The 230,686-nt window shown below is 40.2% G+C and carries 216 protein-coding genes, 3 tRNA genes and 3 pseudogenes (1 of these 222 running past the window's edge); 84 read left to right on the top strand and 138 right to left on the bottom strand.

Translation table 11 applies throughout. From position 1 onward, the window contains the following. From rlmD to HMPREF9189_RS06270, 22 genes and pseudogenes are all read left to right on the top strand, one after another. Positions 1 to 847, top strand: partial view of a 23S rRNA (uracil(1939)-C(5))-methyltransferase RlmD gene (rlmD, locus tag HMPREF9189_RS06370; protein ID WP_000914545.1) — the 3' portion only. Its footprint begins 509 nt before the window's first position; 847 of the gene's 1,356 nt are visible here — the last part of the coding sequence; its start codon lies beyond the left edge, outside the window; the stop codon is at positions 845 to 847. Positions 848 to 1,376: 529 nt separating this feature from the next. Beyond that, positions 1,377 to 2,099 carry a MurR/RpiR family transcriptional regulator gene (locus HMPREF9189_RS06365; RefSeq protein ID WP_000493320.1) on the top strand — a complete coding sequence of 241 codons (723 nt, stop codon included), beginning with the start codon at positions 1,377 to 1,379 and terminating at the stop codon, positions 2,097 to 2,099. An 8-nt stretch (positions 2,100 to 2,107) separates the two neighbouring features. Further along, on the top strand, positions 2,108 to 2,860 hold the full coding sequence (locus HMPREF9189_RS06360) for a MurR/RpiR family transcriptional regulator (protein WP_009730126.1): 753 nt from the start codon (positions 2,108 to 2,110) through the stop codon (positions 2,858 to 2,860). A gap of 148 nt (positions 2,861 to 3,008) precedes the next feature. Next, positions 3,009 to 4,439 (top strand): 6-phospho-beta-glucosidase, encoded by a 1,431-nt coding sequence (locus HMPREF9189_RS06355; RefSeq protein WP_001062960.1) that lies wholly within the window; start codon positions 3,009 to 3,011, stop codon positions 4,437 to 4,439. A gap of 12 nt (positions 4,440 to 4,451) precedes the next feature. Further along, entirely contained in the window at positions 4,452 to 4,754 is a 303-nt protein-coding gene (locus tag HMPREF9189_RS12285; protein ID WP_001020606.1) for a PTS sugar transporter subunit IIB, read from the top strand. Between the two features lie 10 nt (positions 4,755 to 4,764). Beyond that, positions 4,765 to 6,078: a PTS sugar transporter subunit IIC gene (locus HMPREF9189_RS06345; RefSeq protein WP_000653348.1), complete on the top strand. Its 1,314-nt coding sequence runs from the start codon at positions 4,765 to 4,767 to the stop codon at positions 6,076 to 6,078. A 13-nt stretch (positions 6,079 to 6,091) separates the two neighbouring features. Then, on the top strand, positions 6,092 to 6,412 hold the full coding sequence (locus tag HMPREF9189_RS06340; protein WP_000343791.1) for a PTS lactose/cellobiose transporter subunit IIA: 321 nt from the start codon (positions 6,092 to 6,094) through the stop codon (positions 6,410 to 6,412). An 8-nt stretch (positions 6,413 to 6,420) separates the two neighbouring features. Then, positions 6,421 to 7,655 (top strand): annotated as a pseudogene (gene gtfA / locus HMPREF9189_RS06335) (sucrose phosphorylase). Between the two features lie 295 nt (positions 7,656 to 7,950). After that, the gene (locus tag HMPREF9189_RS06330; protein WP_000134965.1) at positions 7,951 to 8,694 is read left to right on the top strand and encodes a CPBP family intramembrane glutamic endopeptidase; all 744 of its coding nucleotides are present in this window, start codon (positions 7,951 to 7,953) and stop codon (positions 8,692 to 8,694) included. 154 nt (positions 8,695 to 8,848) lie between these two features. Then, on the top strand, positions 8,849 to 9,655 hold the full coding sequence (locus HMPREF9189_RS06325; RefSeq protein WP_000668464.1) for an alpha/beta hydrolase: 807 nt from the start codon (positions 8,849 to 8,851) through the stop codon (positions 9,653 to 9,655). A gap of 11 nt (positions 9,656 to 9,666) precedes the next feature. Further along, a complete protein-coding gene (locus HMPREF9189_RS12020; protein ID WP_000900072.1) occupies positions 9,667 to 9,795 on the top strand; it encodes a hypothetical protein in 129 nt (42 codons plus the stop codon). 104 nt (positions 9,796 to 9,899) lie between these two features. After that, entirely contained in the window at positions 9,900 to 10,517 is a 618-nt protein-coding gene (locus tag HMPREF9189_RS06320; protein ID WP_000573118.1) for an SAP domain-containing protein, read from the top strand. A 40-nt stretch (positions 10,518 to 10,557) separates the two neighbouring features. Then, positions 10,558 to 11,412, top strand: a complete 855-nt coding sequence (locus HMPREF9189_RS06315) for an ADP-ribosylglycohydrolase family protein (protein ID WP_000900067.1) — start codon at positions 10,558 to 10,560, stop codon at positions 11,410 to 11,412. Positions 11,413 to 11,458: 46 nt separating this feature from the next. Further along, positions 11,459 to 12,025 (top strand): hypothetical protein, encoded by a 567-nt coding sequence (locus HMPREF9189_RS06310; RefSeq protein ID WP_000234982.1) that lies wholly within the window; start codon positions 11,459 to 11,461, stop codon positions 12,023 to 12,025. A gap of 105 nt (positions 12,026 to 12,130) precedes the next feature. Beyond that, the gene (locus HMPREF9189_RS06305) at positions 12,131 to 12,373 is read left to right on the top strand and encodes a hypothetical protein (RefSeq protein ID WP_000845527.1); all 243 of its coding nucleotides are present in this window, start codon (positions 12,131 to 12,133) and stop codon (positions 12,371 to 12,373) included. A gap of 262 nt (positions 12,374 to 12,635) precedes the next feature. After that, on the top strand, positions 12,636 to 13,022 hold the full coding sequence (locus HMPREF9189_RS06300; RefSeq protein WP_000814116.1) for a hypothetical protein: 387 nt from the start codon (positions 12,636 to 12,638) through the stop codon (positions 13,020 to 13,022). Positions 13,023 to 13,067: 45 nt separating this feature from the next. Continuing rightward, entirely contained in the window at positions 13,068 to 13,949 is an 882-nt protein-coding gene (locus tag HMPREF9189_RS06295; protein WP_000723461.1) for a diacylglycerol kinase family protein, read from the top strand. Between the two features lie 39 nt (positions 13,950 to 13,988). Beyond that, positions 13,989 to 14,510 carry an RDD family protein gene (locus tag HMPREF9189_RS06290; RefSeq protein WP_001226520.1) on the top strand — a complete coding sequence of 174 codons (522 nt, stop codon included), beginning with the start codon at positions 13,989 to 13,991 and terminating at the stop codon, positions 14,508 to 14,510. Positions 14,511 to 14,686: 176 nt separating this feature from the next. Then, positions 14,687 to 15,571: a DUF4300 family protein gene (locus HMPREF9189_RS06285; RefSeq protein WP_000868692.1), complete on the top strand. Its 885-nt coding sequence runs from the start codon at positions 14,687 to 14,689 to the stop codon at positions 15,569 to 15,571. Between the two features lie 93 nt (positions 15,572 to 15,664). Further along, positions 15,665 to 15,976: a hypothetical protein gene (locus HMPREF9189_RS06280; protein ID WP_009755330.1), complete on the top strand. Its 312-nt coding sequence runs from the start codon at positions 15,665 to 15,667 to the stop codon at positions 15,974 to 15,976. 46 nt (positions 15,977 to 16,022) lie between these two features. After that, positions 16,023 to 16,334 carry a hypothetical protein gene (locus tag HMPREF9189_RS06275; RefSeq protein WP_000351659.1) on the top strand — a complete coding sequence of 104 codons (312 nt, stop codon included), beginning with the start codon at positions 16,023 to 16,025 and terminating at the stop codon, positions 16,332 to 16,334. A 48-nt stretch (positions 16,335 to 16,382) separates the two neighbouring features. Next, positions 16,383 to 17,186 (top strand): hypothetical protein, encoded by an 804-nt coding sequence (locus HMPREF9189_RS06270; RefSeq protein ID WP_000963199.1) that lies wholly within the window; start codon positions 16,383 to 16,385, stop codon positions 17,184 to 17,186. 30 nt (positions 17,187 to 17,216) lie between these two features. Here HMPREF9189_RS06270 and HMPREF9189_RS06265 read toward each other — a convergent pair whose 3' ends face one another. Beyond that, positions 17,217 to 18,236 (bottom strand): hypothetical protein, encoded by a 1,020-nt coding sequence (locus HMPREF9189_RS06265; protein WP_000495210.1) that lies wholly within the window; start codon positions 18,234 to 18,236, stop codon positions 17,217 to 17,219. Positions 18,237 to 18,355: 119 nt separating this feature from the next. Between HMPREF9189_RS06265 and HMPREF9189_RS06260 the strand changes: the two genes are divergently transcribed. The 18 genes from HMPREF9189_RS06260 (at position 18,356) to HMPREF9189_RS06175 (ending at position 34,071) form a co-directional block, all read left to right on the top strand. Further along, the gene (locus HMPREF9189_RS06260; RefSeq protein WP_000525325.1) at positions 18,356 to 18,862 is read left to right on the top strand and encodes a YfbM family protein; all 507 of its coding nucleotides are present in this window, start codon (positions 18,356 to 18,358) and stop codon (positions 18,860 to 18,862) included. Positions 18,863 to 18,910: 48 nt separating this feature from the next. Further along, the gene (locus tag HMPREF9189_RS06255) at positions 18,911 to 19,315 is read left to right on the top strand and encodes a hypothetical protein (RefSeq protein WP_001030857.1); all 405 of its coding nucleotides are present in this window, start codon (positions 18,911 to 18,913) and stop codon (positions 19,313 to 19,315) included. Between the two features lie 132 nt (positions 19,316 to 19,447). Further along, the gene (locus tag HMPREF9189_RS06250) at positions 19,448 to 20,299 is read left to right on the top strand and encodes a CbrC family protein (protein ID WP_001070495.1); all 852 of its coding nucleotides are present in this window, start codon (positions 19,448 to 19,450) and stop codon (positions 20,297 to 20,299) included. A gap of 18 nt (positions 20,300 to 20,317) precedes the next feature. Next, positions 20,318 to 20,791: a hypothetical protein gene (locus HMPREF9189_RS06245; RefSeq protein WP_000692854.1), complete on the top strand. Its 474-nt coding sequence runs from the start codon at positions 20,318 to 20,320 to the stop codon at positions 20,789 to 20,791. A gap of 26 nt (positions 20,792 to 20,817) precedes the next feature. After that, on the top strand, positions 20,818 to 21,372 hold the full coding sequence (locus tag HMPREF9189_RS06240) for a hypothetical protein (RefSeq protein WP_000723611.1): 555 nt from the start codon (positions 20,818 to 20,820) through the stop codon (positions 21,370 to 21,372). A 10-nt stretch (positions 21,373 to 21,382) separates the two neighbouring features. Continuing rightward, positions 21,383 to 21,880, top strand: coding sequence for a hypothetical protein (locus HMPREF9189_RS06235; protein WP_001265711.1), 498 nt, complete (start codon positions 21,383 to 21,385; stop codon positions 21,878 to 21,880). Positions 21,881 to 21,928: 48 nt separating this feature from the next. Next, positions 21,929 to 22,723, top strand: coding sequence for a DUF4261 domain-containing protein (locus tag HMPREF9189_RS06230; RefSeq protein ID WP_000670381.1), 795 nt, complete (start codon positions 21,929 to 21,931; stop codon positions 22,721 to 22,723). Positions 22,724 to 22,766: 43 nt separating this feature from the next. Beyond that, complete coding sequence (locus tag HMPREF9189_RS06225; RefSeq protein ID WP_000817463.1) at positions 22,767 to 23,234, top strand: hypothetical protein; 468 nt, start codon at positions 22,767 to 22,769, stop codon at positions 23,232 to 23,234. After that, a complete protein-coding gene (locus HMPREF9189_RS06220; protein ID WP_000533840.1) occupies positions 23,227 to 24,243 on the top strand; it encodes a hypothetical protein in 1,017 nt (338 codons plus the stop codon). Before HMPREF9189_RS06225 ends, HMPREF9189_RS06220 begins: the two co-directional genes overlap by 8 nt. A gap of 591 nt (positions 24,244 to 24,834) precedes the next feature. Continuing rightward, complete coding sequence (locus HMPREF9189_RS06215) at positions 24,835 to 26,295, top strand: aminotransferase class I/II-fold pyridoxal phosphate-dependent enzyme (RefSeq protein WP_025168513.1); 1,461 nt, start codon at positions 24,835 to 24,837, stop codon at positions 26,293 to 26,295. Continuing rightward, on the top strand, positions 26,296 to 27,156 hold the full coding sequence (gene speE / locus HMPREF9189_RS06210; protein ID WP_000366736.1) for a polyamine aminopropyltransferase: 861 nt from the start codon (positions 26,296 to 26,298) through the stop codon (positions 27,154 to 27,156). Beyond that, a complete protein-coding gene (locus tag HMPREF9189_RS06205; RefSeq protein ID WP_000088753.1) occupies positions 27,153 to 28,412 on the top strand; it encodes a saccharopine dehydrogenase family protein in 1,260 nt (419 codons plus the stop codon). The genes speE and HMPREF9189_RS06205 overlap by 4 nt, the downstream gene beginning before the upstream one ends. After that, positions 28,412 to 29,539 (top strand): carboxynorspermidine decarboxylase, encoded by a 1,128-nt coding sequence (gene nspC, locus HMPREF9189_RS06200; RefSeq protein ID WP_000764386.1) that lies wholly within the window; start codon positions 28,412 to 28,414, stop codon positions 29,537 to 29,539. The genes HMPREF9189_RS06205 and nspC overlap by 1 nt, the downstream gene beginning before the upstream one ends. After that, positions 29,536 to 30,621 carry an agmatine deiminase gene (gene aguA, locus HMPREF9189_RS06195; protein WP_000573465.1) on the top strand — a complete coding sequence of 362 codons (1,086 nt, stop codon included), beginning with the start codon at positions 29,536 to 29,538 and terminating at the stop codon, positions 30,619 to 30,621. Before nspC ends, aguA begins: the two co-directional genes overlap by 4 nt. Before the next feature lie 9 nt (positions 30,622 to 30,630). After that, entirely contained in the window at positions 30,631 to 31,506 is an 876-nt protein-coding gene (gene aguB, locus HMPREF9189_RS06190; protein ID WP_001246739.1) for an N-carbamoylputrescine amidase, read from the top strand. Positions 31,507 to 31,650: 144 nt separating this feature from the next. Continuing rightward, positions 31,651 to 32,388, top strand: a complete 738-nt coding sequence (locus HMPREF9189_RS06185; protein WP_000759296.1) for a TraX family protein — start codon at positions 31,651 to 31,653, stop codon at positions 32,386 to 32,388. A 106-nt stretch (positions 32,389 to 32,494) separates the two neighbouring features. Then, positions 32,495 to 33,193, top strand: a complete 699-nt coding sequence (locus tag HMPREF9189_RS06180) for a response regulator transcription factor (protein WP_000146573.1) — start codon at positions 32,495 to 32,497, stop codon at positions 33,191 to 33,193. Continuing rightward, the gene (locus HMPREF9189_RS06175) at positions 33,193 to 34,071 is read left to right on the top strand and encodes a sensor histidine kinase KdpD (RefSeq protein WP_001106750.1); all 879 of its coding nucleotides are present in this window, start codon (positions 33,193 to 33,195) and stop codon (positions 34,069 to 34,071) included. The genes HMPREF9189_RS06180 and HMPREF9189_RS06175 overlap by 1 nt, the downstream gene beginning before the upstream one ends. A 38-nt stretch (positions 34,072 to 34,109) precedes the next feature. Here HMPREF9189_RS06175 and HMPREF9189_RS06170 read toward each other — a convergent pair whose 3' ends face one another. From HMPREF9189_RS06170 to HMPREF9189_RS06160, 3 genes are all read right to left on the bottom strand, one after another. Next, positions 34,110 to 34,865 (bottom strand): ABC transporter permease, encoded by a 756-nt coding sequence (locus tag HMPREF9189_RS06170; RefSeq protein WP_000581981.1) that lies wholly within the window; start codon positions 34,863 to 34,865, stop codon positions 34,110 to 34,112. Between the two features lie 10 nt (positions 34,866 to 34,875). Beyond that, complete coding sequence (locus tag HMPREF9189_RS06165; protein ID WP_000859682.1) at positions 34,876 to 35,784, bottom strand: ABC transporter ATP-binding protein; 909 nt, start codon at positions 35,782 to 35,784, stop codon at positions 34,876 to 34,878. A gap of 144 nt (positions 35,785 to 35,928) precedes the next feature. Continuing rightward, complete coding sequence (locus HMPREF9189_RS06160) at positions 35,929 to 36,738, bottom strand: Cof-type HAD-IIB family hydrolase (protein WP_000593600.1); 810 nt, start codon at positions 36,736 to 36,738, stop codon at positions 35,929 to 35,931. 273 nt (positions 36,739 to 37,011) lie between these two features. On the opposite strand from HMPREF9189_RS06160, the gene HMPREF9189_RS06155 reads away from it, so the two are divergent. The 5 genes from HMPREF9189_RS06155 (at position 37,012) to HMPREF9189_RS06135 (ending at position 46,211) form a co-directional block, all read left to right on the top strand. Then, positions 37,012 to 37,233 carry an SP_0924 family bacteriocin-like peptide gene (locus HMPREF9189_RS06155; protein WP_000602310.1) on the top strand — a complete coding sequence of 74 codons (222 nt, stop codon included), beginning with the start codon at positions 37,012 to 37,014 and terminating at the stop codon, positions 37,231 to 37,233. Positions 37,234 to 37,286: 53 nt separating this feature from the next. Beyond that, a complete protein-coding gene (locus HMPREF9189_RS06150; RefSeq protein ID WP_000745377.1) occupies positions 37,287 to 37,958 on the top strand; it encodes a CPBP family intramembrane glutamic endopeptidase in 672 nt (223 codons plus the stop codon). Positions 37,959 to 38,089: 131 nt separating this feature from the next. Then, complete coding sequence (gene rexB, locus HMPREF9189_RS06145) at positions 38,090 to 41,365, top strand: ATP-dependent nuclease subunit B (RefSeq protein WP_000772385.1); 3,276 nt, start codon at positions 38,090 to 38,092, stop codon at positions 41,363 to 41,365. Further along, a complete protein-coding gene (addA, locus tag HMPREF9189_RS06140; protein WP_000836403.1) occupies positions 41,362 to 45,015 on the top strand; it encodes a helicase-exonuclease AddAB subunit AddA in 3,654 nt (1,217 codons plus the stop codon). The genes rexB and addA overlap by 4 nt, the downstream gene beginning before the upstream one ends. 17 nt (positions 45,016 to 45,032) lie before the next feature. Further along, positions 45,033 to 46,211: a hypothetical protein gene (locus HMPREF9189_RS06135; RefSeq protein WP_001130900.1), complete on the top strand. Its 1,179-nt coding sequence runs from the start codon at positions 45,033 to 45,035 to the stop codon at positions 46,209 to 46,211. A 33-nt stretch (positions 46,212 to 46,244) separates the two neighbouring features. Here the strand turns inward: HMPREF9189_RS06135 and HMPREF9189_RS06130 are convergent, their stop codons facing one another. Then, positions 46,245 to 46,601: a type II toxin-antitoxin system PemK/MazF family toxin gene (locus tag HMPREF9189_RS06130; RefSeq protein WP_000560795.1), complete on the bottom strand. Its 357-nt coding sequence runs from the start codon at positions 46,599 to 46,601 to the stop codon at positions 46,245 to 46,247. Next, on the bottom strand, positions 46,585 to 46,800 hold the full coding sequence (locus HMPREF9189_RS06125) for a type II toxin-antitoxin system PemI/MazE family antitoxin (RefSeq protein WP_001098934.1): 216 nt from the start codon (positions 46,798 to 46,800) through the stop codon (positions 46,585 to 46,587). Before HMPREF9189_RS06125 ends, HMPREF9189_RS06130 begins: the two co-directional genes overlap by 17 nt. Positions 46,801 to 47,012: 212 nt before the next feature. On the opposite strand from HMPREF9189_RS06125, the gene ylqF reads away from it, so the two are divergent. The 3 genes from ylqF to HMPREF9189_RS06110 are packed head-to-tail and all read left to right on the top strand — an operon-like array spanning position 47,013 to position 50,193. Next, a complete protein-coding gene (gene ylqF, locus HMPREF9189_RS06120) occupies positions 47,013 to 47,864 on the top strand; it encodes a ribosome biogenesis GTPase YlqF (protein ID WP_000201289.1) in 852 nt (283 codons plus the stop codon). Beyond that, the gene (locus HMPREF9189_RS06115) at positions 47,851 to 48,630 is read left to right on the top strand and encodes a ribonuclease HII (protein ID WP_000988279.1); all 780 of its coding nucleotides are present in this window, start codon (positions 47,851 to 47,853) and stop codon (positions 48,628 to 48,630) included. Before ylqF ends, HMPREF9189_RS06115 begins: the two co-directional genes overlap by 14 nt. Before the next feature lie 12 nt (positions 48,631 to 48,642). Next, positions 48,643 to 50,193, top strand: coding sequence for a ClC family H(+)/Cl(-) exchange transporter (locus HMPREF9189_RS06110; protein ID WP_000392582.1), 1,551 nt, complete (start codon positions 48,643 to 48,645; stop codon positions 50,191 to 50,193). Positions 50,194 to 50,906: 713 nt separating this feature from the next. Here HMPREF9189_RS06110 and HMPREF9189_RS06105 read toward each other — a convergent pair. After that, a pseudogene (locus tag HMPREF9189_RS06105) lies at positions 50,907 to 51,505 on the bottom strand (IS982 family transposase); the annotation flags it as partial. A gap of 473 nt (positions 51,506 to 51,978) precedes the next feature. Continuing rightward, positions 51,979 to 52,992: a hypothetical protein gene (locus HMPREF9189_RS06095; protein ID WP_000410650.1), complete on the bottom strand. Its 1,014-nt coding sequence runs from the start codon at positions 52,990 to 52,992 to the stop codon at positions 51,979 to 51,981. A gap of 259 nt (positions 52,993 to 53,251) precedes the next feature. Here HMPREF9189_RS06095 and HMPREF9189_RS0102110 point away from each other — a divergent pair, with 259 nt between their 5' ends. From HMPREF9189_RS0102110 to xerS, 4 genes are all read left to right on the top strand, one after another. Then, positions 53,252 to 53,758 (top strand): restriction endonuclease subunit S, encoded by a 507-nt coding sequence (locus HMPREF9189_RS0102110; protein WP_009755322.1) that lies wholly within the window; start codon positions 53,252 to 53,254, stop codon positions 53,756 to 53,758. 597 nt (positions 53,759 to 54,355) lie between these two features. Then, the gene (locus tag HMPREF9189_RS12540) at positions 54,356 to 54,763 is read left to right on the top strand and encodes a zinc-ribbon domain-containing protein (RefSeq protein WP_255261171.1); all 408 of its coding nucleotides are present in this window, start codon (positions 54,356 to 54,358) and stop codon (positions 54,761 to 54,763) included. 226 nt (positions 54,764 to 54,989) lie between these two features. Next, on the top strand, positions 54,990 to 55,442 hold the full coding sequence (locus tag HMPREF9189_RS12535) for a zinc-ribbon domain-containing protein (RefSeq protein ID WP_255261170.1): 453 nt from the start codon (positions 54,990 to 54,992) through the stop codon (positions 55,440 to 55,442). 303 nt (positions 55,443 to 55,745) lie between these two features. Beyond that, positions 55,746 to 56,816 (top strand): tyrosine recombinase XerS, encoded by a 1,071-nt coding sequence (gene xerS / locus HMPREF9189_RS06085; RefSeq protein WP_000817893.1) that lies wholly within the window; start codon positions 55,746 to 55,748, stop codon positions 56,814 to 56,816. 84 nt (positions 56,817 to 56,900) lie between these two features. On the opposite strand, the gene HMPREF9189_RS06080 is transcribed toward xerS, so the two are convergent. From HMPREF9189_RS06080 to eno, 19 genes are all read right to left on the bottom strand, one after another. Continuing rightward, positions 56,901 to 57,542 (bottom strand): hypothetical protein, encoded by a 642-nt coding sequence (locus HMPREF9189_RS06080; RefSeq protein WP_000598745.1) that lies wholly within the window; start codon positions 57,540 to 57,542, stop codon positions 56,901 to 56,903. Between the two features lie 108 nt (positions 57,543 to 57,650). Next, positions 57,651 to 58,640 carry a lipoate--protein ligase gene (locus HMPREF9189_RS06075; protein ID WP_000874009.1) on the bottom strand — a complete coding sequence of 330 codons (990 nt, stop codon included), beginning with the start codon at positions 58,638 to 58,640 and terminating at the stop codon, positions 57,651 to 57,653. 59 nt (positions 58,641 to 58,699) lie between these two features. Next, entirely contained in the window at positions 58,700 to 60,403 is a 1,704-nt protein-coding gene (gene lpdA / locus HMPREF9189_RS06070) for a dihydrolipoyl dehydrogenase (RefSeq protein WP_001162901.1), read from the bottom strand. Positions 60,404 to 60,446: 43 nt separating this feature from the next. Continuing rightward, the gene (locus HMPREF9189_RS06065; RefSeq protein ID WP_000752711.1) at positions 60,447 to 61,490 is read right to left on the bottom strand and encodes a dihydrolipoamide acetyltransferase; all 1,044 of its coding nucleotides are present in this window, start codon (positions 61,488 to 61,490) and stop codon (positions 60,447 to 60,449) included. Between the two features lie 489 nt (positions 61,491 to 61,979). Then, positions 61,980 to 62,972 carry an alpha-ketoacid dehydrogenase subunit beta gene (locus tag HMPREF9189_RS06060; protein ID WP_000448717.1) on the bottom strand — a complete coding sequence of 331 codons (993 nt, stop codon included), beginning with the start codon at positions 62,970 to 62,972 and terminating at the stop codon, positions 61,980 to 61,982. A 15-nt stretch (positions 62,973 to 62,987) separates the two neighbouring features. Further along, on the bottom strand, positions 62,988 to 63,956 hold the full coding sequence (locus HMPREF9189_RS06055; RefSeq protein ID WP_000105343.1) for a thiamine pyrophosphate-dependent dehydrogenase E1 component subunit alpha: 969 nt from the start codon (positions 63,954 to 63,956) through the stop codon (positions 62,988 to 62,990). A 178-nt stretch (positions 63,957 to 64,134) separates the two neighbouring features. Next, entirely contained in the window at positions 64,135 to 65,475 is a 1,341-nt protein-coding gene (locus HMPREF9189_RS06050; RefSeq protein WP_000283629.1) for an MATE family efflux transporter, read from the bottom strand. Positions 65,476 to 65,516: 41 nt separating this feature from the next. After that, positions 65,517 to 66,785 (bottom strand): dihydroorotase, encoded by a 1,269-nt coding sequence (locus HMPREF9189_RS06045; RefSeq protein WP_000924519.1) that lies wholly within the window; start codon positions 66,783 to 66,785, stop codon positions 65,517 to 65,519. Positions 66,786 to 66,797: 12 nt separating this feature from the next. Beyond that, positions 66,798 to 67,262, bottom strand: coding sequence for an 8-oxo-dGTP diphosphatase (locus tag HMPREF9189_RS06040; RefSeq protein WP_001135753.1), 465 nt, complete (start codon positions 67,260 to 67,262; stop codon positions 66,798 to 66,800). Between the two features lie 9 nt (positions 67,263 to 67,271). Next, positions 67,272 to 67,925 carry a uracil-DNA glycosylase gene (locus tag HMPREF9189_RS06035; protein WP_001164852.1) on the bottom strand — a complete coding sequence of 218 codons (654 nt, stop codon included), beginning with the start codon at positions 67,923 to 67,925 and terminating at the stop codon, positions 67,272 to 67,274. Between the two features lie 139 nt (positions 67,926 to 68,064). Next, complete coding sequence (locus HMPREF9189_RS06030; RefSeq protein ID WP_050356387.1) at positions 68,065 to 68,712, bottom strand: hypothetical protein; 648 nt, start codon at positions 68,710 to 68,712, stop codon at positions 68,065 to 68,067. A 13-nt stretch (positions 68,713 to 68,725) separates the two neighbouring features. Further along, a complete protein-coding gene (locus HMPREF9189_RS06025) occupies positions 68,726 to 69,439 on the bottom strand; it encodes a YjjG family noncanonical pyrimidine nucleotidase (protein ID WP_001146410.1) in 714 nt (237 codons plus the stop codon). Positions 69,440 to 69,469: 30 nt separating this feature from the next. Beyond that, the gene (locus tag HMPREF9189_RS06020; RefSeq protein WP_001189513.1) at positions 69,470 to 70,084 is read right to left on the bottom strand and encodes a hypothetical protein; all 615 of its coding nucleotides are present in this window, start codon (positions 70,082 to 70,084) and stop codon (positions 69,470 to 69,472) included. Positions 70,085 to 70,174: 90 nt separating this feature from the next. Next, complete coding sequence (locus HMPREF9189_RS12530) at positions 70,175 to 70,678, bottom strand: hypothetical protein (RefSeq protein WP_000504313.1); 504 nt, start codon at positions 70,676 to 70,678, stop codon at positions 70,175 to 70,177. A 287-nt stretch (positions 70,679 to 70,965) separates the two neighbouring features. Next, complete coding sequence (locus tag HMPREF9189_RS06010) at positions 70,966 to 71,505, bottom strand: ClbS/DfsB family four-helix bundle protein (RefSeq protein ID WP_001137893.1); 540 nt, start codon at positions 71,503 to 71,505, stop codon at positions 70,966 to 70,968. A gap of 127 nt (positions 71,506 to 71,632) precedes the next feature. Then, positions 71,633 to 72,547, bottom strand: a complete 915-nt coding sequence (locus tag HMPREF9189_RS06005; RefSeq protein WP_001178516.1) for a hypothetical protein — start codon at positions 72,545 to 72,547, stop codon at positions 71,633 to 71,635. Between the two features lie 184 nt (positions 72,548 to 72,731). Continuing rightward, a complete protein-coding gene (locus HMPREF9189_RS06000) occupies positions 72,732 to 73,568 on the bottom strand; it encodes an AraC family transcriptional regulator (RefSeq protein WP_000972227.1) in 837 nt (278 codons plus the stop codon). A gap of 86 nt (positions 73,569 to 73,654) precedes the next feature. After that, positions 73,655 to 74,149 (bottom strand): YkgJ family cysteine cluster protein, encoded by a 495-nt coding sequence (locus HMPREF9189_RS05995; RefSeq protein ID WP_000031477.1) that lies wholly within the window; start codon positions 74,147 to 74,149, stop codon positions 73,655 to 73,657. Positions 74,150 to 74,324: 175 nt separating this feature from the next. Beyond that, positions 74,325 to 75,629 carry a surface-displayed alpha-enolase gene (gene eno, locus HMPREF9189_RS05990; protein WP_000022823.1) on the bottom strand — a complete coding sequence of 435 codons (1,305 nt, stop codon included), beginning with the start codon at positions 75,627 to 75,629 and terminating at the stop codon, positions 74,325 to 74,327. 162 nt (positions 75,630 to 75,791) lie between these two features. On the opposite strand from eno, the gene HMPREF9189_RS05985 reads away from it, so the two are divergent. Further along, positions 75,792 to 76,238: a DUF1694 domain-containing protein gene (locus HMPREF9189_RS05985; RefSeq protein WP_000131103.1), complete on the top strand. Its 447-nt coding sequence runs from the start codon at positions 75,792 to 75,794 to the stop codon at positions 76,236 to 76,238. Here the strand turns inward: HMPREF9189_RS05985 and HMPREF9189_RS05980 are convergent. From HMPREF9189_RS05980 to HMPREF9189_RS05925, 12 genes are all read right to left on the bottom strand, one after another. Continuing rightward, the gene (locus tag HMPREF9189_RS05980; RefSeq protein WP_000706391.1) at positions 76,235 to 77,350 is read right to left on the bottom strand and encodes a glycerate kinase; all 1,116 of its coding nucleotides are present in this window, start codon (positions 77,348 to 77,350) and stop codon (positions 76,235 to 76,237) included. The genes HMPREF9189_RS05985 and HMPREF9189_RS05980 overlap by 4 nt on opposite strands. Before the next feature lie 9 nt (positions 77,351 to 77,359). After that, positions 77,360 to 78,004: a phosphoserine phosphatase SerB gene (gene serB, locus HMPREF9189_RS05975; protein WP_000195503.1), complete on the bottom strand. Its 645-nt coding sequence runs from the start codon at positions 78,002 to 78,004 to the stop codon at positions 77,360 to 77,362. 61 nt (positions 78,005 to 78,065) lie between these two features. After that, entirely contained in the window at positions 78,066 to 79,499 is a 1,434-nt protein-coding gene (gene glgA / locus HMPREF9189_RS05970) for a glycogen synthase GlgA (RefSeq protein ID WP_000697322.1), read from the bottom strand. Further along, a complete protein-coding gene (gene glgD / locus HMPREF9189_RS05965) occupies positions 79,496 to 80,635 on the bottom strand; it encodes a glucose-1-phosphate adenylyltransferase subunit GlgD (RefSeq protein ID WP_000687045.1) in 1,140 nt (379 codons plus the stop codon). Before glgD ends, glgA begins: the two co-directional genes overlap by 4 nt. Next, positions 80,625 to 81,767, bottom strand: coding sequence for a glucose-1-phosphate adenylyltransferase (locus HMPREF9189_RS05960; RefSeq protein WP_000787255.1), 1,143 nt, complete (start codon positions 81,765 to 81,767; stop codon positions 80,625 to 80,627). The genes glgD and HMPREF9189_RS05960 overlap by 11 nt, the downstream gene beginning before the upstream one ends. A 158-nt stretch (positions 81,768 to 81,925) precedes the next feature. Next, the gene (gene glgB / locus HMPREF9189_RS05955; protein ID WP_001064536.1) at positions 81,926 to 83,821 is read right to left on the bottom strand and encodes a 1,4-alpha-glucan branching protein GlgB; all 1,896 of its coding nucleotides are present in this window, start codon (positions 83,819 to 83,821) and stop codon (positions 81,926 to 81,928) included. A 272-nt stretch (positions 83,822 to 84,093) separates the two neighbouring features. Then, the gene (locus HMPREF9189_RS05950) at positions 84,094 to 85,518 is read right to left on the bottom strand and encodes an NADP-dependent glyceraldehyde-3-phosphate dehydrogenase (RefSeq protein WP_000186345.1); all 1,425 of its coding nucleotides are present in this window, start codon (positions 85,516 to 85,518) and stop codon (positions 84,094 to 84,096) included. Between the two features lie 197 nt (positions 85,519 to 85,715). Further along, positions 85,716 to 88,001, bottom strand: coding sequence for a type I pullulanase (gene pulA, locus HMPREF9189_RS05945; protein WP_000286532.1), 2,286 nt, complete (start codon positions 87,999 to 88,001; stop codon positions 85,716 to 85,718). Between the two features lie 158 nt (positions 88,002 to 88,159). Next, the gene (gene ligA / locus HMPREF9189_RS05940) at positions 88,160 to 90,118 is read right to left on the bottom strand and encodes an NAD-dependent DNA ligase LigA (RefSeq protein WP_001005756.1); all 1,959 of its coding nucleotides are present in this window, start codon (positions 90,116 to 90,118) and stop codon (positions 88,160 to 88,162) included. A 90-nt stretch (positions 90,119 to 90,208) separates the two neighbouring features. Then, a complete protein-coding gene (locus HMPREF9189_RS05935) occupies positions 90,209 to 91,387 on the bottom strand; it encodes an MFS transporter (RefSeq protein ID WP_001079361.1) in 1,179 nt (392 codons plus the stop codon). An 80-nt stretch (positions 91,388 to 91,467) separates the two neighbouring features. Beyond that, positions 91,468 to 92,331 carry an XRE/MutR family transcriptional regulator gene (locus HMPREF9189_RS05930; protein ID WP_000400525.1) on the bottom strand — a complete coding sequence of 288 codons (864 nt, stop codon included), beginning with the start codon at positions 92,329 to 92,331 and terminating at the stop codon, positions 91,468 to 91,470. A 3-nt stretch (positions 92,332 to 92,334) separates the two neighbouring features. After that, a complete protein-coding gene (locus HMPREF9189_RS05925) occupies positions 92,335 to 94,236 on the bottom strand; it encodes an ABC-F family ATP-binding cassette domain-containing protein (protein ID WP_000584892.1) in 1,902 nt (633 codons plus the stop codon). A gap of 228 nt (positions 94,237 to 94,464) precedes the next feature. On the opposite strand from HMPREF9189_RS05925, the gene HMPREF9189_RS05920 reads away from it, so the two are divergent. Both HMPREF9189_RS05920 and HMPREF9189_RS05915 read left to right on the top strand, forming a co-directional pair. After that, positions 94,465 to 96,183 (top strand): phospho-sugar mutase, encoded by a 1,719-nt coding sequence (locus HMPREF9189_RS05920; protein ID WP_000222138.1) that lies wholly within the window; start codon positions 94,465 to 94,467, stop codon positions 96,181 to 96,183. Between the two features lie 110 nt (positions 96,184 to 96,293). Next, positions 96,294 to 96,641 (top strand): thiol reductase thioredoxin, encoded by a 348-nt coding sequence (locus tag HMPREF9189_RS05915; RefSeq protein ID WP_000434654.1) that lies wholly within the window; start codon positions 96,294 to 96,296, stop codon positions 96,639 to 96,641. Positions 96,642 to 96,674: 33 nt separating this feature from the next. On the opposite strand, the gene HMPREF9189_RS05910 is transcribed toward HMPREF9189_RS05915, so the two are convergent. From HMPREF9189_RS05910 to HMPREF9189_RS05875, 8 genes are all read right to left on the bottom strand, one after another. Further along, positions 96,675 to 97,484, bottom strand: coding sequence for an MBL fold metallo-hydrolase (locus HMPREF9189_RS05910; RefSeq protein ID WP_001290612.1), 810 nt, complete (start codon positions 97,482 to 97,484; stop codon positions 96,675 to 96,677). Position 97,485: 1 nt separating this feature from the next. After that, positions 97,486 to 98,835 (bottom strand): cell wall metabolism sensor histidine kinase VicK, encoded by a 1,350-nt coding sequence (gene vicK / locus HMPREF9189_RS05905; RefSeq protein WP_000568715.1) that lies wholly within the window; start codon positions 98,833 to 98,835, stop codon positions 97,486 to 97,488. Next, positions 98,828 to 99,535, bottom strand: a complete 708-nt coding sequence (yycF, locus tag HMPREF9189_RS05900) for a response regulator YycF (RefSeq protein ID WP_000722062.1) — start codon at positions 99,533 to 99,535, stop codon at positions 98,828 to 98,830. Before yycF ends, vicK begins: the two co-directional genes overlap by 8 nt. A 69-nt stretch (positions 99,536 to 99,604) precedes the next feature. Next, complete coding sequence (gene mutY / locus HMPREF9189_RS05895) at positions 99,605 to 100,771, bottom strand: A/G-specific adenine glycosylase (protein WP_000886169.1); 1,167 nt, start codon at positions 100,769 to 100,771, stop codon at positions 99,605 to 99,607. 82 nt (positions 100,772 to 100,853) lie between these two features. Further along, positions 100,854 to 101,828, bottom strand: coding sequence for a phosphate acetyltransferase (gene pta / locus HMPREF9189_RS05890; protein ID WP_000451561.1), 975 nt, complete (start codon positions 101,826 to 101,828; stop codon positions 100,854 to 100,856). Between the two features lie 43 nt (positions 101,829 to 101,871). Beyond that, the gene (locus tag HMPREF9189_RS05885; protein ID WP_001209999.1) at positions 101,872 to 102,768 is read right to left on the bottom strand and encodes an RluA family pseudouridine synthase; all 897 of its coding nucleotides are present in this window, start codon (positions 102,766 to 102,768) and stop codon (positions 101,872 to 101,874) included. Next, positions 102,765 to 103,583 carry an NAD kinase gene (locus tag HMPREF9189_RS05880; protein WP_000799069.1) on the bottom strand — a complete coding sequence of 273 codons (819 nt, stop codon included), beginning with the start codon at positions 103,581 to 103,583 and terminating at the stop codon, positions 102,765 to 102,767. Before HMPREF9189_RS05880 ends, HMPREF9189_RS05885 begins: the two co-directional genes overlap by 4 nt. After that, on the bottom strand, positions 103,567 to 104,238 hold the full coding sequence (locus tag HMPREF9189_RS05875) for a GTP pyrophosphokinase family protein (protein WP_000151558.1): 672 nt from the start codon (positions 104,236 to 104,238) through the stop codon (positions 103,567 to 103,569). Before HMPREF9189_RS05875 ends, HMPREF9189_RS05880 begins: the two co-directional genes overlap by 17 nt. 129 nt (positions 104,239 to 104,367) lie before the next feature. Here HMPREF9189_RS05875 and HMPREF9189_RS05870 point away from each other — a divergent pair, with 129 nt between their 5' ends. The 7 genes from HMPREF9189_RS05870 to HMPREF9189_RS05840 all read left to right on the top strand — a co-directional run bounded on the left by HMPREF9189_RS05870 (position 104,368) and on the right by HMPREF9189_RS05840 (position 109,135). Next, positions 104,368 to 104,937 carry a CYTH domain-containing protein gene (locus tag HMPREF9189_RS05870; RefSeq protein WP_000811126.1) on the top strand — a complete coding sequence of 190 codons (570 nt, stop codon included), beginning with the start codon at positions 104,368 to 104,370 and terminating at the stop codon, positions 104,935 to 104,937. A 111-nt stretch (positions 104,938 to 105,048) separates the two neighbouring features. Beyond that, positions 105,049 to 106,008 carry a ribose-phosphate diphosphokinase gene (locus HMPREF9189_RS05865; RefSeq protein WP_001283846.1) on the top strand — a complete coding sequence of 320 codons (960 nt, stop codon included), beginning with the start codon at positions 105,049 to 105,051 and terminating at the stop codon, positions 106,006 to 106,008. 9 nt (positions 106,009 to 106,017) lie between these two features. After that, positions 106,018 to 107,133, top strand: coding sequence for a cysteine desulfurase family protein (locus tag HMPREF9189_RS05860; protein ID WP_000639684.1), 1,116 nt, complete (start codon positions 106,018 to 106,020; stop codon positions 107,131 to 107,133). 4 nt (positions 107,134 to 107,137) lie between these two features. Next, positions 107,138 to 107,485: a DUF1831 domain-containing protein gene (locus HMPREF9189_RS05855; protein WP_000863517.1), complete on the top strand. Its 348-nt coding sequence runs from the start codon at positions 107,138 to 107,140 to the stop codon at positions 107,483 to 107,485. 6 nt (positions 107,486 to 107,491) lie between these two features. After that, positions 107,492 to 107,695: a DUF4649 family protein gene (locus tag HMPREF9189_RS05850; RefSeq protein ID WP_000286096.1), complete on the top strand. Its 204-nt coding sequence runs from the start codon at positions 107,492 to 107,494 to the stop codon at positions 107,693 to 107,695. Positions 107,696 to 107,788: 93 nt separating this feature from the next. After that, a complete protein-coding gene (locus HMPREF9189_RS05845) occupies positions 107,789 to 108,430 on the top strand; it encodes a redox-sensing transcriptional repressor Rex (protein ID WP_000653419.1) in 642 nt (213 codons plus the stop codon). A 15-nt stretch (positions 108,431 to 108,445) separates the two neighbouring features. Further along, the gene (locus HMPREF9189_RS05840) at positions 108,446 to 109,135 is read left to right on the top strand and encodes a gamma-glutamyl-gamma-aminobutyrate hydrolase family protein (RefSeq protein ID WP_000743321.1); all 690 of its coding nucleotides are present in this window, start codon (positions 108,446 to 108,448) and stop codon (positions 109,133 to 109,135) included. On the opposite strand, the pseudogene radC reads toward HMPREF9189_RS05840, so the two are convergent. The 4 genes and pseudogenes from radC to HMPREF9189_RS05820 all read right to left on the bottom strand — a co-directional run bounded on the left by radC (position 109,132) and on the right by HMPREF9189_RS05820 (position 114,488). After that, positions 109,132 to 109,811: pseudogene (gene radC, locus HMPREF9189_RS05835) on the bottom strand (DNA repair protein RadC). The gene HMPREF9189_RS05840 and the pseudogene radC overlap by 4 nt on opposite strands. 42 nt (positions 109,812 to 109,853) lie before the next feature. After that, a complete protein-coding gene (gene pcrA, locus HMPREF9189_RS05830) occupies positions 109,854 to 112,145 on the bottom strand; it encodes a DNA helicase PcrA (RefSeq protein ID WP_000992897.1) in 2,292 nt (763 codons plus the stop codon). Between the two features lie 88 nt (positions 112,146 to 112,233). Next, entirely contained in the window at positions 112,234 to 112,746 is a 513-nt protein-coding gene (locus HMPREF9189_RS05825) for a GNAT family N-acetyltransferase (RefSeq protein WP_001124393.1), read from the bottom strand. A gap of 71 nt (positions 112,747 to 112,817) precedes the next feature. Further along, a complete protein-coding gene (locus tag HMPREF9189_RS05820) occupies positions 112,818 to 114,488 on the bottom strand; it encodes a formate--tetrahydrofolate ligase (protein WP_000845251.1) in 1,671 nt (556 codons plus the stop codon). Between the two features lie 231 nt (positions 114,489 to 114,719). On the opposite strand from HMPREF9189_RS05820, the gene coaB reads away from it, so the two are divergent. From coaB to HMPREF9189_RS05795, 5 genes are all read left to right on the top strand, one after another. Beyond that, on the top strand, positions 114,720 to 115,409 hold the full coding sequence (gene coaB, locus HMPREF9189_RS05815) for a phosphopantothenate--cysteine ligase (RefSeq protein WP_000699506.1): 690 nt from the start codon (positions 114,720 to 114,722) through the stop codon (positions 115,407 to 115,409). A gap of 11 nt (positions 115,410 to 115,420) precedes the next feature. After that, positions 115,421 to 115,972: a phosphopantothenoylcysteine decarboxylase gene (gene coaC, locus HMPREF9189_RS05810; RefSeq protein ID WP_001274056.1), complete on the top strand. Its 552-nt coding sequence runs from the start codon at positions 115,421 to 115,423 to the stop codon at positions 115,970 to 115,972. Continuing rightward, the gene (locus HMPREF9189_RS05805; RefSeq protein WP_001042727.1) at positions 115,956 to 116,519 is read left to right on the top strand and encodes an ECF transporter S component; all 564 of its coding nucleotides are present in this window, start codon (positions 115,956 to 115,958) and stop codon (positions 116,517 to 116,519) included. The genes coaC and HMPREF9189_RS05805 overlap by 17 nt, the downstream gene beginning before the upstream one ends. 178 nt (positions 116,520 to 116,697) lie before the next feature. After that, entirely contained in the window at positions 116,698 to 117,225 is a 528-nt protein-coding gene (locus tag HMPREF9189_RS05800) for an ECF transporter S component (RefSeq protein WP_000354642.1), read from the top strand. Positions 117,226 to 117,236: 11 nt separating this feature from the next. Continuing rightward, entirely contained in the window at positions 117,237 to 117,752 is a 516-nt protein-coding gene (locus HMPREF9189_RS05795; RefSeq protein WP_000205861.1) for a transcription repressor NadR, read from the top strand. Here HMPREF9189_RS05795 and HMPREF9189_RS05790 read toward each other — a convergent pair. The 4 genes from HMPREF9189_RS05790 to HMPREF9189_RS05780 all read right to left on the bottom strand — a co-directional run bounded on the left by HMPREF9189_RS05790 (position 117,749) and on the right by HMPREF9189_RS05780 (position 121,981). Next, complete coding sequence (locus HMPREF9189_RS05790; protein WP_000085291.1) at positions 117,749 to 118,216, bottom strand: 8-oxo-dGTP diphosphatase; 468 nt, start codon at positions 118,214 to 118,216, stop codon at positions 117,749 to 117,751. The genes HMPREF9189_RS05795 and HMPREF9189_RS05790 overlap by 4 nt on opposite strands. A 165-nt stretch (positions 118,217 to 118,381) precedes the next feature. Next, positions 118,382 to 118,615, bottom strand: coding sequence for a hypothetical protein (locus HMPREF9189_RS12525; RefSeq protein WP_025168511.1), 234 nt, complete (start codon positions 118,613 to 118,615; stop codon positions 118,382 to 118,384). Positions 118,616 to 118,962: 347 nt separating this feature from the next. Then, positions 118,963 to 120,951, bottom strand: coding sequence for an excinuclease ABC subunit UvrB (gene uvrB / locus HMPREF9189_RS05785; RefSeq protein WP_000610405.1), 1,989 nt, complete (start codon positions 120,949 to 120,951; stop codon positions 118,963 to 118,965). Between the two features lie 76 nt (positions 120,952 to 121,027). Continuing rightward, on the bottom strand, positions 121,028 to 121,981 hold the full coding sequence (locus HMPREF9189_RS05780; protein ID WP_000792134.1) for a CPBP family intramembrane glutamic endopeptidase: 954 nt from the start codon (positions 121,979 to 121,981) through the stop codon (positions 121,028 to 121,030). Positions 121,982 to 122,153: 172 nt separating this feature from the next. Here HMPREF9189_RS05780 and HMPREF9189_RS05775 point away from each other — a divergent pair, with 172 nt between their 5' ends. The 3 genes from HMPREF9189_RS05775 (at position 122,154) to zwf (ending at position 126,696) form a co-directional block, all read left to right on the top strand. After that, positions 122,154 to 124,319, top strand: coding sequence for an ABC transporter substrate-binding protein/permease (locus tag HMPREF9189_RS05775; RefSeq protein ID WP_000726966.1), 2,166 nt, complete (start codon positions 122,154 to 122,156; stop codon positions 124,317 to 124,319). Next, the gene (locus HMPREF9189_RS05770; protein ID WP_001096332.1) at positions 124,319 to 125,059 is read left to right on the top strand and encodes an amino acid ABC transporter ATP-binding protein; all 741 of its coding nucleotides are present in this window, start codon (positions 124,319 to 124,321) and stop codon (positions 125,057 to 125,059) included. The genes HMPREF9189_RS05775 and HMPREF9189_RS05770 overlap by 1 nt, the downstream gene beginning before the upstream one ends. A gap of 149 nt (positions 125,060 to 125,208) precedes the next feature. After that, positions 125,209 to 126,696 (top strand): glucose-6-phosphate dehydrogenase, encoded by a 1,488-nt coding sequence (gene zwf / locus HMPREF9189_RS05765; protein WP_000096105.1) that lies wholly within the window; start codon positions 125,209 to 125,211, stop codon positions 126,694 to 126,696. 44 nt (positions 126,697 to 126,740) lie between these two features. Here the strand turns inward: zwf and ftsY are convergent, their stop codons facing one another. The 3 genes from ftsY to HMPREF9189_RS05750 are packed head-to-tail and all read right to left on the bottom strand — an operon-like array spanning position 126,741 to position 129,655. After that, a complete protein-coding gene (ftsY, locus tag HMPREF9189_RS05760) occupies positions 126,741 to 128,042 on the bottom strand; it encodes a signal recognition particle-docking protein FtsY (RefSeq protein ID WP_000522294.1) in 1,302 nt (433 codons plus the stop codon). 3 nt (positions 128,043 to 128,045) lie between these two features. Beyond that, positions 128,046 to 128,864 (bottom strand): Cof-type HAD-IIB family hydrolase, encoded by an 819-nt coding sequence (locus HMPREF9189_RS05755; protein WP_000763420.1) that lies wholly within the window; start codon positions 128,862 to 128,864, stop codon positions 128,046 to 128,048. Next, positions 128,864 to 129,655: a Cof-type HAD-IIB family hydrolase gene (locus HMPREF9189_RS05750; RefSeq protein WP_025168510.1), complete on the bottom strand. Its 792-nt coding sequence runs from the start codon at positions 129,653 to 129,655 to the stop codon at positions 128,864 to 128,866. The genes HMPREF9189_RS05755 and HMPREF9189_RS05750 overlap by 1 nt, the downstream gene beginning before the upstream one ends. 205 nt (positions 129,656 to 129,860) lie before the next feature. Between HMPREF9189_RS05750 and HMPREF9189_RS05745 the strand changes: the two genes are divergently transcribed. Further along, a complete protein-coding gene (locus HMPREF9189_RS05745; RefSeq protein ID WP_000136040.1) occupies positions 129,861 to 130,556 on the top strand; it encodes a VIT family protein in 696 nt (231 codons plus the stop codon). A gap of 40 nt (positions 130,557 to 130,596) precedes the next feature. Here the strand turns inward: HMPREF9189_RS05745 and HMPREF9189_RS05740 are convergent, their stop codons facing one another. Together HMPREF9189_RS05740 and HMPREF9189_RS05735 are read right to left on the bottom strand one after the other, a co-directional pair. Beyond that, positions 130,597 to 132,585, bottom strand: coding sequence for an FtsX-like permease family protein (locus tag HMPREF9189_RS05740; RefSeq protein WP_000489367.1), 1,989 nt, complete (start codon positions 132,583 to 132,585; stop codon positions 130,597 to 130,599). 1 nt (position 132,586) lies between these two features. Continuing rightward, positions 132,587 to 133,345, bottom strand: coding sequence for an ABC transporter ATP-binding protein (locus tag HMPREF9189_RS05735; RefSeq protein ID WP_000173375.1), 759 nt, complete (start codon positions 133,343 to 133,345; stop codon positions 132,587 to 132,589). Positions 133,346 to 133,789: 444 nt separating this feature from the next. Between HMPREF9189_RS05735 and HMPREF9189_RS05730 the strand changes: the two genes are divergently transcribed. Then, positions 133,790 to 135,784 (top strand): DUF1430 domain-containing protein, encoded by a 1,995-nt coding sequence (locus HMPREF9189_RS05730; protein ID WP_000832034.1) that lies wholly within the window; start codon positions 133,790 to 133,792, stop codon positions 135,782 to 135,784. Position 135,785: 1 nt separating this feature from the next. Further along, positions 135,786 to 136,436 carry an ABC transporter ATP-binding protein gene (locus HMPREF9189_RS05725; protein ID WP_000571616.1) on the top strand — a complete coding sequence of 217 codons (651 nt, stop codon included), beginning with the start codon at positions 135,786 to 135,788 and terminating at the stop codon, positions 136,434 to 136,436. A 104-nt stretch (positions 136,437 to 136,540) separates the two neighbouring features. On the opposite strand, the gene HMPREF9189_RS05720 is transcribed toward HMPREF9189_RS05725, so the two are convergent. Genes HMPREF9189_RS05720 through HMPREF9189_RS05710 form a run of 3 tightly spaced genes read right to left on the bottom strand, consistent with a single transcriptional unit; the run spans position 136,541 to position 139,432 of the window. Beyond that, complete coding sequence (locus HMPREF9189_RS05720; RefSeq protein WP_001092791.1) at positions 136,541 to 136,813, bottom strand: PspC domain-containing protein; 273 nt, start codon at positions 136,811 to 136,813, stop codon at positions 136,541 to 136,543. A 59-nt stretch (positions 136,814 to 136,872) separates the two neighbouring features. Next, positions 136,873 to 137,316 (bottom strand): SprT family protein, encoded by a 444-nt coding sequence (locus HMPREF9189_RS05715; RefSeq protein ID WP_001054536.1) that lies wholly within the window; start codon positions 137,314 to 137,316, stop codon positions 136,873 to 136,875. Further along, positions 137,303 to 139,432, bottom strand: a complete 2,130-nt coding sequence (locus HMPREF9189_RS05710; protein ID WP_000359107.1) for a Tex family protein — start codon at positions 139,430 to 139,432, stop codon at positions 137,303 to 137,305. Before HMPREF9189_RS05710 ends, HMPREF9189_RS05715 begins: the two co-directional genes overlap by 14 nt. Before the next feature lie 136 nt (positions 139,433 to 139,568). On the opposite strand from HMPREF9189_RS05710, the gene HMPREF9189_RS12520 reads away from it, so the two are divergent. Genes HMPREF9189_RS12520 through HMPREF9189_RS05695 form a run of 3 tightly spaced genes read left to right on the top strand, consistent with a single transcriptional unit; the run spans position 139,569 to position 141,418 of the window. Continuing rightward, positions 139,569 to 139,700 (top strand): SPJ_0845 family protein, encoded by a 132-nt coding sequence (locus HMPREF9189_RS12520; RefSeq protein ID WP_000268696.1) that lies wholly within the window; start codon positions 139,569 to 139,571, stop codon positions 139,698 to 139,700. Continuing rightward, a complete protein-coding gene (locus HMPREF9189_RS05700) occupies positions 139,701 to 140,606 on the top strand; it encodes a permease (protein WP_000151874.1) in 906 nt (301 codons plus the stop codon). It begins immediately after the preceding gene. After that, on the top strand, positions 140,603 to 141,418 hold the full coding sequence (locus tag HMPREF9189_RS05695; protein WP_000617748.1) for a TIGR03943 family protein: 816 nt from the start codon (positions 140,603 to 140,605) through the stop codon (positions 141,416 to 141,418). The genes HMPREF9189_RS05700 and HMPREF9189_RS05695 overlap by 4 nt, the downstream gene beginning before the upstream one ends. Before the next feature lie 81 nt (positions 141,419 to 141,499). On the opposite strand, the gene HMPREF9189_RS05690 is transcribed toward HMPREF9189_RS05695, so the two are convergent. The 41 genes from HMPREF9189_RS05690 to gyrA form a co-directional block, all read right to left on the bottom strand. Next, entirely contained in the window at positions 141,500 to 142,426 is a 927-nt protein-coding gene (locus HMPREF9189_RS05690; RefSeq protein ID WP_000633642.1) for a bifunctional riboflavin kinase/FAD synthetase, read from the bottom strand. A 143-nt stretch (positions 142,427 to 142,569) separates the two neighbouring features. Next, on the bottom strand, positions 142,570 to 146,109 hold the full coding sequence (smc, locus tag HMPREF9189_RS05685) for a chromosome segregation protein SMC (RefSeq protein ID WP_000280894.1): 3,540 nt from the start codon (positions 146,107 to 146,109) through the stop codon (positions 142,570 to 142,572). Then, on the bottom strand, positions 146,100 to 146,798 hold the full coding sequence (gene rnc, locus HMPREF9189_RS05680) for a ribonuclease III (RefSeq protein WP_000661473.1): 699 nt from the start codon (positions 146,796 to 146,798) through the stop codon (positions 146,100 to 146,102). Before rnc ends, smc begins: the two co-directional genes overlap by 10 nt. A gap of 181 nt (positions 146,799 to 146,979) precedes the next feature. Beyond that, positions 146,980 to 147,051, bottom strand: a tRNA-Arg gene (locus HMPREF9189_RS05675). Positions 147,052 to 147,117: 66 nt separating this feature from the next. Further along, complete coding sequence (locus tag HMPREF9189_RS05670; protein ID WP_000931190.1) at positions 147,118 to 148,104, bottom strand: GMP reductase; 987 nt, start codon at positions 148,102 to 148,104, stop codon at positions 147,118 to 147,120. Between the two features lie 172 nt (positions 148,105 to 148,276). After that, positions 148,277 to 149,581 (bottom strand): McrC family protein, encoded by a 1,305-nt coding sequence (locus tag HMPREF9189_RS05665; protein WP_025168509.1) that lies wholly within the window; start codon positions 149,579 to 149,581, stop codon positions 148,277 to 148,279. After that, positions 149,568 to 151,196 (bottom strand): AAA family ATPase, encoded by a 1,629-nt coding sequence (locus HMPREF9189_RS05660; protein WP_000391560.1) that lies wholly within the window; start codon positions 151,194 to 151,196, stop codon positions 149,568 to 149,570. The genes HMPREF9189_RS05665 and HMPREF9189_RS05660 overlap by 14 nt, the downstream gene beginning before the upstream one ends. A gap of 164 nt (positions 151,197 to 151,360) precedes the next feature. Further along, complete coding sequence (locus HMPREF9189_RS05655; RefSeq protein WP_000160508.1) at positions 151,361 to 152,140, bottom strand: L-threonylcarbamoyladenylate synthase; 780 nt, start codon at positions 152,138 to 152,140, stop codon at positions 151,361 to 151,363. Positions 152,141 to 152,167: 27 nt separating this feature from the next. Continuing rightward, a complete protein-coding gene (gene leuD / locus HMPREF9189_RS05650) occupies positions 152,168 to 152,761 on the bottom strand; it encodes a 3-isopropylmalate dehydratase small subunit (RefSeq protein ID WP_000410626.1) in 594 nt (197 codons plus the stop codon). Between the two features lie 9 nt (positions 152,762 to 152,770). Next, positions 152,771 to 154,153 (bottom strand): 3-isopropylmalate dehydratase large subunit, encoded by a 1,383-nt coding sequence (gene leuC, locus HMPREF9189_RS05645; protein WP_000907584.1) that lies wholly within the window; start codon positions 154,151 to 154,153, stop codon positions 152,771 to 152,773. Between the two features lie 3 nt (positions 154,154 to 154,156). Further along, entirely contained in the window at positions 154,157 to 154,426 is a 270-nt protein-coding gene (locus HMPREF9189_RS05640; RefSeq protein ID WP_000700088.1) for a DUF1294 domain-containing protein, read from the bottom strand. Then, positions 154,423 to 155,460 (bottom strand): 3-isopropylmalate dehydrogenase, encoded by a 1,038-nt coding sequence (gene leuB, locus HMPREF9189_RS05635; RefSeq protein WP_000162533.1) that lies wholly within the window; start codon positions 155,458 to 155,460, stop codon positions 154,423 to 154,425. The genes HMPREF9189_RS05640 and leuB overlap by 4 nt, the downstream gene beginning before the upstream one ends. An 11-nt stretch (positions 155,461 to 155,471) precedes the next feature. Next, entirely contained in the window at positions 155,472 to 157,034 is a 1,563-nt protein-coding gene (locus HMPREF9189_RS05630) for a 2-isopropylmalate synthase (RefSeq protein ID WP_001255108.1), read from the bottom strand. A 314-nt stretch (positions 157,035 to 157,348) separates the two neighbouring features. After that, complete coding sequence (locus tag HMPREF9189_RS05625; protein ID WP_000461561.1) at positions 157,349 to 158,005, bottom strand: MmcQ/YjbR family DNA-binding protein; 657 nt, start codon at positions 158,003 to 158,005, stop codon at positions 157,349 to 157,351. Positions 158,006 to 158,048: 43 nt separating this feature from the next. Beyond that, complete coding sequence (locus HMPREF9189_RS05620) at positions 158,049 to 158,681, bottom strand: copper homeostasis protein CutC (protein WP_000638773.1); 633 nt, start codon at positions 158,679 to 158,681, stop codon at positions 158,049 to 158,051. Positions 158,682 to 158,774: 93 nt separating this feature from the next. Beyond that, complete coding sequence (locus tag HMPREF9189_RS05615) at positions 158,775 to 159,134, bottom strand: YbaN family protein (protein WP_001220344.1); 360 nt, start codon at positions 159,132 to 159,134, stop codon at positions 158,775 to 158,777. 106 nt (positions 159,135 to 159,240) lie between these two features. Beyond that, positions 159,241 to 161,328, bottom strand: a complete 2,088-nt coding sequence (gene topA, locus HMPREF9189_RS05610) for a type I DNA topoisomerase (RefSeq protein WP_000179669.1) — start codon at positions 161,326 to 161,328, stop codon at positions 159,241 to 159,243. A 117-nt stretch (positions 161,329 to 161,445) separates the two neighbouring features. Continuing rightward, positions 161,446 to 162,294: a DNA-processing protein DprA gene (gene dprA, locus HMPREF9189_RS05605; RefSeq protein ID WP_000705341.1), complete on the bottom strand. Its 849-nt coding sequence runs from the start codon at positions 162,292 to 162,294 to the stop codon at positions 161,446 to 161,448. Between the two features lie 80 nt (positions 162,295 to 162,374). Further along, a complete protein-coding gene (locus HMPREF9189_RS05600) occupies positions 162,375 to 162,998 on the bottom strand; it encodes a hypothetical protein (protein ID WP_000734763.1) in 624 nt (207 codons plus the stop codon). A 138-nt stretch (positions 162,999 to 163,136) separates the two neighbouring features. Continuing rightward, complete coding sequence (gene lepA / locus HMPREF9189_RS05595; protein WP_001047200.1) at positions 163,137 to 164,960, bottom strand: translation elongation factor 4; 1,824 nt, start codon at positions 164,958 to 164,960, stop codon at positions 163,137 to 163,139. A 78-nt stretch (positions 164,961 to 165,038) separates the two neighbouring features. Continuing rightward, the gene (locus HMPREF9189_RS05590) at positions 165,039 to 165,767 is read right to left on the bottom strand and encodes a metallophosphoesterase family protein (RefSeq protein ID WP_000133323.1); all 729 of its coding nucleotides are present in this window, start codon (positions 165,765 to 165,767) and stop codon (positions 165,039 to 165,041) included. Further along, positions 165,768 to 167,435 (bottom strand): DNA repair protein RecN, encoded by a 1,668-nt coding sequence (gene recN, locus HMPREF9189_RS05585; RefSeq protein ID WP_000923556.1) that lies wholly within the window; start codon positions 167,433 to 167,435, stop codon positions 165,768 to 165,770. A gap of 6 nt (positions 167,436 to 167,441) precedes the next feature. Then, complete coding sequence (locus HMPREF9189_RS05580; RefSeq protein ID WP_001034409.1) at positions 167,442 to 167,873, bottom strand: arginine repressor; 432 nt, start codon at positions 167,871 to 167,873, stop codon at positions 167,442 to 167,444. Continuing rightward, positions 167,866 to 168,681: a TlyA family RNA methyltransferase gene (locus HMPREF9189_RS05575; protein ID WP_001041054.1), complete on the bottom strand. Its 816-nt coding sequence runs from the start codon at positions 168,679 to 168,681 to the stop codon at positions 167,866 to 167,868. Before HMPREF9189_RS05575 ends, HMPREF9189_RS05580 begins: the two co-directional genes overlap by 8 nt. Next, positions 168,674 to 169,549, bottom strand: coding sequence for a polyprenyl synthetase family protein (locus tag HMPREF9189_RS05570; RefSeq protein WP_000743793.1), 876 nt, complete (start codon positions 169,547 to 169,549; stop codon positions 168,674 to 168,676). Before HMPREF9189_RS05570 ends, HMPREF9189_RS05575 begins: the two co-directional genes overlap by 8 nt. Further along, complete coding sequence (locus tag HMPREF9189_RS05565; protein ID WP_000043226.1) at positions 169,546 to 169,758, bottom strand: exodeoxyribonuclease VII small subunit; 213 nt, start codon at positions 169,756 to 169,758, stop codon at positions 169,546 to 169,548. The genes HMPREF9189_RS05570 and HMPREF9189_RS05565 overlap by 4 nt, the downstream gene beginning before the upstream one ends. Further along, the gene (gene xseA / locus HMPREF9189_RS05560; protein WP_000417477.1) at positions 169,736 to 171,076 is read right to left on the bottom strand and encodes an exodeoxyribonuclease VII large subunit; all 1,341 of its coding nucleotides are present in this window, start codon (positions 171,074 to 171,076) and stop codon (positions 169,736 to 169,738) included. Before xseA ends, HMPREF9189_RS05565 begins: the two co-directional genes overlap by 23 nt. 128 nt (positions 171,077 to 171,204) lie before the next feature. Further along, positions 171,205 to 171,843, bottom strand: coding sequence for a uridine kinase (gene udk / locus HMPREF9189_RS05555; protein ID WP_001181363.1), 639 nt, complete (start codon positions 171,841 to 171,843; stop codon positions 171,205 to 171,207). A gap of 334 nt (positions 171,844 to 172,177) precedes the next feature. Next, complete coding sequence (locus HMPREF9189_RS05550; protein ID WP_000273111.1) at positions 172,178 to 173,260, bottom strand: HNH endonuclease signature motif containing protein; 1,083 nt, start codon at positions 173,258 to 173,260, stop codon at positions 172,178 to 172,180. 125 nt (positions 173,261 to 173,385) lie between these two features. Then, positions 173,386 to 175,572, bottom strand: coding sequence for an AAA family ATPase (locus HMPREF9189_RS05545; RefSeq protein ID WP_000116437.1), 2,187 nt, complete (start codon positions 175,570 to 175,572; stop codon positions 173,386 to 173,388). Between the two features lie 166 nt (positions 175,573 to 175,738). Next, positions 175,739 to 176,617, bottom strand: a complete 879-nt coding sequence (truB, locus tag HMPREF9189_RS05540) for a tRNA pseudouridine(55) synthase TruB (protein WP_001013286.1) — start codon at positions 176,615 to 176,617, stop codon at positions 175,739 to 175,741. Positions 176,618 to 176,846: 229 nt separating this feature from the next. Beyond that, entirely contained in the window at positions 176,847 to 177,893 is a 1,047-nt protein-coding gene (locus tag HMPREF9189_RS05535) for a hypothetical protein (RefSeq protein WP_000749103.1), read from the bottom strand. 25 nt (positions 177,894 to 177,918) lie between these two features. Next, a complete protein-coding gene (locus HMPREF9189_RS05530; RefSeq protein WP_001002650.1) occupies positions 177,919 to 179,193 on the bottom strand; it encodes a DUF2130 domain-containing protein in 1,275 nt (424 codons plus the stop codon). Positions 179,194 to 179,287: 94 nt separating this feature from the next. Then, positions 179,288 to 180,568: an O-acetylhomoserine aminocarboxypropyltransferase/cysteine synthase family protein gene (locus HMPREF9189_RS05525; protein WP_000196306.1), complete on the bottom strand. Its 1,281-nt coding sequence runs from the start codon at positions 180,566 to 180,568 to the stop codon at positions 179,288 to 179,290. Positions 180,569 to 180,717: 149 nt separating this feature from the next. Beyond that, on the bottom strand, positions 180,718 to 181,515 hold the full coding sequence (locus HMPREF9189_RS05520; protein ID WP_000254767.1) for a formate/nitrite transporter family protein: 798 nt from the start codon (positions 181,513 to 181,515) through the stop codon (positions 180,718 to 180,720). A 124-nt stretch (positions 181,516 to 181,639) separates the two neighbouring features. Next, a complete protein-coding gene (locus HMPREF9189_RS05515; RefSeq protein WP_001008344.1) occupies positions 181,640 to 181,987 on the bottom strand; it encodes a hypothetical protein in 348 nt (115 codons plus the stop codon). Positions 181,988 to 182,045: 58 nt separating this feature from the next. Then, positions 182,046 to 182,210 carry a hypothetical protein gene (locus HMPREF9189_RS12415; protein ID WP_176601958.1) on the bottom strand — a complete coding sequence of 55 codons (165 nt, stop codon included), beginning with the start codon at positions 182,208 to 182,210 and terminating at the stop codon, positions 182,046 to 182,048. A gap of 372 nt (positions 182,211 to 182,582) precedes the next feature. Then, positions 182,583 to 183,212: a hypothetical protein gene (locus HMPREF9189_RS05510; protein WP_000359633.1), complete on the bottom strand. Its 630-nt coding sequence runs from the start codon at positions 183,210 to 183,212 to the stop codon at positions 182,583 to 182,585. A gap of 26 nt (positions 183,213 to 183,238) precedes the next feature. Further along, positions 183,239 to 183,655 carry a hypothetical protein gene (locus HMPREF9189_RS05505; protein WP_000464450.1) on the bottom strand — a complete coding sequence of 139 codons (417 nt, stop codon included), beginning with the start codon at positions 183,653 to 183,655 and terminating at the stop codon, positions 183,239 to 183,241. A 74-nt stretch (positions 183,656 to 183,729) separates the two neighbouring features. Continuing rightward, positions 183,730 to 184,476, bottom strand: coding sequence for a class A sortase (locus HMPREF9189_RS05500; RefSeq protein ID WP_000018514.1), 747 nt, complete (start codon positions 184,474 to 184,476; stop codon positions 183,730 to 183,732). Next, entirely contained in the window at positions 184,476 to 186,944 is a 2,469-nt protein-coding gene (gyrA, locus tag HMPREF9189_RS05495) for a DNA gyrase subunit A (RefSeq protein ID WP_001154057.1), read from the bottom strand. The genes HMPREF9189_RS05500 and gyrA overlap by 1 nt, the downstream gene beginning before the upstream one ends. A gap of 194 nt (positions 186,945 to 187,138) precedes the next feature. On the opposite strand from gyrA, the gene HMPREF9189_RS05490 reads away from it, so the two are divergent. Next, complete coding sequence (locus tag HMPREF9189_RS05490; protein WP_000204722.1) at positions 187,139 to 188,125, top strand: L-lactate dehydrogenase; 987 nt, start codon at positions 187,139 to 187,141, stop codon at positions 188,123 to 188,125. Positions 188,126 to 188,400: 275 nt separating this feature from the next. Here the strand turns inward: HMPREF9189_RS05490 and HMPREF9189_RS05485 are convergent, their stop codons facing one another. Together HMPREF9189_RS05485 and HMPREF9189_RS05480 are read right to left on the bottom strand one after the other, a co-directional pair. Next, positions 188,401 to 188,676 (bottom strand): HU family DNA-binding protein, encoded by a 276-nt coding sequence (locus HMPREF9189_RS05485; RefSeq protein ID WP_001284631.1) that lies wholly within the window; start codon positions 188,674 to 188,676, stop codon positions 188,401 to 188,403. A gap of 105 nt (positions 188,677 to 188,781) precedes the next feature. Continuing rightward, the gene (locus HMPREF9189_RS05480; protein WP_000195447.1) at positions 188,782 to 189,618 is read right to left on the bottom strand and encodes a DegV family protein; all 837 of its coding nucleotides are present in this window, start codon (positions 189,616 to 189,618) and stop codon (positions 188,782 to 188,784) included. A gap of 144 nt (positions 189,619 to 189,762) precedes the next feature. Between HMPREF9189_RS05480 and HMPREF9189_RS05475 the strand changes: the two genes are divergently transcribed. After that, positions 189,763 to 190,611 (top strand): YitT family protein, encoded by an 849-nt coding sequence (locus tag HMPREF9189_RS05475; protein WP_000619962.1) that lies wholly within the window; start codon positions 189,763 to 189,765, stop codon positions 190,609 to 190,611. Between the two features lie 22 nt (positions 190,612 to 190,633). Here HMPREF9189_RS05475 and HMPREF9189_RS05470 read toward each other — a convergent pair whose 3' ends face one another. The 18 genes from HMPREF9189_RS05470 to parE all read right to left on the bottom strand — a co-directional run bounded on the left by HMPREF9189_RS05470 (position 190,634) and on the right by parE (position 209,542). After that, positions 190,634 to 192,031 carry an APC family permease gene (locus HMPREF9189_RS05470; protein WP_001020290.1) on the bottom strand — a complete coding sequence of 466 codons (1,398 nt, stop codon included), beginning with the start codon at positions 192,029 to 192,031 and terminating at the stop codon, positions 190,634 to 190,636. A 126-nt stretch (positions 192,032 to 192,157) separates the two neighbouring features. Continuing rightward, positions 192,158 to 193,570 carry a Fe-S cluster assembly protein SufB gene (gene sufB / locus HMPREF9189_RS05465; protein WP_000797072.1) on the bottom strand — a complete coding sequence of 471 codons (1,413 nt, stop codon included), beginning with the start codon at positions 193,568 to 193,570 and terminating at the stop codon, positions 192,158 to 192,160. A 53-nt stretch (positions 193,571 to 193,623) separates the two neighbouring features. Continuing rightward, positions 193,624 to 194,064 carry a Fe-S cluster assembly sulfur transfer protein SufU gene (gene sufU, locus HMPREF9189_RS05460; protein ID WP_001218488.1) on the bottom strand — a complete coding sequence of 147 codons (441 nt, stop codon included), beginning with the start codon at positions 194,062 to 194,064 and terminating at the stop codon, positions 193,624 to 193,626. Continuing rightward, a complete protein-coding gene (locus HMPREF9189_RS05455) occupies positions 194,051 to 195,277 on the bottom strand; it encodes a cysteine desulfurase (protein ID WP_000887693.1) in 1,227 nt (408 codons plus the stop codon). The genes sufU and HMPREF9189_RS05455 overlap by 14 nt, the downstream gene beginning before the upstream one ends. Before the next feature lie 10 nt (positions 195,278 to 195,287). After that, positions 195,288 to 196,550 carry a Fe-S cluster assembly protein SufD gene (sufD, locus tag HMPREF9189_RS05450; RefSeq protein ID WP_000159855.1) on the bottom strand — a complete coding sequence of 421 codons (1,263 nt, stop codon included), beginning with the start codon at positions 196,548 to 196,550 and terminating at the stop codon, positions 195,288 to 195,290. A 27-nt stretch (positions 196,551 to 196,577) separates the two neighbouring features. Then, the gene (gene sufC, locus HMPREF9189_RS05445; RefSeq protein ID WP_000114490.1) at positions 196,578 to 197,348 is read right to left on the bottom strand and encodes a Fe-S cluster assembly ATPase SufC; all 771 of its coding nucleotides are present in this window, start codon (positions 197,346 to 197,348) and stop codon (positions 196,578 to 196,580) included. A 152-nt stretch (positions 197,349 to 197,500) separates the two neighbouring features. After that, complete coding sequence (locus HMPREF9189_RS05440) at positions 197,501 to 197,695, bottom strand: DUF3272 family protein (protein WP_001081612.1); 195 nt, start codon at positions 197,693 to 197,695, stop codon at positions 197,501 to 197,503. Positions 197,696 to 197,722: 27 nt separating this feature from the next. After that, positions 197,723 to 199,378 carry a DNA polymerase III subunit gamma/tau gene (gene dnaX / locus HMPREF9189_RS05435; protein ID WP_000283834.1) on the bottom strand — a complete coding sequence of 552 codons (1,656 nt, stop codon included), beginning with the start codon at positions 199,376 to 199,378 and terminating at the stop codon, positions 197,723 to 197,725. Further along, on the bottom strand, positions 199,378 to 199,875 hold the full coding sequence (locus HMPREF9189_RS05430; RefSeq protein ID WP_000887142.1) for a GAF domain-containing protein: 498 nt from the start codon (positions 199,873 to 199,875) through the stop codon (positions 199,378 to 199,380). Before HMPREF9189_RS05430 ends, dnaX begins: the two co-directional genes overlap by 1 nt. Positions 199,876 to 199,957: 82 nt before the next feature. After that, complete coding sequence (rpsA, locus tag HMPREF9189_RS05425) at positions 199,958 to 201,160, bottom strand: 30S ribosomal protein S1 (protein WP_001001620.1); 1,203 nt, start codon at positions 201,158 to 201,160, stop codon at positions 199,958 to 199,960. A gap of 162 nt (positions 201,161 to 201,322) precedes the next feature. Beyond that, positions 201,323 to 201,394: transfer RNA gene (locus tag HMPREF9189_RS05420), tRNA-Gln, on the bottom strand. A gap of 8 nt (positions 201,395 to 201,402) precedes the next feature. Beyond that, a tRNA-Tyr gene (locus HMPREF9189_RS05415) sits at positions 201,403 to 201,483 on the bottom strand. Positions 201,484 to 201,532: 49 nt separating this feature from the next. Further along, positions 201,533 to 201,763, bottom strand: coding sequence for a DUF2969 domain-containing protein (locus tag HMPREF9189_RS05410; RefSeq protein ID WP_000037105.1), 231 nt, complete (start codon positions 201,761 to 201,763; stop codon positions 201,533 to 201,535). 112 nt (positions 201,764 to 201,875) lie between these two features. Next, a complete protein-coding gene (locus HMPREF9189_RS05405) occupies positions 201,876 to 202,913 on the bottom strand; it encodes a branched-chain amino acid aminotransferase (protein ID WP_303660078.1) in 1,038 nt (345 codons plus the stop codon). Positions 202,914 to 203,029: 116 nt separating this feature from the next. After that, positions 203,030 to 205,510: a DNA topoisomerase IV subunit A gene (parC, locus tag HMPREF9189_RS05400; RefSeq protein ID WP_009755303.1), complete on the bottom strand. Its 2,481-nt coding sequence runs from the start codon at positions 205,508 to 205,510 to the stop codon at positions 203,030 to 203,032. Between the two features lie 205 nt (positions 205,511 to 205,715). Next, positions 205,716 to 206,534 carry an aminoglycoside 6-adenylyltransferase gene (locus HMPREF9189_RS05395; protein WP_001258591.1) on the bottom strand — a complete coding sequence of 273 codons (819 nt, stop codon included), beginning with the start codon at positions 206,532 to 206,534 and terminating at the stop codon, positions 205,716 to 205,718. 115 nt (positions 206,535 to 206,649) lie between these two features. Further along, positions 206,650 to 207,564, bottom strand: coding sequence for an AbiH family protein (locus tag HMPREF9189_RS05390; RefSeq protein WP_255261169.1), 915 nt, complete (start codon positions 207,562 to 207,564; stop codon positions 206,650 to 206,652). A gap of 28 nt (positions 207,565 to 207,592) precedes the next feature. After that, on the bottom strand, positions 207,593 to 209,542 hold the full coding sequence (gene parE / locus HMPREF9189_RS05385; RefSeq protein WP_000037252.1) for a DNA topoisomerase IV subunit B: 1,950 nt from the start codon (positions 209,540 to 209,542) through the stop codon (positions 207,593 to 207,595). Between the two features lie 135 nt (positions 209,543 to 209,677). On the opposite strand from parE, the gene plsY reads away from it, so the two are divergent. After that, the gene (gene plsY / locus HMPREF9189_RS05380) at positions 209,678 to 210,319 is read left to right on the top strand and encodes a glycerol-3-phosphate 1-O-acyltransferase PlsY (protein WP_000988204.1); all 642 of its coding nucleotides are present in this window, start codon (positions 209,678 to 209,680) and stop codon (positions 210,317 to 210,319) included. 33 nt (positions 210,320 to 210,352) lie between these two features. Here plsY and HMPREF9189_RS05375 read toward each other — a convergent pair whose 3' ends face one another. The 9 genes from HMPREF9189_RS05375 to HMPREF9189_RS05335 form a co-directional block, all read right to left on the bottom strand. After that, positions 210,353 to 211,309: an ABC transporter permease gene (locus HMPREF9189_RS05375; RefSeq protein WP_000029132.1), complete on the bottom strand. Its 957-nt coding sequence runs from the start codon at positions 211,307 to 211,309 to the stop codon at positions 210,353 to 210,355. A gap of 2 nt (positions 211,310 to 211,311) precedes the next feature. After that, positions 211,312 to 212,370 (bottom strand): ABC transporter permease, encoded by a 1,059-nt coding sequence (locus HMPREF9189_RS05370; RefSeq protein WP_000038646.1) that lies wholly within the window; start codon positions 212,368 to 212,370, stop codon positions 211,312 to 211,314. Next, positions 212,363 to 213,898, bottom strand: a complete 1,536-nt coding sequence (locus tag HMPREF9189_RS05365) for an ABC transporter ATP-binding protein (RefSeq protein ID WP_000929825.1) — start codon at positions 213,896 to 213,898, stop codon at positions 212,363 to 212,365. Before HMPREF9189_RS05365 ends, HMPREF9189_RS05370 begins: the two co-directional genes overlap by 8 nt. Before the next feature lie 137 nt (positions 213,899 to 214,035). Continuing rightward, the gene (locus HMPREF9189_RS05360; protein WP_001036149.1) at positions 214,036 to 215,091 is read right to left on the bottom strand and encodes a BMP family protein; all 1,056 of its coding nucleotides are present in this window, start codon (positions 215,089 to 215,091) and stop codon (positions 214,036 to 214,038) included. A gap of 90 nt (positions 215,092 to 215,181) precedes the next feature. Beyond that, positions 215,182 to 215,571 (bottom strand): cytidine deaminase, encoded by a 390-nt coding sequence (locus tag HMPREF9189_RS05355; RefSeq protein WP_000246112.1) that lies wholly within the window; start codon positions 215,569 to 215,571, stop codon positions 215,182 to 215,184. After that, positions 215,558 to 216,220, bottom strand: a complete 663-nt coding sequence (deoC, locus tag HMPREF9189_RS05350; RefSeq protein ID WP_000773700.1) for a deoxyribose-phosphate aldolase — start codon at positions 216,218 to 216,220, stop codon at positions 215,558 to 215,560. The genes HMPREF9189_RS05355 and deoC overlap by 14 nt, the downstream gene beginning before the upstream one ends. Before the next feature lie 19 nt (positions 216,221 to 216,239). Continuing rightward, complete coding sequence (locus tag HMPREF9189_RS05345; RefSeq protein WP_001202929.1) at positions 216,240 to 217,517, bottom strand: pyrimidine-nucleoside phosphorylase; 1,278 nt, start codon at positions 217,515 to 217,517, stop codon at positions 216,240 to 216,242. Further along, on the bottom strand, positions 217,514 to 218,104 hold the full coding sequence (locus HMPREF9189_RS05340; protein WP_009755300.1) for a class I SAM-dependent methyltransferase: 591 nt from the start codon (positions 218,102 to 218,104) through the stop codon (positions 217,514 to 217,516). The genes HMPREF9189_RS05345 and HMPREF9189_RS05340 overlap by 4 nt, the downstream gene beginning before the upstream one ends. A 202-nt stretch (positions 218,105 to 218,306) precedes the next feature. Then, complete coding sequence (locus HMPREF9189_RS05335) at positions 218,307 to 218,711, bottom strand: hypothetical protein (RefSeq protein WP_000698667.1); 405 nt, start codon at positions 218,709 to 218,711, stop codon at positions 218,307 to 218,309. A gap of 200 nt (positions 218,712 to 218,911) precedes the next feature. On the opposite strand from HMPREF9189_RS05335, the gene coaA reads away from it, so the two are divergent. The 3 genes from coaA (at position 218,912) to HMPREF9189_RS05320 (ending at position 220,722) form a co-directional block, all read left to right on the top strand. After that, positions 218,912 to 219,832 carry a type I pantothenate kinase gene (coaA, locus tag HMPREF9189_RS05330; RefSeq protein WP_000180475.1) on the top strand — a complete coding sequence of 307 codons (921 nt, stop codon included), beginning with the start codon at positions 218,912 to 218,914 and terminating at the stop codon, positions 219,830 to 219,832. A gap of 67 nt (positions 219,833 to 219,899) precedes the next feature. After that, positions 219,900 to 220,136, top strand: coding sequence for a 30S ribosomal protein S20 (rpsT, locus tag HMPREF9189_RS05325; protein ID WP_001274000.1), 237 nt, complete (start codon positions 219,900 to 219,902; stop codon positions 220,134 to 220,136). Between the two features lie 52 nt (positions 220,137 to 220,188). Then, positions 220,189 to 220,722, top strand: coding sequence for a DNA topology modulation protein (locus tag HMPREF9189_RS05320; RefSeq protein ID WP_000684219.1), 534 nt, complete (start codon positions 220,189 to 220,191; stop codon positions 220,720 to 220,722). Positions 220,723 to 220,738: 16 nt separating this feature from the next. Here HMPREF9189_RS05320 and metG read toward each other — a convergent pair whose 3' ends face one another. The 4 genes from metG to HMPREF9189_RS05300 all read right to left on the bottom strand — a co-directional run bounded on the left by metG (position 220,739) and on the right by HMPREF9189_RS05300 (position 226,002). Next, positions 220,739 to 222,736: a methionine--tRNA ligase gene (metG, locus tag HMPREF9189_RS05315; protein ID WP_001291347.1), complete on the bottom strand. Its 1,998-nt coding sequence runs from the start codon at positions 222,734 to 222,736 to the stop codon at positions 220,739 to 220,741. A gap of 135 nt (positions 222,737 to 222,871) precedes the next feature. Further along, complete coding sequence (locus HMPREF9189_RS05310) at positions 222,872 to 224,131, bottom strand: ABC transporter permease (RefSeq protein WP_001180393.1); 1,260 nt, start codon at positions 224,129 to 224,131, stop codon at positions 222,872 to 222,874. Position 224,132: 1 nt separating this feature from the next. Next, positions 224,133 to 224,834, bottom strand: coding sequence for an ABC transporter ATP-binding protein (locus HMPREF9189_RS05305; RefSeq protein ID WP_000733795.1), 702 nt, complete (start codon positions 224,832 to 224,834; stop codon positions 224,133 to 224,135). Next, entirely contained in the window at positions 224,818 to 226,002 is a 1,185-nt protein-coding gene (locus tag HMPREF9189_RS05300; protein ID WP_000827882.1) for an efflux RND transporter periplasmic adaptor subunit, read from the bottom strand. The genes HMPREF9189_RS05305 and HMPREF9189_RS05300 overlap by 17 nt, the downstream gene beginning before the upstream one ends. Positions 226,003 to 226,269: 267 nt before the next feature. Between HMPREF9189_RS05300 and gor the strand changes: the two genes are divergently transcribed. Both gor and HMPREF9189_RS05290 read left to right on the top strand, forming a co-directional pair. Continuing rightward, a complete protein-coding gene (gene gor / locus HMPREF9189_RS05295) occupies positions 226,270 to 227,616 on the top strand; it encodes a glutathione-disulfide reductase (RefSeq protein WP_001209546.1) in 1,347 nt (448 codons plus the stop codon). 143 nt (positions 227,617 to 227,759) lie between these two features. Further along, entirely contained in the window at positions 227,760 to 228,296 is a 537-nt protein-coding gene (locus tag HMPREF9189_RS05290; RefSeq protein WP_000750779.1) for a biotin transporter BioY, read from the top strand. Positions 228,297 to 228,382: 86 nt separating this feature from the next. Here the strand turns inward: HMPREF9189_RS05290 and HMPREF9189_RS05285 are convergent. After that, the coding region (locus HMPREF9189_RS05285) for a Cna B-type domain-containing protein (RefSeq protein WP_000430251.1) at positions 228,383 to 230,686 on the bottom strand (2,304 nt) is incomplete at its 5' end.

Genomic DNA, 230,686 nt, shown 5'->3' with positions numbered 1-230,686 from the left:
AGTAGCTCTTCGAGATCTGCTCCGTCGTTATGATTTGAAACCTTATGATGAAAAGGAACAGTCTGGCTTGATTCGAAACCTCGTTGTGCGTCGTGGTCACTATTCAGGACAAATCATGGTTATTTTAGTGACTACACGCCCCAAAGTTTTCCGAGTAGAGCAATTGATTGAACAAATCATCAAGCAGTTCCCAGAGATTGTGTCTGTCATGCAAAATATCAACGACCAGAATACCAATGCGATTTTTGGTAAGGAATGGAAGACTCTTTATGGTCAAGACTATATTACGGACCAGATGTTGGGAAATGACTTCCAAATCGCTGGCCCGGCCTTTTACCAAGTCAATACTGAAATGGCGGAGAAACTCTATCAAACAGCCATTGACTTTGCAGAGTTAAAAGAAGATGACGTGGTTATCGATGCTTATTCGGGTATTGGAACCATTGGTTTATCCGTTGCAAAGCATGTTAAAGAAGTCTACGGCGTTGAAGTGATTCCAGAAGCAGTTGAGAATAGCCAGAAGAACGCTGCATTAAACAATATCACAAATGCCCACTATGTCTGTGATACTGCTGAAAATGCCATGAAGAATTGGCTCAAGGAAGGTATTCAACCAACCGTTATCTTGGTCGACCCACCACGCAAGGGCTTGACCGAGAGCTTTATCAAGGCAAGTGCTCAAACAGGAGCAGACCGCATTGCCTATATTTCCTGTAATGTCGCAACCATGGCGCGTGATATCAAACTCTATCAAGAGTTAGGATATGAATTGAAGAAAGTCCAGCCAGTGGATCTGTTTCCTCAAACGCACCACGTAGAGTGTGTAGCTTTGCTGGTAAAAGCCTAGAACATTTTGATAAATCGCAATAATGAAAAGCCTTGGTTTCAAGGCTTTTTGTATTGGCGTGGGGAAGTATCATAGTGAGAAAATTTTTGGAATGAATAGAAGTGATAGCTAGAAATTATCAGTTTCTATTTCCATTTACCCTGTAGGTACGTGTTTGTTTCCATTGACAAGGAGTTTATGGGAATAGAAACGTTCCCACCTTACATATCTCCAGAATGGGCGATTGAAATTGAGACAATTTAATAGAGATAAGCTCTTGTTATGTTTCTTTTAAGTCAATAAACTAACAATACTCAAAGTATGCTCAAAAATATGATATAATCTAGGACATAAGGCAATACTGTTTTAAAGTATTTTCTCTTAACCATGTCTCGTTAGACAAATCTGATTCGTCTGGTTTTCTAATAGATTTTAATGCTGACTTGGTTTTATAGCCATTATGCTCTCCATTATTTTAGTGTAGAACACTTTGGTTATTAGTTTTTTGTTACATTGTAAGCAAATCAATAGAGATAGAAAAAGGAATTATATGTTTAGTTATGAGGTTGTAGCAAGTTTTAACGACTTAGAAAACGCTATTTATACAACTATTTTAGAAAATGAAAATATATCCTCTATGACAATCAAGGAATTGGCCCAACTTGCACATGTATCAGTTGGAACCGTACAACGATTTTGCAAGCATCTAGGATTTGATGGATATAGCCATTTTAAGATTGCTTATAAAGAATATTTAAAAAATGAGCAAATTATTTTAAACAATCAAGACAATCATTCTTTGAAGCTATTCATTGATTATACTGAGCAAGATACTTTTTTGCAGCTGATTATGGAGGCTGTGGCAATCTTAAAGAACGTTGAACAGATTGTTTTTGTCGGAATTGGTTCCTCTGGAACTTTAGGTCGATATGGAGCGCGCTATTTTTCAAATATTGGCAAATTTAGTATGTGTATTGAAGATCCTTGGCAACCAGTGCTACAAAACAGTATGGAAAAAACTTGTGTCATTGCCTTATCCGAATCTGGTGAGACTTCTCAAACATTGAAAATTGTACAAAAATTAAAGGAAAAAGGTTGTCCAGTTATTGCCATCACAAATACATTGGAATCAACATTGTCAAGGCTATCTGATTGCTCCATAACCTATCATGTTCCTCAATTATTTTTAAATGGGTTTAATATTACGACGCAGGTACCTGTTATTCTCATTATTGAAATGTTAATGAAACAACTATATACTACAAAAGCATAAGGGTGTCTATGAATTTATTTGATTATCATAAAGTAAAAGGGCTAAATAATAGTGAATTAAGCGTGTATAATTTTATATTGCAACATAGAGATAAAGTTGCTACGATGACTATCAGAGAGCTATCGACATCTATAAATCTATCGACAACAACCATCATTCGTTTTGCGAAAAAGATGGGATTTGATAGCTACAATGATTTAAAATATGCCTTGTCAAGGTCGGAAGATAAGGAAAATAAACATCGTCACTACTTTCCTATTGATATTCCAGCAATACAATTTTTACAGACTAGTGTTCAAGATGAAGCTTTAAAAAAACAACTATCAGAGATAGCAGACTTGATCGTTCAAGCCAAACAAGTTATCTTTTTAGGGGTGGGTACTAGTCTAAGTTTGGCAGAATATGGCTCATATCTTTTTTCTGGAATCGGTATTTTTAGCTTTGCTATTACTAACCCATTTTATTCTCTGAAATTGCATCATTCTAATTTGGAGGATGTTTTGGTTATTGCTCTAAGTGTCAGCGGTGAGACAGAAGAAGTTCTAACTCTAGTACAGGGATTCAAAGAAAGAAATGCTAAGATTGTTAGTCTGACAAATACAGATATTTCCACTTTATCACAGCTATCGGATATAAATTTATCCTACTTTATGCCAGTTGCCTACGCAGATTCCTCGCTACGTTCCACTAATTTGACCACTCAGATTCCAGTTGTCTATTTTTTAGAATCCTTACGTTACCAAGTTTATTTAAAAAAATAGGAGTGAAAACTCTTGTTTTTTTTATGTAACAAATATTGTTCGACTATACATTTATTTTCTATCTCAATATCTATTGTCAGCAGGTACAGTATGTTATAAAATAGACTTGTTCATAGTGCTAGTACAAAATACAGAAAGGATTGGTAAAATGGCAAAAATACCAGAAGGCTTTTTATGGGGTGGGGCAGTTGCTGCTCACCAAATTGAAGGAGGATATGATAAAGGTGGAAAAGGAATTTCGATAGCCGATGTGATGACGGTTGGAAGTGCTAGCCACTCTCGACAGATTACTGATGGCGTCTTACCTGACGAATATTATCCGAATCATGATGCAATAGATTTTTACAGAACCTATAAGGACGATATACAATTATTCGCTGAGATGGGATTTAAGTGTTTTCGAACTTCGATTGCCTGGACTCGTATCTTCCCAAATGGAGATGAAGAAGAACCTAACGAAGAAGGGTTGAAATTTTATGATGATTTATTTGATCAGCTTCTAGCTCATCAAATTGAACCGGTCATCACACTCAGTCACTTTGAAATGCCCTATCATCTAGTTACTAAGTATGGTGCTTGGCGTAATCGCAAGTTGATTGATTTCTTTGTTCGTTTTGCGAAAGTCGTCATGGAACGATATAAGGACAAAGTTAAGTATTGGATGACCTTTAACGAGATCAATAATCAAGGTGCAATTAATGTTCCTTGGTGCTCATGGACTAATTCTGGTGTCATTTATCATGAAGATGAAAATCCAGTTGAGGTACTACAGCAGGTTATCCATTATCAGTCAGTGGCTTCTGCAAAAGTTGTACAATTGGGTCGGAAAATCAATAAAAATTTCAAAATTGGTTGTATGCTGGCAATGGTACCATTTTACCCGAATACATGTGATACAAAAGATATACTTGCTAGCCAGAAGGCAATGGAGCATCGTTTATTTCACTATGGAGATCTTCATGTTTTTGGAGAGCGTCCTTACTATATCGAGGCCTTTTGTCGAAAAAATAATATCAAACTGGATATTTTACCAGAAGATCTAGAAACTCTAAAAGAAGGTTGTGTAGATTATATTGGCTTGAGTTACTATATGAGTGATACAGTGACTGCTACAGCATCTGAGGAAACAGAAGAACTTTTCAAAGATGTTTATACTAAGAAAAATCCCTATATTGAATCAAGCGATTGGGGTTGGCAGATTGACCCTGAGGGATTACGCTATAGCTTAAATCTTTTATACGATCGCTATCACTGTCCGCTTTTTATAGTTGAAAATGGATTCGGTGCTTATGATAAGGTAGAGCCTGATGGAATCCATGATTCTTACCGCATTGATTACCTCAAACAACACATTGAACAAATGATGTTAGCGATTGAAGAAGATGGCGTAAATGTCATTGGTTATACCCCTTGGGGCTGTATCGATATTGTTAGTGCTGGTACAGGTGAAATGGAGAAGCGTTATGGCTTTATCTATGTCGATAAGAATAATAATGGCGAAGGAACTTTGCAACGAATGAAGAAAGATTCCTTTACATGGTATCAAAATGTGATTACATCAAATGGAAACGAATTATAAGGAGTAATTAAAATGAATATTGGATTGTTTTGTGCAGCAGGTATGTCAACAAGTATTTTGGTTGAGCGTATGAAAGAAGCGGCTCAGAAAAAAGGGAAAGATGCAACAATTGCAGCTTATTCCATCAGTGAATTGGAACAAAGAGTTGGAGATATTGATGTGGCTCTATTAGGCCCACAGGTTGGTTTCCAACTTGAAAAAGCAAAAGAAATTTGTGCTTCTCACAATGTTCCTGTAGAAGTGATTGCAATGGCTGATTATGGTACTGCAAACGGTATGGCAGTTCTTAAACAAGCTTACATGATGAAAAAATAAGGAGAAGATGATGAAGGATAAACTGATTAAAAAGTTTGTTGATAGGATGATGGCCTTTGTCAATACCAAAGGTGTAACAGCGATAAAAGATGGTATTGTTTTCTCTATGCCATTGTTGATTGTTGGCTCCATCTTTCTTATCTTGGCCAATCTTCCAGTTCCAGCTCTAGCAACGATGTTAGAAACTAGTGGTATTACCCCTGTTCTCAATCAAGCAATTGGTGCAACCTTTAATATCAGTGCGATTGTAACAGTCATTGGGATTGCGTATACCTATGCTAAGCTAGAAAAACAGGAGCCGCTTGGGGCAGGTGTCATTGCCCTAGCAGTTTTCTTGCTAATCCAGCCCTCCGGTTTGATTTCTAAAAATGGGGATGTAGTTGGTAACATTATTCTGAAGGATTGGACTTCCGGGAAAGGGATGATTGGTGCCATTATCGTTGGTTTGATTGTAGGAGCAAGCTATTCTTGGTTTTTGAAGAAAAATATCAAAATCAAAATGCCAGATGGCGTACCAACTGGTGTAGCCAACGCATTTTCAGCCTTGATTCCTGCTACTGTTATCATCACAGCGGCAACGATCTTTGTCGGACTTGTTGAACAATTGTTTAAGGTCACAACGATTGAAGTGATTTATAATCTTATTCAAACACCAATGCAAGGCTTGACTGACTCATTGTTTGGTGCGGTGCTTATGTGTTTCCTTGTACCATTCTTATGGATGTTTGGGGTGCACGGCTCAACTGTAGTTGGTGGCATCATGAGTGGCTTGCTACAGGCGAATGCTTTGGAAAACCAAGCCATTTTGGATAAGGGCCTTGAATTAAATCTAGCCAATGGTGGTCATATTGTGACGATTCAATTTTTTGATCAATTTATCAATGTTACAGGTGCCGGGATTACGATTGGTTTGGTAGTTTACATGGTTGCATTTGCAAAATCAAAACAACTAAAAATTCTTGGACGTCTTGAAATGGTTCCAGCCATCTTTAATATCAATGAGCCGGTGCTCTTTGGTTTGCCGATTGTAATGAATCCAGTTTTAGCAACTCCCTTTATATTAACGCCTATTTTATCTTGTATCATCCAGTATTCAGCGATTTATTTTGGACTGACGCCTATGTATGGTGCCGTTCAAGTTCCGTGGACTTGTCCTCCAATTATTTCAGGATTTATCATCGGTGGTTGGAAAACAGCCTTGTTGCAAACACTTATTTTGGTTATGTCTTTCTTTGTTTATTATCCGTTTATTAAACAGATGGATAAACAAGCTTTACAAGCTGTAATACAAGAAACAAGCGATTTAGAAGACGAAGATTGGTAAGAGAGGTATTAAAATGGACGAAAAAGTACTCGAAGTGTGTTTTCAAATTATCACCTATGTAGGAACAGCAAAATCTATGTACATCAATGCTATTCAATTGGCTAAGCAGGGTGAATTCGAGCAGGCTAAAGATAGAATTAAACAAGGCGAAGAAGCATTTGTACAGGGACACAATGCTCACCACTCACTTTTGACAAAAGAAATGAATGGAGAATTAAGCCAAACAGGTCTACTTCTGATGCACGCTGAGGATCAGTTAATGAGTGCAGAAGGTTTTCGAACGATTGCTGAGGAATTTATAGCAATCTATAAACGCTTTGAGGAAGGTAAATAGAGCAAGTTATGAAAGTAAAAAATCAAGCAATGTTAATTACCTATTCAGACAGTCTTGGAAAAAAACTGAAAGACTTGAAGTAGGTCTTAATCTCAGCCAAGTCGCCTTTTTCCTTGATTTCCTAGAAAAGAAAGATGAGTCTGCCTATGCGGATTTGTTTATCCGCTACAAAAACTTTTGGCCAAACAGTGGGCAGACTCAGGAAGATGTAGACCTGATTTACAAACGGAAGCCACGTGCTCCCTATCGCATTGCCAAGTTTGCTGATGGTAGTGAGGAAAAAGTTTGGTGTACCTTTGATGAGCAACAGATCGACCTCGATGTGACAACAGAAACAACTCGTCGCTTTATTCAGGAAAATCTGGAACAGCTGGCGGACCACGGAGCTTCCATTATTCGCTTGGACGCCTTTGCCTACGCCAATAAGAAAATCGGCACCAACTGTTTCTTTGTTGAGCCAGATATTTGGGAAATGCTTCATTTTCCGCGTCAGCTATTGGCACCAAAAGGAGTGAAAATTCTTCCAGAAATTCATGAACATTACACCATTCAGCAAAAAATCGCTGAGCAAGACTACTATGTCTATGACTTTGCCCTTCCGATGCTGGTTCTTCATGCTCTTTATTCAGGTAATGTCAACCGTCTTGTTCACTGGATGGAAATCTGCCCTCGCAAGCAATTTACAACCTTGGACACGCACGATAGTATCGGAGTGGTCGATGTCAAGGACTTGCTAACAGATGTTGAAACAGAGGCGACAAGAGAAGCCTTCTATACCCAAGGAGCAAATGTCAAAAAGATTTACAGCTCAGAGGCCTACAACAATTTGGATATTTACAAGATAAATTGTACCTACTATTCAACTTTAGGAAATGATGACCAAGCCTATCTCTTGGCATGTGTGCTTCAATGTTTTGCACCAGGTATTCCGCAGATTTACTACGTTGGCTTGTTGTCAGGAGAAAATGATATCGAATTGCTCGAATCAACCAAAGAAGGCCGCAACATCAACCGTCACTATTATGATTTGGAAGAAATTGAGCGAGAAGTTCAACGCCCAGTTGTGCAGTCCTTGTTCGATCTGCTCAAATTCCGTAATACCAGCGCAGCATTTGATGGAGAGTTTGCTGTTGACATGGAAGACGCTAATACTATTCGCATCAGCTGGACCAATACCGATGCCAATACAGTGGCAGAATTAAGAGCTAATCTGAAAGATAAATCATTTGAAATTACAGAGTAAATAGATAGTGAATGAACATCGATTTATCTATAATAGAATACAAAAGAGTGGTGGAAACGTTTGATTTCCTCACTCTTTTTGCTAGCTAGTTAGTAACAAAATAGTACTTAAACGTAAACTATGAATTATATTCTGTTGTGACGATAATTGTTCGAGAATATTTGTAATAAAAAACAGGAACAGTCAATTAAACTGCTCCTATTTTTGTGATAGAATATAGGTAGTTATAATCGAGAGCAACTAAGAAGCAGTAAAAAAATATTATACATAGAATAATCAGGATTAGGAAGATAAAATGACAGAAATTGACAAAAAGAATTTAAAAAATTATCTTTGTTTTACATTTGGAATTACTTATATAGCTTGGGGGCTTCTTGCCATATTTACTCAATCTCATATTTTGGGATTAGAGGCATTTATAGGAAGAATATTACATATAGTTGGTGCACTTGGTCCAGCTATTGCAAGTGGCTTTTATTTGAAAAGGAATAATATAAAATTTAAACATTTTGTATTTACTAAAAGAAAAAGTAGTAGTATTTATTTCATTATTCATTTGTTAGCAATTTTGATACTATTCTCTGTATCTTCCTTAGAATTAAACGGAGTATCCATTTATCTGATGCCACTATTCTTTATTCAATTAATTTTTTTTGGTGGCGGACATGAAGAGTTAGGATGGAGAGGTATACTACAACCTTTACTTGATAAAAAATATACTTATTGGCAATCTAATTTGATTGTAGGTTCAATCTGGGGAATTTGGCATCTGCCTTTATGGTTTATAGTTGGAGAAAGTCATCAAGGATTTCCTTTTATTTTATTTTTTATATATACATTATTTTTAAGTTTTGTTTTAGGGCTTCTTTACCGTCAAACGAAATCTGTGGGATACTGTATATTATTTCATGCGTTCGCAAATTTGTTAAATCTCTATTTTGTGTTAAAAATTAATCTTATTTTTATTATCATTTTTATTGGTTATTTGATTTATACTATATTGGCGAGTAATAGAATTAGTAAGGAAACAACATTCTAAAATTTAGATCAGGATATCCATTATTGAAAGTAACGTGTGGTCATTCTAGATAATCAATGTTAGAGACTTTTCTATTTGATGAGGCATCACTGCTTGTTCAAACTGATTTAACAAGTATTTATCTAGTGAAAGTTCTACAGTAAGGAGTTTAAACATGAAATTCCATGAATTTGGTGATAAGAATTTGCCTCCTATTTTACTGATACATGGTGGTGGCAGTTCTTGGTGGAATTATCTTCGTCAAGCACGAATCTTGTCAAAAGAATACCGTATTATTCTACCCAATTTGAATGGCCACGGCGAGGAATATCAACTTGATTATGTTTCTACTGAAGATTCTGCTTTGGAGATTCTAGACTATATCAAAGCAAACTGTGGTGGGAAATTGTTTGCAATCGGTGGTGTTTCACTTGGTGGTCAAATTGCCATGGAGCTTTTGTCTTTAGACAGTGAAATTGCTGAGAAGGCCATCATAGATGGAAGCCTCTGTATTCCTCAACCAAGGTTAGCTAAAATCAGCATCTTTCTAGTGTCTCTATTTGGTAAACTGATGTTCAATAAATTCTCTTGCAAACTTCAGTTAAGCATGATGAATAAACTCTATCCAAAACTGGCTTATCCAGAGGAAATAAAAGTTTATTATTTAGAGGATTTGCCAAGGACGCCTGTCAAAACATTGGTGACAATTTACAAAACATATATGGGGCGTTACAAGCTCAAGAACACGATTTCTGCTAGCAAGGCGCAGGTTCTGTATATCTATGGTGAAAAAGAATTGAACTATGTGAAAGAGTCAGCTAGATTGTTTCAGCAGCTTCGTCCGAATACGATTTTGTATGAAGCAAAGGGCTATAATCACGGCTATTTGTCAGCTTACCTGCCTCAAGAGTGGATTGATTTGGTGGCACCATTTTTAAAGAGTGAACCATTGGAAATGTGTAATGAATCTGATATGTCATAAGGAGGAATCTGATGCTAGGAGCAATTGTGGGAGATATTGTGGGTTCAGTTTATGAATGGAACAATATTAAAACGAAGGATTTTCCTTTATTTCGTGAGGATTGTTTTTTCACGGGTGATACGGTAAGTCCGAACCGCTGAGTGTGTGAGTTTGTTAGCGAAACGTAGCTAATCCTCAGAATAAAGAAACTAAAACTCCATTATTTAGAAATGAAAACCTAAACTGTTTTTAAGGAGGCATTATATTGATAGAGAGCAGACCTGAGTTTGATAAAATCGCATCGTTTGATGAGTTTAGCAAATACTATTGGTATCGGGATGAACTTTCACAGATATGCAAGTCATTAGGGCTTGAATATAGAGGTACAAAACAGGAACTCAATGATATTATTAAGCAGTACTTTAAGGGGAAATTGATTAAAAAATCAACAGTAAAAAGGAAAAAGAAACGAGTAGAAGTCGTTACCTTAGATACGCCCTTACTTGAATGTGGATTCTCCTTTAACGCACACTTTAGAGAATATTTCTCAACTTTAACAGATGTTTCGCCCTTTAAATTTACTGCCGATATGGCGACTGCTTGGAGAAAAGTAAAAAGCGACAATGATTTGAGTTTCACAATACAGGATATGCTAAAAGTTTATCATGGAAATTCAGATTATGCCAAGTATGATCATTCGGTTTGTCAATGGAACCAATTTCTAAAGGATTTCTGTGCAGACGAAAATAGTCACAATTACTCGAATAAACTAAAAGTAGCTTCCATCCTTTGGAAAGAAGTTAGAAATTCAAGTAATGAAAAAATTTATTCAAAAAATCTTTTGACTGAATATGCTGATAGAATAAACGAGTATAGGAAGTAGAAAAATCAGTCTAAACCAATAGTTTACAAGGAGAAATCTTATGCTAGGAGCAATAGTTGGAGACATTGTTGGTTCTGTTTACGAATGGGACAATATTAAAACGAAGGATTTTCCCTTGTTTAGGGATGACTGCTTTTTCACAGATGATACGGTGATGACCTGTGCTGTGGCAGAAGCAATCATGAACGGTGGACAGAAGGATGACTTTATTGATTCCATGAAGAAATATGGTAGGATGTATCCTGATGCTGGTTATGGTGCTAGGTTTGATGCATGGATTCATAGTAATGACCGCTCCCCTTATAATAGCTTTGGAAATGGATCTGCTATGCGTGTTTCTCCATGTGCTTGGGCCATGGATTGTAGTTTCTGTGCACGAACGGGAGCCTGGCCGTCCAGAAGAGCTCTCGCGCGACTTTCTGCAGAGGTGACTCATAATCATACAGAAGGTATCAAGGGCGCTATGGCGACGTCTGATGCTATCTTTATGTGTCGGTATTACTTCGGAGGCTACTGTGGCGACTACGAGCAACCAATCAACGATAACCCTATAGAGTGTAAGAGACTCATAAAAGAGCATATAGAGCAGCAGTATGGGTATAACCTTTCTCAATCACTAGATGAAATTCGACCTACGTACCGTTTCAATGAAACGTGTCAGGATACGGTTCCTCAGGCCATCGTTGCTTTTCTAGAAAGTACAGATTTTGAAGATGCGATTCGAAATGCGATTTCTCTTGGTGGGGACAGCGACACTCTTGCAGCAATCACAGGAAGTATCGCCGAGGCAGCTTATGGAATTCCTGAGTGGATTAAGGATAAGGCCTTAAGCTATCTAGATGAGCCTTTGAAAGAGGTGCTTAGACGATGGGAAGAAACGGTTGTAATAAAATAATAGATAAGCGTTATGCGAACCGATACTGAATGACGGAGGGTTATCGATGGTTATATTGGAATTGTATCAAGGTGATTATCAAAAGGATTTAGTCGCGTTTGATTCTTTAGAAGAGGGAAGAGCCTTTGTAGCGCAAATCCCGGGATATACTTTAGAAAACGAAGATGGGTTTGAAGCGGAGTATGTGAAACCCAAACAATTGCCGGATTATATGGAAATTGTCTTCAACGGCAACAATGTCCCTTTATCTAGGTTTTCGTTTAATTCTGAAGAAAACGTGGACATTATTTGGAAAGAGGTTTCGAATCTATCCTTTAAAAACGATAAAGTGGTCGAAGGAGCTACAAAAATCGATGCTTATGTCGTGAATAACGATGAAGTGAAAGCTTATGTCGAAGCACGAGAAGCAAACTTCCGCAAGGCAAAAGCATTCCTAGAAAACAAAGGGTATGAAGTTGACAGAAGCTTTTTCGGAAGTGAAGACGGCGAAGCGATTCTCTACGGAAAACGAGGCGCCGAAGATTGGCACTTCTTATGCCACTTAGATCCGCTTTTTGTAGAGATTGAAGATGTCGAAGAATATGTGAAAGAAGCGATGGAAGATATTCAATAGTCAACCAAAGTTTTTTGTGAGTGCATGCCACTGCTTTAGTAGACGGATTGAGCAGTAAAGAGAAACATCTAGCACTATCTAGCTTCTTAAGGAGAAATATCTATCATGAAAACGGAAATCGGGAAAACCTATCTTGTAAAAAAAGATATTTTGGGTTTAACAAAAGATGAACTTTGGACCTTAGTTGACAAGGGTTATCAGGCTTATTTTGGTGAACATAATTTCGTATTTGTCAATGATGATAAAGTGAAGGTATTTGCAGTTTTGAAAGATGGTTCAGAAGAAGATATGCAAATCTACCATCATCTGGATGACTATTTTGAAGAAGTTAATCGTGAAAATTTCTAAAGAATGTGAGAAGAAAGTTGTATCTGTGAGTTTTAAATTTTGCTTAGCCCCAATCTATCACTACCAAGTACAGGGAATTAATTTTGGGATAGACGTCCTTACAGAGGTTTTTCCGATTATCAAAAAGATCTAGACTGAGACAAAGGTAAGGGCCCGCTGGTTAGGTCTTTTTTTCTGTTTATGTAGTATAATAAAAGGTGTAGGGATTCAATTTTTTAATAGGATTATTCTAAGAACGAAAACATCTAGAAAGAGAAAAAATATGAAGCAATCACTTGAATTTTTAAGAGAAAGAATCACCGATAAGATGCCCTTAGAGGAAATGGTAGCAATCTTTGAAGACTTGTGTCGTGAGCCTATTGAGGATGAGATGATTTTATTTGAAACAGGGACATTTACAGCTATATCTGATAAGCCAATGTTTCAACTATCTTTAGTAAGGCAAGCTCCAAATGAAGATGAAGAGTTTTATCAGGTTCACCTCGATATTTTCTATGAATCATGTCAAGAGAATGAAATATTTCATGAATCGATCTGGGATGAAGATTTAGAGGAAAATATCTTTGATTACATTAGAGCTTCAGAGGTGTTTGCCTATGCTAAAGAGCAGGAATACCAAGCGATCAAAATTTATATGGACCAAACTTGAGATGGTTAGTTAAAGTAAGAAAATCTAATGACAGGAGAACAATAAATGAAAAAAATTATGGTAATCATCAATCCAACATCTGGAGGTGAAAAAGCTCTGGATTATAAGGTGAAGCTGGAGAATAAAGCTAGAGACTACTTTGATGATGTAGAGATTAAAATTACGGAAAAAGCGCAAGACGCAACAAACTTTGCTGAAGAAGCTTCTCGAGAGCATTATGATGCTGTTCTTGTTTTTGGTGGAGATGGGACCGTCAATGAAGTAATTTCTGGTATCGCTGAAAAAGACTATATTCCTAAACTGGCGATTATCCCAGGGGGAACCGGAAATCTCATTACGAAACTATTAGAAATCTCTCAGGATATTGATAGTGCTATTGACGAGCTTGATTTCAGTTCTACAAACAAGATTGATATTGGAAAATCAAATGGAAATTATTTTGGTTATATCTTTAGTATTGGCTCTTTGCCAGAAGCTATCCACAACGTTGGGATAGAAGATAAAACAAAGTTTGGTATGCTCGCCTATGCGATTAATACCATGAAGTCTGTGGTTACAGATCAAGCATTTAACATTACAGTTGAGACTGATAATGGTAATTACATTGGCCCAGCCAGTCATGTTTTAGTTCTCCTCACAAATTATTTCGCTGACAAAAAAATCTTTGATGAAGACAAGGATGGCTATGCCAATATTTTGATACTAAAAGATGCCTCAATCCTTACAAAATTGTCAGTTATCCCTGATTTATTAAAAGGGGATGTTGTCGTAAATGACAATATCGAGTATCTGAAAGCTCGACATATTAAAATTTCTTCAGATGTTGAGTTGGAAACGGATGTTGATGGTGACAAATCTGATGACCTACCAGTAGAAATCAAGGTGCTAGGTCAGCATATCGAGGTCTATTCTCAACCGAAAGAATAAAACTTTTGAAAAGAATAGTAGATAACAAAGGAGGAGATGATGAGGAAGATTTTAGCAATTAATTCTATTTCGTTTAAAAAAAGAATGATTGAATTACTATTTGATTATCTTTTCATTCTAGCTTATTTAGCACTTCTGTTTTTGGGTTCTATGCTTTTTCACACTATTTTTTTTAATGGTATTCCAGAGTTTACAGAAATTCAGTCGCAGTGTCTTGTATTTTTTACCTCTGTTTTGCCAATCATTCTACTTTTTACATTCTTAGATTATACAAAAAATGGGAGTTTCGGGAAGGCGAAAGCAGGACTTCAATTGGTTTACAAGAAAAAAACAGTGCAAGCTAGCTTGCTTAGAAACACCATTAAATTTTTTCCTTGGCAAATAGGTCATATGGGCACGATACATGGTTTCTATAGTGAGTTTGATTCCTTATCTATTATTCTCTCGTTTTTAGCTACTCTCCTCGCAGTTGCCCTACTTGTAATGATGGTTTTCAGGAAGGATAAGCGACATTTAGGTGACCTTATAGCACATACACAGGTACAGCTAAAAGGTGGCTAAAATTAAAGATTTCATAGATATTTCACTTATTAGGGAGCGTGCTGTGTGCCAGCTTCCTTTTTAATGATTTAAAATCTACTTTATTCAGCAAAATGCTTGGACTTAAAATAAATTTGAACTATAATATAAGAGAAGCTAATCGACCTGAAAAATCTTAGTAAATAAGGAAATATTTTATGAAAGTATCTAAAAAAATCAGATTAATGAGCTGCTGTGGTTTAGCTTTCTTTACTTTAGCTGCCTGTGGTACAAACCAAAACCAATCTACGGAAAAACAGAATAGTTCAACTACTAAGGTGGTTAGCTCAGGTAAAGAAAGCTACAAAGGAACCTATAGCAACCTCAATAGCAAGGAAAGTTCAGAAGAAGTTCGAAAAGCCTTGGCTGCACATTTGGATAAAGATAGTGCCGATGCATTTTTCAACCTTGTCAATGATTACAACGCGACTGTCGGTTCAGTAGGCTTAACTGGAGATTTTTCTACATTTACCAAAACAGATTATGATGTTGAAAAGATAAGCAATCTTTGGGCTCCTAAAAAGGGTGATTTTGTCGGTACCAACTGTCGTATTAACAGTTATTGTTTATTAAAAAATTCTATCGAAATTCCTAAATTAGAGAAAGATGATTCTCTCTTGTTTGTCGATAATGATGCCATTGACAAAGGTAAGGTCTTTGATGCAGAAGACAAGGATGCTTTTGATATTTTATTCTCAAGAGTCAAGACCGAAGCAACGACAGATGTTAAGGTGCATGCTGCTAAGATGGAACAGTTCCTTTCTCAATTCAAGTTTAATGAAAATGCTCGAATGCTGTCTGTTGTAGTTCATGATGACTTGGATGGTCAATCTCTCTTTATCGGTCATGTCGGCATACTTGTGCCAAGCGAGGACAGTTATCTCTTTGTCGAAAAGTTAACCTTTGAGGAGCCTTATCAAGCTATCAAATTTGCAACCAAGGAAGATTGCTACAAATATCTAGATACAAAATACGAAAACTATACAGGTGAAGGTCTAGCGAAGTCCTTTATTATGGATAATGATAAGTGGGTTCAACTCTAAAAATAGTATTTTGGGGATGATTTGCCTAAAGAGTGGGATAAGAAGTTACCAACCGAATGATAGTTAAATTGATATGATTAGAGGACAGCAAGCATGGATGAATATACATTAAGAGTTGTAAAAATTGATAAGGAAGCTATTTTTGAGTTTATCTACGAAACTTTTATATCGCAAGAGCAAGAACTACTGGATCTGTCGCCGGTGGATGTTATCAATGATTGTGCTATGGATTGGGAAAAGGGAGAGTTTATCTTTGCAGCACATCTTCAGGAAAATAGTCTGGGAGAATTTAATCCTCTTCCCAATGATATTGATATCCAAAATTTGCTGGAAAACTACCTGTTACAACAGATTCTGTTCTTGGGCAAGAGAGGATTTATAGAAATTTTTCATTCGACCAATTAAAAAAATAATATAATAGAAGTAAATAAAATACTCATAAGGAGACACAATGGATATTAAAGATTTTACAAAAAAAGAACAAGAAATGATTAAAAAGGGACTCACTTTTTCTAAACTGAACGACAAGGAAACAGCCGATAAGATTATCGCCTTAATTCCTCAAGATATGATTAAACGGATTCCATTTTTTGTTAGAAAACATGCCATTACACGTACTGTTAAGAGAATCTCGCTTGAGTATCCAGAGTTGTATGCTGTAGCTGAACAAGAAGGCCAACTTCCTGAAAAGGAAGCTCAAGAATTGCGACAAATTCTTACAGATATTTTCCAAGAGAAAATGAACAAGCATAAGATTAAATAAGTTTTGAGATTTATCAATAAGATGTTGATTGAGCATTAGGAGTTGAGTATGGCTATTGATGGCGTTAAAATCATTGACAGTGATCAGGGTTATGACATTTACAATGAGGTAGTTGGTCGCTATAGAGATGGTGAACATGTAGCAAATATCATCAAGGATATTCTCGATGCGGAAAAAGATTACTGTCAAACAGACTTTTTTACAGAAATTTATTGGACAGCTCTTGCCTACTCACTGTGGAAGATTGGTCACCTGACAGACGACATCAGAGATAAAACATTAGAGCTTATCAAAAAAGGGGCTGATCCATTTTGGTTGGAAATAGATCCAAAGGCTTTGAAGCAAAGGCAGAAGGTCTTGGAAAAACTTGCAGTTCAGTTGCAAACTGAAAATCCTAGACCTCTAAAGGTCCCTAAAACCAAAACTAAACGCAAACCTTATTTTGAAGAAGGGGATCTCCTTGCTGTTAAGTTCCAAGATGAGTATGGTCTTGTCTTTGTATCTATGGTTGATCAGAGTCCTAGAAAGCTTGAGTACCATCTGGCTTGCACGCGCTTCTTACAAACAAAACGGCCCACCATCGATGATTTTTTGACCAGTCATATCTCCTGTAAGATGGACAATACAAAGTTTGCTCTCGTTACAGATTGCTGGTTCAATCACAAAGATTTAGGGCAATTATTAGATAATATTGAAAAAATTGGACAGGTGAAACTTAGACCTTTTAGTCTTTGGATGCTAGCACCAGCCCAAAATTTAGAAGACATTTATGAAGAAATCACTAGAGATATGGGCTCTTCTGGCCTTCGCATCGAAACCTATAAACTTGTCGATGATGTTTTTTCAGTTTAATGCTTATGTGATAAAGGGGAAAATGGTCAATCATTCCCACATACTGTGTTGAGCTCTAACACCATAACTATCTATGGAACCATCTGAATTGAACTTGGCTTCAATCTTGTATCTTTTCCAGAGGTCGTAATCTGCCGTTTGAATGGTTAGGATGTAGTTTGAGTCAGTCTCAGCGACATTGTAATCAGCAGGATTGACTTCAAAGATATCGATTAATTTTCTTGTTTGAAAATCTTGGAGCTTGAGATTTGCTAAACTGACATGATTGATAGAAATTCCCTGCAATTGATGGGCATCCTTAGGCGTTCTATAGTAGGTAATGACACAGTTTTTGAGTTGATCAGTATCTTTGCCAGTAGGAGTAAGGATCATAAAACCATAGGACTGATCTTCACGCTTGATTTCGAGAAGCTGGCCGTAGTAGAAATGGTCGTTTTTTGGATTGGTGACAGGACTATTTGCACCTTTATCTTCGAAGGTGAAACCTTGCTCTAAAAGCTCGGAAGCCTTGCTCTCCCCGATAATGACAGTGGTATCTTGAATGGTGACTGGAACAGGTTGAGCTGGAAGACCACTCATCATCATGCAAAACATAAAAACATAACTCGTTAAAAAGGCTGTCCCGACAAAAGCGTTGGTTGATGCATAAGCATGACTGTTATGAAAGTTTTTTCTTATAGCTAGTACAATAAATTTACCAATACTTTTTAAAACCATACTAACAAGTACGATAAAAAATTGTTTTTTCAAACATTCATAAATTGCTTGCGGAAAGCTATTGCCATGATAGTAGAAGCCAGCCAATACCAGTAGATTTACGATTAAATAGATCAGCAAGAACCAATGAATCTCTTTAAGGGCATTAGCATCTGTGATTTCTTCATAGTCAACGTGAATTCTACCTTGAATGGCATGGCCGAGTTTATAGATCCATTTTGGGACATCTTTCCCTTGTCTGACCGCAACTACAAGTCTGATATAGAGATAGATAGTAAAGGACAAGGATAGAAAGAAAAGAGCATAAAAACCCAAAACAATACTAGTGAACATTACTATTTCCCCCTATTTAACATTCAATAAAACAATTTCTTAGCTCCATTATAGCATTTTCTAGGGAAATAGAGCTAGAAAGATCCGTATAATACTAACTGATTCAAAGGAGTAAAATCATGGGAATGATTGCCAATTATCAATATTTACCAGACGATGAATTAGATCAAATAAAAGGTCTTTCCAATCAAGAAGATGACTTGTTAGATTTTGCAGAGGATTCCGCTGATAGTCATGATATCTTACTAGATATTGACAAAATGTGGGATGCTCTTCTCTTTGTCATGACAGGATTTAGTAGTTCAGAATTTTTGGATGACAATCCCTTGAGAGAAGCGGTTTTAGGAGTGACTCCTTTAGAAGAAGTGTCTGAGTACATAGCCTATACTGAAAAAAATAAGATAGCCGAAATCATAGAAGCTCTAGAAAGTTTTGACATGCACAGAGCCTTGGAAGACTTTAGTATGGAAGCCTGCAAGAAAGCCGACTTGTATCCTGATATTTGGGATTATCTTGAGGAAGAGGAAGAAATCAAGGATGAAATTCGAATCAGTTTTGTAAATATGAAAGAGTTTTACAAAAAGATTCTGGAGCTCAATGGAAATGTCCTGGTCACTATTTGTTAGAAAGTTTATTAAACATTCCTAAAAGAATAAAACTGCTTGAGGTAATAAATGAACAAAGAAGATTTATTGGCATTATGGAAGGGAATAAGCTGGGAAAAACATGATTCGGGGATCTATTTTCTAGGGCGATATCTAAATAAAGACATAAATATTTATTTTACAGGTTACTGTGAACAGGATTTGGTCTTATTATCAGATGATTTGATGACTAGTTTATATAGAAACTTGGAACACCTTGATAAAAAAGCTCAAAAGGTTATCCATGATAATTGGCCTGATAAAGCAGTTACAGAACTGGAATTAAGGGAGTTAATCTTGGATAAAAGTAGTTCTTATGGCGAATTTGCTCTAGGTTATGATGCCGGTGTCTCTCCAGCTGGATCCCTTTATCTTTTAGTGAAATTCGACAAATATTTTCAAGTTGATAGAGAGCTTGTGTATGAAATTTACTAACTGTCTGACAATAAGAGGTTAAAATCAGGTGATGAAATGAAAGATTTATATAAAGCAATGTTAGGCTTAAATGGTATTGTCCTCGTCACCATTTGTTAATCAGAATTTATCCATGTAAGAAAAGGTAGTCAGATGAATCCATATTTACAAGAATATATCACCCGGACAAGGGAATACCATGCTAAAGATGGAAAGCCTTCAAGTGTTGCGGCACTCTATGATTTGGCTGATGAATTAGCTAAGTCTGATGATTTAGAAGCTAAAAAAGTCTTAGTTGACCTCTATGAACAATTGGGTCTCTACACTAGTGCCTATAGCTTATTTACCGAAATCTTAGATAAACCAGATCGAAAACAGAAAAAGAAACTGAGCCGTTTACAAGAAATGAATCAGAGTCATGGTGATCGTTATGCCCTTCCTCGTCCCCTAAGAAAAGAAGATAAAAAGCAGAGTCAGGAGTTATTACAGTCTTTGCCACATTTTCTCTATCATCCAGATCCCTTAGCTACAGGTTCATTTGTTGAAGGAGAAGCCAAGCTTTGTCCATCTTGTGGGAAAGAAAGCAATATTTATTATGACTTGATCCCTTATTGTATTGACAACATAGAGAACCTTTGTCCATTTTGTATTGCAAATGGTCAAGCAGCTAAAAAATTCGATGCAGAATTTATCCAAGATGCCGAGTGGCAGGGTGAATTGGATCCAGAAAAGAATCAGCTGCTTTTTTGTCAGACCCCAGGCTACTCTAGTTGGCAGGGAGAATATTGGCTTTCTTGTTGCCAAGATTATTGTGCTTACTTGGGTACAGTTGGAACTCGAGAATTGAAGGCCATGGGAATCGCTGAGCAAGTCTTGGCAGACTATGAAGCGCGTGAAGAATATCAAGAGGTAGAAGACTACTTGGTCAAAGACGGGCCTATCTGTGGTTATTTGTTTAGATGTCTACATTGTCAAAAATACCATATCTGGGTTGATGCAGATTAAATCGAAAAGTGATTAGCTATGAAAATTAAAGAGAAGACTATGGAAGAACTAGAATTATTCGAAGCTGCCTCCAAAGATTTATTTGATACTATGCAGGGATTTAAAGACAATCTATCTGTTCAATTTCCCCTATTAGATAGTGATAACTGGCAGTATGATAAGGGATCCATAAAAGTTTGTAAGGCTGATGAGTCAGGATTCAAAAAAAGATGTAGAGTCGGAATCAGCTACAATTTGAAAGTCCCCCTATTAAACGAAGATGCCGAGCAAATCTGGCTACTGTTTAAAGACTGGTTCAATACTAGCAGATTGAGTCAAGTTGAAAGAAATCTTAATAATGAGGATTTGGGAAGATATGTCTTCTCAGCAATTTCCCCTCTAGGTGATCAGGTAGATTGTTCCATTTATTTGCCTAATGAGTGGAATATCCCTCAGATTAGCTTTTCAGGCTATCTAACAGCTCGTTATAGGGCTTGTGATCTTGATAAATAGAAAAAATAAGATGGTGGTTTTTAGAGATGAAAAAGATTAATTGGGACAAGATAAAGACTCGCTTAGATGCCTTGCTTGTCATTGATGAGTTTCTAACAGATCCGAGTGAGGATTGGCTCAGACTTGTGATTAAGACTGAGGAAGACTATGGACTCCGCTACCTTATTGACAATGGCTCTGGTGATTCTTTAGATGTGATTTTGACTGATAAAATGATCCTTATAAAAGGCTTTGATCATGAAAGCAGTTTAAGCCAGTTTGCTGCTGACGAGTGGAATCAAGATATCATCGATGGTTTTTATAATGGACTGGATGAAAAGTATGTCTCACTTTATTCAGAAGAACAAAAAGATGAAACAACCTTCTTTATCTGGTATGACGGTCACGCGCATCAACACACTTACCAAGATCAGGATGGCGGAGAATGGTTGCTCTCTTACCTTTTTGATAGCTTTGAGAGATTTCATGAGTTTGTGACTGTCTATTATGAAATTACCGTAGATAAAGATTTACTTAGGAAACTTTACATTGAAGGCTTTCTTTCAGACCTAGAATTAAAGCAATTAATCCAAGATGATTAAGAGGCTTATTATGAGAGTGAACTATAAAAATACCCCTGAAAAATATCAAACTCTGGCAGAAATAATTATCCCACCATTGCTTGATTTACTCAAAAGTTTAACCTTGTTAGAAGAGGAAATTTTTGAGCGTAACAGAGCACTGGATAAGGAAAAAGAAGGCCTTGGCATCCCAGCAAATCAACTTCATCCCAAGTGGAATGAACTTATGGATGACTATTTTCAGAGACAAATGCAACTTCTAACTGGACGAGTGACTCAAAAATACTTGGAAGGAGGAGTTCGAAATTCTTATGGCTCCCCAAGTGAATATAACTATGTTCAAACGAATGATTTTTCTGTAGATTTTATCATGACAAAAGCTGAAGAAGCAAGAGTCATTACCCATTATCAAGAAGCTTTAGAAATGAAGCATCAGTTTGTACTTAGATTGGTGGATGGAAATTGGCTACTTGATGAGAAATTTTACGGTTTTGAAGATGAGGAAACTTGGTATCTCGACTCACTTTGAGCAAGATAGCTTTGCTTCCCAACTGATATGAAAAAAAGGAGAAGTCCTATGAAATTTTTGAAAAATCTATTTTCTAGTAAGAAAGAAAAATCGGAGAAGAAAAGAAAACTGATCTTGTCCATGCCCCTCTTCAAAGGCAGGAAGGCCTATTCTTTAGACCAGGTCGTTCAGGAATTGAAATCTCACTGGGCGCTTGAAATTTCTGAAGTTTCTGGGGATGATTCTAGTGCAACATTTGTGATTGATGGTGCTCTTGTTGCGCTGGCTTTAATGGATTTGCCTATCCCAAGTCAAGAATTTGAAGAATTGTATGCCTATTCTTACCTCTGGCAGGATGTTGAGAAGGATACACAGGAGCACACACAACACGCCATTGTTTCTATCCTGTCTGACAATCTTTCGCCAGTAGAAACTTATTCCCTATTAACTAAAGTCAATGCCTCTATCTTAAAAACTAGTCAATCAGCTATTGGTATTTATCAGGGTTCTACCACCTTGCTCTTACCCAAAGATCTTTATCTAGACCTGACTGACCTTTTGAAAGAAGAAATGCTTCCCCTTCAACTCTGGATTTATATGGGAATTATCAACCAGGGAGATAAAACTAGTATTTACACTTATGGTTTGAAAGAGTTTGGAAGAACTGAGATTGAAATTATCGAGTCTCCTATAAATAGCGATGACTTATATTATTTCCTCCTGTCTATTCTTCAGTATGTTTTAGGCAGTGATGTCACCTTAAAGGACGGTGAAACCATTGGCTTTTCAGAAGATCAAAAAATCAAAATCACTGAGTCAAAAGCCGTCTATTTGGAAGGAAATTCCTTGAAATTAGATGTTTAAACCATGATTTATAATTGAGTGTCTTTCCTAGATTGGGGGTTTTATGAAGCGTGATATAAAAAAATATTATCTCTACCGATTTCTGGACCATAGATTTGAAAAACTCTCTTGTAAGAATCCAAGTCTCAAGGAAATAAAACCAGAGAAGAGAGAAAAAATCGTTCTAGAGGCTACTCGAACTAGTCAAAAGATTATTCTAGTCCTTGGAATTCTTTATGTTTTGCTATATTCTGCTATGTTCATTTACCTAAGGCTCAATGATTTTCAAAATCCCTTATTGACTTGGTTTACTGATTACATCGACTATTTAGGGGCACTGATAAACGGAGAATGGGGCAGTAGTTGGCGTCAAAAGAAAGCTAGTTTTTTGATGATTGCTCTAGTGGCTTTACCCATTGTGCTGATAGAAGGCGGCCCCTTCTTCTTGCTGGTTTTATTGATTGGGAATTGGGTACTAAAGAGTAAGATAAGATTTGAGAGAGAACATAAAGGAGTAGAGAGCCATGGGTAGAACAGTGATTATAGGTACTTTAATTGCTTTTGCAATCTTTAATCTGCTGCTAGGTCTGGGTTTTTATCTCTTTCTAAAAAAGAGGAAAGAGAATGGACAGTCATTGTACGAAACTCCTGTAAATCAACAAACTCGAACAGAAAAACTGGGTCTAGGCGAGATTTTGGTCTACCTGACACTGATTGCCATCGCAGGGATCTTTGCCTTTCAGACCTTAAATAGAGGCGGTGTTGGGAATTCTATTTTAGCCAAAATGATCCTCCTACCTGCTCTAATGGCCCTTTTCAATGCAAGAAAACGAACTGGGAAGTCTATGCTTGCCCTCCTTATAACTTTGATGGTCTTTCTAGTAGGAGTCACGTTTAATCTCACGATTGGTTTGCCACCTCAAGCACCGATTTTACAAATTAATGAAAGTAAAATCATTTTAGCTGAAACTAAATCCAGTGAGCTGATGGACGCTGGATTTGACCTCTATGTAAGACAGGGCGATGGTGGTAGCGATTATGAAGACCTCCTGACAAGTAACAGTTTCCAAAAGTATCCTGGAGATAAAACAGTTACCATCGAAAAAGGCTTCAGGCTTGATAGCAATGCTGTTCCTTACGCTCCCTATCTCCTAGCAAAAGATGGCATAGTACTGGGCAGTATTTCCTTTTACGGTGCTGAGGACCATGATGTGGCTATAGAAGATTCTAAGGTTATTCAGGTTCGATTTAACAAGGACAGTATTGAGGCAGCGAAAAAACATTCTATTACTTTCAAATTAAATGAACTTGACTTGACTACACGACTGGATGTTTCTCTTGTTCAAGAAACTTTCAAGAAGCATCTATGGTCAATTCCGCCATCAAATACAAGTGATGTCACTCAACTATGGTATGGATTAAAGTGGTCCAGCAACAGCGATTCACTATTTTGGAATGAGTACTATGGTCTCATCCGCCTAGATGAAAATTATATGATGACTGATTTTGAACTAGCTGTTCAAGTAGCACGAGATAAGTAGATAAGATTTTGAATAACTGACTATACTTACGATTCAACAAAGGAACTAATCGATTTAGTTCCTGTTTTTGTTTTTTGATTTCAATTTAAAACGATTTCTTTTTATCGTTAAATACCATTTTACGAACAAAAAATGAAATTCTTTAAAAAAGTTTCACAAAATACTTTACAAGTCCCTGAAAACATGATATAGTAATGAAGCTTAGAAAATGAGATGATGTTTTCTAGCAAATATAAACCCGAGTAAAAAATGCCTACGGACAGGCAGGGTTGAATGCCGAAGCGTGGTTGAAAAGCCACATTATTGATAGGGTTAAAAGCCTACTTTTATAAGTTGATGTTAGGATATTTGTCCTAATTCATAAATTTTAGTGTGGTGAAAGCACACGTCATCTTGTGAAACGATCAATAAAGTACGTAATATTTGCTACTAGAGAGTTAGGAAACATCAGGAACAGACATACTCAACAGAAACCAAAATACACACGTCAGAAGATTGCAGAGCAGGTGAAAACCTGCTCTTTTTTCATAAGTCAACCTTTAGTCGCCTTTATCTTCTTGAGGTGCTAAAAATATGGTAAAGGAGTATGTCTTGAAGAAGTTAGATCAAAACCAAGCCCCAATTTACGAGGCCTTGGTCAAGCTACGAAAGAAAAGGATTGTCCCCTTTGATGTACCAGGTCATAAACGCGGACGGGGAAATCCAGAACTTGTTGAATTGTTGGGAGAAAAATGTGTTGGCATTGATGTCAATTCTATGAAACCCTTGGATAATCTAGGCCATCCCATTTCGATTATTCGAGATGCAGAGGAGCTGGCTGCGGATGCTTTTGGAGCAGCGCATGCCTTTCTCATGATTGGTGGAACAACATCATCTGTTCAAACTATGATTCTTTCCACCTGCAAGGCTGGAGATAAGATTATTCTGCCGCGAAATGTTCACAAATCTGCTATCAATGCGCTGGTTCTATGTGGTGCCATTCCCATCTATATCGAGATGAGTGTAGATCCTAAAATTGGCATCGCTTTAGGTCTTGAAAATGACCGTGTTGCACAGGCCATCAAGGAACATCCGGATGCTAAAGCTATCCTAATCAACAATCCTACCTACTATGGTATTTGTTCAGACCTCAAGGGTTTAACGGAAATGGCTCATAAAGCTGGCATGCTGGTTTTAGTAGATGAAGCTCATGGAGCGCATTTGCATTTTACAGACAAATTGCCACTATCTGCTATGGACGCTGGCGCTGATATGGCGGCGGTCTCTATGCATAAGTCTGGTGGGAGTTTGACTCAGAGCTCCATCCTGCTTGTCGGGGAGCATATGAATCCTGAATACGTTCGTCAGATTATCAACCTGACCCAGTCTACATCTGCCTCTTACTTGTTGATGGCTAGTTTGGATATTTCACGTCGTAATCTAGCTCTTCGTGGTAAAGAGTCTTTTGAGAAGGTTATTGAACTATCCGAGTATGCTCGTCGTGAAATCAATGCTATCGGTGGTTACTATGCCTACTCAAAAGAGTTAATAGACGGTGTGTCGGTCTGTGATTTTGACGTGACCAAGCTGTCAGTCTACACTCAGGGTATTGGCTTAACAGGTATCGAAGTTTATGACCTCCTGCGAGACGAATATGATATTCAGATTGAGTTTGGGGATATTGGCAATATCTTGGCTTATATTTCCATCGGCGACCGTATCCAAGACATAGAGCGTCTGGTCGGTGCTTTGGCTGATATTAAGAGACTCTATTCAAGAGATGGAAAGGACTTGATTGCTGGAGAATATATCCAACCAGAGTTAGTCCTTTCTCCTCAGGAAGCCTTTTATTCAGAGAGAAAAAGTTTGACCTTAGACGAATCGGTCGGACAAGTCTGTGGAGAATTTGTCATGTGCTATCCTCCAGGGATTCCAATCCTAGCACCGGGTGAACGCATTACACGAAACATTGTGGATTATATCCAGTTTGCCAAAGAACGTGGTTGTTCTCTCCAAGGGACGGAAGACCCAGAGGTCAATCACATCAATGTTATTGAGAGAAAGGAGAGCTAAATGGATTTATGGTTTTCTGAAGTTCATACACCAGATGTCAAGTTAACGATGAGAACAGCCAAACAGCTGTATTCTGGTCAAAGTGAATGGCAGGATATTGAAGTTTTAGACACGCCTGCTTTTGGAAAGGTTTTGATTTTAAATGGGCACGTCTTGTTCTCAGATGCAGATGATTTTGTCTACAACGAAATGACAGTTCACGTTCCTATGGCCGTGCATCCCAATCCAAAGAAAGTCTTGGTTATTGGGGGTGGTGACGGTGGTGTTGCCCAAATTTTAACACTCTATCCTGAGCTGGAACAAATCGATATTGTGGAACCAGATGAGATGTTGGTTGAGGTCTGTCGTGAGTATTTTCCAGGCTTTGCTGCAGGGCTAGATGATCCTCGTGTTACCATTTACTACCAAAATGGGCTACGCTTTTTACGAAACTGTGAAGATGACTACGATATTATCATCAACGATGCGACAGATCCATTTGGACATACGGAAGGGCTCTTTACCAAGGAATTTTACGGTAACAGTTACAGAGCCTTGAAAGAAGACGGAATCATGATCTATCAGCATGGGAGTCCCTTCTTTGACGAGGATGAGTCAGCATGCCGAAGCATGCACCGCAAGGTCAATCAAGCCTTTCCAATCAGTCGGGTTTATCAGGCCCATATCCCAACCAGTCCAGCGGGCTATTGGTTGTTTGGATTTGCATCGAAAAAATACCACCCTGTCAAAGATTTTGACAAGGAAGGCTGGAAAAAACGTCAGCTTTTCACAGAATACTACACTGCAAACTTACATGTGGGTGCCTTTATGTTGCCCAAGTATGTTGAGGACATTTTAGAAGAAGAGGAAGGGAAAAAATGAGTCGTTTATTAGTTATTGGATGTGGGGGCGTTGCCCAAGTTGCTATTTCAAAGATTTGTCAAGATAGCGAAACATTTACAGAAATTATGATTGCTAGCCGTACCAAGTCAAAATGCGATGACTTGAAGGCTAAATTAGAAGACAAAACAAGTACAAAGATTGAGACAGCTGCTCTTGATGCTGACAAGGTAGAAGAAGTCACTGCCTTGATTGAAAGCTACAAACCAGAAGCTGTTTTGAACGTAGCTCTGCCTTATCAAGATTTAACCATTATGGACGCGTGTTTGGCGACAGGTGTCCACTATATTGACACAGCCAACTACGAAGCTGAGGACACAGAAGATCCTGAGTGGCGTGCTATCTATGAAAAACGCTGCAAGGAACTTGGTTTTACAGCCTACTTTGACTACTCATGGCAGTGGGCTTATCAGGAAAAATTCAAAGAAGCAGGCTTGACAGCTTTACTTGGTTCTGGTTTTGACCCAGGTGTGACCAGCGTCTTTTCTGCTTACGCCCTTAAACACTATTTTGATGAAATCCACTATATCGACATTTTAGACTGTAATGGTGGTGACCACGGTTATCCATTTGCAACAAACTTTAACCCAGAAATCAATCTCCGCGAGGTTTCTGCGCCAGGTTCTTACTGGGAAGATGGAAAATGGGTCGAAGTCGAAGCTATGTCTATCAAGCGTGAGTATGATTTCCCTCAAGTTGGACAAAAAGATATGTATCTCCTTCACCATGAAGAAATTGAGTCATTGGCGAAAAACATTCCAGGTGTTAAACGGATTCGTTTCTTTATGACTTTTGGCCAATCTTATCTAACGCATATGAAATGCTTGGAAAACGTTGGTCTTCTTCGTACGGATGCTATTAACTTTAATGGACAAGATATCGTTCCGATTCAATTCTTAAAAGCCTTGCTTCCAGATCCTGCCAGCCTTGGCCCACGTACAGTTGGAAAAACCAATATCGGCTGTATCTTTACAGGTGTCAAAGACGGTGTTGAGAAGACTATCTATATCTACAATGTTTGCGACCATCAGGAATGTTACGCAGAAGTTGGTTCACAAGCCATTTCTTACACGACTGGTGTTCCAGCTATGATTGGGACAAAATTGGTTATGAACGGTACTTGGAAACAACCTGGAGTTTACAATCTTGAAGAATTGGATCCAGATCCATTCATGGAAGCTTTGAATGAGTATGGTTTGCCTTGGGTTGTGGTTGAAAATCCACACATGGTGGACTAATGAAGCTAGAACAAGTACCAACACCAGCTTATGTGATTGACTTGGCAAAGTTAGAAACCAACTGCCGCATTTTACAATATGTACAAGAAGAAGCCGGTTGCAAGGTTTTGCTTGCCCAGAAGGCATATTCTCTTTACAAAACCTATCCCTTGATTAGCCAGTATTTATCGGGCACAACTGCAAGTGGTCTCTATGAGGCCAAGCTAGCTAGAGAAGAATTCCCGGGGGAAGTCCATGTTTTTGCGCCAGCTTTCAAGGATGCAGACTTGGAGGAATTGCTAGAGATAACGGACCATATCGTCTTCAACTCAGAGAGACAGTTGCGTAAACACGGTCCTCGTTGCCGAGAGGCTGGTATCAGTATCGGTTTGCGCCTCAACCCACAGTGTTCAACTCAAGGAGATCACGCGCTCTACGATCCTTGTGCACCTGGCTCCCGTTTTGGAGTGACTTCAGACAAGATACCGAGTGATTTGCTGGACTTAGTGGATGGGCTTCATTTTCATACCCTTTGTGAGCAGGGGGCAGATGATTTAGAGACAACTTTGAAAGCAGTAGAAGCTCAGTTTGGTTCATACTTACATGAGGTCAAATGGCTCAATATGGGTGGCGGCCACCACATCACGAGAGAAGACTACGATGTGGATTTGCTGATTTCTGAAATCAAGCGTATCCAAGAAACTTACAATCTTGAAGTTTATATCGAGCCGGGTGAAGCCATTGTGCTTAATGCAGGTTATCTGGCAACTGAAGTACTGGATATTGTAGAAAACGGTATGGAGATCTTGGTTTTAGATGCCTCCGCGACCTGCCATATGCCAGATGTACTTGAGATGCCCTATCGCCCACCTTTGAGAAATGGCTTTGAGGCAAAAGAAAAAGCCCATACTTATAGACTTTCTTCCAATACCTGTCTGACGGGTGATGTGATTGGTGATTATAGTTTTGAAAATCCAGTTGAAATTGGAGATAGACTTTATTTCGAAGACATGGCTATTTACTCATTTGTCAAAAATAATACCTTTAACGGTATTGGCTTGCCAAGTCTCTATCTCATGGACGAGCAAGGTAATTGCAGCTTAGTCAAAGCCTTCGGCTATCAAGACTTTAAAGGGAGATTATCATGATAGAAACTCCGAAAAAAGCAGGCTACCGTATGCCAGCAGAGTACGAACCTCATCATGGTACCCTTATGATCTGGCCGACTCGACCAGGTTCATGGCCTTTTCAAGGAAAGGCTGCCCAAAAAGCATTTAGCCAGATTATTAAGACTATAGCAGAAGGGGAAAGGGTTTACCTTTTGGTGGAGCAGGACTATCTATCTGAAGCCCAGTCCTATCTAGGAGACAAGGTTGTTTATTTAGACATTCCCACCAATGATGCCTGGGCGCGTGATACAGGTCCGACCATTCTACTCAATGAAAAAAGAGAAAAGTTGGCAATTGATTGGTCTTTCAATGCCTGGGGTGGTGCTGTGGATGGTCTTTATCAAGATTATGAAGCAGATGACCAAGTGGCCAGTCTTTTTGCTGAGACCTTGGAAATGCCTGTTTACGAGGCTAAACCTTTTGTACTGGAAGGTGGAGCGATACACAGCGATGGTCAAGGAACCATTCTTGTGACTGAAAGTTGCCTACTAAGCGCTGGTCGCAATCCTCATCTCAGTAAAGAGGAAATCGAAAACACCTTATTAGAGAGCCTTGGCGCTGAAAAAGTTATCTGGCTTCCCTATGGTATTTATCAGGACGAAACCAATGAACACGTTGACAATGTTGTTGCCTTTGTTGGTCCTGCAGAGCTTGTTCTAGCTTGGACAGACGACAAAAGCGATCCTCAGTATGCCATGTCTGCAGCCGACCTTGCCCTTTTAGAGAAGGAAACAGATGCGAAAGGTCGCCCTTTCACTATTCATAAGCTTCCTATCCCAGCTATTCGTCAGGTTGTCTCTAAGGAGGATTTACCAGGCTATATCTATGAAGATGGGGAAGAGGAGCGTTATGAGGGCGAGCGTCTTGCGGCTTCCTATGTCAATTTTTATATTGCCAACAAGGCTGTCTTAGTTCCACAGTTTAAGGATGTAAACGACCAAGTGGCTTTAGATATTCTCAGCAAGTGTTTCCCAGACCGCCAAGTTGTCGGAATACCAGCCAGAGATATTCTCTTAGGTGGTGGCAATATCCACTGTATCACCCAACAAATCCCAGAATAGGAGAAAAAGATGAGAAATGTAAGAGTTGCAGCGATCCAGATGCAATGCGCCAAGGATGTGGCAACAAATATTCAAACAGCGGAGCGTTTAGTACGTCAGGCTGCTGAGCAAGGAGCCCAAATTATTCTCTTGCCTGAATTATTTGAACGTCCCTATTTCTGTCAGGAGCGTCAGTATGACTACTACCAGTATGCCCAGTCGGTTACAGAGAATACGGCTATTCAGCATTTTAAAGTGATTGCCAAGGAACTACAGGTCGTTTTACCCATTAGTTTCTATGAAAAAGATGGCAATGTCTTGTATAACTCTATTGCCGTTATTGATGCAGATGGGGAAGTGTTGGGTGTTTATCGAAAGACCCACATACCAGATGACCATTATTATCAAGAAAAGTTTTATTTTACGCCAGGTAACACAGGTTTCAAGGTCTGGGATACTCGCTATGCTAAGATTGGTATCGGTATCTGTTGGGATCAATGGTTCCCTGAAACAGCGCGCTGTCTTGCATTGAATGGGGCAGAATTGCTCTTTTATCCTACAGCTATTGGTTCAGAGCCAATTTTGGATACGGATAGTTGTGGACATTGGCAACGTACTATGCAAGGACACGCAGCAGCGAATATTGTCCCTGTCATTGCAGCCAATCGTTACGGTTTGGAAGAAGTCACTCCTAGTGAGGAAAATGGTGGACAGAGTTCCAGTCTTGACTTCTACGGCTCCTCCTTTATGACGGATGAAACAGGAGCTATTCTAGAGCGAGCTGAAAGGCAAGGTGAGGCTGTTCTGATTGCAACTTATGACCTGGATAAGGGAGCAAGCGAGCGCCTAAACTGGGGACTATTTCGAGATAGAAGACCAGAAATGTACCAACGGATTACCGACTAGAAGGTATCTTTCATAATAAACTTTTGATATTCACGCCTGTCTTACAAAAATGTAAGATAGGCTTTTTAAATGTAAGATAGGTGTACGATTATACATGGAAATGTATGCTATACTCTAAATAGATCAAAAAGAAAGAGGTTTATTATGAAAAAATGGAGTGCGACACAGTTGAAGTATCTGATGGCGGCAGTAATGGTTCTAGATCATATCCCTCATATCACGGGAATAGTTTCTCCTCTGTGGGAAGGTATCTTTCACGCTATGACTCGTTGTGTGGGAGTTTGGTTTGTCTATATGGCTATGGAAGGCTTCATCCATACTCGAAATTTGAAAAACTACCTCATCCGTCTCTGGAGTTGGGCGCTTATCATGTTTGCTGGAAATAGCCTCCTCAATGCCCTATTTGCATCCAAAGGAGTAATGGTCAATAATAACATTTTCCTGACTTTGGCCATCGGTGTTACCATGCTTTGGATTGGTTTTCCTAGAAAAGAGCTAGATAAAAAAGAGAAGTTGTGGCGTCGGATTGGGCTTGTTGGTCTCTTGATTTTCGGTTGTCTTTTTACCGAGGGTGGTATCACCATGCTACCATTTCTCTTGATTAGTTACTCTTGTCGAAATCGCAAGGGCTTGCGAAATCTCCTCTATGCTTTTCTGTGGGCCTTCTTGTTAGTGACTTCCATCCAAATTTACGACACTTGGCACCAAACACTGGAAATGATGCTTTTCAATTCTGACTGGCTCTTTATCACCGTCTTTCCTTTTATGGCCTTGTATAATGGACAGCGAGGTAAGGAAACCGTCTGGAGTAAATATTTCTTTTATATTTTCTACCCAGCTCATCTATGGATCATAACTTTGATTGCTTATTTGGTTAAGTAGATTCCATATTCATTAGCTCCTTCTTGCTTAAAATGTGAGAGGAGCTTTTCTGTGTCAGAAAATCCTAACAAAACATGTTATAATAGTTATAGAAAGGACGAGGTTTATGGCGAGCATTCTTGTAATTGAAGATAATAATGAAATCCAGGAAATTTTAAGAACCCTTCTTGCAGAGGAACACGAGGTGATTCAAGCATTTTCAGGCACAGAAGGTATCATGCAATTTGATAAAGGTTGCATTGATCTCGTTTTGCTAGATATCATGCTTCCTGGGAAAAATGGCGACCAAGTCTTGCAAGCTATTCGACAAACGAATCAGACTCCGGTCATCATGCTTACTGCTTTAGGTGATAAAAAGCTCATCAGCCAATATCTACTAGACGGTGCCAATGATTATGTAGTAAAACCTTTTGATTTGGACGAAGTCTTTGCCAGAGTCACCGTGCAATTACGCCAAAGTGGTGAACATCAGTCAGGAGATCGAAGAGAAATTGATAACCTCGTACAAAACTTTAAAAATATCCAGTTCGATGCGGATAGTTTTGAAATAAGTAACGCAACTGAAACCATTCGCCTTGCAAAGAAAGAGTGCCAGATTCTCCAAATGTTGCTCCAGCATCCTAAAAAGATCTTCACCAAAGAAGAACTCTATGAATTGATTTGGGAAGAAAGTTACCTGCCTGGAGACAATACGCTCAACACTCATTTAAGCAATCTCCGTAAAAAACTGCATCAACTGGATCCAAATCATGAGTACATTGAAACCATTTGGGGAGTTGGTGTTCGATTAAAAGGAGACAAATAATGAATTACATTTTGATATCAATATTGCTCCTTACTAACATCATTTTGGCGATTTCTTTGATTCGCTATCATATAGCAATTAGAGATTTAAGCAGACAAATCGAAGAAAAGATTCGCTCTGGTAGCATGAAGAGGATTGGTGTAAATTTCTTTTCAAAGACCATTTTGCGTCTACATAACCAAATTGAGAATCTATTTCAAGAAGTGGAGCAAAATCAGCTAATCATGAAGCGTGAAAAACGCACCCTAGATATGGCAATCAGTAACATTGCTCATGATATTCGCACACCTTTGACAATCGCTTCAGGATATACCCAGCAACTAATAAAACACCCCAATAATAGTTCAGAAACCTTAAATAAAATAGCACATCATCAGGATTTGGTTTCCAAACGTCTGGAGGCCCTCCTCGAATACCGTCATTTGATGGAAGGAGCAGTCAAACCGAAATTGGAAGAACTTGATTTATCAACTTTTATAACGAAAAAGACTTTAGCTTATTATGACGTTTTCCAATCTTCACAGATTGTTCTTGATTTTAACGTTGAACCAGGATTGAAAACGACGACTGATGAGGACTTGCTTGATCGAATTATACAAAACCTCCTTGGAAATGTTCTCAAGCACGGCAAGGAGAAGGCTCGACTTTCTTTGAAAAAGGAAGAAAATAGGCCTGTTTTGGAAATTGGTAACCTAGTCAAAAAACCTATTAAGAATATAGACAATCTCAGTAATCGTTTTTATTCTGAAAATATGTCGGATACAGAAGAATCCTCTGGTTTAGGTCTTTATATTACTGAGGAATTAGTTCATCTTCTTGGAGCGGATATGAAGCTAGCCACTGATGGAGAATGGTTTTCAGTCTTTATTTATTTTTAACAGAAGAAACCTCCTCTATATTCTAGAGGAGGTCCTTTTTATAAGCTTTTCTTCTTGAAAATAATCAGTCCACTGAAAGAGAAGAAAAGTATGACCGTTACGCAAACCGTGATGGTATAGAGAATAGATTGACTATTACTAGTCATAGCATAGGCAAAATCTAGGATTAAATATCGTAGAATTTCAATGTCTGGGAAAAGAAGCATTGGCGTAGAAAGAATGATAGAACTAATTAGATAGCCGATAAATACAGCAAGATAAGAATGAGTCAGGTAGAGAATAAAGGAAACAATCGAAAGCCAAGCGAGAAGGCAGAGAAATTGAAGGGAAATGGTTATCAATAGATTGCCAATAAATCCATCAGGCATGGTCCCAAATCCATTTAAGATAGTTGCTGGAATAAAGGCAATAACAAGGCTGGCGATGAGTTGTAAGAGAGCAATACTTGCTAGAACAAAGGATTTAGCAAGGAAAAACTCTGTACGAGAAACGCCAACTGTCAAACTATTTTTATAGAGTTTGCCGATTAAATCAACTCCAAGAACGAGGCATGTCAGGACGATGCAGAGAAAAACGAGGTTTGAACCATTGCTAGACGCGTTGATAAGAGCTTGGACCCCGTCCCAACCTTTGGTCGGAAATTCTGTTTCAGGTGTGGTATTTACTGACATCAGATGTCCTGTAGCTCCTATTGTTGCGCCCATTAGCATGAGAGCAAAGAGAATGAACTCTGTAATCCAGAATCCTTTGGAGCGAAAGAGACGGTAAAAATCTGCTCGAATGGTATGTATCATGATTTTTCTCCTATTCTACCAATTGTGTGAAGTATTCTTCTAGGTTTTGACGGGCAAAGTAAATCTCATCAATAGCAACATCGGCCAAAGTTAGTTGTTTAAGAATCTGTTTGACATCTTGTTCATTACCAAAGATATGGATTTCATTTTCTGGATTGACAACCTTAAACTGGAGCTGGATTTGTTCTTTCAATACCTGACAAGCTCTTTCTTTGTCGCTTGTTTTAAGCACAATATAATCCTCACTCAGTGTTTCAAATTCCGCTTTACTGATTTCACGGATAATCTTACCTTGATCTAAGATACCAAAGCGATTAGCTAGGAGATAGAGTTCCGATAGGATATGGCTAGAGATGAGAATGGTTATCCCTTTTTCTTGATTAAGCCGTTGAATCATTAGACGAAATTCTTTAATACCGATTGGGTCAAGTCCATTGATAGGTTCATCTAAGATCAGGAAGTCTGGTTTGGAGAGAAGAGCAATAGCGATACCAAGTCTTTGTTTCATTCCTAGTGAGAAATCACGAAAGACCTTTTTACCTGTATTTGACAAACCTACATAGTCCAGCATTTCTCGAATAACTATATCAGCATTTGGAATATGACGTATCATACAATAATATTTCAGATTCTGGTATGCTGTTAAGTGATTATGGGCTACAGGTGATTCGATAACAGAACCCACTCGAGATAAAGCCTTGGTCCACTCATTTTGTTCTTGACTAGAAAAGAGGGAGACTGTACCTTTGTCCGCAAACAATAATTGTGTAATGATTTTGATAAGAGTAGTTTTTCCTGCTCCGTTTTTTCCAATTAGACCATAAATATCCCCCTCTTTTATGGTTAGACTAAGATCTTGAAGAATAGCTTGTTGGCCGAATTGTTTGGTCAGTCCATGAATTTCGAGTACTGTTTTCATGATTTTCTCCTTTTGATTTATTTTTCTAACTTTAGTATAAGGTATAGAAATCAAAGAAAGCTCAAGTAATTCTAAAGAGTTTCTAAAGTTTTCTGATTTTTAAAATGTCAAAAACCCAGTTAAGGATTTAACTGGGAATTTTCTCTATAAAATATACTTCTCAATGGCACGCGCGACGCCGTCGTCTTCGTTGCTGGCTGTAACGTCATTGGCAAGGGACTTGACATGGTCACTAGCATTTCCCATAGCAATACCAAGGCCTGCAAACCGGAGCATTTCGATATCGTTATTAGCATCACCCATGGCCATAATTTCTGAGGAATCAATCTGCAAAATCTCGGCTAGTCGAGAAAGAGCAGTAGCCTTTGTGGTTCCAAGTGGCATCGCTTCATAAATGACAGGTTGCGAACGAACGCCGCTAAATCGTTGGCAGAGCTCCTCAGCAAACCGTTGCTCAAAATCGTCTGTTTGTTCTTTTGTTCCTAAAAACATGCCTTGGAACATCCGATATTTGCCACTAGTCGCGTGCTCAAGGGAGATTTCAGTCAGGTCTGAAAAGACTAGCTTGGCATCATTTTGAACGATTTGATTAGGCTTACCACCGAGGACAAAATAATGTTCTTCATCAAAAAGAGTTAGCTGGACGTCGCTTTTTTCAGCTAGGTCATAGAGGTATTCAATATCTGCTGGACTGAGTTCTTGCCAGTCAACTAGACTCCAGTCACTGGTCTGGTGGGTTGAGCAACCATTATTGACAATGACATACTCATTCTGGAGATCAAGACCCAGTTTTTTGTAATAAGGAAGAACACCGAAAAGCGGGCGGCCTGTACAGAGAACCAGTTTGACACCTTTTTCAATGGCTTGGTGAATAGCAGTGATGTGGGCTTGCGGGATTTCCTTGGCTTCATTAAGGAGGGTTCCGTCCATATCCAAGGCTAGTAGTTTAATCATAAGACTTCCTTCTCTAGGTGTTTTGCTCTTATTATAGCATATTTTAGAGAAGATAATGGTAAAAGGGACAGGAGCTAATTGATTTTGCAGTTTAGGACGTTTCGATGACAATTCAAGATTTGAAGAGGATATTTGGCAAAGATATGCTATACTAAACTTGTCAACGTTGCAACTAGACAAGCATAAAAAAACTAGCTTAAAATAGTTTTTTTGTAAGTAGGTATGAGTAGCAGATTACTCAACTAATCTGAAGAATAATGGAGGAAATATATCATGATTTTAATGATAAAAAATATAAATCTAACAAATGAAGAATTAGAGCTGATACAAGGTGGAGCAGATCCGTATGGTAAAGAGCCTAATGGTTATTATTCTTGGCAAATAGAGCCGGTATTAACTATGCCGGTTCATGGATTTTGTCCCAGAGGCACTTATGATTTAGGATATATTGGAGGAGGCAATCATCTTTGCAAAGGAAGTGCTGCGAGATTTTAAGTAAAATTTATTAGTAATATGAAGAAACAAGTGGAGAAAACAGAGAATTTAATATGAAAAAACGGGCTATTCAAATTTTACTAGCATTGTCCTTAATTTTTTACAAATCAACTTGGTTTTGGAGAGTTTTCAATCACCTCGCAAAGCCCTATCTACCAGCAAGTCGTGAATTTTTTCAGATTCTGCTTTTGATGGAGAGCGGAGTTCTTTTCTTAGCGGTCATCTATCTACTAGTTTTTGTAGGAAAGAAAATTTTTCATTTCAAGTGGCGGCTGAGGTACTTCATCTACCTTTTACTTGGCTACATCATTTCATATATGTCTGACTTCCTCTTTTCGTATTTCATATCCCTGTCTTCAAATCAGATTTCTTTGAATGAAACAGTAGAAATGATGGGAAGACAGGAGTTCCCTTATTTCTTGTTCATCGTTTGCTTCATCGCCCCTATTACTGAGGAATTGATTTATCGAGGTGTGCTTATGACAACCTTTTTCAAAAACTCACCTTGGTACGGAGATATTTTGCTTTCTGCTATTATTTTCGGTTATATTCATATCAATTTTGCTTTAACTCCTCTTGCTTTTTTCATTTATGCTAGTGGAGGTCTTATTTTAGCTCTATTGTATCGCATGACTAAAAATCTCTACTATCCAATACTAGTTCATATTCTCATTAATATCACTGCCTTCTGGGACGTGTGGTTACTCCTATTTTCAGGAAGTTAGCTTACTAAAATAATGTCGGAACTTTCCGGCATTTTCTTTTCAACAGATGAATAAGAACTGATTATTTACAGACTTGGGTGGCTAATCATGGTATAATATAGGATAAAGACAGAAAATGTAACGAGGCTGAGATGAAATTACTGTATACTGATATTCGGACTTCTTTAACAGAAATCTTGACCAGAGAGGCGGAAGAGCTGGTTGCTACGGGCAAGCGGGTTTTCTACATTGCCCCCAACTCTCTTTCATTTGAAAAGGAACGGGCCGTGCTGGAATGTTTGTCCCAGCAGGCTTCTTTTGCGATTACCGTCACGCGCTTTGCTCAAATGGCTCGTTATCTGGTTTTAAATGACTTGCCTGTCAAGACCAGTCTTGATGATATTGGTCTTGGGATGGCTTTTTATAAATGTCTTGCTGAACTTGATCCCAAAGGGTTACGAGTTTATGGTGCGATTAAGCAAGATCCCCAATTTATCCAGCAGCTGATTGAACTTTATCATGAGATGACAACTGCTCAGATGAACTTTTTAGACTTTAAAAGTTTAACTGATGAGGACAAGCGGGCAGATTTACTCTTGATTTTTGAGAAAGTAACAGCCTATCTCAATCAAGGTCAGTTGGCTCAAAGAAGTCAGTTGTCCCATTTGATTGAGGCAATTGAGAATGATAAGGTAAGTAGTGATTTTAGTCAGATTGCCTTGGTTATTGATGGCTTTACCCGTTTTTCTGCCGAGGAAGAGCGTGTAGTGGATCTACTTCATCGAAAAGGTGTCGAGATTGTCATTGGTGCTTATGCAAGCAAGAAAGCCTATACCAGTCCGTTCACTGAAGGCAATCTCTATCAAGCCAGTGTGGAATTTTTTCATCATTTAGGTGCTAAATACCAAACGGTTGCTCAAGAACGTTCTCAAACACATGAAAAGATGGATAGCTTTGACAAGGCCTCTCGTTTGCTGGAGTCTTCTTATGACTTTTCAGAACTCACTTTAGAAGTCGATGACAAGGACCGAGAAAACCTGCAAATCTGGTCTTGTTTGACGCAAAAAGAGGAGTTGGAATTAGTAGCCCGTAGCATTCGTAAGAAATTACATGACCATCCAGAACTGAGTTACAAGAATTTTCGTATTCTCTTGGGAGATGTGGCTTCTTATCAGTTATCACTCAAGACAATCTTTGACCAGTACCAGATTCCTTTCTATCTTGGTAGAAGCGAATCCATGGCCCACCATCCCTTAACCCAGTATGTCGAATCTATTCTGCGTTTGAAACGCTACCGTTTTCGTCAAGAAGATTTGATTAATCTCCTCAGAACTGGTTTGTATACTGACCTTAGCCAGGCTGATATTGACTCATTTGAGCAATATCTTCGCTATCTTGGCATCAATGGGTTGCCAGCTTTTCAGCAAACCTTCACTAAATCCCACCATGGAAAATTCGATTTGGAACGTTTGAACGCCATTCGTCTGCGAGTTTTGACGCCACTTGAAACCTTATTAGCCAGTCGGAAACAGAAGGCTGAAAATCTCTTGCAAAAGTGGAGTATTTTTCTAAAAAATACTGCTTTAAGCAAGCAGATGCAAGGTTTAACAGCTACTATGGAAGCCCTAGAACAGGAAAGACAAACCGAAGTTTGGAAAGCTTTCTGTCATGTTTTAGAACAATTTGCGACGGTTTTTGCTGGTTCACAAGTAAGTCTGGAGGACTTCTTAGCCTTGCTCCATTCAGGGATGAGTTTATCTCAGTATCGCACTATTCCAGCGACAGTGGACACTGTTCTGGTGCAGAGTTACGATTTGATTGCACCACTGACAGCTGACTTTGTCTACGCTATTGGGCTGACTCAGGATCATTTACCAAAAATTGCGCAAAACACCAGTCTATTGACAGATGAAGAAAGACAAAGCCTAAACCAAGCTACTGAAGAGGGAGCACAATTACTGATTGCAAGTAGCGAAAATCTCAAGAAAAATCGCTATACCATGCTTTCCTTAGTCAATGCTGCTCGCAAACAGTTGGTGTTGTCAGCACCAAGTCTCCTCAATGAAAATGAGAGTAAAGAATCGGCCTATCTTCAGGAATTGGTGAGTTTTGGATTTAATCGGACAGAGAAGAAGATTCATCACAAAGGTCTGTCTAAGGAAGATATGGGTTCTTATCACAGTCTCTTGTCTAGCTTAGTTGCCTATCACCAGCAGGGCGAGACGAGTGATACTGAGCAAGATTTGACCTTTGTCAAGGTTTTGGCGCGTGTGATGGGGAAAAAACTAGATCAAAAAGGCCTTACAAATCCAGCTATCCCAACCAGTCCAAGTAGCAAACCATTAGAGAAAGAGACCTTGCAGGCTCTCTACCCTGCTGACAAAGAGTTTTACCTGTCTACCTCTGGTTTGACGGAGTTTTACCGCAATGAATACAGCTATTTCCTCCGTTATGTCTTAGGCTTGCAAGAAGAATTGCGCCTGCGTCCAGATGCTCGTAGTCACGGGAATTTCTTGCACCGTATTTTTGAACGTGCCTTGAAATTCCCTGATGAAGATTCCTTTGACCAACGTCTGGAGCAAGCCATTAAGGAAACCAGTCAAGAACGCGAATTTGAAGCTATTTATCAGGAAAGTTTGGAAGCCCAATTTACAAAGGAAGTTCTGCTTGATGTGGCTCGGACGACTGGTCACATCCTACGTCATAATCCAGCCATCGAAACCATCCAAGAGGAAGCAACATTTGGTGGTAAGGACCAGGCATTTATTCAATTGGATAATGGTCGCAGTGTCTTTGTGCGAGGCAAGGTTGACCGCATTGACCGCCTGAAAGCTGATGGTGCGCTAGGAGTAGTGGACTATAAGTCTAGTCTGACCCAGTTCCAGTTTCCTCATTTCTTTAATGGGCTCAATTCCCAACTGCCAACCTATCTTGCTGCCCTAAAAAGAGAGGGGGAGCAGAACTTTTTCGGCGCTATGTACTTGGAAATGGCTGAGCCTGTCCAATCTCTGTTGACCGTTAAGAGTTTGGCTGGAGCAGTAGCAGAAGCTAGCAAGTCAATGAAATACCAGGGACTCTTTTTAGAAAAAGAAAGTAGTCATTTGGGCGAATCATATAACAAAAACAAGGCCAATCAGCTGACAGACGAGGAATTCCAGCTCTTACTAGACTATAATTCCCATCTTTACAAGAAGGCCGCTGAGAAGATCCTAGAAGGCCAGTTTGCCATCAATCCATACACAGAGAACGGCAGAAGTATTGCCCCATACGTTCAGCAACATCAAGCCATTACAGGCTTTGAAGCCAATTACCATTTGGGTCAAGCACGTTTTCTAGAGAAGTTAGAGCTAGCTGATGGCAAGCGTCTGGTCGGAGAAAAACTCAAGCAAGCTTGGTTTGAAAAAATGAGAGAGGAGTTGAATCGATGAAGTCCATTTCCTTTTTAACTGAGGAAGAAATTCAAAAATTGCAAGAAGCAGAAGCGAGTTCGAGCAAGGAACAGAAGAAAACAACCGAGCAAATCGAAGCTATTTATACGGCAGGGCAAAATATCCTTGTCTCAGCGTCTGCTGGTTCTGGAAAGACCTTTGTCATGGCCGAGCGCATTCTGGATCAGTTAGCGCGTGGTGTCGAAATTTCTCAACTCTTTATCTCGACCTTTACTGTCAAGGCTGCTACTGAACTCAAGGAACGTTTGGAGAAAAAAATCAGCCAACAAATTCAAGAAACCAATGATGTCGATCTCAAACAACACTTGGGACGCCAGTTGGCAGACCTGCCAAACGCTGCCATCGGAACCATGGACTCCTTCACGCAAAAATTTCTTGGGAAACATGGCTATCTGATTGATATTGCACCGAACTTCCGTATTTTACAGAATGAAAGCGAACAGTTAATCCTCAAAAATGAAGTTTTTCATCAGGTTTTTGAAGCCCATTACCAAGGTGAAAATAAAGAGAACTTTAGTCGCTTGGTCAAGAACTTTGCTGGACGAGGCAAGGATGAACGTGGTCTGCGCCAACAAGTCTACAAAATCTATGATTTTCTCCAATCCACCAGCAGTCCACAAAAATGGTTGAACGAGTCTTTTCTCAAAGGGTTTGAGGAAGCTGACTTTGCAAATGAAAAAGACAAACTGACCGAGCAAATCAAGCAAGCGCTTTGGAATTTGGAAAGCTTTTTCCGTTATCATCTGGATAATGATGCCAAGGAGTTTCCCAAAGCTGCCTATTTAGAAGCTGTGCAACAGGTTCTGGATGAAATTGGCTCCTTAAATCAAGGGTCCGATAGTCAGGCTTATCAAGAAGTGCTTGCTCGTGTTGTCGCCATCTCGAAGGAGAAAAATGGTCGAGCTCTGGCTAACTCTAGTCGTAAGGCCGATTTGAAACCACTGGCTGATGCCTATAACGATGAGAGAAAGGCCCAGTTTGCTAAACTTGGACAACTAGTAGACCAGATAGCAATTTTCGACTATCAAGAACGTTATCATGGAGACACCTGGGAGTTATCTAAAACTTTCCAAACATTTATGAGTGATTTTGTGGAGGCTTATCGTGAACGTAAACGCCAGGAGAATGCCTTTGAATTCGCTGATATCAGCCATTACACCATTGAAATTCTAGAGAATTTCCCACAAGTCCGCAAGGCTTATCAGGAACGATTCCACGAAGTCATGGTCGATGAGTATCAGGATACCAACCATATTCAAGAACGAATGTTGGAATTGCTGTCGAATGGTCACAATCGCTTTATGGTTGGAGATATCAAGCAGTCCATCTACCGTTTCCGTCAGGCAGATCCCCAGATTTTCAATGAAAAATTTCAACGCTATGCACAAAATCCTAAAGAAGGCAAGTTGATTCTCCTAAAGGAAAATTTCCGTAGCAATTCAGAAGTGCTGTCAGCAACCAATGATGTTTTTGGACGCCTTATGGACCAAGAGGTCGGCGAAATCAACTATGATAGTATGCACCAGCTTGTTTTTGCCAATAACAAACTAACTCCCAATCCAGAAAATAAGGCAGAATTTCTCCTCTACGATAAGGGCGACAGCGGGCAAGAGGAGGAAGAGAGCCAAACAGAAACTAAACTCACTGGGGAAATGCGCCTAGTTATCAAGGAAATCCTGAAGCTTCATCAGGAAAAAGGTGTTGCCTTTAAAGAAATTGCTCTTTTGACTTCTAGTCGCAGTCGAAATGACCAGATTCTCCTCGCCCTGTCTGAGTACGGAATTCCAGTTAAAACCGACGGTGAGCAAAACAATTATCTCCAATCCCTAGAAGTACAAGTCATGCTGGACACCATGCGCGTCATTCACAATCCCCTGCAAGACTATGCCTTGGTTGCCCTGATGAAGTCCCCTATGTTTAGCTTCGATGAGGACGAGTTGGCACGCTTGTCCCTTCAGAAAGCAGAAGATAAGGTGCAAGAGAATCTTTTTGAGAAACTGGTCAATGCTCATAAACAAGCAGCTAGCCAGAAAGAGTTAATTCACACAGATCTAGCAGAAAAATTAAATCAATTCATGGATATCTTGGATTCTTGGCGCTTATATGCCAAAACCCACTCTCTCTATGACTTGATTTGGAAGATTTATAATGACCGTTTTTACTATGACTATGTTGGAGCTTTGCCAAACGGTCCTGCTAGACAGGCCAATCTCTATGCCCTAGCTCTGCGAGCTGACCAGTTTGAAAAGAGTAATTTCAAAGGCTTGTCGCGTTTTATACGTATGATTGACCAAGTCCTAGAAGCCCAGCATGATCTCGCAAGCGTAACCGTCGCACCACCCAAGGATGCTGTTGAACTCATGACCATTCACAAGAGCAAAGGGCTGGAGTTCCCTTATGTCTTTATCCTAAACATGGATCAGGACTTCAACAAGCAAGACTCGATGTCAGACGTTATTCTCAGCCGTCAAAATGGGCTTGGTGTCAAATACATTGCCAAGGTGGAAACAGGAACAGTAGAAGCCCACTATCCTAAAACCATCAAACTCTCTATTCCCAGCCTTACCTATACCCAGAATGAGAAAGAACTGCAATTGGCTAGCTATTCAGAGCAGATGCGTTTGCTATATGTTGCCATGACGCGGGCTGAGAGAAAGCTTTATCTTGTCGGTAAGGGTTCTCGTGAAAAGCTGGAAGCAAAGGAATATCCAATAGCTGAAAACGGAAAACTAGATAGCAATACCAGACTTCAAGCCAAGAATTTCCAAGATTGGATCTGGGCTATCAGCAAAGTATTTGCCAGAGACAATCTCAACTTTAGTTATCGTTTTGTTGGTGAAGACCAGTTGACTAGAGAAGCTATTGGTCAGTTGGAAAACAAGAGTTCTCTACAAGATAGATCTCAAACAGACAATCGTCAGTCTGAAACGATTAAAGAAGCCCTTGAAATGCTGAAGGAGGTGGAAGTTTATAATACTCTTCACCGCGAAGCCATTGAACTACCAAGTGTTCAAACCCCAAGCCAAATCAAGAAATTCTACGAACCAGTTATGGATATGGAAGGGGTACAAATTGCTAACCAAACTCAATCACCGGAAAAGAAAATCAGCTTTGATTTACCAGATTTTTCAACTAAAGAAAAGGTAACTGGAGCTGAGATTGGTAGTGCAACCCACGAACTGATGCAGAGAATTGACCTTAGTCAGCAACCAACACTTGCCACTCTGGAAGAAACTCTGCAACAAGTTCAAACGAGTCCAGCAGTCAGAGACAAAATCAATCTTTCTAAAATTCTCGCATTCTTTGATACAGCACTTGGTCAGGAAATTCTCGCTAATACCGACCATCTCTACCGCGAGCAACCTTTCTCCATGCTCAAACGCGACCAAAAGAGTCAGGAAGACTTTGTTGTTCGTGGGATTTTGGACGGCTATCTACTTTACGAGGACAGAATTATTCTTTTCGACTATAAGACAGACCGTTACGATGAACCAAGTCAACTCATAGACCGCTATCGTGGTCAGTTAGCCCTATATGGAGAAGCCTTATCAAGAGCCTATTCGATTGAAAATATTGAGAAATACCTGATTTTACTTGGTAAAGACGAGGTTCAAGTTGTAAAAGTATAACCTAGAAAGGAGACCTCATGCCACTTCCAGTTAGAAAATCCCTTCATGACGCAGTTTTACAAGCTTCGCAAGCAAATACTTGGGATCAAGCTACCAAGGAATGGAATGAAGTTTCCTTGATTTTTAATGGTATTGGGCGCAGTAATTGTATCTGCGGGAACGCCATAAAATACGCCTACGAACTCTTTAACGGAGTTACAGGCCAAAGTCTCTTTCCTATAGGAAGCGATTGTGTTCGTCATTTTCATCGACTGACTTTAGACCAGCAACTGGAAGAGGAAGAAAGACTACTCAGAAAAGTTGAAAATCTAACCAAAAAGGCTCAGAAAAAGGAAAAAATCAAGGTTAATAAAAGCGACTTTGACGAACGACTTCTAAAATGGTTTTGGGAAAAAGGTGTTTTCAAAGCCAATCGTGGCAATCAATTCGCACCTGAGAGAGACTACCAGCTTTTCCTAGAAGTTTTTCAAGGAGGAAGTTGGACCAAGGCAGACCCCAAAAAGAAGGCGCGTCTGGAAGAAGTCCTTGAAAAGTGTATCAAACCCTTTCTACTTGGGAAATCTGATGATCAACTCTACCTTATCAAGCTAGGTAAGGAGAAAATAGACTACGAGCAGCATTTACGGATTCAGGCAGAGAAAGAACGCAAGAAAAGAGATAAAATCGCTAAGCAATACGCTGACAATCTCATCCTAGCCATGGGGCCCGCTGAACGCGCCTATCAAGATTACTTTGGATTTACAGAAACTCTCACACCAGAAGAACGAAAATGGGAAAAAATTCTTTTTGGAAAGAATAGAGAAGAACGAGCTCTCAAGGCTAAACAAAACCAAAAGGAGCTGGAAAAGGATCAGCGAATTGCAAATCAAGATCCTATTGAACGAAAGCAGAAGCAGACTTGGCTTCTTAATTCCTATTTTCGTGGTTTGCCTGATGAAAAAGCTAGATTTTCTCGACTCTTATTAGAATATCGAAAAAGTAGAGAAGTACCCTTTTCAGATGATTACTTATCTGAACATCTCATCGACTTTTTCTACAATATGAAAGCCTTTGAGTTTGAGATTGCACCAGAACAAGTCCGCGATTTTCTAAAAGAATGCCTTCAGGCAGAACATCTATCATCTGCACAAGAAAGCTGGATTAGAGGGATTTTGACAAATTGCCTTCACCCGTTTTTAGATAGATTGCTCATATAGAATAAATCCTACCTTGTCTATGCATGGTAGGATTTATGTATCTCCAAAGATGTACTGGTAAAGTTGGACGACTTTCTGAAAACATTGCGTGTCCATTCTTGTTATTTTTTGAGCATTACGCATTCGAAAATCAAAGGTATACAGTTGAAATGGATTGACAGCACCATCTACCTTGTCCGACGAGACAGGAACGAGCAAGCCTTTTTCTGCCAAACGATGTTGGCCGTGAGTGATAGGACAGACAGCAACAAAACCAGTTTGCAAGGCATATTCTTTCCTAGAAACTACCAAGGCAGGTCGCCGTTTCTGAATCTCCCGACCGACTGATGGATCAAAGTCCAGCCAAATGATATCCTGCTTTTCAGGAATATAGTCAGATTTCGCTATCAAGTGACCTTACCCCTTCAAAATCATTCGTCATTCTCAAATCAGTAATCCCATCAAAAGGATCTTTTAGTTTTGGAGCTAAGACAATGACTCCGTCAATCCCTTTGTAGACAACCATTTCTTGACCTTCTGACATACCCAAGTTTTTAGGAATGGTCACAGTGAGAGAATTCCCCACCTTCCGAGTCTTTACTGTATTCATTGCTCTACCTCCACGAATTGGTATACACTAAGTATATACCTAAAAACAAAAAAAGTCAAGTCAATCGTTTCTGGCATCAAGGATATTTCGCACGATTACTATTTATCATTTGTTGTGGTCAAAGCCTGTGCAAAAGTTCCTCATTTATGATAGAATAGATGGTAAGAGAGAAAACGTTTTTACTACGTTTTTTTAGTCGGAAAGGGAAATTTATGGCTACAATTCAATGGTTCCCGGGCCACATGTCTAAGGCTCGGCGACAAGTTCAGGAGAATCTAAAATTTGTTGATTTTGTGACGATTTTGGTGGATGCTCGGCTACCTTTATCTAGTCAAAATCCTATGTTAAACAAGATTGTGGGTGATAAACCAAAACTCTTGATTTTAAATAAAGCGGACTTAGCAGATCCAGCAATGACCAAAGAATGGCGTCAGTATTTTGAATCACAGGGAATTCAAACTCTGGCTATCAACTCCAAAGAGCAAGTTACTGTAAAAGTTGTGACTGATGCTGCTAAAAAGCTCATGGCTGATAAGATTGCACGCCAGAAAGAACGCGGTATCAAAATCGAAACCTTGCGTACCATGATTATCGGAATTCCAAATGCCGGTAAGTCAACTCTCATGAACCGTTTGGCTGGGAAAAAGATTGCGGTTGTCGGCAATAAACCAGGTGTCACCAAGGGGCAACAGTGGCTCAAAACCAACAAAGACCTTGAAATCCTAGACACACCAGGGATTCTCTGGCCTAAGTTCGAAGACGAAACCGTAGCTTTGAAACTAGCCCTAACAGGAGCAATTAAAGACCAGTTGCTTCCTATGGATGAAGTGACCATTTTTGGTCTCAATTATTTCAAAAAACATTATCCAGAAAAGCTAGCTGAACGCTTCAAACAAATGAAGATAGAAGAAGAAGCACCTGTTATCATCATGGATATGACACGTGCCCTCGGTTTCCGAGATGATTACGACCGTTTTTATAGTCTCTTCGTCAAGGAAGTCCGTGATGGAAAACTCGGTAACTATACCTTAGATACATTGGACGATATCGATGATGACGATTAAAGAAATCAAGGAACTTCTTGCTCGGGTTAATGACTTAGACAATCCTCTTTTTCTAGAATTCGAAAAAGATACTCGTTCTGGAGTTCAAAAGGAAATCAGCAAGCGTAAAAAAGCCATTCAGGCAGAACTGGATGAAAACTTTCGTTTGGAATCCATGCTTTCCTATGAAAAAGAGCTTTATAAACAAGGATTGACCCTAATAGCAGGTGTTGACGAGGTCGGCCGTGGTCCTCTGGCTGGTCCTGTGGTCGCTGCAGCCGTTATCTTGCCAAAAAAATGTAAGATTAGAGGCCTCAACGATAGCAAAAAGATCCCCAAAAAGAAACATCTGGAAATTTATCAAGCCGTTCAAGACCAAGCTTTGGCAATCGGTATTGGTATCAAGGATAATCACATCATTGACCAAGTCAATATCTACGAGGCGACCAAACTGGCCATGAAGGAAGCAATCTCCCAGCTCAGTCCACAACCTGAGCACCTCTTGATAGATGCCATGAAACTGGAGTTGCCGATTTCTCAAACAGCAATCATCAAAGGAGATGCAAACTCTCTCTCGATCGCAGCTGCATCTATAGTGGCCAAGGTGACACGGGATAATATTATGAAGGACTATGATAATCAATATCCTGGCTATGATTTCAGGGCTAATGCAGGCTATGGAACAGCTAAACACCTAGAAGGACTAGAAAAACTAGGTGTCACCCAAATTCACCGAACCAGCTTTGAACCAGTCAAAACACTGGTTTCAACTAAGAAAGATAAGTAAGAGGAAATGATTATGGAGGAACAGTCAGAAACACTCAGTTCCAAGAAAGAATTTGCCTTTGCATCAAGTACCATATTATCCCAAGTTGGGCGAGGAGTCATTGTCGGTCTCGTCGTCGGTCTCATCGTCGGATCCTTTCGTTTCTTAATCGAAAAGGGATTCCACCTGATACAAGGACTCTATCAAGATCAAGCGCACCTAGTCCGCAATCTTTTTATCATTGGTCTATTTTATCTAATCGTTAGCTGGATCAGTGCGAAATTGACTCGATCGGAAAAAGATATCAAGGGTTCAGGAATTCCTCAAGTCGAAGCCGAATTAAAAGGACTCATGACTCTTAACTGGTGGAGTGTCCTCTGGAAAAAATATATTCTAGGGATTCTTGCTATTGCCAGTGGCCTTATGCTAGGTAGAGAAGGGCCAAGTATTCAACTTGGAGCAGTTGGTGGTAAAGGCATTGCCAAGTGGCTCAAATCTAGCCCAGTAGAGGAACGTTCCTTGATTGCCAGTGGTGCTGCAGCAGGATTAGCAGCTGCCTTTAATGCACCAATCGCAGGTCTTCTCTTTGTTATAGAAGAAGTTTACCACCATTTTTCACGCTTTTTTTGGGTCTCAACTTTAGCAGCTAGTCTCGTAGCAAACTTTGTTTCTCTGCTCATATTTGGCCTAACACCCGTACTGGATATGCCAGATAACATTCCTCTCATGACCCTAGACCAGTATTGGATATACCTCCTTATGGGAGTTTTTCTCGGGCTTTCTGGTTTTCTCTATGAGAAAGCTGTACTCAATGTTGGTCGAGTTTATGACTGGATTGGTCAAAAAATCCATTTGGATAGATCTTATTATCCAATATTGGCCTTTATCCTTATCATACCAGTCGGGATTTTCTTACCACAAATCCTTGGTGGTGGAAATCAGGTCGTTCTTTCTTTGACTGAGCAAGATTTTAGTTTCCAACTTTTATTAGCTTACTTTTTGATTCGCTTTGTTTGGAGCATGATTAGTTATGGAAGTGGTCTCCCAGGAGGAATTTTCCTTCCCATTCTGGCTCTCGGTTCCTTGCTTGGTGCCCTGGTTGGTGTTATTTGTGTCAATCTTGGACTTGTCAGTCAGGAGCAATTCCCTATATTTGTCATTTTAGGAATGAGTGGCTACTTTGGAGCAATATCTAAAGCTCCCTTAACAGCTATGATACTCGTAACTGAGATGGTAGGTGACATTCGCAACCTCATGCCACTTGGCTTAGTGACCTTAGTCGCATATATTGTCATGGATCTACTCAAGGGTGCTCCAGTCTATGAGGCCATGCTAGAAAAAATGCTACCAGAAGAAGCAACAGACGAAGGAGAAGTTACCCTAATTGAAATCCCTGTATCTGACAAGATAGCTGGAAAGCAGGTTCACGAGCTCAACTTGCCACATAACGTACTCATCACCACCCAAGTCCATAATGGCAAAAGCCAAACAGTTCACGGCTCAACTAGAATGTATCTGGGTGATATGATTCACCTAGTGATTCCAAAAAGTGAAATTGGAAAAGTCAAAGATTTGTTGTTGTAGTATTTTGCATAACATAAATTATGTAAAATACTTTCTTAATGTATTTAGAAAACCGATTCTCAGTAATGAGATCGGTTATTTCTTACTGATAAGGTATTTCACATACAAGTAATTGAATTTTCTTAAAAATAAGATAATAATTAAGTTAGAAATGATAAAGCATAAAAGCTAGAAAGGAGTTTACTGTATTTAATCTATACAGAATGTATTTTGTATCCCATAGCTCCCTATATAGCTCTTGAGATGTGTAGAATGAACAGAAGTTTCGTTACTGATAATTTCTTTTTTATTTTCCTTATTCTGCTGACTATTTCATTCTGGTTTAGTATTTGGAAGCTAGAAAAAGTACTAGATAATGATTCACAATAGAAACTCCAAAGATTTAGATCCGTATTACACAGGTCTAAGTCTTTTTTATTACTTCTAAAACTAAAAGTTTATGTACAATTGACTAAACTAGAGCTAAACCATTGATACAACTGAATTAGAAGCAGAAAGTACATTCTTTAAGGAGTGTACTTTATTTTTATTTTGTACATTATTTTGAAGTGTTATTTTGTATATTTTCTAGTTCATAACATCATCTGATTTAAGGAATTGATTTGTACATTTTTACTCTAATAGGTGCAGAAGAAGTAGTGGTTCAATTGTACATTTTTTGCTGCTCATTTAAGGTCTTATTGATAGTAAGATATAGATTTTTACTCGTGGTGCTAGTTAATCTCAAAGTATCTCAGATTATAAGTCAGTACAATTTGCTCCATTCTCAACTGCAATCTTGTTAAGCCTCTAGCTAGTGTTTGTTCGACATCAAAAAAAGCACAAAGTTCTTAAAATCGAGTTTCAATAGTCCGTCTCATAGCCATTAGTTTCCAATGATTATGTTGTTTAGCTCTTGCCATATTTTGACGTAAAGGCGTCCAAAGATGGTAACCTTTCTGTTTCAACTGTTCTCTGAGTTCATAGCTAAGATAAGCTAAATCAGCTAAAACATATGGTTGAGAACAATTTTCTAGTAAGTCATCAACATAATTCAGAATATAGCCTGATAGGGTGACCAGCATATGTACTTTGAATCCATAGAACCAAAGGTGCTTAGAGGAATTGTAACCAATGTCGGCTAGTTCATTAAAAACATGTGCTCTATGGTTACGGACTGGTTGACAAAGTGATAAGGGGAAACTATCTATGATGACAATGTTATTGGGAGAAATTTGAGTATTTTTATGGCTTGCCGAATAATTTGGACTAACCAAATCAACTGCCTTGACCGTCGATTAAACCGACTTCTTTCAAGGAGACACCCACAAGGATTCTTGTTTAGAAGCACCGAATCAATCAAGAAGGATCACCCAAAGGTTCCAGCATTTGAAGAATATGACGAGCTACTTGAAGAAATCAAAAAATCCCTATAAAGGGATTTTTTTATACCTATAATACCTTGTGCAAAATAGTCGTATATATCAAAATCAGAGTCACGTTACCTACTATTAGACCAAAAGTCGCAAGCAAGGTCTTTGCTGTACCCGGCTTAAAATCTGCACTAATCAAATATGGCCAAAAGCATACCATTGGGAGAATGGCTATTAACACGCATACATAGGTAGGAAAGCTAGTCCAAAGAAAGCGTGTCGTTTCTAACCAGTGACCCCATGAAGGTATCACTATTTTGCTTATAGTGAAAAGTATGCATATAAGGTGGACCACTAGAAGATAAATAGCATACTTTGTCTTACTTAGTACTTTTTTCTTTTTCATTTTGCCTAATTATCCCTGCAAATTCTTCTATCGCTCTGCTACAATATTAGAACTAAAATTAAAATTAACTATATCATTATTCGAATCAAGGTCTAAACTCATAAAATAATGATTCCAAAAGAATTCATTGTTACCTGCTCCCCACTGCACGCCATAATGACCCAAATATTCATCTCTTGGCTCGCTTGGAGTCAGCCATATTTTTTTCCCAAATACTTTCGTGAACTCGTTTTCGTCAAGCTTCTTTAGCAAATCTATACCATCTATATTATATGAAATTTCATATTTTTTGGCAACAGCTGTGCACTCAGAATCGAAGCAAACCTGCGTAACTACACAGTCCTTCAGCTCCGTACTCTTCCTCTTATCTCCGTAAACACCTATACATCCGAGAACTACATTCTTCTTTACAAGAAGATAGGTAGATCGCGTAACTGCTGAGTCATATGACTTAAAGCCGTTTGGTACGCTAACCCCAGCTCCTTGGTATTTAGTATAGCTTCCCGTTGTCAAAAGCTCGTTATAATTAGGATAATCATGTCTACCATTTGACACATAAATTTCAAACCCCTTGTCTATCAAATCCGAAATCTTAGTCTCTGTAAGATGAATTTCAGTTCCGTCAATTTTAAGTGGAGGTGCGTTATCAGGTAGGCCTATAATTATATATACAAACATCAAAAACACGAATATCATAAGCACTGCAACGATACCCATCCAAGATTTCCCAGTTCTCCTTCGTGCATTGAAAAGCGACATTATAGAAGGCGTGATTATAGCAGCACCAATTGGCGCCGCCCCATGACGGAACATGCTCATGACCTTAAAGGCAATTACAGCGCTAATTAGTATTAAAATTATGTGCACTGCATACTCTCCTACGCTTAGCTTACTCGTCCTAGTCTGATTATTTGCTGGGGCATCGTACACTGGAACACCGTTCTCAAAGGTGTTCTTCATTCTAAAACGCAGCCAAAACAATATTCCAATAAACACAAATGCCAAGAACACTAGCATTCCGATAAAAACAAATTTTTCCATCTGTAACCTTTTCTCTGACCTAATTATCGTCCATCAAAATTCATATCTAGTCTACCACATTTTGAAATTGTTTTACAATATTTACATACTTGTGCACGAATCAAAAATGTATACAAGCTTTTCAGAGTATTTATTCTTTACACCTCTTTTCCGCTATGTTAAAATTGTATTAAGTTTAATACTTGTTTTATTCTAAACGTGCGCATCATTTTAGCGCAAAAAACAAATTTAATTCCGTTGTTTCTGTAGTTAACTTTTTTTGATATCATACCTACCTACTAAGAAGAAGATAAATGCGAATATTGTTACTTTTAACGGTGAATTCCCATATGTTGCTAGAGGAGAAGGTGAAAATGGAATCAGAGGATATATTGATTTTGATGAAAAATTTTTAAATCCCTCCAATACTATTTCTTTCGGTCAAGATACTGTAACTATGTATTATCAACCAAATGCCTACTTTACAGGAGATAAGATTCAAATATTTAAGTTAAATAAAAAATATGGGAAATTAACAGAAAATATTGCTTTGTATTTAATTAGTTCGATGAAAAAAGCTTTTACAAATTTTTCTTGGGGTCAATCTTCTTTTGCTCTTGATGTTATTTCAAATATTGATATTGAACTTCCAGTGACAAAAAGTGGTACTATTGATTTTGAATACATGGAAAAATATATTCAAGTAATAAAGAAACAGCTTATTGAGGACGTTGTTGAATATAAAGATGAATACATCAGCAAGAGCAAATCAACTGTTTTTAAATAAGGTTATATGGTATCTTTTTGGTAGCTAAACAGACAAAAGGAACATTTTTTCTCAAAAAATACAAGAAGAGAATGTTGATTTATCAGCATTCTTTTTTATTTCAGATACTTTATCGGAATTACATACAGATAGAAATCTTTTTAAGCAATTTATTCCAACTCTTGTAAAAAGTAATATGATTGATAGCTTATCCGACATCTTAGTAAGATGGCAGTGTTTTAAGTGTCATGGTCAATATGACTGTTGTGTTGTTAAAAGGCATCTTGAAGGATGCCCTTATTGTGATGATAAGTTGATGTTAAAAGGGTATAATACTTTACAAGAAACTCATCCTTATTTAGAGAAATTTTGGGATAAAAGTAATGATAAATCTATTTCTGAATACTGGTATAAGTCTTCTGAATGTATAAATTTGGAATGCCCTTGTTGCCATGTCAGTTTTTATTGCAGTCCTATTGAAATGATTCCAAGAACCGACTTAGAAAATAGTAATTTTGAAACATGTCCTAACAACTGTGATTGGGATACACTTGTTTTTAACAATGATATACTCTACAATTTCCATAATTACAGGAAGAATGGAGCGATAAAAATGGATTGCCTGTTCATTTAGCATTGAGTCACATTGAAACAAAAAAATATTGGTGGAATTGCTCCGTTTGTAGAGGTGAATACTTGTGTTCAATTCCAATTAGAAGAGAAGTGCCTAATACTTGTCCATATTGCAATAACGAACAAGCATTAAAAGGCTATAATACAATTCCAGATATTTATCCTGAATTATGTGATTATTGGAGTAGCAAGAACTTAGTAAAAACTGATGAGGTGACGAGATCGGTTGAAGCTGAGAATAAAATATTTACTTGGATTTGTGATTGTTGCAATTTAGAATTTCAGGAAAGATTAGGGATTGTTTTAGAGGCATTTACAAAAAATAATTCTAGTAAACTTAACTCTATATGTCCTTACTGCAATAAAAACTCCCTAAACCAAATGAAACAGTAAACTATGTTAAGCCCTACTTAATCAATGAATGGGCGAAAGAACTTAACGGAGATATTGATACTTTCTTCTATGATTCAAATGTATTAGTTGATTGGATTTGTCGATAATGTCACAGGAATTTTAAAGCGAAAATTTCTGAACGCTACGAAAACGACCAATATGTTGTCCATATTGTTCTTTTAAAAAGACTGCAAAGGGTTATAACGATCTAGAAACAACACATCCTTTGTTAATTAAAGAATGGTCTACATTAAATAAACAAGAAATGTCTTCAGTAAGGGCTAATTCAACATATACCGCATGGTGGAAATGTCCTGTATGTACTGGAGAATATCAGGAAGTCATTAAAGAAAAATTTTACAGAGATAATTCTTGTCCATATTGTAGAAATCAAAAAGTTTTAAAAGGGTTTAATGACTTAGCAACAACACAACAAAGTCTAATGAATGAGTGGGATTATGTAAATAACCTCCTAATAGCAAATCCAACTGAAATCACAGAGTTGAGTAATATGTCTGTATGGTGGATATGTCAAGAAAATCCAGATCATCGTTATAAAATTCAAGTTAAAGAAAGAATGACGTACAGAAAGCGAAATAAAAAGGCATATTCAATTTGCAAAGGATACAGAAGAAAGCAAGAACATTTTGTACAGTTTAAAAAAGATATAAAAAAATAAGAACACTTTAAATAATATAAAGTGTTCTTATTCTGTCAAAATTGTACATTTGAAAAATTTTTAGTTTTCACTTAAATAAAGTACATTTTAGAGTAGATGAAAAGCTTTTAAAATTTTCAGTATTCACTTAAATAAAGTACATTTTTGAACAATTTTTGCCTGAAAAAAATTTTTGGTTATGTTTTTTATTCTTTTTTATTACTTCTAAAAAAATCTACAACATCTTTCCGAAAAACTATAATTTTCTTGAAAAATATATAAGTCTATGCTATACTACTAGTAGACTAATTTAGGGAGAAAATCATGAAACGTGAGATTTTACTAGAACGAATCGAGAAATTAAAACAAATCATGCCCTGGTATGTTCTGGAATACTACCAATCTAAGCTGGCTGTTCCCTATAGTTTTACAACCTTGTACGAATATCTCAAGGAATACGATCGATTTTTCAGCTGGGTTTTGGAGTCTGGGATTTCAAACGCGGATAAAATTGCTGATATTCCTTTATCAGTCTTGGAAAACATGTCAAAGAAAGATATGGAATCCTTTATCCTATATCTAAGAGAACGACCTTTGCTGAACGCCAATACAACCAAACAAGGTGTCTCTCAGACGACCATCAATCGGACCTTGTCAGCACTTTCTAGTCTTTACAAGTATCTAACTGAGGAAGTTGAAAATGACCAAGGAGAGCCCTATTTCTATCGTAATGTAATGAAGAAAGTTTCAACCAAGAAAAAGAAAGAAACCCTTGCTGCCAGAGCTGAAAACATCAAGCAAAAACTCTTTTTAGGTGATGAAACAGAAGGTTTTCTGTACTATATCGACCAGGAATACCCTAAAACACTCTCAAATCGTGCCTTATCTTCCTTTAATAAGAACAAAGAGCGAGATTTAGCCATTATAGCACTTCTTCTTGCCTCTGGTGTTCGTCTTTCTGAAGCAGTTAACCTGGATCTTCGAGATCTCAATCTTAAGATGATGGTGATTGATGTCACTCGAAAAGGTGGAAAACGTGACTCCGTTAATGTTGCTGCCTTTGCTAAGCCTTATTTAGAGCAATATCTTGCCATTCGAGACAAACGATATAAGACAGAAAAGACCGATACAGCCCTATTCTTAACCTTGTATCGAGGTGTTCCGAACCGGATTGATGCTTCTAGTGTTGAAAAGATGGTGGCCAAGTATTCAGAAGACTTCAAAGTCCGTGTAACACCCCACAAACTTCGCCATACCCTAGCAACCCGTCTCTATGATGCAACCAAATCACAGGTTTTGGTCAGCCACCAGCTAGGACATGCCAGCACACAAGTTACTGATTTGTATACTCATATCGTAAATGACGAACAAAAAAATGCCTTGGATAGCTTGTGAGATACATAATATAAATTATGTAATATCTTTAGTCTAGAAAAAGAGCGTAGATCTTTGATAGAATTTTACGCTCTTCTATTCTCTCTATAAAAACTCAATCCAATAATTTCTGTGGGGTTCGATAATAACTGGCTTCCCCCAAAATGATTTTAGATATGCGAGGTTAGCTGGACTAATAGGTCCGTTTTCGCTATTATACTTCTCTGCACTCTCTTCCGTTAAAAAGCATTTAACTGCTTCATATGGTGTACCATCGCTCGCTATCCGATCAATTCCTAAATAAGCAATTTCATCACCAGCTTTTGGAATATCTGTAAATAGTTTACCAATAAAATAAACCGTCTTATCTTTCATTAATTCATAAGCCTTACTATTTTCCAGTCTGTTATTCGCTGCAGCGTACATAATACAAAAACTATCTACAATATCTTTCAAAGGTATTAATTCTTCTTTACTAACCATAATTTCGTCGGGAGCAAGTCCACCAATGATTAAGTTTTTATAATAAGGTTGTTGAATGATATTATCTAAAGCCATTCCTAATGGTAGTTGGACAGCTTGATAGCCTAATGGTTCTAGCTCTTGCTTTTTCTGGTCAAGATGTTCTTGTGTAATACTGACATTCAAATCATATGGACTGGAAGATTGTTGCTTCCTAAAAAAAGCCACTACGATACGATCTAACTGTTCAAATAGACCAAGATTTGCCACTGGAACTTTAATCATTGAATTTGATCCCCTTTTTGTTTCAGACTTCCTCTATATTATACTCTCATTTTTTTGAATATCAAGTTTAAGATAAAAGATATCCATGTTGAATGGATATCTTTGACTTTATTCAACAACTGCCTCGGCAATTTCTTCACGGCTAATTCCAGCAAAGTAGCGTGTGATATCAATAGTTTCTAGTGCCTTGAGGACATCTTCGCGTTCGTATTTCACGCCGCGAAGGACATCTTCTACAGCTGCAACGTCCTCGATACCAAAGAAGTCACCATAGATCTTGATATCTTGGATTTTTGATTCAATGACGTTGGCAAAAACTTCGACTTTACCACTAGTGAATTTTGTTCCACGACGGACGTTAAACTCAGGTGATTTACCGTAGTTCCAGTCCCATGTACCAAACTTGGTATTCTTGATACGATTGATTTCAGCCAATTCTTCCTCAGAAAAAACGTATTCGGTCATCTCTGGGTACTCTTTTTTCATGTATTCCAATAGCAAATCACGGAATTCTTCAACTGTGATTTTTTCTGGTAATTCATTGATAATATTGGTTACACGAGCACGGACGGATTTTACACCTTTTGACTCAAATTTGTCCTTTGAAACCTTAAGTGCGTTAGCAAGGACTGACAAATCAACGTCGAAGAGCAAGCAACCGTGGTGCATGATACGGCCATTGATATAAGCTTGGGCATTTCCACAAAATTTCTTGCCGTCAATCTCGAGGTCATTACGACCTGTGAACTCAGCTTTGACTCCAAGTTGAGCCAAGGTATTGATTACTGGTGTAGAAAAACTCTTGAAGTCAAAGGCACGATTTTCATCTTCTTTTGAGATGATGGTGTAGTTGAGGTTGTTTAGATCGTGATAAACAGCTCCACCGCCACTGATACGGCGGACTACCTCAATCCCATTTTCTCGAACATAATCACGGTTTATTTCTTCGATAGTGTTCTGGTGACGCCCAACAATGATAGATGGCTTGTTAATCCAAAGTAGGAAGATTTGATCCTCATCCAAAAGATGTTTAAAGGCGTATTCTTCCAAGGCAATATTAAAAGCAGTGTCGTTTGAATGATTGATAATGTATTTCATGATATCCCTTTATACGATAGAGACTGGAAAATACCTTTCCAGTCTATTCTATCTTCGATTTATTTTTTCTTAGGTGAATGGATGGCCATTCCTAGAACATCTGCAAATGCTTCGTACATCACTTCAGAATAGGTTGGATGTCCGTGGATAGTCTTAAGCATTTCTTCAACAGTAATTTCCATTTCAATAATGCTTGACGCTTCGTTGATCAATTCTGCAGCTGCAGGACCGATGATATGAACACCAAGGATTTCTCCGTATTTCTTATCTGCAATGACTTTTACGAAACCTTGAGCAGCATCCGATGCAATAGCACGTCCATTCGCAGCAAAGTTGAATTTACCGATAGCTACATCGTATTTCTCACGAGCTTGTTCTTCAGTTAGACCTACTGCTGCTACTTCAGGAAGAGTGTAGATAGCTGCAGGAGTCAAGTTAAGTTTGGCAACAGCATGATTTCCTTTAAGGGCATTTTCAGCGGCAACTTCACCCATACGGAAGGCTGCGTGGGCTAACATCTTAGTACCATTAATATCACCTGGTGCGTAGATACCTGGAACAGAAGTTTCCATATATTCGTTGACCTTGAGACGTCCACGATCCAATTCAAACTCAACATCGCCAATACCTTCAAGATCCGGCACACGACCGATTGAAAGGAGCGCTTTGCTTGCGATGATATCATCTTTTCCTTCAACCTTGATACGAAGTTGACCATTTTCTTCGATGATTTCTTGCAATTTTGTACCTGTCAAGATGGTCATTCCTTTACGCTCAAGGATCAAGCGAAGATTCTTAGACACTTCCGCATCCATAGCTGGAACGATACGGTCCATCATTTCGATAACAGTTACTTTTGAACCAAATGTCATGAATGCCTGACCGAGTTCGATACCGACAACGCCACCGCCGATGATAACAAGGCTTTCTGGAACTTCGTTCATTTCAAGAATGTCATCACTGGTCATTACAAGTGATGATTCCATACCAGGAACGTTAATCTTGCTGACTTTTGAACCACCAGCAAGGATGATTTTCTTGGTTTCAAGCAATTCTGAACCATTAACTAAGACATTCTTGTCTTTAGTGATGGTACCAATTCCTTTATGAACAGTAACTCCGTAGCTACGAAGAAGACCTGCAACTCCGCCAACCAAAGTATTGACAACTTTAGACTTGGTTTCAAGGAGTTTGTCCATATCTACAGTGAAGTTTGGATTTTCAATGACGATACCACGGCTTGCTGCATGACCGATATTTTCGATGATTTCAGCATTGTGAAGGTAGGTCTTAGTTGGGATACAGCCACGGTTCAAGCAGGTTCCACCGAGTTCTGATTTTTCAACAAGGGCAACCTTACCACCAAGTTGAGCAGCTTTAATCGCCGCCACATAACCAGCAGGACCTCCACCAATCACAACGATATCAAAGGCATCATCGCTCTTACCATCGTCGTTTGAGGCACTAGCTGCAGGTGCAGGTTTTGATTCTGGCGCAACTGCTCCAGCAGTTGGGATGTTTTCCCCTTCTTCTCCAAGATAACCGATAACTTCAGTTACTGGAACAGTTTCACCATCTCCTTTGAGGATGGCAATCAAGTATCCATCTTCTTCGGCTTCCAATTCCATGCTGACTTTGTCAGTCATGATTTCCAAAAGGATTTCTCCTTCTTTTACAAATTCTCCGACTTTTTTATTCCATTGGACAATTTGTCCTTCTGTCATATCCACGCCGGCTTTTGGCATAATTACTTCTAAGGCCATGTCTTACTTCCTTTATCTAAATCTCTAAAAAACAATAGCTGACTTAAACCAACATTGAGATTGGGTTCTCAATCAAGGCTTTCAAGTCTTTCATAAACTTAGCACCAGCCATACCATCTACAACACGGTGGTCAATGGTTAATCCAAGGCTCATGATAGGGCGAATGACAATCTCACCATTGACAACTACAGGTTTTTCAACTGTTGAGCTCACCCCGAGGATTGCTGAGTTTGGTTGGTTAATAATCGGACCAAAGGACTGAACGCCAAACATTCCCAAGTTACTAATTGTGAAGGTTGAGTTTTGCAACTCACTTGGAGCTAATTTACCATCCAAGGTACGACCAATGACATCCTTGAAGGCTACAACCAGCTCTGAAAGACTCATCTTTTCAGCATTGTAAACAACAGGTGTCATCAATCCATTATCCATCCCAACTGCCATAGCAAGGTTGACATAGTTGTGAGTGATAATAGTCTTGCCGTCTTCGGTCAATGAAGCGTTGATGTATGGGTGTTTCATCAAGGTCTTCACAACAGCGAGAGAAAGAAGGTCTGTAACCGTTACTTTCTTACCAGTTGCTTCCATGATTGGATCAAGGACCTTCTTACGAAGAGCCAACATTTCTGACATATCGACATCATAGTTGAGTGTGAAGGTTGGCGCGGTTAGGTAGGATTCAACCATACGTTGGGCGATAACCTTACGCATTGGTGTCATTGGAATACGCTCAATCTCACCATAAGGAGTGATATTGTCTGGAACTTCTTCCACTTTTTCGATTTGAGCAGGAGACTTGATGGTGTCGTTTTCGATATTTTCAGGAAGCAAGGCCAAAACGTCCTTCTTCATGATCTTACCACGATGACCAGTTCCTTGGATTTCCTGCCAAGCAATGTTATGTTCGAGGGCAATTCGTTTTGCAAGTGGCGAAATGCGAACCACGTTTGTGTCTTTATAAGTTTCCACGTCTTCTTTGTGGACACGACCGTTTGCACCTGAGCCAGAAACGTCGTAGAGGTTGATCCCTAGATCATCCGCTAACTTTCTAGCCGCAGGAGTCGCTCTTAGCTTGTCATCAGCCATGACCTCTCCAATTCTATACTAAGATATTAAGGACGAAGAGGGTAATGAAAAAATAGGAGATTGACGATGTGTTCGATGAACACAAGGAAATCTATCTTTTTTTCGCAGACCTCCGTCCGAATTCAATTACATGATACTAAGGGCGTAAAAAGCGACTGAAAAATAGGAAATCTACGCAGACTTTGATGAAGCCAAGGAGATTTATCTTTTTTCCGAGCTTTTAGCCCGTGTTCTAATTTAAGATATTAAGGACGAAGAGGGCAATGAAAAAATAGGAGATTGACGATGTGTTCGCTGAACACAAGGAAATCTATCTTTTTTTCGCAGACCTCCGTCCAAATTCAATTACATGATACTAAGTCGTTCGTCGAATATAATCGATTCGACTCCCTCCTGTCGCAAATTTGCAACTAACTTGGGTACAATACATATCTCAAGTTACTAAAGTTAAAAACCTCTAAAATCTTACATAATTTAATTTATGCAAGATTATTCTTTGTTATAAGTTTTTCGGATGGCATCTTTGATTCTTTCAACGGTTGGAATCATAGCATTTTCTAGGTTTTGTGCGTAAGGCATTGGCACATCTTCTCCGGCGCAACGGCGGATTGGTGCATCTAGATAGTCAAATGCTTCTGACTCTGAAATGATAGCTGAAATCTCTCCGATATAGCCACTTGTTTTGTGAGCATCGTTGACCAGAACAACCTTACCTGTCTTCTTAACTGAGTTAATGATGATATCCTTATCAAGCGGTACAAGGGTTCGTGGGTCAACAATTTCAACCGAAATTCCTTCTTCTGCCAATTCTTCGACAGCTTGAACCACACGGCGAAGCATTTTTCCATAAGTAACAACTGTTACATCTGTACCTTCGCGTTTGATTTCCCCAACCCCAAGTGGGATTGTATAGTCTGGATCAACTGGTACTTCCCCTTTTTGGTTAAATTCTGACTTGTACTCAAGAATGATAACAGGGTTATTATCACGGATAGAAGATTTTAGCAGTCCTTTCATGTCCGCAGGTGTACCTGGTGCTACAACCTTAAGTCCAGGAATGTGAGTAAACCAAGACTCTAAAGATTGTGAGTGCTGGGCCGCAGAACCAACTCCGTTACCAGCTGCACATCGAACTGTCATTGGAACCTGACCTTTACCACCAAACATATAACGTGTTTTAGCAGCTTGGTTGACGATATTGTCCATGGCAATGACTGAGAAATCCATAAAGGTCATATCAACGATTGGGCGAAGTCCTGTCATAGCTGCTCCTGCTGCTGCTCCCGAGATGGCAGCTTCAGAAATCGGACAGTCACGGACACGTTCTGGACCAAATTCTTCAAGCATTCCAACAGAAGTTCCGAAGTCTCCTCCGAAGACACCGACGTCTTCTCCCATCAAGAATACATTTTCATCGCGACGCATTTCCTCAGACATAGCAAGGATAATGGTGTCACGGAACGACATTGTTTTTGTTTCCATTTTATCTCTTTCTCCTTAGTCTGCGTAAATATCTTCAAATGCTGATTCTAGTGGTGGGAATGGGCTTTCTTCCGCAAATTTAACAGAAGCTTCTACTGCTTCCTTGACTTGCGCTTGGATTTCTTCCAATTCTTCTGCACTTGCAATATTGTTTTCAATGAGGTATTTGCGAAGATTTTCGATTGGGTCTTTTTGTTTCCACAATTCCACTTCTTCACGAGTACGATATTTACCAGGGTCAGATGATGAGTGACCAAGCCAGCGATAAGTGATACTTTCGATCAAAACTGGTCCATTGCCACCACGAACATGGTCTACGGCTTTCTTAAATCCTTCATAGACATTGATGACATTGTTTCCATCTTCGATAAACATTCCAGGGATTCCATAAGCAGCACTACGTTGATGGATATGCTCCACATTCGTCATTTTCTTGATATCCGCAGAGATACCGTAACCGTTGTTAATGCAATAGAAAATGACTGGCAGGTTCCAGATAGAAGCCATGTTTACTGCTTCGTGAAAGACACCTTCGTTGGTCGCACCATCTCCAAAGAAGCAAACAACGATTTTACCGGTATTTTTCATTTGCTGACTGAGGGCTGCGCCAACAGCGATTCCCATACCACCACCTACGATACCATTGGCACCAAGGTTACCAGCATCCAGGTCAGCGATGTGCATAGAACCACCTTTACCTTTACAAGTTCCAGTGTATTTGCCAAGGATTTCAGCCATCATTCCATTGAGGTCAATTCCTTTGGCAATAGCTTGTCCGTGACCACGGTGGTTTGAGGTAATTAGATCATCTGGATTGAGAGCCAACATAGCACCCACGTTAGCTGCCTCTTCTCCAACAGAAAAGTGCGTCATTCCTGGCACTTTCCCTTTCTTTACTAATTGCGCAATTTTTAAGTCCATACGACGGATTTCTTCCATCTTACGGAACATCTCTAGCAAAAGATTTATATCTAAAGTTGACATCTTCTTGCCTTTCTAACTTTGTACTTACTTTACTATTTTACCGTTTTTAGAAAACACTGTCAAAGTATATGACCGTTAAAATTTCACAAGGTAAAAAAATAAATCCCCGTTTTAACAGGGATTTATTTTAGTTAGAGTATTTTTTCACAAACTTGTTTTTCGGGATGTTTTCCAAAAATTAGCCCAATCTTTTCATTATGGATTTCAAACGCCATTGATACAAACAGCCAGAAACAATCAAGCTGGCAATCAACCCAATCCAGTAGGCAAATGCCCCCAAGTCAGTTGCTTGATCTAATAGATATCCTAGAGGTATCGCTACTCCCCAATATCCGATTAGGCCAAGATAGAAAGGAACGATAGTGTCCTTATAGCCTCTTAGAATCCCCTGGAGCGGAGCCGCAAAGGTATCAGCTAGCTGGAAGAAGAGACTGTAAGTCAGAAATACAGCCGTTGTTTCAATGAACTGAGAGTCATTCCCATATAGACTTGCTACACGATCTCTAAAAATGTAGAGAAAGGACAGGGTAAAACCAGCAAAAATGAGGGCTGTTATTCTCCCCAAACGAGCATAGATTTTAGAATCCTCAAAACGTTTAGCCCCCACCTCATACGACACAACAATCGCCATAGCAGAGGAAATACTCATGGGAAAAGCGTACATGAGACTCGAAAAATTCATAGCTGACTGGTGACTGGCGATGATGAGCGATGAAAACTTAGCCATGATTAGTCCCACCACGGAGAAAATAGCCACTTCCGCAAATACGGTTCCTCCGATTGGTAGACCTAATCGAACACCTTCCTTGATTTTATCTATATTGAGTGGAATAGGTTTTTCAAGATGTAACGCTTTTAATCTTTCCTGTTTGAACAAAACAAGCAGGGAAATTCCCAGTAAAACCCAATAGGCTAGAGAAGTTCCTAGACCTGCTCCTGCGCCACCAAGCTCTGGAAAACCAAGGGCTCCATATATCAAGAGATAGTTAAAACCACTATTTAGCGGAAGTAATAGGAGCATCAGATACATAGATAGCTTGGTCAATCCAAGAGAATCTAACAATGATCGAATGACACTAAAAAGCAACAAGGGAATAATTCCAATAGACAGGTACCAAAGATAGGAAACTGCAACTGCCGCTACTTGAGCTTCTAGTCCGATATGATTTAAGACAAGAGGTGCCAAGAAAAGTACCAGTCCCAGTAAGACCACAGATAGACCCAAGGCCAAATAGATGAACTGGTAAAAATCTGACGCAACTTCTTCCTTTTTGCCTCGACCAAGATGGTGACCAATGATGGGCACCATGGCCGAAACAATCCCTGTTAAAAAAGTAAAGAAAGGATTCCATAGACTCGTTGCAGTTGATACACCAGCCAAGTCCATGGTATTGTACTGCCCAGTCATTGTTGTATCAACAAAAGAGGCAGAATAATTGGCAAATTGATAAATCAGGATAGGGAAAAATATCTTAAGAAATAAAACAAACTTATCTTTAAATTGATGGGTTGGGTACATAAGTGCTCTCTATTCTTTTCAATTTAAGAGCAGAGTCCCATCTAGTTTTGGTAGACAATTTGTCCCTTGCAGATGGTATATTTGACCTGCCCTTTTAAAGTTTCCCCGATAAATGGAGAATTGGCTGATTTTGAAGCGAAGTTTGGACCAACAGTACGATCAGCCTTGTCATCAAAGACAGTGATGTCCGCTGGACCATTTTCAGCCAAGTAGCCTGCTTCAAAGTTGTACAATTTAGCTGGATTGACAGTCATTTTTTCTAGTAATTCCATCAAGCTTAGTTCACCAGCTTCCACCAAATAAGTCAAACCAAGAGAAAGAGAGGTTTCCAAACCAGTCATACCAGATGGCGCTTTGGTGATATCTTCTACATTTTTCTCATCTGCATGGTGAGGCGCGTGGTCTGTCGCGATAACTGTGATAACACCTGACTTGAGACCTTCGATAACGGCACGACGGTCTGATTCCAAACGAAGCGGAGGGTTCATTTTGGCATTGCTACCTTGAGTTAAAAGAAGAGTTTCTGTCTTAGAAAAATGTTGTGGTGCCACTTCTGCTGTGACTTGGGCCCCCAAACCTTGAGCAAACTCTACTACTTTGACACTTTCCTCCTTAGACAAATGCTGGATATGAACGTGGGCCTTAGTTGCATGGGCAATCATGACATCACGCGCAATCATAGCGTATTCTGCTACACCTGTCGCACCACAGATCTTGAAGTGGTCTTTAGCGATGTTTTCGTTGAAACCAAGAATTCCATTCAAACCAGGATCTTCCTCGTGAAGACAAACAAAGGTACCTAGTTTCTTGGCGTTTTCCAAGGCTTCTTTGAGAACCTTGCTACTTTCAAGCGGGATACCGTCATCTGAGAAACCAACTGCTCCAGCTTCCAAAAGTGCCTTAAAGTCAGTTAAGTCTTGGCCATTAAAGTTCTTGGTAATAGTCGCAACCGTTTTGACGTTAATCTTTTCCTTGGCAGCAGACTGGAGAACTTCTTGCAAGGTCTCTACATCCGAGATGGTAGGGTTCGTATTAGCCATCATGACAACCGTTGTGAAACCACCTGCCGCTGCCGCTAGTGCACCGGTATGAATATCCTCCTTGTGGGTTTGACCAGGCTCACGGAAGTGAACATGAATGTCCACTAAACCAGGCGCTACTACTAGACCAGTCGCATCAATCACTTCTGCTCCTTCTCCCTTGATTTCAGGGGCAATTTTGACAATTTTTCCATCTTGGACCAAAACATCACACACTTGATCCAAACCAGACTTAGGGTCCATTACACGACCGTTTTTGATTAGTAGCATCTGTTTTCTCCTTTATTCATAAAAATCAACTTGGGTATCCAACAATTTATCCCCATCATAAACAAACTTGGCTGAGAAGAAGGGTTTATCCTCTAAGAGCCACTCAACAAAGGTGTGGTCACCTTCCCAAGTCGGCTTGCTCAAGACCTCATCATAGGGAACCCATTCTAAGGTCCCCTCATTGCAGTCAATCAAGTCACCCTCAAACTCTGTCACCTTAAATACATAAGTGTACCAGTCTAAATCAGGTGTGAACTCAGGAAAAGTGATAACGCCTTTTAGCACAGGCTTGGCTTTCAGACCTGTTTCTTCGAAGATTTCACGCGCCGCGCATTCCTGAGGCGTCTCTCCTCTCTCTAGCTTACCACCCACACCAATCCATTTGCCAGCATGGATATCATTGGGCTTTTTATTGCGATGGAGCATGAGTAGTTCTTTTCCGTTATCAATGTAGCAAATCGTCGCTAACTGAGGCATATTTTCTCCTTATCTAAGCCAATCGATTGGCTCTTGTCCTGTCTCTTCTAAAAATGCATTGGCCTTAGAAAAAGGCTTGGAACCCCAAAATCCTCTGTAAACAGATAACGGACTAGGGTGGGCTGATTCGATAATCAAGTGGTTAGGATTTGTAACCAAAGCCTTCTTCTTACGTGCATAGGATCCCCAGAGTACAAAAACGACTGGTCTGTCTAGATCATTCACCACCCGAATCACAGCATCCGTAAAGGGCTCCCAAATCTGCCCAGCATGACCGTTTGCCTGCCCAGCAGGAACGGTCAAACAAGCATTGAGAAGTAAAACTCCTTGCTCAGCCCAAGCTGTCAAATCATGGGATGCTTTAACTCCGACATCATCTGCTAATTCTTTCAAGATATTTTGCAAGGATGGCGGAGCTGGAATAGCATCTGGAACCGAAAAACTCAAGCCCTGCGCTTGACCTGGCCCGTGATAAGGATCCTGTCCCAGAATCACCACCTTAACCTCTTCAAGTGGCGTTGTTAACAGAGCCTGAAAAACCTTTTCCTTAGGTGGATAAACAGTTCCCTGAGCATAGACCTGTTCCATAAATTGATTGATTTTCCCGAAATAACCTTCAGGCAATTGCTCCTTAATCAAAGCATGCCATGATGAGTGTTGCATAAAGCCTGCTCCTTCATTTTTACTGCCTCTATTATAGCAAAAAGTGGCTATGGAAACCACTTTTTACAGTTTATCTAAAAATTAAATAAATCGACTATATATACGATTTGAATAAGTGAATGCGGTTTATAAAGAATGACTATTCTTTATAATTACTTTTTAAATCTTTGAGCATTTGACTACCTCTTTCAAAGATCATCTTTTCTGAAATATTTCGAAACATATTAAAATCCATTTCAGAAAAAGGAGTTTCTTTAGAAGCTTGCCATATGCTCTTTAAATAGTTTTTTTCTAAAAAGTCGTCAAAATTAGAAAACATTTGAAAATACAATTCATTCTCTTGGTGTAAAATCGCTCTTTTTAAAGGGTAATACTCCTTAATATTATTAACTTTTTGTTCGTAGGCATATTTTGCTACATGATCTAGGTATATATCAAAAAAGTCATGCGGAAAATCTCCCATACACCCATTACGATTCATATTGAGGCTATATTTTCGATTAGTAACATAATTCGGAAATATGTTTCCTATTACTCTAAGATTATCTACTTGTGAATCCCTTCTCCCAATATAATCTCCATCTTTAACTAATGATGGAGATTTCCAAGTAAAAATTAAATCTCCAGAGAAAATTTTTTTATCATAAAACTTAAAAAGAGATTGATAAATACTATTTGCTAATTGACAATTGTCAGATTTAAATTTATAATTCACAGCTTCATTAAAATCAACTTCAGAAATTTTAATGTACTCTTTAATAGTAATATCAGCATTTTTTGCGGTCATTAGCTTCTCTCCTTTAAAATGTAATCTTCTCAAGAGTATTTATATCCAAACAATCCAGTAAGTCTTGGTAGGAATGGACTTCGTAAGTCGGCTGAGCTTGCGTCTTGTTTTCCAGATGATAGGGATTGTACCAGACAGTATCGATCCCAGCATTATTGCCACCTTGAATATCAGCTGTTAGGGAATCTCCAATCATCAGGGTCTTTTCTTTATCAAATCCAGTAATCTGCTGACCAATTTTTTCATAGAATAGTGCATCAGGTTTTTGAGTTTGTAATTGCTCGGAGATGAAAACTTGATTGAAATAGGGAGCCAGACCTGATTGAGCCAAGCGCCCTGTCTGAATGGCAGTGATGCCATTTGTCGCAGAGTACAGGTCATAATCACGCTCAATGAGACTGTCTAAGAGTTCATGAGCACCTGAAAGAGTTTGTCCCTGCTGAGCGAGATAAAATTGGTAACGCTGGGCCAGTAAAGTACCGTCTTTCTCCAGTCCAAAATGATCAAACAATCGAGAAAAGCGCGTGTTAACCAGTTCTTGTTTGCTGATTTTCTTTTGTTCCAAGTCCTTCCAGAGAGCCTTGTTCATGGGAACGTAATAGTCTTTGTAGGCTTGAATATCCGCAACTCTTTCTTCTTTTAGAAGTTGTGTCAGAGCCACATCCTCAGCAGTATCAAAATCAAGCAAGGTGTGGTCAAGGTCAAAGAGTAGAAATTTGTAGGGCATTGAGTTTCCTTTCTGAGTGAGAAAAAGTCGCTAATATTTATTTGGGAAATATTCTTTTCCCAACTGCCATAAGTACTGATCAATCTCTTTAAGATTAAATTCTTCTAATCCGTAGTATTCTCTAAAAGCAATAATTATATTTTTAAATTTTTGATAATCTTTTAGGTCTGCATTCTTAAAGTTGAAAAATTTATCTTTTTTTCTAAAATATTTTAATACCTTTTCTACATAGCTATCATAAATAGGGTATTCTTTAGGGTTATGATGAGAACAGAATTTGGTAGAAAAAGAATAAAAATTTCTAGTGACTCCATTAATAGTAACATTTTGAATTTCATTGACTAAAGTTACATCACCTTGTTTCAACCTCTCGTCAATTTTAAGACTCAGAATATGCTCTGCAACTGGATAAACTGAAAAAATATTTGTGCTATAAAAATCATTTAATGTAGCAACCTTTAATAAGATATCAGAAATTTCTTCGTTACTTGGTAATAGCTCAAAAAACAATTTATCTAAAGCATCTTCTTGCAACTGATAATTTTTAAGATTTTTCCACGATTTTAAGTATTTTTCAACTTCAATGGCTGACGGTTTAGAAATAACAATTTCTGGTTTCTCTTTTCTGTTGTAGTTTCTTTGCATATCTATCACACTTCAAGTAGTTATTCAAAAGATTTGATAGATTAATTATAGCATATTACAAAAACGAATGGGTAACCTCTTTATTACCCCCTACCTCAATTCCTTGGCTATTCTGCTCTTTTCGAGTTTTCTCTTGGTAATTCGTTTCCATAAAACAAGTGGATTCAGACTATAGGATAATCGTAGGAGGTAATAATTGATCCATTCGATTAGGGCAAAAAGCTGTATTAGTGTGGCTAAGATGCCCACGTGGACACTCTGCATATTCCAGACTATAAAAGGAAAGCCTGAAATAAGTAAAACAAGGTCTAGTATTCTGAAACCAACATATAGTTTGGGAACACTTCTACTTCCGAACTGGGGTTTCGAGAGTCTTCTAATCAAAATCGCCCAATAGATTGACCCTTGAAGCAAAATAAATGTTAGTAAAGACAAAGGATAGAGAATGGTTACTAGACTATTCCAATCAGCAAGCCGATTTTTCAAAAGGAAAAAACAAAACCAAATGGATAGGACGGCTGTGAACTCTCCCAAACAAAGGGATACCAACTCTTTTCTAACTTTCTCTTTTTGTATGTGCATCATCTCACCCATCTATCTATCATCCTATATCAGAAAAAAGCCACTCGAAGCATTTTCTAGTCGACATTTCTCAGAATCAAGGCATTCTAAGCATCAAACAGTTCAATTCCTTTAATACCAATGTAATTCTAAACTTAGAATTACATGAAAATAAATGTTTTAGGACTATTCTAAGTCTATGATAGCCTTAAGTTTTAATTTTTGAAGGATTCTAAAGCTAAAATTGTTCAAAAATCACGAGAATGAAGCGATTCGAAGCTTAGAAGAACCTTTTGTAAACTTCATACGCACCTTAACTACTAGGACTTACAATTTTTCTGATGAGCTTTGAGTTTTTTCAGAGCCCAGTCATAGTGACTGGAGGTGCTACTGACAAAGTAGGAACCTAGACTTGTCCCTCCCGTCCACTTATAGACACCTTTTGTGAACAATTCGTCATTGCTGAAGCCTTCCATCAACTCTAAAACCTCTTTATGCGATTGATTGAGGAGTTTGGTTGCTTCTTCTAAGGACGTTCTCTGGTGCTTCTTCCAAAAAGCGACATTCATTTCCCCATAAGTTTTCCAATTATAAGGCTCAGGAAGAAAAGGTCGTTCATGTCCCTTTTGATTAGAATGTACCCAGGTTAAAAGTAACTGCTGCCATTCATAAAGATGGATCAGGACATCCCGCAGATTTTTATCTCTTTTCCAGTGAGCTTCTTTTTTCTTTTGGTCTTTTGAAAAATCAAAAGGAGTCTGTAGCTCCTCTTCACTTAATTTAGAGATAAAGTGATTGAACTTTTCATAGTTTTCCTTAGAGGCTAACACTAGCTCCTCTTTTGTTTTTGGTCTAGGCATAGGAGTTCTCCCTTCATTTTCAAGTAGAATAAGCTATTTTCTTACTTCATTATACCACAATCAAAAAGCAGTTCTTCATTTTACGAAAAACTGCTTTTACTGACTAGTTATTTTATGCTTATAGTCACTAGTTTACATATAAATCTCTAAAGCGACCATCCACTTCAGCTATCTGATAGAGCAAGTGGGCTAGTTCTTGATAATCTTCTTTTAAACATGAAAGATGGGCTTGGCCAAATAAAGTAGCCAATTCCTCTTTTAATCTTGCTCCTTCGGAATCATGGTCTTTTAAGAACTTACTGAGGTAGAGATTTCGAACAGCAGCAAGTTTAAAGCTGAAATACTGATGCAATAGTTTTTGCTCTGTATTTAAGCCATTTTCAGCAACTGCTTTTGCATAACATTCCAATACACCTCTTTGTCCATCCAGATATCGGGTCTTCATAATCCTTGCTGTTTCTTGGTAGATTTCAGTCTGACTAGGAGTCTTGACCTTCTTAAAATTTCCCCACATGGAGTAAGCTCCTCGCTTATAGTCAATAGCCTCCGCCTTCCAAGCTTCTATAATGTCATTAAAAGTAACCTTCATACAGGCAAAACCAGCTGGATCATGCAAATAAAGGTACTGATCATCAATGCCATACACGGTTACGAAGTGATCCACACCATAAAGGATTGTGTGATTGGGATTGTAGGTCAGATGCCCCATATCAAGAGGTCCCAGTACGACAGGTCCATTGGACAGAAAGGTTTCCAACTTTCCTTTAACCTCTTCCAAATCTACTTCCGATCCATCCTTTAGATAGAAGTCCTCATAGTCAAACCCAAGTATTTTTAAGGAATGAGAGATGGAAAGATCTGGCATTCCATTATCAAAGAATACTAGAGGGTGCTGCTCATCTTCCTTTACGATACTAGCGCCATTCCCCATCGCCATGATTGCCTCTAAAAAATCTGCTTTAAAGTCATAACCATAGGCGTCGAGTGCCATTGCCAATGAATAGCTATAGCAAAGTGACACATCTCCAAAATACATCTGCATATTCATGCCTCCTTATCTTCTATGGGACTATTATACCGAGAAAACTATTCGCATGCCCCATTAAATCCAAACAAAAAATATTGGTATTTGTGATTTACGGACATGAATGTCAACAATTAAAAACTCTGTAAAAGATACCTTCTACAGAGTCAGCTTTCCATCTTTATAAAAAATAGAAAATTATCTAGTCCTTGCTTACTGGTATCCAGAGTTGCATTTGATAGTCTGGTGACGACATGTCTCCCTCGGTATAGACTTCAAAGTCTGGCGCTCCTGAGTGGCGATAGCCAGTTTCTGGGAAAAAAATCTCTAGAACATATTTCCAAGCATTGTGAATGCTAGCTGGTATAGGACCTTTGACTGGGACGATAGCATATTCAGCTGCTGGGATATCTTTGATGGACAGACCTAGTTCTTCTGCTTTAGTTTTATCCGTCACATCATAAGCAGCCATATAGTTGATGATTTCGCCTTCTTTGACATCCGAGCAGACGCCAAAGGATTGGCCACTACCCAAACCTTCTAGCATTTCAAAACTGTGATGGGCATAGAGTTGATCCCAAGCAGACGGGCATTTGCTATTGTCAATAGCTTCCAATAGGACGCCTGCCACGATAAATGCAGGCTTCTTTTGAATCTTGATATCCATGTTCTTTCCTCCTGTGATTTTTAAGGATAATTGAAGCTTAGGAAAGACCCGATAAGGTTTTCCATTTCGAACTTCTGAGGGAGTTGCACCATGGAATTTCTTGAAAGCTGCGCTAAAGGCATCCGCAGACTCATAGCCGTATTTGAGTGCTATATCAATAACTTTCTCAGAGCTTTCCCGCAAGTCTGTCACAGCTTCTGACAGCCTGCGATTGCGCAAATATTCTGCTAAAGTCGTATCTGCTAGGATGGAAAAGAGCCTGCTAAAGAGAGCATAAGAATAGCCCGATAGCTGCTGGAATTTCTGCAAATCCACTTCTGCGTCCAACTTGCTTTCCAGATATTCCATGGTTCGATTGAATTGATGCATCATATTCTTTTTCACCTCCTGATTAAAGTCTAACAGATATCAGATACTTCCGCCCCAGAATCTTTGTACAAGATTTAAAGGTTCAATTTTTACAACTTCCCCTTTAATTTCTCAACAAAGAGATAGGCTGCTGGGCAGGTCAAAGTATTTTTGATTGTCAGATGATTAATTTGATAAATCTTCTTACGATCTGTATGAGGGAACTCGCGGCAAGCCTTTGGTCGAACGTCGTAGATGGAGCAGAGATTATCTCCTCCTAGAAAGGGGCAAGGCATGGATTTGAAAACCTTATCTCCATCTTCATCAACTTGTAAAAACTCTGCTTCAAAGGCTGGTAATTTCATCTTAAAGTACTTAGCAATACGGGTAATATCGGCTTCCTTAAAGTCAGGCCCCAATGTCTTGCAACAGTTCGCGCAGGCAGTACAATCAATCTCAGCAAAAACTTCTTGGTGAATCTGCTGGGCAATCTTATCTAAGTTTTTAGGAGGTTTTTTCTTTAGATTAGCTAACACTTTGCGGTGCTCCTTCTGCTTTTGCAGTGCTAGTTGGTGGTAGTACTCAATATCAATCTCTTTAGACATAATTTCTTCCTAATACAAATGTTTTTGTCTATTATACCATAAACTCTGCCCCCTTTTTTCCCTCTGAATAGAAAAAAGCCCTTCGGAATAAATCCGGAGGGCTTAAAACGTTGTTAAATCAACGACCGAACTTTTGAATTTCAAGGTTCGGGATAAAATAGTTCACTGAACTATTTTATTTTTTCAAGTTGTAGAATGATTTCAATCCACGGTATTCAGCTACTTCACCAAGTTGGTCTTCGATACGAAGCAATTGGTTGTATTTAGCAATACGGTCTGTACGTGAAAGTGAACCAGTCTTGATTTGTCCTGCGTTAGTTGCAACTGCGATGTCAGCGATTGTTGAATCTTCAGTTTCACCTGAACGGTGTGATACAACAGCAGTGTAACCAGCTTCTTTCGCCATTTCAATAGCGTCGAATGTTTCAGTAAGAGTACCGATTTGGTTAACTTTGATAAGGATTGAGTTAGCAGCACCTTCTGCAATACCTTTTTCAAGGTAAGAAGTGTTTGTTACGAAGAAGTCGTCACCAACCAATTGAACTTTACCACCAAGACGTTCAGTAAGAGCTTTCCAACCGTCCCAGTCGTTTTCATCCATACCATCTTCGATAGTGATGATTGGGTATTTGTTTACCAATTCTTCAAGGTAGTCGATTTGTTCTGCAGCAGTACGTACAGCAGCGCCTTCACCTTCAAATTTAGTGTAGTCGTAAACTTTACGTTCTTCATCATAGAATTCTGATGAAGCACAGTCAAATCCGATAAATACGTCTTTACCAGGAACATATCCAGCAGCTTCGATTGCAGCAAGGATAGTTTCGACACCGTCTTCAGTTCCTTCGAAACGAGGAGCGAATCCACCTTCGTCACCTACGGCTGTTTCCAAACCACGTGATTTAAGGATTTTCTTAAGAGCGTGGAAGATTTCAGCACCCCAACGAAGAGCTTCTTTGAATGTTGGTGCACCAGCAGGTACGATCATGAATTCTTGGAAAGCGATTGGAGCGTCAGAGTGAGAACCACCGTTGATGATGTTCATCATTGGAGTTGGAAGAACTTTAGTGTTGAATCCACCAAGGTAGCTGTAAAGTGGGATTTCAAGGTAGTCAGCAGCAGCACGAGCTACAGCGATAGACACACCAAGAATTGCGTTTGCACCCAATTTACCTTTGTTAGGAGTACCGTCAAGTGCGATCATAGCACGGTCGATAGCTTGTTGGTCACGTACATCGTAGCCGATGATAGCTTCAGCGATGATGTTGTTTACGTTGTCAACAGCTTTTTGTGTACCAAGACCACCGTAACGAGATTTGTCACCGTCGCGAAGTTCAACTGCTTCGTGTTCACCAGTAGAAGCTCCTGATGGAACCATACCACGTCCGAAAGCACCTGATTCAGTATAAACTTCTACCTCAAGTGTTGGGTTACCGCGTGAGTCTAGGACTTCGCGAGCGTAAACATCAGTAATAATTGACATTTTTTACTCTCCTTTGAGTTAAATTTTTTACACCTCTATGATACCTTAAAAATAAGCGTTTTTCAAGAAAAAACGTTATCTTTGTGCAAATTTTCCTTAACTTTATAAAGTAATCGCTTTCTTTTGTCTGTTTTCATGCGATTTTTGTGATATACTGTTTTTATGACAGATTTATCAAAACAACTACTAGAAAAAGCTCATGGCGGGCCGAAATTAAACCCTGACGAACAACGCCGCTACCTCGGTACTTTCGAGGAAAGAGTTCTTGGATACGCGGATGTTGAGACGGCCAATAGCCTTCAACTCCAAAAAGGATTTTTAACGATTTTGGAAAACTTTCAAGAAAAGACAGAGAGTCTTTTTGTGAAGATTTCGCCAAATATCGAGTTTGACAAACAAGTATTCTACTTAAAGGAAGCTAAGGAAACCAATAGTCAAGCAACGATTGTATCAGAGGAACACACTTCTTCACCTTTTGGCTTAGTTATCCATTCAAATGAACCCGTTCAAGTGGATGAAAAGGATCTTCGACTGGCTTTTCCAAGCCTCTGGGAGGTTAAACAGGATGAACCAGTTAAAAAATCCATCTGGAAAAAATGGTTAGGTTAATCCTTCCTCATATTTAATAAATGACCGATATTAGTAGCTGTGTGCTCCAAATAGAGACTTGCATTTTTCAAACTATTCTCTAAAGGTTCACATTTCTCTAAAATGGAAAAGGCAGCTTCTATATTTTCAAATGGTAGGGGAGGCAAATCGTCAGCAAGACTACCACAAATAGCAATAACTGGAACTCTGTTAGGGGTTCTTTTTGCTACGCCGATAGGAGCTTTTCCAGCAAAGCTTTGACTGTCCAGTCTGCCTTCTCCAACGATAACCAAGTCGGCACCTGCAACTTTCTTGTCAAAGTCTATCAAATCCAAGCAAGTATCAATCCCAGATACGATACAGGCCTTAGCAAAGGCACAGAGTCCAGCAGCAATACCGCCACCTGCCCCTGCTCCTTTAAGAAATAGGGTAGAAGGCGATAATTTTTCATAGAACCGCTGCATAGCCAGATCTACTGTCTCAAATAAAGCAGGATCCAAGCTCTTTTGTTTTCCAAATGTATAGGTCGCTCCTTGATGACCACATAAAGGGCTCACGACATCTGCTAAAATGCGAATTTTCACATCTTCAGGAATCCTATACAACTCACTGTCTGAAACTGACTCGAACTCAAGCAAAGTCTGACCGCAAGCTGGTAATTCCTTTCCATTCTTATCATAAAAACAATAACCCAGACCAGCAGCAATGCCTATCCCACCGTCATTACTAGCCGTACCGCCAACGCCGACATAGATATCTTTCATTCCTTGATCAATGAGATGGCGAATCAATTCTCCGATACCGCGAGTTTGGATGTGGAGAGGGTTTCGTTTCTCCTGCGGAATCTTTCCAAGACCAACCAAGTCAGCAACTTCGAAGAGCGCTATTTGATCTTTTTGAAAATAGCGCATTGATACTTTTAGCCCAAAAGGCCCCGTCACCTCTTGCCATTTTTCTTCGAGTTCAAGAGAATGGCGAATAGCATCTACAGTTCCTTCCCCACCATCACCAACAGGACAGAGCAGACATTCTACATCCGATATTGACTGTTCGAAGCCTTTTTTTATAGCTTGAGCGACATCTTCTGCTGTCAAACTTTCTTTAAAAGAATCAGGTGCGATTACAATTTTCATAGTTCCCTCTCATTCTAAGAAATCAATCAAAGGAAGAACTTCCAAAAAATCCCTCGTATCTACATGACAAGCTATCTCTGCTTTTACGACCTCTTTGGCACAAAAGGCTATACCGTGGCCTGCTGTCTTTAACATCAAGAGGTCATTGGCACCATCACCGATAGCAATCGTTCTTTCTTTGGGTAGTTCTAATTCCTTTCTCCATTTCTCAAGAGTAGCATTTTTTACTTGACCTGTCACAATTTCACCAACTAATTTTCCTGTTAAAAAACCGTCTTTGACTTCCAACTGGTTAGCAGAGAAATAGGAGATACCAAGGGATTTTGCTAATCTCTCAACGATTGGTGTAAAGCCACCAGACACTAAACCGACGAGGATGCCATTCTTTTGGAGAATGGAGATAAATTCCCGAGCATTCTTGGAAAGATGAATGGATTTGAAAACTGTATCAAAGACCGAAATCGGAAGCCCTTTTAACAAAGCCACTCTTGCTCTTAAACTTGTTTTAAAATCCAGTTCACCTCGCATTGCCTGGCTTGTAATTTGCGAAATTTCGGCTTCGCAACCTGCTTCTCTTCCTAAAAGATCAATCACTTCCTCTGCTATCAGGGTGCCATCAACATCCATGACACAGAGCCCCATTACTTGAGTCATCACTTCTCCTCTTTTCTAAACAGCCCAAAAATCGTATGAAAGAATCATACGATTTTATCTATTAGTTGACTAAACTATGGTACAAGTCCAGGTAAGATTTGCAGGCTGTATCCCATGAGAAATCGCATTCCATAGCTTGTTTTTGTAGATTTTTCCAAACGTCCGGCTGGTACTTATAAACATCCAAGGCTGTTTGGAAACTCCAGTTAAGCCAGTAAGGTGTTAAATTGTCAAAGCTAAATCCAGTACCAGTTCCTTCGATAGGATTGAAGGATTGAACCGTATCACGCAAGCCACCCACTTCATGAACCAATGGTAGTGTTCCATAACGCATAGCCATCATTTGTGACAAGCCACATGGTTCAAAACGACTTGGCATGAGGAAGAGATCACAAGCTGCATAAATTTCTTGAGCGAGCTTGACGTCAAAAGTGATATTTGCTGATAGTTTGTCAGGATAGACTTGCGCAAACCAGGAGAAGGAATGTTCAAAAGCCGGGTCACCTGTTCCTAAAAGGACTATTTGAACGTCCTCTTGTAAGAAACGATGCAAGCTCTCTACAACAACATCAAAGCCTTTTTGACGGGTCAAACGAGAGACAATCCCAACTAGAGGAACATCTGCTCTCACAGGTAGACCAACTCTCTCTTGCAATTTTGCTTTGTTTTGTGCTTTTCCTGACAAGTCATCCTTATCAAAATGATAGTCTAAAAGCGGGTCTGTTTGAGGATTATAAAGATCTGCATCGATACCATTGACAATACCTGAAACCTTACCTGACTCCATGCGAAGAATCTGATCCAAGCCACAACCGAACTGGCTAGTCATAATCTCATGCGCATAGCTAGGAGATACGGTTGAGACACGATCCGCGTAGAGAATACCTGCTTTCATCCAGTTAAGACAGTCATTCCAACGAAGGGTTCCATCAGCATACCGTTCAAATCCTACACCGAACAAATCCCACAACATTCCTTCAGAAAATTGACCTTGGAATTCCAAATTATGAATAGTTAAAACGGTTCTGATTCCTTGATATGCCTGAATCCATCTGTATTTTTCCTTCAAGAGAAAAGGAATCATAGCGGTGTGATAATCATGGGCATGGAGAATATCTGGAATGAAATCAATTCGCTCCATGGCTTCAAGAGCAGCCAGTTGGAAGAAGGCAAAACGTTCACCATCATCGAAATCTCCGTAAACATGACCTCGGAAGAAATAAGTTTGATTGTCTACGAAGTAGAAGGTAACACCATTCAAGACGGTCTTCTTAATACCACAGTACTGTCTACGCCATCCCACACTCACTTCAAAGTGAAGAACATCCTCAATCTGGTCGCCGAACTTAGCCTCTACCATGTCATAGTAAGGTAAGACAACCGAAACTTCATGCCCTGCCTTTACCAGTGATTTGGGCAGAGCGCCAATGACGTCTCCCAAACCACCTGTTTTTGAAAAGGGCGCACCCTCTGCTGCTACGAATAAAATTTTCATGAATGAATATCCTCTGTAACTTTTTCGCCTTTTTTGACTACAACTGGGTGTTCAGCAGTACCGCGAATAACGACACCGTCAGCAACTTCAACCCCTTTGTCCAAGATGGCATATTCAACTTGGGCACCTTGACCAATCACAACACGAGGGAATAAAACGCTGTCCTTCACCACACTATCTTTGTGAACATAAATATTACGAGATAGGACTGACTGAACTACTTCACCCTCAATGATACTACCAGAGGCAAACTGAGAAGTACTTACTTTTGAAGTATTTGCATAGTAGGTTGGTTCTTCATTCTTAACCTTGGTATAAATCTTTTGGTTAGGTGAGAAGAGAGAGTAGAATTTTTGAGACTCCAACATATCAATATTGGCTTGATAATAGGATTGAACGGAGTGAATATTGGCTAGATAGCCCGTGTATTCGTAAGCAAAAGCACCTTCTTTTACAGCTAAATCGCGGAGTACATAGCGTAATTTTTCTGGATATTCTTTTTGAACTTCTTCTTCAAGTCGTTCAATCAACCACGGAGTATCAACGACGAATATATCTGTAGACATGTTGAAAAGTTCATCTGTTGATTTGGCATCAAAAAGTTTATGAGAAAGAACATGGTCTGTTTCATCCACTTCCAAGATGGCATTAACATCTGAAATATCCTTTTTAGGTAATTTCTTATAAACAACTGTAATCGGACGACCGGCAGTAGTATGTAAATGGAATACTTGATTGAGGTCAATATTCACCACGATATCACAGTTAAGTGCAACCGTCTGATTTGATCCTGAACGTTTCAAATAAGTGAGAAGCTGTTGGTAATATTCTTTCCCAACTGTGCTACTTTCAACACTCGTATTATAAATACCTAGATAGTAGTGGCTGAGAAGGGTAGATAAGCCCCACTCACGTCCTGAACGAATGTGGTCAAAGACTGAACTGATATTGTCTTGTTGGAAAATTCCAAAGACACTACGAACACCAGCATTTGCAAGGCTAGAAAGAGGGAAATCAATTAAACGATATTTTGCTCCAAATGGCAAGCTAGCCACCGGACGGTGTTCTGTTAACGTTGACATATCATGAAAACCAACTGTGTTTCCTAAAATGGCTGAATATTTATCAATCTTCATCTGATGCTACCCCCACTACTTCATTGTATCCTACTACTTGTACTTCGTCTGTTCCATCAATTTCGACACCTTCAGAAATAACAGCACCCTCACCAATAATGGCACGTTTAATTTTTGCACCTTTTCCGATAATGGCACCACTCATGATTACAGAGTCTACTACTTCAGCACCCTCACGTACTTGCGCTTCTGTTGAGAGAATGGAATGCTTAACAGTTCCATCCACGAGACAGCCATCCACAACTAAAGAATCTTCTACATGAGCGTGTTTTCCAATAAAGTTTGGTGGTGAAATCAAGTTCCGTGAGTAGATTTTCCACTGACGATCACGACTATCCAAAGCGTTGTTTGGATCAATGTATTCCATATTGGCTTCCCATAGAGATTCAATCGTACCAACGTCTTTCCAGTAACCCTTGAATTCATAAGCATAAACACTTTCACCAGACTCAAGGTAGTTTGGAATAACATTTTTACCGAAATCTGACATATCTACCTTGTTCTTTTCAGCGGCTACTAGCATGTTGCGTAGACGTTTCCAGTCAAAAATATAGATTCCCATAGAAGCTTTAGTAGACTTAGGTTCTGCTGGTTTTTCTTCGAATTCGACGATACGGTTATTGGCATCTGTATTCATGATACCAAAACGGCTAGCTTCCTTTAGAGGTACGTCTAGAACAGCTACAGTCAGACTGGCATTGTTATCCTTATGTGATTGGAGCATATCATCGTAGTCCATCTTGTAGATATGGTCACCAGAAAGGATCAAAACATACTCAGGATTAATACTATCAATGTAGTCGATATTTTGGTAGATAGCGTGACTGGTCCCTTCAAACCAACGGTTTCCCTCACTCGCAGAGTAGGGTTGAAGGATAGAAACACCTGTGTTAATACCATCTAGTCCCCAGCTAGAACCATTCCCAATATGGTTGTTCAAAGCAAGAGGTTGGTACTGCGTAATAACACCAACATTATGAATCCCAGAGTTTGCACAGTTGGAAAGAGCAAAGTCAATGATACGGTAGCGCCCACCGAATTGCACTGCCGGTTTGGCAATGCTTTGAGTGAGTTTTCCGAGACGTGTTCCTTGCCCACCCGCAAGGATCAAAGCTAGCATTTCATTCTTCATTTTCTACTCCTTTATAAAGACATGTGAACGTTAAAATCGAAAGAAGGTCGGAAGTCAAACTTTTTATAAAAATAATAGGAAATCCATTTCTCTTGTGTTTCAAGTCCAATACAAGTACATCCGTTTTTAAAATATTAAAAATTGTAATCAACAGCCTGCTATTCTTTTTTCTTAGCTGGTTTCAAACGACGCTTGATCTTCCAAATGCTTGCTCCCATAGCAGGCAGGGTGAAGGTCAAAGTCTGCTCGTAATCTTTCCATAAGCCTTCTTGAGTCTGAACTGTTTGATTGTGTTCTTTCCACACACCTCCCCATTCTTCTAATTCTGTATTCCAAACTTCTTCGTAAATACCTGCAACAGGTAACCCAATCGTAAAGTCTTTACGTTCAACTGGTGCCATATTAAAGACACAGACTAACATTTCGTCCTTCTTTCCCTTACGAATAAAGGAGAGAACACTCTGGTCTCTATTATCCGCATCAATGATTTCAATGCCGTCATAACTAGTATCAATTTCCCAAAGACAGCGATGCTCTTTATAGAATTGATTGAGTTGAGAAGTGAAGTACTTCATCTTAGCATTCATTGGATCTTCCAAGTTAGACCATTCTAACTGCTCCTCAGACTTCCACTCGAGGAATTGCCCGTACTCACTACCCATGAACAACAGTTTCTTACCTGGATGACAAATTTGATAGGTGTAAAGATTGCGCAAACCGGCAAATTGGTTATAGCGATCTCCCCACATCTTATGCATCATACTCTTCTTGCCATGAACCACTTCATCATGTGAGAAAGGTAGGAGATAGTTTTCATTGAAAACATACATAAAGCTGAAGGTCACAAGATTAAAATCATACTTGCGATAAATTGGATCTTCCTCGTAGAAACGGAGAATATCGTTCATCCAGCCCATATTCCATTTATAGTCAAAGCCAAGACCACCCATTTCTTTCATGCCAGTAATCTTTGTTGCTGATGAACTTTCTTCTGCAATCATCATGATATCTGGATGAGCTAACTTAATCACTGTGTTTAAACGTTGAAGGAAATAATAACCTTCATAGTTAAGGTTTCCACCGTCTTTGTTTGGAGTCCAAGGAGCATTATCATAATCTAGGTAAAGCATATTGCTCACTGCATCGACCCGAATACCATCTAAGTGGTAAAAATCAATCCAAAATTTAATACTTGAAATCAAGAAAGACTGGACCTCATTTTTCCCGAGGTCAAAATTCAGCGCACCCCATCCATAGTTGTGAGCCTTGTTGTGATCTTGGTATTCAAAAGTTGGTGTGCCGTCATAATATGCTAATGCATCATCATTAATAGTGAAATGGCCTGGCACCCAGTCTACGATAACACCGATATTATTTATATGACACTCTTCAACGAAATCTTGGAATTCCTCAGGTCTGCCATAGGAATGTTCAAAAGCAAAGTAACCCATAAGCTGATAGCCCCAGCTCAAGCCAAGTGGGTGAGCCATTAAAGGCATGAACTCAATATGTGTATAGTTCATCTCAACTAAGTATGGAATCAACTCGTCTTTCAGTTGCGAAAAAGTATAGGGACTACCGTCTGGATTTCTCTTCCAAGATCCTGCATGGGCCTCGTATATATTAACTGGTCTCTCGAAAAATCCCAAACGTTTGCGACGTGCTAGCCAAAGACCATCTTTCCATTTCTTTTCACGGATATTGGTCAGAACTGCTCCTGTACCCGGTCTAGCTTCAAAATAAACTGCCAACGGATCAATCTTCATAATCTGGTGACCATTTGCACGCGTGATATGATATTTATAAATCTGACCTTCCTGAGCCTGACTAGTAAAGACTTCCCAAACACCTGCTTCATTACGAACCATAGGAATTTGATTCTCGACCCAATTAGTAAAATCCCCAACTAGATGAACTGCTTGTGCATTTGGTGCCCAAACCCTAAAAGTATAGCCAATTTCTCCGTTTTTCTCCTCTCTATGTGCTCCTAAATAATGCTGGAGGTGAAAGTTTTCACCTGTAGTAAAGGTTCTTAATGCTTCTTGATTATTCATTCGATCCCCTCTCTTTTGTAAGCGTTTTCTATGATTCTATTATACACTCTTTTAAGATAACTTTCAAGTAATTTACGAAGAAAATCATATTTTTTTATGAAAGTCTTCAAAAAATTACCGAGCATTTTAAAAAAGATATCCCGAAAATAGAATACGAAACAATTTCCATATATTTTTTTATTATAATACCAGAATATTCGTTTTTTAACAATTTTAAACTGTATTTTTTTGAAAAAAATAAAATCAGGAAATCGATTTCCCGATTTTATATATTATTTCACATCAAATACAATGGATTTAACATTTGTCATCGCTTCGATACTATATTTAATTCCTTGCACTCCTGCTCCAGAACCTTTTACACCAAGGAATGGGAAATTATCTGGTCCGCGTTGTGTTTTATTATTAATATGAACGGTTCCCACTTCAAGTTTCTCAGCGATTTCAAATGCCTTCTTAAAGTCATTTGTAAAGACAGAGGATTGAAGACCAAACTCAGATTCATTGGCAATTGCTACTGCTTCATTCGCATCTGCGACACGGATAATTGGTAGAACAGGGCCAAACGGCTCTTCCCATGCTACTTTCATATCTTTTGTAACTTGGTCAAAAAGCACTGGCCATAGAAGATTGCCTTCACGCTTGATTGGTGTAAGAGCCCTAGCGCCTTTTTCCTGAGCATCTTCAATCAATCCCCAGATGAAATCAGCTGAAGCATTGTCAATAACAGGTGTGATATCAGCATTGTCAAATGGATCACCGACTGTTAGCTTAGCGACTTTAGCCTGGAGCAATTCGGCTAACTTGTCTGCTACGCTTTCTACAACTAAGACACGTTTGATAGCGGTACAGCGCTGACCAGAGTAGCTAAATGCACCACCTACGATTTGATTGGCTGCATTTTCCAAATCTGCATCTTCTAAAACGATTGCTGCATCTTTCCCGCCAAGCTCCAGCATAACTGGGCGCATACCAGCTAAACGACCGATACGCTCACCAATCGGTGTTGAACCTGTAAAGTTAATGAAGTTCACTTCCTTGTGTTCGATGATGTAGTCTCCGATCTCAGAACCACGTCCAGTGATGGTGTTAAAGACACCTGCTGGAATTCCGGCTTCGTCAAATGCTTTAGCTAGCAAGAGACCAGAAATAGATCCTTGCGTTGGTGGTTTAAACATAACAACATTCCCTGCAATCAAAGCCGGAGCAATCTTGGATCCAGAAAGGTTGACTGGGTAGTTAAATGGCGCAATAGCTAAGACAACTCCAACTGGCTCACGACGGACAACGGCTAGTTTGTTTTTACTTGCAGCTTCAAAACCGCCACCTTCCATCGCTTGTCCAGTAATACGGATACCTTCCTCAGCAGCAAAACGGATCAAATCTGCTGTACGTACTACTTCTCCAATGGCTGCTTTAATCCCTTTTGCAACCTCTTTGGCAAGAATTGTACCAATTTTTTCTTTATCACGTTCCAAAATATCTGCTGTCTTATGTAAATAGGCTGCACGCTCAACGGGTGCTAAATCACGCCACGCAGGGAGAGCTGCACGCGCAGCTTTCATAGCCTCATCTACTTCAGCCTGACTCATAGCTGGTACCGTGCCTAGTTTTTCTTGATTGATAGGAGAATAGATCGTAATCTCGTTCTCTGATAATTTCCATTTTCCATTCACTAAATTCTGATAATTTGTCAAATTCTCTTCCTCCTGAAAATGATTAAAACTTATTTTATCAAATTTTCAGAAAATTACAACCCTTTTTGTGGAAATATTGATATTTTTTTCACAAACTTGATTCTTCAAATTATTTGAATTTTATTCCTATTAGATATTGGTTTTTCAATAAAAATCAAAAAAGGCCTAGTTAATCTAAACCTTTTTAGAACATTAATTTACGAGAGTACCTTTAAGACCACGACACTGGTATCATCAATCACATTCGATTTTTTAGAACGACTATTAGACACCAGCATTTCAAGATTTCCTGCATTTTCAAAGTAGAAGGAAGTTCCCTTCGCATTAAAGACTACCAATAAGTGCTCTGGTCCACCGTGAATTTCGTAAACGATCCATCCGCTATTTTCAGCAGCTGTATGGACGAAGACATGGCGATAGACTTCTTCATATGTAGGATAGGAGAAGGCACTGGTCTGTGTTTTCAGGCGAATAATCTGACGGATAAAGTCAATGCTCTCTTGTCTCTCATTGATTAAATCCCAGTTGACTTGGTTGACACTATCTGGAGCATTGTAACTATTCATGGCACGTTCTCTATCTGCCGCAGTCAGCTCGCCATTTTCTCCAGTAGCAAGGAGTTTAGTGCGGCCAAATTCTTGCCCCAACTCTATAAAGGACATCCCTTGCATAAGAATGCTCATCGCTGTTGCTGTCTCAACTTGGCGCATAATCTTATCTAAACTGTGATCTGGATGAAGGGTCACCAACAAATCATGCAAGTTGTAATTATCATGGGCTTCCACATAGTTAAGGACTTGGTTTGGACTAAGATAGGAACCCAATTCCCGACTACCAAGAATAGCCTTAGCTACAATTGATTCTGTAGCTGCACCACTAACAAATCCTGCCTTGACTGCACCATAAACTTCTCCTCCTTTAACCGCATCTCGCTGATCATCATTGAAGAATCCAATATTTGGCATCTGATAGGCGTTGTCCTTCTTGGCCTTATCATAAGGTGCAAGACCTGTCCCCATATCCCAACCTTCTCCATAAGTGATAATACGTGGATCAACTTCATCAAGTGCCCAACGAATTGCCTGCATGGTTTTAACATCGTGAATTCCCATCAAGTCAAAACGGAAACCGTCAATATTGTATTCTTTCACCCAATAAAGGAGTGAGTCAATCATATACTTGCGGAACATTTCGTGTTCACTCGCGGTTTCATTTCCTACTCCTGTGCCGTTTTGGAAGGTTCCATCTGGATTCATACGATAGTAATAATCAGGAACAGTTGTTTGGAAAGGTGCATCAACTGTTGAGAAGGTATGGTTGTAAACGACATCCATAATGACACCGATTCCTGCATCATGATAAGCCTGAATCATTGTCTTGAGGTCTCGAATAACTTGTCCAGGATCATCTGGATTGCTAGAGAAACTCGTTTCTGGAGCATTGTAGTTTTGAGGGTCATAACCCCAGTTATAGGTTACATTTCCATCCTCATCATATTCCTTATGGCGATCAAAGATTGGTTGAAGTTGAACATAATTACAACCGAGCGCTTTGATATAGTCAAAGGCAGTTGTTTGACCATACTGGTTAACCGTTCCAGTCTGGGCAGCCCCAAGGAAGGTCCCTCGAAGGTTTTCTGGAACTCCAGATGTCGGTGATTTTGTAAAATCACGAATATGCATTTCACAGATAACTGCTTTACATGGATTTTCCAAACGCCAAGGAGCATCTGTCCCATGTTTAACTTCGAATCCTTCTACCTGTCTATCTTGCTGAGAGAGAATGACGGAACGTTTTCCATCAGGACTTGTTGCAGTTGTATAAGGATCTCGTGTCAAAGTCTGGTGGTGCGGAAACTCAACCTGGTACTGATAAGCTTTACCTGCAAGATTTTCATCTAGATCTACACTCCAAAGACCAATAGTATTGTACTTATGACTGTATGAATAGCTATTCCCACGCTCTAGATTAAAGGTTTTCCAAACCGGCGCATCTTTGCTGGTATTTTCATAGACAACCACTTGAACCGCTGTAGCTGTAGGAGCCCAAAGTTTAAAGCTTGTCTGGTAGTCTGAGATACTATACCCCAACTCTCCTTGGTATCCCCAATGATGATCAAAACTCTCACTGTGAAAGGCTTTATCAAAAGCAAAAGGGTTTTGATCTTTATAGAAAGGACTTGCAATGGCTGGATTTTCAGAATAATAAACTGTCTCATCACCATCTAAGATCCAAACCTCAGTCAACAGTGGATAATGGTTAAACCGTAGGAGATAGTCTTTTGCCTTTCCATCTATTTCGACAGAAAAGGTCAGAGTATCGAGCCTTTCTGCACTTATGACGGTAAAGGAGAATTTGGCTCCAAAATAGTCATTTTCATAATACAAATTTTCTTTAATATCTGCCTGTTTTCTACTGAATGAACAGGCATCATAATCTCCATTTTTTCGGTGAAAATGGATGACTACTGGGTATCTATACATTTCTTTTCCTAATTCCTAATTCCTAATTTCAATTTTTTTATGTGGTGCTGAAGAATTTAGCGGGAATTTCAGCACAATAGAGAATAGCCTTAATAGATATAAAAATACATCAGGAGAGATAGTTTCAGACTATCTAACATCTAGTTTTCAACTATTCTTTACAAACTTTCTAGCCAAGCTTCATCTCGAACTTCGATACCAAGTTCTTGTGCTTTTTGGAGCTTGCTTCCTGCATCTGCTCCTGCTACGACAAGATTCGTTTTCTTAGATACACTGCCTGTAACTTTGGCACCAAGACTTTCGAGTTTACTTTTGGCTTCAGAACGTGTGAGACGTTCCAATTTTCCAGTTAATACAACGGTCAAACCTGACAAGACCGCATCCGCTACTACTGTCTGTCCTTTGTAGTCCAGATTAACTCCAGCTTCTTTCAACTCGTCTAGGAGAATCTTCGATCCTTCTGTAGCAAAATAAGTCTGAAGGCTTTGAGCAATCACACTACCCAAGCTCTCGATACTTGCTACTTCCTCTGGGTCTGCTTGGGCTAGATTTTCAATAGAGTGAAAGTGTTGGAGCAAGAGTTGGCTAGCCTTGCTTCCGACATGGCGAATTCCCAAACCGAATAAAAGCTTTTCAGCAGAGTTTTCCTTGGATGCTTGAATGGCCTGATACAGTTTAGAAGCAGACTTTTCCTTGACGCCTTCTAAAAGGAGGAAATCGTCTTCATTCAAACGGTAAATATCCGCCACATCCTTAACTAGATTAGCAGCAAAAAGCTTTTCAACGATAGATGGACCAAGTCCTGTAATATTCATGGCATCTCGAGAGGCAAAGTGAATCAAACCTTCCATGATTTGGGCAGGGCAGCGAGGATTGATACAACGTAGAGCAACCTCATCTTCAAAATGAAGTAACTGACAGTCACAGCTTGGACAGTTAGTCGGAATATCTAGTTTTTCTTCAGAAACACGCTTGGACTCTACCACACGCAAAACAGCAGGGATGATGTCTCCAGCCTTATAAACGATAACCGTATCGTCCTTTCGGATATCTTTTTCAGCAATATAATCTACGTTGTGGAGAGTTGCACGACTGACGGTTGTCCCAGCAAGCTGAACTGGTGTCAGATTGGCAGTTGGCGTGACAACTCCAGTACGGCCAACTGTCCAATCAACTGAAAGGAGTTGGGCTTCTTTTTCTTCAGCAGGAAATTTATAGGCAACTGCCCACTTGGGCGCTTTAACGGTAAAGCCAAGCTCTTCTTGACCTGCAAGGTCATTGACCTTGATTACCACTCCATCAATGTCATAAGGTAAATTATCCCGTTCTTGTCCAACTTCTTGGATGAAATTCCATATCTCATCCATGCTTTCAGCCAGAATTCGCTTAGAATTAACCACAAATCCAAGCTGTTCAAGATGCTTCAAGACCTTTTCTTGGCTATCACGAGTAGAAGGGCTTACTTCTTGATAGAGGAAAGTCGCAAGATTACGCTTGGCCACTACTGCGGTATCCAACTGACGGAGGGTTCCTGCAGCTGCGTTACGAGGATTAGCAAATTCAGGCTCTCCATTTTCTTGGCGAGCTTGGTTGACTTGATCAAATGAAGTGCGTGGCATGTAACACTCTCCACGGACAGTGATATCAAGTTCTTCTGGCAAGGTCAAAGGAATGTCCTTGACGCGCTTGAGATTTTCGGTGATATTTTCACCAACAGAACCATCCCCACGTGTGGCACCAACAACCAAAATCCCCTTTTCATACGTAAGCGATATAGACAAACCATCGATTTTCAATTCACAGATATAGGTCGGTTGGGGTAATTCCTTTCGAACACGCGCATCAAAAGCTTCTAACTCTTCACGTGAAAAAGCATCCTGCAAACTATAAAGAGGATACTGATGACTGTATTTTTCAAAACCGTCTAAAACCTTACCACCAACACGATGGGTCGGACTGTCCGCTAAAACTTGATCTGGATAGGCAGCTTCCAACTCGACTAACTCTCGGTAGAGGCGATCATACTCGCTATCTGAAACCGAGGGGTTATCACTTGTATAGTACTCGGTTGCATAGCGATTGAGTAAGGCAACTAACTCATTCATTCTTTCATTCATAATATTATTTTACCACAAATGAAGCCCTCCTCACAATAGAGAAGGGCTGAAAAATGGTTCGTAGTGAAATATTTTCTAAAAAAATAGAAATTAGGACTCTTTTTCAAAATGACTTCGTACATAAATAAGGGATAGACAAGACAGGATAACAACTCCACTTCCGATTATCAGGAAAGAAGAGAGATGTACGCTTGGCAGCACCGTCATAAAGCCTTTTGCAATCGGCATAAATAGAATGGCTAAAGTAAAAATTGTACTTAATACTCTACCCAAATATTCACTTTCAACCTTGGTTTGAACCTGAGTAAAAAAATGAATATTAAAAATTGTCATAAACAGTTCACAAACTAAATTTCCCGAAAAGGAAAGAAAAGTTGGCAGTGGTAACCCCATCACAAAAACTCCAACTCCAGTCAAAACCAATAGAATCAAAAGATTATAAACACTTGCCTTTATTTTACTAGCTAGAAGAGCTCCGATAATCGAACCAATTGCCCCCATAGTCAAAATACTTGCATAAGCTCCTTCTGCCCCGTAAAGCCGATTTGAAAAGGGGAGGAGAAATTCAAAAGCTGCAAAAAAGAAATTAACACTGGAAGCTACTAACAAAAGGAAAAAGATCTCTTGCTGGCGCCAGATATAGCCAAGTCCTTCTTTCATATCAGTAAAAATATTTTTCCAACTAAAACTCTTTTTCTCATATACTTGGATTTCTTTTTGGTGAAGGAGAGCCACTAGACCAAACGCGATGAAAAAACTAATAGCGTCTAAGACAAGTGTCATATGGAGGCTGGCAAATTGTAAAACAATGAAGGAGAGCACAGGAGAACTTACTGCAACAACCTGCAAGACTAACTCTAAACGAGCATTATAGGTTACAATCTCGTCTTTCTCTACAACCTCAGTTATAATGGCTTTATTAGCCGTGCGAGAAAATGCAAAGGCAACCGCCTGAACAATATTAGCAAAAATCAAGGCAGCAATCATCAAGCTATCATTTCTGATGAAAGAAATCGCTAAACAGAGAATGCCGCAAATCAAGTCAGTCGTCATTAAAATTTTGCGACGCGAAAAGCGATCTGAAATCACTCCACCAAAGGGATTGACTAAAATAGATGTAACCAACTCAGAAATTTGATAAATCCCAAGAACAGTCTGTCCTATCGTCCCCATTGAGGCTAACCAAACACTATTTCCATAATCATAGAGCATATTTCCTATCTTATTAATAGCACCACGACTAATCAACTGTACTGCATGTCGATTCATATAAAAAGCTCCTCTCAAATTTTGAAACTATTGTATCAAAACTGAAAAGAGTCTCTTCGCTTTTCCCTTATTTGGGAAATTTAAGGATTTATAAATTTTTCATAATGTTCCTGATAATAGGCCACTTGCTCTGGAAGTCCAAGTACTTCAAAAATATGCATGGCTTCCTGCATCTGACAACAACCCTCTTCTTTCAAGTCTCTCTGGTAGAGGGCAAAACCCTTTAGATAATGAAAGATATTGCGCTCATAAAGCTTGATACCATTTCCAATCAACTTCTCCACATAGCCCTCAAAATAGTCCGCATCCGCAAAGGAACGGTTCTCCAAACAATGCTGGTAACAGTTAAGAGCTAAAATCAAAACGAGTTTTCGATGGCGACCAATTTCTTTATAGTACTCCTCTCGCTCCATGACTTCTCTGCCAATCCGAGCCACATAGTCCACATTGTAGAAAGTATAGAGATTGCCAAAAAGGATCAACTCATACATGGTCCATTCTTCTGTTTGGAAAAGATAATCCGCCACCTTATCCAAATCACTCTGTTCCATACTGTAACTAGTATCTCTTTGACAAATAAGGCCTTGTAGCAGAATCCGATTCAGCTCAAAATAGAGGGGATTGGTCGAACTCTTTGCTTTCTCAAGCTGTTCCTTTTGAAGCTTTTGAAAACCTGCAATATCATTTGAGTAGTAAAGCGGAATAATCTGTGCCATCAAGGCAACATGTTCATGATTTTGAAAATCCCTAGCCTTGTCCATGAAATTTTCAATGGTCACATGAATATTATCCAAAATCTCAAAGAAACGAGAAACTGCTAGATCAGACTCCCCAAGCTCGAAGCGAGATAACTGAGAGGTTGAACATGATTCACCTGCCGCCTCTTTCAAAGAGTATTTCCCACTTGTTCGAAATTCACGAAATACCTTTCCAAGATGTTCCATTTCTTACACCTGCTCCGATAATTCTTCCCACTCAAGCATAGCCTCTTCCTCACGCCGGCTAATCTTATCAAGTTTTGCTTGTAATTCCATGAGTTTTTCGGCATCGTTGATTTCCAGCATTTGTTCAGAAATGGCTTGACTTTGAGTTTCTAACTCTTCGATTTCAGCCTCTAAACTCTCGATTTGGCGCATGAGCTTACGGGCTTCTTTTTGACTTTCTTTCTGGGCTTGGTAGTCATTAACTGAACTTGCTTCTTTTACTTGATTACTTGTTGAAGTTTCTTCTGTCTGGCTGACTTCCATTTCAGCCTTTTTATCAACATAGTAGTCATAATCTCCAAGGTAGAGGGTTGAGCCATTCTCAGACAATTCCAAAACATGAGTGGCCACACGATTGATAAAGTAACGGTCATGACTGACAAACAGCAAGGTACCGTCAAAGTCAATCAGGGCATTTTCTAGCACTTCCTTACTATCAATATCCAAGTGGTTGGTCGGCTCGTCAAGAATCAAGAAGTTATTGTTTTCCATTGAAAGTTTGGCAAGCAATAAACGAGCTTTCTCGCCACCTGACAGCATTCCAACCGATTTTTTAACATCATCTCCTGTGAAAAGGAAGGCACCGAGGCGGTTGCGGATTTCAACTTCTGGTGTCAATTTAAAATCATTCCAGAGTTCATCGAGTACAGTATTACTAGGTGTTAACTTGCTTTGAGTCTGATCATAGTAGCCAACCTCAACATTGGCACCAAAACGCTTCTCTCCCTTGATAAAAGGGATCTGGTCTACTATCGACTTGATAAAGGTTGATTTGCCAATACCATTTGGTCCGACAATCGCAACAGCGTTCATCTTACAAAGGTCTAGGTTGATAGGTTCTGACAATATTTCCCCATCATAGCCAATAGCAGCATTTTCAACAGTCAAAACGACATTTCCTGACGTTTTTTCAGACTGGAAGGTCATATTGGCTGCTTTCTTACCAGCTTCAGGCTTGTCCAAACGCTCCATTTTTTCCAGTTGCTTGCGGCGAGATTGAGCACGTTTGGTCGTTGAAGCTCGGACTAGATTGCGATTGACAAAGTCTTCTAGAGCCGCGATTTCCTTCTGTTGCTTTTCATAGTTTTTTGCTTCAGTTGCTAGCTTTTGCTCCTTTAACTCAACAAAACGAGAATAATTTCCCACATAGCGATCCAAGGAATGCTTGGTCAAATCAAGTGTAACCGTCGCAACCTTGTCCAAAAAGTAACGGTCGTGACTGACAATAATGAGGGCACCACTATAATTTATCAGGTAATTTTCCAGCCAGGCAATGGTTTCAATATCCAAGTGGTTGGTTGGTTCGTCCAAGATCAAGAGATTGGGCTTTTCAAGGAGCATTTTAGCCAGTGCCAGACGAGTATTTTGGCCACCAGAAAGCTCGTCAATTTTCATCTGCCACATAGACTCGTCAAACTTGAATCCATTTAAGATAGCACGGATATCAGCTTCGTAGGTGAAGCCACCAGCCTGACGGAAGTTCTCTGATAAACGATCATAATCCGCCATCAGTTTATCCAGATCTTCACCAGACTTTTCACCCATCTCCAGTTCCATCTGACGAAGTTGCTTCTCAGTCCGACGCAAGTCATCAAAGACGTGAAGCATTTCATCATAAATGGTATTTTCAGACTCAAAACGGCTATCTTGGGCCAGGTAAGACAGAGAAACATCTTTTTTCTTATTGATTTCTCCACTGGTCGGCTCCTCTTCCCCAACCAAAATCTTCAAAAGAGTAGACTTACCTGCCCCATTTTTCCCAACGAGGGCAATCCGGTCTCGTTCATCAACTTGCAGGTTGATATTATCAAAAAGAACCTCTCCTGCAAAAGAACGTTCAATTTTATTAGCTTGTAAAATAATCATACATCTATTTTACTATCTTTTTCTCTTTTGCACAATTGCAATGAAAAAAGTTCGAGTCATAAACCCGAACTATTCATCTTCTTTTTCATTAGAAAGCGTATTGGGCTGTTCTTCTACAATGAAATAAAAGTAAATTTCCTACATTTTAAGTTATGCTAACGTTTTACTAAAATGTCAAATAGTGATATAATGAAAGCGATTAAAGTAAATAAACAAAGGAGACACTCTATGACTTACCAAGAAAATTATCAAAAATGGGTCGATTTTGCCGGCCTTCCCGACTATCTTCGTCAAGATTTAGAAAACATGGACGAAAAAACAAAAGAAGATGCTTTCTACACCAATCTTGAATTTGGTACTGCAGGTATGCGCGGCTTGATCGGTGCAGGTACAAACCGCATCAACATCTATGTTGTTCGTCAAGCAACTGAAGGATTGGCTCGTTTGATTGAGTCAAAAGGTGGAAACGAAAAAGAACGCGGTGTTGCAATTGCCTACGATAGCCGCCACTTCTCACCTGAGTTTGCCTTTGAATCTGCTGCAGTTCTTGCTAAACACGGTATCAAATCTTACGTATTTGAAAGCCTTCGTCCAACTCCAGAACTCTCATTTGCAGTTCGTCACCTCAACTGTTTTGCAGGTATCATGATTACTGCCAGCCATAACCCTGCTCCATTTAACGGTTACAAGGTTTACGGTGAAGACGGTGGACAAATGCCTCCACACGATGCAGACGCTTTGACTACTTATATTCGTGCTATCGAAAATCCATTCGCTGTCGAAGTTGCTGATGTCGAAGCTGAAAAAGCTTCTGGCTTGATTGAAGTTATCGGCGAAGCTGTTGATGCAGAATACCTCAAAGAAGTCAAAGACGTAAACATCAACCCAACCTTGATCGAAGAATTTGGTAAAGACATGAAGATTGTCTACACACCACTTCATGGTACTGGTGAAATGTTGGCTCGTCGTGCTCTTGCTCAAGCCGGATTTGACTCTGTTCAAGTTGTTGAAGCACAAGCAACTCCAGACCCAGACTTCTCAACTGTTAAATCTCCAAATCCCGAAAATCAAGCGGCCTTCGCCCTTGCTGAAGAACTTGGTCGCCAAGTAGGTGCAGATGTTCTTGTGGCAACTGACCCAGACGCTGACCGTGTCGGTGTTGAAGTGCTTCAAAAAGATGGCAGCTACCTCAACCTCTCAGGTAACCAAATCGGTGCCATCATGGCTAAATACATCTTGGAAGCCCATAAAAATGCTGGAACACTTCCTGAAAATGCTGCTCTCTGCAAGTCTATCGTATCAACTGACTTGGTAACCAAGATTGCTGAGAGCTACGGTGCGACCATGTTCAACGTTTTGACTGGCTTCAAATTTATCGCTGAAAAAATCCAAGAATTCGAAGAAAAACACAATCACACTTATATGATGGGATTTGAAGAAAGCTTCGGTTACTTGATTAAACCATTCGTGCGTGATAAAGACGCTATCCAAGCCGTTCTTGTCGTTGCTGAACTTGCTGCCTACTACCGTTCACGTGGTTTGACACTTGCTGATGGTATCGAAGAAATCTACAAAGAATACGGCTACTACGCTGAAAAGACCATCTCTGTTACCCTTTCTGGTGTCGATGGTGCAGAACAAATCAAAGCCATCATGGCTAAATTCCGTAACAATGCTCCGAAAGAATGGAACGCAACAGCTATCACTGTTGTAGAAGACTTCAAAGCACAAACTTCTACTGCTACAGATGGTACTGTGACAACTTTGACTACTCCTCCAAGCGATGTCTTAAAATACACACTTGCTGACGGTTCATGGATTGCAGTTCGCCCTTCAGGTACAGAACCAAAAATCAAGTTCTACATTGCCGTTGTGGGTGAAAGCAACGAAGATTCACAAGCTAAGATTGCTAACATCGAAGCGGAAATCAATGCGTTTGTGAAATAACACTCTATAAAGATGAGATAAACTAGTCTCATCTTTTTTTCGTATCAAATCTAAGCAATTTTAGGAACTTTGTGGCATACTAGACATATCAATGAAAGCGAGGTAAACTCATGGAACAATTTTTAGAAAATATTAAAGATCTTGAAGTCACAACTGTTGCCTGTGCTCAAGAAGCACTTGATAAGAAAGAAACTGCAACCTTCTTCATCGGTCGTAAAACTTGCCCTTACTGCCGTAAATTTGCTGGCACTTTGGCTGGTGTCGTAGCTGAAACCAAAGCGCACATCTACTTTATCAACAGTGAAGAAGCAAGCCAACTCAATGAGTTGCAAGAATTCCGCTCACGCTATGGAATCCCAACCGTACCAGGCTTTGTCCACATCTCTGATGGACAAATCAATGTCCGTTGTGACTCTTCCATGTCCGCACAAGAAATCAAGGAATTTGCTGGATTGTAAAAAATATAAAAAAGAAGGCACTCGCCTTCTTTTTTATATATCTGTCAATGGTGTTGCAGTATCTGGGGAAGTGTCGTAAACTTTAAAGTCTACTCCTACTCCCAGATCAGCTTGTGCTAGCTGGTTAACCATGGTCATATGAGCCAGCTCCTTGATATTGTTCTCTTTGGACAAATGCCCGAGGTAGATTTTCTTGGTTCGATTTCCCATTGCACGAATCATGGCCTCAGCACCATCCTCGTTAGAGAGGTGACCGAGATCCGATAGAATTCTCTGTTTGAGACGCCAAGCGTAAGATCCTGCTCGCAAGATTTCTACGTCGTGGTTGGACTCGATGAGATAACCGTCTGCATTTTCGACAATTCCTGCCATACGGTCACTGACGTAACCTGTATCGGTCAGCATGACAAAGCTCTTGTCGTCTTTCATAAAGCGGTAAAACTGGGGTGCTACCGCATCATGGCTAACCCCAAAACTCTCAATATCAATATCGCCAAAGGTTTTGGTTTTACCCATTTCAAAAATATGCTTCTGCGATGAATCCACCTTACCGAGGTACTTGCTATTTTCCATAGCCTGCCAGGTTTTTTCATTGGCGTAAAGGTCCATACCATATTTGCGAGCCAATACACCAACTCCATGAATATGATCTGAATGTTCATGCGTAATCAAAATAGCATCCAAATCTTCTGGCTTACGATTGATTTCGCTCAAAAGACTGGTGATTTTCTTACCAGACAAGCCTGCATCCACTAAGATTTTCTTTTTTGGAGTTTCCAGATAAAAGGAATTTCCACTGGAACCTGATGCTAAAATACTGTATTTAAAGCCTTTTTCACTCATTCTAGTCTTCTATTTCGTCCTCCCATATTTCTTCTTTTACGGCATCCTTATCATAAGGGAGCACTATGGTAAAGGTTGAACCCTTACCGTATTCGCTTTTTGCCCAAATAAAACCATTGTGTTGTTTGATGATTTCTTTCGCGATAGCCAGACCCAAACCAGTCCCACCTTGAGCACGACTTCTTGCGCGATCCACACGGTAAAAGCGGTCAAAAATCCTAGGCAAATCTTGTTTTGGAATCCCAAGACCCTGGTCAGAAATTGATAAAATCATCTGGTCATCCGTGGTTTTCATGCTAACCGTAATCTTCCCACCATCTGGTGAATACTTGATGGCATTGTTAAGAATATTATCAATCACCTGGGTCATCTTATCCGTATCAATCTCAATCCAAACTGAAGTTATTGGATAATCTCTCACTAGCTCATATTTTTTCTCTTCATCCTGATTTCTCATCTTATCAAAACGGTTGAGGATGAAGGTGATAAAGGCTGTAAAGTTAATCAACTCTATATCCAGTTTAGTAGTCGCATTGTCAATACGAGATAGATGCAAGAGATCTGTCACCATACGCATCATACGGTTGGTTTCATCGAGTGAAACCTTAATAAAATCAGGGGCGACAGGATCATACAGAGCTCCCTCATCCAAGGCTTCGAGATAAGATTTAACACTGGTCAAAGGAGTACGCAACTCATGACTGACGTTTGAAACAAAGAGTCTTCGCTCACGCTCTTCCTTCTCTTGCTCGGTCGTATCATGTAAAACGGCAACCAAACCAGAGATGAAACCTGACTCACGGCGGACAAGGGCAAAACGTACACGAAGGCTCAAATATTCTCCATTAGCATCCTGAGAATCAATCGTCAACTCAGGTATCTGTGTAATCAGGTCACGCAGTTCATATTCATCTTCTATCTTTAGTAATTCGAGAATGCTTTTATTAAGAACCTCTTCTTTCTGCACACCTAGCTGTTTTTTTGCCATATCGTTGATCATAGTAATCTGGCCACGGCGATTGGTCGCAAGGACACCATCTGTCATATAGGAAAGAATGCTATGCAGCCTTTTACTCTCTTGTTCCAAATTTTCTTGGGTCAAACGAATAACTTCTGACAAATCATTCAGATTATTGGTGATGTTGGTGATCTCTGTACTACCCTGCAAGTCCAAAACTTGAGAATAGTCACCTGCAATTAAGTCCTTAACCTTCTGATTTATCTCTTTTAACCGGATATTATCCCGACGGTTTTCCAGCAACAACAAGGTCACAACTAGGATAAAGCCAAGTAAAATCAGGATAAAGATAAAATCACTGGTCAGAATAGTTTGTCTAATATCTTCAATCATTATTTTTCATATAGTAGCCGACACCACGACGTGTGAGGATATACTCTGGACGGCTTGGTGTGTCTTCAATTTTTTCACGCAAACGTCGGATAGTCACGTCCACTGTACGAACATCACCAAAATAGTCATACCCCCATACAGTCTCAAGCAAGTGTTCACGCGTAATCACTTGACCAATATGAGATGCCAAGTGATATAAGAGTTCAAACTCACGGTGGGTCAAATCTAATTCCTCACCATATTTCTTAGCCACGTAAGCATCTGGAACGATTTCCAAATCACCAATTTGTAAGGGCTGCGTCTTCTTCTCATCAGACTCTTGGCTATCTACTGAAGCAAGATCTGTACGACGAAGCAGAGCCTTGACACGGGCTTGTAACTCACGGTTCGAGAAGGGCTTTGTAACATAATCATCTGCACCTAACTCCAAACCTATAACCTTGTCAAACTCACTATCCTTAGCTGAGAGCATAATAATCGGCACGCTACTAGTCTTACGAATAGCTTTAGCAACTTCTAAACCATCAATTTCCGGAAGCATCAAGTCTAGAATAATAATATCTGGTTGCTCTGCTTCAAATAGCTCAATTGCTTCACGACCATTAAATGCGGTTACAACTTCGTAACCTTCCTTGGTCATATTAAACTTAATAATATCCGAGATTGGTTTCTCATCATCTACAATTAATATTTTTTTCATTTTATCACCTTTTCTCTATCTATTATAACAAAAAAATACAAAGAAGGCACAAATGGCTACTGTAAGCCTTCATCTTCGAGAGTTGTTTTTATAAGCCTGCCAAATTTTTTGTTGAGGTTTAGCCAGTGGATAATCAGAAAACTCCTGAGGAGAAACCCAACGAACTTCTCTGTCAGAAAACTGTTTCGAATCTGTCACTTGACCAGCTAGGATTTGAATATGCCATTTCCGATGACTAAATACATGCTTTACCTGGTCAAATACTTGCTGGGACCAATTCACTTCTAAATCATAATCCTGCTCAAAGTTTTCTTGAGGACTTGGTCCAAAAGCTCTGCTTTCCTCTTTAACTTGTGAAAAGAGATCTATTTGATTATCATCGCTGTAGAAATCCTCAACTTCAATCAGCGGGAAATGCCAAAAACCGGCTAGCAGTTTCTCACTTTCATTTTTCTCAAGAAGATATTGACCACGGTCATTGCACACAACCAAAGCCTTGAGATATATTGGGAGAGGCTTTTTCTTGGGTTCTTTGATTGGATATCGATCCATGGTTCCATTCTGATAGGCTGCGCTAAATTCCTTAACAGGACTTTCTTCTGGTCGAGGGTTAACCGGAGACTCTATATCAGAGCCCAAGTCCATCAGAGCTTGGTTAAAGTCACCTGGTCGTTTCGGGTCAATCAAGATTTCCATAATAGCTTGGAAAATCTTGCGATTGCTGGGAACTCCGATATCATAATTTACCTCAAACAAGCGCGCTAAAACTCGCATGACATTGCCATCAACTGCTGGCTCGGGTAAATTAAAAGCGATACTGGAAATTGCTCCCGCAGTATAGGGGCCAATCCCTTTCAGGCCAGAAATTCCTTCATGGGTGTTTGGAAATTGACCACCAAAGTCAGATATAATCTGCTGAGCTGCAGCCTGCATATTGCGTACTCGAGAATAATAGCCCAAACCCTCCCAAGCCTTCAGCAGACGCTCTTCAGGGGCATTCGCCAGACTTTCAACAGTTGGAAACCAGTCCAAGAATCGTTCATAATAGGGAATAACTGTATCCACCCTGGTCTGCTGGAGCATGATTTCAGATACCCAGATGTGATAAGGATTTTTACTTCTCCGCCAAGGTAAATCTCTTTTGTTTTCATCATACCAGTTGAGGAGTTTCTCACGAAAAGAAATGATCTTCTCCTCCGGCCACATGACGATACCGTATTTTTTCAAATCTAACATATATCTAGTATAACATAGAAGCTTCTAGCTGTCCTTTTCTCAGTACTAAAAAGCCTCTTCCCATGGGAAAGAGGACTAAATCTTATTGATGAACTGCTTGAGCTGCTGTGATAAGGGTCAACTTGTACACATCATCGGCATTACATCCACGAGAAAGGTCGTTAACAGGTTTGTTCAAACCTTGCAGAACTGGACCTACAGCCGCGAAGCCACCAAGACGTTCTGCAATCTTGTAGCCAATATTTCCTGCTTCGATACCAGGGAAGATAAAGACAGTTGCTTGCCCAGCAACGTTACTTCCTGGAGCTTTCAATGCTGCAGTTTCAGGGTGGAAGGCTGCATCAAATTGCAACTCACCATCAATCTCAAGGTCTGGACGCAAATCATGAGCGATTTTAGTCGCTTCAACAACCTTATCAACGCTTGCACCAAAGCCTGAACCTTTAGTAGAATAGCTTAGCATGGCAATTTTAGGCTCGATACCAAACATCTTAGCTGTGATTGCTGAATTGATCGCAATTTCAGCCAAGGCTTCTGCATCTGGATTGATATTAATGGCACAGTCTCCAAATAGGTAACGTTCTGTACCACGTACCATAAGGAAGGCACCTGAAGTACGAGTAACATTTGGGCGTGTTTTGATAATTTGAAGGGCTGGGCGAACTGTTGAGGCAGTTGAGTGAATCGCACCAGATACCATACCGTCAACCAAGCCCAAGTATACTAACATAACACCAAAGTAGTTGACATCTTCAACCAAAACTTTGCGCGCTTCTTCTTCAGTCATTTTGCCTTTACGACGCTCTACTAAAGCAGCAACCATTTCTTCAAATTGAGGATAGTGTTGGGGGTCAATCACTTCATAGCCGTCCATAACCCCTTCGATTTCAAGATAAATTTTGATTTTTTCTGGGTTCCCAAGCAAAACAGGAATTACTTCTGTTTCTTTTACCAAGCGTTTTGTTGCTTGAAGAATACGTGGCTCTTCCCCTTCAGGGAGAACGATACGAGCATTTTTGCCAACCAGGTTGGCTTTAAGATTTTCAAAAACTTCCATGAGTTTTCTCCTTTAAAAAATTAAATTATACTCAAAATAGATTTTAAAGAGTATTAGTTGATAACTGAGTTATAAGATTGCTGAAATCATCCGGTAAGGGATTTTCTAGTTGCAAATCTTGCTCTAGAAAAGGATGATAAAAAGATAAATAATGACAATGCAGAGCCTGACGTTGAATCCCATCGTCTAAGCTTCCTCCATAGAGATCGTCTCCCAACAAAGGAAAGCCGATATGAGAAAAATGCACTCGGATCTGATGAGTTCGCCCAGTATGCAATCGAATATCGATCAGGTGAATATCTCCATAAGACGCTACAACTTTGTAAGAGGTATGGGCGTATTTTCCACCCTTGGCAACCCTTCTCGTGATAATGGAGTCCACATCACGCGCAATCGGGGCAATAATCTCCCCTTCTGGCTCCAAATCCCCATTGCCCTTAACCAAGGCAAAGTAACGTTTTTCGATAGACTTTCGTTGCAGTTGCTTGTCTAATCGTGCATGAGCATAACCGTGCTTGGCAAAGAGCATCAAACCAGATGTATCCCGATCCAGTCTGGTCACGATATGGACCTGCTGGTTTTCATATTCCTGCTTAACATAGTAGCCTTTGATAAAATTCGCAATGGTATTGGAATGATTGACACTGGGGATGGAAGCTACTCCATAAGGCTTATTCAAAACCAAAAAGTGGTCATCCTCATACAGGATATCTAAAGGACGGTCAATTGCTTCAAGGCTTTCAAAGCCTTCCTCTGCTGGAATATCAATGGTAACCCTATCTCCAATATCTAAGAGATAAGTCGCATTCTGAGGGCGATCATTGACCAGGATAGCCCCACCTCGAAACTTTATCTTAGCCAACAATCCTTTAGAAACCTCGTGTTTCTTCAGAAAGGTTTTGACCTTGACATGTTCATCTGCGATAAATTCGAACCTCATTCGTCCACCTCGCCGATGAAGGCATCTTTAACCCGATTCCAGAAACTAGTGTGGCTTGGTGTCGCTACGAAATGAATCTTGTGATGGTCGATTTGATATTCAATTCGTTCAATATTACGGAATGAATAGACGCTGTTATCGACTGATATCGTGTGGTAATCATTGCGTGTCGGCAAGAGCTCAATCTTATCTTTTTTGGGAATAATGATCGATGATCCCAGAGTGCGATAGACTCGGTTGTTAAGACTCGCTATCTCCGTCAACTGCAAGGCTTCAATGGTAGGGTGCAAAACCGCTCCTCCCAAGGATTTGTTATAGGCAGTGCTCCCAGTAGGCGTTGAGACAGTCACACCATCTCCACGAAAGCGCTCGAATGGAACGTGGTTAATGATGATATCTGCAACCATGGTGCGGTCTGACCGACGGATGCTAGCTTCATTTAGAGCACGGAAGGTTTTTACATCACCATTTTCAAGAGTCACTTTGACATTCAGGACTGGATAAGAAACCTTGGCTCCAGAATCCAGTTGGAGATTAACAACCAACTGGTCCAACTCAAAGTCACGGTAATCCGTGTAAAATCCTAAGTGTCCTGTATGTACACCTACAAATCGAACCTTGTCTAACTGGTTCTCATACTTGTGAAAGGCAGACAAAAGCATCCCATCACCACCAATCGAAATGACGATATCGGGATTTGTATCATTGATTATAAAATGCTGTTTTTTGAGTTTTTCCCTCAGTTTATGTAAAACTTTCTGACTCTGCGGCTTTCTATTAGCTATGAGGTCAACTCGCTTACCTGTATTCTTCATCTGTATCGTCACTATTTCCTACACCGTCGTTTAGTTTTCTACTCAAAGGATCAAAGAGCGCCTGAGCTTCCTGAATGTCATCTCGAATCTTTCCCATTTCTTCATCTAGCTGGTGAGCTATTTTGGCAGTGATTTCCAGTCTTTCTTTTATTTCCTCTGGAAAGTCCCCCTGGTACTTATAATTGAGTGAATGCTCAATGGTAGCCCAAAAGTTCATAGCCAAGGTCCGAATTTGAATCTCGGCGAGAATGGTCTTAGCCCCATTTATCGTATCTACAGTATATTCGACAACAACATGATAAGAACGATAACCCGACGCCTTACGATGGTTGATATAATCTCGTTCCTGAACGACTCTCATATCGTGACGTTTACGTAGAATTGCGACAACTTCTTCCACGTCATCAACAAACTGAACCATGACACGTAAACCAGCAATATCTTGCAGATCATGTTCCAGAGTTGCATAAGTAATTCCTCGACGAGCCATTTTTTCTTTGATACTTTCAATCGGTTTTACCCGACCAGTTACAAACTCAATCGGAGAATGCTTGTTTTGCTTACGGTACTGCTTGCGAATCCCACGAAGTTTAATCTTCAATTCACCAACAGCTTGAATGTAAGGATCTAAAAATTCTTCCCATTCTATGGTCATATTTTCTCCCTTTTAGTATGAGATTGTGCTGTTAAAAATTTTTGATTTTTTCACTACAATCTTATACAATAAATACATTGTACATTATACCATAAATCCGCTTTCAAAGATAAAGAAAAGGTTAGAAAAATGAAACAATTAGAAATTGAACTGAAAACACTACTGAAAAAAGATGACTACAATCATTTAAAAAAACAGTTTGCCCATATAGCTCCTGTTCACCAAAAAAACTACTACATTGACACGCCTGATTTCCAGTTGCGCGAAAAAAAGGTTGCCATGCGCATTCGCACTTTTGCAGATTGGGCGGAATTGACCTTGAAAGTGCCTCAAACTGTAGGAAATATGGAATACAACCAGAAACTAACTCTTCCAGAAGCTGAATCATACCTAGAAAAACAAAAACTACCTCAAGGGCTCGTTCTAGAAAAACTCGCTAAGATTGGTATTGAAAGTCGTGACTGGCTTGTTTTAGGCTGCCTTTCAACCCTTCGTTATGAAACGAAAACAGAAATTGGCTTAATGGCCTTAGATGAAAGTCAATACTTTGACCAGACGGACTATGAACTCGAGCTTGAAGTCACCGACCATGAAAAAGGGAAAGAAGATTTTCGGAAATTTTTAGATGAAAATCACATAACTTATCAGAAAGCTCCTTCAAAATTAATTCGTTTTATTAAAAGCATGAAAAAAAGCTGAAATAATCTCCTTTTTTTGGTAGAATAGAAAAGATAAAAATAAAAGAATCTTGCTTTGAAAAACAGAACTTTCTCAAAGGAGATTCACAAAGTTTACAGAGGACGGTCTATAATGTCAGATAGAAACAACATGAAACTTTTCACCCTAAACTCTAACCCAGAAATCGCTCAAAAGATTGCTGATACAGTTGGTGTACCTCTCGGGAAATTATCCTCTCGTCAATTTTCTGACGGCGAAATCCAAGTCAACATCGAAGAAAGTGTCCGTGGTTACGATGTTTACATCATCCAGTCAACTAGCTACCCTGTTAGCAACCACTTGATGGAATTATTAATAATGGTTGATGCTTGTGTACGTGCAAGTGCTCATAGTATCAACGTTGTCCTTCCTTACTTTGGTTATGCTCGTCAGGATCGTATCGCTTCTTCTCGCGAACCCCTCACTGCAAAACTAGTTGCCAATATGCTTGTCAAAGCTGGTGTAAGCCGTGTTCTAACGCTTGATCTCCACGCTGTTCAGGTCCAAGGTTTCTTTGATATTCCTGTAGATAATCTTTATACTGTTCCTCTATTTGCTAAGCACTACTGTGATAAAGGACTCCTTGGCTCCGATGTTGTTGTTGTCAGTCCAAAGAACTCTGGTGTTAAACGTGCACGTAGTTTGGCTGAATACCTTGATGCTCCTATCGCTATCATTGACTACGCCCAAGACGATTCTGATCGTAACGAAGGCTATATCATTGGGGATGTCGAAGGCAAGAAGGCTATCTTGATTGACGATATCCTAAATACTGGTCGTACCTTCTCTGAAGCAGCTAAAATCGTTGAACGTGAAGGCGCAACTGAGATTTATGCAGTATCCAGTCACGGTTTATTTGTTGAAGGTGCAGCAGACCTTCTTGACGCTACAAACATCAAGGAAATCCTTGTGACAGACTCCGTAGCTACCAAAGAAAGAACTCCAGAAAATGTATGTTACATTACTGCTAGCGAGTTAATCGGAGATGCGATCGTCCGCATCCATGAAAGAAAACCAGTCAGCCCACTCTTTGCTTACAACAAAAAGAAATAAGGTGATTCTTTGATTTATTTGGACAATGCTGCAACGACTCCTATGTCAGCAGTTGCTATTTCAGAAATGACCAAGGTCATGCAAGAAACCCATGGTAATCCTTCTAGTATTCATAGTCATGGTCGACAGGCTGGCAAGCTCTTGCGAGAAGCCCGTCAAGAACTAGCCCAGTTATTGGGGACAAAATCTCAACATATCTTTTTCACGTCTGGCGGTACCGAAAGTAACAATACAGCTATTATTGGCTATTGTCTCCGTCATCAAAATCAGGGAAAACATATCATCACAACAGCTATTGAACACCATTCTGTGCTTGAGACTATCGATTATTTGGTGCAACATTTTGGTTTTGAAGCGACCATCATCCAACCAGTAAATCAAGAAATTACTGCCCAGCAAATTCAAGAAGCCTTACGTGACGATACCATTCTCGTTTCCACCATGTATGCTAATAATGAAACAGGTAGCCTCTTACCTATCGCTGAGATTGGACGTGTTTTAAAAGAGCATCCTGCGGCTTATCATGTAGATGCTGTTCAAGCTATCGGGAAGATTCCTATCCATCCCGAAGAATTAGGAATTGATTTCCTTAGCGCCTCTGCCCACAAATTCCATGGACCAAAAGGAGTTGGCTTTCTTTACGCATCTACTGGAGACTTTGATTCCTACCTTCACGGTGGGGACCAAGAACAAAAGAAACGGGCTGGAACAGAAAATCTCGCCGCTATTGTAGGCATGGTCGCTGCTCTCAAAGAGGATTTAAATGACCAAGTTAAGCATTACCAAAAATTAAGTGCACTCAAATCAACTTTTTTAGAAGAAATTGCAGGTCTCGACTACTATCTTAATGAAAGCAACCACCAACTTCCTTATGTTGTCAACATTGGCTTTCCTGGTCAAAAAAATGATTTGCTCTTGCTACGGTTAGACCTTGAAGGAATTTCAATTTCTACTGGTTCAGCTTGTACTGCTGGTGTCGTGCAAACCAGTCATGTGCTTGAAGCATTTTATGGACCAGATTCACATCGTTTGAAAGAATCTGTCCGTATCAGTCTGTCTCCTCTTAACACTGAGGAAGAACTAAAACAACTCGCACAGACCTTAAAAAATATTATTGGAGATTAATCTAATGGCATTCGAAAAAACCATTAAACTACAAAACTGCCGCTACGACTACACACTTAGCCCATCTGTCAAAAAATTCACACTCAAAGACAATACTTTCTTTGAAACAAAAGTTGGAAACTTCGAACTGACTCGTCTGCTTGAGAAAGTACCTAACAGCGGTGAAGGATTCAAGCTAAAAATCATCATCAACAAAGACCTTACAGGTGCTAAACTCAATATCACTGACAAGTCAGGCCTTCGTTTGGTTAATATCTTTAAATCAGAAGACCATCATATCCACCAAGAGAAATTCTACTTCCTCATGGACAGCCTTGTAGAACGCGGTATCTTCACAAAAGAAGAAAGATAATTGACTATGTATCGTCTCACTTATCAAGATAGTTATCAAGTAGAGCGTACCCTTGAATTTGAGAGTTACGAAGAGCTTATGTTATCTCTATCAGGTTGTGTAACTCTTCCTGATACATTCCTAGTTACCTCATTAACCTTTGATGATAAAGTTATTTATCAAGGATTGGTCGGGGATCTCTACCGTTTTCTATCACAAGCTAATTTTTAAGACTAAAACTAAGATTTTCTTAGTTTTTTCTTGTTTTTGTTGATTTTTTCACAATGTTTCTATAAAATAGAAGAATAGAAAGGTTGTGGTTTTGTGAAAGATAAACAGTCTGCTATTCCAAAAGCAACAGCAAAAAGACTCTCTCTCTACTATCGAATTTTCAAGAGATTTCATGCCGAGAAAATCGAACGTGCCAACTCCAAGCAAATTGCAGAGGCTATCGGTATCGATTCTGCGACTGTTCGTCGTGATTTTTCCTATTTTGGTGAACTAGGTCGTCGTGGTTTTGGTTATGATGTTAAAAAACTGATGACTTTTTTTGCTGACCTCCTAAATGACAACTCCATTACCAATGTTATGTTGGTTGGGATTGGGAATATGGGGCATGCCCTTCTCCACTATCGCTTCCATGAGCGTAACAAGATGAAAATCATCATGGCCTTTGACCTAGATGACCATCCAGAAGTCGGGACCCAGACACCTGATGGAATTCCAATCTATGGTATCTCACAGATTAAAGAAAAAATCAAAGAAGCAGATGTCAAAACTGCTATCCTAACTGTTCCAAGTGTTAAATCACAAGAAGTCGCCAATCTTTTGGTCGATGCAGGTATAAAAGGTATTCTCAGCTTTTCCCCTGTTCACCTCCACCTCCCAAAAGATGTAGTCGTTCAGTATGTCGATTTAACAAGCGAACTCCAAACCCTCCTCTATTTTATGCGTAAAGAGGATTAGAAAGCGAAAGCATTTATGAAAAAACCAGTTATTGGGATTACAGGAAATGAAAAAGCTCATCCAGATGATGACATCATGATGAGCTATGCAGCAAAGGGCTTTGTTGAAGGAGTCAAGGACGCTGGCGGAATTCCCATCATCCTACCGATTGGTGATCAAGAAATGGCTACCCATTACATCAGTATCATTGATAAGCTCATCCTAACGGGTGGGCAAAATGTTGATCCAAAATTCTACGGTGAGCCTAAAACCATTGATAGCGATGACTACCATCTTCAAAGAGATGAATTTGAATTATCCCTTATCAGAGAAGCGATCAAACAGAAGAAACCAATTTTCTCTGTTTGTAGGGGTACTCAGCTTTTCAACGTCGCCATGGGCGGCACGCTTCACCAAGATATTGAGGATCATTGGCAGGACTGTTCAGCCGAATACACAACCCAACGCCTCGTAACGGAACCTGATACGATTCTCCGAGAGATCTATGGAGAAATCTCTCATATCAATTCCTTCCACCACCAGAGCATTAAAGACCTAGCTTCAAATCTTAAGGTTGTAGCACATGATCCTAAAGATGGAATAATTGAGGCTGTGACAACTACGGACGACTTTCCTTATCTTGGTGTTCAATGGCATCCTGAATTTCTCTTTGAAAATCGCCCCAAAGACAAAACGCTATTTGACTATGTTGTTAACGAACTTTAAATCAGATCTGTCTTTTCACGGTAACTAAAGTAATCAGAGTGAGAGACAATCAGGTGGTCCAAGAAAACGATTCCCATCAGTTCACAGGCTTCCTTGACTAGCTTAGTGACATGGTCGTCATTTCGACTAGGAGATACGGCACCTGATGGATGATTGTGAACAAGAATCACAGAGGTAGCCATATTCTTGAGGGCATAGTGAAGGATTTCCCTTGGTTCTGCAATACTGCGTGTCGCGGATCCGATAAAGATGGTCTGCTGATGAATGATTTGATTTTGAGTATTGAGATAGAGCGCCACTAGGTGCTCTTGTTTTTTGTCGCCAAGTTCCTGTTGCATTTTCTTGGCTAGCTTTTGACTACTGAGAATACTTTCCATCTCAAGGGTTTCACGTTTGTGAATACGATGTCCCAGTTCAATCACCGCTTGTAGTTCAATAGCTTTAATACGTCCAATACCTGACAGACTCTGCAATTCCTGCAGGGTCATTTTTTTCAAATCAGTTAGGCTGGTCAAACTGTCCAAAACTTGCTGAGCAATTTCAAAAACATTTGCCTGACGCGTTCCGGTTCTGAGTAGTATAGCTAGCAATTCTTGATTGCTCAGTGCCTCTACTCCTTCTTTACCAGTCTTTCTCTAGGCAAAAGTGAATCTTCTTGGAATGAAATACTATACATAAAAATCCTCCTCACTTTATTATTCGTGAGAAGGATGGAAAATTAGATTTTTTTCTCAATTGGGGCTACACTGGCTAGGAGTTTTTTCAGACCGACTTCTGGGAAATTGATTTTTAGTTCCTGAGTATCACCACTACCAGAGACTTCCAGAACAGTACCCTCTCCCCATTTCTTGTGAAGTGCAATATCTCCAATAGACCAGTTGGTATCGCTTGAATCTTTTTTATTTCCGGATGTAAACTGTCCAAACGGAAGACCACTTGACTGGATAGAGCTTGGTGCAGCATTGCGTTTCCGTTCTTGAAGGGCCTGAGCTAAGCTCATACCTTGACCGAAAGCAATCCCACCACTGCTATAAGAGGCTTTAAAGCTAGTATTCGCTGGACGGGCCAAACCTTGATACTCAAGCAAGTCCGAACTAATTTCATTGATGAAACGAGTCGGACGATTGTAGTTGGTACGCCCAAAAAGCAAGCGTGAATTGGCATTGGTCAGATAGAGGATCTTTTCTGCGCGTGTGATACCGACATAGGCCAAACGGCGTTCTTCTTCCAGTTCATCAGGATCTTCAGCTGCACGGCTAAGCGGAAAGACATTTTCCTCCATCCCGATGATAAAGACAACTGGGAACTCAAGTCCCTTAGCTGCATGGAGGGTCATCAAGGTCACTTCTGATGTCTCCTGACTGCCTGTATCCGTATCTGCAATCAAGGCCAAGTCATTCAAGAAACGACTGAGTTTGTCCAAACCAGTTTCTTCTTCCTGACTATCAGGATTGTCATCAAAGTTCTTAGTAACGGATAGGAATTCCTCGATATTTTCAACCCGAGCCTTGCTCTCCAAAGTCGCTTGGGCATTAAGAATATCGACATAACCAGTTTTTTCTAGAACAGCTTCCACTAGCTCGGTGATGGTTAATTGATCCAGTTGCTCCCGCAAATCCAGAATCATATTGGCAAAATCCCAGATAGACTGGGCTGCTTTTCCTTTGATGCCAGACAGCATGATATTGGCTGAAGCATCTAGCATAGACATGTCTTGCATATTCGCAAAATCACGGATTTTCTCAACCGTTCCTGGACCAATTCCGCGTTTAGGCTCGTTGATAATGCGCTCAAAACTGATATTATCACTCAAATTTGCAATGAGGTTAAGATAAGCGATAATGTCACGGATTTCCTTACGGCTGTAGAACTTGGTTCCGCCGACCATAGTATAAGGAATATTGGACTTTAGGAGGGCCTCCTCAATAGTACGGGATTGCGCATTAGTCCGATAAAGAACTGCAAAATCCTTGTGGAGGAAGTTTTGACTACGACCAAGTTCATCGATGGTTTTGGCTACAAAAACAGCCTCATCTTGTTCGTCATTTGCACGATAGTAAATAATCTGCTCTCCATCGGCATTCTGGGTCCAGAGATTCTTAGGACGACGATTTTTATTGTTTTTGATGACATCGTTGGCTGCTTGGAGAATGGTTTTGGTTGAACGGTAATTTTCTTCTAATAAAACCACCTTAGCGTTAGGGTAATCTTTCTCAAAATCCAAGATATTCTGCATATCAGCCCCACGCCAACCGTAGATAGACTGGTCCGCATCACCGACCACGCAGATGTTTTTAAAGCGTGAAGCTAAGAGTTTGACCAGTTGGTACTGGGCATGGTTGGTATCTTGGTACTCGTCAACGTGGATATATTGGAATTTTTGCTGGTAGTATGTTAAAACATCAGGATTCTGATCAAAGAGTCGTAGGGTCAGCATAATCAAATCATCAAAGTCAACGGACTCAGACTGACGAAGTTCCTTCTGATAGGCCGTATAACACTGGGCCACGATTTGTGTGTACATATCGCCAGCTTGAGCAGCATAAGCCACATCATCAATCAAGTCATTCTTGGCATTGGAAATGGTTCCCAAAATAGTCCGTTCATTCCATTTTTTCGGATCCAAGTTTAACTGCTTGAGAATTCGTTTCATAAGGGTTCGTTGTTCACCAGGATCTACAATGGTGAAATTACGATTGTAGCCGATATGATCCGCATCGCGACGCAAGATACGAACACACATGGAGTGAAAAGTCGCAATCAGACAGTCCTGGGTTGCCGGATTGAGCCCATAGGCACGCTCCTTCATCTCCCGCGCAGCCTTATTGGTAAAGGTAATGGCCAAGATATTCCAAGGATTAACCATTTTTTCATCAATCAAGTAGGCGATTCTGTGAGTTAAAACACGAGTCTTCCCAGAACCAGCCCCCGCCATGATTAACAGAGGTCCTTCTGTCGTTTGTACCGCCTCAGCCTGACGGTCATTCATTCCATTTAATAATGCGTTCATTTTCTCTTCCTTACTCTTGAAGTCAATGTTTCTATTATATCAGAAAACAGGGAAAATATCTTTAGCTAGACTGGTTGCGTGTGGAATTCTACTCTCTCATATCATCAGGAGGAGTCAATGACTTTTGCATCCAAACGATATCATGCCATTTTCCAAACTTATAGCCAATCTCAGGGAAATGAGCTACTTGTTCATAGCCCCTCTTTCGGTGAAGTAAAATGCTCCTATCATTTGGCAAAGCGATACAAGCTAAGAAGCGTAAGTAACCCCTAGACTCTAGTTCTTCCTCCAGACAGTCATAGAGTAGACTCCCTAACCCTCGACCTTCGGCTTCTTGATGCAAGTAAATTGACACTTCAACTGACCAATCATAAGCCCTCCTATCATAATAGGTGGAAGCATAGGCATATCCCAAAATTTTTCCTTCTTCCTCTAGCACTAGATAAGGATATTTAAGCAAGGTCTTTTGGATTCTTCTTTGAAATTCTTCAACACTTGGCACCTCATATTCAAATGTAATGGCTGTATTAAGGACATAAGGAGCATAAATAGCAAGCAGGTCTGGAATATCAGACTCCCTTACTGTTCGAATCTTTGGCATATATTCCTCTCTCTAAAATCGAAAATGAGCTCGGATAGCTTTTCCAAACTCATTTGAATTCAATTAAACTATTAGAACAATCCTAGAACGGTTCCGTCACTTTCAACATCCATATTGAGAGCGGCTGGACGTTTTGGAAGTCCTGGCATGGTCATGACATCACCTGTTAAGGCAACTATAAAGCCTGCACCCAATTTTGGTACCAACTCACGAATGGTAATTTCAAAATTTTCTGGAGCTCCGAGTGCATTCGGATTGTCTGAGAAACTATATTGCGTTTTAGCCATACAGATTGGCAATTTGTCCCAACCATTCTGAACGATTTGGGCAATTTGCGTTTGAGCTTTCTTCTCAAAGTTCACTTTGCTACCACGATAGATCTCTGTAACAATCTTTTCAATCTTTTCTTGAACAGAAAGGTCGTTGTCATAAAGACGAGTGTAGTTGGCTGGATTTTCAGAGATAGTCTTAACAACCGTTTCAGCAAGCGCTACGCCTCCTTCTGCGCCATCAGCCCAGACACTAGCCAACTCAACTGGAACATCGATTGAGGCACAAAGTTCCTTCAAGGCTGCGATTTCAGCTTCAGTATCAGAAACAAATTCGTTAATCGCAACAACTGCAGGAATACCAAACTTACGGATATTTTCAACGTGGCGTTTCAAGTTAGCAAAACCTTCACGAACTGCCTCCACATTTTCCTCTGTGAGAGCGTCTTTAGCTACGCCACCATTCATCTTAAGGGCACGAAGGGTTGCGACGATGACAACTGCATCTGGAGATGTTGGCAAGTTTGGCGTCTTGATATCAAGGAATTTCTCAGCTCCAAGGTCCGCACCAAAACCAGCTTCAGTAACTGTATAATCAGCCAAGCGAAGGGCTGTGCTTGTTGCCAAGACAGAGTTACATCCATGAGCAATGTTGGCAAATGGACCACCATGTACAAAGGCAGGTGTACCATAAATTGTCTGAACCAAGTTCGGTTTAATGGCATCTTTCAAGATCAAAGCCAAGGCACCTTCAACCTTCAAATCACCTACAGAAACAGGGGAACGGTCGTAGCGATAGCCGATAACGATATTAGCCAAACGGCGTTTCAAGTCCTCGATATCCGTCGCCAAGCACAAAATCGCCATGATTTCAGAAGCGACGGTAATATCAAAACCATCCTCACGTGGAATACCATTTAGAGGACCGCCAAGACCAACAGTCACATGGCGAAGAGCACGGTCGTTCAAGTCCACAACACGCTTCCAAAGAATACGACGTTGGTCAATTCCCAGCTCGTTTCCTTGGTGCAGGTGATTGTCAATTAAAGCAGAAAGAGCGTTGTTAGCAGTTGTAATGGCATGCATGTCTCCAGTGAAGTGGAGGTTGATGTCCTCCATTGGCAACACTTGGGCATAACCACCGCCAGCAGCACCACCCTTAATCCCCATTACTGGACCAAGAGACGGTTCGCGAATGGCAATCATCGTTTTCTTACCAATTTTGTTTAAGGCATCCGCAAGACCAATGGTAATAGTTGATTTCCCCTCACCAGCAGGTGTTGGGTTAATGGCAGTAACCAAGATTAATTTTCCAACTGGATTGCTCTCAACTGCACGAATTTTATCAAAGCTGAGTTTAGCCTTATACTTCCCGTACAATTCCAAATCGTCGTAAGAAATACCAAGTTTCTCAACAACATCAACGATTGGCTTTAACTCAATGCTCTGTGCGATTTCAATATCTGTTTTCATAGCAAACTCCTCTAACCTCTAATATGATAACTCATTATAACACAAAAAAAGTTTTTTCACATACAAAAAGCTTAGTAAAGTTTATAAACATAAAGTTTTAAGGCCGATTTTAGTCGTCTTTTTTACTTTTTATAAGTTTTTATATCCAAAAACTATAATCTTGCTGGAAAATTAGATAAAAAAACAAACGCTTTCTTTTGATTCTATTTTATTTTTTGGTACAATAGTCCTATGAAAATTTTAGTTACGTCAGGCGGTACAAGTGAAGCAATCGATAGCGTCCGCTCTATCACTAACCATTCTACAGGTCGCTTGGGAAAAATCATCACAGAAACCTTGCTTGCTGCGGGGCATGAAATTTGTTTGATAACAACTCACAGGGCTCTTAAGCCAGAAGCTCATCCCAACCTAAGCATTCGAGAAATTACCAATACCAACGACCTTCTTCTGGAAATGAAGGATTGTGTTCCAAATTATCAGGTCTTAATCCACTCTATGGCTGTGTCCGACTATACTCCTGTTTATATGACGGGGCTTGAGGAGGTACAGGCTAGCTCCAATCTAGAAGACTTCTTAAACAAGCAGAATCATCAAGCTAAGATTTCTTCAACTGACGAGGTTCAGGTTTTATTCCTGAAAAAAACACCCAAAATCATCTCTCTAGTCAAGGAATGGAATCCAGCTATTCATCTGATTGGTTTCAAACTGTTGGTTGATGTCTCTGAAGATTATCTCATAGAAATTGCTAGAAAAAGCCTTATCAAGAACCAAGCAGACTTAATCATTGCAAATGACCTCACTCAAATTTCAGCAAATCAGCATCGCGCAATCTTTGTTGAGAATGATCATCTTCAAACTGTTCAAACCAAAGAGGAAATTGCAGAACTCCTCCTTGAAAAAATTCAAACCTATCATTCATAGAAAGGAAAGACATGGCAAATATTCTCATTGCAGTGACAGGTTCCATTGCCTCCTATAAATCAGCTGACCTGGTCAGTTCTTTGAAAAAACAAGGCCATGATGTCACTGTCTTAATGACCGAGGCAGCGAGAGAGTTTATCCAGCCTTTGACACTACAGGTACTCTCACAGAATCCAGTTCACCTTGATGTCATGAAGGAACCCTATCCTGATCAAGTCAATCATATCGAACTAGGTAAAAGAACTGATCTTTTTATCGTTGTCCCTGCTACTGCTAATACCATTGCCAAACTTGCGCACGGTTTTGCGGATAACATGGTGACAAGCACAGCGCTTGCCCTACCAAGTCACATCCCTAAACTCTTAGCGCCAGCCATGAATACAAAAATGTATGACCATCCGGCAACCCAGGCTAATCTAAAAACATTAGAGACCTATGGTTATCAGATTATCTCTCCAAAGGAATCTCTACTGGCCTGTGGCGATCACGGCAAAGGCGCCCTGGCTGACCTGAATACTATTTTAGAAAGAATAAAGGAAACCCTCAATGAACAAACGCTCTAACATTGCTCCAATTGCTATCTTTTTTGCAGTTATGCTCGTTATCCACTTTTTAACTTCTCTCCTATTTAACCTTTTCCCATTTCCAATCAAACCAACTATCGTTCATATTCCAGTCATTATTGCTAGTATCATCTATGGTCCTCGGGTTGGGGTTACACTTGGTTTTCTTATGGGACTATTGAGCTTAACGGTAAACACAATTACCATCCTTCCAACCAGCTACCTCTTCTCACCATTCGTACCGAACGGAAACATCTATTCTGCGATTATCGCTATTGTCCCTCGCGTTTTGATCGGTCTGACACCTTACTTAGTTTATAAATTATTAAAAAACAGAACGGGTCTCATCTTTGCTGGTGCTCTCGGTTCCCTTACCAACACCGTCTTTGTCCTCGGGGGAATCTTCTTCCTTTTTGGAAATGTCTTCGACGGCAATATCCAAAAACTCCTGGCAACAGTTATTTCTACAAACTCAATTGCCGAGCTTGTCATCTCTGCCGTTCTAACAGTAGCAATTGTCCCACGTCTCGAAACCTTGAAGAAATAAAAAAAACAACTCCACTTTCGTCCTGAAGGTGGAGTTTAGTAGTTAAAACGTAAGAATTAAGTTCCCAGTATTCTTTACCACATTTAATCAAATATTCCTTAAAAACGCTAATGCTTCTTGACTTAACTGATTATTTATTGTACTATACTTATGTATATACAGATAAATGGAGGTTCTTATGGATATACGAAAAAAAACGCAGTTTATGACCATGACTGCCCTACTCACTGCAATAGCGATTTTGATTCCAATCATTATGCCTTTTAAAATCGTTATCCCACCGGCTTCTTACACCTTGGGAAGTCATATCCCCATCTTTATCGCCATGTTTCTTTCGCCTTTGATGGCTGCTTTTGTGATTATTGCTTCTAGTCTTGGCTTCCTGATGGCAGGCTATCCCATGGTTATCGTCCTGCGCGCCTTCTCTCACATAGTTTTTGGTACTTTGGGGGCTTTGTACTTAAAGAAATTCCCTGAAACCTTGGATAAACCAAAGACATCTTGGATTTTTAACTTTGTTTTGGGTGTTGTTCATGCTATCGCTGAAGTAATAGCTTGTATCATCTTCTATGCTACTTCAGGGACAAATGTTGAAAATATGTTTTATGTTCTCTTTGTTCTAGTTGGTTTTGGTACAATAATCCATAGTATGGTAGACTATACATTAGCACTAGCTGTCTTTAAAGTGCTTCGAAAACGTCGCTAAAAGGAAAAACTATGACAACGGATCGCAAACAAGCTCTTCTCAAACTATTAAAAGAGGCACCAAAAGCTCTCAATGGGCAAACTTTGGCTGAACACTTTCATGTTACGCGCCAAGTCATTGTACAGGATATCGCTATTCTCCGAGCAGATGGGGCTCCTATCCTATCCACTAATCGTGGCTATATCTACAAAGAAAATGATGCTAGCCCCTACGTGCACAAACTCTTTAAAGTCAAACATGAACTGGAAGAAATTGGTCAGGAACTTCTAGCTATTGTAGATAATGGCGGACGCGTTCAAAATATCTTAATCGATCATCCCGTTTATGGCGAAATTGAAACCCATCTCAAACTCACTTGCCGCCGAGATGTCCAGCACTTTCTGGAACAAGTCGAGAATTCAGACTTTAGACCCCTTTCTGAATTGACAGACGGCATCCATTACCACCTTGTTGAAGCCGAGACACAACAAGACCTCCACTATATAGAGGAGGCCTTGGATAAACTTGGTTATTTAGTAAAAGACTAGAAGGTTTCTTTCTCCCAGCCGTCCTCTGTACGGTGGCGATAGAAGAACTCAGACTTGTCAGGTGCTTCCATCATTTCTATCAAAGGCAACATATCATAGGCCAGATCCAAGTTTGGAATCTGGTCTTTTTGCACCCAAGATACCTCTCCTTCCTCTGAGGATTGGAGATTTCCAGTAAACTCTGTCGCCTTATAGCAAACGACGATGTAGCGCCCACCTGTATCTAAGGGCCAATTTTTAATACCGACCAGTTGGGGATTCTGAATCGTTAGACCTGTTTCTTCATAAATCTCACGAATGACAGACTCGGCAAAGGCCTCGCCATTCTCAACATGTCCTCCCGGAAAGGCATAGCCAGACCAGCGATTGTTTTCAGGAGAGCGATATTGCATGACTACTCGCTTATTTTCTAGATCTTCGATTAGACAGATGTTGGTTAAAATGGTTGCTTGGGCACGGGACATAGATTTGCTCGCTTTCTAAGTTATTAAAATATATCTTCATTGTATTTTTTTGGATTTCACGATAAAAGCATTAACTAAGTCATGGTATTATGATAAGATACTCTAACAGTGATAATTGTATATAATGGCCTATATTGGCAAGAATAGACGAAAGAGGCATTACAATCATTTCTTCAATTTCTTCTTTTCTAAATGTTTAGCAAGAATTAAAATGACCAATCCTAAGAAAAAGAATAGCATGTAAGTTGCGATAGGAAACCAGATGTAGCGATAATCTAGTGATAAGAGAGATGGTAAAATCCCTTTACTGTTTTTCCCACTAACTCCGAAAAACAGATGGACCACTAAACCGATACTATTAAGATAGATAAACAATCCAGCAAATCTGGTTAGAGTCATCCTTAACCTGGATAAATCTAGAAACCAATAGTCAAATATTCTGTAGACCAGACAAAAAAGATTTACATATAATGGAAAACTATAGTTAATATCTCTGTATAGTGAAGGAAGTGGGAAGCTTTTAAAACTAAAATTAATACCTAGTTCTATTCCTAAGATTAGACCAAGGACTAGGAAGAAACCTATAATTTTATGAGAATCTAGCCAATGCTGAAAACTTTCTTTCCTTGATAGATTCTTTTTTGTATTTGAATTTCTTTTATTCATTTTCACCGTTTTCTTCATATCTAGACTACTGAAATAAGGACATAGCAATTTGGCTAATTAAATTTGACTTAAGGGCCTCTCTACCCCAACGCCTTGACTTCCAACATCATATCACGTATCTGAGCTGCCAGTTCAAAGTCAAGCACTTCGACGGCTTCTTGCATTTGTTTTTCCAGTTTCTTGACGAGTTCTTTGCGCTCTTGCTTGTTGAGGCTGTTGATGTCAATTTCCTTGTCCTCTTCCTTGGTAACTGCCTTGGTTACGGCAATCAGGTCACGGATTTCTTTCTTGATTGTCTGAGGTACGATACCATGTTCTTCATTATATGCCATCTGGATTTTCCGACGGCGAGCCGTTTCATCGATAGCGCGTTGCATAGACTGAGTCATCGTGTCCGCATACATAATCACATGCCCTTCGCTATTACGGGCAGCACGACCAATGGTCTGGATGAGGCCACGTTCGTTACGAAGGAAACCTTCCTTATCAGCATCGAGAATGGCAACCAAGCTTACCTCAGGAACGTCAATCCCTTCGCGGAGCAGGTTGATTCCGACCAAGACATCAAAGACACCCAAACGCAGGTCACGGATAATCTCCGTCCGCTCCAAGGTCTTGATGTCCGAGTGCATATACTTGACCTTGATGCCCATTTCCTTGAAGTAGTCGGTCAAGTCTTCTGCCATCTTCTTGGTCAAGGTTGTGATAAAGGTTCGTTCATTCTTTTCAACACGGGCATTGATTTCGCCTAAGAGATCATCTATTTGCCCCATAGTCGGACGGACTTCCACCTCTGGGTCTAGAAGCCCTGTTGGACGAATGATTTGCTCGATCACTGTCTCGGTCTGTTCATTTTCATAGTCACCAGGTGTCGCTGAAACATAAACAATCTGATGAACGTGACTCTCAAATTCTTCCCGACGGAGAGGACGATTATCTAAAGCAGACGGCAAACGGAAACCATAATTGACCAACATTTCCTTACGCGAACGGTCTCCATTATACATGCCCTTAATCTGCCCCATTGTCATGTGGCTCTCATCAATCATAATCAAAAAATCATCAGGGAAGAAATCAAGAAGGGTGTACGGTGGCTCTCCTTCGCTTCGTCCATCCATGTGACGAGAGTAGTTCTCAACCCCGTTTGTATAACCCATCTCACGCAACATCTCGATATCATACTCTGTCCGCTGTTTCAAACGCTGGGCTTCTAGTAGTTTACCTTCCTTCTCAAAGACAGCTAACTGCTCCTCCAGCTCCGCCTGAATCTTGGCAATCGCAACCTCCATGTGATCATCATTGGTCACAAAGTGAGTGGCAGGGAAAATCGCCAAATGATCCACTTCTCCCAATACCTGACCTGTCAAAGCCTCTACTTCACGGATACGGTCAATCTCATCCCCGAAAAACTCTACTCGAAAAGCGTGTTCATCACGGGAAGCTGGGAAAATCTCCACCACATCCCCACGAACGCGAAATCTTCCCCGTTGGAAATCAATATCATTGCGTTCAAACTGTATATCGACCAAGTCATTCAAGAGTTTATCACGAGAAATCTCCAGACCTGGACGAAGACTAACAACACTATCAGCATATTCCTTGGGCGAACCCAAACCATAGATACAAGAGACTGAAGCCACGACGATGACATCGTTACGCTCCAGAAGAGCCGAAGTCGCTGAATGACGGAGCTTGTCAATCTCGTCATTAACAGAACTGTCCTTCTCAATGTAGGTATCGCTAGAAGGCACATAGGCCTCGGGTTGGTAATAATCATAGTAAGATACAAAATACTCAACAGCATTCTCAGGGAAAAATTCCTTAAACTCTCCATAGAGCTGACCAGCTAGGGTTTTGTTGTGGGCAATGACCAAAGTTGGTTTATTGACTTTGGAAATGACCTGACTCATGGTATAGGTCTTCCCTGTACCCGTCGCACCCATCAGAATTTGAGCCTTCTCTCCACCCTCGATATTGTCAACCAACCGCTCAATCGCTTGTGGTTGATCTCCTGAAGGTTCATATTTTGATACTAGTTTAAATTTATTATCTGTAATTCGATTGATCATAAGAATCCTCTCTCGATGTGCTATTCCTATTTTAGCATACTTATAGCATTTTCACGAAGAAAAGGACGGACCTAAGTCACATCCTTTCATTTTCTTTCTTTAATTGATTAGCGAGATAGACAATCAGAAGTAACAAGACTAAACTTGTCATGATAGAACCTTCAATCCCAAAAGAGCCTCCTGATAGCCAAACTTGATTGCCTTGTGGTAAAAAGGTCATCAGAGACGTTCCTGACGGTTGACCGCTAACTAAAATGCCAAAAAGATTGCCCTGAGCAAAATTCCAAGCTCCATGAATACCTGCAACACCCCAAACTGTATCAGTTTTGAGAAGGTAAAGAGCCATGGCAACTCCGAATAAGAAGAGATTCACTAGAGATAGAGGTGTTAGACCAGAATTTCCCACATGAAGCAGGGTAAAGAATATGCTAGATATGACAACAGCAAGTTTTAGATTGGTTCTTGAGGCCAATTGTGGAAGAAGCCAAGCACGGGACACCACTTCTTCTGCTGTCCCCTGTAAAATCCAAAATGGGATAGTAAAGACGACAAAAGTAAGCGAATAAGGATTCAAGCGAATGGATTCCAAACGATATTGCCCCAAGACCACCAAACCTAACAAGGTCAGAAGAAAAAGTGCCAAACCTAGGCCAAATCCTTTCAGAAGACTGCTAAGGAAATTTTCTCTATAAAATCCCAAGGTTCTAATAGATCTTTTCTCAACTTTTTTAGTCCATCTGAACACAGTGTTGAGAATAAAACCAAAGGACAGCAATGCTAAAATTAAACGAAAGTCACTTGTTTTATCCGTCAAGCTCTGCTGTAAGGTTTGCAAGTAAGTTGCAAGATTTTGACCAGTCTCTCCAAAATTTCTAGCAAGTCCGATGAGAGCTAACAAGCTAATACCATACAAAGTATATGCAACAAACTCTCCTATAAAGACAAAAACAAAGGCTAACAAAGGACTTGTGTAAATATTTAAACTCATTTGGGAAGATTGGAAGTCTTTAAATATTCTTTTATTCTTCATGTTCCCGCCCTCATTTCTTCTATTACATACTATTATTATATCATTTTATAGTAGCAATTCAAGAAGGAAAAGAAAACATAGATGTCATATTTTCTGACACAAAAATATAAAAATTTGCCTTTTCATTCATTTTCTGATATAATGGGAAAATATTCGGAAAAGGAGACTAAAAATGAAGAAAAAAATACTAGCATGTTTGCTCATTTTATTTCCCATTTTCTCACTAGGTATGGCAAAAGCTGATACTGTTAAGATTGTGTCTGATACAGCTTACGCACCTTTTGAGTTTAAAGATTCAGATCAAACCTATAAAGGGATTGATGTTGATATTATCAATAAAGTCGCAGAAATCAAAGGATGGAACATCCAAATGTCTTATCCTGGCTTTGATGCAGCTGTAAATGCAGTGCAGTCAGGTCAAGCAGATGCTATTATGGCAGGTATGACAAAAACAAAAGAACGTGAAAATGTCTTTACCATGTCTGATACCTATTATGATACAAAAGTTGTCATTGCTACCACAAAGGCGAATAAAATCACCAAATATGAGGAACTTAGCGGGAAAACAGTTGGAGTTAAGAACGGAACTGCCGCTCAACGTTTCCTCGAAAGTATCAAAGATAAATACGGTTTCTCTATTAAAACCTTTGATACAAGTGATTTGATGAATAACAGTCTAAGTGCTGGCGCTGTAAATGCCATCATGGACGATAAACCTGTTATTGAGTATGCGATTAACCAAGGACAAGATCTCAGCATCAATATGGATGGTGAGGCTGTTGGAAGCTTTGCTTTTGGTGTCAAGAAAGGGAGCAAGTATGAACACTTGGTTACCGAGTTTAATGAAGCCCTAGCACAAATGAAGAAAGATGGTAGCTTGGAGCAAATCATCCAAAAATGGACCGCTTCTACAACTACGGCAAGCCCAACGACAACTACTGCTGCTGGACAAAAAGCTACTCCCGTGAAAAGCAAGTACATTATTGCCAGCGACTCATCTTTCGCCCCATTCGTCTTTCAAAATTCAAGCAATCAATACACCGGTATTGATATGGACCTCATCAAGGCCATTGCCAAAGACCAAGGTTTTGAAATTGAGATTACCAACCCAGGATTTGACGCAGCCATCAGTGCTGTTCAAGCTGGACAAGCAGATGGTATCATTGCTGGTATGTCTGTAACAGATGCCCGTAAGGAAACATTTGACTTCTCAGATTCCTACTACACGGCTAATACCATTCTCGGTGTGAAAGAATCAAGCACCATTGCTTCTTATGAAGACCTCAAGGATAAAACTGTCGGTGTTAAAAACGGGACTGCTTCTCAAACCTTCCTTACTGAAAACCAAAGCAAATACGGCTATAAGATTAAAACCTTCGCAGATGGCGCTTCTATGTATGACAGTCTGAATACTGGATCTATTGATGCTGTGATGGATGATGAGCCAGTTCTCAAATATTCTATCAGCCAAGGTAAAAAATTGAAAACGCCAATCGCTGGAACTCCAATCGGTGAAACAGCCTTTGCGGTTAAAAAAGGTACAAATCCAGAATTGATCCAGATGTTCAATAACGGACTTGCGAACCTCAAGGCTAACGGAGAATTCCAAAAAATTCTTGACAAGTATCTAGCTAGCGAAACTTCAACTGACTCTACAAGTACGGTTGACGAAACAACTATCTGGGGCTTGCTTCAAAACAACTATAAACAACTTCTTAGTGGACTCGGAATCACCCTTGCTCTAGCTCTTATCTCATTTGCAATTGCCATTGTCATCGGGATTATCTTCGGTATGTTTAGCGTTAGCCCATACAAATCTCTTCGTCTGATCTCTGAGATTTTTGTTGATGTGATTCGTGGTATTCCTTTGATGATTCTTGCAGCCTTCATCTTCTGGGGTATTCCAAACTTCATCGAGTCGATTACAGGCCAACAAAGTCCAATCAATGACTTTGTAGCTGGTACTATTGCCCTCTCACTTAATGCGGCAGCTTATATCGCTGAAATCGTTCGTGGTGGGATTCAAGCTGTTCCAGTTGGGCAAATGGAAGCCAGTCGAAGTCTTGGTATCTCTTATGGAAAAACCATGCGAAAGATTATCTTGCCACAAGCAACTAAACTAATGCTTCCAAACTTCGTCAACCAGTTCGTTATTGCTCTTAAAGATACGACTATCGTGTCAGCTATCGGTCTGGTAGAACTTTTCCAAACTGGTAAGATTATCATTGCCCGTAACTACCAAAGTTTCAAGATGTATGCAATCCTTGCTATCTTCTATCTTATCATCATCACGCTTTTGACTAGACTAGCCAAAGGCTTAGAAAAGAGGATTCGTTAATGGCAAAACTTAAAATTGATGTAAATGATTTGCATAAGTATTATGGAAAAAATGAAGTTTTAAAAGGCATTACTACTAAGTTCTATGAAGGGGATGTTGTCTGTATCATCGGTCCTTCAGGTTCTGGTAAATCAACCTTCCTTCGTAGCCTCAACCTGCTAGAAGAGGGAACTAGTGGACATATCATGGTTAATGGCTACGACTTGACTGAAAAATCGACCAACGTCGACCATGTCCGTGAAAACGTCGGAATGGTTTTCCAGCACTTCAACCTCTTCCCTCATATGTCCGTTTTGGATAACATTACCTTTGCTCCAGTTGAACACAAATTAATGACCAAGGCCGGAGCAGAGAAATTGGGAATGGAATTACTAGAGAAAGTCGGCCTTGCTGATAAAGCACATGCCAATCCAGATAGCCTCTCAGGTGGTCAGAAACAGCGTGTAGCCATCGCTCGTGGACTTGCCATGAATCCTGATATCATGCTCTTTGACGAGCCAACTTCCGCCCTCGATCCCGAGATGGTCGGAGATGTACTAAATGTTATGAAGGAATTGGCGGAACAAGGCATGACAATGATCATCGTAACTCACGAGATGGGATTTGCTCGTCAGGTTGCCAATCGTGTTATCTTTACGGCTGACGGAGAATTCCTTGAAGATGGAACTCCAGACCAAATCTTTGATAACCCGCAACACCCTCGTCTGAAAGAGTTCTTGGACAAGGTTCTAAACGTATAAAACGAAGCTGTAAGGAAATCCTTACAGTTTTTTAATTGTGTATTGGATTTTTTGATTTTTTTGAAAATTATGATAAAATAAAGACTATGAAAATGAGGAAATCTCATCCCTAGGCCGACTAGGAATAAAATTAGAAATTAGGTAGCTAGATGTCATCAAAGGTTATTGTTACAATTTTCGGTGCGAGTGGAGATTTAGCTAAACGCAAACTCTACCCTTCCCTTTTTAGACTCTATAAATCAGGCAATCTTTCTGAGCATTTCGCAGTTATTGGAACAGCTCGTAGACCTTGGAGTAAAGAATATTTCGAATCTGTTGTTGTTGAGTCCATCCTTGATTTGGCAGATAGTACCGAGCAAGCCCAAGAATTTGCTAGCCACTTCTACTATCAAAGCCATGATGTGAATGATACGGAACATTACATTGCTTTGCGTCAATTACAAGCCGAACTTAACGATAAATACCAAGCTGAACACAACAAGCTCTTCTTCTTGTCTATGGCACCCCAGTTCTTTGGAACCATTGCCAAGCACCTCAAATCTGAAAACATTGTAGATGGCAAAGGTTTTGAGCGCTTGATCGTTGAGAAACCATTTGGTACAGACTACGAAACAGCTAGCAAACTCAATGAAGATCTCCTTGCGGCCTTTGATGAGGAGCAAATCTACCGTATCGACCATTACCTAGGTAAAGAGATGATTCAGAGTATCTTTGCAGTTCGTTTTGCCAACATGATCTTTGAAAATGTTTGGAATCGTGAACACATTGATAATGTTCAAATTACATTTGCGGAACGTTTGGGTGTTGAAGAACGCGGTGGCTACTATGATCAATCTGGTGCCCTTCGAGACATGGTTCAAAACCACACACTTCAGCTTTTGTCACTCCTTGCTATGGACAAGCCTGCAAGTTTTACAAAGGATGAGATTCGTGCTGAAAAGATAAAAGTCTTTAAAAACCTCTATCATCCAACTGAGGAAGAATTGAAAGAACACTTTATCCGTGGTCAATACCGTTCTGGAAAGATTGATGGTAAGAAATACATTTCCTACCCTAGCGAACCAAATGTCGACCCAGAATCTACAACAGAAACCTTTGCATCTGGCGCCTTCTTTGTAGACAGTGATCGCTTCCGTGGTGTTCCCTTCTTCTTCCGTACAGGGAAACGCCTGACGGAAAAAGGCACTCATGTCAATATCGTCTTTAAGCAAATGGACTCTATCTTCGGAGAACCATTGGCTCCAAATATCTTGACCATCTATATCCAACCAACTGAAGGATTCTCTCTCAGCCTCAATGGTAAACAAGTCGGTGAGGAATTTAACCTGGCACCAAGCTCTCTGGATTACCGTACAGATGCTACTGCTACTGGGGCCTCACCAGATCCTTACGAGAAATTAATCTACGATGTTTTGAACAACAACTCTACCAACTTTAGCCACTGGGATGAGGTAAGTGCTTCTTGGAAATTGATTGATCGTATCGAAGAGCTCTGGGCTGAAAATGGTGCCCCACTTCATGACTATAAAGCCGGAAGTATGGGGCCGCAAGCTAGCTTTGACTTACTTGAGAAGTATGGAGCCAAATGGACCTGGCAACCAGATATCGCCTATCGTGAAGATGGCCGTTTAGAATAGCAAAAATATCCTGCAAGTCAATCTTGCAGGATTTTTATTTTGTATTAAATCAAGCCTTCTAAGAGACCCTTCATAAAGTTTTCTGAGTTAAATTCCCCGATATCATCGATTTTTTCACCGAAACCAATCAATTTTACAGGGATATTAAGTTCTTCGCGGATAGCCAGAACAACACCACCTCGGGCAGTACCGTCAATTTTTGTCAAAACAATTCCTGTCAATGGTGTTATCTTAGAAAATTCCTTAGCTTGTACTAGGGCATTCTGTCCAGTTGAAGCATCGAGTGCCAGGAAGGTTTCATGGGGTGCTTCTGGCACGACACGTTTGATAATACGACCAATTTTTTCCAACTCAGCCATGAGGTTGTCCTTGTTTTGCAGACGGCCTGCTGTATCAATCATGAGAATATCAATTCCTTCAGCTACAGCGCGTTCCATCCCATCAAAGACAACACTTGCTGGATCAGCCTTTTCAGGCCCTGTCACAACAGGAACATCCACACGGCGGCCCCATTCTGCTAACTGGGCAACGGCTCCAGCACGGAAGGTATCCGCAGCAACCAGCATGACTTTCTTGCCAGCTTGTTTGTAACGATGAGCTAATTTCCCGATAGAAGTTGTTTTCCCAACACCATTGACTCCGACAAAGAGCATGACTGTCAAACCATCTTGGAAATGGATTTGTTCATCGTAGTTGCCATCCTTCTCATAGAGTTCAACCAATTTCTCGATAATGACACGACGAAGTGCCTCAGGCTTCTTAGCGTTTTCGAGTTTAGCTTCATAGCGTAGTTCTTCTGTTAAGTTTGAAGCAACCTGCACACCGACATCGCTCATGATGAGCAGTTCTTCCAATTCCTCGAAGAATTCTTCATCGACAGAACGGAAGTTAGCAAAGAAGGCATTCAAGCGTGCTCCGAATCCCGTACGGGTTTTCTTAAGACTGCGGTCATATTTTTCCTGCACGGTTTCTTCAACCTGAGGAAGTTTTTCTTCTACAACTTCAGACGCTAGCTCTTCTTCTGTCTCTTGGTTCTCTTCTTCTAGAGCTTCTTCTGTCTCTTGGATTCGCTCCAATTCATCAGCTTCTAGCTCAGGCTCCTCTTGGTCTGTTTCCTCAACCAATTCTGGTTCAATGACCTCATCTGTCGTGACCTGAGGAAGTTCTTCTCGAGCAAGAGTTTCTTCCACTTTGTCCGTTTCTGTCTCTTCTTGGCTTGTTTCCTCGACTGCTGTTTTGGTTTCTTCAACCTCTTCTGACAAATCAAGATTTTCCAGAGCTTCTTTTACAACATCTTCAATTTTCGGCTCTTCTTTTTTTCCGAATAGACGGTCAAATAATCCCATATTCTAGTCCTCCTTTAACACGTATTCCTCGATAGCCCAGGCAACGGCTTCCTCGTCGTTGGTCATCGGGGTAATCACATTGGCAACTGCCTTAACTGCTGGAACTGCATTTTGCATGGCAACTCCCAGACCAGCCCACTCAATCATGGAAAGGTCATTGGCCTCGTCCCCACAAGCCATGACTTGACTTTGATTGATTCCTAAGTGTTTAATTAATTTCGCTAAACCTGTTGCCTTGTGGACGTTTTTCGGTGACCATTCCAATAAGAGTTCACGCGATTTGAAGATTTCATATTGGTCAAACAATTCTGGAGAAATCTGTTGAATCGCTGCATCCAAAGGTTCTTGGGCAAAGGCAGTCACACATTTATTATATGTCATCTGACTAGATAAATCTTCAAAAGCGACAGGCACAAAAGTCAGGGCTGGGTTGAACTTGGCATAGAGACTTTCTTGATCCGACTGGATTTGATAGACTGTTCCTTCTGAAATAGCATCTAACGGTAGTCCGAGTTTTTCAGTTTCCTCGTACAAGCGTGCCACATCGTCGATTGAAAAAACCGTTTTATCGAGAATCTCTCCTGTATTTTTCTGTACCAGACCACCATTAAAGGTGATGGTGTACTCATCCTCCTGACCGTCAGTCCCTAGCTCATGGAGAAAGAAATCCATAGCCTTCAGAGGACGCCCCGTTGTCAGTACGACCTTGATGCCACGGTCACGCGCAGCTTTGAGGACCGCCTTGGTACGATCTGTCAGCTTTTTATCCGTTGTCAGCAAAGTACCGTCCAAATCAAGTGCAATCAATTTAATATCTGCCATTATAAGCCCTCCATATAAGCCATCACTGACTGGTCCTTATGGTGGCCAATCACTGCTTCTGCTAATTCTAAAATCTCTGGTCGCGCATTTTCAGGAGCGATTGGGTGTCCCACAACCTGCATCATGTGAAGGTCATTGAGATTATCTCCAAACGCCATAACCTGATCCATGGTTAGACCAAGTTTTTTGGATAACTCAACAACAGCCACACCCTTATCAACGTAGTCCAAGACAATATCAATGGATTCAAAACCAGTTGTCATGGCTTTCACACCAGGAACATTTTCGTTGACCCAGGACTCTCCAGCCTCTATCGTTTCTTCAGTAAAGTTCGTGGTAAATTTAAAAATCTCATCCGTGATATCTTCCAAACTCGCTACTTTTTGAATGTTTTCATTGTAGTGACGGCTAAACATGAGATAGATCTCATCCACTGTATCCAATACATAACAAGCTTTTTTCCCAGTCAAGAGCATTTTTCTTTCATCAAAATAGGGCGATTTCTTTAAAGCTTCAAAAGTGCTCAAGTAAAAGTCCCGAGACATAGTAGCCTCGTACATATCCTCACCATGAAACTCAACATAACTCCCATTTTCAGCTATAAAAATCACTTCATCACGCACATCCGCAAACAACTTTTTCAGGGACAGAATACCACGACCTGAAGCCACAGCAAAATAAATTCCCCTTTCCTTGTAGGAAACAAGCAAATTTTTGAGGCGTTCCATATCGAACCGCCCCTCTCCATCTAGAAAGGTTCCATCCATATCGGTTGCTACAAGTTTAATCATAAAATCCTTCATACTCCAATTGATAAATCTACCTTCTATTATACCATAGATAAGTTTAAAAAGGTCCAGTACAGTAGGATAGCACTACTTTTTCGGAGAAACTTCAAAAGGCCTAAAAATTAGAATCGTAGAACTTTTTTCAGATAGTTTAAAAAGTTTGTATTCCCCTTCTCTTTTCTCTATAATGGAGAGAAAGGAGATGACTATGACAGAAATAAAACACGAAATTGATGCAAACTTTGCAGGACGACTCAATATCCTACGAGCGGGAGTCCTCGGTGCCAATGATGGGATTATTTCCATTGCTGGAGTGGTAATCGGGGTTGCTAGTGCGACAAGCAATATCTGGATAATCTTTTTATCTGGACTAGCCGCTATCCTCGCTGGTGCTTTTTCAATGGCCGGTGGCGAATATGTCTCTGTATCCACTCAGAAAGACACGGAAGAAGCCGCTGTTGCCAGAGAACAATTACTCTTGGATAAGGACATCGAATCTGCAAAACAATCCCTCTACGCAGCTTACCTACAAAATGGTGAGTGTGAAACGTCCGCCCAACTCTTGACCAACAAGGCCTTTTTAAAAAATCCCCTCAAAGCCTTGGTCGAAGAAAAGTATGGAATCGAGTACGAAGAGTTTACCAACCCTTGGCATGCTGCTATCTCTAGCTTTATCGCCTTTGTACTGGGAAGTCTTCCTCCTATGCTTTCCATCACCGTCTTTCCAAGTGACTATCGTATTCCAGCAACTGTTCTTATCGTGGCCCTTTCCCTTCTCGTTACTGGCTATACCAGTGCTAAACTAGGCAAGGCTCCTACGAAAACAGCTATGATCCGCAACCTCTGTATCGGACTTCTCACCATGGGAGTAACCTTCCTCTTAGGACAACTCTTTAGTATCTAAGATAAAAGAAATACCTCGATAAATATCGAGGTATCTTTTTTTACATTTGCACAATCTTGCGATAGCTTCTTGAGGTAATCATAAAGATTAAAACGTAGACAATGAGGAAGATGGCACAAATGGAAAGTGTAACGGTCAACATCATGGTCGCATCTAACACCCCAATGACTTTTAGGATGAGGCTAAGCATGTGATAGGCAAAGGCAAGATGTAGGAAAGCAAATAGCAAAGGAAGGAAGAAAACAGTCAATACCTGTTTGTTGATAGTTTGCTTGATTTGCTTTTGATCAAGACCGACTTTTTGCAAAATGATAAAGCGTTCACGGTCTTCATAGCCTTCAGAAATTTGTTTGTAGTAAATAACCAGGACTGTTCCCACCATAAAGATGATAGAAAGGAAGATACCGATGAAGAAGACACCTCCATAAAGGGCACTGATTTGTGCACTGCTATCAGCCAGATTGCTTCCGTATACATAGCTTCCCTCTTTGTTTAATTCTCTATTAAAGTTATTAAGGAATTTTGAAAAATCGTCAGCGAGTTTGAGCTGTTCTTCCTCACTAGCTGTTACATTCATACCACCGTAGTATTGATTAAAGATAGAAGAATTAGGATACTGATCAAGAAAGGCTTTCAAGTCAGGAACAACCAGATAATTATAGTCCGAAGTTAGAATATTGTACTGGTTTGGAACATGCTCAAGAATAAAATCTTTTTTGATTTCTTCCTTGATTGTGTAGGTCTGGTCATTTAGAGTGAGTTCTTTCTGCCCTTGAAGTTCTTTACTCTTGGTAAACAACCCAACTTCATTACCTGAAAGGGAGAGTTTTTGACCAGTCATGATTTCATAGTCTTTTTGGTCAAAGACCATAAAAACGGTTTTCGGTTGAACACGATTTTGACCTTTCTCAAAAATGGTCAATTTCGTACCTTCTTGGTTTGCTACACCAAAGCTACTATATGCAAGAACTTCTTTCTTTGTGACAGTCAATCCTTTATCGCTAGCATACTGGTCTAGGAGTTTATTTATGTCTTCTTTTTCAACATTCTGCCCTGTAATTCCAAAATCATGTGGATTCATGACTTTCTTGAAAGTTTCAGAGCCTTTAAAGATACTCGTTGCAGCAGACATAGTCACCAAGACCATGGTTGAGAGAATAGCAATCGTCGCTAGACCAACAGCATTTTTCTTCATACGAAAAATGAGATTGGATACGGAAATCATGTTGTTAGGTTGGTAATAGTAACGCTTGTTTTTCTTCAAGATTTGTAGGAAAACTGTGATCCCTGCATTGAAGAGAAGATAAGTTCCCAAAATTACCAACAAGACTGCTACAAAGAAAATCAGAACGGCAGAAAGTGGATTTTCAACTGTAACTGCTAGATAATAACCAGCTCCCAAACTGATTAGACCTAGAATGGTTTGAAGACCTAAGAAACGTCCTTTTTTCTCACCACTGGCTTTTTCACGGGAGAGCTGAAGAGCATTCATGCGGGCTATGCGAAAGGCATTGATAAAAATCAAACCTAGGAAAATAGCGCCAAAAACGATAAGAACTAGGATAAAGACTATTGGTTGGAAGGTTGAAACGAGCTCCACCTTCATTTTCATCAACTTCAGAAGAAGGGCAAAGATTAGCTTGTCAAAGAGAGCTCCTAGGCCAAGACCAGCTGTCAGCGTTAAGGAACCAAAAATAAGAAGCTCCTTAAAAACCATACTGATCAAATGGCGCTTTTCAAGACCCAGCATACCATATATACCCAGCTCTTTGGAACGGTTCTTCATGACAAAACTATTGGCATACAGGACAATAATTCCAGAAGCGATGGTAACAACCACCATACCGAGAGCCAGGGTCATAGAGATAGTTTCTCCCCCTCGAATCTTGACAATATTAGGGTTAAGTGTCAATGAGTAAAAGAGATAAGTGATGGTCACAGCTAAGAGAACAGCTAAAGCAAAGGGATAGTAGAGTTTGCGGTTTTTAATTAAGTTCGAAACCGCTAACTTATTGGTCAATCGAAACATACTAATTCACCTCACTTGCCATAACAGTCAAGGTATCAGAGATTTCTTGGAACATCTGACGCTCTGTCTTGTCTCCACGATAGATTTGGTTGTAGAGGATCCCGTCCTTGATAAAGAGAACGCGCTTGGCCCTGCTGGCTGCTGCGGTTGAGTGAGTTACCATAAGAATAGTTTGGCCACGCTCATTGATTTCATCAAAAACATCCAAAAGAGCTGCGGATGACTTGGAGTCAAGCGCTCCTGTTGGCTCATCGGCAAGGAGGATTTCAGGCTCGGTAATGATGGCGCGTGCTACTGCAACCCGCTGTTTTTGCCCACCAGAGATCTCGTAAGGGTACTTCTCTTGCAATTGGTTGATGCCCAAATTTTCAGCAGTCACTACCAATTTTTTCATCATCTCCGTAATGGGTTTTCGAGATAAAACTAGAGGAAGTAAGATATTGTCCTTAACAGACAGGGTATCTAGCAGATTAAAGTCTTGGAAGACAAATCCCAACTTCTCACGACGGAAGCTAGAAGCCTGGGAATTTTTAATAGTTACTGTGTCTGTTCCGTTTAGGTAAACCTGCCCGCGAGTTGGTTTATCCAGCATAGCTAGGATGTTGAGCAGAGTTGACTTTCCTGAACCAGACTCCCCCATGATGGCAACATAGTCACCCTTCTCTACGGTAAAGTGAATATCTTTGAGGGCTTCTACTTGGTTGCCTTGGAAACGTGTTTTGTAGATTTTTTGAACGTGTTTTACATCTAAAAGTGTCACGATTTTCTCCTTCTTAATATCCCATCAATTGAAACTGTGCTTGCATCATAGCGCATCCTAGTTGAACACGCTCTATGTCTTTTTGACTTGGTTTTCTTCTTTTCTTTTGTAAAATTCTTTTCATGGTTTTGCTCCTTTGTTCTTTATGAGTATAGTTTATCGCAAAAAAAGATGGCTTGCCATAACCTAACCTTACAAAAGAGACTTTAATCTTACATTTTTGTAAGATTGAAGAATATTTTTGAAAATAGCTACTATAAAGAAGTCCTGTCATTGCTTGTTTTATTCTTAAAATAATAGTAAAATTAAATTATGAAAAGGCTTTCTTTAACATCTTTTAAAAGAATTGGCTTTCTGCTAATTATTTTTAAAAGTGCTAAACTATCATTCGTATCACTGCTATAAGGAGGGAGGTTCAGCCCCTCTTTTTAGAAAGAGGTTCCTATGAAACGTGTTTTTCTCTTCATCAGCAATCTTCTTTTAACTTTCTTTCTCATTGCCACTCTGTCCTTTTGGAAAGACTCTCTTCCACAAATCCTGTTCCCGGGTGCAGCAGTATTAAGTGGGCAAGCAGATTATTCTACCGTTAAAGAAGAATTAAATAGTCTTGCTAAAGAACATAATAGTCTTATCGCAAGAACCATTTGGGAAGTAGATAGTGATGGAAAATCACAAACTTACTACGAAGTTTTTGGAGATGGGAAACTCCCAGACTGGATGCCTCCAGCAAGTCAAGAAAGCATTCACAAGAGCGATCTTCTCAACAACTACAATATTATCAGCGGATCCCTAACTAGTCAAGAATTGGCTACTCATCTGAAAGAACTTGGACTAGAAAAAGCGAATGCATTTGAAAATGACAGAGTATCCTTTGTACTTGCCCTCTTTACCCAACCTAATCAGCTTACCAGTATGTTAATCTTTTTGCTGACTTTCTTAGCTTTGATTGTTATTGGCCAAATTCAATCTCTCTCTCAGTCAGGGATTCGATTGATTTCTGGAGAACAACTGAGCCATCTCTTCTTTCGTTCTCTCGCAAGAGACGGACTTGATATCCTTCTTTTTGGTCTACCTGCTTTGCTGATAGCAAGTGTCTTGCTCATTTCCCTAGGATATCCTTATGAGGTTCAAACTTTTTTAGGAATACTTTTTATTCTTTACAATAGCCTACTTTTCTTACTTAGCCTCCTAATTGCCCTTCTTTTTACCATTTCTTTGAAAAAAGTTCATCTCCTCTCTATCATCAAAGGAAAATTACCAATCAAGTCAATTCTACGCATTCTCTACTTTGGTCAGGTACTTGCCATTCTACTGGTTATTGTAGGATTTGGACGTATGTCTACTTACTATCATATACTTGAGAAAAATGAGGCTGGACAAGCTACTTGGGAACAACGCTCCAATGTTGTTACTCTTCAAACAGGGCGTTCCAGTCAGATGAAAAATTTAGATGAACTGCAGACAAATGCTGATAAATGGTTTGACTTTATTCAGCATGCTATAGATAATGAGAATGCCTTCCTTATTAAACATAATCTAGTTGAGCAAGCTCTTAAGCAAGCTACCTCAAATCATAATGAAACTGAAAATAACCCTTATGGTGTGGAAGAAAAAAATATTCTCTATGTAACACCTAACTACTTCAAAAAAGAAGGTATAAAGTTAACATCAGAAACCTTTCAAAAAATCAACACCCTCAAAGATGGACAGATCCTTGCCATACTCCCAGAAGAACTACAAAAAAATGAAAAAGATATAAAATCAACCTTGCAACAAGAGTTAACCAACCGATTATACAGTAGCGAGTCTAATCAAACTGTCGAAGTTAGTATAGCTTATACCAATCAAAAAAATGATGTATTTCTCTATAATACCGCCCATATTGCTTATGATCAATGGTTATCAAATCCCATCTTTCTTGTGCTTTCTCCTAAAGCACTTGGCAAGGCTTCCTCCATCTTCTGGTTTACAAATCTAGAATATCTCTATTTTACAGACCTCCACCAAACACAAGAACTTTTGAAACACTATCAACTTGATCATATGGTCTCAAGGCTATTGCCTGCTAGGGAAACCTATCTCCAGTTAAATCAAAAAATTAAAATCGAAATTTTTAGTAACTTAGCGAGTGCTATGTTTGCTATTTTGACTTCAATTTTGCTGTTTACAAGTTTAAATCTGCTCTATTTTGAAGCCTTTCGCAAAACCATATTCTTGAAAAAAATCGCAGGCTATTATTTCTTTGAATTACACCGTAAATATATCACTTCTCAAATAATAGCTCTCTTTCTCGGAAGTGGTCTAGCTTTCATTATTTCTAAGAATATCTGGATTACCCTGATCCTATTTTTCAGCTTTTCAAGTTTAGCCGTTCTTCTATTGAAGATTTGTGATAAGAAGGAAAGTAAAACCTATGCTAGCATCATCAAAGGAGGATAGTATGATTGAATTACAACATATTTGGAAACAATTTGGTTCTCGTATTATTTTTTCAGACTTGAATCTGAATTTTCAAAGTGGTATGGTGTATGCTTTGATAGGAGACAGTGGTTGTGGAAAAACCACTTTGCTCAATATGCTTGCAAAACTAGAGACTTTCGACAAAGGAGAAATAGTTTACAAAGGAAAATCTTTGACTTCTCTAAAAAATGAGGAATTCTATCGTAACGAGCTAGGTTATCTCTTCCAGAACTTCGGACTATTAGAAAGTCAGACCATTCGAGAAAACCTTGAGCTGGGACTGATTGGCAAAAAACAGAACAAGAAACAAGAAAAAGAGAGACTTCTTCTTCAAGCACTGCAAGCTGTCAGACTGGATTATCTAAGTCTCAACCAAAAAATCTATGAATTATCTGGTGGTGAAGCTCAACGCGTAGCGCTTGCTAAGATTATCCTGAAAGATCCTCCTTTAATTTTAGCTGATGAGCCTACCGCCTCGCTAGATCCAAAAAATTCCAAGGAAATTATGGAAATTCTCCTTGAACTTCGTAATGCTAATAGAACAATTATCATCGCAACTCACAATCCTAGTATTTGGAAAATGGCTGATCAGGTAATTCATCTCTCTCAAGATGGAAAAGAATATACTTAAATATCAAAATCCCTTGTGGCTAAATAACCACAAGGGATTTTCAGTCATTTATGCTGCTTCTTTTAAGTAACATAGTGCAAATAATAAATTATCCCTGTTAAATCTCACCAAAACCAGCCATCATTGTCATCAATGGCTTGGGCTTCCTTGCGTTTTCGTGGTCCTGTTCCGTACATTTCGGCTTCGATTTCTTCCTTAGTTGGCAGGATAGAGGCGAGGATGATGTAAATAATCACGCCAATCCCAAAATTTGATATGGTAAAAATGGCGAAGAGAAAGCGAACTAAGGTTACATCAAAATTCCACTTGTCTGATAGACCAGCTAAGACTCCCGACACCATACGATTTCGTCTCATTTTATAAAATTTTGTATTCATGATTGTTTCCTCTTTCGGTATTCTTACAACTAGTATAGCATGAAACAGGGGCACAAACATCAGTCCTTAGGCCGATTTAAGATGACGAGTTTACCACGGCAGACGCCACAGCGATAGCGTTTCGTGTCAATCTTCCTCTTTCGTTGATAGGATTGCTGGCAGGATTGACACTGATAGACTAGGTAGGTACTTTGGTCTTTCAAAGGGGGAACAAAGCGCAGCCCATCCACTTCTTTCAAAAGTTCTTTAAAATCTCGGTCCTTATGTCGATATCCTTTTTTCTGAAAATAAAGGTGATAGTGACAGAGTTCATGGCGCACGATTTTCCGAAAAACCTCCAAACCAAGTTCATCATAAACCTTGGGATTAAAATCCAAATGCCCATCCTTTGGGAAAAATCGCCCACCTGTCGTTCGCAGACGAGGATTCCACTGGGCTTGGTGTGTGAAAGGCCTACCAAAGTCTTCGAAGGAAACAGACTGAACGTACTCAGTTAGATTCATCTGGAGCTAGGAGCGACAGATTAACTTTTTCACGTTCAGTATCGATTTTTTTAACCCAAACCGTTACCAAATCTCCAACAGACACCACTTGGCTGGGGTGTTTGATAAATTTGCGACTCATGTGGGAAATATGAATCAAGCCGTCCTCGTGAATCCCGATATCAACGAAGGCACCGAAGTCAACGACGTTACGCACCACTCCTTCCAGCTTCTGTCCAACTACTAAATCCTTGATATCCAGGACATCTTGGCGAAGCACAGGTGCATCAAAAGAATCACGGAAATCTCGACCTGGTTTGAGAAGATCTGCAATAATATCTTTAAGGGTTTCTGGGCCAAGTTCTAGTTCTTGCGCCATTTCCTTGACAGAAAGGGACTTCAGCTTACTTTGTGCTTCTTCGTTTAGGTCTATAATATCTAAACATTTGAAGAGCTCCTTAACTGCAGCATAGTTTTCAGGGTGAACTCCTGTATTATCGAGGATATTGCTACTTTCTGGGATACGGAGGAAACCTGCAGCCTGTTCAAAGGCCTTAGCTCCCAGACGAGGAACTTTCTTAATTTGAGCGCGTGAAGTGATTTTTCCTTCTTCCTCACGATATTTGACAATATTTTCAGAGATAGTTTTATTGAGTCCAGCTACATGGGAGAGAAGTGCTGGGCTGGCTGTATTGACATTGACGCCAACCTGGTTAACCACGGTATCGACGACAAAGTCCAGACTTTCAGACAGTTTCTTCTGACTGACATCGTGTTGGTATTGCCCGACACCGATTGACTTAGGATCAATTTTAACCAATTCAGCAAGGGGATCTTGCAAACGACGGGCGATAGAGATAGCCGATCGTTTTTCAACGGTTAATTCTGGAAATTCCTGACGAGCAAGTTCGCTGGCAGAATAGACAGAAGCGCCACTTTCATTGACAATGACATAGCTCACTTCTGGAAAATCTTTCAGAACTTCCGCCACAAAGGCTTCACTTTCACGACTGGCCGTCCCATTTCCGATGGCAATAATTTCCACGCTGTATTGACCAATCAAGTCTGCCAAATCTTTCTTTGCTTCTTCGATTTGACGAGCTGAGGCTGGTTTGACAGGATAAATGACTTGTGTCGTCAGCATTTTCCCCGTTGCATCAACGACAGCCAGCTTGGCACCTGTACGAAAGGCAGGGTCAAAGCCTAGAACCACGCGGCCTTTTAGCGGAGCAACCAAGAGGAGATTGCGCAGATTGTCTGAAAAGAGTTGGATAGCCCCTTCTTCCGCTTTCTCAGTCAATTCTGTCCGAATACGGCGCTCGATAGCAGGCAAGACCTTTTTCTTAACTGACTGTTGAATAACTTCATCAATATAGGCATTTTTCACCTTGAAACGAGCAGCAAAGAAAGCTAGGATACGATCCGTCGCATGTTCAAAGCCAACTTTCAAGATGCCTAATTTTTCCCCACGGTTGAGGGCCAAGGTACGATAGCCCTGCATATTACCAACCGTCTCTGAAAAATCGTAATAAATCTGAAAGACTTGTTTTTCATCAAGACTTTCATCCTTGACCTGCGAAGTGATTTTAGAATGTCTCAACACTTCCTGATAGGTAATAGCACGTAGATTGACATCTTCAGATAAAGCTTCTACCAAGATATCAACTGCTCCAGCTAAGGTTTCTTGACCAGTCGCAAATCCTTCACAGACAAACTTCTCGGCCTCTTTCTCTAAGTCAGCTACATTCTGCAAAATCAAGCGTGCGAGAGGAAAGAGTCCAGCTTCACGAGCAATGGTTGCCTTGGTCCGACGCTTTTCCTTGTATGGAAGATAAAGCTCTTCTACATCTGCTAGTTTTTCGGCAGCTAAGATAGCTTCTTCCAAGTCCTTTGTTAGCTTGCCTTGTTCTTGAATCTTAGCCAAGACTGCTTCCTTGCGGTCATTGAGATTAGTCAGGCTTTTATCCAAGTCGATAATAGCCTTAATCGCCACTTCATCCAGACTACCAGTCATATCCTTTCGATAACGCGCGATAAAGGGAATGGTCGCCCCTTCGGCAGTCAAACTTAGAACGGTATCGATTTGCTTTAAGGTTACACCCAAATCTTGGGAGATTTTTTCATATTTTTTATCCATAAACCTATTATACCATAAGGGACAAGGCTTGTTTCACCTTACCTGTTTTTACCTCTTTGATTATCAAAATAAAAATAATCCCTTTTCCGCAAAATAATAGTATAATAGAGGTAGAATTTAGAAAAGAGGTAGGCCCATGGCTGTTAAATTTACAAAAACTGATGACTTGGACAAGATGTTTGAAGAATTTGCCAAACTTCCTGACTTAACACAGGTCACTTTTCCAGACGACAAAGATAAAAAAGAAAAAGTTGAGAAGAAAAAATAGATGACAATTTTCCAATCTCTTCCTCCTAGTGTATTACAAGCGGGAGCCATTTTTCTCTCCATTATCATCGAGGCTCTGCCTTTTGTTCTGATTGGGAGTCTCATTTCAGGCTGGATTGAAGTCTATATCACACCAGATAGAGTCACTGAATTTCTCCCTCGCAATCGTTGGGGGAGGATTTTTTTTGGTACCTTCATCGGCTGTCTCTTTCCCTCTTGTGAGTGTGGAATCGTCCCGATTATCAATCGTTTTTTGGAAAAGAAAGTCCCCAGCTACACGGCCGTTCCCTTTCTGGTGACTGCTCCTATCATCAATCCAATCGTTCTTTTCGCTACTTATTCTGCCTTTGGCAATTCCTTAAAAATTACCATCTTGCGAGCTCTGGGAGCCATTGTAGTCGCATTGGTGTTAGGAATTTTTCTAGGATTTTTCTGGAAGGAACCCATCCAAAAAGAGAACTCTATTGCTTGTCATGAGCATGGTTTTTCTCATTTGAAGCCTGCTAGAAAAGTCTTTCAGGTCTTTATACAGGCTATTGACGAGTTTTTCGATATGGGGCGCTATTTGGTCTTTGGTTGTCTCTTTGCAGCTATCGTGCAAGTCTATGTCCCGACTCGGATCCTGACCTCTATCAGTGCTAGTCCAGTCCTTGCGATTCTCTTGCTCATGTTTCTTGCCTTTCTCCTCTCGCTTTGTAGCGAGGCGGACGCCTTTATCGGAGCTTCTCTCCTCTCGAGCTTCGGCCTAGCACCAGTCCTTGCTTTTCTAGTCATTGGCCCCATGCTTGATATCAAAAATCTCCTCATGATGAAACACTATCTCAAGACCAACTTCATCTGGCAATTTATGGGCATCGTGACTCTGCTTGTTTTGCTTTATTCTTACATTATAGGGGTGATGCTATGATTCGATTTTTCATTCTACTGGGCTATTTTTCTCTGACCCTTTACCTAAAGCTATCTGGAAAGCTCAGTCACTACATCAACCTCCACTACTCCTATCTAGTCTATATCTCCATGATCCTTTCTCTTCTGTTGGCTCTAGTCCAATTCTACATTTGGATTAAGAAAATCAACTCTCACAGCCATATGGAAAGTCGTCAAGCTAGACAAATCAGCATCCTGTTACTGTCACTACCTCTCTTGATTGGAGTTGCCTTTCCGACAGTAAGTTTGGACTCGAGAACCGTATCTGCCAAAGGATATCATTTCCCACTTGCTGAGGGAATCAACACAGCCATTCAGGCAAGCGAAGGAACATCCAGTCAATACCTCAAACCCGATACCAGCACCTATTTTTCCAAATCTGCTTATGAAAAGGAAATGAGGTCTACAGCTGATAAATACCTCTCCCTGCCAACCATTCAAGTCACAGATGAAAACTATATGGAGTTCATGGAAGTTCTCTATGACTATCCTCAAGAGTTTGAAGGAAAGAAAATCGAGTTTACAGGCTTTGTCTATAACGATCCTAGCCATCCAGATAGCCAGTTCCTCTTTCGATTCGGGATCATCCACTGTATCGCAGACTCTGGTGTATATGGGCTCTTGACCAAGGGAAACTCACGCCAGTATCCTGACAATACCTGGATTACCGCTAGAGGAACCCTGACCCTCCACTACCATAAAGAACTCAAACAAAAACTCCCAACACTGGAAGTTGAGAGTTTCACAAAAGTAGACAAACCAGAAAATCCTTATGTCTATCGTGTGTTTTAAAAAAGTAGCCTTGTCAGGCTACTTTTTTTGTCCATTATATGAATTTCATTCTATCTACTCTTTCAAATTGATAAAAAACTCTCACTCTCCATCCTTCCAGTTTCGAGCAATCTCTTCGTCTTTCTGGAGTTGGTCTACCAGTTCCTCTACGGAGTCAAATTTGACCATATCGCGAACACGGTCCAGCCAGTAGACCATGACTGTCTCACCGTAAATATCATCTGAAAAGTCAAAAATATTGACTTCAAAACGTGGTTCTTCTCCATCAAAGGTGACATTTTTGCCAACGCTCGCCATGCCACGATATCTTTGACGTTGCACTTCGACATCGACTACATATACACCATCTGCTGGCATGTAGGTTCGATCTCTTAGGACCAGATTGGCTGTTGGATAACCGATCGTACGCCCACGAGCATTTCCATGAACGACCATTCCACGAGATGGGAGCGGAGTGCCGAGCAGATGATTGACTTCCTTTACATCTCCATCAAGAATTGCCTGACGAATCCGTGTGGAACTGATCTTGCCCTTCTCATCTTCAACCGGAGGAACAATGATAATCTCTCCATCAAAATAATCCTTCAGGTCATCCGCAGTTTTCTTATCTGAACCAAACGTATAATCAAATCCTGCTACGATAATCGCTGGTTTTAAAGCTCTAACATATGTATCAAAGAATTCTTGACCCGTTAAACTAGCAAATTTGCTACTAAAGTCCAGTAAGAAAAGAGCCTCTACTCCGTGCCACTTCATCTTGTGCTCCCGCTCCTCATGATTGACGATGTGAAGCATGAGCTCAGGTTGGTAAGGTTGCAAGGCAAGTTTTGGCGACTCTGTAAAGGTCATCACGACAACTGGCAGATAATCCTTCATCGAAGCCTTACTGGCCACTTCAAAAAGTTTCTGATGTCCCTTGTGGATACCATCAAAATAACCTAATACAAGGACTGTTTTCCCCGGTACTGCAATGTCTTTTTCGTTCTTAATAGGTACTGTTGTAATCATAAAACTATTATATCATAGAGAAAGTCTTTTCGCTAAGAGGAAATCCCAAATGTCGTTTTTTGCGCCTGAACCGACCGTAAGAGAAAAATTAGCGCTTTAGTTTTAAAAAATAGCACCTCCTAAGAGATGCTATCGTTTAGTAACTAGTCTATTGTTTCTTCCAAATCTTTTAACTTAACCGAAACAATCTTAGACACACCTGATTCTTGCATGGTAACTCCATAGATAGAGTCCGCTGCCGCCATCGTCCCCTTACGGTGGGTTACGACGATAAACTGACTATCCTTGTCAAAGCGGTTGAGGTAATCCCCAAAACGTTTAACATTGGCTTCGTCCAGCGCCGCTTCTACCTCGTCCAAGATGACGAAAGGAATGGTCTTAACACGGATAATGGAGAAGAGCAGAGCCAGAGCAGATAGGGCTTTTTCCCCACCACTCATGAGGTTGAGAGATTGGATTTTCTTACCTGGAGGTTGAACAGAAATCTCCACACCAGCTGTTAAAAGATCGCCCTCAGTCAATATCAAGTCTGCTTGACCTCCGCCAAACATCTGTCTAAAGGTCACTTTAAAGGACTCACGAATAGCTTCGAAGGTTGATTTGAAGCGTTCCTTAACCTCATCATTCATCTCTGTGATGGTCTCAAGGAGTAGATTTTTCGCAGACAGAATATCATCTCGTTGGCTATTGAGGAAATCCAGACGGTTGTGAACTTCTTCGTACTGTTCAATAGCATCCAAATTGACTGGACCCAGTGAGCGAATAGCCTTCTCAAGATCTTTAACCTCTTGCTCCGCCAGATTGAGATTTTCCAGTTCATGAGCCTTTTCTAGAGCCTCATTGTAGCTAATCTGGTACTGGTCTGTTAACTGACCTTGTAGATGGCGCAAGCGTTCGCTGATCTTTTCCTTCTTAGCTTCAGCACGTGTTTGTTTACGAATCCACTCCTCGTTCTGCTGGCGAGCTTGATCCAAATGACTGGCAATATCATCTAGCTGACCTTCAATATCATCCAACTCAAACTGCTTGCGAATCAGACCTTGTTGAAGATTGGCTTTCTGAGTTTTAGCCTCTTCCACCTGCTGACTTAGCAAATCCGTATCCACTTTCTCAAGATTATCAACCTTTTCTTGGAGAAGGCGCTGAATTTCCTCTTGCTCGATATCCAGATTATCCAGTTCCTTGCCTAAGCGTTCAATATCAGTCACTTCGTACCGCTTCTGTCCTTGCAGTTCGGACTTAAGCAAGCGCGCTTGAGAAATCTGTTCCTGCAAGTTTTGATAGCGTTCTTGAATAGCGTTTTTGTTAGACTTAATCTCTTCAATCTCAGCTTCCAGATTTTGCTTTTCACTGGCAATAGTAGCAAGGCGCTCTTGGCATTTTTCCTTGTCCGCTTGCCAATCTCCTTCAGAAAGACGATTAAATTCCTCTTCTTGAAGTTTCCAAAGCGTTTCCAGTTCTTCGACCTGCTGATTGGTTTGTTGACAGGCGAGGTACAAACCTTGCTCCTGAATACGAGCTTGCTCACCCTGAGATTTGATAGCTTCTAGTCTTTCTGCCAATACCGCCATCTCATCTTGCAAGGTCTTCAAAGTCGCTTCTTCTGACCGCAAGTCAGTTTCTTCTTTAGTAATTTCTTTTTGTAATTGCTCCAGTTCTGGCTTGATGAAGATACTGTTATTCTGGCGATTGGCACCACCCGCGTAGGAACCACCAGTACGCAACTCTGTCCCATCCAGTGTCACCATACGAACCTGATAACGAACTTGGTAAGCTGCGGCACGCGCATGTTCTACAGTATCAAAGATAGCCGTCGTAGCCAGCAAATTCTTGAAAATGGCTTCTAGTCTCTTGTCAAACGACACCAACTCATCTGCCATTCCCAGAAATCCCGGACTTGCAGCGATAGCATCTTGATTCTGACTAGAAATCGTACGAGCCTTGATAGTCGTCAATGGAAGAAAGGTTGCACGACCAGCTCTGTTACGTTTGAGGAAATCAATAGCCTTAGTCGCCGCATTCTCATCTTCTACGATGATGTGCTGACTGCTTGCTCCAAGCGCAATTTCTAGGGCAGTTTGATAATGAACATCAAAAGTCAAATGCTCACTAACTGCACCAATAATCCCACCTAGGCGGTCTTTTTCTTGGAGAACACTCTTAACACCCGCGTAAAAGTTGCTATGATTTCTAAGGATATTCTCTAAACTTTGGGCTCTAGCCTGCTTGTTTTTGAGACTATCCAGACGGTCAAATAGTTGGCTCTGCTGGGCTTGGTAAGAAACTTTCTGCTCCTCTTGCTCCTTGGCACTAGCTTGGTAGTCTGCCAATAATTTCTGAACCTGCTCCTTGGCAGTTTCAAGTTCAGCCTCTTGCTGACTAGCCTTCTCTTTAGCTGTAGCCAGTTGTTCTTTCAGTTTCTCAACTTGATCTGCTTGTTTTTGAGATAACTGACGGCTGTTCTCTAGTTCATTCTCGATGCGAGTCAGTTGATTTGAGACATCCGCTTCTTCTTGTAAAAGAGCGACAAAGCGTTCTCGCAAGAGCTCAATCATCTGGTCAGGATCGTCTGTGAAAGCCAACAATTCTGCCTCTAAACGATTGAGTTCCTTGTTGTTTTCGGTTAGACTTTCCTCTAACTGTGCCAGATTTGCTTCTTTTTCAGATTTTTCTTTACTTAGCGCCTTTCTCTTGTCTTCTAAAGTCGCCAAACGGGCTTGTGCTTCTTGTTGATTGAGGGCTACTTGCTCGGACTCTAGTTTTGATAAGGCTAATTTTCTCTCTAAATCACTTATCAGATTCGTCAGATCCATCAAGCTTCCTTGGTCTTTAGACATTTGAGCTTGGAGATCTTGGCGTTTCTTTTTAAGACTTTGATTTTCTTCTTCTAACTCTTCACGTTTTTGATAATAACTAGTCAAAAGTTCCTGAACCTGAGATAGTTCTTCTTCTGTCAGTTCTAGTTCAGCCTTGTTTTCCTTGATTTGGGCAACCAGTACATCCAAGTAAATAGCCTTACGTTGACCATCCAGGTCGAGAAACTTACGAGCATTCTCAGCTTGTTTGGAAAGAGGTTTGATTTGATTGTCCAACTCATAGATAATATCCTCTAAGCGGTCTAGGTTGTCTTGAGTTTGCTGTAGTTTGCTTTCTGTTTCTTTTCTACGAGTCTTGTACTTTAAAACTCCAGCGGCTTCTTCAAAAATAGCTCGGCGTTCCTCAGGCTTGGAATTAAAAATCTCCTCAACCTTCCCTTGAGAAATAATAGAGAAGGAATCCCGTCCCAGACCTGTATCTAAGAAAAGGTCGTGTACATCACGCAGACGGACTTTCTTGCCATCAATTCGATACTCACTATCTCCACTACGATAGATATGGCGTTCTACCTTGATTTCTTGACCCGCATCCTTGATAAAACCATCTTCATTATCCAAGGTCACGATAACAGAGGCATAATTGAGTGGTTTGCGACTTTCAGTTCCAGCAAAAATAACATCGGGCATCTTGCCACCACGAAGACTCTTAACACTGGACTCACCCAAGGCCCATCGCAGACTTTCTGTGATATTTGACTTTCCAGATCCATTTGGCCCAACGACAGCTGTCACACCTTGATCAAAAACGACCTTGGTCTTGTCAGCAAAAGACTTGAATCCCTGGATCTCAATCTCCTTTAAATACATGAACCCAGCCCTTTCTCAACGGCATTTTTTGCGGCCTCTTGCTCTGCTAATTTTTTAGAACGGCCTTGACCTTTTCCGATACTCTTGCCCTCAACCAGAACTTCTACATCAAAAACCTTATCATGGGCAGGCCCCGTCTCAGAGGTCACCTGGTAGCGAATATCCACATCTCCATTGACTTGGAGCAGTTCTTGCAAGTGTGTCTTGTAATCCTTAATCATTTCAAAGTCACCTGCTTCAACCTTGGGAATCATGACCTGATAGATAAACTCTTTTACCCTAGCAACATCCTTGTCTAAAAGTAACGCTCCCAAAAAGGCTTCAAAGGCATCTCCAAGAATGGTGTCACGATTGCGACCACCAGACTTTTCTTCCCCTTTTCCTAGCTTGATAAACTGATCAAACTGGCAATCACGCGCAAAACCAGCCAAACTCTCCTCACGGACAATCATAGCACGGAGTTTGGACAAATCTCCCTCTGGTTTCTTAGGATATTTTTTATACAGATATTCTGAAATCAATAATTGCAGAACAGCGTCTCCTAAAAATTCCAAGCGCTCATTGTGTGAAATTTTTAAGAGGCGGTGCTCATTGGCATAACTCGTATGAGTAAAAGCCGTTTCCAATAAATTCTTGTCTGCAAATTCGATTGCAAAACGCTTCTTTAGTACAGTTTGTAATTCTTTCATACCAACCTCTTTCTAACTGATAACAGTCTCTTTTATTATATCAAAAAAAGCCCCCTGAGTCACTTTAAAATGGGACTAGAGGGGATTTGAGCATTATTTAAAACAAACTTTTCAATTTTAGGGGCTAATTTGGGTAGGGCTAAAAAAAAGCCTTATTTAAGGCTTTCATAGGCTTTTTACATCCACCCTGAGGGAATCGAACCCCCATCTCAAGAACCGGAATCTTACGTGATATCCATTACACTAAGGGTGGAAACTTGTTCCATTATAACAAAAATTTGCTCTAATAACAAGTTTTTTTCTAGCCGTATAGCCCGTCTTAGTGGGATGCATCACCATTCCAGATAGAGTTTTTCACGATAACATAATCAACGTGCTTGAGGTCAGCAACCTTGCGTCCACCTGCGTAGGAAATGGCACTTTGCAGATCCTGCTCCATCTCAGTGAGGGTATCTTGCAAATGTCCTTTGGCAGGAAGTAAGATGCGTTTTCCTTCCACGTTTTTATAAGCTCCTTTTTGGTATTGAGAAGCTGAACCATAGTATTCTTTGAACTGTTCGCCATCGACTTCAATCGTTTTCCCTGGGCTTTCGATGTGTCCTGCAAAAAGGGAACCAATCATGACCATGCTAGCACCGAAACGGATAGACTTGGCAATGTCACCGTGTGTACGAATCCCACCATCAGCGATAATCGGTTTGCGAGCCGCCTTAGCACACCAGCGAAGGGCAGCCAACTGCCAACCGCCAGTGCCAAAACCTGTTTTCACCTTGGTGATACAAACCTTACCAGGACCGATTCCAACCTTAGTTGCATCCGCACCCGCATTTTCCAATTCACGAACAGCTTCTGGTGTTCCCACATTCCCAGCAATGACAAAAGTATCTGGCAACTCTTTCTTGATGTGTTGAATCATAGAAATCACGCTATCCGCATGACCATGAGCAATGTCAATCGTGATGTATTCCGGAGCATCAGCCTTGAGCTGGCTAACAAAGTCATACTCGTAATCCTTAACACCAACAGAAATGGAAGCAATGATCCCTTGATCGTGCATACGTTTGATAAAAGGAATGCGTCCCGCTTCATCAAAACGATGCATAATGTAGAAGTAACCGCCTTTAGCCAGTTGCTCTGCTACGTTCTCATCCAAAATTGTCTGCATATTTGCTGGCACAACAGGTAGTTTAAAAGTGTGTTTTCCAAACGTAATACTTGTATCCGCTTCTGAACGGCTTTTAATCACACATTTATTAGGGATCAACTGAATATCTTCGTAATCAAAAATTGGAAATTCATTTAACATATCGATGTCTCGTTTCTTTTATAATGACCTACCTATGCTTGCGCATCCCTACGTCTTTTCCGACGTTTCCTTGATTTATTATAAATCAAAGTACAGTTTTTGTCAAATATTTGTAATAATCACATTATATCGTTCGGAAATTACTTATATAAATAGCAAAAAAGTGAAGAGATTACCTTCTCTCCACTTCTTCATCAATAATCGCTTTAAAATTTTCTTCTGAATTTTCCATCATTTTACAAAATGCACTATAGAATGAGGCATTCTGAGGGATTCGAATAGACCACTTCTTCACTTGAGCTCCATAACCAGCTACTTTTCCTATTTCACTATTTACTGACTGCTCCATACTAGGAAAAATCAGTCCAGCTTTCTCAGCTTTTAAAATATAAGAATAGGAAATCAGCTGGAACAAGTCCTCGCGGTTAATTCCTTTTTCAGTGAACTCCAGTTTTTTATATTTTGCATCTAGAACAATCTTTCGTTCTCTGTTATAAAAATCTGGATATACTTTTCGTTTCCCAACAGAAAATACTGAAATTCCATCCGTCTTATCCTTATTTCTGGGATGTACAAAACCTTTTGGCAACAAGGTGTAAACATACTCTTCCCAAAGCCAGGCAACATCAAAAAGAATACCATGTACCCTTTGGGCTTGAGGTCCAAGACCATGCTTTTCTCTACTCAGAATCATCAAGCAGAGTTCCTGTAATTTTCTATACTCTCTGAAATAGGCGTGTCGGATGGGTTTGATTTTATTCATTCTGATAATCTTGGCACGATTAGCTAGTTTATAAGCTGGAGTTACACGAGTAATTTCTGTCATATTTTCACGATTACTATCGAGCAGAACTCCGAAACTTTTCTGATTCTTTATGTACTCAATCGTATGTCGAATCAACTGCATGAGTGGATTATCATAAGTAAACTCTCTAGTTGTATAGGCAATATTTTCCATAAAAGGGAGATTTTTTTTCAGATGATTTCCAACATCTAGTACGCCCTTCACATGACTATCGTTATGGAAAAATCGCTGGTATTCCTTATAAAGACCTTTTCTGAGAGCAGCTTGCAGATATTTGGGAAAGAGGTAAATCAAGAGTTGATAGAGCTTATCTTCAGGAGACAGACCGACATCTAAACTAGTCAGATTGATATTGAGAACCTTTTGTAAAAGATAATGCAAAAAATGGTCGTTACTTTCATCAGAAAAACGAGAGGAAATCGTCAATCTTTCCTGATCACACCCCAGAAAACCAATCACATTACCTGTCTTGATTTTCTGATTGACTGTTTCAAAAATCTTTTGGTCCTTATCTAAGTCAGGAGAATATTGCAGGTCATTTGGAAATATAAAGATACGGTCCTCTCTAGAAAGGTTATCCAGTGTTCTATCATGAAGAGCTTGACTTAGTTTGGGATATTCTGCAACAAAGTCTTCTTTAGCAATTCTATGCTGATTATCAGTTATCCGCATCATTATCACCAGTATCTTGGGGTTCTGTTTGCTCCTTATTTGTCAGATCAAATGCTTTTTTCAATGTACCCAGAGTTTCAGCCTCTTCATAAGAACCTCGTAAGTAATCTTCCAAAAGTGGTTTGAGATAATCAGACCAGAGTAATTCATAGTCAAAATCTACATCCTTCAACTTAAGGAAATAACTTGGTCCGATATGATAATGACTGTTTAATTCCTGAACGTTTTCGATAGCAGTATTCAAGTTTCTTAGACGAATTTTTGCTTCTTCTGCATGGATACCCAGTTCTTTATCCAACATAGCAACTTGACTTTCAGCAGTAACTTCAACAAAGCGGAAACGACGACGCATAGCAAAATCAAAGGTATCTACCGAGCGGTCAATATCATTCATAGTTCCTATAATATAGACATTCTCAGGAATATAAAACTTGTCATCACTTTCGTGTAGATTAGCATATTGGGTAGATACACTTCCCTTTTCACCACGATAGCCAGGGTCAATAGAGAAAAAGAGTTCACCAAAAATCTTAGAAATCTCCCCACGGTTGATTTCATCGATGATGAAAACGAATTTCTTGTCTGTGTTAATCATTGGGGATACATAATCACATAAACCATAACTTTCTTTCATGTGATCCAAAACAATTTTTTGATAAGTTTCGTACTTTAAATTAGTATCTTCACCCTTGTACAAAAGATACACTTTTTCTTTGGTAGCAACAGGAGAATCAAACTTCACATTCCCTTGACTATTTAAACTGGCTGGAACAGAACTACGAGGAAAGAAGTATTGTCCTTGCTTTTCATTGATAGCATCCGTTAGCTTCCTCCACGCTTCCTCAAAATTATCTTGTCCTCCAGTTTTCTGAGCATCTATAGCATTCTGACAAAACTTCTTAAAAATACCTTCTTTTAATTTAAAAAATATACTGCCATCCTCATTTGAATCCGGTCTTAAACCCTCAACAAAATCCGTATAATCATAAGATGGGTGAAATTGTACAAAGCCGATTTGGTCTTCGTTGCCACCCGTTAACTCCATAGCAATTTCTTTAGCAAGATAAGTTTTTCCTGTGCCAGGTGCACCACGGAGGATGAGGTTTTTGGATTTTTTTAATTTATCTAAATAATCGTTAATATTTTTATTCATAACAACTTTCTCTATATTTTTTCTGTATGTACCATTTAGAATAGATTTATATAAATTGATACGTTCTGAATTTCTATCCCAGTTGATGGTTTGTCTTGTACCTTTTTTTCTTTGGTATTCCCATCCACCATCTACTTTCAACCAATTAACACCAATACAATGTTTAAACTCTGTTTTTGTTTCATCAAAGTAATATGTTTTCACACATTGTCCAATACCTAAAATTTTGTTAAATCCTGAGGTAGCTATTATATAATCATTTATTTTTATGTCATGTGCAAACTTCCAAATAAATAAATTTCTCTGCTTTCCTTGCTTCAATTCTTCAGGATTATTGTAATCTAAAATATTAGATAAATTAGAATCAAAATCTATACAAGCTATATTCTCTTCTTTAAATAAAGACCAAACTTTTCCACCTCCTCCTGCAACTATCATCCAATAATTTAATTTTTCTTCCATTTTGTAACTCCATTTTCATATTATAGGCTAGTTAGTATTTAATATTTCAAAACCCTATTTCATATATAGAATATCATATCCCATAGAAAAAGGAAAGAATTTCTAAAGAAAAAGCCCAGTGTAGAGGGTTTTATCACCTCTCAACACTAGACTCTTTTTTTATCTTAGTAATACTCCCCTTGACGATAATCCCATGAGTTAAAGGTATCTGACAAATGCATCATGATTTTATCAATGTCAAGCCCTTTACGGATAACAACTGGAGCTGGTGAGATTGAGCGAGCTCCTCCTTGTTCTGGGATGAGATTGCCGTCCTTATCGACCATAGAGACCATCACACCTTGCTCGTAGCGAGTTTCAATGGTTTTGTCAGGTTGGATGGATGCTACATAATCGTCAGCTTCGATGACAAGATCCACTGCTCCTTCGATACGTTCTCCGATTCCTTCGACCTTACCGCGGTTTCCTTTTCCAGATGGGTTTGCAGATGAGGCGTAGACCATCTTGCCTTCTTCCCAAAGTTTAGCAGCCAATTGTTCTCCTGCTTTCCCGAATTTAATGACAAAACAGCTAGTACCACGAACGTCTGTCATGAGTTCTTCACGACCATCACCGTAAGCTTTGAGTTTTTCAAAGGCCTCTGGTTTCCAAGGAAGGATACAACCGAGGAGGATATCTTCATCCCAATGTTTTTGGTAGAAGGCTTCAATTTCTGGATTGAGTTGTGCTAAAGCGCGAAGCTCATCCATGCTACCACAGAGGACAACTCCGGGTTTGTTACGGTTACGCTCTTTTGCTTCAAACTTACGTTCAAGTCCTGCCTTATCGCTCGTCATGATGATGTAACCAACTTTGGTAGGACAAACGATACATCCGCCCTCACCTTTTAAAATGTCATAGCCTTCTTGTGAAAGTGTTCCGTTCCATTGAATGTGTTTTGTCATAGTTCTATTTCCTTTTCTATTTTTATTCTATTCTTGCCAGTAAGCTGGGCGTTGTTTTTCATAGGCAGCAATCAAATCTTCATACTGCAAGGTGATACCAATATCATCCAAACCATTTAAGAGCTTGTGTTTCCATTCGCTATCGATTTCGAAAGTGAATTCTCCAACTGGTGAGATGATTTTCTGTTTTTCCAAGTCCACTGTTACCTGGTCAGTCGGTTTGAGCCGGGCTAGTTTCTCTCGAACCTCTCTGGGCTGGACAATGGGCAACATACCATTATTGAGTTCATTATTGTAATGAATGTCCCCAAAAGACCCTGCAATCACGACCTTAAAACCATAGTCGGCTAGAGCCCAAGCTGCGTGTTCTCTGGACGACCCTGCCCCAAAGTTATCCCCTGAGATAAGAATACTGGCTTTACGATATTCAGGCCGGTTAAAGACAAAGTCAGGATCCTCAGTATACTTATCGTCCAGATAACGCCAAGCATACATGAGGTACTTACCAAAGCCTTTCTTATCGATTAACTTGAGAAACTGCTTGGGAAGGATTTGGTCGGTGTCAATGTTATCATTCATGAGAGGAACGGTCGTTCCCGTATAAACTGTAAATTTCTCCATATCCTCTCCTTACTGGGCTTCTGGCATCTGCCGAACATCTACGAAACGCCCTGCAATAGCTGCCGCCGCTGCCATGGCTGGACTGCAAAGATGGGTTTTAGCACCAAATCCTTGTCTGTCTTCAAAGTTGCGGTTACTGGTTGAGGCACAGTGAACACCATCAGGGACCTTGTCAGGATTCATCCCTAGGCACATAGAGCAACCTGGGTCTCTCCACTCAAAGCCAGCATCCAGAAAGACCTTGTCCAAGCCCAACTTCTCAGCAGCTCGTTTAACAGGACGAGAACCTGGCACTACGATTGCTGTTAGATTGGGAGCAATCTTCTTCCCTTTGACAAATCGCGCAGCCAGCTGTAAATCGCTGAGACGAGCATTGGTACATGAACCGATAAAAATATAACCTAGTTCAATATCCGCTGGCTTTTGACCAGGCTCCAAGTTCATGTAATGATAAGCTCGTTCATCGTTCATATCCTTAATTTCTGGGAAGCTACTGTCAAAGTCAACCCCCATAGCAGGATTGGTTCCCCAAGTCACCATGGGAGCCAAGTCTGAGACATCCATCTGGATAACCTTATCATAGACAGCATCCTCATCACTGACAAGGGTTTTCCAGTCAGCAATCGCCTCCTCGAAAGCTTCTGGAACACATTCTCGTCCCTTGAGATAGTCATAGGTGGTCTGATCCGGATTCATAATCCCCATCTTAGAGCCAAACTCGATGGACATATTGCAGATGGTCATTCTCTCTTCCATGGTCAGAGCATCAACCGCTTCCCCACGATATTCCACCACATAGCCAACACCGCAGGCAACACCATACTTGGATATCAAGGCGAGGATAAAATCCTTGGAATAAACTCCTTTTTGAGGAACACCAGTGAATTCTACCAGCATTTTCTTGGGTTTGACCTGCCAGAGGGTCTGGGTGGCAAAGACATGCTCGACCTCACTGGTCCCAATCCCAAAGGCGATAGCTCCGAAAGCTCCGTGAGTAGCTGTGTGGCTATCTCCACAGACGATGAATTTCCCTGGTTGGGTCCGTCCTGTTTCTGGACCTACCATGTGAACGATTCCCTGCTTTTCAGAACCATGGGCCGCATGTTCAATACCAAACTCCTCAACATTTTCAGCGAGCTTATCAATTTGAGCCTTAGAAATAACATCTCGAATATCGTAGATATTGACGGTTGGAACATTATGATCAAAAGTTCCAAATGTCAAGTCTGGCCGTCTCAATCTGCGACCTGCATCTCGCAATCCTTGAAAAGCCTGAGGACTGGTCACCTCGTGGATATAGTGTTGATCCACATACATGAGTTGGGGCTGCCCCTCTTCTCCTGTGACGACATGACGATCCCATAGTTTATCAAAAATCGATTTTCCTGCCATCCATTACCTCCAAATGAAATATAGGGCTACTAGTGTGGTTACCATCCCAAGGAACCAAACCGTTTTAAAATACCATTTTCGAGTCTTGTGGTGAAAAGTCATTCCTGATAACCAAGCACCAAAACCACCACAGACAAGTGCTATAGTTAAGAGAATTTTCTCTGGTATCCGCCAAGCACCTCTCCTTGCCTTGGATTTGTCGATTCCATAAATCAAGAAAATCAGCAAATTCCAAATCAAGAGGGCAAGCGTGATTCCTTCATTTATCTTCATAATCTTTCAATGATGGCTTCTGTCATTTCCTTGGTCGAAGCCTGTCCTCCAATATCTCTCGTTAAAATTCCTGCTGCCAAACTGGCTTCTACAGCTTGTTCAATACGGCTTGCATCCTCATAACGTCCAAAGCTATCTCTCAACATCATAGCAACTGACAAAATCATGGAGATAGGGTTGGCAATTCCTTGACCTGCAATATCAGGCGCTGAACCGTGAATAGGCTCATAAAGACTTGGACCTTTTTCAGAATGACTAGCTGATGGCATGACTCCAAGTGTACCAGATAGAACACTTGATTCATCAGATAAGATATCTCCGAAGAGATTCTCTGTCACGATGACATCAAACTTAGCAGGATTGGTAATCATGAGCATGGCAGCTGAGTCCACCAACTGGTGCTCCAAGGTTACATCTGGGAAATCCTGCGCAACTTCCTCAGCCACTATTCGCCAGAGTTTTGATGTTGCTAGAACATTTTGCTTATCGATACTAGTAACGATTTTTCTGCGATTGCTTGCAATTTCAAAGGCCTTACGAATAATCCGCTCTACTTCCTCATAGCTGTAGTCGTTGATATCACGCGCTTTTCGCTCGTCAAGGATATGATCTCCAAAGTAAATCCCACCTGTCAACTCACGTACCACGACAAAGTCTACACCAGCAATTCGTTCCGGTTTGAGAGGTGATAAATGCTTAAGACTATCAAAGATTTTTACGGGGCGAATATTAGCATAGAGGTTGAGTTCCTTACGAAGAGCCAGCAAGCCTTGTTCAGGTCGAATCACTGTCCCATCATACTGGGGACTACCGATAGCTGCTAGGAGAATAGCATCTGCTTCTCTACATGCCTTGAGGGTTTCATCAGGTAAGGGATGCCCCGCAGCATCAATACCTGCACCCCCAAAGGGGCATCTGTCAATCTCATAGTCAAAACCTGTTTTTGAAGCTAGAGCTTCCAGAACCACTAAACCAGCTTCCATAATTTCTGGACCAATTCCATCCCCTGCTAGTGCTACTATTTTCTTTGTCATAGCCTTCTCCTTTACACACTAGGCATGTCTCGATAGGAAACGCTGCGCCCCATCTCACCAGCATTCTCTTTTTGAACAAAGGTATTGGCATTGATATAAGCAATCGCCGAAGCCTTCAATACATCGAAGTCAAGACCTGCCGCGTTAAAGATGGTCTCTGTATCTCTGTTTTCAACAGTAACCAAGACACGAGCTTGAGCATCAATTCCATCTGTCACAGCATCAATGGTATAGGACACCAAACGGACAGATTGGTTAAAGAACTTATCGATAGCATTAAAGATCGCTTCAACAGATCCTTGTCCTGTCGCATTGAACTCGACCTTCTCACCATCCATATTAGCCAGGCTAACAAGCGCTTCGATGTCATTGTCTGCATGAGTTTGAAGTTGTAAATCATCAAAGTGGAAGCCTTCTGGATTTTCAACCATGGTTCCAGCGACCAGCGCACGAATATCTGCATCAGTGATTTCTTGTTTCTTGTCCGCTAGTGCCTTGAACTTAGCAAAGAGTGGTTTGATATCCTCTTCTGTAAAATCTATGGCCAATTCTCTTAGTTTCTCAACGAAGGCATGGCGACCTGACAATTTTCCAAGCGGAAGACTATTACTCTTAACACCGACCAATTCAGGTGTGATGATTTCATAAGTGAGAGGGTTTTTAAGAACTCCATCTTGGTGAATACCCGATTCATGAGAGAAGGCATTGCCACCAACGACAGCCTTGTTTTTAGGAACTGGAATACCAGAGAAGCGAGAAACCATTTCTGACGTATTGATGGTTTCATTTAGGACAATACTTGTTTCTGCTTGGTAGTAATCTTGGCGAATATTGAGGGCCACTGCTATTTCTTCAAGGGCTGCATTACCGGCTCGCTCCCCGATACCATTGATGGTCCCTTCGACTCGTCCTGCACCATTCTTGACAGCAGAAAGGCTGTTAGCCACTGCCATTCCGAGGTCATCATGACAGTGAGGTGAATAGATAATCTGACGATTCGTCTTGACATTCTCAATCAAGTGTTTGAAAATAGCTCCGTACTCTTCTGGCGTGGTAAATCCAACCGTGTCAGGGATATTGATATAAGACGCACCTGCATCAACTGCTGTTTGAACGACTTGCAAGAGGAAATCCAACTCTGTCCTGGTCGCATCCTCTGGAGAAAATTCGACAATTTCAAACTTAGAACGTGCGTAAGAAACATGCTCCTTAATAGCTTCTAAAATCTCTTCCTTGCTCTTATTTAGCTTATACTTGCGGTGAATCGGACTGGTAGCGATAAAGACATGAACCTGTGGATACTTGGCATCCTTAAGCGCCTCGTAACAAGCATCTATATCAGACTTGACCGAACGTGCCAAACCAGTTACAGCAGTTTTCTTTAAGACCTTGGCAATTTCCTGAACTGCCAAAAATGAATCTGGACTCGCTGCCGGAAAACCAGCTTCGATGGCTGAAATACCCCATTTCTCCAGCTGTCTTGCGATGGCAACCTTTTCCTTGATTGAAAAATTAACACCTGGTGTCTGCTCACCATCACGGAGACTGGTGTCTAGAAACTCAACTCTACGCATAAGAATTCCCCCTTCAAAATTTCAGTATAGAAAAAACATCTCGCTCGGGAACCCAAGCGAGATGTTGATTTACTCCCGCTTGGTAAGCCAAACAGGACTAATGCTTCTGCACTAGCCCGAGTACCTCAACAACAAAGCAAATTGATTAAACTTAGCTGTTTTCATGTTTGACTTTCTCCTTCGTTTGATATCTTGTTTAGTATTTTAGCATAGCTAAAAACACTTGTCAAGAAAAAATCCATTATTTTCTGAAAATTTCTTCAGTAAAGAATATTTTGCTAATTGAAAGTATTTGAAAACTCAAGTAACTTTCCTTATTTTTTCACAGTCAAATTCCAACTTCTTTCGATGAGTTCTAACACTTCTTCATCTAGCAAACTATCATCAAGCGCCAGACTAATCCAGTAGCGTTTGTTCATATGAAAGGCTGGATAAATGCCTTTTTTTGAAAGCAAGTCAGCCACTTGATCGTGTTTGATATTGACTGCTTCGACTAGCCCTTCTCTGCCCTTTTCCAGCTTATCCCATGGGATTCTCATCATAACAGCATACCACTTCTTATTTCCTTCATGTCTTAACACTGCTGTATCAGGCGACTTTTCCCACAGATACTCCAACTGATTACCATACTTTTCCTGAACTTTAGACATGATTCGCTTAGTCTGAGGACAGATAAAATCCTGCACATCAAAGCAATCCTTCCGAATCTGGTAGAGAATCTCCAAACAAGCCTCGCGGACACTTCCTACAAAACTTCCCCGCATACTTTCCATATGTACTTGAGGATAGAGGTCACCCGTTTCCTGGTCAAAGACCTGAAAACTCACATTATCAGTAGTAATGGAGACTGTCATGAAAAAGTCACCCTGCAAAATCTGGCAACTGTAAGTCCAGACTTCCTCATTTTCTACAAAACCATAGGCATGGGCTTTTTCTTTATTAAACTGATAGGATTTAAAAATTTCAAACATAAGTTAAAACTGCTACCAAAAGCTAGCAGTTCCTTTCTATTTTTTAAAAGACAACCTTAGTTCCATGCAATTGTGTCACGCCCAGCTGGTCGATAAAGGTTTGACGGTTGTCAAGGTCAATCCCCCCACCTGGTAGAATTTCAATTTTACCAGCTGCATGTTCCAAAATTCTGTGGTAGTGAGCAAAACGTTTCTCTAGTGAGTCCCCAGACACACCAGCGCGAGTTAAGATACGAGTAACACCAGTTTGGCTTAGCCAGTCAATAGCCTCCAATTGCTCTTCATCACTCAATTCATCAAAGGCCATGTGAAAGACAATTTCCATCCCTTTAGATGCGGCAATCAGCTTCTCAAGATTAGCCTTATCCAACTTCTTATCGGCAGTCAATGCCCCAAAAACTACTCCTTGACTTCCAGCCTGAGCAGTCAAACGAATGTCTTCCAGCATAATTGCTATTTCAAGATCAGTATAGACAAAGTCGCCACCACGGGGACGAATCATGGTCATAATGGTGCTATCATAGTTAGCTGCCAGTTCAACAGCTGCCTTAGTCACTCCATAGCTTGGTGTTGTCCCACCAACTGCTAGATTATCACAAAGTTCGATTCGACGAGCTCCAGCCTGCATCGCTTTTTCAAGTAAGGTCACATTTTCAGCACAAAATTCGTAAATCATTTGATTCTCCTCGATGTTTTCTTTGAATTTATTATATCATATTATTTTAAATATGCTTTCATTTTTATCAAGGCAAATAACTACTATTTTTATCTATTCTTTGTCAGGAATGACTTTAAAGAGATAGTAGGTGATAAAGATGGTCAGGGCTCCCAAACCGATTTTAACAGGCAAAAGAGGGGCAAAATAAATAGAAATTCCCATCAAGATATAGATAGATACGATGATTTTTTTCTTGCGTTCTCGCGCGATTGACTTGGTTTCCCGAAAATCAGCTACATAGGTCTGATAGAGCTTGGTATGATAAAGCCAGTCTTCAAAACGCTTAGAAGATTTTGAAAAGCAAGCGATAGACAGCAAAAGAAAGGGAGTTGTTGGTAAGAGCGGCAGGACAACACCTACAAGAGCTAGAGCCAAAGAAATAAAACCAATACAGAAATAAATAATGCGCATAACTTCTCCTAGATAAATTACTCTTCCTCTAGTTTCGCACACAAGGGGGAAATTTGTCAAGCTCCAACCAAAAAGAGCCTGAAATTCATTTTCAGGACTCTACATTTTATTTGATCTTTTCCTCTTCGAAGTCGCCATTACTACATACAACCTGCTTGCCACCACCACGGACTTTTTTCTCCACAAGGAAGTGTCCGCATTTTGGACAGTCACGGCCAATTGGTTTGTCCCAAGAAGTAAATTCACATTCTGGGTAACGATTGCAACCATAGAAGATACGATTGCGCTTGGTTTTGCGTTCGATGATTTGTCCTTGATGACAGCTTGGACACTCGACACCAATCTCTTTGACAATTGCCTGAGTGTGACGACAGTCTGGGAAGTTGCTGCAAGCATAGAATTTACCAAAACGTCCTAGCTTAATCACCATCGGACTGCCACAAACTTCACAGTCAAATCCAGCTGGCTCATCCTTGATCTGGATTTTTTCCATTTCAGCTTCAGCCTTGGCCACTTCTTTAGAGAATGGTTTGTAAAAGGCGTCTATAACACGTTGCCACTGCTCTTTTCCAACTTCGACATCATCCAGTTTGCCTTCCATTTCAGCTGTAAAGGTCACGTTTACGATATCTGGGAAATATTCAACGATGAGTTTATTAACAATTTCTCCTAGTTCTGTCGGTTCAAAGCGTTTAGCTGCCAGACGAACGTAGTAACGTTTCTGAATGGTTTCAATGGTCGGAGCGTAGGTTGACGGACGTCCAACCCCATTTTCCTCCAAAGTCTTGATTAGTGTCGCTTCCGAATAGCGAGCAGGTGGTTGAGTGAAATGTTGCTCTGGCTTGCTATTGACCTGTTTGACCACATCTCCTACTGCCATATCTGGCAACATCTTGTTCTTGTCAGAGTCATTGTAAATAGCAAGATACCCATCAAACTTAACCTGACTACCATTTGCCGCAAACTGAACGCCATTTTGAGAAAGCTTAACAGCCATGGTATCAAAGATAGCTCCCGTCATCTGGCTAGCCACAAAACGGTTCCAGATAAGGGTATAAAGTTTGAGCTGGTCTTTGTCCAAGTACTTAGCGATGCTTTCAGGTGTGTTAAAGACACTAGATGGACGAATGGCTTCGTGAGCATCCTGAGCACCTGAGGCATTCTTGACCCTACTACCATGCTTGGAATACTTGCTACCAAAACGGTCGTTAATGTAGCTTGCCGCTTCGTTCTGAGCCACAGGACTGATACGAGTCGAGTCTGTACGCATATAGGTAATCAAACCTTGCACGCCTGATCCGATATTGATCCCTTCATAGAGCTGTTGGGCTACCATCATAGTCTTTCGAGTACGGAAATTGATTTTGTTAGCTGCATCCATTTGCATGGTTGAAGTCGTATACGGTAGGGGCGCATTGCGTTTGCGTTCTTTCTTATCTACCTGGTCTACTGTGAAATCTTTACTAGTCAAATGGGACAAGACTTCTTTGACTTCTTCGTTGGTGGTCAATTTCATCTTTTTGCCATTCATGCCATAGAATGAAGCCTGAAATTGCTTGGTTCCCTTCTTAAAGACACCATCAATTGTCCAGTATTCTTCTGGTTGGAAGGCATTGATTTCATTTTCACGGTCAATGATGAGCTTAAGGGCAACCGACTGCACGCGCCCTGCTGATAAGCCCTTCTTGACCTTTTTCCACAAAATTGGCGAAATCGAATACCCTACCAAGCGGTCTAAGACTCGACGAGCTTGTTGGGCGTCGACCAAGTCCATATCAATCTTACGCGGTTCTTTAAAGGCATTTTTTACTGCGTCTTTGGTGATTTCATTGAAGACCACACGGTTGGCATCATTCTCGTCCAAGTTGAGAATGTGAGCCAAATGCCAGGAAATTGCTTCTCCTTCACGGTCCGGGTCACTTGCCAGAAAGACTTTGTTAGCTTTTTTGGCTTCTTTTTTCAGATCATTGATGAGAGGACCTTTTCCACGAATATTGATATACTGCGGTTCATAGTTATTTTCAATATCGACTGACATACTGGATTTCTTCAAATCACGGATATGCCCGACACTGGCTAGAACCTTGTAGTTTCTGCCTAAATATTTCTCAATCGTTTTCGCCTTGGCAGGCGACTCCACGATAACTAGATTTTTCTTAACTGTTGATTTTTTCTTCTTTGTTGCCGTAGCCACACTATCACACCTTTTCAAAGTAATAAACTTTATAAAGTGTAAACCATTTTTCTATAGCTGTCAAGACTTAACTCCTATAGTATAGAAGAAAAGTTTATCTGAATGAACAATTTTTCCTTAAAATTCAAACTCAGCCAGCACATCTTGACCGCTGGTGACCAGTTTTGCTCCCTCTTGGATCAGGTGGTGACAGCCATCTGAATGGCCATCTAAAATGTTCCCTGGAATGGCAAAGACATCGCGCCCTTCCTCCATAGCACGCTCACAGGTGATGAGACTGCCCGAACGCATCCTTGCCTCTGCTACAATAACCCCACGACACAGTCCTGCTATGATACGATTTCGAGCTGGAAAATGAAATTTCAGAGGTTGCTCGCCAGGTCCATATTCACTGAGAACCAGATGGTCATTGCCAATGTAGTCTTGCAAACGTTTATTGGCTTTAGGATAAAACACATCCAAACCTGTTCCAATCACTGCAATGGTTTTTCCACCATTTTGGAGTGCAGCCATATGAGCAGCCGTATCAATCCCTTTGGCTAAACCACTGACCACGATTAACTCGTTTTCCAAACCTTGAATGACCCTCTGAACAGACTTTGCTCCTTGACTAGAACATGAACGACTCCCTACAACAGCAACCTTTGGAAACTTCAGCAAGTCTAGATTCCCTTTATAAAACAAGAGTGCTGGAGCATCATAAATCTCACTCAAATCCCAAGGATAACAGTCATCAAGAATCGAGAAGGATGGAAATTTTTGGAACTCCTTCTCCAACTGTGCATCATCTATCTGGAAATAGCGTTCCATAAAGACAGCAGGATTACGACACCCCGATAGTTCTGCAATATCACCTAGCAAGAGCTCCTGATCTACAGTCTCATCGTATTCAAGAACAGTTAAAATTTGTTGATTTGTCAGCCCAGCTTTTCTCAATTTGTAAATCTCATAGTTTGTGATCTTCATATACAACTCCATTTCTTTTTCTACTCATCTATCTATTCGTAAAAAAATAAAAAGAAGACCAAGGATCTTCTTTTTTTCATTTATTCAGATTTAGTAGTTGACCAGCTACTTTCAACCATCGGTAAGATTGTTTTTAAAGTTTCCCCATCCCCTTCAAGTGAAACATAGCGGATTTTACCATCATTTGATCGGAAAAACCAGGTAACGAGGTATTTCCCTGACTTAGCAATTGCATTGACAACATAGGCTTCATAACCTCCAATGGTCGATTTGGAGCCCCAAACCTTACTGAAATCAGAGCTTTGTTCTTTGGAAGTTAAAATACTAGATGAGACAGTCACAACATCCAGTTTAGCATACTCTTCTTCGCTGATATTAAACTGCTCAGCCTTAAAGGTATTTAGCGTAACAATGTTGATATCTGTTCCATCGCAATACTGTATATCATTTCCACCTTCTACTTCATGAAATCGAACCCATGATTTGGGTACCTTGACAAAACCATATTCATTCGAGCCGATGATTTGCGTCTCTTCCTTTTTCGCTTCGGAAACAGTAGAGCTAGAGCTACTCGTTTCCTGACTGCTAGAAGAACTAACAGCCGCAGTCGAACTTTCTTCGGTTGCTGTTTGCGATTTATTAGAGCATGAAGCTAGAAAAACACTAGCAGTAACAACAGTTCCTAAAATTAATAATTTTTTCATCCTACCACCTTTCCATCTGCATTATAAGAAAAATAAGAACTTCTGTCAAATTCTAACCTGATCTATTTTGTCAGTTGATGATTTTACTCGCTCTCATTTAAAGTAAAAACTCTTGAATAATCTTCAAGAGTTTTATTTCTATTCTTCATCCATGCTTAAGACGCTAAGGAAGGCTTCTTGTGGGACTTCTACTGATCCGATAGCTTTCATCCGTTTCTTACCTGCCTTTTGTTTTTCAAGGAGTTTGCGTTTACGAGAAACGTCACCACCGTAACACTTGGCAAGTACGTTCTTACGAAGGGCCTTGATATCAGTACGGGCCACAATCTTGTGCCCAATTGCTGCTTGAATTGGAACCTCAAATTGTTGACGAGGGATGATTTTTTTGAGCTTATCAACGATGAGTTTCCCACGTTCGTAGGCAAAATCCTTGTGAACGATAAAGCTGAGTGCATCCACCTTATCACCATTGAGAAGGATATCCATTTTCACCAGCTTAGATGGACGGTACTCTGACAATTCATAGTCAAAGCTTGCATAACCACGCGTCGAAGACTTAAGCTTATCAAAGAAGTCAAAGACGATTTCAGCAAGTGGGATTTGGTAGATAACATTGACACGATTGTCATCAATATAGTCCATGGTCACAAAGTCCCCACGTTTGCGTTGAGCCAATTCCATTACTGCCCCAACAAACTCCTGTGGTACCATGATTTGCGCCTTAACATACGGTTCTTCAATAGTCGCAATCTTGGTTGGATCTGGAAACTCTGATGGGTTAGAGACATCCATAGACTCACCGTCAGTTTGGTTAACCTTATAGATAACAGACGGAGCTGTCATGATGAGGTCAATATTGAACTCACGCTCCAAACGCTCTTGGATAACATCCATATGGAGAAGTCCAAGGAATCCACAACGGAAACCAAATCCCAGCGCCTGCGATGTTTCTGGTTCAAACTGCAAGCTGGCATCGTTGAGCTGCAATTTTTCTAGGGCTTCACGAAGGTCATTGTATTTATTTGACTCGATTGGGTAAAGTCCTGCAAAGACCATAGGATTCATCTGCTTGTAGCCATGTAATGGCTCTGCCGCAGGATTGGTTGCCAAGGTAACTGTATCACCCACACGAGTGTCTTGAACTGTCTTGATAGAAGCCGCAATATAACCAACGTCACCTGTCGCTAGGAAATCACGCCCTACTGCTTTCGGCGTGAAAATACCAACTTCCGTCACATCAAAGGTCTTGCCATTGCTCATGAGTTGAATCTTATCGCCAGGTTTGACAACTCCGTCCATGACACGAACTTGGAGGATAACCCCACGATAGGCATCATAAACTGAGTCAAAAATTAAGGCTTTGAGTGGCGCCGTCACATCACCCGTTGGCGCTGGCACTTTTTCTACGATTTGTTCGAGAATTTCTTCGATCCCAATACCAGCCTTAGCAGAAGCTAAGACCGCTTCGCTGGCATCCAGTCCAATGACATCCTCAATCTCTGTACGAACACGCTCTGGATCAGCTGCTGGTAGGTCAATCTTGTTAATGACGGGCAGAATTTCCAAATCATTATCCAATGCTAGATAAACGTTGGCAAGTGTTTGAGCCTCAATCCCTTGGGCCGCATCAACCACCAAGATCGCTCCTTCACAGGCAGCTAGCGAACGCGACACTTCATAGGTAAAGTCCACGTGCCCTGGCGTGTCAATCAAGTGGAAAATATAGGTCTCGCCATCTTTTGCAGTGTAATTGAGCTCGATAGCATTGAGTTTAATGGTAATCCCACGTTCCCGTTCTAGATCCATGCTATCCAGAAGCTGGGCCTGCATTTCACGGCTTGAAACCGTCTCTGTCTTTTCCAAAATTCGGTCTGCAAGCGTTGACTTCCCATGGTCAATATGGGCGATAATAGAGAAGTTTCTAATCTTCTCCTGTCGTTTCTTTAATTCTTCTAAGTTCATGCTGCTCTTCCTTTCAGGGTATCTATTAATTATAAATTGTTTTTAACATTTTGACAAGACCATACCCTGCTAGGAGTACTAATCTTCGGCAATAAAGCCATCATTTTCAATAAAGTGGTGTTCTGTCATTCCTTGGTCAGTAAAGACGATTCCATGAAGGACACCACCATAGACAGCTCCTCCATCCATACCAATCTTGCCATCATCTGTTATCCAAAGCTCAGCTGTACCTCGGTCTTGCTTGAGCAAACCATAAACCGGTGTATGCCCAAAGACAATAGTTTTCCCAGTATGATTGGCCGCTTCGTGGAATGGTTTTCTGAGCCAGACTTTCTTGTAATCTGTGGTTTCATGCCAATCATCCAAGGTCAAATCAATACCAGCATGAACAAAGATATACTTGTCTGTCTCAACAACAAAAGGCATTTGACGAATAAAATCGACTAAATCGGTTGCTTCCGTCTCGACGCGTTTAGCGTCTTCAACAGCATCCACAGGTGCATCCAAGGGACGACCTAGGATTGAGTTAATGGTTGTATCACCACCATTGCGACGATAGTGGTCATAGCTTTCTTCAGGATTGTCCAACCAAGTCAAAAACATATACTCGTGGTTTCCTGATAGACAGATAGCCCCTTGATTGTCCACCAAGTCCTTGACCATTTCTAGAACACGGCGACTATCTTCACCTCGGTCAATCAAATCCCCTAGAAAAAGCAACTGGGTGTGACCATCCCATGTTTTGAGAAGGTCTTCCAGCATACCCGCTTTTCCATGGACATCTCCAATTACATAATAGTCTGTCATTTATTTCTCCCTCGTTTGCAATAATTCTCTCGCTTGGGTAAGGGCTGCTTGGGTTACATTCTCTCCTGCCAACATCTTAGCGACTTCCTCTACTCGCTCTTCTAAAGTCAAAAGGCGAACCGTCGACACCGTTGATTGCTCATCACTAATCTTCTCAATAAAGAATTGATAGTCCGCGATGGCAATCACTTGTGGAAGGTGAGAAATAGCAAGAACCTGACCATGCTGACCAATCTTATGAATCTTTTGAGCAATGGCTTGGGCCACACGACCTGAAACTCCCGTATCCACCTCATCAAAGACAATACTAGTCTTGCCTTCTTTACGAGAAAAGGCGGATTTAATAGCTAGCATGAGGCGAGACAGTTCTCCTCCAGACGCCACCTTGACCAAAGGTTTAAAGTCTTCACCTGGGTTGGTAGAAATGAAAAACTCGACCGTTTCATTCCCCTCACGACTAAATTTACCCTTGCTAAAACGAACCTGGAACTGCGCCTTCTCCATATAGAGGTCTTGCAGTTCTTGTTTAATCTCTGCTTCAAGCTGCTGGGCCAAGTCATGGCGAGCAGATGCAAGCTGACCTGCCAAACCAACAAGATTAATTTCCAATTTCTTGAGCTCTGCTTCCATGTCTTCGGAAGAAAGATTATTACCCGTCAAGAGATTATACTCATCTGTAATCTTAGCAAAATAAAGCAAGACATCGTCTACAGTCCCACCATACTTGCGGGTAATAGTATTCAGAAGGTCTAAACGATTTTCGACCTGCATGAGGCGATTGCCATCAAAATCCAAGTCCTCAATAATATCTTCCAAACGCTTTGTAATATCTTCTAAAACATAGTAGGTCTCAGACAGAGAACTTGAAATTTCACGGTATTCAGGATCATATTCTTCAACACTTTCCATGTCATTCATGGCTGAACGGACATTAGCAAGACTGGAGAATTCCTCATTGTCCAACATAGTGTAGGCATTGGTTAGCGTATCCGCAATATTTTTATGATTGAGGAGTTTATCTCGTTCTTGGTTGAGAGCCAAGTCTTCTCCAGCCTGCAAATTAGCCGCCTCAATCTCTGCCATTTGAAATTCCAACATTTCGATACGTGCCTTGTGTTCCTGCTGGTTTTTCTTGACTTCCAGAACCTGCTTGCGCATTTTGCGATAGGCATCAAAGCTCGTCTGATAGGTCTCCTTCAAGTCCAAGAAAGTAGCATCACCAAACTCATCCAACATCTGAATGTGCAGTTGAGGACGCATTAACTCCTCTTGGTCATGCTGACCATGGATATCCACAAGGTGTTGCCCAATGGCACGCAAGACAGAAAGATTGACCATCTGACCATTCACGCGACTAACACTACGACCATTTTGCAAAATTTCCCGGCGGATGATAATCTCATCACCCATTTCCAAACCTTGCTCTTCAAAAAGTTCCTGTAAAAGGCGACTATTTTCAACCGAAAAAAGTCCTTCAATCTCTGCCTTTGGCGCACCGTGACGAATAACGTCTGTCGTTGCACGAGCCCCCAACATGAGATTCATAGCGTCGATAATAATAGACTTTCCAGCACCCGTTTCCCCGGTTAAAACAGTCATACCCTTTTCAAAATTGAGGGAAATCGCCTCAATAATGGCAAAGTTTTTTATCGAAATTTCAAGTAACATACTGACCTACCATTTTTTGACTTGTTCAACAATTTCTTCAGCCGCCTCTGCTGTTCTAGCTACAATTAAGATAGAATCATCATCAGCTAGACAGCTAAAAATCTGTTCAGAGAATGCCTCAACCAACTGACTCTTCACAAAAATAGTATTTCCAGGAATGACAGAAAGGTTGATCATATTTCCCATTAACTCAGAACTCACAATATTGTCCTCAGCCAACTGCAAACTCTTAACAATTGATTTTGGCAATTCATAGATATAAGTGTTGTTTTTCAAAGGAATTTTAACAATCCCAAGCTCCTTGATGTCCCTTGAGACAGTGGCTTGAGTAGCAGAAATACCTGCTTCCCTCAAGTACTCAACAATTTCTTCCTGAGTCCCAATCTGATAATCCGTAACAAATCTTCTAATTTTTTCAAGTCTCTCTTTTTTATTCATCTTTAAATTCTCTATGTGCTCTCTCTACAACTTTTTCTATTTCGGGGGCAACTTGATTGCTTGCTCCCTCTTCCTTTTTTAAATATGCCAAAAATTCGATGTTTCCATGTCCTCCTTGGATTGGTGAATAGTCTAATCCAAGCACTGAAAAACCTTGTTCAACTGCCATAGCAGTGACAGATTCAAGGACAGTTTGATGAACCTTGGCATCGCGAATGATTCCATTTTTCCCGATTTGCTCACGACCTGCTTCAAACTGAGGTTTGACAAGTGCTACCACCTGCCCTTGATCTGCTAAGACACGGTGCAAGGCGGGTAAAATCAGACTGAGGGAAATGAAACTCACATCAATACTGGCAAAGCTCGGCTCCTTTTCGAAATCAGTCTTTTCAGCATAACGAAAATTAAACTGCTCCATGCTGACAACCCGTGGGTCTTGGCGTAATTTCCAAGCCAACTGATTGGTGCCAACATCGACTGCAAAGACTAACTCAGCACCATTTTGCAGCATGACATCGGTAAAGCCTCCGGTAGAAGCACCAATATCAATCGTGGTTGCTCCCTCCACTGACAAATCAAAGGCCTGCAAGGCTTTTTCTAATTTTAAACCACCACGGCTGACATACTTGAGTTTTTCACCTTTGAGTTTTAGCTCAGTGTCATCTGGGATTTTCTCTCCTGGTTTGTCAAAACGCTCCCCATTGAGGACTGCCACAACCAGACCTGCCATGACGCCACGCTTGGCTTGTTCGCGTGTTTCAAACAAGCCCTGTTTATAAGCTAGTACATCCACTCTTTCCTTAGCCATTGATTCTCAAACTTTCTACTACTTTCACAATCGGCTCCGTTTCAAAGCTGACTTCTTGGGCAATTTCTTCTAATTTAGCCTCGGCTTGATCAAGAGTTTGGTTACAAAAGGCAATAGCCTCCTCCAAGCCCAACAAGGCTGGGTAGGTTGACTTTTCTGCCTGCAAATCCTTTTGTGGAGTCTTCCCGATTTCCTCAAAACTAGCTGTCACATCCAGCACATCATCTCGAACTTGAAAGGCCAGCCCAATCAATTCACCAACCGTTTTCAATTTTGCTTGGATTTCTGGTGCTAATTCAGCTATGATAGCAGCTGCTTGGAAAGGATAGGCAAGTAACTTACCTGTTTTATTAGCATGAATGGTCTGAAGTTCTTCCAAAGACAAATGTTGGTGTTCACCTTCCATATCTAAAACCTGCCCTGCAACCATTCCCAGACTTCCTGAAGCAAGGGATAAGTTGACAATCAAGTCCACCTTGATCTGATTTGGCAAATCTGCCTGCGCTATCAAGGCGTAAGGATCTAGGAACAAAGCATCTCCAGCTAAAATGGCCATTGCCTCGCCAAATTTCTTATGATTGGTCAAGCGTCCCCGACGATAATCGTCGTCATCCATAGCTGGAAGGTCATCGTGAATCAAGCTTCCTGTATGAATCATTTCCAAGGCCGCTGCCACTTGAGCATACGCTGGTCTAATAACAACTTGCAGGGATTCCAGAACTTCTAACAAGAGAAAAGGCCGAATACGCTTGCCACCAGCATGAATGGAATAGAGAACAGCTTCTCGTAAACTAGAAGCAAACTGCTGGTCTCCATAAAAATCTTCCAAAGCCGACTCGACAAGAGCTAATTTTTCTTGCTTCTTCATTCAAAATCACTTTCTGTTCCGTCTTCTTGCATGACCTTGACCAAGGTCTTTTCAGCCTTGTCCAGCGTCGCTTGGAGTTCTTTTGACAAGACCATTCCCTTTTGAAAGGCCGCAATTGCATCTTCCAGAGCTATTTCACCATTTTCCAAACTTTGGACAATGGTCTCCAGTTCTGCTAGATTTTCCTCAAATTTCTTTTGTTTTGACATCTTTAACCTCTAATTCTACCTGACCATCTCGCATCAAAAGCGTAACTTGGTCTTTTTTCTTCAACTTCTCAACCGAATCCACAACCGTCTCTTCTTTTTTGAGAATAGCATAGCCACGCGCGACAATTCGGCTAGTATCCAACATCAACAAGGCTTCTGAAAGTCGCTTGACTTCCGCAACCTTGGCATCATAAACCAGAGCCATTTGGCTACGGAGGAGCTTGTCCAACTGACCTAACCGGTCCTGATAGCGTTGGATTTTGGTAACAGGTGATAATTGGACTAGTTGATGCGTCCTTGCTTGGACTAGCTGGTTGCTATCAGAAATCCGTGTTCGCAAACTTTGTTTTAAGCGCAGTTGCAGCTGGTCCAAGCGTTGCAAATAGCCGTCATACAAGCGCTCTGGCTGTCTAAAGATAACAGACTGACTGCATTTTTTCAGAGCTTCTTTTTTTCTTGACAGGACATTTTGTACAGCTGTCGCCATCCGTTTTTCCTGATTTTGCAAATGAGCTAATACATCCAACTTGGTTACGGGTGTTGCCAGTTCTGCTGCAGCCGTTGGCGTTGCTGCCCGACGATCCGCTACAAAGTCTGCCAAGGTCACATCCGTCTCATGCCCCACACTAGAAATGATTGGCAAGCGGGATTCAAAAATAGCCCGTACCACAATCTCTTCGTTAAAGGCCCAGAGATCCTCGATAGAACCCCCACCACGACCAATAATGAGGACGTCTAGATCCTCACGCTGATTGGCACGAGCAATATTCCGTGCTATTTCCTCAGCAGCTCCATCTCCTTGAACCCTGGTCGGATAGAGAAGAATATCGACACCTGGGAACCGTCTACTCACGGTTGTGATGATATCTCGAATAACGGCTCCACTACGACTGGTTACTACACCAATTCTCTTAGCAAACTGGGGAAGAGGTTGCTTGAAGCGTTCTTGAAATAAACCTTCTTCTGTCAGTTTTTTTTTGAGTTGTTCAAACTGAATCGCGAGCGCCCCAACCCCATCAGGTTCAGCCTTCTCAATGATGATAGAGTAGCTCCCACTCGGTTCATAAACCTGAACACGCCCAATCACATTGATCTTCATCCCTTCTTCCAGGTCGAAACCTAATTTCTGATAGATCCCTGACCAGATGGTTGCTTGAATAACTGCATGGTCATCTTTTAAGGAGAAATATTGGTGAGTAGGTCGTTTACGAAAGTTGGAAACTTGACCAGTTAAATAGACCCGTTCCAAGTAAGGGTCTTTATCGAATTTCATTTTCAGATACTTGGTCAAAGTTGTTACCGATAAATACTTTTCCATCTCCACCTACTATTCATTTTCTTGCTTTTCCATGGGTATTATTATACCAAAAATATGCTTAAAAATCTCCTTTTGCATACCGAAACGAAAGGAAAAATAGAAAAAGGAGGCTAGGCCTCCTCATCTTATTATTTACTGTTACGAGCTTCTTCCAAAATCTTAGAAATCTTGGTTGTCAAAAGGTCAATAGCGACTGTATTGCTAGCACCTTCAGGAATAATGATATCCGCATAACGCTTGGTTGGCTCGATGAACTGGTGATACATGGGTTTCACCACACCCAGATATTGATCAATCACACTATCCAAACTACGGCCACGCTCTTCCATGTCCCGCTTAATCCGACGAATAATACGCACATCATCATCCGTATCCACAAAAATCTTGATATCCATCAAATCGCGCAGACGCTTGTCCTCCAAGACCAAAATTCCCTCAACGATAAAGACATCTTGAGGCTCTTGACGATAGGTTTTGTTGCTCCGAGTATGTTCAGTATAGTCATAAGTCGGAATGTCCACTGGACGCCCTGCCAACAATTCCTTAATTTGCTCGATCATCAGGTCTGTATCAAAGGCAAATGGATGATCGTAGTTGGTTTTGACACGCTCTTCAAAGGTCAAATGAGATTGGTCCTTGTAGTATGAATCATGCTCAATCATGGCAATCTTCTCATCAAGAAAATGAGATAAAATGGCCTTTGAAACACTAGTCTTACCACCACCAGAACCACCTGTCACTCCGATAATGATTGGTCTATTTTGCATGCTATCCTCCGTTTATTTATCCGTCGTCTATTCTATCACATTTTTTACAAAATTTATAGTATGGTTTTGGGTACTCGTCTAATAAATTTCAATAGAAAGCTTATTATCTACTTTGATTAACGAAACAAAAAGACTTTGCAATTTTTAATAATAAGGTTTGATATCTATAACCAATTTTGTATAATCCATATATGCATTTTTTCTAAGAATATCTCTTACTTCTTATTAAATTGCCGAGGTACGCTTTACTATTTCCTTCACTTATTTTTGATTCATCTCTTCCAATTTTTTATTATTCTCAACTTCGTTTTCTTCTACTATTTTGAGTTTCACCTTAAATAACAATTATAGAAGCACAATCTTCCCTGAAATGATCAAAACTTTTTCCACTTTCTAAATAGTATTTTACGATTTCTTCGATTAAGCGTTTTTTTCTTAACCTATCTTCTAAGCATTTTTTACTTAACTTATCTTCATCTTCATGAAATAATTTAGGAAATTCAATAGGAAGCCCTTGTTTTTTAATCTGTTGGTAATAGACAATGAGGTCTTCTTTGTTATTTTTAAAAAACATTTCTAAATCCGTCATTGTTTCTACTTCGTTCATTTCATTCTGAAATTCTTGATTTGAAAAAGCAATATATTGAGAAGGCTGACGACGTTTGTTTATCTCCTCATTTAATTTATAAATAACAGAAATATCATTATCTATTATTTCTGTTAAATACTTACATATTTTAAATCCAAAATAATTTTGATCAAACCAATACTTAGATTCAATCTTTTCAAATTCACTACTTTTGCTATATGTATCAAATAGATATTCTATGTATGACTTTAAAATAGACTTTGTTAAAGTTATTGGATTATTTGCTAATATAGTCAAAATCTTTTGAAACTCTAACCTTATTCTATGATTATATGTTTTTTCAATATTATAGTTATTAATGAAATTTTGAATACGTTTATCCATAGGATTGTCTTGATAGTGAAATTTAATATTTGGTTGAAAAGTCTCATCAGAATCATTAAAGTTTACCTCAATATAATCCTCAATATCAAACTCTTCAAAGTAAGGGTTAATTTCACTTTCTTCCTTTGTGAAAGACCTTTTACTATGTTTAGAGGTATTGCACTCCCCACAACATTTGACTAGATTAATTGGTAAAATTGCAAGCCTAGGTTCACCAAGTTTTCGATCATCATTCTCTTTCTCACTCTTAGGCATAATATGTTCGAGTGTTACTTTAGTTGAAAACACACCTTCACAAATAGGACAAATTGCTTGATTATAGGTATTTTTTACAACTGCGAATTTTTGAAATAGACCTTTTGAGGATGGTCGAACATACGTACCATACCATTTTGAATCAATCTCACACTGTGACTGAATTAGATCAACGTCTAATTCATACAATGAACCTATACTAGCTTTACTTTCATATTCTCTATCTAATTCTGTTAAAAAACTACGAAGCCCATCTTTATCGACAGTATCTGGTAATACAACTATAACGTCTTCTATAGATGGATATTCTTTAGCTACTCTTTTGATAAGACTTCACCCGCTTTCTCTAACTCCTCTTTCACTTCAAGATACTTCAGAAAAGCTTCATCACCTAGATACCTTTTATCATCTTCATAAGCTAATAGTTCAATCTGTTTCTTAATTATTTCATTCTCATCTCTGTGTGATAATGAATCTATGCTTTCACCAATTTCTTGCTCTTCTTTTCTAGTTATCTTAATAATATTGTCTCTTTTTTTATTAAAGAAACTATTATATCCTGTTTGTTGCAATTCAACCCCATATATATTTTTGTATAGAGTATCTAAGTTCTGACCATAGGTTTTGTAATTAGTATTTTTTAATCCGTGATTAGAATCTAATCTAAAGACATTACAATGAGGAATTTCTTGAATGATTACTGGAGAATGCGTAGCAATCAAACAGAAAGCTTTATTATTGTTCACTATCTCTGAAACAGCTCTAATGAATGCTTTAACCATAGGTGGATGCATGAATGTTTCTGGTTCATCAAAAATTACTAAACTTCCTTGATTAATACTTGAAACAAGCTTCGTTATGTATAAAAGAATAGTTGCTTGTCCTGAACTTAGCTTGTCTATTTTTTCTAGATCTTTTTTTATTATATCTCTATCTAAAAAAGCAACCTTGATATCTTCTACCCAAGTTTCAAATTCAAAGAACTCTATAGCTGACTCCCACTGAGCTAATTTCTTATTAGAAGCAATCAAGTCAAATAATAGATTCTGTATATAGTAGGAAAAACTTTCTTTAATACTTATTTCAGCTTCAAATCCTTGTTTTAGTGTATTATCAGAATCAAGATACTTTCTAGATTTCTCATGTAGATACTCCTTAACATCAGTCAATGTTGTCGCTTCTGCTTTTTTGACTACTTCTGGAATAGGAGGATGTTTTACAGAAACAAATCCTACTTTCTCATAGATAATTTCACCATCGGAATCTTTTTCTTTATCAGCAACCTCTATACTTGTGCTATCTCTATTAAAATGAATATTATTGTCAAATGGGCTTAATGAAAAATGAAGTATCTGTGAGAACTTATTGTCTCCTTCTAAATGTTCCTTTATTATCTGATTGATTTTATAGGATTTTCCACTACCATTTCCACCAACCACTGCAAAAACATTCATTGGTAATTCTGACATTCTATTTTTTATGAAATGTAGTTTCCCTTTATCTATACCATCTTCTTTAAAACTATAGTTTATAGATTCTACCTTATCATCAACTGCCTCTTTTATATTTTTACTTGAGGAAGATAATGTTTCGTCCTCTGAATAACATTCCCTAGAGTCAATATAGCCAAAAACGGTTAGTGGGTGAAGTACTTCCTTGATTTCTTTTAAGGTAGTTGTTCTTAGAAATGAATTATATAAAAAACTATGGTATTCACTGTTTGGTGGAGTGAAATCTAAAGTTTGTCCATGTGAATCCGATTTTTTTGAATACTTTATTGCAAATTTTTCCAATACACTTGTGTTATAAGCAAGGTCTCTAGAACGAGTAAACCATTTTTGACGATCTTTATAAGAAAGATATTTTTTTAAAAATTCATAGTACGCCACTTCACCTAAGGAACAAAAATCCTCATCAGGATATTCTCCTCCGCCATTTTTTAAATAATCCAAGGTAACACTCTTATTCGGGTTAACTCGTAGTTCAAAAGTTTGTTCCCATATCTTAAGATTAAATACCAACTGATATCCATAATCGTCCCACTTATTATGTTCTAAGCGCATCTGCTTCACAAAATCATCAAAACTTAAGGAAATAATTTCATGTAATATCTCTAAGTATTCCTCACCATCCTTTTCAACTCTTATAAAATGACATGTAAAAAAGTCTTGTTCAATAGTAAAGTAACTTTGTCCTATACAGTTTTCAAATTCTCTTGCCTTATTATTTTTTGTAAACTCAATATTCCCTGTTTTAGGAGAGTCGGTCAATTCTGTAATAACAAAATAATTGCCTAAATCATAAATCCAATCGATTGCTGATTTCGCAAATTTATTAATAATTAAAAATTTACTACTTTCATATTTTTTTTCTAAATCTTTAAGATTATACTGAACAAATATTCCTTGATCAGGAATTTTATAAAAGTTGCTTCTGCTTTTTAACCAGTCAATCTCCGAATACTCACTTCTAATTCTTTCAATAATTTCGCTTACACTCATTTTCAAGAAATTCCTTTCATTCTGTTATCATTATATCAAGATAAAAATACAATATCCTAATTTTTTATGTAGTCGCTTTCAATTACTTCCCCCTTCGATATACATATTAACACTTAGTAATAACTTCCCCAAATCTATTAATAATAAACTAAAAAGACAGCAATGACTATCCAAAAACTTTCCTTGGCTTGTAGAGATTGCCCCGTTTTTCTAGAATTGCTAGCAATTTATCATCTTCAAAGGCAGCCAATTCTTTGTCCGTTTGGTCTAACTCAATAAAACGACCAAAGCGGACTTCTGTAGCCTGTTCTGGAGTTAGGAAAACTTTGACAAGATCCCCCGTTCCAATCTCTAGAGGATGGAGAAAGTCCAGCTGACCAGCCTCCACTTTTGCAGCAATTTCTTCCAAGGTCAAGGTATCTTCTAGCTGCAAACCTGCAGCACTGGTTCGAGTCAAATGGGACATATGAGCCGCATAACCCAGCTTCTCTCCCAAGTCAACAGACAAGGTACGGATATAAGTTCCCTTACTGCATTTTACACGAAAAGTAAAGCGTGCAAGATTGTTTTCATAAGAGATGGGACTGGTCCGCTCAAAGCTATAAATAGTTACCTGACGTTCTGGACGCTCCACTTCCTGACCAGCACGCGCATATTCATAGAGCTTACGCCCATAGACCTTGACAGCCGAATACATGGGAGGAATCTGAATAATCGGTCCAGTCAGGCTAGTAATTGCTTCATCGACAAGCTTTTCATCCAAGGGCGACAAAACAGGAGTCTCCGTAACTACTTCCCCACTAGCATCCTCTGTCGTCGTTGAATAGCCCAGAGTAATCTCCCCCTCGTAGACCTTGCCCTCATCCTGCATAAATTCCACCATGCGAGTCGCCTTGCCAACTGCGATAGGCAAAACACCCACCACATCCGGATCCAAGGTCCCACCATGACCAATCTTTTTGGTTCCCAAAATCTTACGCAGCTTAAAAACCGCATCATGCGAGGTCATCCCCGCTTCTTTTTTTAAGTTGATAATACCGTTCATGTGTTGCTTTCTAATTTCCTTTTCACTTCTATTCCCCATTGTTTAAATCAATTTTATTAATATCATATAGAACCTCAGAGTAAAATGGTTTACCCGACTTAATTGGTAAAATATATTCAAAATTATCATCCTTTTCAAGCTGTTTATACTGTCCATTAACAATCGAAAAGGATTCAGCGTTTATGTTGTAATATCCATCTGGAAGGTTTGAAAAATCAATATCTCTTAGTTACAATAGATTTCTTTTACTAAGTGATAAATGCAAGCAAAGAGCTCCCTCCTTCATAAAGTCTTTAACAGAAAGAGTCGCATATCCTCTAAAAGCTTGTTTTTCTTTACTTGATGAATTTTGGTTTCGAATAGCTTTTTCTACTAGAAAAGGAGTTAACCTATATGAACTTGATATTCTAAAACCAGGGCTAGCTAATGGCTGTTCTTTGTCATCAATAACTACTAAATCATATCCTTTCTTTTGTATTGCACTTTCTACAACTGATTTAAAATCATTCAGAACTGTCTGTGCTTCTTGGCTTGATACAGAAAGCTTCAAGAATTCTTTAATACCATAATTCTCATTGATAAAACTGACCTTTGATAATTTTTGATGAATGTACTTAGCACCTACTTGAATCGTTATCCCATTATCCGATACATCAAAAATACTAATATCTGAAACGTTGCTATCTATTTCTACGGTTTTAAGAGTGACATCATAATTCATTCCCATAGAAGAATAAAACTCTTTTAATTGTTGAACTTTAGCATTATTTCTAAAGTGGATTTGAATTCTACTTCCTACAAATGGAGAAAAAATACCAATCAAAAATAGAATAAGTAACTTGCGACTTATTTTTGGATTGTAGTCTTCCTTTTGATAAATCCAATCTAAATATGGAAATAGAAATAATGAAAAAATGAAACTCCAAAGGTCAATATCTTTTATAAAGTCAAAGGAAACGATCATTTTAAATCTTAGCAAAAATATCAGAAAAATTGCTAAAAAAATATTTCCAACCAATAGGAATGCAATGATGCGTTTCGATTCATTTTTTGTTTTTCGCACGTAAGATATACCCACCAGAAGATTAGCCAAAAAACTAATTCCATAACCCAATATAGTTGGAATCAATCCAAAAATAGCAAATAATAAATTATATCTTGAGTCAGTATCACCTACGCCTTCAATATTTAAAAGACCATATAGGAGATTAAGAAAAAATACAACTAATATTAAATAAGCAATATAAATATCTGAGAATTTCAAAGATTTTTTCATAGGAACTCCTGTTTTTAAAATAACCTCACTCCCCCTTCAGCGCTTCAAATTTCGCTTTCATAGTTGGGTTTTTACGCGTTAGTTTTTTAACGGAAACGTCATCCAGCTTATTATTTGCAAAGTGAAGTTGTTTTTTTGATTTCATCAATAAATCTCTTACTTTTTCCATACTCTTAATTGTATTATCGATTTGATCAATGGCTTTGCTAAAGTGGTCAGAAGCTAAATTATAGTTTTTAGCGAAAGCCACCTTAAATGCATCCAAATCTTCCTCAAAATGAGTAATATCAATATTTTGTTCACGAATGAGAGCTAACTCCTGTTTGTATTTTAGGGAATTAAGGGCAGCGTTACGCAAGAGTCCAATCAACTGGATAAAGTACTGAGGACGGACGACATACATCTTCTCATACACATGGCTAACATCGACAATGCCTGTATTAAAGGAGTCGTCATCAGCTTCAAGCATACTTACTAAAACTGCATACTCACAGTTTTTTTCTCGTCTGTCCTTATCCAACTCTTTGTAGAAATCGGCATTCTTATGTTTACTTTTTGTGCCATCGGCTTCATTTTTCATCTCAAACATGATGGAAATGAATTCTAGACCATTTTCATCAAAATCACGGAAGATAAAGTCACCCTTAGATCCACGCGCAGAGACCTTGTTATCCTTCTCAAAATAAGCATTTGGAAAGGCGAAACTACGGACCTTGTTGAACTCACTTTCAGCATATCTCTCTAAACTTTCTCCGATTTCCTTGGTCGATTGTTGAGCCTTGAAATTCTTGTACAGTTCAACTTGCTCATTAGCCAATCTTAACTCAGTCTTATATTCTCGTTCAACTGAAGCTAAGTTCAGTTCGTTTTCCTTCTCTTGAAGAAGTAATTGATGCTGCAGTTCTTTCCGTTCACTCTCTATACTAGAAAGAGCTTTTTGCAGTTGGTTTTCATGCTCTAAACGCAAGGTAGCCAATTGGTTTTCCAAGGCCTGTACTTCCTTGTCCTTTGCCAATAAAGCCTGATGACTTGTCTGTTCAACTTCTTTCTTAGCCAATTCTTTTTCTGTATCAAAGTTTTGGATTTGACTCTGTAATTGCGCAATTTCTTGGTCTTTTTGAGCTAGTATAGACTGTTGCTCATTCATAGCCTTTTGCTCAGCTAGAGCAAGCTCCTGCTTCATGCGATTGTGTAGTTCCTTATCAAACTCTGTCGTTCTCACTTGGGACAAAAGTTCAGCATACTGACTCTCATTTACCGTAAAAACTTCCCCACAGTTGGGACATTTGATTTCGTTCATATCTTTCCTCTTTCTAGACTTCTGTAACCATTATATCATGCCTGAGGGAAAATCAAAAACAGCGAGTCGAAACCCACTGTTTATATCTGTTACTTTAAATTTTTTCCAAGGCCAAACGCAAATCTTCAATCAAATCCTCTACATTTTCAAGACCGATAGACAAGCGGATTTGGTTTGGTGTGACACCTGCTGCTTCTAGATCTTTTTCTGACAACTGACCGTGAGTGGTTGTCGCTGGATGGACAACAAGCGATTTGGCATCTGCTACGTTTGCAAGGTCAGAGAAGATTTCCAAATTATCAATCACCTTGCGAGCCTCTGTCTCTCCACCTTTAACATGGAAGGTAAAGATTGAACCAACACCTTTTGGCAAATATTTCTCAGCCAAGGCATGGTAAGGACTGTCAGCAAGTTTTGGATAATTTACCTTCTCTACCTTAGGATGGTTGACAAGGAAATCAACAATTTTCTCTGCGTTTTGCACATGGCGTTCGACACGAAGAGAGAGAGTTTCAAGCCCTTGGAGCAAGAGAAAGGCATTAAATGGCGACAAGGCTGCACCAGTATCACGGAGCAATTGGACACGAACAGCGATGATAAAGGCTGCTGCCCCAACATCACGAGTATAGCTCAAGTTGTGGTAGCTAGGATCTTCCTCTACAAACTGCGGAAATTTCCCTGATGCTTCCCAATCAAAACGACCACTGTCCACGATGACACCGCCAATAGTCGTACCATGTCCACCAATAAACTTAGTTGCTGAGTGAATGGCAATATCGACACCGTGAGAGAAAACGTTAATCAAATATGGTGTGGCAAAAGTATTGTCAGAAACGAGAGGAATCTGGTGTTTATGCGCAATCTCAGCCAATTTTTCCAAGTCAGGAATGTTAATCAAGGGATTCCCTAAGGTTTCAATCAAGACAAGTTTGGTATTGTCACCGATAGCTGCTTCAACTTCCTCCAAATTATCCACATCCACAAAGGTAGTTGTGATCCCATAACGAGGAAGGGTTTCCTTCAAGAGGTTAAAGGTCCCACCGTAAATAGTTGACGCCGCTACCACATGGTCACCTGCGTGAGCAAGCGCCAAAATAGTGTAGGTTACAGCAGCCATACCTGATGCTGTCGCTAGTGCTCCAACACCACCTTCAAGAGCGGCTATTCTTTCTTCAAATGCCGCTGTTGTAGGGTTGGTAATACGAGTATAGATATTGCCTGGTTTTCTCAAGGCAAACAGATCTGCACCTTCCTGCGTGTCATCAAAAACGAAGGATGTTGTTTGATAAATCGGTACTGCACGAGACTTAGTTGCTGGATCAACGACTTGCCCAGCATGTAATTGTAGAGTTTCAAATTTAAAATCACGAGTCATAAGACGACCTCCAAATAGCTTCATTACGGATATTGTACCATCTTGGGCTAGTCTTTTCCAATACCGTTTTTCTATATTTTGATATAAGGAACAACTATGACTAGTCTTACATCTCAAACAAAAAAGCACGATTAACTCGTGCCCGTTTTTTAATCTACATAAGTATCTTCGTTTTTATTGAGGAAGGCGTAAGGCAAGCCCATCAAGAGACCTCCTCCGATAAAGTTCCCGACAAAGGTTACACCCCAGTGACGAAGAATATTAGGTATGTCAAAGTTAGCAATTGAATCAGCTGCAACACTGAACTTAACAATCGCAAAAGAAGCAAAGTTCGCAGCAATGTGTTCGTTTGTTAAGAATACAAACATGTAAATTGCTGATAAGACAAGCCAAAGTTTGGCGCCACCATCTTTCACCAAAACAAATGAAAGAATGGCAATGTTTACAAAGATATTGGCTAAAATACCTTCAAGTAAGACTAACTCATTGGAACGACCTAACTTCATCTCTACAACCCCTGAAATGAAACTATCGTGAGTCAGATTTGCATAGGCAGCTGAGTGGGCAAAGCCCCAACCTGCTATCAAAGCACCGATGAGATTGAACAAGGTACAGTAAAGTAAAATCTCAGCTGTTTTTCTCCAAGAGATTTTTTTCAAGAAACTACCAGCTGTCAAGAACATCATGTTTGAAGTTACCAACTCAGCATTTAAGAAGACAATGTAGGCCAATCCCCAAGCAAAGACAAATGGGAAGAGGAAGCGTCCACTACCAGGTGCAATTTTATTAATCAAGTCAGCCCCAACTGCACCAGCAGCAGTGCTAAACGTTAAGAAAGCTCCTGCAAACATGGAACGAATCGCATATTTGAATTTGCTTTGATTATAAAGACTTTCTTTCTTCTTACAAGCAAATTCAATCTTTGAAATAAATTCTGAAGAAACCATAAAATACTCCTAAACTTTTATTTGTGAATATTATAACATAAAGCACGCATTTTGAAAAGCCTTTCTTGTATACGTTTTCTACAAAGAAAATCAAGGCATTGGAGGAATTCCATAAATCTCTCCTTTACCCATTAACAGAAAAACATTTCAATGTTTCAAATTGATCATCCAAAAATTCAAACTCAAATAGGTGCCAGTCATCGAAGGTTTGCTCACAATAACTAACTGTCCCTTGATTGTAATCAATGATAGGTTGCCCCAGCTTGTTCTTCATATCTTCCTCGCTGACTTCTCCATACATTTCCTTAAGATCAGCTAGCATGAAGTTGATAATTCTATTGAGATTTTCCTGATAATTTTTTGATAACAGTTCAACTTTATCTATAAAGTCACAATCAGGCTCTTCGTCCCAAACAAAGGTCACTCCTTCATGCTCATAAGTGTATTGCTGTAAACTCTTATCGAAATTCATTGTTCACTCTCCAAATTAGTATAATCTAACACAACATCACTATTTAACAGAAGTTACTTCAACCATAAGGTTCAAATGGTATCATAAAATTTTTTTCTACCAAATCCAGCCTTGAGTATAAGGTGATACCTGTATTCTCTATTACAAACTCTCCTGCCTTGTCAATTCTACTCAAGAATTCTGCGTATAGGTTCGGAAGTACCAAGTCAATCTGATTATTCATTGTCAACTCCTCATCTATTTTTCCTACTGCGAAAGTCCTATATCTCATCTTCACTTAGTTCTCTAAAATGTGAAATATGATATCCAGAATAAGACTTCCCAGATTTTCCTATGAAGTTTCAGTGTCCAGCCATATTGGCAATTCCTCCCAAGAATATCATAGGAAGATCCTTGTCAAATGGAAAACTACTTGTTATGTCTTCTTTGAGCCTAACTAAAGACTTTTCTCTTAACTGACTCATTATCTATCCTCTCTTATGCCAAGCATTCTTCGGTTTCTTACGATAAATCTTTCAACCTACTGACCAATTTCCTTTCACATTGAAAAGATACCATTAAAGTTGAATGATCATCTTACAAGCATCATACATTATCAAGTTTTATAGCTTTCGATTTCTTCTCTACTCATTCCTACAAGTTCTGTCGTCCACAAGCCCACAATGTCCGACAAAACTGAATCACAGGTATATTCTTCTTCACCGTCTATATACTTACAGGAAAAGACAGGCTTCCTTGTCGCCGCTTGATAAAATGTCATGGCTACTTCTTCTAGTTTTTTAGGATTGAAATCAAGTGATAGTTTTTGAGCCATATTTCCTCGTACCAGATCCCAATTTTCCTGCTTAACCTGATAGCTTTCTCGTATTTTAGACACATAGCCCCTACAAAATGCTTTCAATAAGTCTGTGTTCTGATAAAGATACTGACAGCTAAAATCCGAAATACAACCTGCGTGCAGTAGGAATGTTAGCAAGTCATTCAGACTTTCTGCTACTCTGCCCACTTGGCCCTCACTTCCGATAAAGCCTATGCTGTTATCTTCAAGAAAAACATATTCTCCCCCACTACCGTCTTGAGCAAATGCCTTACAGGCAAGAGAGTATTCCTCATTGTTCCCTGAAAACTGGACTTCACTTATCTTGTCATAAAAATAAATATCACATTCAGTCATCAGTAAGGTCCTTAACTGTTCATTTTCTCTGACTTCTTGTAGCTTATCCATGATCATTCCTTTCTTAAACTAAACACTTATCCATCTATTACAATTCTAATATGATAGTTTTTAGTTTCATTCTTTAGATTCTTCACAAGGAGATCATTCTGTTTTGATTGTCCGAAGAAAAAACTGACAGCTTTTCCATCTTTTCTTTCAATACACAAATGATACCTTGCCCCATTCAATTTGACACTTCGAATATATTTGACTTCAATCATTTTGATGTTATTCAGCGGAATGATTCTCTTCACAAATACAAAAGCATTGTGAATATAAAGTCTCCCATTGGCAATGTGAAACGGGGCAAAAAAATCACCACCACTACGACTGACAATTATAAAACGTCGCCAAAAGATTAGTAAAAGAATAGAGGTTAATAAGTAAAAGGCAAAACTAAAGACAGGACTTTCCCACATCATTTTCATTCCAATCCAAAAATATTCGAACATGTATTATTCTCCTTTGAATGATGACTCTATTTGAGAAAAAACCAGTGAAGAAGCAATTTCACTGGTTTTTGAGGTTAATAACGTTGTCTATACGGTTGATTAAAGGCCTTCAAAATATCCTCAGAAGTCTCTGAATAAGCTTTTGATTCTTTAAAAATCCCCTTAACAATTATACGCTCAGTCGCATTATAGTCCACACAAGTTACCAGCGTAATCTCCTTAACTCCTTCACGATCTTCGATTTCATCTACTCGGTCCGGAGTAACGTGTTTAACTTCCGTAATCTCATAAGTATAAACCTTATCCTTATCGGTCAGGTAAATTTTCATGCCCGCTTTAGCGTTAACTAAAGGTGAGAAGAGCATTTGACTGGCATTTTCAGCAGTAAAGATATGGTGACTCGCTAGAGAATAGTTGCCCTCTCCCATTTTTTGGTCTGGTTTCATGGTTCCTGCTCCGTAGAACAAGTTTACATTATCCAACCCTTTGAAAATTGGCAAGTTAATCTCCACTTCGGGAATAGCAATTCCTCCAATAACAGGAAGCTTCTGAGCGTCCCACTGAGCGGCTAGAACTGCTTCAGATGAGATAGATTTAACCGAATCAAAATCAAAATTTCCTTCTGTTTTGAGATTTTCATCTATATTTTCTTTAGTAACCTGATTGACTTGGTATTTATTGGTGTTCCACACCATAAAGAGATCTCGAATCTTTGAATTAAAGATCAAAGCTAAGGATAAAAGAATTAAGAAAACCGCTAAAATATTGAGAAATAGATTCCTACGCTTATTCTTCTTACTTTTCGTTTTTTTATGAGACATTATGCTTTACCTTCTGTTTCGTTTTCAGTCCCAACTTCTTCTTTTTCTACCGCATCAACCGTTGTAAAGGTCACAATCTTTGCATCCTGGTCTAGACGCATCACCTTAACTCCCATAGTTGAGCGTCCTGTTTGTGAAATATTGGCAACGTTTGTTCGAATCATAACACCTGTATCCGTGATAATCATCAGGTCTTCATCTCCTTTAACAGTGAGGAGACCTGCAAGAGGGCCATTCTTCTCAGCAACATTGGCTGTCTTCATCCCTTTACCACCACGACCTTTTGTTGGATATTCAGTTGCAAGAGTACGTTTACCATAACCTTTTTCAGTGATGATAAGGACCTCGTCCTGGTCAGTGATGACACTAGCACCAACTACAGTGTCTCCATCACGGAGGTTAACACCTCGGACACCTGTCGCGATACGGCTCATACCACGAACGGCTGATTGATTAAAGCGAACGGCATAACCAAACTTAGTACCAATGATGATATCTGTATCTTCTTCTGTCAGCAAGACATTAATCAGTTCATCTTCATCCTTGAGATTCAAAGCTTTAAGTCCATTTTGACGGATATTAGCAAATTCTTTAACACTGGTTCGTTTCACGATACCGTGCCGAGTTGTGAAGAAGAGATAAGCATCATCACTACGTTCAGACTCAACGTTGATGATGGTCTGAATGCTCTCACCTTCGTCCAACTTCAATAGATTGACAACTGGCAAGCCCTTAGCAGTACGACCGTATTCAGGGATTTCATAACCTTTTAGTCGGTATACGCGTCCTTTATTGGTAAAGAAGAGCAAATGATCATGGGTGCTGGTTGAAACCAACTCCCGTACAAAGTCATCATCCTTAACTCCAGTACCTTGGACTCCACGACCACCACGTTTTTGGGCAGTAAACTCACCTTGGTCCAGACGTTTGATGTAGCCTTTGTCAGAGAGAGTAATCAAGACATCCGTCTCTTCAATCAAGTCTTCATCTTCAAGAGTCAAGACTTCTCCGACCATCAACTCCGTACGACGTTTGTCACCAAACTTGCGTTTGACTTCGTCCAATTCCTCTTTGATGATTTGCGCTACACGCTCAGGTTTGGCAAGAATATCGGCCAAATCTGCAATCAAGGCGATCAATTCATCATACTCAGACTGAATCTTATCACGTTCCAATCCTGTCAAACGACGAAGACGCATATCAAGGATAGCCTGACTTTGACGTTCAGAAAGCTTAAACTTGCCCATCAACTCAGCTTGTGCTTCCGCATCCGTTTCACTAGCACGGATGATACGGATCACTTCGTCGATATGGTCTAGCGCGATTAAAAGGCCTTCTAAGATGTGCGCACGCGCTTCTGCCTTTTCCTTGTCAAAACGAGTACGGCGAACAACCACTTCTTTTTGGTGTTCGATATAAGCATCCAAAATTTGACGAAGGGACAAGATCTTTGGTACGCCATTTTGAATTGCCAGCATATTGAAACCAAAGTTGGTTTGCATCTGGGTCATCTTGAAGAGATTGTTGAGGATAACATTTGCAGAGGCATCGCGTTTCACTTCGATCACGAAACGAACCCCTTCGCGGTTGGATTCATCACGGACTGCTGTAATGCCCTCAATTCGTTTTTCCTGAACCAAGCGAACAATATGCTCATGCACCTTGGTTTTATTAACCATATAAGGGAATTCCGTTACAACGATGCGCTCCCGACCAGTCTTAGTGGTTTCAATCTCTGTACGAGAACGAAGGACAATGGAACCTTTACCAGTCTCATAAGCCTTATGAATACCTGATTTCCCCATAACAAGGGCACCAGTTGGAAAATCTGGACCAGGCAAGACTTCCATCAAGTCCTTAGTAGTCACATCTGGATTGTCCATGACTAGCTTAACGGCATCAATGGTTTCACCCAAGTTATGAGGTGGAATATTGGTTGCCATCCCAACAGCGATACCAGTTGCCCCATTGACCAAAAGGTTTGGAAAACGAGCTGGCAAGACCAAGGGTTCACGTTCGTTAGCATCGTAGTTGTCTACGAAATCAACTGTGTTTTTACTGATGTCACGAAGCATTTCAAGAGCAATCTTGCTCATACGAGCCTCAGTGTAACGCTGTGCGGCGGCACCATCCCCGTCCATGGAACCAAAGTTTCCATGTCCATCGACAAGCATGTAACGGTAGCTCCACCACTGAGCCATACGAACCATGGCTTCATAAATAGATGAATCCCCGTGTGGGTGGTATTTACCCATAACATCCCCTGTAATACGGGCTGATTTTTTATGAGGTTTGTCTGGTGTAACACCTAGTTCATTCATTCCGTAAAGAATACGGCGGTGAACAGGTTTTAAACCATCTCGAACATCAGGAAGAGCCCGCGCAACGATAACACTCATAGCGTAATCGATAAAGCTGGTCTTCATCTCCTTTGTCAGATTGACATTCACTAAATTTCTATCCTGCATTAATAAATGCCTCATTTCACTATTAGTAATTAGATATATTATACCATAATTTGTCCTTCATTTCAGTCTTTGAAAACCACTAAAACGTTTACATCGATAACCGAATAGAATATTCGTGACAAAGTTTTTTAAAAGTGATAGAATGAAAGTGTCTGGGGATTCCCCTAAAAAAAAATGAAGGAGATGTTTAGATAATGACTTCAACTAAACAACACAAAAAAGTGATCCTTGTTGGTGACGGTGCCGTAGGTTCATCTTACGCTTTTGCACTTGTTAACCAAGGAATTGCACAAGAGCTTGGAATTATCGAAATTCCACAATTACACGAAAAAGCTGTTGGTGATGCGCTTGACCTTAGCCACGCCCTTGCCTTCACTTCACCTAAAAAAATCTACGCTGCTCAATACTCTGACTGTGCAGACGCTGACCTTGTTGTTATCACTGCAGGTGCTCCTCAAAAACCAGGTGAAACTCGTCTTGACCTTGTAGGTAAAAACTTGGCTATCAACAAATCAATTGTAACACAAGTTGTTGAATCAGGTTTTGATGGTATCTTCCTTGTTGCGGCTAACCCAGTTGACGTTTTGACTTACTCAACTTGGAAATTCTCTGGATTCCCTAAAGAACGTGTTATCGGTTCAGGTACTTCACTTGACTCGGCACGTTTCCGTCAAGCACTTGCTGAAAAATTGGATGTTGATGCTCGTTCAGTTCACGCCTACATCATGGGTGAACACGGAGATTCTGAATTTGCGGTTTGGTCACATGCCAACATCGCTGGTGTAAACCTTGAAGAATTCCTTAAAGATACTCAAAACGTTCAAGAAGCTGAATTGATTGAATTGTTCGAAGGTGTTCGTGACGCTGCATACACAATCATCAACAAAAAAGGAGCTACCTACTACGGTATCGCAGTAGCACTTGCTCGTATCACAAAAGCAATCCTTGATGACGAAAATGCAGTACTTCCACTTTCAGTCTTCCAAGAAGGTCAATACGGTGTTAAAAACGTCTTTATCGGTCAACCAGCTGTTGTTGGTGCACACGGTATCGTTCGTCCAGTAAACATCCCATTGAACGACGCTGAAACTCAAAAAATGCAAGCATCTGCTAAAGAATTGCAAGCTATCATTGATGAAGCATGGAAAAACCCTGAATTCCAAGCAGCTTCTAAAAACTAATGAAAAAAAGGTTCCCAAACATGGGAACCTTTTTTCTTTTACTGTAAAGGCTTAAACCCTATTTTTCAAGAGACTACTTATATCAGAAGTTATATATCATATCAAATACTCGATTGAAAAAACACCTAAATTTATATATAACTAAAGAAATGAAATCAACAGTGGTATGTGTCATGAAAAAGTTTTCGTCTTTGCCCCCAAAATGCCCCAAAGCAACAAAAAAAGCCTATTGACCAAGCTAGAAAGCTTGATACAATAGGCTTTTTCTAAATTCATTATTTAACAGCGTCTTTAAGAGCTTTACCAGCTTTGAATGCTGGAACTTTAGAAGCTGCGATTTCGATTTCTTTACCAGTTTGTGGGTTGCGACCTTTACGTGCAGCACGTTCACGAACTTCAAAGTTACCAAAACCAATCAATTGAACTTTTTCACCAGCTGTAAGGTATTCAGTTACTGCTGCAAATACAGCATCAACTGCTGCTGCTGAATCTTTCTTAGTTAAGTCTGTAGCTTCTGCCACTTTAGCGATCAAATCTTGTTTGTTTGCCATGTTAACAAATCCTCCAAATAATTTCTGATTAACAAATATAATCATATCCTAAAATTGCCCATAGGTCAAGTCAAAAACGCCATTTCAAACATTTTTCTCTATTTTTTAGGAATTATAGCGGATTAGAATTGCCCAAGCATTCTCTCCAGTATGAGTTTGAATAATAGAGCCAGTTTCCAGTACAGAGATTGGTTTCTCAACATAGGCTTGCAATAAACTCTTCATCTCATTTGCCCATTCATTCGTTCCAGCATAGGAAATTCCAATTTCTGCAACTGATTTATGAGTAAGGGCCACCGTTAACTCTTCAAGCCATTTTTTGAAAGTTTTCGCACCACGCCCTTTGACGATTGGTTGGAGTTCGTGGTTTTTCATCTGCATCACTACACGAATATTTAATAGTGAGCTTAATAGTCCCGTCACACGTCCAATACGCCCACCTTTCACTAGGTTTTCTAGAGTCGAAACACCGATATAAAGCTCTGTGTGATTCTTCACTTCTTCTATATGTGCTAGAATAGTTTCTAAATCTTTACCCTCTTTAGCAAGTTTTGCAGCTTCAACAACTTGAAACTTCATAGCCTGATCTGTGAAGGAACTATCAATAACAGTCACATCAGAACTTGAGAGACTTGCGCCTTGGCGAGCAGCTTCAACCGTTCCAGACAAGGCATGAGACATATGAATAGCAACAACCTGACTGCCATCTTTTCCCAGCTCTTCAAAGACTTCAGCAAACACTCCTACTGGAGGTTGGCTCGTTTTAGGGAGATTCTTGCTTTGTTGCATGAGATGAAGGAATTCCCCCTCTTTTAGATCAGCATCTGAGTAGAGTACGCCATCAATCATAACTGATAAGGGGACAATAGTGATATTTAATTCTTTAACTACTTCTGGTTCGATAGTAACAGAAGAGTCCGTTACAATTTTTACTTGTGTCATAAGTTCAATCTTTCTATTCTTCTCAATAGGATTGGGATTTTTCACTCTTATTATATCAAAAAAATGATAAAAAATCATAAGTAATCCAATTAAAAAAAACTGAATTTTTGGTATAATCTATCTATAGAAAAGCGAGGAACAGCTATGATTCGAAAAGTTCAACCGATTATTACGATTATATTTGGAGCAGCTATCTATGCCTTTGGTCTCACCTACTTTGTTGTTCCTTATCATCTATTTGAGGGAGGGGCGACAGGTATCACCTTGATTACCTACTATCTTTTTAAAATCCCTGTCTCATTGATGAATCTCTTGATTAATATCCCTTTATTTATCCTAGCTTGGAAAATATTTGGACCTAAGACCCTCTACTCCAGTCTTTTAGGATCTATTTCACTTTCCGTTTGGCTAGCAATTTTTGAGCGTATTCCTTTGCACATCGACTTGCAAGGGGATCTCATCATTGTCGCTTTGGTCTCAGGGGTTTTACTGGGAGTTGGTTTAGGAATTATCTTTAATGCTGGTGGAACCACTGGTGGCTCTGATATCGTTGCCCGCATCCTTAACAAATACACCAATATTTCGATTGGGAAATTGCTTTTTGGAATTGACTTTTTCATTTTAATGTTAATTCTGCTTATTTTCCAAGATCTCCGTCTTGTGACCTACACTCTCTTGTTTGACTTCATCATCGCTCGCGTTATTGACCTGATTGGCGAAGGGGGTTACGCTGGCAAAGGATTTATCATCATTACTCAATATCCTGACCAACTGGCTGATAAGATTAATGAGGAGCTTGGCCGTGGCGTTACCTTTATATCTGGTCAAGGATACTACAGCAAAAAGGATTTAAAAATTATCTACTGTATCGTCGGTCGAAACGAAATCGTAAAAATGAAAGATATGATTCACAAAATCGACCCTCAAGCCTTTATCACCATCACTGAGGCTCATGAAATTCTGGGTGAAGGATTTACTTATGTGAAAGATTAAAAAAGCTGGGAATTCCCAGCTTTTATTTTTCTTCTGTGAGGGTTGAATGATGATAACCATAAGTAAAGTAGATGACTAGACCAACTACAAGAGCAATGCCAAAGGCAATCCAGGTATCTAGACTATATTGAAGCATAAAGGAAACACAGATAAGGATGGAAAGGATTGGCAAAAGTGGCACCAAAGGAGTTTTAAACTCTCCTTTTTGGGGCATACCCTTATCTTTTCTGAGTTTTATTATTCCGTAGGCTAGTAAAATGAGATAAGCTAGCGTACAGATATTTAGGAAGGCTGCAATACTGGCTAGAGGAAACACTCCGGCAGCAAGGGCTGAAACAACTCCTGTTAAGAGGGTCGCATTTTTAGGAACGCGACTGGTCTTGCTTAGTTGTTTGAAACTATGAGGTAAAAGTCCATCACGTGCTAAGCTATATATCATTCGAGACAAAGCATAAGTCATGGAAATACATACCGTTATCAGGGTTAGAATGGCTACAAGCGAAACATAGTTGGCTGCCCAACCGATACCAATACTCCGTAATGAAAATGCTACTGCATCGTCCACATTGAGCTTACTGTAGTGAACAATCCCTGTCAATACTAAGGTTACCAAGGCATAGAGAATGGTGACGATTGTCAGGGAAAGTACAATTCCACGAGGAATATTTTTTTGCGGGCTTTGGATTTCATCAACTGCCATGGAAATAGACTCAAATCCGAGAAACCCAAAAAACATCAAAGATGCACCTGCCATAATCCCAGTGCTTCCTCCATAAATCTGGCCAAAGCCAAAAGGAGCAAAATTCGACCAATTTTCAGGTTTGATGTACCAAATACCAACTAGGATAAATAAGGCTAGAGCAGAGAATTTCAAGATTACTAGAAGCGAATTAAAGCGTAAGGCTGCCTTAGAATTTAATAAAACCAATCCTGTTACCAAAGCAAGCACCAAAATGGGTAAAAGGTCGATATAGGTGCCTTGTTCGGGGTTAAAAGTACCATTTAAGGCTTGGGGCATGGAGATACCATAATTACTGAGCAAACCCTTAAAGTAAGCTGCCCAACCAGACGCCACACCTGAAACAGCTGTCATAAATTCCATGATGGTCAACCAGCCAGCAATCCATGCTGGTAATTCTCCTAAAATCGCATAGAGATAGCTATACGCGCCCCCAGTTGCAGGAACACGAGAGGCAAATTCTGCAAAAAAGAGAGCTGATAAAGAAACACATAAGGCAGAAATCACAATGGAAATCACTAGTGAGGGACCAGCTAGAGTAGCCGCTGCTGTTCCTGTAATGGTGAAAATCCCCGTCCCTACCATGGCACCGATCCCTAATAGAATCAAATCCCATAATTTCAAATGGCGACGCATTTCCGTTCGCCCCAGACTAACATCCTTGGTTCTAAAAATATTCATACTTCATCTCCACTAAATGTAATTGTTTTATTTTACCATATAAAAGTATTTTTGTGAATATTTATTAGGTTCTTTTTTGAAAAAAAATCTGAACAGGAAGGATTCCTGTTCAGATTTTGCATATTCTTATCCGACTGAACCTTCCATTTCATAGCTAATCAAGCGATTCAGCTCAACTGCGTATTCCATTGGAAGCTCTTTAGTAAAGGGTTCGACAAATCCCATGACAATCATCTCGGTTGCCTCAGATTCTGACAAACCACGGCTCATGAGGTAGTAGAGTTGTTCCTCTGAAATCTTAGATACTTTGGCTTCGTGCTCCAATGCAACTTGCGAGTTGTGAATTTCATTAAAAGGAATGGTATCTGACGCTGACAAGTCATCCATGATAATGGTATCACACTCGATGTGAGAAACAGATTTCTTAGAGTTCTTGTTAAAGGTTACTTGTCCACGGTAGTCCACCTTTCCTCCACCTTTCGCAATGGATTTAGACACGATAGACGAGCTTGTATGCGGTGCGTTGTGGATCATCTTAGCACCCGTGTCTTGGTGTTGCCCAGCATTAGCAAAGGCGATAGAAAGCATGGTACCACGGGCCCCTTCTCCATCTAGGTAAACAGATGGGTATTTCATGGTTGTTTTAGCACCTAAGTTACCATCAATCCATTCAACAGTAGCATCTTTCAAAGCTTTGGCACGTTTTGTTACCAAGTTATAGACATTATCAGACCAGTTTTGGATGGTTGTATAACGCATATAAGCTCCGTCTAAAGCGAAAATTTCTACAATGGCAGCGTGCAAGCTGTTGCTAGAATAAGTTGGTGCTGTACATCCTTCTACGTAGTGGACGCTTGCTCCCTCATCAACGATAATCAAGGTACGTTCGAACTGACCTGTATTTTCGTTGTTGATACGGAAGTAGGTTTGAAGTGGAATATCTACCTTGACCCCTTTTGGCACGTAGATAAAGGTTCCACCCGACCATACTGCTGAGTTGAGGGCTGCCAACTTGTTATCAGTCGGTGGTACCAACTTCGCAAAGTATTGTTTAAACAAGTCTGGGTATTCCTTGAGGGCAGAATCCGTATCTGTAAATATAATTCCTAACTTCTCAAACTCTTCCTTCATGTTGTGGTATACCACTTCTGACTCGTACTGGGCAGAGGCTCCTGCTAGATAGGCACGCTCAGCTTCTGGAATTCCGATACGTTCAAAGGTTTCTTTGATTTTTTCAGGAACCTCATCCCAAGAACGGACAGGTTTATCAGATGGTTTTTGGTAGTAGATCAAATCATCAAAGTCAATCTCTGACAAGTCTGCTCCCCAAGTTTGCATAGGCATTTTCTTGAAGGTTTCATAAGACTTCAAACGAAATTCTAGCATCCACTCAGGCTCACCCTTAGCAGCAGATAATTCACGAATAACACCTTCGTTGAGTCCTTTTCCTGTCGATAGGACAGGCTCTACATCATCATGGAAACCAAATTTATATTCACCAAGGTCAATTGGTTTTGGTTCTACTCTTTCTTCAGCCATAATATCCTTTCTTTCTTCATTTCTAATGATTTATAAGACAAAAGAAACTTGTCTTATCTGTTATCTTGATTTTCAATTGTCTTCTTAAGAGCGTTCCAAGCTAGGGTTGCACACTTGATTCGTTGAGGGAATTTGGCAACACCTGACAAGAATGCCGCATCTCCAAGTTGGTCTTGACGCTCATCTTTTTGCCCTTGAACCATTTCAGAAAAAATAGTCGCAAGTTCTAAAATTTCTTGCTTGGTCTTCCCTAAAACGGCATCTGTCATCATACTAGCAGAGGCAGTTGAGATAGTACAACCCGAGTTTAGAAAAGCGATATCTTCCAAACGATTCTCTGCATCAAACTTGACAGAGAGATTGATGACATCCCCACAGGTTGGATTGTTGAGACTGATTTGCTCAGCGTCTTCTAACTTCCCTTGGTGATGTGGATTTTTCGAATGGTCCGCTACCACTGCCATATAAAGGCTATCTAGTTTAGAAAGTGCCATTGAAAAACTCCTTTGTCTTTTGTAAGGCATCGACTAGTTTGTCGCAATCTGCCTTGGTATTGTAGATATAAAAACTTGCACGAGCAGTTGCTGGGACGTCCAAATACTGGAGCAAAGGTTGGGCGCAGTGGTGACCCGCACGAACGGCTACTCCTTCATAATCCAAAGCAGTCGCAAGATCGTGAGGATGAAGATCCCCTAAGTTAAAAGCAATGACACCTGAACGTTGAGACAAGTCCTGAGAACCGTAAATGGTCAATCCCTCAATTGCCTGCAGTTTTGGATAGACGTACGCAATCAATTCCTGTTCATGAGCTTCAATGGCATCCATGCCAATCTTTTCAAAATAATCTACTGCAGCAGCAAGTCCGATTGCACCCGCCATATTTGGCGTTCCAGCCTCAAATTTCCAAGGCAATTCCTTCCAACTAGCAGATTGCTCGTAGACGAAATCAATCATCTCTCCACCAAACTCAACTGGTGACATTTGTTCTAAATACTTCTCTTTTCCGTACAGAACACCGATACCAGTCGGACCAGCCATCTTGTGACCCGAAAAGGCAAAGAAGTCCACATCCAAGTCCTGGACATCAATCTTCATATGAGGCGTAGATTGAGCACCATCCACCACCATGATAGCTCCAACTTGGTGGGCTAATTGAGTGATTTCCTTGATCGGATTGACCACACCAAGAACATTGGAAGCATGAGCTAGGGAGACAAATTTAACCTTATCAGTCAATTTAGCTCGCAAATCCTCCATATCCAGGGCTCCGTCTTTGAGATAAACATAGACAAGCTCCGCTCCAGTCTTGCGGCAAGCCTCCTGCCAAGGAATAATATTAGAATGGTGTTCCATAATAGAAATCAAGACCTGGTCTCCCTCAGTCAAAATTTCCTCAGCAAAGCGTGCCACCCAGTTAAGACTGGTTGTCGTTCCTCTGGTAAAGAGAACTTCCTTTGTAGAGCCTGCATTGATAAACTTACGAATAGTTTCACGAGCAGCTTCATAAGAAGCTGTTGCTCGCTCAGCCAAGGTATGAACACCACGGTGAACGTTGGCATTGTCTTTCTCATAGTAGCGGTTAATCGTTTCAAGAACTGCTAGTGGTTTTTGTGTCGTCGCAGCATTGTCCAGATAGACCAGAGGTTCATCGTTGACAATCTGGTCCAAAATTGGAAAATCCTTGCGAATCGCTTCTACATCTAACATAGGCTTCCCCTTAGCGTTTTGACAATTTTTCTTCGATAGTTGCAATCATTTCGTCACGAACTTCCTTGACTGGAATCTCAACGATTACAGATCCAAGGAAACCGCGGACAACCAAACGTTCTGCAGTTGCTTTATCCAAGCCACGGCTCATGAGATAGTACATGTCTTCTGGATCCACCTGACCGATAGAGGCCGCGTGTCCTGCAGTAACGTCATTTTCGTCAATCAAAAGAATTGGGTTAGCATCTGAACGAGCCTGGTCTGAAAGCATGAGAACACGGCTTTCTTGTTGCGCATCCGCTCCCTTAGCGCCCTTGATGATGTGACCGATACCATTAAAGGTCAAGGTTGCTTTTTCAAGGATAACCCCGTGTTGGAGGATATTTCCGATAGAGTTGCACCCGTAGTTAGTCACTCGGGTATCAATCCCTTGAATCTGACGGCCACTTGAAAGAGCTACCACTTTCAGGTCGGCATGGCTACCGTTCCCAATCAAATCGCTATCAAAGTCTGCAACAACATTCCCTTCGTTCATGACACCGATTGCCCAGTCAATGCTGGCATCGTTACCCAACTTACCACGACGGCTAATGTAGGCGGTCACATTTTCACCTAGACGGTCAATCGCTGCAAATTTCACTTGCGCACCAGAACGAGCAATCACTTCGACTGTGATATTGGCAGTTGCTTTGGCACTACCTTCACCACGCGACTCTAAACGTTCAAGATAACTAATCTTACTGTTCTTACCAGCGATGATGAGGATATGCTTGTTAAATGGCACGTCGCTGTCGCTGTCTTGGTAGAAAATCCCTTCGATTGGCTCTTTAATCTCAACATTATCAGGGATGTAGAGAACAGCACCACTGTTAAAGTAAGCTGTATGGTAAGCTGCCAACTTGTCCTCATCATACTTAACAGATGACATGAAGAATTCCTCGATCAGCTCTGGAATTTCTTCTAAAGCTGAGTGGAAGTCTGTAAAAACAACACCTTGTTCTGCCAACTCAACTGGAATTTGTTCAAAAACTGTTTGAGTTCCTACTTGAATCAACTTCAAGTGATTATCTAGAGCTGTGAAATCTGGAACATTTGCTGAAGTCTCACTTTCTATGATGGTTCCATCCCCCAGATTCCAACGGTGAAATTTGACACGCTCAATGACTGGTAATTCCAAACTTTCAATCTTATCAAAAGCTTTTTGACGGAGGTCTGACAACCAGCTTGGTTCAGCGTGCGTTTCTGAAAAAAGTTTAATAGTTTCTTTAGTCATTTACTTCTCCTAAAAGATACGAGGGAATTACAATTCTTCCTTGTAGTCGTAGCCAAGTTCTTCAGCTAGTTTTGCGTATCCTTCACGTTCTAGACGCGCAGCCAATTCTGGACCACCGGAAAGGACAACACGACCTTCCATCATCACGTATACCACGTCTGGTGTGATGTAGTTCAAAAGACGTTGGTAGTGAGTGATGATCATAGCACCAAAGCCTTCACCACGCATAGCATTCACACCTTTAGATACAACTTTAAGGGCGTCAATATCAAGACCTGAGTCAATCTCATCCAAAAGGGCAAATGTAGGTTCCAACATCAAGAGTTGAAGAATTTCATTACGTTTTTTCTCACCACCAGAGAAACCTTCGTTGAGGTAACGCTCTGCCATTTCTTCTTTCATGTTGAGCAATTCCATCTTCTCGTCTAATTTAGTGATGAACTCACGAACTGAAATCTTTTCATCGTCTTCTTTACCAGCATTCATGGCTGCACGAAGAAACTCAGCGTTGGTAATTCCTGGAATTTCAGATGGGTATTGCATAGCAAGGAAAAGTCCCATACGCGCACGTTCGTCCACTTCCAACTCAAGGATATTTACGCCATCAAACAAGACTTCACCTTTGGTAACTTCATAGTTTGGATTTCCCATGATAGCGGCTGAAAGAGTCGATTTACCAGTACCATTTGGTCCCATGATAGCTGCGATTTCTCCTGTTTTCAGAGTCAGATTGACTCCTTTCAAAATTTCTTTTCCTTCAATCTCAACGTGAAGATCTTTGATCTCTAATACTGACATGATAATTCCTTTCTTTTTCTGGCCTACTTCCTTTATCATTAGAGAAATCACTTACATTTCTCTAAAAAACACAAGAAAAGGTCCATAAATATACTCTACTAGTATAACAAAAAAAAGCCTAAAAGGCTTTGATTTTGTCTAGAAGCTGGGAGCTAGTCCTTGCGGTTTAGGTGCTGATCAATGGTGTTTACAATTTTTCCCATCACGTAACTTAACCTAAAATTTCGAAAGAGTAGAATGGCCCAAAAGGCTGCCATAATATAGCGACCAGTCATCCAGGCTTCATTGAAAAAATAAGTCTCAGCAGCCGTAAATAACGCTATCATAATAAATTGTTGTCTATTCATAAACTTATTGTATCATGAAATCTTTCTTTAGTCTTCCTCTACCTTCACTTTATCAGCCAAAAATTCAAATCCTTCTGGAATCAGACTGTCTTCTGCTTCTTTTTCAACTTGAGAAGATTTAGCTTTAGCTGAAAAGGCCGCTCGAACCTCTTTCCATTCCTCTAAGGAAATCGCCAAGATTTCAGGTGAAAAACCTGCTGCCTGACTGAGGATGTTCCCAAACATGGTATTGAGATTGTCCCGTTTCATGGTTTGCCCTGCATTGAAATTAGACTCAAAGGCTAAAATAGCATGGTGTTCGTTTGCCGCAACTGGTTGAGAACCAACGAGCAGAGCCTTATCCGGACCAGCTAAGCTTTCAATCACTTCTCCCCATGCATTTTGGAGGCGAATCAAGTTTTGCCGTGCCAAATCAGGATTTTCGACAGCTTCTTGCAGGATAGTCTGAACTTTGTTGCGATCCACTCGATAGACTGTCTTGGAAGTGGCTGGACGGCTAGGAACTGGCACCACTTGTTTAGGAGCTGTTTCAACATTGGCAAGTTCTTGTTTGAGACGAGCGACTTCCTGTCTCAGTGCAGCTATTTCACCTTCGACAGCTTCTGAAAGCACTGGTCCAGGCTTAATCTCAGCTAAACGAATGGTCATCATCTCAGCATAAATCTTAGGTTGCAGGCTAGCTTTCATATCTGCCAAGCTCACAGTCGCCATTCGAATCATTTCAAAGAGGCTTTCCTGAGATAAAGCTAGATTGTCCATAAAAACTGGACTATGATGAGTATTTTCGCCACCCGTCTGCACGACCAGTAAATCACGCAAATACTGCAAGAGATCCGTCACAAAACGAGTCATGCTCTTGCCATTCTCAAATAAAAGATTCAAAGAATCAAGTGCTTTTGGAACATCCTGCTGAGACAAGGCAGCTACATAGTCATCTAGTGCTGATAAACTAATGGTGCCTGTAATCTCCTCAGAGATAGCAGTCGTGAGCTCGTTTCCCTGTGTTAAACTCAAAGCTTGATCCAGAATGGACAAGGCATCCCGCATTCCACCTTCAGCTCGTCTGGCAATGATTTCCACAGCCTCCGGTTCAGAACTGATATTTTCTTTTTCTAGAATATGATAAATATGCTCCTTGATATCTTGAGTTTTAATCGATTTGAACTCAAAACGTTGAACACGCGATAAAATGGTTGCAGGAATCTTATGCAATTCAGTGGTCGCCAAGATAAAGACAACATTCTGAGTTGGCTCCTCAAGAGTCTTCAAAAGCGCATTGAAGGCTCCCGTAGACAGCATATGGACCTCGTCAATAATATAGACCTTGTAACGTGCTAAGCTAGGTGCATAGGTAGATTTGTCACGAATTTCACGGATTTCATCGACTCCGTTATTCGAAGCTGCATCCATTTCGATAACATCTTCTAAACTACCTTCTGTCACTGCCTGACAGATATAGCAGTGATTACATGGTTCTCCATCCACTTGATTTGGGCAGTTCATGGCCTTGGCAAAAATCTTGGCTACGCTAGTTTTCCCAGTTCCACGAGGACCTGAGAAAAGATAGGCATGACTAATCTTTTCCTGCTCGACCGCTTGTTTTAGGGTTTTAGCCACAACCTCCTGACCGACCAGTTGTGAAAAAGTTTGGCTTCTATATTTTCGATAAAGCGCTTGATACATTAGGCTTTCTCCTCAAACATTGTAAAGTCCCATTCTGTCGTCTCAAGCAAAATAGCGACAAATTGTTCCAAGTAATCACGGTCAATGGCATTGTAATCATCAATAAGTGAAGAATCCAGGTCTAAGACACCCAGCAATCGACCATTCTTGAGCATGGGAACTACGATTTCACTCTTGGCCATACTATCACAAGAAATGTAGTTTGGATAGGTGCTCACATCGCCAACTAAAACAGTCTCTTGAAACTCAGCAGCTTCTCCACATACGCCTTTTCCAAGCGGAATGCGAATACAAGAAACACCACCCTGAAAAGGACCTAAAACCAACTCGCTACCATCAAACAGATAAAAACCTGCAAATACAGTATTCGGAAAGCGAGATTTTAGGAGGGCACTAGCATTCGAAAGATTGGCAAGAACATTGCTCTCACCTTCAAGTAAATAAGAGAGTTCCTCATTTAACAATTGATATTGTGATTGTTTTTCTGAATCTAACATAGAACTATTATATCAAAAATGGGAAAGAGACAAAAGAAAAATCCCTTGTTTTCAACAAAGGATTTTGCGATTATCAATTTGATTAAAGTTCGATATCACCGAACAAGTCAGCCATTGAGAATCCTGTTTGTGTTTCTGGAAGTTCGAAATCACGTTTTTCTTGACGTTTTGGACGACGTGGACGAGCAGCACGTTTTTCTTCTTTTTGTCCTTCTTCTTGAGCTGGACGTTCTTCAAGAGCTTTGATAGAAAGTGATACACGTTCTGCGTCAGCGTTAACATCAAGGACTTTAACAGTAACTTCTTGACCAACAGTAAGAGCTTCTTTTGGATTTTCGATACGTTTGTGTGAAATTTGTGATACGTGAACAAGTCCATCGATACCTGGCAATACTTCAACAAATGCACCGAAGTCAGTCAAACGTTTAACTGTTCCTTCTACTACATCACCTTTAGCCAATTTTTGCTCAACGCCATCCCATGGTCCAGGTGTTGTTGCTTTAAGTGAAAGGGATACGCGTCCTTCTTCTTCATTAAGATCAAGGACTTTAACTTCGATTTCTTCACCAACAGTTACAACTGATTTAGGTGATACGTTACGTTCGTGTGACAATTCAGTCAAGTGAACCAATCCGTCAACACCACCAAGATCGATGAAAGCACCGAAGCTAGTGATACGAGCAACTTTACCAGTTACCACATCACCAACAGCTAATTTACTGAATACTTCAGCACGAGCTGCTGCAGTAGCTGCTTCAACAACTTCACGACGTGAAAGGATGAAGCGGTTTTCTTTAGGATCAACTTCTTTGATTTTAGCATCAAATTCTTGACCTACGAAACGCTCAGTATTACGTACGAAACGAGTATCCAACATTGAAGCTGGGATAAATCCACGAACACCTTCAAATTCTACTGAAAGTCCACCTTTAACGGCACGAGTTCCTTTAACAGTAACAACTTCTTCTTCGCGTCCTACAAGTTTGTCCCATGCTTTGCGAGCTTCAAGACGTTTTTTAGATACAAGGTATGTAACTGTATCAGTATCTTTACCAACTACTTGACGAAGTACAAGAACATCCAATACTTCTCCTACTTTCACAAAGTCATTGATATCTGCATCGCGATCGTTTGTCAATTCGCGAAGAGTCAAGACACCTTCAACACCAGTCCCAGAGATTGCAACGTTAGCTTGAGTCGCATCAACTGTCAATACTTCAGCACTAACAACATCACCAGGCTCAACTTGGCTAACGCTATTTAGCAAATCTTCAAATTCGTTCATCTAAAAAATCCTCCAACAATCAAGTCTTTCCAAACTTGACATACTTATAATTTTTTTCCTAAGCACCCGCAAAGACATGTTCACATCGTTCACGCCTTTCAATTATAAAAATAAAATACCCTAAGATATTTTTCTTTTTATCTTGAACTTATTACCTAAGAACTGGGGTAGCTGGATTCGAACCAACGCATGAGGGAGTCAAAGTCCCTTGCCTTACCGCTTGGCTATACCCCATTGATAAATGGAGAGAGAGGGATTCGAACCCCCGAACCCGAAGGAGCGGATTTACAGTCCGCCGCGTTTAGCCTCTTCGCTATCTCTCCAATGTTTAACGAGAACTATTATATCATGAAATTTTCAATAAAACAAGTATTATTTTGTCAAATTATAGTTTTCAATCAAAATTTCCACAGCTTTTTCAAGTTTTTTATAAAAACTATCGACATTTCCATTCTTTATGATGGCAAATTGGTTATCTAATTCGGCAATTTCACCAATGACCTTTTTCCCGATTGTCAAAACGTAGCCTTCATAACTGTCTTTTCCAACAGTCACTTTTGCATCTGTTAATTGAATTTCAATTTTCTTATCTTTTTTACTCATACTTTACCTCTTTTCACTTTTTCTATTGTACAAGAAAAAGCTAAAACTAGCAAGAAAAAACTCCATTTCATCTATTACAACTGCTATGGAGTTCTTCTTTATTTCATATCTTTTAGTCCACTTTGACAATCCATCCTTCAGGCGCTTCTACATCACCAAATTGGATACCGGTCAATTCATCATAAAGCTTACGTGTAACAGGACCTACTTCTGTTTCACTATAGAAAACATGAAAATCATCCCCATGTTGGATGCCTCCAATTGGCGAAATAACCGCTGCTGTTCCACAAGCACCTGCCTCTACAAAACGCTCCAAATTATCAATTGGGACATCGCCTTCAATCGGAGTCAAGCCCAAGCGGTGTTCTGCCAAATAAAGCAAAGAGTACTTGGTAATAGATGGCAAGATGGATGGACTCAATGGCGTAACGAATTCATTGTCTGCCGTGATACCAAAGAAGTTGGCTGATCCGACTTCTTCAATCTTTGTATGTGTAGCTGGATCTAGGTAGATAACATCTGAAAAATTACGTGATTTTGCCATTTTACCTGGTAGAAGACTGGCAGCGTAGTTCCCACCTACCTTGGCAGCTCCTGTACCATGTGGGGCTGCTCGGTCAAATTCATCTTGAATCAAGAAATTCGTTGGAACCAAGCCACCTTTGAAGTAGTTGCCAACTGGCATGGCAAAGATAGTGAAAATGTACTCCTCTGCAGGTTTTACCCCGATGATATCTCCGACACCAATCAAGAGAGGACGAAGATAAAGGGTTCCACCTGTTCCATATGGTGGGACGTATTCTTCATTTGCGCGGGCAACTGCTTTACAAGCTTCTACAAACATCTCTGTCGGAACTTGGGGCATCAAGAGACGATCACAGGTACGTTGCAGACGCTTGGCATTTTCATCAGGACGGAAAAGTTGAATACTACCATCCTTCGTACGATAGGCCTTCAAACCTTCAAATGCTTGCTGTCCATAGTGAAGACTTGGAGAAGACTCTGAAATATGCAAGGTTGCATCCTCTGTCAATTCTCCTTGATCCCATTGACCATTTTTGTAGTGAGCGATATAACGGTAAGGTAATTTCATATAAGCAAAGCCAAGATTTTCCCAATCAATTTCAACTGTCATGTGTTTCTCCTTTATACTATTCAAACTATGTGTTCTATTCTACACTTTTCTAGTAAAATTTCAAGTATTATTTGTAATTTTCTGAAAATTTTTTCAACACAAAAGAAATCAGCCCTCTGGACTGATTCTTTTTATGGATTTGTTTTGTCCTCTTTAAAGACTTCTTTGAGGTAAGCATCGAAAACTTCCTCATCTGAAATGGTGTCTGAGATAAAGCTTCCGTTGCTAGTACGTTCTGACAAGTTCAAATCTTGCAATCGGCTTTCATAGATTGTTCCCTTGTTAGATTGGACAAGCAGCGTTTGGTCGTTTTCTTCTACTTCTGTACTAAAGAGATCACCAACGAAACCTTGCTCTGCAACTGCTCCAGCCAAGAAGACTCGGTGCGGTTTGTTTTTTAACTCACGCAAGACTTGTAATCCTCTTTTGGCACGGCTGGTTGCTGGAATTTCGTCAATAGAAACACGTTTCAAACTACCACGCTGGGTCAAGAGGTAGAAGGATGAGGTGTTGCAGATAAAGGCAGCTTGAAGCTCGTCTTCTGCTTTCAGGTTCATGGCCTTGACACCCGCAGCCTTGGCACCGACAACGGGAACCTCTTCGATATTGAAACGAAGGGCATATCCGTTTCGGCTCACCAAGAGCACATCATCTAGTTTGATAGGCGCTACTGCTACAATCTGATCTGTCTCATCTTTGAGCTTAGCATACTTGACAGACTTAGACTTGTATGTCCGCCATGGAGAGAATTCTTTGCGTTCTACACGCTTGATTTGACCGAGACGAGTCGCTGCAAAGTAGGTTGTCGCATCATCAAACTGATCCAGGACTTCTACATAAAGGATTTCTTCGTTAGTTTCAAAGTTTGTAATCGTTTGGCTCAAGTGCTCTCCGATATCCTTCCAGCGAATATCTGCCAATTCATGGATTGGTCGATAAATGACATTCCCAAGACTTGTGAACATCAAGAGGTGTTGCGTTGTCTTGGCAACTTGTACAAAGATTAGACGATCATCATCACGCTTGCCAATTTCCTCCAGCGTGGATGCCGCAAAGGAACGTGGGCTAGTACGCTTGATATAGCCTGCCTTAGTCACGCTGACATAGGTATCTTCCTCGGCAATCAAACTAGCTGTGTCAATCTCGATTACTTTTGCAGTATCTTCCAAAGTACTCAAACGTGGTGTCGCAAATTTCTTTTTGACCTCACGAAGTTCTTTCTTCATGAGATTGTACATAGTCCGTTCATCACCGATGATAGCAGCAAGCATGGCAGTCTTTTCACGCAATTCTGCTTCTTCTTCCTGCAAGACAACCACGTCTGTATTGGTCAAACGGTAAAGTTGTAAGGTCACGATAGCTTCAGCCTGCTCTTCTGTAAAATCATAGCTGACCTTGAGGTTTTCCTTAGCATCAGCCTTGTTCTCAGAAGCACGGATAAGAGCAATGACTTCGTCCAAAATCGAAATCACGCGAATCAAACCTTCGACGATATGGAGACGTTTCTCAGCCTTTTCCTTATCAAAGTGGGAACGAGCTAAGATCACTTCACGACGGTGGGCGATATAGCTAGATAAGATGGAAACAATCCCAACCTGACGAGGTGTGAAATTATCAATCGCCACCATGTTAAAGTTGTAATTGATTTGCAAGTCAGTGTATTTAAAGAGATAATTGAGAACAAGTTCGGTATTTGCGTCTTTCTTGAGCTCGATAGCGATGCGAAGACCGTCACGGTCAGACTCATCACGAACCTCAGCAATACCTGCCACCTTGTTATTGACACGAACATCATCGATTTTCTTGACCAGATTGGCCTTATTGATTTCATAAGGAATCTCAGTGATAACGATTTGCTCCTTGCCACCTTTTAACTTTTCAATCTCAGTTTTAGAACGAACGACCACGCGCCCTTTCCCAGTTTCATAAGCCTTTTGGATCTCGTCACGCCCCTGGATGATAGCTCCTGTAGGGAAGTCTGGTCCAGGCAAGAATTCCATGAGTTTGTCCACCTTGGCTGTTGGGTGGTCAATCATGTAAACAGTCGCATCAATGACTTCAGCCAAATTATGCGGAGGAATATCTGTGGCATAACCAGCCGAAATACCAGTCGAACCATTGACCAAGAGGTTTGGAAATGCTGCTGGCAAAACCGTCGGCTCTTTCTCCGTATCGTCAAAGTTCCAGGCAAAAGGAACTGTCTTTTTCTCGATATACTGAAGAAGATAACCAGCAATCTCAGACAAACGAGCCTCGGTATAACGCATCGCCGCAGGCGGATCTCCGTCCATAGAACCGTTGTTACCGTGCATTTCAACTAGAATCTCACGGTTCTTCCAATCCTGAGACATACGAACCATGGCATCATAGATAGAACTGTCACCGTGTGGGTGGAAATTCCCCATGATGTTCCCGACTGACTTGGCCGATTTACGGTAGCTCTTGTCAAAAGTATTGCCATCTTTATTCATAGAATAAAGAATACGACGTTGAACCGGCTTCAATCCATCCCGAATATCTGGCAAAGCCCGGTCTTGAATAATGTACTTGGAGTAGCGACCAAAGCGCTCTCCCATGATGTCCTCTAGGGACATGTTTTGAATGTTACTCATATAGGATACAAAGCCCGTAAAATACAAAGGAAATTTATCTTTTTCACACAGTATTTAGGGCATGTTCAACTCCTTTCAAAGAATGTAGAGTAGGTTTTTATAGAATAAGGGATAATTTACAGAAATTAGTCTCGTGTTCAGTTACTATATATAACCAAACGATCCTTTCTGTAGTTTAATCTTTTAAATTATATATTTTTTTTAGTTAGTGATTTGAAAGTCTCTCCTCAGCATACTCAATCATCCTCTCTGCCACTTCCTTATCATAGTCAAGACCCATCTTGTTAGCAAGGTATTGAGCTTCTTGGTGGAAATGTTTCATTGTTGCAAATAAAGACTGAGTGATTTTTTCTAAACTGGAGAAATCAAGCAGATTTAAGAATTCCTTCTCTTTCTCAGTAGGTAAATAGTTAAAGAGATATTTATAGTTCTTGCCAATATCGACAGTCCCCTTATCACTTGCTACCTGCCAGGCTAAGACCTTCAGGAGTTCTTGGTGACAAATCCCATAGAGATGGTCAGTAGCGTAGAGTAGTTGCTTGCGACAGATTCCTTTGACTACGTAGGCTGACACCCACCAAAATTCATTGCAGGCTTTTTCAAACTCTATCACACTAGCTGGGCTTGTCCAAAAGCGTTGGGGACTCGGGGAATAAGGTTCAAACAAACCCTTAGGATCTTCTAAAACGGTGAATCCTGCTTCACTATTCACCCACTCTTGAATGTGCTCTTTGGGGCAGAGGGTCAAATCAATCCGATTGCCATCTTCAAAGAGCATAAGATAAAGTCGACGGTGTCCCAGTACATTATACTGTTCAATCAGACGGTTGCCCAACCGGTCCAACCAAGCAAGGTCACTCGTCAGATTATCTAAATCGTCCACTACATAAACAACATCATAGTCCTGAAACTCATCTTTTGGTGCTTTTGTATCAGTCCGTGAACCAGATAGAGCCACGGCTTCGACTTTTAGACTTTTTGCGGTTTGTAAAATTAAATCAAGCATTTCGGGTTCAGTTCTCATGTTAACACCTGCATAGTTCTTTTAATTTGATTATGTTTTTATAAATTCAATACTTTCATAATTTTTTAATCCCCATTCTTTAAGGGTCTTTTTAATAGGCTTTTCTTTATCTTTGCTAAATTAATTCATCAATAAAAACTTTTACATTTGGCAATATTTTAAATATCCTTTGAAAATATAGTTTGTCCGGGGACTCTTTCTCTTCTAGATTAAAACCAATAAAATAAATTTCAGTTACATCAGAAATTCTTTCCAGAAAGTTTTTCATTGCATTAGATTCTAATCTCTCCTTTACAGGCTTTCTAACTGCTTCAACACAAGAAGCTATGTATGAATTTAAAGAAAATGGATTAAAATCCTCCTCCACTTCCTCTTCTACATTATGACCAACTAAATACTCTCTTGTCCTAATGCTTCCATGTATATGAATAATATCCTCTTCTTTAATTCCATATTTATCTTCCAATACCATTGTATAGTTAAAAGTTAGATATAGTGCAACTTCCTTTGAGTTTAATACACTTTCCTTAACAGGTAAAAGACGTTCATACTCTTCTGATTTTGAAATCGTATTAATCCATCCACTAAACAAGCTATTCGTCGCATATTGATAAAAATTTTTTAATGTTTCTGAAAAATCTTCTACATAAGCTGCTGTTTGAGAATAATCCAAATCTCCTTCAGCATCATAGAAGCTATTCAGTTCAAATTCTATATTACCTATCCTTGCCAAAGAATTCTCAAAATCTATCCATTTTCTTTTATCTTTAACCATCAATGAAATTAACTCGAAATATTTTTCTGCAACCTCTTGGTCATTATATAATTCCTCACCATGATTGCCTGTAATAGAGGTAGGGATTTCAAAATCATTAAAAAAAACGTTCTTTATTTCAGGTATTTCATCTAATTCTACATTAACTTGAGACTTACAAATCTGCTGATATACAAAGTTTTTAAACTCTAAATAACTTGTCTTTAAACCGTGAGCAAGGTCAAATCCATTTCCGATAATAAATAATTTTTCCATAATAAACTCTTTAATAGTTATGAACTTCTTAAAACACCATCTCCCCACTCTCCTCCAGCGTAAACTTGACATTGTCTTCAATCCACTTACGGCGTGGTTCGACCTTGTCGCCCATGAGGACATTGACGCGACGTTCGGCGCGTGCTAGGTCTTCGATCGTAACACGGATAAGAGTGCGAGTTTCTGGATTCATGGTTGTTTCCCAGAGCTGGTCCGCATTCATCTCACCAAGACCTTTATATCGTTGGAGTGTTGCGCCTTTACCAAACTGCTTGCGGAGTTCTTCTAGCTCTCCGTCCGTCCAAGCGTAGGCCACTTCTTCTTTCTTACCTTTCCCTTTGGACATCTTGTAAAGAGGCGGAAGGGCGATATAGACATGGCCTGCCTCAACTAGCGGACGCATGTAACGATAGAAAAATGTCAAGAGCAAGGTCTGAATATGGGCACCATCTGTATCCGCATCGGTCATGATAATAATCTTGTCATAGTTGGCATCCTCAATGGAGAAGTCTGCTCCCACACCCGCACCGATGGTATAAATCATGGTATTGATTTCTTCATTTTTGAGAATATCCGCCATCTTAGCCTTGGCTGTATTGATAACCTTACCTCGAAGAGGTAAGATAGCCTGAAACTTACGGTCACGACCTTGTTTAGCAGAACCGCCGGCAGAATCACCCTCGACCAGGTAGAGTTCATTCTTTGCTGGATTTTTAGACTGGGCTGGGGTCAATTTTCCAGACAGCAAGCCTTTGTCTTTCTTGTTTTTCTTACCATTTCGGCTCTCATCACGCGCCTTACGGGCCGCTTCACGGGCATCACGAGCCTTGATAGCCTTTCTGATGAGATTTGAAGCTAGTTCTCCATTCTCCATTAGGAAGAAGGTCAACTTATCAGATACTATGCCATCCACAACAGGACGAGCCAGAGGGCTTCCAAGTTTGTCCTTGGTCTGTCCCTCAAATTGAAGGTGTTCTTCCGGAACTAGGATAGAAAGGACGGCAGCAAGTCCCTCACGATAGTCTGAACCTTCAAGATTTTTATCTTTTTCCTTGAGAAGACCTGTCTTACGCGCGTAGTCATTCATGACCTTAGTGATAGCAGACTTGAATCCTGTCTCGTGCGTTCCACCATCTTTAGTACGAACGTTATTGACAAAAGACAAGATGTTATCTGAAAATCCATCATTGTACTGGAGGGCAACTTCCACTTGGAAGCCATTGTCTTCGCCTTCAAAGTATAGGACTGGCGTCAAGGTTTCCTTGTCTTCATTGAGGTAAGAAACAAAGTCCTGAACTCCATTTTCATAATGGTATTCAATCGCTTCATCTGTTCGCTTATCTGTCAAAGACAAGGTAACATTTTTTAAGAGAAAGGCTGACTCATTGAGTCGTTCTGAAATGGTATTGTACTTGAAGTCTGTCGTAGAAAAAATCGTCGCATCAGGCATGAAGGTGACCTTGGTACCTGTTTTAGACTTGGGCGCTGTACCGATTTTCTTCAAAGTCGTGACGGGTTTCCCGCCATTTTCAAAACGTTGCTTGTAGACTGCGCCATCACGAGTGATTTCTACTTCTAGCCAACTTGATAGGGCATTAACAACAGAAGACCCCACCCCGTGGAGACCTCCAGATGTCTTATAACCTCCTTGACCGAATTTCCCTCCGGCGTGAAGAATGGTAAAGATAACCTCGACAGTTGGAATTCCCATGGCGTGCATACCAGTCGGCATCCCACGACCATGGTCTTCTACTGTTAAACTTCCGTCTTTATTGATAGTCACATCAATGCGATCACCGAAGCCAGACAAGGCCTCATCGACTGCATTGTCCACAATTTCCCAGACTAGATGATGGAGACCTGCACCGTCGGTCGAACCGATATACATCCCCGGACGTTTACGGACCGCATCCAACCCTTCTAGCACCTGAATGGCATCATCATTGTAGTTATTAATATTGATTTCCTTTTTTGACACAAGGAACCTCCTATTCGTTCATCTTTTCTATTTTACAGGTTTTCTAGGGATTTTGCAAAATTTTTCCCATTCAGCCGTCACAATTTCACAGGATATTCTCTGACTTTCGAAAGCATTTCATGGTATAATAGGTCTATGATGACATTTGTATTATTAATTTTTGCTTATCTGCTAGGTTCGATTCCGTCTGGTCTTTGGATTGGACAAATCTTCTTTCAAACAAATCTGCGTGAACATGGTTCTGGAAATACTGGAACAACCAATACTTTCCGTATTTTGGGTAAGAAAGCGGGTATGGCAACCTTTGTAATTGACTTCTTTAAAGGAACCTTGGCCACTCTGCTTCCAATTCTTTTCCACCTACAAGGTGTATCGCCTCTTGTCTTTGGACTTTTAGCTGTAATTGGACATACCTTTCCTATCTTTGCAGGATTTAAAGGGGGCAAGGCTGTCGCAACTAGCGCAGGAGTTGTTTTTGGATTTGCGCCTGTCTTCTGTCTCTATCTAGCGATTGTGTTTTTTGGAACCCTCTATCTAGGTAGTATGATTTCACTGTCTAGCGTTACTGCTTCTATCGCAGCCGTTATCGGAGTTCTACTATTTCCACTATTTGGATTTATCCTAGACAGCTATGACCCTCTCTTCATTCTGATTATCCTAACACTTGCTAGCTTGATTATCATTCGTCACAAGGATAATATCACACGTATCAAAAATAAAACTGAAAATCTTATCCCTTGGGGACTAAACTTGACACATCAAAATCCTAAAAAATAAAACGCCAGTTTAAACTGGCGTTTTTTTGTATGCTTATTTTGATTTGATATAGTTGATACCATCTGCTTTTGGTGCGACTGCTTTTCCAAAGAAGGCTGCTAAGACAAGGATGGTCAAGACATAAGGTGCGATTTGAAGGTAAACCGCTGGCACTCCTTGTAGGAAAGGCAATTGAGAACCGATAACTGCCAAACTTTGTGAAAGTCCAAAGAAGAGACTAGAAAGCATAGCACCGATTGGGTTCCATTTACCAAAAATCATTGCCGCAAGAGCGATAAATCCAGGACCGACAATAGTTGTCACTGAGAAGTTAACTGAAATGGATTGAGCATAAATCGCTCCCCCAATTCCACCAAGGAAACCTGAAATAACAACCCCAAGATATCTCATTTTGTAGACATTGATCCCCAAGGTATCCGCTGCTTGAGGGTGTTCACCAACAGAGCGAAGACGAAGACCAAAACGTGTCTTAAAGAGAATAAACCAAGCAAGGAAAGAGAAGGCAATCGCGATATAACCTAGTAGACTGGTTGACTTGAAGAAGATATCTCCAATCACTGGGATATCAGCCAAAACTGGGAAATCAAAACGTCCAAAAGTCTGGCTTAAGTTATCCGTTTGTCCTTTGTTATAAAGAACTTTAACCAAGAAAACTGCTAGGGCAGGAGCCATCAAGTTCAATACTGTACCACTGACAACATGGTCTGCACGGAAATGAACTGTAGCGACTGCATGGATTAGGGAGAAAATAGCTCCCACGATACCAGCAACTAACAAGGAAATCCAAGGAGTCGCTGCTCCAAGTTGTTCTGCAAACTCAAGGTTAAAGACAACCCCAGAAAAGGCTCCCATAACCATAATTCCTTCAAGACCGACGTTAACGACACCACCACGTTCAGAGAAAACCCCTCCGATACTCGTAAAAATAAGTGGTGCTGAGTATATCAGCATAGAAGAGACCAAGAGGGTGAGTAATGTTGTAATAGACATCCTTACTTACCTCCTTTAACTTGTTTTTTAGGTTTGACAAAGCGTTCGATAATGTAGTGAACGCTGACAAAGAAGATAATGGACGCTGTTACAATACTAACAAGCTCAGACGGAACTTGCGCTGCGTTCATACCTGGTGCTCCTACTTGCAAAACTCCAAATAAGAAGGCTGCAAAGAGAATTCCAATTGGTGAATTTCCAGCAAGCAAACTAACTGCCATCCCGTTAAATCCGATAGCCAGTGATGATCCCTGAACGTAAACGTTTTGGAAGGTTCCAAGACCTTCGACAGCTCCACCAAGACCAGCCAAGGCACCAGAGATAATCATTGATAGGATGATTGTACGTTTTGCTGAAATACCAGCGTACTCTGAGGCATGGGGATTGAGACCAACTGCACGAATTTCAAAACCGAGAGTCGTTTTCTTGAGCAAGAACCAAATCACACCAACAGCAATGATGGCAAAAAAGATTCCGATATTCATACGAGAATTGCCAGTTAACTCAGATAACCATGGTGTTTGATAAGTGGCATTGGCACTCACACGAATCGTTGAGTCTGTACTTTGCATAAAGTCTTTCGGGAAAGAATGAATAAAGGCATTCCCTACGTACAAAACAATATAGTTCATCATAATGGTTACGATAACCTCTGATGTACCTAAATAGGCTCTGAGAACACCTGGAATAGCACCTACAATCCCACCTGCAATCAAAGCAATTACTACGGTCGCTAAAATCAACATTGGGCGTGGCATGTCCGGATGCGACAAAGCAAACCAACCACTAAGAATCCAACCCGCTAGTGCCTGACCAGGAAGCCCAACGTTAAAGAAACCTGCACGACTAGCAACTGCAAATCCCAGACCAATCAAGATAAGAGGACCCATGGCACGGAAAATTTCACCAATCCCACGGAGACTACCAAAAGCTGTATAGAACAACTCCTCATAACCCCAGATAGCATCGTAGCCGAAAATCCACATGACAATGGCTCCGAGCAAGATTCCTAAGAATACGGAAATCAAGGGAACCGAAATTTGTTGTAACTTTTTAGACATCATCCTTCTCCTTTCCCAAGTTTCCACCTGCCATCAAGATACCAAGTTCTTGTTTGTTAGTCGTTTCTGGCGACACAATACCTTGAATCTTCCCATCATGAATAACAGCAATTCGGTCTGAAACATTTAAAATCTCATCCAATTCAAAGCTGACAACAAGCACAGCTTTTCCGTTATCACGTTCTTCAATCAAGCGTTTGTGGATATATTCAATGGCACCGACATCCAAACCACGAGTTGGTTGGCTGACGATAAGGAGATCAGGATCACGATCAATCTCACGAGCAATAATCGCTTTTTGTTGATTTCCCCCTGAAAGAGCTGCTGCTGGGACAAATTCGCTCGCCGCACGGACGTCAAATTCTTCCATTAATTTTTTGGCATGTGAAGTGATATTCGCATAGTTTAAGATACCATTCTTGCTGAGTGGTTCTTTATAGTAGGTTTGAAGGGCGATATTTTCTGAAATCATCATATCCAAAATCAAACCGTCACGGTGGCGGTCTTCAGGAACATGCCCCACACTGAGTTCCGTAATTTGTCGAGGGTGCATCCCCACGATTGATTTGCCTTTTAATTCAATACTACCAGACTCAACCTTACGAAGACCTGTAACGGCTTGAATGAGTTCAGATTGGCCATTGCCATCAATACCTGCAATACCGACAATTTCACCAGCACGAACATCCAAAGAAAGATTCTTCACAGCTGGTACACCGCGGTTTTCATTGACAACCAAGTCTTTGATAGACAATACCACTTCTTTTGGTTGTGGTGCCTTTTTCTCCGTTTTGAAGGAGACAGAGCGTCCTACCATCATCTCTGCCAAGTCTGCATTGGTTGCCCCTGCAATCTCAACCGTCTGGATTGATTTCCCACGACGAATAACCGTCACTCGATTGGATACCGCGCGAATCTCATCCAGTTTATGGGTAATCAAAATAATGGATTTTCCTTCTTTGACAAGGTTTTTCATGATAGCCATCAACTCATCAATCTCTGAAGGAGTCAATACTGCCGTAGGTTCGTCAAAGATGAGGATATCAGCACCACGGTAAAGTGTCTTCAAGATTTCTACACGTTGTTGAGCACCAACGGAAATATCTGCCACCTTGGCAGCAGGATCCACTGCCAAACCATAACGTTCAGAAAGAGCCTTGATTTCTTTAGTAGCTTCAGCTATATCTAGCACACCATTTTTAGTGATTTCACTCCCCAAAATGATATTTTCAGCTACTGTAAAAGCTTCAACCAACATAAAATGTTGGTGAACCATCCCAATTCCTAGACTAGCAGCTTTAGAAGGTGAATCTAGTTTGACAACTTGACCATTCACCGCAATTTCGCCACTAGTTGGCTCGAGAAGTCCTGCCAGCATATTCATCAGAGTGGATTTACCCGCTCCATTTTCTCCTAAAAGTGCATGGATTTCACCTTTTCGCAGTTGCAAGTTGATCTTGTCGTTCGCTACAAATTCACCAAACACCTTGGTAATATCCCGCATCTCAATGACATTTTCGTGTGCCATATGCTTTTCCTTTCCGAGGTTTATTTTGTTTCAATAAAACCTGCTAATCGTGTTAACAAGTTCTATTGAGACAAAAAATTGTCTCAATTCTTAAAGAAGCGACCGATGGTCGCTTCCTAAGAAATGACTTTTATCCATTATTTTTCAGGAACTTTTACGCTTCCGTCAAGGATTTTAGCTTTTGCGTCTTCAACAGCTTTTTTACCTTCTTCTGAAAGGTTTGTTACTGCCAAGTCAACCCCTTTATCCTTCAATGAGTAGACAATAACTTGTCCGCCAGGGAATTCACCTTTTTCTGTTTTGTTGGCAATATCTTTTACAGTTGTACCAACTTGTTTCAATGTAGATACAAGAACAAAGTTTGATTCTTTACCATCTTTAGAAGTGTATTTACCTTCTGCTGCTTGGTCACGGTCTACACCAATAACCCAAACTTTTTCGTCTTCATTTTTACTTTCGTTCAAAGATTTTGCTTCAGCAAAGACACCAGCACCTGTACCACCAGCTGCTTGGTAGACAACGTCTGCACCTGCAGCGTATTGAGCTGCTGCAATTGTTTTACCTTTAGCAGCATCACCAAATGAACCAGCGTAGTCAACTTGTACTTTGATAGATGGGTCTACTGACTCAACACCAGCCTTAAATCCAGCAGCGAAACGTGAAATAACTTCAGATTCGATACCACCTACAAAACCAACTTGTTTTGTTTTAGTTGTTTTAGCTGCTGCAACACCTGCAAGGTAAGCTGCTTCGTTATCAGCAAATGTTACGCTCGCAACATTCTTTTGATCTTTGATCACATCATCAATCAAGACATAGTTTAAGTCAGAGTGGTCTTTTGCTGCATCTTTAACTGCATTATTAAGGGCGAAACCAACACCGAAGATCAGGTTGTAACTTCCAGCCGCTTGTTGCAAGTTGTTAGCATAGTCAGCTTCACTTGTTGATTGGAAATAAGTAAAGCCTTTATCTTTTGAAAGATTGTGTTCTTTACCCCAGTCTTGCAAACCTTCCCAAGCTGATTGGTTAAATGATTTATCATCAACACCACCAGTATCTGTTACGATCGCTGCTTTGGTCTTCATTTCTGATGAAGATGAAGCTGCGTTACGAGAAGAGCGGTTACCACATGCAGCAAGTCCAACTGCTGCTACTGCAACTAGACCAAGGCCTAGCCATTGTTTCTTGTTCATTACTGAACCTCCTAAATAAGATGTGCAACGATGTTGCAAGTTTGGATTATTTGGTCACATAGACCACAGCCACTGCAAGAGTGACCCAGACTAATTTAAGTCTGTAAATGAGTATGGAAGTAACTCCCCGACCGTCATCTCGACCGTCGATTTATCTTTAGCGACTAAGGTCACTTTTAGATCTTGTTCAAAAAATTCAGCCATCACTTGGCGGCAAGCACCACATGGCGAGATAGGTTTTTCAGTTTGTCCGTAGACAATCAACTCTGAAAACTCTCTTTGGCCTTCGGAAACTGCTTTGAAAATCGCTGTACGCTCTCCACAGTTTGTCAAAGAATAGCTAGCATTCTCAATGTTCACACCCGTATAAATACTACCGTCCTTAGCTACTAAAACAGCTCCAATAGGAAAATGAGAATAGGGTACATAGGCTTGTTTGCTGGTTTCAATTGCTAGTTCAATCAACTCAGTAGTCGCCATCTGCTAATTCTCCTTTTAAAATCGCAACGCCAGCAGATGTCCCGATACGGGTAGCACCTGCTTCCACAAAAGCAAGAGCATCCGCATATGAACGAGCTCCACCGGCTGCCTTAACTCCCATATCTGGTCCGACTGTTTTACGCATTAACTGAACATCCTCTATAGTGGCACCGCCAGTTGAAAATCCAGTTGATGTTTTGACAAAGTCAGCGCCTGCTTTCTGGGATAATTGACAGGCCACAACCTTTTCATCATCTGTCAACAAGCAAGCTTCAATAATGACCTTAACCAACTTGTCACCACTTGCTTCTACGACAGCACGGATGTCCGATTCAACCAAATCAAGATTACCTGATTTGAGAGCACCAACATTGATAACCATATCAATCTCATCTGCACCGTTTTGAACAGCTTCTTTTGTTTCAAAAGCTTTCACAGCAGAAGTTGTTGCTCCCAAAGGGAAACCAACTACTGTACAAACCTTTACATCTGAGCCTTCAAGTCCTGTTTTCGCATGTTTAACCCATGTGGGATTAACACAAACACTGGCAAAGTCATACTCACGTGCTTCAGATAGCAAACGATCAATTTGTTCTTGACTTGCATCTTGTTTTAAAAGCGTATGATCAATGTATTTGTTTAATTTCATATTTGGATTCCTCTCTTTTTCATGAGATGATTTCAATTATTTCCTGCAAACGTTTCACTCCATCATTTATTTTAACATATTTTTGAAATTCTGTAACTAGTTGAGGGGAAATTTTTCCATTTGTATAAACTTTTGCGACAATTTCTCCCTTTTGAACGGAGTCACCGACCTTCTTCTCAAAAACGATTCCAGTTTCATAGTCCAAGTCATCAGTCTTGACTGCACGACCGGCTCCTAGTCTCATGGCATAGAGCCCAAATTCCATTGCAGGAAGAGCTGAAATGACACCTGTATCTTGAGCCGGGATATCAACTACATGCGTCACCTTGACTGGGCGATAGAGATCTTCTAGATCACCGCCTTGAGCCGCCACCATTTCTTCAAACTTAGCCAGCGCTTGGCCATTTTCCAGGTGTTGACGGATTTCCTCGATCGTTTTCTCAACATCAGCCAAACCAAGCATAATCTGAGCTAGTTCACAAATAAAGTGACTAATATCTTCTCTGCCTTTTCCTTGAAGTATTTCAATTGCTTCTAGGATTTCGAGACGATTGCCAATGGCTCGTCCCAAGGGTTGGCTCATATCGGTAATAACCGCTACTGTCTTTCGACCAACGGCCTTACCCAAATCGACCATGGTTTGAGCCAATTCTCGCGCCTCATCGACAGTTTTCATGAAGGCACCCTCACCAACAGTCACGTCTAGCAAAATGGCATCCGCCCCAGCAGCAATTTTCTTGCTCATGACAGAACTCGCAATCAAAGGAATCGTGTCGACAGTCGCCGTCACATCACGAAGGGCATAGAGAAGTTTATCTGCTTTAACAAGCTGATCTGACTGCCCAATGACAGATACACCAATGTCCTGTACCTGACGAATGAAATCTTCTTGACTGCGCTCCACTTGGTAACCCTTGATTGCTTCCAACTTATCTAGGGTTCCGCCAGTATGCCCTAGTCCACGACCACTCATTTTTGCCACGGGCACACCAAAGCTAGCAACAAGGGGAGCTAAAATCAAGGTCACCTTATCACCTACACCACCAGTAGAATGTTTGTCAACTTTAACCCCATCAATAGCTGACAAGTCAAACTCCTGACCTGTCTTAACCATATTCATCGTCAGGTCAGAAATCTCTCGTGTCGTCATTCCTTTGAAATAAACCGCCATAGCAAAGGCAGACATCTGATAATCTGGAACAGTTCCAGCTACATAGCCTTCTACTAGCCATTTGATTTCAGCTGCAGTCAGTTCTTGACCATCTCGTTTCTTTTGAATTAAATCAACTGCCCTCATGCTTTCACACTTCTAAGGATATAATATCCCTTGTCTTTCTTTATAATTTCACAATTTCCAAAAACATCTTCCATCTTGCTTTTGGCGCTCGGAGCACCTTGCTTTTTCTGAATGACGATGGTTAAATCCCCTCCGTCTTTCAAGAAATCTCTGCTCTTTTCGATAATCTCATGAACAACTTGTTTACCCGCTCGAATAGGCGGATTAGAAATAACATGGTCAAATTTCCCTTCAACTTGTTCATAGATATTGGATTGGAAAATCGTTGCTTCTACTTTATTTCGTTCAGCATTTTGTCGAGCCAAGTCTAAAGCACGATTATTGATATCAACCATGGTTGCCTGAACTCCATAAGCCTTGGTCAAGGACAAGCCCAAAGGCCCATATCCACAACCCACATCAAGGACCGTTTCTCCTTTGTTAACCTCTAGACACTTCAATAAAAGCTGACTCCCAAAGTCAACCATTTTCTTGCTAAAAACACCCGCATCTGTTAAAAAGGTCATGTTTTCTCCCAACAACTCCACTCTCAACTCATGAATGTCGTGAGCAGCATCAGGATTTTCTGCATAATACATTTTACTCATAAAACTATTTTACCATAATTTGGCTTGAATTGTAAGTCGTTTACAAAGTGATGATAAAATGAAAAAGACTGAAGAATCCTAGTCAAAAAAACTTTTCTTCAATCTCTTTCAATTATTAGAAATACATTACAATCTATCGGGAACTACAAAGTATCATAGTCAGGAAAAAACAGATCATCTGTAATCAGGCGCATTTTTATTACTATTTCTTAACCTTAAAATACTTTATTATCAACAGGATTCCCAATATGATGTTCAGATAAAAACCCAGCTGATAAGTTTGTGTCAAGATTTCTAAACTTGTCCAAAGTCGCATCAAATCTTCTAGTGACATACGGAATAGATATCCTTCTGTAGCAATCCACAAAATCAAAAATAGATAACTACCAGCAGCAAGCCATTTCGTCCACTGCTTTTTTACTAACCAAGCAATCAAGAGTGAACAGATAAAGACAACTGTTACAAGGAGATGATCCATTAAGAAGGTAAAACCGTAATAGGTTTCTACAAAGCGTCTACCATTATCCGCATTCGCTCCCCTTATAAAAGGTAGTGTAAAACTTAAAATAAAACAGAGTTCCAATATGTAACATCTCAAGATTTTCATTGTATACCTCCTATAAGTTGCGAACTAAAAAACCACTTTTAATAACTGATAACTCTTCAGAAACAATTCCCTATCTCATCATTAAATTATTCAACCTCCATCTACCTCTATTATACGATATTGGCTTACTACCATCAAGAAACCGCTTTATTTTTTTAGCTTTTTATGGTATGATAAACAAAATATCTAGGGGAAAACAAATGACCAACGAATTTTTACATTTTGAGAAAATCAGCCGCCATACTTGGCAATCATTGCATCGCAAAACAACCCCTCCCTTGACAGAGGAAGAGTTAGAATCCATCAAGAGTTTCAATGACCAGATTAGTCTGCAGGACGTAACGGATGTCTATCTTCCCCTTGTCCATCTTATCCATATTTACAAGCGCACCAAGGATGATTTGGCATTTTCAAAAGGAATTTTCCTCCAACGTGAAAGCAAATCACAGCCTTTTATCATTGGGGTTTCTGGTAGTGTTGCTGTCGGGAAATCAACAACTAGCCGACTTCTGCAAATCCTTCTCTCTCGTACAGTTACTGATGCTACTGTAGAGTTAGTGACAACGGATGGCTTTCTCTATCCCAATCAAACCTTGATGGATCAAGATATATTAAATCGCAAAGGTTTTCCTGAAAGTTATGATATGGAAACCTTGCTGAATTTTCTTGATTGCCTAAAGAATGGGCAAGATGTCGATATCCCCGTCTATTCTCATGAAGTGTATGACATCGTTCCTGGAGAGAAGCAGCGTGTCAAAGCTGCGGACTTTGTTATTGTTGAAGGCATCAATGTCTTTCAAAACCCTCAAAATGAGCGCCTTTACATCACTGATTTCTTTGATTTCTCCATCTATGTGGATGCTGCTGTCGAGGACATTGAAAGTTGGTATCTGGATCGTTTCTTAAAACTGCTCAGCTTTGCCCAAAATGATCCCAACAGCTACTACCACCGTTTTACGCAAATGCCAATAGGAGAAGTTGAAGCCTTTTCACACCAGGTTTGGACCAGTATTAATCTCACAAATCTACAAAACTATATCGAACCGACAAGGAATCGCGCCGAGGTCATTCTTCACAAGACTAAAAACCACGAAATCGATGAAATTTACCTAAAAAAATAATTTCCCCTTGTCAAAACCTAAGTTTTCATATATAATGGTATAGTTAGTAAATATGGAGGTAAGAACATTGGCAAACATTAAATCAGCTATCAAACGCGCTGAATTGAACGTTAAACAAAACGAAAAAAACTCAGCTCAAAAATCAGCTATGCGTACTGCTATCAAAGCTTTCGAAGCAAACCCTTCTGAAGAACTTTTCCGTGCTGCAAGCTCAGCTATCGACAAAGCAGAAACTAAAGGTTTGATTCATAAAAACAAAGCAAGCCGCGATAAAGCTCGTCTTTCAGCTAAACTTGCTAAATAAGAAACAGTCCACAGAGGCTGTTTTTTTGTCCTCCATTACGAAAAGGTAGAAAATGAAAATCGCAATCATCGGCTATTCTGGAGCTGGTAAGTCAACTCTAGCTGAGAACTTATCTAACTACTACTCCATACCCAAACTGCATATGGACACCCTCCAATTTCAACCAGGCTGGCAAGACAGTGATCGTGATTGGATGAAAGCCGAGATGAAAAACTTCCTCACTAATCACTCAGACTGGGTCATCGACGGCAACTACTCTTGGTGTTGCTATGAAGAAAAAATGCTGGAAGCTGACCAAATCATCTTTCTCAATTTTTCACCATGGACTTGTCTCTTTCGAGCCTTTAAACGGTATCTCACATACCGAGGCAAGGTCCGAGAAAGCATGGCTGCAGGTTGCCCCGAACGCTTTGACTGGGACTTTATCCGATGGATTCTCTGGGATGGGCGGAGCAAATCCGCTAAGGAACGCTACAAGGGGATTCAAGAAACCTATCCAGAGAAAGTAATTCTCCTCAGGTCTCAAAAGGAGATAGACCACTTCTTAGATAATCTCGCATATAACAAGAAAAACCAACGTACCTAACGTTGGTTTTTTGCTATTACCCAATCATACTTCCGTTTGGTACAGCTGGATCCACTGTGAGAAGGGTTAGTTTGCCATCATGTTCAGCTGAGAGAATCATCCCTTGGCTGACATATTTTTTCATCATCTTGCGTGGTTTGAGGTTGGCAACGATTTGAACTTTCTTGCCGACCAATTCTTGTTCGTTTGGATAGTATTTTGCAATTCCTGAGAGGATTTGACGATCTTCACCATCACCAGCATCCAAGCGGAATTGAAGCAACTTATCAGAACCTTCTACTTTAGAAACTTCTTTGATTTCTGCGACACGGATTTCAACCTTGTCAAAGTCTTCAAACTTGATTTCTTCCCTGTTTAGTTTGAGTTCGACTTCATCTGGATTCCATTCTTTTTCAACCGCAGGTTTGTTGCCTTCCATTTGTTCCTTGATATAGGCGATTTCTTCTTCCATATCCAGACGTGGGAAGATTGGAGTTCCTTTGGCAACTACAGTCACACCTGCAGGGAAATCAGCCAAGCTCAAGTTCTCAAGGCTAGAAACTTCTGCGAGACCAAGCTGAGTCAAGACTGCCTGACTTGTCCCCATCATAAATGGCTCAATCAAGTGAGCTACAATATGAAGGCTAGCTGCCAAGTGGCTCATCACACTTGCTAATTGGTCACGGAGGGCTTCATCCTTAGCCAAGACCCATGGAGCAGTCTCATCGATGTATTTATTGGTACGAGAAATGAGAGTCCATACTGCTTCCAAGGCACGTGGGTAGTCAACTGCTTCCATGTGTGTATGGTAGTCAGAGATAGATTGCTCTGCTACTTGAGCAAGAGCATTGTCAAATTCAGTCACACCTTCTACATAGGCTGGAACTTTTCCATCAAAATACTTATTAATCATGGAAACCGTACGGTTGAGGAGATTTCCAAGGTCATTGGCCAATTCATAGTTGATACGGCCGACGTAGTCCTCAGGAGTAAAGGTTCCGTCTGAACCAACTGGGAGGCTACGCATGAGGTAGTAACGAAGTGGATCCAGTCCATAACGTTCTACTAGCATTTCAGGGTAAACGACATTCCCTTTAGACTTAGACATCTTGCCGTCTTTCATGACAAACCAACCGTGGGCAATCAAACGTTCTGGCAACTTGATATCGAGCATCATGAGCAAGATTGGCCAGTAGATTGAGTGGAAACGGAGAATATCTTTTCCGACCATGTGGAAGACTGTTCCGTTCCAGAACTTGTCAAAGTTAGTATGATCGTCTTGACCATAACCAAGAGCAGTCGCATAGTTGAGAAGGGCATCGATCCAAACATAGACAACGTGTTTTGGATTAGATGGTACTGGCACTCCCCAGGTAAAGGTTGTACGAGAAACCGCTAAGTCTTCCAAACCTGGCTCAATAAAGTTACGCAACATTTCATTAAGACGACCATCTGGAGTGATGAAGTCAGGATGAGATTTGAAAAATTCAACCAAACGGTCTTGGTATTTGCTGAGGCGAAGGAAATAAGACTCTTCTGAAACCCACTCCACTTCGTGACCTGATGGAGCGATACCGCCCGTCACAATTCCAGCTTCATCACGGAAAACTTCTGCAAGCTGGCTTTCTGTAAAGAATTCTTCATCTGATACTGAATACCAACCAGAGTATTCGCCCAAGTAGATATCATCTTGAGCAAGTAAACGTTCAAAGACTTGAGCCACTACTTTTTCATGGTAGTCATCAGTTGTACGGATAAATTTATCGTATGAGATATCTAATAATTTCCAAAGTTCTTTGACTCCAGCCGCCATCCCATCAACATAAGCTTGAGGTGTAATGCCAGCCTCTTCCGCTTTTTGCTGGATTTTTTGACCATGCTCGTCAAGGCCTGTCAAACAAAAGACATCGTAGCCCATGAGGCGTTTGTAACGAGCTAGGACATCACAAGCGATGGTTGTGTAAGCAGAACCGATATGAAGTTTACCAGATGGATAGTAAATTGGTGTTGTAATATAAAAATTCTTTTCAGACATAATATTTCCTTTCCAGGCAAATGAAACCTGTTTTTCTAACACTTCATTATATCATATTTTTAGTGATTTTCGATAGGAAAATCCATACAAAAACAAGACAGACAAATGTCCATCTTGTTTTTTCTGCTCTATATCTTATTCATAACGAAGGGCTTCAATCGGATCAAGCTTAGAGGCTTTATTGGCTGGTAAGACACCAAATATCATACCAACGCTGGCTGATACAGCCAAGCTAAAGAGAGCAATTGGGAGGGAAACCCCAACTTCGATACCTGCAATCATGTTTTGAAGCAGCACTCCGGCTAACATGGTCATTCCAGCAGCAATTCCAAGACCGATGACTCCACCCAACAAGGTCAAAATCATGGATTCAATCAAGAACTGAACTAGAATATTACCACGTGTGGCTCCTAGTGCTTTGCGTAGACCAATCTCACGGGTACGCTCTGTCACCGAAACAAGCATGATATTCATAACACCAGTACCACCGACAAAGAGAGAAATCCCAGCAATAGCACTAATTATCGTTGTTATAAAGCCGAAGAGTTGTTGTACTTCTTGGAAGGCGGCAGACGCATCTGCAACTTGATACTCCCCTTGTTGAAGCCCCGCAATCTCTGTCATTCTTCTTGCCAACTCTGGACCCAAAGTCTGCGTTAGACTAGTATCATTGACACGAAAGACGATGTTCGAGATTTCATCAGTATTAAAATTGGCTGCGAGAGAGATATTGGTCGTAATTGGAAGACCACCGATCCCAAAGGCTTTAGCAGTTTTAGCTTCATTGCTAGTATAAACGCCAATCACACGGTAACTAAATTCATTGACAGAGATGATTTGATTAACCGCGGCTTCTGGACTATCAAACAAACTCTTAGCTAGTTCTTCATCCAACAAAATCACACTGGCAAATTCCTTGTAGTCTTGCGGTCTTAGACTTCTACCCGCAACGATTTCATTTTCAACTGCGTTCATGTAGGTGCTATTTCCGCCTGTCAGAGTTGCTCGTTCAACCTTCTTATCCTTATAAGATAGGGTAACGTTGGTCGAGTTGGTGACATAGTAACTGTCTACTCCTTTAAGTTTAGCAGCCTCCTTGACCCAAGATTCGAGTGGTTTTGGTGGTTCAACATGAACATCCTCTTCTTTCCCACTGACTGTCAAAGCGGATTGTTTCTGCGTAAAGGAGCCGTCCTTGCTTTTGATAGGAGAGAAAAAGACATGGATATCCTTTTGTGATTTGGTCATGTTTTTATTGACCTGACGGGACATGGAGTCTCCCAGAGCCATGATGACGACGACAGACGAAACTCCGATGATAATCCCGATCATGGTGAGGAAGGAACGCATCTTGTGGGCCATGATGGATGAAAAGGCAAATTTCAGATTCTGCATCTTAGTTTTCCTCCTTTACTACCTGAGCACTGTCTGATGAGATGACCCCATCACGAATGACAATCTGGCGTTTAGCATAGGCAGCAATCTCAGGCTCATGCGTGACCATGATAATGGTCTTCCCTTCCTTGTTTAACTCCACCAACAGTTGCATGATTTGATTTCCTGTCTTGGTATCTAAGGCTCCTGTCGGTTCGTCAGCTAGGATGATAGAAGGATTATTTACCAAGGCACGCGCAATCGCTACACGTTGCTTTTGTCCACCTGATAACTCTGAAGGCAAATGATGATTGCGCTCCGTTAACTCAACCTTTTCCAGAAATTCCTCAGCCAATTTCCGACGTTTTGAAGCTGAAACTCCAGCGTAAATCAAGGGCAATTCAACATTTTGAAGCGCATTGAGCTTGGACAAGAGAAAGAACTGCTGAAAGACAAAGCCGATTTGTTGGTTGCGAACCTTGGCAAGCTGTTTCTCTCCAAGACCTGCAACTTCTTGCCCTTCAAGGTAGTACTCTCCACTGGTTGGTGTATCCAACATTCCGATGGTATTCATCAACGTAGACTTACCAGAACCAGACGGTCCCATAATAGCGACAAACTCACCTTCTTGAACTTCTAAGTTAATATTTTTTAGGACCTGCAGTTCTTGGTCACCATTTCGATAACTCCTGCAGATATTTTTTAGACTAATTAGTTTCTTCATCAGCCTTCACCTCTTTTCCTTCTTCCAAGGAAGATGTTGGATTACTGATGACCTTGGCACCGTCTGTCAAACCTGAGGTAATTTCTTGGTTGTCTGCGTCCGCATTTCCCAAAGTAACTTCTACCTTCTTCGCTTTTTTCTGGTCGTCAACGAGCCAGACATAGTTTTTGTCATTTTCGGTAACGATACTTGTTAAAGGAACAAGGATGGCCTTACTCTTGTTTTTGACTTCAACACTGACTGAGAAGCCTTGTTTCAACTCACCGATATCGCTAGTCACATCAACAGTATAAGGGTACTTAGATCCAGTATTTCCTCCAAGGGCAGCATTTGCTGCTTCTCCGTTGTTTTTAGGATAATCAGAAATATAGCTGATTTTACCTGTCCAGCTCTTATCTTGGTAAACTTTAGAAGTAAAGGTAACTTCTTGACCTACAGAGAGGTTGGCAAGGTTGTATTCAGACAACTCCCCTTTGACCTGCAAGTTTTCATTACTTACGACATGTGCTACCACTTGGCTATTACCTGTTGGCGATTTAGAAACATTACGATTAACTTCAACTACAGTCCCTTCTAGTGTACTGAGGACAGTTGCAGCATCTAGCTGAGCTTGAGCCTTGTTGAGCTGGGCTACGGCATCTGCACGGTTATCCTTGGCATCACTGATTTGAGAATCAATAGAAGATACTGAAGAAGTCGCTGCTTGCGCTTGTTCTGGGAGTCCAGCTTCTGTTGGAACCTGTGGAGAAGCTGGTGCAGCTGATGCATTTTCACGAGCCTTGTTTAACTCCTCGATATGACGGTCTGCCTTTGCAACTGCACGATCGGCTGCATCATAGGCAGCTTGAGCATCTGCACTGCTGTATTTGACCAAAGCTTGCCCTTCTTCGACCTTGTCCCCGACTGAAACGAGAATTTCATCTAAATCTCCCTTACTAGCATCAAAATAAACGTATTGTTCATTTTTTGCTGTAACCGTACCTGACAAGAGAACCGATGAAGCAACAGAACCTTCCTTAGCAGTAACGATATGAGAGGTTCCCTCCTTGACTGCTGACTGGGAAGGTTGTCTAAAAATCAAAATCCCCGCAGCACCGATAACAATAGCACTGGCAACACCAATCGCTGTGTATAATTGCCATTTTTTTGCCTTCTTATTTCTTTTCATTTTTAAGCTCCTTTATTCTTTTGCCTTACAAAAAACCATTATATCAGAAATATCGAGACCAAACAATGACAGTTCAGATGGAAACAATGACAGTTCAGGATCATTATTTCGTTCGGTATTCGTTTATTAGATTATTGTGCTAGATATATAATACAATATCTTTTTGAATTTGGCAAGCGTTTTTATAATTTTTTTACCGTAGCAGATTTTTGCATTCAAAAAATAAAAACGATAGAATATGACTATCAAGGCTATAAGGAGTTTTCTATGAGAGAATATGATATCATCGCCATCGGTGGAGGAAGCGGCGGCATTGCCACTATGAACCGAGCTGGCGAACACGGTGCTAAAGCTGCTGTTATCGAAGATAAAAAATTAGGTGGAACCTGCGTTAATGTCGGCTGTGTTCCTAAAAAAATCATGTGGTATGGAGCGCAAATCGCTGAAAGCTTCCACCACTACGGCCCTGACTATGGTTTTACAAGTTCAGATGTTCAATTTGATTTCGCAAAACTTCGTCAAAATCGTGAAGCCTACATCGATCGTGCCCGCTCGTCTTATGATGGAAGTTTCAAGCGCAACGGTGTTGATTTGATTGAAGGTCGTGCTCATTTCGTTGATGCTCATACGGTCAGCGTTAATGGTGAATTGATTCGTGCCAAACATATCGTGATTGCGACTGGTGCTCGCCCAAGCATCCCAACTATCCCTGGAGCTGAACTTGGTGGTAGCTCAGACGATGTCTTTGCTTGGGACCAACTTCCTGACTCCGTTGCGATTCTTGGAGCTGGTTATATCGCCGTTGAATTAGCAGGTGTTCTCCACGCACTCGGAGTAAAAACTGATTTGTTTGTCCGTCGTGATCGTCCCTTGCGTGGTTTTGACAGCTACATCGTTGAAGGACTTGTCAATGAAATGGAAAAAACAGGTCTACCTTTGCACACACATAAGGTACCCGTCAAGCTCGAAGAAACGGAGCAAGGTATTACCATTCATTTCGAAGACGGTTCTAGTCATACTGCCAGCCAAGTTATCTGGGCTACCGGGCGACGTCCAAATGTAGATGGTCTGGAGTTAGAAAAGGCTGGAGTTACACTCAACCAACGTGGATTTATCCAAGTGGATGAGTATCAAAATACAGTTGTAGATGGCATCTACGCCCTTGGAGACGTTACTGGTGAGAAGGAACTGACCCCAGTAGCCATCAAGGCAGGACGCACCCTATCTGAACGCCTCTTTAATGGAAAAACAAATGCCAAGATGGACTACACGACTATCCCTACTGTTGTCTTCTCCCACCCAGCAATCGGAACGGTTGGTTTAACCGAGGATCAAGCTATCAAAGAATACGGCCAAGATAACATCAAAGTCTACAAGTCAAGCTTTGCATCTATGTACTCTGCTGTTACAAGCCATCGTCAAGAATCTCGCTTCAAACTCATCACCGCCGGTGCTGACGAAAAAGTTGTTGGACTTCACGGACTTGGTTACGGAGTGGATGAGATGATTCAAGGATTCGCTGTCGCCATCAAGATGGGAGCAACCAAGGCGGACTTTGATGCTACAGTAGCTATCCACCCGACTGCCTCTGAAGAATTTGTAACCATGCGCTAATTATCGTAAGAGACCTCTTGAGGTCTCTTTTTACTTGCAAAATCGGCTGTTACAAAATTGTTACCTTTATTTTAAAAATGGGTTGACTTCTCTTTTTGAATCAGTATAATAGTTACTATAATTTTGAAAAGAGGTTAACAGTTTTGAAAAAAACTCATATCTATGCCATTCCTGCTATCGGTGCTGCTCTCATCGCCGTATTGGCACAAATCAGTCTCCCTATCGGTCCTGTACCCTTCACTTTGCAAAACTTTGCAATCGGTCTGATTGCTACTGTTTTTAGACCTAGGGAAGCTGTTTTATCTGTAGCTCTCTATCTCCTGCTGGGTGCCATTGGTCTACCTGTCTTTGCAGGGGGTGGTGCAGGATTTCACGTTTTAGTCGGTCCGAGCTCAGGCTATCTTTGGTTTGACCTTGTCTATGCAGGTCTTACCTCTTATCTCATCCATCAGAATAGTGGCTATATCCGCATTTTCCTAGCCAACCTCTTGGGTGATTCTCTCGTCTTTGTCGGAGGTATTCTCAGCCTCCACTTCCTTGCTGGTATGTCATTCGATAAGGCACTCGCTGTCGGAGTCCTTCCCTTTATCCTTCCTGATCTTGGTAAGATTATTGCCATTAGTTTCATTAGCCGTCCCCTACTCGAACGATTGAAAAGCGTCACTTATTTCTCAAGATAAAAAAATAGTCCAGAACAATTGTTCTGGACTATTTCCTTTCCAATTACTTCATAAGAACTAACTGAAAATCAAGTCTCATCTAGAGATTATTTATTTTTACGGCTTACAAAGTACAATCCACTGGTCACTGCCATCAAAGCAAGTCCTGCAACTACTGTTGCGTTAGATGCTTTTTCACCAGTGTTAGGAAGTTGAGGTTTTTGTCCTGGTTTTCCTGGTTCATTTGGTTTACCTGGTGTTGGTTTTTCTGGAGTGTGCGTATTTGTAACGTTCCTACCATCTTCTTTTGCTGTGTAACCTTTGATAGTGCCAACCTCTTTGACCGTGTACTCGATTGGTTTACCATTTGCGTAACGATCAAGGCCTGTAAATTCGAAGGCCCACTCGTTATCTGATAGAGCAGTTGCCTTTGTAACAGTTACAGTCTTACCAGTTTCTTTACCGTTGGCAAGAAGTGCTACAGTAATTGAGTCTGGACGGATACCATCTTTGTTATTAGCATCATCCCAGATCTTCTTACCTTTTACAGTTGTTTTCTCTGGTGTATGTTTGTTGGTAATGGTGTACTTACCGTCTTCGTGGTCAGTTACTACTGATTTGTATTCTGCAACAACCACTTCTTTGACTTTGTACTTGATTTCTTTACCATTTTCATACTTAGGAAGTTTTTTAGATTCAAACTTCCAACCAGTTTTTTCTGAAACTTCAATTTCTTGAACAACTTTTTCGCCATTAAGAATTTGAACTTTCACAGATCTTGTACGTTTACCATCTTGGTTATTGTTATCATCCCACACCTTAGTTCCTGAAAGGATAACTGTATCTGGATTGTGAGTGTTAGTCACTACTTGACCAGTCACAGAGGCTTCATAACCAGCTGGTACATCTACTTCCTTGATTGAGTAAGCGATCTCTTTACCAGCTTCGTACTGTGGAAGATTTGTGAAGGATGCTACCCAAGTGTTAGCGTCAGTCTTATCCTTAGCTGTCAAGGTCAATTTCTTACCTTCAACGGCTACTGGATCCGCATTTCCTACTTTTTTATAAAGTTGAACGGTTACGGACTCAGGACGTTTGCCGTCTTGGTTGTTCGCGTCGTTCCATACTTTTGTTACTTTGTAGTCGATTGCTTTAGGAGCATATTTGTTTGTGATGGTAAAGTCTGTAATAGTTGATTCGTATTCTGCTACGGCTTCTTCTGTTACAGTGTATTTGATTGCTTTACCATCTTTATATTTTGCTAATTTCGTGAATTCGACAGTCCAAGTTCCATCTGTGGCTGCTTGAACTTCTTTCGAATTAACTTTCTGACCGTCTGCTAAAAGATTGATTGTAATCTTGGTTGGACGTTTGCCGTCTTGGTTGTTCGCGTCATCCCAGTTCTTAGTTGCTTTTACATCAACTGTTTCTGGAGAATAGCTATTTGTGATAGTGAATCCTGATGCAGCGTCACCAGTAACCTTAGAAGTGTAACCAGGAACAGTTACTTCTACTACTGTGTACTGGATAGGTGTGCCACCTTTATCAGCATCAAGGTCTGTGAAGCTTCCAGCCCAACCGTTTTCGGCATTGAGCTCAAGTGTCTTACCTGTATCTTGACCGTCTGCAAGCAATTTAACTGTGACAGACGCTGGACGTTTACCATCTTGGTTGTCCTTATCATCCCATGCTTTCTTCACAGAAACTGAAGTTTTCGCTGGAGTGTATTTGTTTGTGAAGACTAGATCTTTTGCTTCTTTTGAGGCAGTTGCTTTCAATTCAGTTGCACTTACTTTTTCAACTGTTACTTCAACTTCTTGAACTGTCTTATCGTAAGTGATTCCTGCTTCAGATCCAGCAACTTCTGAGATAGTGTACTTGTGAGTTCCCACTTGGCTCTCATCATATGAGATTGGTGCGAAAGTAACACTTCCGTCTGCAGCGTTTGTTACTGTTTCGACAACACTACCGTCTTCTTTCTTCAAGACAAAGCTGTATTTACCTGCTTCAAGAGCTTTTCCTTCAAGAACTTTCTTAGCTCCAAGAGTTACAGTTGTAGCTCCTGCTGGTGTGTAAATGTTCTTAAATACAAGATCTTTCGCTTCTTTCGAAGCTGTTGCTTTCAATTCAGTTGCACTTACTTTTTCAACTGTTACTTCAACTTCTTGAACTGTCTTATCGTAAGTGATACCTGTTTCATCGCCCTCAACTTCTGAGATTGTGTACTTGTGAGTTCCTACTTGGCTCTCATCATATGAGATTGGTGCGAAAGTAACACTTCCGTCTGCAGCGTTTGTTACTGTTTCGACAACACTACCGTCTTCTTTCTTCAAGACAAAGCTGTATTTACCTGCTTCAAGAGCTTTTCCTTCAAGAACTTTCTTAGCTCCAAGAGTTACAGTTGTAGCTCC

It is taken from the genome of Streptococcus sp. oral taxon 071 str. 73H25AP, from assembly GCF_000146755.1.
In the GTDB taxonomy this organism is placed as follows: Bacteria; Bacillota; Bacilli; order Lactobacillales; family Streptococcaceae; genus Streptococcus; species Streptococcus oralis_T.
The sequence above is the reverse complement of the archived record's forward strand: the minus strand, read 5'-3'. Positions and strand labels throughout refer to the sequence as shown.

Coding starts and splice junctions, on each gene's coding strand:
- rpsA (WP_001001620.1), bottom strand. CDS start 201,160: ATGAACGAATTTGAAGATTTGCTAAATAGCGTTAGCCAAGTTGAGCCT.
- HMPREF9189_RS06300 (WP_000814116.1), top strand. CDS start 12,636: ATGAAGCAATCACTTGAATTTTTAAGAGAAAGAATCACCGATAAGATG.
- HMPREF9189_RS05880 (WP_000799069.1), bottom strand. CDS start 103,583: ATGAAGAATACAGGTAAGCGAGTTGACCTCATAGCTAATAGAAAGCCG.
- HMPREF9189_RS05355 (WP_000246112.1), bottom strand. CDS start 215,571: ATGGCGACTACTGAGTTGATTGAACTAGCAATTGAAACCAGCAAACAA.
- HMPREF9189_RS06325 (WP_000668464.1), top strand. CDS start 8,849: ATGAAATTCCATGAATTTGGTGATAAGAATTTGCCTCCTATTTTACTG.
- HMPREF9189_RS05475 (WP_000619962.1), top strand. CDS start 189,763: ATGATTCGAAAAGTTCAACCGATTATTACGATTATATTTGGAGCAGCT.
- HMPREF9189_RS05805 (WP_001042727.1), top strand. CDS start 115,956: ATGAACAAACGCTCTAACATTGCTCCAATTGCTATCTTTTTTGCAGTT.
- HMPREF9189_RS05470 (WP_001020290.1), bottom strand. CDS start 192,031: ATGAATATTTTTAGAACCAAGGATGTTAGTCTGGGGCGAACGGAAATG.
- HMPREF9189_RS06205 (WP_000088753.1), top strand. CDS start 27,153: ATGAGTCGTTTATTAGTTATTGGATGTGGGGGCGTTGCCCAAGTTGCT.
- HMPREF9189_RS05625 (WP_000461561.1), bottom strand. CDS start 158,005: ATGTTTGAAATTTTTAAATCCTATCAGTTTAATAAAGAAAAAGCCCAT.
- ftsY (WP_000522294.1), bottom strand. CDS start 128,042: ATGGGATTATTTGACCGTCTATTCGGAAAAAAAGAAGAGCCGAAAATT.
- HMPREF9189_RS06295 (WP_000723461.1), top strand. CDS start 13,068: ATGAAAAAAATTATGGTAATCATCAATCCAACATCTGGAGGTGAAAAA.
- serB (WP_000195503.1), bottom strand. CDS start 78,004: ATGACTCAAGTAATGGGGCTCTGTGTCATGGATGTTGATGGCACCCTG.
- aguB (WP_001246739.1), top strand. CDS start 30,631: ATGAGAAATGTAAGAGTTGCAGCGATCCAGATGCAATGCGCCAAGGAT.
- HMPREF9189_RS06010 (WP_001137893.1), bottom strand. CDS start 71,505: ATGCCTAGACCAAAAACAAAAGAGGAGCTAGTGTTAGCCTCTAAGGAA.
- HMPREF9189_RS05395 (WP_001258591.1), bottom strand. CDS start 206,534: ATGAGAACTGAACCCGAAATGCTTGATTTAATTTTACAAACCGCAAAA.
- HMPREF9189_RS06265 (WP_000495210.1), bottom strand. CDS start 18,236: ATGTTCACTAGTATTGTTTTGGGTTTTTATGCTCTTTTCTTTCTATCC.
- dprA (WP_000705341.1), bottom strand. CDS start 162,294: ATGAAGATCACAAACTATGAGATTTACAAATTGAGAAAAGCTGGGCTG.
- ligA (WP_001005756.1), bottom strand. CDS start 90,118: ATGAATGAAAGAATGAATGAGTTAGTTGCCTTACTCAATCGCTATGCA.
- HMPREF9189_RS06025 (WP_001146410.1), bottom strand. CDS start 69,439: ATGCCCTACAAATTTCTACTCTTTGACCTTGACCACACCTTGCTTGAT.
- HMPREF9189_RS06340 (WP_000343791.1), top strand. CDS start 6,092: ATGGACGAAAAAGTACTCGAAGTGTGTTTTCAAATTATCACCTATGTA.
- HMPREF9189_RS06180 (WP_000146573.1), top strand. CDS start 32,495: ATGGCGAGCATTCTTGTAATTGAAGATAATAATGAAATCCAGGAAATT.
- HMPREF9189_RS06135 (WP_001130900.1), top strand. CDS start 45,033: ATGCCACTTCCAGTTAGAAAATCCCTTCATGACGCAGTTTTACAAGCT.
- HMPREF9189_RS05580 (WP_001034409.1), bottom strand. CDS start 167,873: ATGAATAAAAAAGAGAGACTTGAAAAAATTAGAAGATTTGTTACGGAT.
- HMPREF9189_RS05620 (WP_000638773.1), bottom strand. CDS start 158,681: ATGATTTACGAATTTTGTGCTGAAAATGTGACCTTACTTGAAAAAGCG.
- sufB (WP_000797072.1), bottom strand. CDS start 193,570: ATGGCTGAAGAAAGAGTAGAACCAAAACCAATTGACCTTGGTGAATAT.
- HMPREF9189_RS05960 (WP_000787255.1), bottom strand. CDS start 81,767: ATGAAGAATGAAATGCTAGCTTTGATCCTTGCGGGTGGGCAAGGAACA.
- HMPREF9189_RS05340 (WP_009755300.1), bottom strand. CDS start 218,104: ATGAGTAAAATGTATTATGCAGAAAATCCTGATGCTGCTCACGACATT.
- sufU (WP_001218488.1), bottom strand. CDS start 194,064: ATGGCACTTTCTAAACTAGATAGCCTTTATATGGCAGTGGTAGCGGAC.
- HMPREF9189_RS06045 (WP_000924519.1), bottom strand. CDS start 66,785: ATGCTACTAATCAAAAACGGTCGTGTAATGGACCCTAAGTCTGGTTTG.
- gor (WP_001209546.1), top strand. CDS start 226,270: ATGAGAGAATATGATATCATCGCCATCGGTGGAGGAAGCGGCGGCATT.
- HMPREF9189_RS06160 (WP_000593600.1), bottom strand. CDS start 36,738: ATGATTAAACTACTAGCCTTGGATATGGACGGAACCCTCCTTAATGAA.
- aguA (WP_000573465.1), top strand. CDS start 29,536: ATGATAGAAACTCCGAAAAAAGCAGGCTACCGTATGCCAGCAGAGTAC.
- HMPREF9189_RS05725 (WP_000571616.1), top strand. CDS start 135,786: ATGATTGAATTACAACATATTTGGAAACAATTTGGTTCTCGTATTATT.
- HMPREF9189_RS05915 (WP_000434654.1), top strand. CDS start 96,294: ATGGAACAATTTTTAGAAAATATTAAAGATCTTGAAGTCACAACTGTT.
- HMPREF9189_RS05440 (WP_001081612.1), bottom strand. CDS start 197,695: ATGAATAGACAACAATTTATTATGATAGCGTTATTTACGGCTGCTGAG.
- HMPREF9189_RS06270 (WP_000963199.1), top strand. CDS start 16,383: ATGGCTATTGATGGCGTTAAAATCATTGACAGTGATCAGGGTTATGAC.
- HMPREF9189_RS06155 (WP_000602310.1), top strand. CDS start 37,012: ATGATTTTAATGATAAAAAATATAAATCTAACAAATGAAGAATTAGAG.
- HMPREF9189_RS06345 (WP_000653348.1), top strand. CDS start 4,765: ATGAAGGATAAACTGATTAAAAAGTTTGTTGATAGGATGATGGCCTTT.
- HMPREF9189_RS05480 (WP_000195447.1), bottom strand. CDS start 189,618: ATGACACAAGTAAAAATTGTAACGGACTCTTCTGTTACTATCGAACCA.
- recN (WP_000923556.1), bottom strand. CDS start 167,435: ATGTTACTTGAAATTTCGATAAAAAACTTTGCCATTATTGAGGCGATT.
- HMPREF9189_RS05910 (WP_001290612.1), bottom strand. CDS start 97,484: ATGAGTGAAAAAGGCTTTAAATACAGTATTTTAGCATCAGGTTCCAGT.
- HMPREF9189_RS12525 (WP_025168511.1), bottom strand. CDS start 118,615: ATGACTCTAACCAGATTTGCTGGATTGTTTATCTATCTTAATAGTATC.
- HMPREF9189_RS05985 (WP_000131103.1), top strand. CDS start 75,792: ATGACAGATTTATCAAAACAACTACTAGAAAAAGCTCATGGCGGGCCG.
- HMPREF9189_RS06170 (WP_000581981.1), bottom strand. CDS start 34,865: ATGATACATACCATTCGAGCAGATTTTTACCGTCTCTTTCGCTCCAAA.
- HMPREF9189_RS06165 (WP_000859682.1), bottom strand. CDS start 35,784: ATGAAAACAGTACTCGAAATTCATGGACTGACCAAACAATTCGGCCAA.
- HMPREF9189_RS06235 (WP_001265711.1), top strand. CDS start 21,383: ATGAGAGTGAACTATAAAAATACCCCTGAAAAATATCAAACTCTGGCA.
- HMPREF9189_RS05615 (WP_001220344.1), bottom strand. CDS start 159,134: ATGCGCATTATTTATTTCTGTATTGGTTTTATTTCTTTGGCTCTAGCT.
- HMPREF9189_RS05855 (WP_000863517.1), top strand. CDS start 107,138: ATGGCATTCGAAAAAACCATTAAACTACAAAACTGCCGCTACGACTAC.
- HMPREF9189_RS12285 (WP_001020606.1), top strand. CDS start 4,452: ATGAATATTGGATTGTTTTGTGCAGCAGGTATGTCAACAAGTATTTTG.
- HMPREF9189_RS05695 (WP_000617748.1), top strand. CDS start 140,603: ATGATTCGATTTTTCATTCTACTGGGCTATTTTTCTCTGACCCTTTAC.
- HMPREF9189_RS05840 (WP_000743321.1), top strand. CDS start 108,446: ATGAAAAAACCAGTTATTGGGATTACAGGAAATGAAAAAGCTCATCCA.
- lepA (WP_001047200.1), bottom strand. CDS start 164,960: ATGAACTTAGAAGAATTAAAGAAACGACAGGAGAAGATTAGAAACTTC.
- HMPREF9189_RS06245 (WP_000692854.1), top strand. CDS start 20,318: ATGAAAATTAAAGAGAAGACTATGGAAGAACTAGAATTATTCGAAGCT.
- HMPREF9189_RS05305 (WP_000733795.1), bottom strand. CDS start 224,834: ATGAAGAAACTAATTAGTCTAAAAAATATCTGCAGGAGTTATCGAAAT.
- HMPREF9189_RS06305 (WP_000845527.1), top strand. CDS start 12,131: ATGAAAACGGAAATCGGGAAAACCTATCTTGTAAAAAAAGATATTTTG.
- glgB (WP_001064536.1), bottom strand. CDS start 83,821: ATGAATAATCAAGAAGCATTAAGAACCTTTACTACAGGTGAAAACTTT.
- HMPREF9189_RS06035 (WP_001164852.1), bottom strand. CDS start 67,925: ATGCAACACTCATCATGGCATGCTTTGATTAAGGAGCAATTGCCTGAA.
- HMPREF9189_RS05995 (WP_000031477.1), bottom strand. CDS start 74,149: ATGTCTAAAGAGATTGATATTGAGTACTACCACCAACTAGCACTGCAA.
- HMPREF9189_RS05600 (WP_000734763.1), bottom strand. CDS start 162,998: ATGAAAAAATTATTAATTTTAGGAACTGTTGTTACTGCTAGTGTTTTT.
- HMPREF9189_RS06355 (WP_001062960.1), top strand. CDS start 3,009: ATGGCAAAAATACCAGAAGGCTTTTTATGGGGTGGGGCAGTTGCTGCT.
- HMPREF9189_RS05670 (WP_000931190.1), bottom strand. CDS start 148,104: ATGTTAAATGAATTTCCAATTTTTGATTACGAAGATATTCAGTTGATC.
- HMPREF9189_RS06360 (WP_009730126.1), top strand. CDS start 2,108: ATGAATTTATTTGATTATCATAAAGTAAAAGGGCTAAATAATAGTGAA.
- HMPREF9189_RS05575 (WP_001041054.1), bottom strand. CDS start 168,681: ATGGCTAAGGAAAGAGTGGATGTACTAGCTTATAAACAGGGCTTGTTT.
- HMPREF9189_RS05920 (WP_000222138.1), top strand. CDS start 94,465: ATGACTTACCAAGAAAATTATCAAAAATGGGTCGATTTTGCCGGCCTT.
- HMPREF9189_RS05660 (WP_000391560.1), bottom strand. CDS start 151,196: ATGGAAGAAAAATTAAATTATTGGATGATAGTTGCAGGAGGAGGTGGA.
- truB (WP_001013286.1), bottom strand. CDS start 176,617: ATGAACGGTATTATCAACTTAAAAAAAGAAGCGGGGATGACCTCGCAT.
- HMPREF9189_RS05345 (WP_001202929.1), bottom strand. CDS start 217,517: ATGAGGGCAGTTGATTTAATTCAAAAGAAACGAGATGGTCAAGAACTG.
- pta (WP_000451561.1), bottom strand. CDS start 101,828: ATGGAAGTTTTTGAAAATCTTAAAGCCAACCTGGTTGGCAAAAATGCT.
- glgD (WP_000687045.1), bottom strand. CDS start 80,635: ATGAAGATTGATAAATATTCAGCCATTTTAGGAAACACAGTTGGTTTT.
- xseA (WP_000417477.1), bottom strand. CDS start 171,076: ATGGAAAAGTATTTATCGGTAACAACTTTGACCAAGTATCTGAAAATG.
- HMPREF9189_RS06310 (WP_000234982.1), top strand. CDS start 11,459: ATGGTTATATTGGAATTGTATCAAGGTGATTATCAAAAGGATTTAGTC.
- HMPREF9189_RS05490 (WP_000204722.1), top strand. CDS start 187,139: ATGACTTCAACTAAACAACACAAAAAAGTGATCCTTGTTGGTGACGGT.
- sufC (WP_000114490.1), bottom strand. CDS start 197,348: ATGTCAGTATTAGAGATCAAAGATCTTCACGTTGAGATTGAAGGAAAA.
- HMPREF9189_RS06285 (WP_000868692.1), top strand. CDS start 14,687: ATGAAAGTATCTAAAAAAATCAGATTAATGAGCTGCTGTGGTTTAGCT.
- HMPREF9189_RS06040 (WP_001135753.1), bottom strand. CDS start 67,262: ATGCCTCAGTTAGCGACGATTTGCTACATTGATAACGGAAAAGAACTA.
- HMPREF9189_RS05520 (WP_000254767.1), bottom strand. CDS start 181,515: ATGGTTTCTTCAGAATTTATTTCAAAGATTGAATTTGCTTGTAAGAAG.
- HMPREF9189_RS06095 (WP_000410650.1), bottom strand. CDS start 52,992: ATGGAAAAATTTGTTTTTATCGGAATGCTAGTGTTCTTGGCATTTGTG.
- HMPREF9189_RS05500 (WP_000018514.1), bottom strand. CDS start 184,476: ATGTCTCATAAAAAAACGAAAAGTAAGAAGAATAAGCGTAGGAATCTA.
- udk (WP_001181363.1), bottom strand. CDS start 171,843: ATGCAAAATAGACCAATCATTATCGGAGTGACAGGTGGTTCTGGTGGT.
- HMPREF9189_RS12415 (WP_176601958.1), bottom strand. CDS start 182,210: ATGAATAATCAGATTGACTTGGTACTTCCGAACCTATACGCAGAATTC.
- HMPREF9189_RS05640 (WP_000700088.1), bottom strand. CDS start 154,426: ATGAAGATAAATGAAGGAATCACGCTTGCCCTCTTGATTTGGAATTTG.
- HMPREF9189_RS06150 (WP_000745377.1), top strand. CDS start 37,287: ATGAAAAAACGGGCTATTCAAATTTTACTAGCATTGTCCTTAATTTTT.
- uvrB (WP_000610405.1), bottom strand. CDS start 120,951: ATGATCAATCGAATTACAGATAATAAATTTAAACTAGTATCAAAATAT.
- HMPREF9189_RS05710 (WP_000359107.1), bottom strand. CDS start 139,432: ATGGATAAAAAATATGAAAAAATCTCCCAAGATTTGGGTGTAACCTTA.
- HMPREF9189_RS05715 (WP_001054536.1), bottom strand. CDS start 137,316: ATGAATCTAACTGAGTACGTTCAGTCTGTTTCCTTCGAAGACTTTGGT.
- vicK (WP_000568715.1), bottom strand. CDS start 98,835: ATGATTGAAGATATTAGACAAACTATTCTGACCAGTGATTTTATCTTT.
- xerS (WP_000817893.1), top strand. CDS start 55,746: ATGAAACGTGAGATTTTACTAGAACGAATCGAGAAATTAAAACAAATC.
- HMPREF9189_RS06075 (WP_000874009.1), bottom strand. CDS start 58,640: ATGAAATACATTATCAATCATTCAAACGACACTGCTTTTAATATTGCC.
- gyrA (WP_001154057.1), bottom strand. CDS start 186,944: ATGCAGGATAGAAATTTAGTGAATGTCAATCTGACAAAGGAGATGAAG.
- HMPREF9189_RS05790 (WP_000085291.1), bottom strand. CDS start 118,216: ATGTCCCGTGCCCAAGCAACCATTTTAACCAACATCTGTCTAATCGAA.
- HMPREF9189_RS05665 (WP_025168509.1), bottom strand. CDS start 149,581: ATGCGGATAACTGATAATCAGCATAGAATTGCTAAAGAAGACTTTGTT.
- HMPREF9189_RS05730 (WP_000832034.1), top strand. CDS start 133,790: ATGAAACGTGTTTTTCTCTTCATCAGCAATCTTCTTTTAACTTTCTTT.
- HMPREF9189_RS05545 (WP_000116437.1), bottom strand. CDS start 175,572: ATGAGTGTAAGCGAAATTATTGAAAGAATTAGAAGTGAGTATTCGGAG.
- HMPREF9189_RS05390 (WP_255261169.1), bottom strand. CDS start 207,564: ATGGAAAAATTATTTATTATCGGAAATGGATTTGACCTTGCTCACGGT.
- lpdA (WP_001162901.1), bottom strand. CDS start 60,403: ATGGCCTTAGAAGTAATTATGCCAAAAGCCGGCGTGGATATGACAGAA.
- HMPREF9189_RS05885 (WP_001209999.1), bottom strand. CDS start 102,768: ATGAGGTTCGAATTTATCGCAGATGAACATGTCAAGGTCAAAACCTTT.
- HMPREF9189_RS05335 (WP_000698667.1), bottom strand. CDS start 218,711: ATGAAAATCTTGAGATGTTACATATTGGAACTCTGTTTTATTTTAAGT.
- HMPREF9189_RS06185 (WP_000759296.1), top strand. CDS start 31,651: ATGAAAAAATGGAGTGCGACACAGTTGAAGTATCTGATGGCGGCAGTA.
- HMPREF9189_RS06080 (WP_000598745.1), bottom strand. CDS start 57,542: ATGATTAAAGTTCCAGTGGCAAATCTTGGTCTATTTGAACAGTTAGAT.
- HMPREF9189_RS05770 (WP_001096332.1), top strand. CDS start 124,319: ATGGCAAAACTTAAAATTGATGTAAATGATTTGCATAAGTATTATGGA.
- HMPREF9189_RS06115 (WP_000988279.1), top strand. CDS start 47,851: ATGATGACGATTAAAGAAATCAAGGAACTTCTTGCTCGGGTTAATGAC.
- HMPREF9189_RS06260 (WP_000525325.1), top strand. CDS start 18,356: ATGGGAATGATTGCCAATTATCAATATTTACCAGACGATGAATTAGAT.
- pcrA (WP_000992897.1), bottom strand. CDS start 112,145: ATGAACGCATTATTAAATGGAATGAATGACCGTCAGGCTGAGGCGGTA.
- HMPREF9189_RS06250 (WP_001070495.1), top strand. CDS start 19,448: ATGAATCCATATTTACAAGAATATATCACCCGGACAAGGGAATACCAT.
- rnc (WP_000661473.1), bottom strand. CDS start 146,798: ATGAAAGAATTACAAACTGTACTAAAGAAGCGTTTTGCAATCGAATTT.
- HMPREF9189_RS05755 (WP_000763420.1), bottom strand. CDS start 128,864: ATGGCAGATATTAAATTGATTGCACTTGATTTGGACGGTACTTTGCTG.
- metG (WP_001291347.1), bottom strand. CDS start 222,736: ATGTCTGAAAAGAATTTTTATATTACAACACCAATTTACTATCCATCT.
- HMPREF9189_RS05800 (WP_000354642.1), top strand. CDS start 116,698: ATGGATATACGAAAAAAAACGCAGTTTATGACCATGACTGCCCTACTC.
- leuB (WP_000162533.1), bottom strand. CDS start 155,460: ATGACAAAGAAAATAGTAGCACTAGCAGGGGATGGAATTGGTCCAGAA.
- HMPREF9189_RS05320 (WP_000684219.1), top strand. CDS start 220,189: ATGAAAATCGCAATCATCGGCTATTCTGGAGCTGGTAAGTCAACTCTA.
- HMPREF9189_RS05925 (WP_000584892.1), bottom strand. CDS start 94,236: ATGATTATTTTACAAGCTAATAAAATTGAACGTTCTTTTGCAGGAGAG.
- HMPREF9189_RS05850 (WP_000286096.1), top strand. CDS start 107,492: ATGTATCGTCTCACTTATCAAGATAGTTATCAAGTAGAGCGTACCCTT.
- leuD (WP_000410626.1), bottom strand. CDS start 152,761: ATGGAGAAATTTACAGTTTATACGGGAACGACCGTTCCTCTCATGAAT.
- HMPREF9189_RS06280 (WP_009755330.1), top strand. CDS start 15,665: ATGGATGAATATACATTAAGAGTTGTAAAAATTGATAAGGAAGCTATT.
- parC (WP_009755303.1), bottom strand. CDS start 205,510: ATGAGTAACATTCAAAACATGTCCCTAGAGGACATCATGGGAGAGCGC.
- HMPREF9189_RS05865 (WP_001283846.1), top strand. CDS start 105,049: ATGTCAGATAGAAACAACATGAAACTTTTCACCCTAAACTCTAACCCA.
- glgA (WP_000697322.1), bottom strand. CDS start 79,499: ATGAAAATTTTATTCGTAGCAGCAGAGGGTGCGCCCTTTTCAAAAACA.
- deoC (WP_000773700.1), bottom strand. CDS start 216,220: ATGAAATTAAACAAATACATTGATCATACGCTTTTAAAACAAGATGCA.
- HMPREF9189_RS05825 (WP_001124393.1), bottom strand. CDS start 112,746: ATGCCAAAGATTCGAACAGTAAGGGAGTCTGATATTCCAGACCTGCTT.
- HMPREF9189_RS12520 (WP_000268696.1), top strand. CDS start 139,569: ATGGCTGTTAAATTTACAAAAACTGATGACTTGGACAAGATGTTTGAA.
- HMPREF9189_RS05300 (WP_000827882.1), bottom strand. CDS start 226,002: ATGAAAAGAAATAAGAAGGCAAAAAAATGGCAATTATACACAGCGATT.
- HMPREF9189_RS05930 (WP_000400525.1), bottom strand. CDS start 92,331: ATGGAACATCTTGGAAAGGTATTTCGTGAATTTCGAACAAGTGGGAAA.
- coaB (WP_000699506.1), top strand. CDS start 114,720: ATGAAAATTTTAGTTACGTCAGGCGGTACAAGTGAAGCAATCGATAGC.
- nspC (WP_000764386.1), top strand. CDS start 28,412: ATGAAGCTAGAACAAGTACCAACACCAGCTTATGTGATTGACTTGGCA.
- HMPREF9189_RS06220 (WP_000533840.1), top strand. CDS start 23,227: ATGGGTAGAACAGTGATTATAGGTACTTTAATTGCTTTTGCAATCTTT.
- HMPREF9189_RS05720 (WP_001092791.1), bottom strand. CDS start 136,813: ATGAATACAAAATTTTATAAAATGAGACGAAATCGTATGGTGTCGGGA.
- HMPREF9189_RS06330 (WP_000134965.1), top strand. CDS start 7,951: ATGACAGAAATTGACAAAAAGAATTTAAAAAATTATCTTTGTTTTACA.
- HMPREF9189_RS05935 (WP_001079361.1), bottom strand. CDS start 91,387: ATGAATCGACATGCAGTACAGTTGATTAGTCGTGGTGCTATTAATAAG.
- HMPREF9189_RS05365 (WP_000929825.1), bottom strand. CDS start 213,898: ATGGCACACGAAAATGTCATTGAGATGCGGGATATTACCAAGGTGTTT.
- HMPREF9189_RS06315 (WP_000900067.1), top strand. CDS start 10,558: ATGCTAGGAGCAATAGTTGGAGACATTGTTGGTTCTGTTTACGAATGG.
- HMPREF9189_RS05870 (WP_000811126.1), top strand. CDS start 104,368: ATGAAACAATTAGAAATTGAACTGAAAACACTACTGAAAAAAGATGAC.
- HMPREF9189_RS06030 (WP_050356387.1), bottom strand. CDS start 68,712: ATGACCGCAAAAAATGCTGATATTACTATTAAAGAGTACATTAAAATT.
- HMPREF9189_RS06240 (WP_000723611.1), top strand. CDS start 20,818: ATGAAAAAGATTAATTGGGACAAGATAAAGACTCGCTTAGATGCCTTG.
- HMPREF9189_RS05875 (WP_000151558.1), bottom strand. CDS start 104,238: ATGACCATAGAATGGGAAGAATTTTTAGATCCTTACATTCAAGCTGTT.
- HMPREF9189_RS06055 (WP_000105343.1), bottom strand. CDS start 63,956: ATGTCAACTTTAGATATAAATCTTTTGCTAGAGATGTTCCGTAAGATG.
- HMPREF9189_RS05535 (WP_000749103.1), bottom strand. CDS start 177,893: ATGAAAAAATCTTTGAAATTCTCAGATATTTATATTGCTTATTTAATA.
- rexB (WP_000772385.1), top strand. CDS start 38,090: ATGAAATTACTGTATACTGATATTCGGACTTCTTTAACAGAAATCTTG.
- coaC (WP_001274056.1), top strand. CDS start 115,421: ATGGCAAATATTCTCATTGCAGTGACAGGTTCCATTGCCTCCTATAAA.
- HMPREF9189_RS05690 (WP_000633642.1), bottom strand. CDS start 142,426: ATGATTACAACAGTACCTATTAAGAACGAAAAAGACATTGCAGTACCG.
- HMPREF9189_RS05515 (WP_001008344.1), bottom strand. CDS start 181,987: ATGAATTTCGATAAGAGTTTACAGCAATACACTTATGAGCATGAAGGA.
- HMPREF9189_RS06020 (WP_001189513.1), bottom strand. CDS start 70,084: ATGCAAAGAAACTACAACAGAAAAGAGAAACCAGAAATTGTTATTTCT.
- HMPREF9189_RS05745 (WP_000136040.1), top strand. CDS start 129,861: ATGACAGAAATAAAACACGAAATTGATGCAAACTTTGCAGGACGACTC.
- HMPREF9189_RS05360 (WP_001036149.1), bottom strand. CDS start 215,091: ATGAACAAGAAACAATGGCTAGGCCTTGGTCTAGTTGCAGTAGCAGCA.
- HMPREF9189_RS05510 (WP_000359633.1), bottom strand. CDS start 183,212: ATGGATAAGCTACAAGAAGTCAGAGAAAATGAACAGTTAAGGACCTTA.
- HMPREF9189_RS05980 (WP_000706391.1), bottom strand. CDS start 77,350: ATGAAAATTGTAATCGCACCTGATTCTTTTAAAGAAAGTTTGACAGCA.
- HMPREF9189_RS12530 (WP_000504313.1), bottom strand. CDS start 70,678: ATGGGTGAGATGATGCACATACAAAAAGAGAAAGTTAGAAAAGAGTTG.
- HMPREF9189_RS06005 (WP_001178516.1), bottom strand. CDS start 72,547: ATGCAGATGTATTTTGGAGATGTGTCACTTTGCTATAGCTATTCATTG.
- HMPREF9189_RS05820 (WP_000845251.1), bottom strand. CDS start 114,488: ATGAAAACAGATATTGAAATCGCACAGAGCATTGAGTTAAAGCCAATC.
- HMPREF9189_RS05430 (WP_000887142.1), bottom strand. CDS start 199,875: ATGTTAGATTCAGAAAAACAATCACAATATCAATTGTTAAATGAGGAA.
- HMPREF9189_RS06225 (WP_000817463.1), top strand. CDS start 22,767: ATGAAGCGTGATATAAAAAAATATTATCTCTACCGATTTCTGGACCAT.
- HMPREF9189_RS05530 (WP_001002650.1), bottom strand. CDS start 179,193: ATGAACGAAATCAAATGTCCCAACTGTGGGGAAGTTTTTACGGTAAAT.
- coaA (WP_000180475.1), top strand. CDS start 218,912: ATGACCAACGAATTTTTACATTTTGAGAAAATCAGCCGCCATACTTGG.
- HMPREF9189_RS05750 (WP_025168510.1), bottom strand. CDS start 129,655: ATGATTAAACTTGTAGCAACCGATATGGATGGAACCTTTCTAGATGGA.
- HMPREF9189_RS05740 (WP_000489367.1), bottom strand. CDS start 132,585: ATGTTTCGATTGACCAATAAGTTAGCGGTTTCGAACTTAATTAAAAAC.
- HMPREF9189_RS06365 (WP_000493320.1), top strand. CDS start 1,377: ATGTTTAGTTATGAGGTTGTAGCAAGTTTTAACGACTTAGAAAACGCT.
- plsY (WP_000988204.1), top strand. CDS start 209,678: ATGATGACATTTGTATTATTAATTTTTGCTTATCTGCTAGGTTCGATT.
- HMPREF9189_RS05485 (WP_001284631.1), bottom strand. CDS start 188,676: ATGGCAAACAAACAAGATTTGATCGCTAAAGTGGCAGAAGCTACAGAC.
- HMPREF9189_RS06000 (WP_000972227.1), bottom strand. CDS start 73,568: ATGATGCATCAATTCAATCGAACCATGGAATATCTGGAAAGCAAGTTG.
- HMPREF9189_RS05655 (WP_000160508.1), bottom strand. CDS start 152,140: ATGACAAAACACATTCAATGGAACGGAACACTTTCACAAGAAGGCTAT.
- HMPREF9189_RS05570 (WP_000743793.1), bottom strand. CDS start 169,549: ATGAAGAAGCAAGAAAAATTAGCTCTTGTCGAGTCGGCTTTGGAAGAT.
- dnaX (WP_000283834.1), bottom strand. CDS start 199,378: ATGTATCAAGCGCTTTATCGAAAATATAGAAGCCAAACTTTTTCACAA.
- leuC (WP_000907584.1), bottom strand. CDS start 154,153: ATGGCAGGAAAATCGATTTTTGATAAACTATGGGATCGTCATGTCGTC.
- sufD (WP_000159855.1), bottom strand. CDS start 196,550: ATGACTAAAGAAACTATTAAACTTTTTTCAGAAACGCACGCTGAACCA.
- yycF (WP_000722062.1), bottom strand. CDS start 99,535: ATGAAAAAAATATTAATTGTAGATGATGAGAAACCAATCTCGGATATT.
- HMPREF9189_RS05630 (WP_001255108.1), bottom strand. CDS start 157,034: ATGCGTAGAGTTGAGTTTCTAGACACCAGTCTCCGTGATGGTGAGCAG.
- HMPREF9189_RS05505 (WP_000464450.1), bottom strand. CDS start 183,655: ATGTTCGAATATTTTTGGATTGGAATGAAAATGATGTGGGAAAGTCCT.
- HMPREF9189_RS06110 (WP_000392582.1), top strand. CDS start 48,643: ATGGAGGAACAGTCAGAAACACTCAGTTCCAAGAAAGAATTTGCCTTT.
- HMPREF9189_RS05310 (WP_001180393.1), bottom strand. CDS start 224,131: ATGCAGAATCTGAAATTTGCCTTTTCATCCATCATGGCCCACAAGATG.
- speE (WP_000366736.1), top strand. CDS start 26,296: ATGGATTTATGGTTTTCTGAAGTTCATACACCAGATGTCAAGTTAACG.
- smc (WP_000280894.1), bottom strand. CDS start 146,109: ATGTATTTAAAGGAGATTGAGATCCAGGGATTCAAGTCTTTTGCTGAC.
- HMPREF9189_RS06125 (WP_001098934.1), bottom strand. CDS start 46,800: ATGAATACAGTAAAGACTCGGAAGGTGGGGAATTCTCTCACTGTGACC.
- HMPREF9189_RS06060 (WP_000448717.1), bottom strand. CDS start 62,972: ATGGAAACAAAAACAATGTCGTTCCGTGACACCATTATCCTTGCTATG.
- mutY (WP_000886169.1), bottom strand. CDS start 100,771: ATGTTAGATTTGAAAAAATACGGTATCGTCATGTGGCCGGAGGAGAAG.
- HMPREF9189_RS06230 (WP_000670381.1), top strand. CDS start 21,929: ATGAAATTTTTGAAAAATCTATTTTCTAGTAAGAAAGAAAAATCGGAG.
- pulA (WP_000286532.1), bottom strand. CDS start 88,001: ATGTATAGATACCCAGTAGTCATCCATTTTCACCGAAAAAATGGAGAT.
- HMPREF9189_RS12020 (WP_000900072.1), top strand. CDS start 9,667: ATGCTAGGAGCAATTGTGGGAGATATTGTGGGTTCAGTTTATGAATGG.
- HMPREF9189_RS06065 (WP_000752711.1), bottom strand. CDS start 61,490: ATGGCTGATGACAAGCTAAGAGCGACTCCTGCGGCTAGAAAGTTAGCG.
- zwf (WP_000096105.1), top strand. CDS start 125,209: ATGTCATCAAAGGTTATTGTTACAATTTTCGGTGCGAGTGGAGATTTA.
- HMPREF9189_RS05700 (WP_000151874.1), top strand. CDS start 139,701: ATGACAATTTTCCAATCTCTTCCTCCTAGTGTATTACAAGCGGGAGCC.
- HMPREF9189_RS05590 (WP_000133323.1), bottom strand. CDS start 165,767: ATGACAGACTATTATGTAATTGGAGATGTCCATGGAAAAGCGGGTATG.
- HMPREF9189_RS05375 (WP_000029132.1), bottom strand. CDS start 211,309: ATGTCTATTACAACATTACTCACCCTCTTGGTCTCTTCTATGCTGATA.
- HMPREF9189_RS05780 (WP_000792134.1), bottom strand. CDS start 121,981: ATGAAGAATAAAAGAATATTTAAAGACTTCCAATCTTCCCAAATGAGT.
- eno (WP_000022823.1), bottom strand. CDS start 75,629: ATGTCAATTATTACTGATGTTTACGCTCGCGAAGTCCTAGACTCACGC.
- HMPREF9189_RS05455 (WP_000887693.1), bottom strand. CDS start 195,277: ATGTTAGATGTAGAAGCGATTCGCAAGGATTTTCCAATTTTGGACCAG.
- ylqF (WP_000201289.1), top strand. CDS start 47,013: ATGGCTACAATTCAATGGTTCCCGGGCCACATGTCTAAGGCTCGGCGA.
- HMPREF9189_RS05795 (WP_000205861.1), top strand. CDS start 117,237: ATGACAACGGATCGCAAACAAGCTCTTCTCAAACTATTAAAAGAGGCA.
- HMPREF9189_RS05775 (WP_000726966.1), top strand. CDS start 122,154: ATGAAGAAAAAAATACTAGCATGTTTGCTCATTTTATTTCCCATTTTC.
- HMPREF9189_RS06050 (WP_000283629.1), bottom strand. CDS start 65,475: ATGTACCCAACCCATCAATTTAAAGATAAGTTTGTTTTATTTCTTAAG.
- HMPREF9189_RS06275 (WP_000351659.1), top strand. CDS start 16,023: ATGGATATTAAAGATTTTACAAAAAAAGAACAAGAAATGATTAAAAAG.
- HMPREF9189_RS05370 (WP_000038646.1), bottom strand. CDS start 212,370: ATGTCTAAAAAGTTACAACAAATTTCGGTTCCCTTGATTTCCGTATTC.
- HMPREF9189_RS06175 (WP_001106750.1), top strand. CDS start 33,193: ATGAATTACATTTTGATATCAATATTGCTCCTTACTAACATCATTTTG.
- addA (WP_000836403.1), top strand. CDS start 41,362: ATGAAGTCCATTTCCTTTTTAACTGAGGAAGAAATTCAAAAATTGCAA.
- HMPREF9189_RS05410 (WP_000037105.1), bottom strand. CDS start 201,763: ATGAGTAAAAAAGATAAGAAAATTGAAATTCAATTAACAGATGCAAAA.
- HMPREF9189_RS06255 (WP_001030857.1), top strand. CDS start 18,911: ATGAACAAAGAAGATTTATTGGCATTATGGAAGGGAATAAGCTGGGAA.
- HMPREF9189_RS05525 (WP_000196306.1), bottom strand. CDS start 180,568: ATGACTCGTGATTTTAAATTTGAAACTCTACAATTACATGCTGGGCAA.
- HMPREF9189_RS05565 (WP_000043226.1), bottom strand. CDS start 169,758: ATGTCAAAACAAAAGAAATTTGAGGAAAATCTAGCAGAACTGGAGACC.
- HMPREF9189_RS06290 (WP_001226520.1), top strand. CDS start 13,989: ATGAGGAAGATTTTAGCAATTAATTCTATTTCGTTTAAAAAAAGAATG.